The following is a 194,213-nucleotide window of genomic DNA, read 5'->3' on the forward strand; positions in this document are numbered from 1 at the left end:
GTAAACCAAATATTACAGGTGGATTTTATTTTGATGTCGTTGAGTAGAAAGTCTACGGCGGCTAATATTTTGGCTGACTTGCTGCTGCCGTGTTGGGTGACGGCTTCGTAGGTGTTGGCGTATTTGTCTATCTCGGGAGTGAGCACTTCCCACAGTAATTCTTTTTTGGTGGCGTAGTAGTACTGAATATTGCCGGGCTGTATGCCTATGTTTTTGGCGATGCGGCGCAGCACAAAATTTTCGTAGCCTTCGTCCACTAAAATACGTCGCGCTTCATCAATAATGGCCTGGCGGGTCTTTTCGCCTTTTTTTCTGGCGGCGGGGCGGGTGGCTTTTTCTTTGCTGCTCTGTTTGCCGCTTGTTTTAGTGGCAGCTTTGCCGCTCTTCTTGTCAGCCGTGGTGCTGGTCACGTTATATCCTCAAATAAAAAGGCCGGTAGATAAGGGGCTTATCATACCGGCCTAAGGCAGGATTATCTAATCATGTAGGTTTTTCGTATGGTCTCATGTACCCGGCAGGTGCCTTTCCAGTCTTTGGGGAAGAAGGCGGCAGTGTTGGGGGTGATTTCTATCACCTCGCCAGACTCGTGTACGTAGGTGGCGCGACCTTCCATAAAGTGGCAGAACTCGTCGCTGGTTACATGGCAGTTCCAGTAGCCGGGGGTGCATATCCACACGCCGGTTTCTGATTCGCCGTTAGGGCCTTTGTGTAGTAATACGCCAGTTACTTTAGAGACGCCTTCTATCATGGTGGGTACAGTGCCCCAATCCTTCACATCGGTGACTTCGTTAGGCTTATGTAATACAGATGCAGATGTTGTCATGGTTTACTTCCTTAATGGCTAATAATTATGCGGTGAGCATATAGAGGTTGCGTATGGTCTTTTTGACGACGCAGGTGCCGGTCCAGCCGGCGTTAAAGTGTATGCAGGTACCGGCGCGTACTTCTATCACTTCGCCGTCGGTAGAGGTGTAGGTGGCCTCACCTTGAATAAAGTGGCAAAACTCGTCGCGGGGTATGCTTAGTGGCCAGGTGCCGGGGGTGCATTCCCAAAAGCCTGATTCGGGTTTGTTATCGGGGCCTTTGTATAACAGTATGCCGCGGGATTTTGATTGCCCTTCTATGCAATCGGGCTGGTCGCCCCAGTCGGTGAGTTGCTCGCTGGCGATTTGGTCTACGTTGTAAATCACTTTGCAGTGTTCGCCTTGGGCGCTAATAGCTTCGCTCATTATGTTGTTACTCTGTTTGGTGTTGGTAGTAACGGCCTGTGCCGGTATTTATAATTAGTTTGTGGATTGCGGCTAACACACTGCCGCAATGACGGTACTGTTGGGTAAATAGTGCACTTTTTGTTGTCATGTCTGCATCCATTTGGCTGTGTGGATTGTGGCTAAGCCACTGCCGTAATGACAGCTTTGCACTATTTGTGCGTTAGCGATTTAGTATTTCGTTAATCACTTGCGCTGCTTTTTCACCGCCTTGTGCTTTTTGCATATGTTCTTTTAGTGGTGGTAGCTTGGCTTGTATGCTTTGGTTGGTCAGGCAGTCGTCGATAGCTTTGGCTAATTGCTGCTCGGTCCAGTCGTAGCGTGGCAGTTTGCGGCCATAGCCAGTGTCTTCTATGCGGGTGGCGTTATCGTGGCCGTCCCAGCAGTAGGGCATGATGATGGCGGGCTTGCCGAAATATAGCGCCTCGTTAAAGCTGTTGTTGCCACCGTGGTGGATAAATAAATCAGCGTGAGGTACCACAGCAGGCTGCGGATACCAGCCTTGCAGGTGTACGTTGGCGGGTTTGTTATAAGGGCTTAAGTCCTCGCCCACTTTCATTAAGAAGCGGTAGGGCATATTGGCAAAGGCTGCCAGCATGCGTTGGTATAGCTCTACATCGGAGTCGCCCAGCGAGCCAAAGGCTACATAAATAAGCGGCTTATCTTGGTACTCGGCGGGGAAGCTAGGCACTTCATAAACGCCCTCATCTCTTACGCAGCCTTCTAAATAGGTGAATTGATCTTCTGATAGCGGGGTTTCGCGCTTAAAAGCTAAAGGCTTGGGGTAAAGCAAAAAGTTCATGGTGGGGGAGACTTCAAAAAACTCGCCCATGGGGTAGGGGGCTTCACCTTGTTGTTTTAAAAACGCATTAAACCGGTTGTGTGAGGCGGCCACGCAGCGCTCAAATTCTGCCTCAAAGGCCTTGTAGCCCTCGTAATCGCCCTGCGAGCAGCCTGATAAATGCGGCGGCACCATGGGGTCGGTGACTTCATTTTCGGAGCAAGAAATAATTCTTACCCATGGGCAGCCGGCCTTTTTAATAGCAGGGAACAAAATAACATTGTCTACACAGATAAGGTCGGGTTTGATTTTAGCCAGCTGCATTTGTAAATCGGGCTCGGCGCATATGGCGGAGTCGACGATGGCATCCCATACCGGCGCTACATAGGCTTCGACTTGTTTAAGTGGGGAGTATTTAAAATGAGGTAGATGTTGGGCGATAAAATTATCCCAGTATTTGGCTACGTCTTCGTCACTCATATCACCCGACATATTCACTGGGTACTCTTCAAAGCCGTATTCGGCAAATACGCCGCTAAAGCCCTTGTCGCAAATAAAAACCGGGTTATGTCCCATTTTGCGTAACTCTTGGGCTATGCCTACACAGTTTAGGGCTGGGCCAAAGGCGGCCTCGGGGAAAAAGGCAATAGTTTTACCGCTGCTCATGGTGCTCTCCAGTGCTTCTTATCTAGTTCGTTATTATAAATAGGGGGTGGCCTTTAGGCTATTCCCTGCTTGTAATAGTGGGGTTATATGTAATTTCTAGTTCAATATACTATTTAGTTAAGTTGTTTGTCTACATTGTTGTTACTGGTTGTTTGTCTGTGTGTTTGTGAGCTAAGCCACTGTTTTTGGGTGTTTTTTGCGGTTTTTGTTGTTGTTTTGGTGGTTTTTATTCTGATTCGATATAAGGGTTTCTGTTTTTTAGATGTAATTAATCCTTGAATGCGGGAAAGTAGATGGGTAGTATTTAGTTCGTTGTAATAATTATTTCAATAAACTATCAGTCGCTTGGTTATCTGAGTAAGTAAGTTGCAGTGCAGCGCTGTAACAACCACCGATGAATAACAATAAAATTGGAGAGTTCTATGAGTTTCCTAACTAAAACACGCAAGCCGCTGGGCTTGGCTATAGCTGCATTGTCTGCGGCTGGCATGGCTACGCAATTGAATGCGGCCATTTTGGAAGAGGTTGTAGTAACCGCGCAAAAGCGCGAGCAAAACTTACAGGATGTGGGTGTGTCTGTCTCGGCATTTACGGGCAAGCAAACCCGTGCCTTGGGCTGGAATAACAGTGAGGACATAGCTGCGCAAACGCCGGGCTTGGTAACGGCTTCTTTTGCCGGTGACTCTACCGTATCTATATTCTCAGTGCGTGGTGTGGGGCAAAATGACTTTGCCGATCACCAAGAGGCTCCTACCGCTATGTATATAGATGGTGTGTATATTGCCAGTACCGGTGCGGCAGGTTTCCAAATGTTTGATGTGGAGCGGGTAGAAGTTCTGCGTGGCCCACAGGGTACCTTGTTTGGGCGTAACGCTACCGGTGGCTTGATGCATATCATCAATAAAAAGCCTACCGAAGAGTTTGAAGGTTATGTTGATGTAACGCTAGGTGATTTTGATCAGCGTCGTTTTGAAGCTGCGGTGAGTGGCCCGCTGGCTGAGAATGTTTTAGGTCGTTTATCTGTGCTGCAGGAAAGTGCTGATGGATACTTTGAAAACAAAGGTGCTGGCGATGATCTTCGTTCGCGTGATTATATGAGCTGGCGTGGCCAGTTAGAATTTAGAGCAGGTGATAATGCCACGGTAAATTGGTCTGCATGGCAGAATGTTACTGACCACGCTACGGGCGGTATATATGATCGTATCACGCCTTCAGGAGTTGATTATACTGGCCGTGGTAATGATTATCCCAAGGCTAATGAAGGCGCACCAGATGTAGAGGGTGAGGTAGACAAAGACTCGCACGGTATTATGCAAACAGTGGTAATAGACACTAAAGCATTTACAGTGACGTCTATCACTGATTTTCAAAAAATTGATAAATATTATTTAGAAGATTCAGATGGTGGCCCAGATGCTTACTTATGGTATGACGCTGCCGCAGATGTAGAGCAATTTTCGCAAGAGTTGCGCTTAAATGGCGAGTCTGAAGGATTAAAATGGCAGGCAGGTTTATATTACTTAAATATTGATGGTGTTTATTCCTCGCAAATTAATATTCCTTCTTTTGGTGGTAATCCAAAAAATGATTATACGCTTAGCACAGAGTCGTACTCTATTTTTGGTCAAATAGAATATGATTTGACGGATTCATTATTGCTTACAGCAGGTTTACGTTGGACTGATGATGAAAAAGAATTTGATATTACTAGTCAATGTTTAGAAACAACTTTGCAGGCTGCCAAGGATGTCTTTGGTCCTAACTCTGTTGGCCCTGGTACGGGCGTAGACTGTGCATATCTTGAAAGCTTCGGAGCTGATGTGGTTTTAACCTTGCCGGGTGAGCAAAACTTTGAGCGCCACGATGAAGATTATTCAGGAAAGTTACAATTAGATTACCGCATGGTTGATGATGTTCTTCTATATGCTGGTGTTAGTAGAGGCATGAAAGGCGGCGGTTTTACTGCTCCTTTGGATGGCTTGTTGGCTGAGCCAGCTATGAGCTACGAACCAGAAATATTAACTAGCTATGAAATTGGTATTAAGTCTGAGTGGTGGGATGGCAAGGTACGGCTGAATGCTAGTGCTTTCCAATATGATTATGAAGACTATCAAGGATTTGTTTTTGTTGGCCTAACATCTGTAGTGGTAAACAATGATGCTACTGTAACCGGTGGTGAAATTGAGTTGTATGTTTCTCCTTCTGAGGGATGGGATATATCACTGGGTGTGGCAATCCTCGATGCCGAAGTTGAAGACGTCACATTCCGTGACGGTGTTACTGTAGAGGACCAAGACAAAACTACATCACCAGATTTAACGGCCAACTTGCTAATTAGAAAGGGCTGGGATTTAAGTGATGGCGCTGAGTTTGCCGTGCAGGTTGATGGTCAATATATCGATGAGCAGCAGTTAGGTACAGAAAATAGTGATTTGGCGATGACTAGCTCTTACTCCATTTGGAACGCTAGAGTGAGTTACACCACTGAAAACTGGGACGTAGCTGCATTTGTTAAAAATGCGGGTGATAAAGAGTACCGTACCTACGCTTTCGATCTAGAAACGGACTTTGGTTACTCACTAGAAGTTTACGGCCCACCACGCTGGGCAGGCATACAAGCCCAATATCGTTTCTAGAGAGTACTGTTCTAGTTTAAATAGTTAGGCTTATCCCCCTAGGTCTGTATGACTAGTTTAGCTGCACCTTTGGGTGCAGCTTTTTTACCCCGTATTTTTTGGAGTGCATATGTGTGCTAAAAGCAATGTAGTGGTCGCTGCTAGCGAGAGTAATGCTGAGCAGCGATCTGTTTTAAGAGCGGCCTTTTTAGCAGAAACTCGTTACTGCGATTGGCGGCTAGTAGCGCTAAGCGCCGATGCCTCTTTTCGTCGATATTTTCGCCTTAGCCATAATGGCCAGTCGGTGCTGCTGATGGATTCTCCGCCCGACAGCGAAGATATGGATAGTTATATCAAGGTGGCTCAATACCTGTTAAGTGCCGGTTTACGAGCCCCTAAAATTTATGCCTTAGATCAAATCAATGGCTTTGCCATTATCGAAGATTTCGGCAATCAAACGTATACCCAGTTATTAGATGCTGGTGAACAGGCAGAGCCATTATATCAATTGGCTATAGATGCCTTGGCGCGTTTACATCAGCGCTTGGACATTAAGCAAATTGATATCCCACGCTATGACCAGGGTTATTATCAGGATGAGGCGTCTTTATTTATTGATTGGTATTGGCCCGCCAGAACCGGCGGTCAAATTTCCGATAATTTACGCCGTGAATATATGGCTATCTGGGATCAACTTCTGGCCCAGGTTGCTACTGATAATGAATGCATGATTTTACGCGATTATCACGTTGATAATTTGATGGTGATAGCCGGTGAAAGCGGCTTGAATAGTTGCGGCTTATTAGATTTTCAGGATGCACTAATAGGTTCGCGGGCTTATGACATGGTGTCTTTATTTGAGGATGCCAGGCGTGATGTGGACCAAGCTATGGCGCAGCGTTTAATAGAAGGCTATCTCAAAGATTTTGGCCCGCAACAGGCAGCCGATTTTCATTATGACTACAACGTATTAGGTGCTCACCGCCATATTAAGATTGTGGGTATTTTTGTGCGTCTTTGTGTTCGTGATGGCAAATCACATTACTTAGATTATTTACCCAGAGTGCAACGTTTATTGGAGCATTCCTTATTAAAGCCAGAGATGAAACCGTTAGCGGAATGGCTAGATAGAAACCACCCTGGTTTTGTTTCTGCACCACTGCAGTTTGATGCCCGTATACTCAAAGGCATGCTCTGCGAAACATTATAAATTCATTAAAAGTTAAAGATGTACTGATAGGAAGTAGCGCCATGAACAACAGTGAAAAAAGAAACGGTTTAATCGAATGTGCTGGCAAGATTTTTTATAACAATGCCTTGCATGATTCAGTATCAGATGTGCGTATCCCGGTGATTAACCCTGCCACCGAAGAGCAGGTGTCGGAAATTGTTAGCCCCACTGAACAAGAAATTGATCATGTTTTAAAAATTGCCAATACTGCACAAAAAAAATGGGCCAATACCGATGCGAAAACCCGCGCCGCGTATTTACATAAAATTGCCGACTCCATAGAGCATGCTAATCACCAGCCAGTAGCTGAGGCTATGAGCTTAGAAATGGGCAAGCCCTATCCCGAGGCGTTGGGTGAAATTGCCAACGTGGGCCCCATATTTCGCTATATGGCAGAAATGGCTCGTGACGATGGTGGCCATATAGCTGGTACTACCCAGATAGGCTCTTTTCAATACTGCCGCTACGAACCTTTAGGGGTGAGTGTGCATATTATGCCGTTTAATTTCCCCATTTTATTATTCGCCTGGACTGCAGCGGCTTCCTTGGCTTGCGGTAATGCGTTTGTGATGAAGCCTGCCGAGGCTACATCTATTAGCTCGTTGATGTTTATGGATCACTTTAAAGTATTGCCAGAGGGTTTGGCAGCCTGCTTAACCGGCAACGCCAGTGTGGGTAGCCACTTAGTAGCTTCTGACTTAACCCACGCCGTTGCCTTTACCGGTAGTGTTGCTGTTGGTCGCAAGGTCAATATCGCCTGTGCCGAAGCAATGAAACCCGCAGTGATAGAGGCTGGCGGTAACGATGCCATGATTATTGCCGAATCTGCCGATATAGAAATTGCAGCTGCGGGCAGTATTTGTGCAGCATTTCATTTAAGTGGTCAGGTCTGTACCTCTGCGGAACGTTTTTTTGTGGTGGACGCCATACATGATGAATTTGTAGAGGCCTTTGCCAAACGTGCCAAAGCGCTGCGTATAGGCCACGGTTTAAGTAAGGCCGAGATAGGCCCAGTAGTTAATGTTGCAGCCAGAGATAGAATTAAAAATCTGGTAGATAAAACCGTAGCCCAAGGTGCAACTGTTGTATGCGGCGGTAAAATCCCGGATGGATTTGATAAGGGCGCTTACTACGAACCCACTATTTTGACCGATGTGACACCGGATATGGAGATTATGAACTCGGAAGTATTTGGCCCGGTAGCGGCAATTTGTCGAGTAAAAGATGTGGACGAGGCTATAGCTAAAGCCAACGACTCACAGTTTGGTTTAGGTGCCTGTATTTTTACTAATGATTTTAAAGAGGCCACTAAAGCCACCGAACAATTACAAACCGGCATGGTGTGGGTGAATAACCCCATGATAGATAACGATGCCTTGCCTTTTGGTGGTGCCAAAATGTCGGGCTTGGGCCGCGAGTTGGGCCGTGAAGGCTTGAACGCTTTCCGCCAGAGCAAAATGGTAATACAGGATGCCGACCCCATTATGCACGACTGGTGGTATCCCTATCCGGATTCAGCTTTTCACCCCGATGCCTAGCTAGGTGCTGGTTATCAGCAAAAGCCGAATACGAATCATTAATAAGAATTGAAAGAAGAATTGTTATGAGTCAGCAACAAGCAGAAGTCGCCGTAGTGGTGTTAGGCGCGGGTAAGGGCACGCGCATGCAGTCGGATTTACCCAAGGTGTTACAGCCTTTAAAAGGCCGGCCTTTAATTAGCCATTTATTAACAGCGGTAGATGGTATTAACCCCGATAAGTGCGTAGTGGTTATAGGCCCCGATATGGATAACGTAAAAGCCTGTGTGGCGCCGCGGTTAACGGCTATACAACATCAGCAGTCGGGCACAGGTGATGCGGTAAAAGCGGCCAGAGCTATGCTGGAAGATTTTCACGGTGATGTCTTAGTGGTTTATGGCGATACCCCTTTAATTACCACTGCTACTTTGCAACGTTTATTAGACGAGCGTCATCGTGCTGCCAACCCAGCGGTAGTGGTATTAGGTTTTCGTCCCGATGACCCTTTGCAATATGGCCGCTTAAAAGAGGGGGCCGATGGTGAGCTGGAAGCTATTGTTGAATTTGTTGATTGTGACGAGCAGTTAAAAGCTTCCAACCTATGTAACTCCGGGGTCATGGCTTTTGACGGCCAATATCTTTTTGAGTTGTTAGATGCGATCACTAATGATAATTCTAAAGGTGAGTATTACTTAACCGATGTTGTTGCCATTGCGAAAAGCAAAGGCCTTAGCTGTGCCTTTGTGGAAGGCGATCCACAGGAAGTATTAGGCATTAATACCAAAGCAGAGTTGGCAGAAGTAGAAAGCTTATTGGCTTAATGCTTGCTGGGCTCATTGAATAATAAAGAATAGGTGCCCCCATGAATACCTTAGAAAATAGCGGCGATATATCGGTACAAAAAAATGGTTTGTTAAAAGACTCGCTGCCGGATGACTGGCCCGCCACCTTAGGTGCTGCGGCTGCAGCCTATGGCATAGGCATGTTGTCTTTATTGGTGTTGCCTTTTTTAATCGGTGCGACCATGAGTTCTTTGGGATTGACTGGTAGCCAAGCCGGTTGGCTGGGTAGTGCAGAATTAGTTTGTGTCACTATAGGCTCGTTTGCGGTAGCTCCCTGGATAGGTCGTTTGCCGCGGCGTACTTTGGCCATGAGTGGCGCGGCTTTGGCCATAGCCGCTAATGTGGTGAGCATGACCAGCTTGTCTTACGAATTGCTAATGTTGTGTCGCGCCATTGCCGGTCTGGGTTGTGGCTTGGCACTGGCGGCGGGCAACGCTACGGTAGCCAGCTCTAAAAATCCCGAAAAAATGGCAGCGCATATGTCCATCTTTTTTGTGGTGATCATGGTGGCCCTAATGATGATTTTTGCGCGGGTAGGCGATATGTATGGCTACCAGGGTAGCTATGGTGCATTGGCGGCAACCATAGCCGTGGTTAGTATTTTATTATTAGGTTTGCCGCAACACCCTAACGCCAGCGTACAATCCGAAGCCGTTGCCAGCGCTAATAATAAACAGCTGTTTTCCTTGGCGGGCATAGTGATGATGCTGGCGATGTTTTGCTTTCAAATGCGCGACACCATGTCCTGGGCTTTTGTAGAGCGCATAGGGGCGGGAGTGGGCTATACATCAGCAGAGGTGGGTAATTTACTGTCGCTGCAGGCGGTGTTGGGTTTATTGGGGCCGGTTATGGCCACATTAATGGGCTCACGTTTTGGCCTAAAAATCCCAGTGATTATTGGTGTAATGGGCTCAGGCTTAGTCACGGTAATGGTATTGCTATCCACCGATTCTGTGGCCTTGTATACCGCAACCGTCTCGTTGATTTCTATTAGTTATTTTTATTCTTTAGCCTACTTAACTTCTTTGGCTGCCGAGCTGGATAAAGATGGCCGCATAGTGGCGGCATCGGGTGGTTTACTGATTGCTGGCTCAGCAGTGGCACCGGTTATTTCCGGTTATATTTTAGACGCCGGTGGCTATATGTTAATGGGTTGGGTGGCTGCCGGTGTGGTGGGCCTTACTTTGTTATGTGCCTTAATTGCATTGGGGACTTTGAATAGCAGTGCTTTAAAGAAGACGGTTTAAGTAGCAATGTAGTGCTGCTACCGGCGCTATGGTTTTTGTTTTTAATTAAAATAATGAGATAAGAGGTTGTAGATGAATATTGTAATTTTAGGTGGCGCTGGCCTTATGGGTTCCGGCACGGTTAGGGATCTGGTTTCTGAATTGTCTTCAGGGGTAGAGAGCCTAGTGGTAGCTGATGTTTCGCCGCAGCGTATGGATGAGTTGTTAACGGAGTTAAACGATGATCGTATTAGCTCGGTGATTCTTGATGTCACCAATAAAGAGGCCACCATGGAGTTGCTGCGCAATGCGGATATCTGTATTAATGCGGTGCCGACTTTTGCTGGTTATCAAATGGATATTTTCCATTATTGTTTAGAGGCTAAAACCCCTTATGTGGATTACGGTGGCATGGGTGTGTATACGGTTAAGCAAAAGAAAGAGCATGCCGAGTGGGAAAAAGCAGGGGTGACGGCGGTATTAGGTTTAGGTGCCGACCCCGGTATGTCCAACATGACCTGTAAGGCTGTGGCTGAGCGCTTAGATACTATCGATAAAATCAACTTGTACTGGGCTGCTGAAATTGAAGGGCCAGAAAACCCCGTACTGGTGCCGCCTTATAGCGAGTCTACGGTATTGGGCGAATACGCTAACAATAGCCAGCAGTTTTTAGACGGTGCTTTACGTGAAGTGGGGCCGCAAACCGGTAATGAAATTATCGATTTGCCTGAGCCCTGGGGTAGAACGGAATTTATTTACTCGCAGCATTCTGAGCCGCTAACCGTGCCTTTTGCGCATGGCTTTGCCGATAAAGGCATTAAAGAGTTTACCTGGAAGCTATCGCTACCCGCTCGTGAGCACGAAGCCTGGGTGGGTATAGTTAAGGCCGGCTTTGGTGATTTTGATGATCCTATCAATATCAAAGGTGTAGATATTAAACCGGTGGAATATTTGCAGGCGGTAATACGCCGCAATATAGAGCGCAATAAAGATAAAATCCCTGAGCAGGAAGGCTACGAAATCCACTTTGCTATAGGCGAGGGTATTAAGGACGGTAAAAAAACGCGGGTTAAGTGCGTAGTCTCATCTAAGCCGGACCCTTTATACGATGCCTATAACGACGCCGCTACCTCTATGAATGTGTCTATAGGTGCGCAGTTATTATTACGCAATGCTTTAAAGCCCGGAGTCTGGGGCCCTGAAGAATATTACGATGTTGAGGAGTATTTTAAGGAAGTGAAACGCAGACGTTTTCACGTTGAAATTGAAACGAATATCATCGAAGAGTTATAAGCGCTTAGTTGCGTAAGCAGTTTCAATCCCACCCAGTCATAGCGGTATTGTAACAATAAGAAAATAAGTAATGCGGGGGGCAATACTTGTTGAGCTTATTTATACCGTGCCGATTGTGGTGGGATTTTTTATGGTTATATTTTAGCCATTTGCTTTATGCTGCCTTTAGCATAGAATTTGTCGCCCAGTAGTTTAACTCTCAGGCTTCAAAACTAAGCGGCAAAGGGCGGTATGGCAAAGCACACAGATAATTCAGCGAGCGAGCAAACCCTAGCTATAGTGAGCCGCCACCACCAGTATTGGTTACAGGGTGATATCGCTGGCATTATGTCCTTGTATCACCCCGATATACGTTATTTTGATTACCTTAATAACATAGAGATTACCCGCGACGAGTTAGCCGATTACCTTAGCTTTACCTTGCTTACCCCTAGCCAAGTCACTTTGCAGCATACCGATCGCATTCGCGTGGATGGCGATACAGCATTCATTCAATACCAATATTCTATTAAACGTGCCAATAACAAGGCCTATCATTATCGTTCTAGCGAGGCCTTAACGGTGCAGGATGGCAAGATAATTCGCATTAATGAATACTCATCCTTAATGCGTTCGCAAGAGGAGTTAAGCAGTACCCAAAAAGGCAAAATAGGCTTGGACGATAGCCGCTTGCAAATACTGCTGCAGGATTTAAGTGATTATTTTGAAAAGCACCAACCCTATTTAGATAGCCGGCTAAATTTAGCCCAGGTAGCTCAAGCTACCGGCTATACCCGCAATCAAATCTCCTATGCCCTGAATAATGGCCTGCAAAAAAGCTTTTATGAGTATGTGAATTTATCACGCATAGAGCATTTGTTGCTGTTATTACAGCAAGACTCAAATCGTAATATTAGCGATGTTGCCTTACAGGTGGGGTTTAATTCCAGCTCCACTTTTTATAAGTTTTTTAAGCAGTTTACTGGTTTAACACCTAAAGCCTATTTAAAAAACATACAAGCTTGAGTTAACCCCATAAAAAAACCCGGCTGGTGATAAGCCGGGTTTGGTGATGGGTTTATAAGGTTAATAGCTTAGCTTTGGAAAATTTCCGTGGCAGCGCGCTCACCTGTTTCTATCGCGCCCTGCAAGAAGCCCCAGTACTCTACCGAGGTGTGCTCACCGCAGAAGTGTACATTGTTTGTGGTTTCTTTTTCCCATTGCGCACCCCAGAAGCTAGTGAACTGGCCTAGGCCTGGGGTAGCGTAACTACCTTTAGACCAGGGGTTTACTGTCCACTTAGATTTTAAGGCTTTATTATCGTAAGCCGCAGTAGTGCCAGGGAATACAGGCTCTATTTGGCTTAGGAAGTTATTGACATTAGGGTTGCTGGCATTGCCAAACGGCTGGTTGCCGCTGAGGTTACGACCTTGATGACCACCTAGGTAATCACACATAACACTGCCGGTGGTGCCGCTGGTTACCTGAGTATCCCATACGGTTACAAAACCATCGCCGCCTGAATAACTAACGCCATTCATTTGTATGTCGTGGCCATTAATATTGCGAACAGCATCCCATGGGCGTGAATCAGTTTGTATGTGTATCTTACCGTTAGCGCCTATGCTCATTTCATTAATAGCTTGCTGCTTGGCACTGGAGAAGGTGTTCCAGATGGCAGGTGCTATATCCACTTCGCGTAGCTTGGTAAAGGGCAGAGCCAATACCAGTTTATCAGCGGTGGTGGTACTGCCATCATCGAAGGTGCAGGTATATGGACCTTGCGCGTCACCGCTAATAGCGGTTAAGGCGCGACCCGTTTCTATAGTATCGGTAGGCAGGTCATCAGCCATGGCATACACCAGCGAGTCGTTGCCGCCTACTATATGGTAGCGCTCATCCGTACCGGCAATAGGCAGTGGATTGTTAATTGAGTTCCATGCCATGAGGTAAACCAAGTTTAAACAGGTTTGCTCTTCGGGGGCTAAGCCGTATTCCGAGATTACATCGGCCTGCATAAGTTGGCCAAAGTTACTGTTGGCGCCTATGCCTACTTCATCTAACCAATCATTAACATTGATATGGTCTAAGCGCACATGCTCGGCGTTGTGGCTGTCGTAAGTGGGCTGCCAGGGGGCGGCACTTTCGGTATTACCAAAAATGTTGTGTATATTACCCCAATCACTGGTCAGCTGAGCCTCGGTATAAAATTGGTTGTTAACATAATAGAGCTCTTCGCCGCCGGGTAAGGCGCCACCGCCTACATCTTCCAGGCTTAGGCCTAGATTGTTAACCAGGTTACGTATGTTGCTGTGTTCGGTGGAAATTAATTCGCCACCGCGCTCAACATTCATACCATTATCAAAAAAGCCTCTAGTGGTAAAACAGCGGCCACCTATACGGGTATTGGCTTCATAGATTTTTGAACTAATACCGTATTGCTGTAGGCGGTGGGCACAGCGCAAACCGGCTAAGCCGCCGCCTATGATGGCAACGCCCACATTGCCTGAGGGTGGCGGTGGTGGTGGCTTTTTACCGGCAAAGCTGGGTGCGGCTGCACCCAAGGCACCGGCTGCAGCTACCCCCATACCCATGTGCTTAACAAATTCACGTCGCTCCGTGCGCTGTGCATGTTGAAGTTTTTCTTGCTCTTTTAAGCGATCAAGTAATTCATCCGTAGGAATACCCGTTTGCTTAGAGGTGTTGTGTGCCCACTGCAAGCGTTTTATTAAACTCGCAATGGGGTTATTTGAGCGGCGTGATTTACGGCCCATATAGCTCTCCTATCTTTTCGTTAGTCTGTTTTTGTTGTTAGTAACTAAACTACACAGCCTAGGGGGGCGTATGCGTGGCTGATTTAGACGCGTTGATAAATAACGGCAATTTTTTTGTTGTTGTATTTGCCGAAATGCATTTAGCTAGCGCGGCAAGGATATTGTTACAGCTGGGTGATATAAGCTAATTAAAAAATTTAATAACAGCTATAAATAACTCATAATATAAAATCATGTTTATGCTAGGTTTTATGATACTGATAGGTATTTTTCTTATTTAATAATAACTTATCTATGATTTGATTATGGCTATTGAAATTAAAAAATGCGGATAATAAATAATTTGAAATTAAAATATTTTTTGATGAGTTTTTTGATATAAAAAAACCTGCTTTGCAGAACAAGGCAGGTTATTTGGCTTTTAACGGTACTATCTCTAGCACGGTTAATAGTACGGTTAGCTTAGGCCAGATGGGCTTAGCCTTGGTGTATCTCAGTAGCGACTCGTTCACCTGTTTCTACAGCACCTTGCAAGAAGCCCCAGTACTCAACGGAAGTATGCTCACCGCAGAAGTGTACATTATTGCTGGTTTCTTTTTCCCATTGAGCACCCCAGAAACTGGTGAACTGGCCTAGGCCAGGGGTGGAGTAACTACCTTTAGACCAAGGGTTAACAGACCACTTAGAGGTTAGGGCTTTATTCTCATAAGCGGCAGTGGTGCCGGGGAATACTGGCTCAATTTGCCCTAAGAACTTATTAACATCTGTTCTCTTAGATGAGCTAAAGGGTTGGCTGCCACTGAGGTTGCGGCCTTGGTGGCCACCTAGGTAGTCACACATCACACTGCCAGTCGTGCTGCCATTGACCTGAGTATCCCAAACCGTGACAAAGCCATCACCGCCGGAATAGCTGACGCCATTCATTTGTATATCGTGGCCGTTAACATTGCGTACCCCGCTCCATGGGCGAGAGTCAGTTTGTACGTGTATTTTACCGTTCGCACCTATACTCATTTCATTAATAGCTTGTTGTTTGGCGCTAGAGAAGGTGTTCCAAATAGCTGGGGCAATATCTACCTCACGCAGTTTGGTAAAAGGCAGAGCTAACACGAGTTTGTCAGCGGTGGTGGTGCTGCCATCACTAAAGGTGCAAGTGTATGGGCCTTGCGCAGCACCGGTAATGGCCGTTAAGGCTTTGCCTGTAACAATGCTGTCGTTGGGTAATTCATCGGCCAAGGCGTATACCAGGGCATCATTACCGCCGACGATATGGTAGCGTTCATCGGTACCCGCTAGCGGTAAGGGGTTGTTAATAGAGTTCCAAGCCAGCAGATAAACCAAGTTTAAACAGGTTTGTTCTTCGGGAGCCAAGCCGTATTCCGAAATGAGATCTGCCTGCATGAGCTGACCAAAGTTACTGTTGGCACCTATCCCTACCTGGTCCATCCAGTCATTGGCATTGATATAGTCTAAACGCACATGCTCGGCATTGTGGTTGTCGTAAGTAGGCTGCCATGGGGCAGCGCTTTCGGTATTGCCAAATAACGGATAAATATCGCGCCAGTCATCTTCCAGCTGTGCCTCGGTGTAGAGCTGGTTATTAACATAATAAAGTTCTTCGCCGCCGGGTAGGGCGCCGCCGCCTACGTCTTCCAATGTTAAGCCTAAGGCGTTCACTAGATTGCGGGTGGCACTGTGCTCGGTAGAAATAAGCTCGCCGCCGCGCTCCACGTTCATACCATTGTCAAAGAAACCACGGGTAGTGAAACAGCGGCCGCCTATGCGGGTATTGGCCTCATAAATTTTTGAGCTAATGCCGTATTGTTGCAGCCTATGGGCACAACGCAAACCGGCTAAGCCGCCGCCTATGATGGCTACGCCTACATTGCCAGACGGTGGCGGCTTAGGCTTGCCGCCTTTACCGGCAAAGCTGGGTGCAGCTGCGCCTAGGGCACCGGCTGCGGCTACCCCCAGGCCCATATGTTTAACAAATTCACGTCGCTCTGCGCGCTGAGCATGTTGAATTTTTTGTTGTTCTTTTAGGCGGTCCAGCAACTCATCTGCAGGAACGCCAGTTTGTTTTGAAGTTTTATGCGCCCATTGTAAACGTTTGAATAAGTTTACTGCGGGGTTGTCGGAGCGACGCGATTTACGGCCCATGTGGCTCTCCTATCTAGTCTATTTTTGTTGTTAGTAACTATGCTGCCAGCCTGGGGAGCAGTTATAAGGCTGGGTGATAGGCTATGCTAAAAACAGCGTATTATTGTTATTGCTGTAATGCAGTTAGCGATGCCGTTATTGGATATTGTTATGGTTTTATCAACTGTGCTATTCAAATTTTTTAATAAGCGATATTAATCAGGGGTGGCGCAATTTTTTTGGCCGATATTGAAGTGTTGTCGGAACCGTTGCCAGTATGCCTGTTATCTATGAGGATGAAATAAACTGCTTTATAAACAAAGGCTTAATGATTTTAAGGGGGTTTGTATTAGTCTGGTTAGGCTTTATAGGGCTGGTTTATTAAAATTACTGATGCTTAATATCAGTGCTTTTTTTATCAAGTTTGTTAGAAGTTTTTTTGCTATTAACGTTCAAAAAATTTTATAGCAGCTATTATTAAGCAGTAACGCATTTTTATATTCCGTTGGCCTAAAATAACGCTGATTACAGTTTAAGTTAAAGCCGCTGTTAGCATTCTAAATCATTGATTTAGTGTGTATAGTTACTTCACTTAGGTATCAGGACGGTACGCGTCGCAGTGTCATGGATATAAAAATAATGAATAGCGGATATGAAATTGATGACAGCCACACGGCACCACCTCTCACATTTATATGGCTTTTATACTGTAGCTAAACACCACAGCTTTACCCGTGCGGCTGAGGAGCTATGTGTTACTCAGTCGGCGGTGAGCTATCAAATTAAAAAACTAGAGTCGCTGTTGAATGTGCAGCTATTGGATAGACGCTGCCGCAACACCGTGCGTTTAACCTCTACGGGCGAAATTTTGGCGGCTAAGTGCCAGTCCATTTTTTCAGAGCTAGATCATTTGTTTGAAAGCCTAAGCGGCAAAAATGTGGGGGGCAGTTTTACCATCGCGGCTCCTACCTGTTTTGGCTCGGTGTTTATGCCCAAGGTGGCTGCTCGTGTGAAGAGCACACACCCGGATTTAAAATTAAAACTGGCCTTGGAAGATAAGCTGGTAGACATAGTTTCCAATAATATTGATGTGGCGATACGGGTTAATACCTTGGTAGAGGGGCTGCAGTATAAGCCGCTAATGAAGGTGCGCATGCAGTTGGTGGCTTCGCCGGAGTATCAAGCACAGCATGGCATAGTCGGTGAAGGCAGCGATTTGGCCAATCATCAAATTATTATGGGGCAAATGGACGACAGCGATTGGGCCTCACTATTGTCACAAAACCCAGAGCTAGCCATAGCGGCCGACGAGGTTACCTATATTAATAACACCCTGGCTATTTTAGAGGCGGCCAGAGCAGGCTTGGGCATAGGCTATTTACCCTATTATTTGGTGGCCGATGATTTAGCCCAGGGCAGTTTGGCTACCGTGCTACCAGAGATACACTCTTCCATTACTTACTTTGTTTGCTATGACAAAAGCCTGGAGATGGAACAAAAGCTTAAAGTGTTGTTAGAGGCTATTAGCAGTACCTTGCACCAGTCTGTGTATGTAGAGGCCTTTGAATGGCTGGCGGCTACGCCAGAAGCGCCTCCGATAGAAAGCGTGGGCTAGATTGCTAATATAGTCGGGCTTGCTTGGTCTTTGCCTTGTGCAGCCTTTTTTCGACCGGACCCGCTCGTAAGACAGTTTTAGCAGCCTGTTTTAAACTCCTCCCTTAATGAGTTCGTACCAATACCCTTAGTAATCCCTTAATAGAGAGGCTTCGCTATGCCTGTAAAACATATATTTTCCTTTGATAGTCTGCAAAATCAAGCCGGCCAGTCAGTGACTGCACCAGCAGAAGTGATGCTAGGTGGCAATCCCGTGACCACAGATTGGCCTGCCTTTGACAGTGCCGATGGCCGCGTGAGCATAGGTATATGGGAATCAGAGGAATATCATAAAATCAAACAGCACCCCAATGAGATGGAGTATTGTTATATTTTGGAAGGCACTGTGCGTATTTCTGATAAAGAAGGCAACTCGCAAGAGTTTAGCCAGGGCCAGGCCTTTATTGTGCAGCCGGGCTTTGATGGGGTATGGGAGTCCTTAGGTAAGGTGCGCAAGCACTATATTATTTGCCAGTGTAATTAAGCACCGCACTAAGCTATAGCGCAGCGGGTATGGATCCGGCCCACCCTAGGGTGCCCTCTCTTGCTGCGCAATTCACCTTGTACGCCGGTATGACAAAGAAAAACGGCCCTGCGTTCCCGTCACTCCGGCGCAGGCCGGAGTCCATAGTGGTAAGTGACATGGATACCGGCTTACGCCGGTATGACAGAAAAAGAACGGCCTACACCGGCAGACAGAAAACAGAACGGCCCATGCCGGTGTGACAAATACCATCCCCGTCACTCCGGCGCAGGCCGGAGTCCATAGTGGTAAGTGATATGGATACCGGTTTACACCGGTATGATAGAAAAACGGCCTGCACCGGCATAACAGATAAACCACTGGCAGCATTGGTTTCAAACGATTTCGGACAGTAGTGGAGGTATAGCCCATGACCGATTACAACAAACAAACCGTCAGCTTTTGGTTTGATACCCTGGCCGAGCAAATACAGCCCCGGCCAGCCCTGACCGAAGATATACAGGCCGATGTGGCTATTATTGGTGCCGGTTTTACCGGCCTGTGGACGGCTTATTATCTCAATAAGCAACAGCCGGATTTACGCATAGCCATTATCGAATCTGAAACCGCCGGTTTTGGTGCCTCGGGCCGCAATGGCGGTTGGTTAATGGGGGCCATGGCGGGTAAAACTAAGTACTTGGCTGGGCTGCCAGAGGCAGAGCGGCAGGCTGGTTATCAGCTGATCTTCGGTATTATTGCGGAGGTTAAACAGGTTTTAGCCGCTGAAAATATAGACTGTGATTTACATCATGGCGGCTCGGTGTATGCCGCTGCCCGTTACCCAGAGCAGCTGGCTTTTCAGCAAGAAGAACTTAAGCATTTATATCAGGCTGGTTTGAGCGAGGATGACTATCGCTGGTTGAGTAAGGCCGAGCTGGATGACACCGTGCGCATGCGCAAGGGTATGGGCGGCATATACACCCCTCACTGTGCGGTAATAAACCCCGCCAAATTGGTAAGAGGCTTAGCCCAGTGCCTAGAGCGCAAAGGCGTCACCATTTATGAGCAAAGCGCCGTCACTCAAGTGGGCCACAAGCAGTTACAAACAGCACAGGGCAGTGTGCGTGCGGATGTAATAGTGCCTGCCACCGAAGGTTTTGCCGATGAGCTAATGGGGTTAAAGCGTTATGTATTACCCATACAAAGCCTAATCGTCGCCACCGAGCCTTTAAGCGAATCGCAGTGGGATGAAATAGGCCTGGCCGATAGGCCCACCTTTAGCGATGCGGGCCGCATGGCCACTTACGGCCAACGCTCGGCCGATGGCCGTATTATTTTTGGTGCGCGTGGTGGCTATATTTATGGGGGTAAAGTACGTCACCGCTTTGCGCTGACTGACCCAGAGTTTAGAGAGCGCGAGCAAATACTGCGTGATTTATTCCCCAGCCTGGCCAATGTCAATATCACCCATGGCTGGGGCGGCACCTTAGGCATGGCGCGTAATTTTACCCCTTTTGCCGTCTTTGACGCCAATAGCGGCATAGCCAGTGCCGGTGGTTATGGTGGTGAAGGGGTGGGGGCTTCCAACTTATTTGGCCGTACCTTGGCTGATATGATCTTGCAAAAGCAAACTGAACTTACCGCCATGCCTTGGGCCTTTAGCCCAGCCACTCATAAAAGTGCCTTAAAGCGCTGGGAGCCTGAACCCTGCCGCTGGCTAACCTATCAAACCTTGTTAAATGTTTTTTCTTGGGAGGAGGACTTATATAACAAGGGCAAGGCCCCTGCCTGGCAGCGTAAAGCCGTGGCTGCGGTGTGTGATAAGTTGGCCTTGTTAATGGCCTAGGGATAATAAAGAAGAAGTAAAGGTGAGAGGCTGCGGCCTCTCACCAGCAGTCAATGCTTAGGCTGGGCTTAAACACCCAGCTAAACTGCGGCACTCACATGGCACGGCCTTTTTGCGCGTATTTGAGCTTGCGCGCTAATTTGCGATTTTTATTATCGCTAAGTTTTTTACTGTCTTTTACTCGTCTGTCTTTCATGATTTCACCTGTAGGCACATGCCATTACAAGAATGCCTTTGTAGTGACCTAGGCATAAAGGTCGTCGTCGTAAATACCTAATTCATCACGCAATTTCCACAGCTCTATGCGGTCTTCCAGCTCGCGGCGGCGGTTGGTAAATAGCGTTTTTTTACTCTCTTCTTCTACATAGTCATCTGCTGAGTCATCAAAGTCATCAGCATCTAGTTCAATGTCGTCGTCATAATCATTCATAGCCTACCTCCAATCATACTCGGGCCACTTTTTGTGGAATATGCCTTGAGTTTTGCCGTTGGTAAAACAAAATTTTTTTTTGTTAATATTAAAAATTACTTATCAAGGCTTGAGCTGGCAGCAAAGCGGCTGGTGCAAAAATATTTGTGGCTAGCGTATTGTATTCGTTAAAAAACACCCTATAGTGCGCCCTCATTCAGGCTGGCCTATTAGTAGGATTCCCGCGCCGGTTAGGGCTGGGCCACGCTAATAATTAGTTGGGCGTTAACGGTAACGATAGAGGTAAATAGATTGGCAATGTTTTTTGATATCAGCCCCTATAATTGGCACTCCATAGCAGTGGCTTTATTTTGCGGCGCGATTATCGGTTTAGAGCGGCAGTTGCGGGGTAAGCCCGTAGGTATACGTACCTCCTCGCTGATTATTTTGGGTACCTATTTATTTGTAGCGACCTCGTTTTTAATCAGCGGTGAGCAGGTCGATACCTCGCGGGTAATAGGCCAGGTGATTACCGGTGTGGGTTTTTTGGGCGCGGGTGTCATGCTAGCTAAAGACGGTGCCGTGGTTGGTGTGACTTCAGCGTCCACCATTTGGGTGCTGGCCTCCTTAGGAGTGTTGGTAGCCTGTGATCATTTGCTGCCGGCAATTAAGCTATCCATTTTAGTGGTGATGATTTTGTACGGGGTGGATATATTAGAAGAGCGCACCGTGCTGTTTAGCCGCGGTGTGCATACCCGGGTTAATCGTTACCGCGAGTCTAAGCGCGGTGACAGGGATAGGCGGCAGGGTGAATAGCTAACACGGCAACTAAGCTCTGGTTTAGCCAGAGCTGCTACCTTAGTCTGGATATCACCGGGCTGCTGGGGTCGTTGGCGCTAAACCAGCTGGCTATGCTGTAGCGATCATGCTGGGTGGCTAACACCTCATGGGGGAAGTCATTGCTTAAAAACACCGCCACAGTGCCTAGCTGCGGTTGCACGTTTATAGTTTGTTGCTGTTGTTCATCATAGATCAGCATCTCACCAGCATCCTGCTCGCGCCAGTTTGGGTTTAGGTAGGCAACAACGGAAACTAGGCGGCTATTATTACCCTGAAATGCGTCGCGGTGCTTACGGTAAAAAGCACCTACTGGGTAGTGCGAAAAATGGCTTTCAAAATTCGACAAATTTAAAAATAAACGTCGGTTTAGCTGCGTTCTTAACCCGTCTGCCCAGCTTAGCCACTTGGCCTCTACTGCTGTTTGGCCAGTAATCCATAAAATCTCATCACTGCGTATGGCCGGGTTGTAATGCTTATTATCACCCCTGCCAACCTCCGCTTTTTTATAGTGACTGGTCGAGGCCTTAGCCTGGCCGTGTAAGGCCATGGCAAAGTCAGCAGCCAGTGCCTGCTCTATAACGCAATAGCCCTGGCTGTAAAGCTGCTCGGTAATAGTGGCATATTGTTGCTGGGTATTGGTACATAGCTCAAAATTAGCTAGGTCTAAGGCAGAGTTCATTGCAGTGTGTATTCCTCGCGGGGCGATAATCACCTGGTAATAATGGCCAATGGCTGGCGGGTAAAAAAAACGGCGAGTATTGGGGTTTAGCTATATGGTGTACAATGAATAATTATTGTGAAGTCAATAAAAAATAATGATGCCTGGAGGGCTAATGATAAAAACGGCAAAATTATTATTTAAAATTGTATTGCCCTGGCTAATGCTGGTTTTTGTTACACCAGGTTATGCTCAGCTTGCCTCTGATCGTCCTTTAGAAAAAGTTAGGTTGCAGCTTAAATGGAAGCACCAGTTTCAGTTTGCAGGCTTCTATGCTGCATTAAAGCAAGGCTATTATGCTGAAGCGGGTTTTGATGTAGAAATTTTGCCTGTTAATTTTCAGCGTAGCGCCTCAGAAGTGGTGTTGAGTGGCGATGCGGAATTTGGTGTGGCTGACTCCAGTTTGGTTTTATCTCGTATGCAAGGGCGGCCTGTAGTGATATTGGCGGCTTTGTTTCAACATTCCCCACTAGTATTACTGTCAAAACAATCATCTAATATTCTTAGCCCTTTGGAACTGGTGGGCAAGCAGGTGATGTATCAACGCAATATCGATGATGCTGTGTTAACCGCGATGTTTACCGAGGTGGGTCTAACTGAGGATCAATACACGCATGTTCCACACAATTTTAAAGATGACGCTTTGATCAATGGCGAGGTTGATGTGATGTCGGCCTATATCACGGATCAGACGTTTTATTTTAAAAGCAAAAACATTCCCATTAATATTATTTCTCCCTCGAATTACGGCATAGATTTTTATGGCGATATGTTGTTCACCCACGAAGATTATTTGCTGGCTAATAAAGAGGCTGTGTTGCGATTTCGAGAGGCCAGCCTTAGAGGTTGGGACTACGCTATTAATCATCCCCAGGATATGGTTGATTGGATAATCAATAATTTAGCAACAGAGAAAACACGCGAACATTTATTGTTTGAGGCGGAAAATACCTTGCGTTTAATAAAGCCAAAGTTGGTAGAGCTAGGTTATTTTAGTGTTAATCGTTTTGATCGTATTAGCGATATATACATACAACTAGGGCTTGCTGATAAAACGCAAAGCACAAAAGGGATTGATTACAGAGAGTATTATAGGGATCAGCCTAATTTACAGTGGCTTTATTTACTGTTGGCTGTATTGCTAATTACCGTGTTAGTAGTCATAGGTTTGTGGATATACAATCACCGTTTAAAAATACAGGTTGTGTTACGTTCAGATGCCCTGGACTCTGCGAGAACTGAGTTGGGTTTTTATTTGGAGGTAGTGGATCGCTATGTCATTAATAGTGTTATGGATGAGGATGGCCGCTTGACTAGGGTGTCACGGGCTTTTTGTAAAGCTTCGGGCTATAGCAGTGAACAATTAATCGGCCGCCATTTTGAAGAACTAGTACACATCTCGCAAAAAAATGAGGTGCATAAAGCTATACACAGTACCTTGGCTAATCGTGGTAGATGGTCTGGAGAGGTGCTGATGCGGCATAAGGAACAGGGTAATTTTTGGCTTTTTATGGAGTTGGAGGCCTTAATAGATACACAAGGGAAGTTGGCCGGCTTAATGGAAATAAGCATTAATATTAGTGACAAAAAGCGTATAGAAGAGTTGTCATTTATAGATCCTTTAACAGATGTCTATAATCGTCGAGGTATACAAGATGCTTTTAATAAAGTGCTTAGTCAGGCTGCTCGCTATAAGAAAGATTTGAGTGTTGTTATTTTTGATATCGATTATTTTAAAAAAATTAATGACAATTATGGCCATATACAAGGTGATAAGGTCATTAAATCTATCGCTGATATTATGCGGGATAATGTTCGCGGAGCCGATATTCCAGGCCGCTGGGGGGGAGAAGAGTTTCTAATTATATGCCCTGAAACCAGCCTTGCTGGGGCCTATGCTTTAGCCGAAAAGCTAAGGCGAAAAATTGCCAGCCATGAATTTTGCGATTTGCCGCCACAGAGCTGTTCCTTTGGGGTAGCTCAATGGTTGGAGAATGACACTTATGAGTCTTTAATTGCTAGGGCCGATGGCTATTTGTATAGGGCTAAAGAAAGAGGGCGTAACTGTACAGAAGGGGAAGTGGGCTAAGCTATACGCCAGAGCCCCCTTTTTTTGGGGTTTTCCACCTAAATGGGGTAGTGTTATTTGATGTTTAATGCCATCTAATACTAGCTACAAAGTGTTAAAGTATTAGGCGGTAATTAATAATGAGTGAGTTTGCAGTTTCCCAAATGCTGGGTTTAATAGGCTTGGTGTTTGACTCTTTTTCTGCGCAGTTTAAGCAGCGTTACCAAGTGTTTGGGGCCATGGCTGTGGGCTCTGTCTTTATTGCCGGGCATTTTTATGTGTTAGAGCAGTACACTGCCGCAGCTATGTTTGCGGTGGCCTCAGTGCGGCATGTGATTACCATACGCTACCGTCAAAAATTTCTTTACCTGTTATTTGTGGCTAGTGCAGTAGCTTTTGTATATGCCACTTATGGCGGCTATTTAAGTGTACTCAGTGGTATAGCCAATCTACTGATGGTCTCGGGTTCTTTTTCACATAAGCAAAAAAATATGCGCTTATTATTGATAGCCGGCTCTGCTGTGTGGTTAATCCATAATTTAATCGTGCTTAGCCCGGTGGCTATTTTGTTAGAACTGATGTTTTTGAGTAGTGGCTTGATAGGCTATTATCGGCATGTTTATAAGCTAAGTAGGCGGTAGTGGTTTAGCGTTGGTTACTTGCTAGAGTTGAGCGTTGTACTTAACTCTAGCAAGTTAAAGAGCTTGGCTATTTAACCTTGCTCTCTGCCCCCTTAATGCTGCGCATCATTTTACGCATAGCAGCCCAAGTGATGAGAACTGCAAAGGGCACTGAAATACCCAGCGCTGTAGTTTTATCTATGTGTATACCTTGGTGCTCAACGGCATCGTAGATATATTCCAGTAAACCCATTAAGTAATAGGCAATGGCGGCTACCGATAATCCCTCTACCGTTTGTTGCAGGCGCAGTTGCATGCCGCTGCGGTGATTCATAGAGGTGAGCAGGGCTTGGTTTTGCGCCTCTATAGAAAGTTCTACCCGGGTACGTAACAAGCTGCTGGTTTGCGCTATACGCAACGATAGGCTTTCCATGCGCTCTTTTACTGCAGCACAGGTTTTTATACCGGGGCCTAAGCGGCGGCCAATAAACTCTTGCAGGGTTTGGTAGCCGTGCATTTCTTTTTCGTGCAGCTGTTTAAGTCTGGCGTTGACTATGTCGTAGTAGGCGGTGGTAGCACCAAAACGGTAGTTGGTGTCGGAACGGTATTGTTCGATTTTAGCTGCTAGCTCAGACAGTTCTATCAGCATGCTGTTTTCGTCTATATCTTCGTTAAGGCTGGCGATGGAGTTGTTAATACTGGCCAGCTTTTCTTCCATTTTTTGTACTTGTGGCGACAGCTTACGAGCTATAGGCAGCGATAATAGTGCCATAATTCTATAGGTTTCTATCTCTAATACCCGCTGCATTAAGCGGCCAGCCTGGTAACTGTTTAAGCCCTTGTCTATTACCAGCGCACGGCTAAAGCCGTCACTGTGTATGCGGAAACTGGTGAAAACCTCGGCTTTATTACCCGCCACTTGGCTGCCAGATAAACGCATTTGTTCAAAGGCATTATCCAAATGTTCTTGAGTCATAGACTCGCTACTTTTAGCCATGGCTAAATGCACGGCGGCCATGGATTGGCCGGGTAATTTTTGCAGCCAATCACGGGGCACGTATTGCAAAGCGCGACCAGTATAAGGCTGGGTGATAAAAGATTCGGGGTCGGAACCGCTGCATATAAAGGTGTAGGTAGAAAACTCCATATGGCTTTCCCAGCGCAACTCAAAGCCGCCAAAGTTTTGGTAAAAACAAGAGGCACCCTCAGCTGGCGGGTTAATACTAAAGCGTTGGCATAGCTGAACCAGGTGCTGGTACTCGTCGGCGCGTTGCTCGCGGGCGACTAATAAGGCGATATGGGTAACACAGCAGGGGGTTTTGACCAGTGGCGAAGGGCGGTTATGCAGCTCTTCGTAAAGTTCGGCGCGGCTGGGGTGTACCTCTAATAATATGCCTGAGGAGGTCACTTGTGGGGCTTCACTGTCCGGCGTTTGCTCTTGGTTTAAGGGTTCACCAATAAATTGCTCTTGTTTTGTGGACATGTAATAAACCCTTAGCCAAATAATTATATACAGAGGCGCTACTTTACTAGCCCAATAAAAAGCGGCATAGCAGCAATCGTGCAATTAGCCCCTAAGTATTAGTATTTATTATGAAATTTTAACGACTATACGGCCAAATATGTCGCCCTGTTTAAATTGCGTGATGTAATCGTAGGCCTGTTCCAGGGGGATCTCAGTAATAAAGTCCTGAGGCAGCTGCAGCTGCCAGTCGCTGGCCAAGCGCTGCCACACGGCTAGACGGCTAGCGTTGCCTACCCCTACCGAGTCTATGCCCAGTAAATTAATGCCGCGTAAAATAAAGGGGTAAACCGTGGCATTGATTTGTGGCGAGGCCACTAAACCACTGGCAGCCACACTGCCGCCGGGGGCCAAGGTTTTAAAGATATTGACTAACGTTTCACCGCCTACGCAGTCTATGGCATGTTGCCAGCGCGGCTTGAGCAGGGCTTTGCTGGATGCGTCGGATAGCTGTTGGCGGTCTATCACCTCGCTGGCCCCTAGTTCTTTGAGTTTGTCGGCGTATTGCGCTTTACCGCTGCTGGCTATGGCCTTATAGCCGCAGCGGGCTAGCAGCGCCACGCTTAAACAGCCTACGCCGCCGGTGGCACCGGTCACTAATACGCTGTCGCCGGGTTTGGCCCCCATGGCCTCTAGCTTTAATAAACTTAGCCCGGCGGTTAGGCCAGCAGTGCCCAATTGCATGGTTTGTTGAGCGCTTAAGCCTTGAGGCAGGGGGATGGCCCAAGCCGCAGGCACGCGTATGTATTGTGATAAGCCACCGTCGGTGTGCATACCAAAGTCGTGGCCGGTGACAATCACAGCGTCGCCCTCGGTAAAGTCATCGCTATCGCTGTGCGCAACGGTGCCGACGGCGTCTACACCCGGTGTATGGGGGAAGTTTTTGGTAATGCCGGGGTGACCAGAGGTGGATAGGGCATCTTTGTAGTTGAGGCAGCTGTATTGCACTTTGATCAGTAGCTCACCCGGGGGGAGCTCGTCTACGTGGCGGGTGACGAGTTGGGTTTGGTAGCTGCCGTTGTTTTCAGTGGTGAGTAGTGCTTTGAATTGCATCGTGGGTGTTTGCCTTTTTTTGCAATGAAGTTGTTTTTTGTCATACCGGCGAAGGCCGGTATCTAGTTGCCTGTGATTTTGATCAAGGTTCTATTTTATAGTGTTTTGTTAGGCTTTGTTTCGCCTTGCTAGGCGAGTTCATTTTCTTTGTTTGCCCAAAGAAAACCGAACCAAAAGAAAGGGCACCCTAGTCCGCCGCCCTTCGGGTTCCCTGTGCTACTCAGAAATTAGCGGCCGCTGCGGAACTCGCATTTTGAAGATACTCAATCTTCAAAATGCTCAGACATCCCTCACTACTTCGTCCCGTTAAAAATCTCCGTTGCTCGGCGACTCCCAAGGGGAGTTTGGGTGCTTCGTAGTTGTATTTGAAGTGGTTTTTAGAAAGTAAAAGCGACTTCAGATAAAACTAAAATCAAATACTACTGGCTTAATTTTCACTAAACCAGCAGCATTTATTTGCAGCTTTTTTTAATGCTTTTTTAAAAAATCAACAGCTAGTGTCGACAGCGCTTCTACCCCTACCTGTAAGGCCGCTTCGTCAGCATAAAAATAGGGCGAATGATTTTTAGCTGCGGTTACGGGGTCTTGGTCGGCGGGTACTATGCCTAGCATAAAGAAAAACCCCGGTGCTTTTTGTGCCAGGTAAGAAAAATCTTCCGAGCCCATGCTGGCGGGTATGGCTTTGACTCTGTCGCTGCCTAATTGCTGTTGTAGCTTGGCCACCATTTTGTCGGTGAGTTCAGGATTGTTATAAGTCACCGGGTAGCCGTTTTGAAACTCTACTTCGGCTTTGGCGCCGGTTGCTGCAGCTATGTGCTCGGCGGTGTGGCGAATTTTATGATGTATTTCTTCCTGTGCATCGGGCATTAGGGTGCGTACTGTTCCCACAATTTCAACCTTATCGGGGATGATATTAGAGCGTACGCCGCCGGCTATTTTACCCACAGTAACAATGGTGGGGCCTGCGGTGATATTGAGTTGGCGGCTGGGGACAGTCTGTAGCCCAAGTACGACTTGCGAGGCGGCGACTATGGGGTCTACCCCGCCCCAAGGCATGGCACCGTGGGTTTGTTTGCCTTTAACGGTAATGCTGAAGTCGTCCTGGCTGGCCATGGCGCTGCCCTTGGTGTAGTAAACACTGCCTACGGGAAAGGGCATAACGTGTAAGCCTATAACGGCATCGGGGGTGGGTTTGCTCATAACCCCTTGTTTTACCATTAGCTCAGCGCCGCCTTGTTCGCCGGGTGGCGGGCCTTCTTCGGCAGGCTGAAAGATAAACTTAACCGTGCCTGGTAATTGATCGCGCATGGAGGCTAATAGCTCGGCTACGCCCATTAATATAGCCACATGGTTGTCGTGGCCGCAGGCGTGCATCACGCCGACTTTTTCACCGTCCATAAGGGTGGTGACTTTGGAGGCAAAGGGCAGGTCTACCTGCTCGCTAACCGGTAGGGCATCCATATCGGCCCGTATGGCGATGACTGGCGAGGCTTGGTTGCCGCGTAAAATGCCAACTACACCGGTATGGGCTACCCCGGTTTGTACTTCTATACCGAGTTTTTCTAAATGTTCGGCCACTAATTTGGCGGTTCTGAATTCTCTATTACCTAGCTCTGGGTGTTGGTGTATATCGCGGCGCCAAGCTATGACTTGTTGCTCTAGGGCTAGGGATTGCTGTTTTATTTTACTGTTTATATCGCTGGCGGCCTGCGAGCTAATGGCGCAGCTGGCTGCCAGTAGTAGTGCTAAGCCTTTCAGGCTTGGCAGGCAAGCGCTGGGTTTAGGTAGCCAAATTTTCATCTATACATCTCCAGAATTAGGTCTTGGATGGTTTCAGTGTGCAGTTTGTCATACTGGGTTGGCTAGCTATAGGTTATTAATAAAAGCTAAGACCCTAGCGTCACCCATAATGATTCAGGTTTAGCATAGGGTAGCGCTACTTGGGGATATACGCCCCAAGCAGGCTGGTTAATTACCGCAAATGTGGGGCTAATGTTTATAAGCTTAATAGGCAAGGGGGGCAGAGCTACAAATTGCATCGCAATTTGGACGCCTGCTTTTAAAAGGCGCCCGTAGGCCACAAGGATGCCGAAGGCATTATTGTGGCCAAGATCTGTCCCCGTAAGCCTGCGGCTTACTGCTCTTGTTCCGCCCACGCCGCCAATAGCTCATCCATGGATTTTAATCCGTGCATGGGTAGGGCGTGGTTGATAACGGTTTTAACAGCGCCGTTGGTCACCTCGGGCAGGCGGTTTTCCCACATGGCTTGGTGTAGGTTTTCCATCTCATCCCATTCACCTAGGTAGGGCTCGGGTACTTGTACGGCACCGGCGTCTATCATTTGGTTTAGGCCTAAGATTTCTGCCGCGTTACACAAGTGGGTGCCCACTATGGATGCGGTAGGCATCAATATTTGACGCTGACGCATCCACACTTGCGGTGCGTAGAAGCTGTAACGTTTGCCGCCCATGTCACCGGCGTAAATCACTATGCCGGTATGGGGTTTTACCATCATGGTGGAGGCGAACAGTGAGTCGGTGTGCGCACGCTCTATGATGATGTCGGGCTGGCCGCGGGGGTTGTCCTCAGAGCGCAGCAATTTACCTACTGCTTTGCCTATGGGTTTAAGGGTGTTTTCGTTCATTAAACGTACGCACTCTTTAAACTCTGGCGACTCGGGGTTGGGTAAATCAGCCATGGTGTCTGGCCAGTCGAACTCGGGCTCGCGGCGTTTGATTTCCGCCAAGCTCACTGCGCCTAAAACGGCATCACCAAAGCCCAGTGACATCACAAAATCGCGTTCGGCATCGGTGTCGGTAACCACCACTATGCGCAATGATGAGGCGCGGCCAGCTTCTATGGCGGCCAGGGCTTCGTTGTCACGCTGGCCGGTGCGGCTGCCGTAGAAGATAACCGTGGCCTGGCCGGGGCGGGCTTTGGCTTTGCGTAACATCTCGGTGGCAGAGCAGCTACCGGGCTTGCCTATAAAGGTCATGTGGTAACCGGCGGAGGCGCCGAAGTAAGTCATCACGCCGTTTTCACCCAGCGCTTGGAAGCTGCGCGGGAAGGCGGTTTCACCGGCGTGGGATAGGCCGTGGGTGCACAGCTCACCGTCATTAGCTGCGCGTACGGCGTTTAAGAAACCTTCACCTTGTTGCTGCCACTGTGCCCACTGTGAGGGCTCAACAGGTACTTTAGTGAAGCAATCTTTAATGGCGGGGTCTTTGCGGTTAATACCCGCAGAGCCTTGCTTGCGCAAGTATTCACAGCGCTCCTCCGACGACACCATGCCGGTGATCTTGGCGCCAGCGGCCAGGCCTAACTCCACTGACCAAGCGCCGGTACCCGAAGCGGCACCTTCAACAAACATGCGGTCGCCTTGGCGTAACTCTAAGGCGCGGAACAGGGCACGGTAGGCGGTACCAGCAGGCAGCATATAAGAGCCAGCCGCTTCTAAGCTTAGGTCTGCGGCGGGGGCTATCATCTGCGGGCCCGAGCAAATCATAAACTGTTGATGTGAGCCGTCTGGCGATTGGTAGCCCTGTATGTGAAAGTCGGTGAACATGGGGTCTACACCGGCGGCAGGGTCTAGCACATCAGATACGCCTGAATAAACCACTACCAGTTTGCCTACGGCTAAGCGGCCTTCGCTCTGTAGGCCTTCGCCCATTTTCGCCACTATGCCTATGCCGCCAGAGCCGGTGACGTGTATATCTTCATCGTGCTCGTCGAACAAGGAGATGGGGATGCCGGTAATGGCCCAGATATCGTTGTAGTTAAGCTCAGAGGTGAGCATATACACCAAAGCTTCATTAGCTTCTGGCTGCGGTACCGGGATGATTACTTCTTCCTCTACATCTATGGGGTCGCCGTGTTTGGCGGCACCGGTTTGGGCATCACGCACTGCGGCCTTGGCTAGTTGGTAGGGTGGGATGGGGGTGATACCAGCTAGGTAAGGAGCACCCATGGGCAGCATGTGGCCCTCGGCTATGAGTGCGTCTTTTTCGCTGATATCTTTGCGGGCGCGGCTGGGCAGGGCGGGTGACTGTTTATCCATAAACAGCTGTATGCCTTTTTTGCCGCCGTTTTCTGCGTCCATAACAAACTGGGCGAAGGTGTCTATCTCGCTGTTTAAGCCAGCCTTAAAGCCTTGCTCAAAGCCTAGCTTAACCAAGTTGACTATGGCCTGGGCTACGGGGCCGCGGCCTGCTTGCTCGGAAGCCTTAAGGCAGATTTGCACATAGTCGTCATCTAAGGTCGCTGTGGGGAAGCTGGCTGTTTGGTTCCAGCGAGCTACCGCCTCGTGACGGTTGTTCATGGCCGTGATGGCCGTGCCACTGCCATTGATGGCAGCTTCTCGTGCCAGGGCTTGTGCAGCAGGTAATACGCTGTCAGCGCCAGTGCAGTACTTATCTACCAAGCCAAATTCATTGGCCTGTTGGCCTTTGATTTGACGGCCTGATAACAACATGGCCATGGCGCGATTCAAACCGGTGATAGCATCATCGCCCGCTGCATCCATCAACACTCGCGGTAAACGCTGAGTGCCGCCGTAACCCGGTGGCAGGTACAGGTTGATTTCGGGCTGGCCGAAAATCGTGCGGCTGTTGGCTACGCGCATATGACAGGCCAGCGCCATCTCGCAGCCACCACCTAGGGCTACGCCCTCAACGGCTGCTATTACGGGCTTGCTCATATTCTCGATCATATTGGCAACGGCATGCGCCTTAGAGGGCAATGAGCGCGCAGCGGCGGCATCATGTACGTCTTCTAATAATTGGCGTACGTCGGCACCGGCTACAAAGGCTTTGTTGCCAGCACCGGCCAACACTACTGCGCCTATGTCTGAGCGACGGGCGATATGGGTAAGGGCGGTTTCCAATTCATCCAATAAACGCTCGGATAAGGCGTTAACCGGCGGGTTGCTAATAGTGACGGTGGCCACGCGTATGGTTTCACCGTTTTTATCGGCAACCGGTGCATATTCGATGCGCAAAGTGCGGGTGTTTTCTACTATGGTTTGGCGCTCGGCACGGTCTTGGCCTGCTTGCCATTTAGCCACGGCTGCGCGTATTTCATCTAGGCACTCTGGGTTGCGCAGGGTAGAGGTATCACCTAAGTCTTCCCCTAGCACTATGGCTTTTAGGAAGCGGCGCATGTATTTACCGCTGCGAGTTTCTGGGAAAGCCGACAGCGAAATAAAGTCAGAGGGCACGGCCACCACGCCTTTTTCTTCGCGCACTAATTCTTTTAAGCGGCGCTCGTCGTCGCGGGTGATATGCGAATCGCCCATGGGCAAAATAAAGGCCAAGGGGGTTAAGCCTTTTTCACTGTGGGGCGCGCCTATAACAATACAGTTACCCACTTTTGATTCGGGGTTTACTTGTTTGTCTTTTAAGATTGCGCCTTCAATTTCTTCGGTACCCATGCGGTGGCCCGAGACGTTAATAACATCATCAGAGCGGCCGTGTAAGGAGAAGCTGCCATCTTGGTAACTGCGGGCAAAGTCGCCTTGTAGATAACCGTAAGCTGGAGTGCCATCTTGCTTGCAGTAGCGGCCAAAGTAAGTGCTTTCGAAGCGCGCAATATCACCTTTCCATTCGGGCTTACCCACATTGGCGGCGTCGCCCCAAACGGTGCGAGCCAAATAGGGGTAGGGGCGGGCGATGACCACTTCGCCTTTTTCATCGTGTTGAGCAGAGCGGAAAGCCACCCGGCCCTGCGCATTAGCTTCGCCTTGGGGTATCCAGATGTCGCCAAATATCCACGGTAGTGGGTAGGTGTGAGTGTCTGCGCGCAGCGGTAAATCTTTGTTGCCGTAGGGGTGGGTCCAGACTATGCCGCCGTGTTCGGTGGCCCAGTAAGAGTTGATGTACTGTGGGGTCATCAACTCCATGGCAAATTCTTGTACCGAAGGTGAGGTGGGTTCGGCGCAGAAGGTGGCTACTTTTAGTGAGGACATATCGTAGCGCTCAACGTCGGCGCGGTTTTGGTTGTTGGTCATTATCCCCTTTAAGAAGGTAGAACCCGCTTTAAATATAGTGACGCCATAGCGCTCGATAATGGATGAGAATCTACCGGTGTGTGGAAACACGGGCGAGCCTTCGGTTACCACGCTGCTAACCCGCGATGATAGGGCGGCGCTAATCATATAGGACTGGCCGGTGATCCAGCCGGGGTCGGCGATGACCCACATCACGTCTTTGCCGGGCACAGCATCAAACGCGACTTTCATGGTTTCGGTGATACCGGCGATATAGCCACCGTGTACGTGTACTACGCCTTTAGGTTTGCCGGTAGAGCCTGAGGTGTAGATGATAAACATGGGGAACTCGGCATCTACCGCTACAGGTGGCACGGATTGATAAAGTGCTGCCACTAAGTCTTGATCGCTTAGCGCGTTTAAGTCGGCGCGTGAGTTTAGGCCCGCGTTTGTTAGGATTTTTTGCTCGGCGGCGGCTAGTAAATCATGCGCCCACACATCGCGGCCTTCTGACCAAGGCAGGTCGTTTAGGGCGACGTGGCGCACCACTATCACTTTTTCTACCCGCGCCGGTGAGTTAGAAAGGGCGGCGGCTAATTCGCCGCGCAGTTCGGCGGTGTCTTCGGCACTGAGTTGCGCTTTGGCTAAAATTTTACCCACTTCACGCATGACTTCGGCGCGGCTTAGGGTGATTTCACTACCTAATACTTCGGTGACGTGAGCAACGATTTTGTTTTTTAATGCGCCGTCAACGTTGGCATTGGCCAGAATATCTAATGCGGACGTGATAGAGATGTATTTATCCAAAGCCGGGTCGCTATAAATTTCTTTAAAGCCCGCTACCTCGGCGTTGCGCGAGGCGCCGTCGGCGGTGATAACCACTTTCGCTCCGGCGTTTTCTATGCGGTCGGATAAGGTTTTATCCGAGAAACCACCAAATACCGGGGTGTAGATTACGCCTACCCGCTTGGCGGCTTCGGTCCACACAATTTGCTCCAGTATATTAGGCATGTTGATGGCAATGCGGTCACCGCATGTTAAGCCTAGGTCACGCAGGGCTTGCGCGGCGAGTACCGACTGAATCATTAAGTCGCGACGCGACATGCTGTAGTGTTGTACCGGGCCGCCTTTGCCGTTGTTGGCGGTGGGGTCCCAGCGGTCGCCTTCGTAGAAAAAGGCGGTTTCAGCACCGTGGCCGGCTAATACGTGGCGGTCAACTTCGTTGAAGGCGGCGTTGGTTTTGCCGCCTATAAACCAGCGGTAAAAGGGCGCTTCGCTTTCGTCCAGGGCGGTGCTCCAAGGTGTCCAGCTGGCTAAGTCAGCGGGTTTGCCGTTGGCATCCCAGCCGGTCCAGCCGTTGTCGTTTTTTGTTAGCCAGGCGTTTTGTTCGGGGTTAAACCAATGGCAGTTTTTGGCGGCGATGTCACCGTGAAAGGCGCCTAGGTCTTGTTCGCAGTCGGCGCGCATTTGCTGCCAGTCATCGCCGCTACGTATGGGGTTTTGCATTATGCTGGCTGGTACTTTGGGGGTGTATGCAGTGTTGTTGCTCATGGTATCTCCTACTGGCGTGCGGGCTCTAAGGCTTGCTTAGCCAGAGATGGCTTCAAGTTTAAGGTTAATCATTTGCAGAGGCTGCCGCTGTTGCAGCCCTCTGGTATCAGCACACGTTGCTGAAAATTTCTTTATAAATGGCAATGATCTGATCGCTGTCAGGGATTACCGGGTTGTTGCCGGGTGAGCCTGAGGCTATGGCTTGCTCGGCCATGGTTGGCAGTAAATCCATAAAGCGCTGCCTGTCTATGCCGTATTGCTCTGGGCTGGGCACTTCCAGCTCTTGGTTTAGGCGTCGCAGCTCGGCCAGTAATACGGTGTTGGCGGTAGCGTCGTCGCAGTCGGCGGGTACCATTTCCATAGCGCGGGCGCAGTCGGCGTAGCGCTCTACACAGTGCGGCACCGAAAAGGCGGTTACTGCAGGCAGCAACATGGCGTTGCTTAAGCCGTGGGGCACATGGAAGTTGGCACCTATAGGGCGGCTCATGCCGTGTACCAGCGCCACGCTGGCATTAGAAAATGCCATGCCCGCCTGGCAGGCACCTAGCATCATGGCTTCGCGGGCCTCGCGGTTGCTTAGGTCCTCGCAAACTTTACGTATGTTTTTGTAGATGATCTTCATGGCTGCTAGCGCCAGCGCATCGGAGAATAGGTTGGCCTTGCGGCTAACATAGGCCTCCATGGCGTGAGTCATGCTGTCTATGCCCGTGTCGGCGGTGAGGCGATAGGGCATGGTGAGGGTCATTTCAAAATCTACCAGTGCTGCTACTGGCATAAAGGCGCGGCCCATAAGCAGCATTTTTTCGTCGCTCTCGGCATCGGTGATGATGGTGACTTTGGTGGCCTCAGAGCCGGTGCCGGCAGTGGTGGGTATGGCGATGATGGGCAGGCCGGGCACGCTGTTGTTGATGGGGGCCTTGTAATCGCGCACGGCACCGCCTTTCACCGCTAGCAAAGAAACGGCCTTGGCGGTATCCATGGGGCTGCCGCCACCCAAGCCGACTACACAGTCGTAATCGCCTTCGCCTAGCGCGGCTAGGGCTGCGGTAACGGTGGCGGTGGTGGGGTCGTTGGGTACATCGTTGAACACGCCATAGTTAATATTGGCGGCCTCCAAGGTGTCGGTAACGCGTTTGAGGTAGCCGTATTTGGTGACTACGGGGCCGGTGATAAATAAAGGTTTGCTCAAGCCCATTTGCGCTAACACATCGGGCAGGCATAGGCTGGCGCCAGCGCCAATTTGCATAATGCCTGGCACTAAGATATTCGAAGACATAAGTCTCTCCATCGGTTGCAATGTCAAATTTAAAAAAATTTAGTTATGGCAATGACTGACGGTGGATGATCAATTCAACGTTAAGGCATTGAATTTTCACAAAGACATTTGGTGCTGCCTTGCAAAAACTTTACAGAGCTTAGGGTGGGCTCTGGCTTGAGAATGATAGGCGTTTTGACTATCACTGTTGGTGGAACACGCCAGTGTATTAACTGGGCAGTGTTCGGGTATGCCTGCGAGGTGTGCCCGCCGGCATGGACTACGAGCGATGGTTAAGGCCAGCTTTTCGGATAGATTGGCAGCTTTGCGCATCGGCTCTGCTTACGTTATGAGTACAGTTGATACCCGACATAAGCATTTTTTATGTAAACCGAATAATAGTTCGGTTAGGTGGCTAGATACTACAAACAATCCTTACCCAAAAGCAAATACTTTTATCAAATTGTGAATATTCACAGTTTTGATAGTTGTAGGGAGATCGCTGGTTTTTACGGAATAAACGCGCTGGTTTCTTAGAACTTTTTGCAGGGCTGGAACGAGGGGAGGGGGAGTTGTCGGCAGCCAGAGACCGCCGACAGTGCGCTAAATGACTGACATTTAGCGCATAGCTTGGGCTTATTTAAGGCCTGAAATCGCTTTCACTTCCAGGAAGTCTACAAAGCCATGTGGGCCCCATTCACGGCCGTTACCCGACTGTTTGAAACCGCCAAAGGGGGTGTCGTAGTCGCCGTAGCTGCCGTTAATGTTGATGTTACCAGCGCGTATGCGTGAGGCCACATAGCGTATGGTTTTTTCATCTTTACCCTGTATATAGCCAGCCAGGCCATAAGGGGTGTCGTTGGCTATTGCTATGGCTTCATCCAAAGTGTTGTAAGGGATGATGCAGAACACAGGGCCAAAGATTTCTTCACGGGCAATAATCATATCGTTATTGCAGTTGGTGAAGATGGTGGGCTTGATGTAATAGCCTTTTTCTAAGCCTTCAGGGCGGCCTGTGCCACCGCATAATAGCTCTGAACCTTCATCTATGCCGGCCTGGATCAAGCTTTGGATTTTGCTGAATTGTACATCGCTAACCACGGGGCCCATGGTCGTGCCTTCGGCCTTAGGGTCGCCAGTAACAACTGTGGCGGCGGCTCTGGCTGCAATTTCATTGACTTCAGCTAGTTTGCTGGCAGGGACTAACATACGCGAAGGAGCGTTACAGGACTGGCCGGTGTTGCTAAACATGTCCAGTGTGCTTTCGGTGATGCATTTTTCTAGATCGGCATCTTCCAATACGATGTTGGCTGATTTGCCACCTAGCTCTTGAGCTACACGTTTAACGGTAGGGGCAGCGTTTTGTGCCACTAAAGTACCTGCACGGGTAGAGCCGGTGAAAGACACCATATCAATTTCAGGGTGAGTAGAAATAGCTGTGCCTACTGCTGGGCCATCGCCGTTCACCATGTTGAGTACACCAGCGGGTACGCCTGCTTCGTGCATGATTTTGGTGAAGACATAGGCAGATAAAGGCGCTACTTCCGAAGGCTTAAGTACCACGGTACAACCCACGGCTAGTGCGGGCGCGACTTTACAGGCGATTTGGTTGATGGGCCAGTTCCAAGGAGTGATAAAACCACACACACCTATAGGCTCCATCACAATTTCAGAGTTGCCTAGCTCTTCGTTAAATTCGTAGGTTTTTAAGGCTTTAAGAGCTGACTGAAAGTGACCTAGGCCGGTATGAGCCTGGCCGCCTTTGGCTAGCTTGGTGGGTGCACCCATTTCTTCAGAGATGGCATCGGCCACCTCATCGTAGTACTTTTTATAGACCTCGATGATTCTTTCAAGCAGTGCGATGCGCTCTTCGCGGCTGCTATAGCCGTAGCTGTTAAAGGCGGCGCGGGCAGCTTTAGCGGCTGCGTCAACGTCTGCCTCTGAGCCCATAGAGATTTGCGCACAAACCTCTTCATTGGCGGGGTTGATAACATCTAAGAGCTTGGGCTCTACAGGTGCTACCCATTGGCCGTTAATGTAAAACTGGTCGTAAATTCGCATGGGGGTACTCCACTTCTTTAGTCCAAATACGCGATTAGGGGCCATTATAAGCTATTGCTAAGCTTATTGGACCTCGGTTTGTGCTGATTGCGGAAACTTATGGTTTTCCGCCTGGCGGATGATGATCTCCCCTAAGCCTAGGGTGAATAACACGCCGATTAATACTGGCCATTGCACCCCTTCGCCGGGTATGTAAATAAACAGGAATATGGTTAAACCTAGTACCGACATACAGAGGTAGGCTGCCAATTTGGCCACGGCGTCACCACCGGGGATTTTATAGGGGCGGGGGTGGTCTGGGTCGGTTTTGCGCATGCGCACAAACGACAACAACATGCCTTGGTAAGGTAATAAGAAGATTACCGCGCTAAAGGCAAATAGCGACCAGAATAGATCTTCGTTACTGCCTGAAATAAAACCGTATAGCAGCAAGGTGGCGGTGCTTACGGCACCGGTTAGTATGGCTGCGCCTACAGGCGTGCCGCGGGTGGGGTGCTCTATGCCAAATACTTTGGGTAGCTCGCCATCGTGGGCGGCTTCCGCCGCTGCGCGGTTGCAACCCAAAGACCAGGTTACACCGTTAGAGAAGAAGGTATATAAAGCAGCAACACCTAAGGCCAGTGCCGTGGCCTGCCCTAAGGGGGATTCACCTAAAAATAGGTATAGCGTATCCATTAAACCTTCAACTAGGTTGATGTCGCCAGCGGGTATGGCCGCCAAGATGGCGATGGTGGCAAGTATGTACAGCAGGATGATGATAGTAGCTGATAAAAAGATGGCTTTGGGTACATCTTTAGCCGGGTTTTTCATTTCGTCACTACTGGCGCTGATCAGCTCAAAACCCAGCATGCCATAGATGATGGCGGGGATGTATTGCAGGCTGCTGCCCAAGTCTGGCGTTAGGGTCTCCCAGTTTAAGGGGTTGGCCATGCCGTGGCTTTGGGTGTAGTTGAGGGCGCCAAAAATCAGTACTAAAAAGACCACAACTTTTAATATGGCACCGATATTGGGTACCCATTTACCTATATTAAGGGTGATAACGTTAACCCCTACGGCAATCCAGGTAAGGGCTATGCCCATCATAATCTGGCTGTTTAGCGATAGTTCGGGGTAAAACAGCTGTTTAAATATGCCGGCAAACAGGATAAAGATAGCTGGCATCCACACTGCAGTGTTAACCCAGTAGCCCCAAGTGGCTCTTGAGGCCCAGCGGCCGCCAAAGGCTTTTTTAATCCAGGCGTAAATGCCGCCCTGTTCGGGGTAGGCACAGCCCATTTCGGCGCAGATTAAAGCAAAGGGAATAAGAAAGATGCCGCAGAGAAAGACCCACCAAAAAATGCTGGAGGCACCTACAGAGGCTGCCGCCGCTAAGGTATCTAGTAATAAGATGGCTGAGACGGTAAATAGGACCAAATCTTTTTGGCCTAGCGTTTTAGTGTGATGAGGGGTGCTCATAGTACTCCTGGCCTTGTGGGCGTGGTAAATACTGGATTATCAAAAAAAAGGTTCTACTCTTGTTAGCGTAGCTTGGCATAGCTTTGGGAAAAATGAATTACCCCAAAGGGGTGGTGCGTTTTTTCCTTTATATGGGCTACAGTTATGCTGACGGTGTATATCATGGAACAGTTATATGCCTAATATCTATAAAAAGAGGTCTTAAACCTTAGGGGACTATATACAGCTTGAGATGCTGATTTGGTGTGGTTTCACCATGCTAAAGCAAGTCTATAGGCTGCAATGTAGTAACAACATAACAATGAAATATTTGAGGCAGATTATGATACCTAGCACATTCATGAATGGCGCTTGTAAGTTGGCCAGTCCCAATCTAAAAAAACTTTTTAAACTCTCAGCCCTCAGTTTGGCAGTAGCTAGTACATCAGCTTACTCTAAAGTGTTGGAAGAGATGATTGTTACCGTACAAAAGCGTGAGCAAACCATGCAGGATATCCCTGTAGCGGTTTCGGCCTTTAACGGTGAAGACATGGTAAACATGGGCGTGGGCGATATTCGCGGCCTAGTTGACCTAACCCCAGGCTTTAACGGTAAAACCGAAGACAGCTTTATTGATGCCTTGGCTATACGTGGCATCGTGACCAACGACTTTGGTATAGGTGGTGATCCATCAGTTGCTATTTTTGTCGATAACGTTTGGGCTGGCCGTAACGGCGGCGTACAAATGGCGTTTTACGACATGGCTAGAGCCGAGGTTGTTAAAGGTCCACAAAGTACACTATTTGGCCGTAACGCTATCGCCGGTGGTATTAACATCGTTACCAACGAGCCTAATGAATTAGAAGAAGGTGCGATTGCGGTTACTGTCGATGAGCACGGCTACGATGCTAACGGTATGATTAACGTGCCTTTAACGGACGAGTGGTTCTTCCGTGCTGCAGCGTTTACTAAAGATGCCGATGGCTGGTTAGAAAACGTAGAGGGTGGCGATGATTTAGGTGCCAACGAAGTATTTTCTACTCGCTTGGGTTTAAAGTATGCCGGTGAAGATGTAGAAGCCGTTTTCCGTATGGGCTACGAAGATAGAGAGCAAGACGCCTCTGTTTACTGGACGCCGATTAATGGTTTGCCAGAAGATAAAGTGGCTACAGATTTAGGCTCTGACGGTTTTGATAAGAGTGAGATCTTTAGCGCACAGGCTAATGTTAGCTGGTTTATTAACTCAGATTACACCATGTTATCGGTTACCGGCTATAAAAGTTATGACTTCGATTACTTAGAGGATTATGACGGTACTAGCAGTAAAGTAAATAACTATGGCCAGCAGCAAGAAGTTGATTATATCAGCCAAGAGTTTCGCCTAGTGTATGAAGGCGAAGGTAATATCACATGGTTTGCGGGTATCAGTGCTTACCAAGAAGATATCGATGCGCGCTTTGATTATCAATATGATGAAGATGCTTTATGTGCAGCGATAAGCCAGACTGACTCTGCTGATTTCTTTGGTCCTGCAACGGGTTGTGCGGATCAAAACTTTGAGGATTATTGGGATGAAGTAACGGTTCAGGGTACTGGTAGCCAAATATCTCAAGCCGATATTCTTAGTGATAAGTCTGAAGTGTTTCTTGATACGCTAAAAAGCACCGGCTGGTCGGTATACGGCGACATTAACATGATGTTTATGGATGATCGTTTAGGCGTTACCGTGGGTGGCCGTTACACCATGGATAAGAAAGAGATGGAAATTGAAATCTTGGATTCAGGCGGTGCATTAGGCAATAACTTCGGCGTAGAGTTTTACACCGATGGTGCTGTAAAAGATGACGAAGAGTGGAGCGAGTTTACTCCGCGTTTAGCTGTTAACTTTGATGCAACTGATGACATCTCTGTTTACTATAACTGGGCTAAAGGCTACAAAACTGGCGGTTATTCTACCTTTGGTGTGTTAAATGATGGTGTTGATGCTAATGGCGCGGCCATAAATCCAATGCCTTTGTCTTTTGACCCCGAAGAAACCACCAACAATGAAATTGGTATGAAGTCGGTATTACTAGATGGCAGTATGCAGCTTAACCTTGCTTACTTCACTTATAAGTACACTGACTTACAGTTGATCATTTTCGAAAGTGGTGCGTCTTTAGTTAAAAACCTGGGTGAAGCTGAAACCGAAGGTGTAGAGATGGACGTAAACTGGGCGCCAGGTGAGCGCTGGAGTATACGTGCGGCTGCAGCTTGGATGGACACCGAGATCACTGAAGAGATAGAAGCTGGTGACGGTAGCAAAGGTAATAAGTTACAAATGGCGCCAGATTTTTCGGGCTCTATTATCACTACTTACACCGTACCCGTAGAAAAGGGTGAAGTTTATGTAACCGGTACTTATATCTATCAAGGTGAAGTGTTTGGTGGACCTGGTAACTTCCAGTCAGCAAAAGTTGATGAGTGGGAGCAGATTGACCTACGCTTCGGCTACCGCAGCTACGATGAGTGGTCGGTAACCTTGTGGATAGAGAACATCACTAACGAAGAATACTTCGAGCGTGGTTGGGAAAATGCCGATGAGGATAACACCGGTGGTTACGGTGTAGTTAATAGCTTGGTATGGCCAAACCGTCCCCGCACTGCTGGTGTTACCTTCGACATGAAGTTCTAAAATTTATTTTAGCCTAAGTTAATGGGCTAAAATGATTTGTACAACAAAAGCGAAGCTTTTATAGGCTTCGCTTTTTTTTGTGCTGGTATTTTGTGATACTGATGCCATTAAAATAAAAACTAGAGATTAGTTGTTATGAGTAAACCTTTTGAATTACTGTGTGCTACTGGTTTTATCACTGAGGCCGAGCAGCAGAAGCTACGCGATATCGCTTTGGATTATTGGCGCCAGGGTGTGCTAGAGGGTAACCCCAAAGGCCCACATAGGTATAGAGCCAAAATTTGGGGTACAGAGTATTGCAATGATCTTATTAAGCGCCTGGGTGGCCGTATTATTGAGTTTTTTCAGTTACAGGGTTGCCCGGTGGATCCGCAGCTGGGGTGGATTATTTCCCTTATAGAAAAAGGTGGCCAGGTACACCCGCATTACGATAAATACCCCTACCATGATGAATATAAAGCCAAGCATGTGCGCTGTAATATTATGGTGGATAAAGAAAACGCCAGTGGTAATCCCGTTATTGAAGGGCAAATAGTTGATGTGCCTGAGCGAGCAGTATGGGGCTTTTTCCCCAGTGAGGCCGAGCATGCCACCCAATTAGTGGATGTGAGTAGGCCGCGTATAGTGTTTCAGTTTGGGTTTGTGGTGCCGGAGGATTATCATTTTCCGCATAGCGGTAAATGATAAGTGGCAAGCTTTAAGTGGTAAGTTGCAAGTAATAAAGATGAGATAAGATCCGTTTGTTCTTGGGGCTTGCCGCTTGATGCTTAGAGCTGCCCGCAGGGCATAAAAAAGGGCGATAACTGTAAAGTTATCGCCCTTTTTAAAATGAGGTTACTAGCGGCTAGAGGCTAACCGCTAGTGACTGGGTTTTACTCCCACTCGTAACCAAAGTTAACACCGAAAGTACGTGGGCGTTTTTGACCAAAGAAATGAGCGGGTAAAATACCGCCATTGTTGTTTTGGCCATCCCAACCTTCTTCATCGGTTAAGTTTTCTACGTACATGCCAACGTTCCAGCCGTTGTCAGAGAAGAAACCGTAGCGGAAAGCCGCTTCGAACTGAGTGTCGATTTCAGTTTCTTTCAGACCTTCCCAGCCGCCGCCACGTGAAGACTCACCGAATACTTCTAGGCTACCTTTTAGCTCACCACCGTCTACTGGCAGTCTGTGGTTAATAACCACGGCGCCAGAGTACTCAGGTGCCCAGAATAGTGGGCTCTTCTCGCAGCCATTTACATCGGCTAACCCACAGATAGATTGAAGCTTGGTGGCTTCGCTATCTAAGTAAGATAGGGCAAGGTAAATGCTAAAGTTGTCATTGATAGGCGCTGTAACCGTACCTTCTAGACCGAAGCTTTCAGATTCACCCACATTTTTTACTGTGGCTGCACCTTGGTCGGTGGCGGTTACTACTTGTAGATCGGTGTACTCGTAGTAGAACGCAGTTAAGCTAACGTCAGCACGGCCATCAAATAGCGTGTCTTTGTAGCCTATCTCGTAAGAATCTACGACTTCAGGATCAAATAAAATACCACCGTAGCCTTCGCCTTGCTTGATATCTACGTCATTGATGGGATTGCCGTTTTTGTCTACGCCTAGGCCGTAACCTGCGGGTGTACCATCAGGGCCGGCGATACCAAAGCTGGCATAGCCACCGGCTTTATAGCCTTCAGTGAAGCTGGCGTATAGCATGGCTTCATCGGTAGGGCGGTAACGTACAATGACGCGGGTTTGGGTGTCAGTCCACTCTTCGGTTGGGCCGGTAACAGTGCCGTCAGTAGAGAAACCGTAAGCCCAGTAGTTGCCCAGTTCGCTTTCAGGTGTTGGTACATTGATACCAAAGGTTTTTTCATCGTAGGTGTGACGAATACCAACTTCAGCTTCCCACTGCTCATTGATCTGGTAGCCTAAGTTGGCGTATACAGACCAGCCTTCGTATTCACCAGTGATGGTGCCTCGCTCTTCTAACAAGCCGTTGGCGCTGGGCGTGAAAGGTGAGCCATAGTAAGCGTATAAATCCGCACAGCCGGTAAATGTGGTTTGTGAGTAGCCATAATACTCGGCGTAATAGGCGCCGTAGTACTGACACATATGGTCTTCAGAAGAGTTAAGAATAAACTCGGTTTCGATTTCTTCTTTATAGTAAGAGGCACCGGCATACCAAGATAATGCACCATCGGTATTAGAGGTTAAGCGCAGCTCTTGCTGGAAGTAATCGCCTGTTTGATCTTGGCCGTAGTTACTTAAATACAGAGGTGTGCCATCGTAGTCTTCGGTGTAGAAGTAATCGTGATCTTTATAACCTGTGTTAGAGGTTAAAGTGGCAAAGTCAAAATCGTATTCGATTTTTAAGCCTAAGGTTAAAATTTCGGCATCGTCATCGTCGCCTTGGCCAATATCGCTGTCTAGAGCAAACTCACCGCCCTTAAGTGGCTGTAATTGAGGAATGGCTGCAGTAAGCGCATCCCAGGCATCGCCTTCCTGTACGGCGCGATAAACAGAGCCCGATTGGTTGCGCTCTTCGTATTCAACGAAAGTTTGCACCATTAGTTGGTCTTTTTCGTAAGTGGTTGAGAAGCGCAGAGCTGCCTTCTCATGCTCAATCATGTCGTCGCCGTTGTAGTTATAAAACTCAGAAACTGGGTTGGGCATAGATTGGCTTAAGCTGTTGCCGTCGTATTTATTTTCTATTACACCATCTTCATGAGAGTAATAGGCAGCAACGCGCATAGCGAAGTTGTCATTGACGGGGATGTTTTGGGCACCCTCAATAGTGCGGCGATCGTTTTCAGCGAGGTCTACATCAACATAGCCATCGGTACCGCCAATTTGCGCTTTTTGCGTGTGTACGCTGAATGCACCACCTATAGAGTTACGGCCAAATAGGAAACCTTGTGGGCCACGTAGTATCTCAGAACGCTCCATATCGAAAAGCGAGGTTACCGCTGAGCCGTTACGGCCTTCGTATAAGTCGTTTTTAAAGAAGGCTGCTGATGGATCACCGCCGATACCGAAATCCTGGGTACGTATACCGCGGATGCTGATGGCATCAATAAAACTGTCTTGGCTGTTACCGGTAACGCCTGGGGTGAATGATACTAAGTCTTTTACGTCATCCATGTTTACGTCTTTGGTGAAGTTACCAGAGAACGCGGTAATCGCTAGGGGTACGTCTTGTACAGATTCTGAACGTTTGGTTGCTGTTACCATTACTTCTTCTAGCTCTTGTGCAAAAGCAGAAGGGGTAAGGGACGTAGCCATAATTGACCCGGCAATTGCCGCGGCTAATTTTGACTTCCTGGCCCGAATAACTCGGGGAGATGATTTCATAGTCATAACTATCCTCACTGACCTTTAGTTTTATTGTTGTAGTTTTTGGCGTTGATTTATTGGTTTTATTTAAAAGAGCCCTAAGGGAGGCTTTTAAACATGGTACTCAGTGCAGCCCTTGATTTAGCGGTATTTCACTACATCAATATGCATAAGTAACTGCGCAAGATAACGAATACCCTTAAAAGGTTATATACCCCTTGGGTGTAGGTTTGTGTGAATATTTGGCATTTTAATCGTCGATAGGCACCCCCTGTTCACGTAGTGTGCTAAGCATGGTTGATAATTGTGATTCATAACGCTTCCAGCGCCCTATAGAGCGGGTATGGGCGGGTTCGCGCACCTGCACAGAGCTGGCAGTGGATACTGCGGCTTTTTGCTGGTGAAAATTTAAGCAGGCGTCTTCCCAAGGGAGCTCTAAAAAGTCTATTAAGGCTCTGGCATTGGGCTCTAGGTTACTGGCGGTAGCTTCGTAGGAAATGTCAAAAAATTGCCCCGGGAAGCGTTCGCGCCATACACCCATCAGGTGACGGTAGCGGGCGTGATGCCTGGCCATTTCGGCCTGATCGTAGGAGTGTAGATAGGCATCGGCAAATAATTGTTTATAGCTGGCAAAACAGGCGTCCATGGGGTTGCGAGTTAAATGCACTATTTTGGCATTGGGTAGAGCCTTTAAGATTAAAGGAATCATCATGTAGTTTTGCGGCAGCTTATCAACAAAGCGCGGTTTGCCCCCAGATAGTTTTGCAGTGGTTTGTGAGTACAGGCCACCTATTTTTTCTGGATCTAGCAGAATGGCATCTTTAAATAGTTGTGGTGAAAAACGACGCGGGTCTTGGTGATTGCTCAGCCTGCGTATAGCCAAGCCAAATTGTTGTAACTCACCAGCTGACTGTACCTGTGAATGGCTAGTGATAATTCTTTCTACTAAGGTGGTGCCGGTGCGTGGCTGCCCTAGGACGAATATAGGGGCGTTGTTGCTATGGCCGCTTTTGGCTTGTTCGAACCATTCTTTAGTGAAAGTGTTTTCAATATGCTTGAAAGTCTCTATTTCATGAGCTTCGTCAAACTCTACTGTTTTGCGCCTGGCTTCAGCGCCTTTACTAAATGCTTCGAAAGCCTTGTCCCATTCCTGTAGATCTTCGTATTCTTTACCCATAGCATAAAAGTAAAAGGGTAGTGCCCGGGGGTGAATATTTTTTTGCGCAGCTAGCGATTGCATGGTCTCTATATGCTTGCTGTCTGTTGCTTTTTTGGCGCCAGATAAGGACCAGTGAGCCTGAGGGCTGTTAGGCTGGATATTAAGGATGCTTTCTAGGACGGTTTCAGATTCTTTTAGCTTGCCATGATAAACCAGGTTGTTGGCATAATTAAGCATATAAGGCGGGTGATTCGGTTGTAGCTCTATGGCTTTTTGGAAGCACTTTTGAGCGCTTTCATGCTCGCCCATTTGAGATAGCACGGTGCCTAATAAATCATGGACCATGGGGTCATTGCTGGGATGCTTTAGTGCTTGTTTTAACGCATTGTCAGCTAGATTAATCTGGCCATCAGACATGCAGAGTTTGGCTATTTGCGCCCACGCGGCGGGGTGGTTGTTTTGTAATTTTGTTACGGAGTTGAAGGCTTGAAAGGCGGTTTTTCTATCCTGCCCCTCTAATGCAACTAGGCCCACTAAAAAATGTGCTTGCACTAAATCTGGCTTGATGTGTATGGCTCTTTGGCAGCAGTCAGCGGCTTCTCGAATTCTACCTTGGGTTAAGTGTTCAAACCCCTGCTTTAAAAGTTGTTGCAGCATCTGCTGCTCATTCATTTTAATTTGTGTATTCATAATAATTCTTTTTATAAGTAGTCTGATAAGGTGTCGCCACCTTTGTATTCATCTATGCTCATGAGGGAGTCTAAGAAGAGGTGGAATAGTTCAGACTGTGAGTTGATATCTAGTTTGGCGTAGGCATGCTTTTTATGTAGCTTGACTGTTTCGTTAGAAATGGAAAGCTTTTCTGCCATGGCTTTGGTGCTATAGCCACGCAAGACTTTGTTGATGACCTGGCTTTCTCGTTCTGTGAGTATGCTGTTGCCAAAGCAATCTAGTGCCGATTGTAAAGGTTTGCGCAGGTTTTTGTGGCTGGCGGGGGCGGGATTGCTACCATCCCCCCAATGTTTTGTGCTAATGGATTGCACAAAGGGGAGTAAGTCTTTTAGGGTGTTTAAGTCTTTTTTGTAAAACTTTTCTTTGCTGGTGGTTTTGTTAAGTGAAATATTGATAAAACTATTGTCGCCTACAGGTAGTACATAGCCACACTCATCATGTACGCCCGAAAGCCGAAAATAGGTGTTGTAGTATTCGGTTTTTTTGAAGGCGCTAGGTGCTAGCTCTTTAAGTGAAAAAAATCCGTAGTTTTTATCGAAGCCTGCTAAATAGTATGGGTCTAGTAAAAATGCGCCCTTTATATGTATGTCTAGGTTAATGCTGCCGCCTTTGTCAGGGGAGTCAAAATAGTCTACCTGTGGCATTTTTCCATCGGGGTATAGGAAGATGGTGCCGTCATTGGCGGCCGTTAATGCCTTAAGCATTTTGATCAGCTTGCTGGGGAAGTCGCTGTTGCCTACGCTCTCGACCAGCTCGGCTGAGTGCTGACTAAAGCGGCTAAATAATGATGCTGTGGTGTTGCTGTTGGTATTATTCATAACAATAAGTGGGGAGCCTGTTTATTGTTGTATTAATAGTTTTAAACCTGTGCGCCTTATATTACCAAAGAGCATTAGTGTTGTTAGTGGCACTTTGTTCTGTCCGTGGGCAGCGCCCAAGCTGGCAATCATTAACGCGAGGTTTAGATTATGCCTTGAAAATGGTGCTAGTTACTCAGCCTAGTCTGTTGCTTGTGTTCAGGGCTGGGCACGCTAAATTGATTTTTTACTGTCCCTGTGTGCAGGCATTGTCCCTATTGTGGTTATATTGCCTTAGCTGCTGGGTGGGGTGCAACGGTTTAATAAAGTCTAGCGCGGTAATAAGCGTGTTTGCCGAGTATAAGCTTTATTAAACGTCACTGTAGTGATGCCCAGCAATAGTGTTATGCCGGGCTGTTCTCTTCGCTTAGGGCTTTAGCCTCTTCCTTTTCTTCATGCCATTCAAAGATGTTCATTTCTATAAAGACAAAGGCCACCAGCCACAAAAAGGCGTCCCAAAAATCGAGGAAGCTGCCTTTGATACCCCAGTACACCGCACATAGGAAAAGAATGCTGTAGAGTACGGCTTTAATCGCTTTACTCACCCACATAACCGTACCGGCTAGTTTGTCTCTGGATTGTAAGAAAACATCGATCTCAAGAATGGCGACTACCATTAGCCAGGTTGCTGAGTTGGTCGTTTCAACCAGGGAGAGACGCTGTGTGGCCAGTAGGCTGGCGGGATCACTAATAATATTGGTGCCGGCAATTTGTACCAGTTGCTCGCTATTGGCATTGAGCATTTTGCAGCTTTCGGCGGTAATTGCTACGTATTCGTCTATAGAGACGACATGGGTGAATTTAGTGCCGATTAATGAACAGGCATCAGGAATAGAGTAGGGGATAAGATTGTGTAGTAATTGGTATTTTTGGGTAAAACCGTAAAAAGAGAAAATAATAAAGATATAACAGGCCGCGCGGGTGAGGTGTATGCTCCATTTCACGGCGCCTTTGATTTTTGTATCGTCTAGCACATAGGTTTCCAGCTCGAATAACAATAATAAAATCACCCAAGCAGCGGTATCTATGGTGGCAGTAAAGGCTTCGATGAGTTGAGTGAGCGCTATGCCGTTGGCAAAGGTTTGCGAACTGGCGCTGTAGTCATCCACAAAAAAATGGTAAATGTTCATGGATAGCAGGCAATAAACGGCGTACTTAAAAAGCTGAAACAGTAGCTGAGTATTAATGGCGTTATTGTTGCCAGACGCTGTAGAGGTCATAGTGGTCATCGCGTTGGGGGGCCTTAGTTCATCTTATTATAGGTATTGGTAGTATTTAACTTAGTGTGTTTACCAAATTTTAAAAATACCCAAATTAGGGGATGCATATTACGGCATTGTGATCACATGTTGTGCTGCTAGTATAACTCCCTGTTCTGGCCTGTAGTAGAGGCTGCAGCCATTATTTTTATCACTTTTATAGCCAGTGGCTGCAATTATTTATGTTTGTACTAAGGGCAGGTATCAGCATACAATCTATTTTGATCACATTTCGGCGGCTAAATCGGCCCTATAGCGAAACTTCTTTATGAATACAGATGATAAGCCCAGTAGTAATGAGCCTAAAACCCAGCAAGAAAGGGTATATATGCAGCTGCGAGAGGCCATATTAAGAGGCAAGTTTGAGCCCGGCCATAGCGTTACCCTGCGGGGTATAGCGGAAATGCTAGGGGTTAGCCTAATGCCGGTACGTGAGTCACTGCGGCGCTTAACCACCGAAAGGGCGCTGCAATTGCTTAATAACCGCCGTATCACCGTGCCCATGATGACCCCCGAAAAGCTGGAGGAGTTGTACCAGGCTAGGGTTTCGCTGGAGTCCTATGCCGCCAGCCGCGCCATACAGAACATTGACCCCGAGGCCCTAAGCTATCTTTATGAGGTTAATGAAAAACATACCCAGTCGATACTCGAAGATAATGTAGAGGACTATATTTACCTTAATTTTGAGTTTCATCGTGAGTTGTACCGCTATGGCCGCTGTGAGGTGGTGATGCCTTTAATAGAAAGCCTGTGGCTACAAATCGCCCCTTTTATGCGCATGGTACACAGCCAATACCTTACTGAAAGCCGCTTTAATGAGGCTGAGGATAAGCATAAAGCCATGCTGACAGCCATAGAGAAAAACAACCCAGCGCAGCTTAAGTACTTGATTCATGACGATATTTTGGATGGCGTCAGACGCTTGCAGGCCGCTATGGGCTGGCCTATATCCAGTTAAGCCAAACTAAAGTGACTAAGTTTTTTGTTTTTAAGGCAAAACTGCTTGTTGACAGCCTTAGGGAGAATGTGATCACATTGCACCCTGAAATGTGATCAAAATAAATGGTCTACACTGTGAGCAGTTTTTAGGCAGACAGGCTGTAGGTGAATTTGCTAGACCCACTGATTGAGCTTAGGCTCTAACGATGTAATGCAGGAGAAATGATATGACACAGCATTCAACAAAAGATTTTCAGGCCGCTGATGCGCAGCACTATTTGCACCCCTTTACCGATTTTAAAGATTTGGCTAGCAAAGGTAGTCGTATCATTACTAAGGCAGAAGGTGCGTATATCTACACCAATGATGGCCAAAAGCTGTTAGACGGCATGTCAGGTCTGTGGTGTTGTAACCTGGGTTATACCCAGCCTGCTATCAACAAAGCGGTAGCTGACCAAATGAATGAGCTGCCTTACTACAACAGCTTCTTCCAGTGTTCACACCCTGCAGCGATTGAGCTGTCTAAAGAGTTGGCCAGTGTATCTCCTGCTCACATGAATAATGTGTTCTATACCAACTCAGGTTCTGAAGGTAATGACACGGTACTACGTTTAGTGCGTCGTTATTGGGATCTAAAAAAGCAGCCTAATAAGCGCGTGATTATCAGCCGCGAGAACGCCTATCACGGCTCTACTGTTGCGGCAGCCAGCTTGGGTGGTATGAGCTATGTACACAACCAATTCGGTAAACTGCCTAATATAGAGCACGTAGCCCAGCCTTACTGGTTTAAAGAAGGTGGTGAGCTAAGCCGCGAAGAGTTTGGTGTACAAGCTGCTAAAGCTTTAGAAGACAAAATTCTTGAGTTAGGCGTAGAAAATGTTGCGGCCTTTATCGCTGAGCCTATTCAAGGTGCGGGTGGTGTTATTATTCCACCTGAGACTTACTGGCCCGAAGTGCAAAAAATCTTAAACAAATACGATATTCTATTTGTTTCTGATGAGGTTATTTTCGGTTTCGGTCGTACGGGTAAGTGGTTTGGTTGTGACTACTATGGCACTAAGCCAGACCTAATCAACTTCGCTAAAGCTGTTACCAATGGTTTCCAGCCTCTAGGCGGCGTGATGATAGGTGATAAAGTCGCTGATGTATTAAAATCAGACGGCGGCGAATTTGCCCACGGTTTTACTTACTCAGGTCACCCTGCGGCTTGTGCGGCAGCTTTAGCAACGATTAAAATCATGAAAGATGAAAACATCGTTGATAAAGTGGCTAATGATCTTGGCCCATACTTTGGTAAGCGTATGGCTGAGCTAAGCGATCACCCCATGGTAGGCGAAGTGCGCACCTTGGGTATGGTTGGTGCAATCGAGCTGGTTAAAAACAAAGAAACACGTGAGCGTTATGACTCTGATGGCACTGCCGGTGCAACCTGTAGAGATGCCTCTATAGCCAACGATTTAGTTATGCGTGCAACGGGCGACAATATGATTATTGCGCCACCGCTGACTTTAACTCACGAGCAAATCGATGAGTTGGTAACTAAAGCCAAAGCGGCTTTGGATCAGGCTTATGAAACACTACAAGCCAAATTTGGCTAAGCTTTGCTTTGCCTTTGTGGCTGGTGCAATATAGTGATGAACGACTAAACTATATTGCTTGCTAATAAAACCCTGCTAGATATGATGTTTGGCAGGGTTTTTTTATGATTCCAAAAATAAAAATATGGAGTGTGCCATGGAGCATTACGGCTTACTAACGTTGCTGCCCACTATTGTGGTGTTGGTTTTGGCTCTGCTAAGTCAAAGAACCATAGAGTCTGTGATTGCAGGTTCTTTGGTGGCTTTTATTATCACCGATGGCTGGGGCTTTTTGGGGCGTTTATCAGTCACCATGCTAGAGGCTTTTCAAAGTGAAACCAATGCTTGGGTGTTACTGGTTTGTGGCTTATATGGCAGCTTTATCGCTTTATTAGTTCGCGGTGGTGGAGCGCAAGCCTTTGGTGATTTAGTTGCCAAGCGCGTCAATGGTAAAAAAGGCAGCTTGCTGTGCACCTGGTTGTTAGGCTTGGTCATTTTTTTGGATGACTACCTCAATTCTTTAACGGTGAGTTCTTCTATGAAAAAAGTCACCGATAAGTTTAAAGTTTCCAGGGAGATGTTGGCTTATGTGGTGGACTCTACCGCTGCGCCTATTTGTTTGCTGGTGCCAATTTCTACCTGGGCGGTTTATTACGCCGGGCTGTTAGAAAAAAATGGCCTAGCGGAAAGTGGCCAGGGCATGAGCTTATTTATCGATGCTATTCCCTATATGTTTTACCCCGTTATTGCTGTGTTGATGGTGCCCTTGGTGATTACCGGGGTGATACCGCTGCTGGGAAAAATGAAGGCCGCCGAACACCGGGCAGAAACCACAGGTCAGCTTGCGCCTGAGCATAGTGAGCATAACGAAGTACGCGATACCTATGTAGAGCAGGAGCTGCACAACCCTAATAGTGAGTTGTTTTTTATCCCTATAATCACCTTAATATTTTTCACCATTTGGTTTGATATTGATTTGTTGATGGGGGTGATAGCCGCCACCATGGCTACGGTGCTGCAGTACTGGTTAGCAGGGGTGTTAAAACTGTCAGAAATTTTTGACACCATGATGGACGGTTTGAAAACCATGTTGCCGGTATTGGTTATTTTAATTTCGGTATTTGTCTTGATAGAGGCGAATAACCACATAGGCTTTACCGCTTATATTATTGAGCATGTAACACCTTTAATGTCGCCTAAAATGCTGCCGGTGGTGACTTTTGTTTCTATGGCCTTTGTGTCTTTTGTAACCGGCTCAAACTGGGGCGTTTTTGCCATTGCCTTTCCGGCGGTATTCCCTTTGGCTGTGGTCTTAGATGTGAATATTCCGTTAGTGGCTGGTGCCTTATTGTCGGCCAGCGGCTTTGGTAGCCAAGCTTGTTTTTATAGTGACTCCACCGTGCTGTCGGCGCAGGGTAGTGGTTGTGGCACGCTGGATCACGCACTTAGTCAATTACCCTATGTGCTGATTGCTGCCGGGGTTTCGGCGTTGGGTTTTTATTGGGTGGCATAAGCCAGAAAACAGAAAACAGAAAACAGAAAACAGAAAACAGAAATATGAATAATAATATTGATAGACAGAGGTAAGTGATGAGTTTCCAAGATAAGCGCGTATTAATCACCGGTGGCTCCAGAGGTATAGGCTTAGCTACCGCACAGGAGTTGTTAGAGCGAGGCGCAATAGTAGCGATAAACGGCCGCAGTGCTGCAACTGTAGATGAAGGCTATAAAGCCCTAGGTGGCGGTGACAGGGTTATTAAGGTGATAGGCGATGTTGCCACCGTGGCTGGCTGTGAAGCGATAGTGCAGCAAGCGGTAGCGGCCATGGGTGGCTTGGATGTATTGGTTAACGCTGCAGGAGTGGGCGATCAAATTTCCATAGAAGACACCACCGAGGCGATATGGGATGCGACCTTGGATATTAATTTAAAAGGCACATTTTTTTGTTGCCGTGCGGCCTTGCCGGCGTTAAAAGCCAGTGGCGGTAATATTGTGAATATTGCTTCCGATTCGGGCCTAAAGGGCGAGCCTCTATTGGCAGCTTATTGTGCCTCTAAGGCGGCGGTGGTGAATATGGGTCGCTCTATGGCCTTGGATTTAGCGCCTAGCGTGCGGGTTAATTGTGTGTGCCCCGGTTATGTGGATACCGATATGGTGCGCCGTGATTATATAGACAGGGCCGCTGACCCAGCCGCAGCTGAGCAGCAGCTTATTGAGCTGGCACCACTAAGGCGGCTAGCGGCTCCCAGCGAGATTGCCAAAGCGGTGGCCTATTTAGCTTCTGATGATGCTAAAAATATTACCGGCACGGCATTGGCTATAGATGGTGGTACCACAGCAGGTTAGGCTTAAAAATAATTAGCCAGCAGGGCGTTAAGCATTTGATTTAAATCGGCTTCACTTCTGCTGGCCTTGCGACCCTGCTGATCCACTATGGCCATAGAGCAGATGTATGTAGTTTCGTGGTAAATTCTAGCTATGCGTTCCAGTTCTGTTTTGTTGGCTTTACAGCCAAAGTGTTTAAAGGCATTGGCTAAGCGTGCCAGCATTAACAGGTCGTGTTGTTCGTCCAGCTGCCTGACCTCGGGTATGGCGTACATGGCTTGTACCAGCGGCAGTATGCCGCGCTGGCGTTTATACATGGCGATAATTTTATGGGTATAGACTTTAACGTAACTGGCTATATCGCTATGCTCGGCAATATTTTCGTCTACCGCTGAAATAGTGCGAGTCATTTCATTCAGCCATCGTGAGGCCAGCGCACACAGTATGGCAACTTTATTGGGGTAATAATGATACAGCGACCCCACCGAAATATTGAGCTCTTTGGCTATGGATATAGTGGTTATGCCATCTATGCCTACGCTGTCTAGCAGCTCGGCGGTGATATCTAATATTTGATCGTGGCGTTTTTGCGCTCTGGCTTGCCGTGGCTTTCTTCTGGCTGCGGTGCTGTTTTTGCTGTGGCTAACAGCGGCATTATTGGTATTCATTTAGCGCGTATATTCCTAGTCGCTGGCGTAAAGCTCAGGGTGTGTGTGGGTGCTAAGCAACCCTGTTATAAACAAGGGCTACAGGCGATCCAGCAGCGAGTAGTATAACATCCCTGCAACCAGGCCTGGCCAGCGCAATAGGGTGCCGCCGGGAAAGGTGGGGCTGGGTATTTGGGCAAAGGTGTCAAAGCGCCCAGCGTCACCGGCTATGGCTTCGGCTAATACCTTACCTGCAAAAACGGAGGTGGGTACGCCGTGGCCGCTGTAGCCCTGTATCACGTAGCAATTATTTTCCAAGCGTTGAAAGTGTGGCATACGGTTTAAGGTTACTGCTAAGGTGCCGCCCCAGCCATAATCTATGCGCAAGTCTTTTAACTCGGGGTAGTGGCGCAGCATATATTGGCGCACAAAGTTTTTAATATCGCGGGGGAAGCGGCGGGTGTAGTTTTCGCCGCCTCCCCACAGCAGGCGATTGTCGCCAGAGAGTTTCCAGTAATTAATGACAAACAGGCTGTCAGAGACTGATACATCATCGCGATTTATTTTGCGTGCTAAGTCCTCAGGCAATGGCTCGGTGGCCAGCATAAAATTATTGATAGGCATGATTTTGCCCGCTACCTTGGGCTCTAACTTTTCTAAATAGCCATTGCAGGCCACTACCATATGGTCGGCTGTGACCGTGGCTTGCTCAGTGTTGATTTTGCAAGGGCTGGCTTTGCTATAACTGTTAACGCGGCTGTATTCGTAAATTTTCACCCCTTCTTGTTGGGCAGCTTGCGCCAAGCCTAGGGCAAAGTTGAGCGGGTGTAAGTGCCTGCCGCCCTCGTTGATTTCACCGGCTTGAAATTTATCGTTGCCAAATAGCTCGCTGAGTTCGTCTTTGTCTAAATAGCGTATTTGCTCGTAGCCATATACGCGCTGCATATGTTCTACGCTTTGTTTGTAATCATCGGCCTCTTTGGCTTTGGTGGTGACGTGGGCATTGCCTGTTTTAAGATCGCAGGCGATGTTGTAGTCATTGATTAGTCCTTCTACGGTTTGCACGGCTTCTAAGCTGTACTGCCATAGAGTTTTAGCCCTGTCTTTGCCCAGCATGCTTTCTAGCTCTTGCTGACCTTTGCGTTGGCCTGTACCTACATGGCCGCCGTTACGGCCAGAGGCGCCCCAGCCTACACGCTCGGCTTCCAGCAACACCACCTGCAAACCTTTTTTGGCTAAATGTAAGGCGGTAGATAGGCCGCTGTAACCGCCGCCTATAATACAAACATCGCAGCGTATATCCTGCGCTAGCTGCGGGTAGGGGCTGTGGTTGTTGGCCGTTGCTGTGTAATAGGAGTCTATATAGCCTTTGCGTTCGCCTGTCATGTTAACTAACCTGTTTATGCTGTAGTAAAAGAGTGAGCACCCTGCGGCCTGATGCTGCGATTAGGCCCCGGCATTGGGGGTGTGGCGCTTCTTTGGGTATTGCTTGGCGTTTTAAAACCGAACAATTATTCGGAATAATACTTGAATAATAATTCGGTTTCTACAATAATCCAAGTTCTATTTATTACTAAGTAAGCCTTAGCTATGGCAAATGAGGCGCTGGAGGGGGGTATGGCAAAGTTATTATTGATTGCGGTGTTGTGTGACGACAAGCAAATTGGCGCGCATCATTTCCACTCGGTGGGCGACAAATATGTGCGGGCTATAGTCGAATCCATGCAGGCGGTACCGGTATTAATACCTGTGTTAGCTGATGATTTGAATGTGGCCGAGCTGCTTAGTCATGTTGATGGCCTACTGTTGCCAGGTTCCTATTCCAATATAGACCCCAGCCACTATCAGCAGGCAAATGAAGAACAGCAGCCATTGCGTGATCCGGCCCGCGATAGCACGGCCTTTGCCGTTATTGCCGAAGCTCAGCGCATAGGCTTGCCCATATTTGCCATTTGCCGCGGCTTTCAAGAAGTGAACGTAGCCTTGGGGGGCAGTTTGTATCAGCGTTTGCAAACTGAAGCGGATATTAATGATCACCGAGAAGATAAAACCCTCCCTTTAGAGCAACAGTATGAAGATGCTCATGCTATAGATTTGGTAGCAGGTGGCTTGTTAGCTAGCAGCTGGGGTAAACCTACAGCGCAAGTGAACTCTTTGCATCAACAGGGTATTAGGCAGCTGGCGGCGGGCTTAAAAATTGAGGCTGTGGCGGCTGATGGTTTGATAGAGGCTTACTCTAGCGCCAATCCCGATCACTTTATTTTGGGGGCGCAATGGCACCCAGAGTGGCAAGTTAGTAACAACCCATTTAATTTGAGTTTGTTTAAGTTATTTGAGCAAGCCTGTAATCAATATAGAAATAAAAAAGCATAAAGGTGTCTTATGAGTAGCAGTACGATAGCAGCCAGTGTCGCAGAGTGGCTAAAACAACACGCCATAGAAGAGGTGGAGTGTATTATTCCCAATATGGTGGGCAATGCCATAGGCAAGTTTATTTCGCCGGAAGCTTTTTTACAGAACAACAGCCGTATGCCTGAGAGCTTATTAGCCATGACGGTGACCGGGGACTATGCCGAAGATCACTTTGATTTTATGGATCCCAAAGATATAGACATGTTTTTAACGGCGGATTGCAGCACGCTAAGATTAGTGCCCTGGGCAAAAAAACCGACTGCGCAAGTGGTGCATAGCTGTTTCGACAAAAATGGCGTTATGCATCCAGTATCATCACGCGGAGTGTTGCAACGGGTTTTAAAGCTGTATGCCGATGAAGGCTGGACGCCAGTCGTTGCTCCTGAGATGGAGTTTTATGTTACTGAGCAAAACCTAGACCCTAAAGAAGAGTTACGGCCGCCAGTAGGTAACAGTGGCCGTCGTGAAACAGCGCCGCCGCCTTTTGGCATTGACGCTATGAATGAATACAGCGATTTTGTGAAAGATTTATACGATTGCTGTTATCAACAAAATATCGATGTAGAGGGTTTAGTGCACGAATGTGGCACTGCACAGTTTGAAATTAACTTTAATCACGGTGATGCGCTATATTTGGCGGATCAGGTGTTCGCGTTTAAACGCACGGTTAGGCAGGTAGCTTTGCAGCACAAACTGCATGCTACATTTATGGCTAAGCCCTATCAACACGAGCCTGGTAGTGCCATGCATATACACCAGAGTGTTTTAGATCAAAGCGGAAAAAATATTTTTGTTGATGAGCAGGGCAATGAAAATGCACGTTTTCTAAATTTTATAGGGGGTATGCAAAAATACACCCCTTACTGCTTAAGTTTGTATGCGCCTAATATTAATTCCTATAGACGTTACTCTAGCGGCCACTCCGCACCGGCTAATATGGAGTGGGGCTATGAAAATCGCAATGTAGGCTTGCGTGTGCCAGAGAGCCCAGCCATAGCCAAGCGGGTAGAAAACCGTTACCCCGGCGCCGATAGCAATCCCTATTTGGCACTGGCGGCTTCTTTAGCCTGTGGCTATTTAGGTATTAAGCATAAATGCGAAGCCAGCGAGCCGCATAAAGGCGATGCTGCTGCAGAAGGTATTAAACTGTCCCGCGATTTATTAACCAGTTTAAATTTACTGGATGCCCTACCTGAGTTAGTGGATGTATTTGGTGAAACTTTTGTGATGGCATATAAGGCGGTCAAGGCCCATGAGTTTGAAGTGGCCAACCGTGTGGTTACTGCTTGGGAGCGTGAGCACTTATTGTTAAACGTATAATATTTTTTGTAGTAGTTAATAGTGTAAAGGCCCTTATTGAAAAATAAGGGCCTTTTTATTTGAATAAATATAAATTTGAGCTTTAGTTAGTTGTGCAGCGTTGTGGCTGAGTGTGTCAATTCTAATAATAAATGGTTTGACTGCACGGTATTATTAAATACTTAAGGTCAATGTGAAGGTTGGCGGTATATGGATTTATCTATAGCTAGAAAGTTGTTATGGCTAGTTAGTTTTTTTTTCACTGCGGCCAGTTCTGCCGCTAACGAAGTTGTTAGGTTGGTTGCTGATGAATGGTGCCCATTTACCTGCGCTTACACCCAAGCCCCGCAGGGCATAGGGGTAGATATAGCCAGAAAAATTTTTGAAGATCGTGGTTATCAAGTCACTTATCACACTGCCACCTGGGATGAAGCTAAGCGCATGGTTAGTGAAGGGGAAGCAGATATTTTAATCGGTACGGTCAGGGCCGAGACCCCTGATTTACTCTTTCCCGATTATCATTTTTCTTATAGCCAAAGTTGTTTTTTTAGTCCTAGTGACAGTATTTGGTCTTACCAAGGCTTAAAATCTTTACGACCTAAAAGAGTGGGGGTTATTAGTGGCTACAGTTATGGTGCAGGCCTGGATGCCTATATGGATAAGGCGCTGGAGCTAGGTATGGCTAAAACCTATGCGAGTACAGAGCAATTATTTGCCGCCTTAAAACGTGGTGATGTAGATGTGTTTATCGGTGATCAAAAAGTAAGCGAGTACTATGGCCGGCAGTTTCACGCCTCTTTAGCTTACAGAGTGACAGGCTGTCAGCCGCGCCGCAAATTGTTTTTTGCTGTTAGCCCAGTAGACCGTCAAAAGGGCAATAAACTGATTAAAATTTTAAATGGGAACTTGTTGATAGGTTTAAGAGGCGGGGGGGTTAAGGCGATACACCAGCAGTATGGCTTTCCATCGTATTAAATCATCATAAAATGACTGCTAATTACTGCTTAGCTTGCGGTATGATACAGCCTCTAAGCTATACCTATATAGTCAGAGAGTATTTACCTAGTGTTAAGTTTTGAAAGTGTACTTTATATTGCCGGCATGGTGGGCGTTGCGGTATTTGCCATTAGTGGCGCCCTGGCTGCAGCTGAAGAGAAATTAGATATTTTAAGCTTTGTGCTTTTTGCAACGGTGACCGGCATAGGCGGCGGCACCGTCAGAGACTTATTTCTCAATGTGCCGCAGGTGTTTTGGGTGGCTGACCCTTTCTACTTGTACACCACCATTGCGGCCGCAGTGATAACCTATTTCTTTTCCCATTTATTAGTGTCGATTAGCCGTTCCCTGTTGTGGATGGATGCGGCGGGTTTGGCCTTGTTTAGTGTGCTGGGCACAGCAAAGGCCATGGCCATGAACGTAGATCCAGTGGTGGCTATAGCCATGGGTATGATTACCCCTACCTTTGGCTCTATAGTCCGCGATATTTTATTGGGCCATAAACTGGTGCTGCTAGAGCCCGAGATTTATGTGACAGCAGCCTTATTGGGTGGCGGCGGTTACTTTATCTTGCGTGGGGTATTGGCGATAGATGAGGTAACGGCAATTTTACTGGCAGTGGCGGCGGCTTTTATGTTGCGCGCTGCGGCCATGATCTGGGATTTGCGCTTGCCTAAACTAAAAGACCCGATTAATCCTTAATGTTGCTCTAGTTGCCTGCCTAAGGTTTAAAAACTCTAAAGTCCGAGACATAACCCAGGCTCTCCCACACCACGCATTTCACCATGGAATATTCAATACTGGGGAGATTATCCACCATGGTTTTATGGCTTACCCGGTAATACACGGTGTAGTGTTTACGCTCAGTTTCATGCCGGGATGAAATTTCGTCGTAATATTTACTCACCAAACGCTCGCCAAAGTGATCGTTGATTTTTTCTTCACAGGAGTCAGCGGCGTCACCTATGCTGCGTGCTAAGAAACTTTTTTGGATTTCTTTGGGGCCAAATAAAACAACGGTAATGGCAACAGTGGCGCATAGCACTAAAATAATCGCTATGGCGAGTAGGGTGCTTTTTCCGCCCATATTGGCGCGCAGAGGTACGAGCTTAAATTGTGCTGGCATAGTGGCTTCTAGCTTCTAATAGTGGCTGCTAATTGTTATTGTTAGTATGACTTTAGCTTACAGCTAAGCTTGCAGTGTAGCGCAAAGCGCTGTTGATGGGTATGAGCTTGTGCTAAGGTTGCTGGGGTTCGATGTTACATTTCATAATAATAATGCAGGGCTGACTTGCTAGCTATGTTAAACGTTTTTTGGCGCTTATTAATTCCCATCATATTATTGGCGGCGTCGCTATATGCGGTATTTGAAGTTGGCCGCATTCAGCAACAATACCAGCCTTTGTTGGCCTATTTACCTTACCCCTTGCTGTTGTTGGCGATGCTATTGGCCCAGCAATTTAATCGCCTGCGTTTATTTGCCGCGGCGGGTATTTTTCTACTGACTTTTATTACTGTGCAAATGGGTTTACAGCAGCCCTTAGCTGAACCTCGCCCCTTTTTCTTGTTTACAGCGTTAAGCTTGCTTTTGCCCATTAATTTAACGCTGTTGGCGGTATTACCCGAGCGCGGGCTTTGGAGTCGTTACGGTTTTGGGTTGATGTTGTGGCTGGCAGCGCAGGCGTTATTACTGGGGCTGCTGCCGGTGGCGTATCTACAGCAACCTTTTCCCTACCACCACTGGTTTGAGCCACTGCCTATACAGGGCTATTTGCTCTCCTATGCCGCTAGCTTGTTATTTGCTCTGGCCTTATTGGTGATGAGTTTGATGCTGATATTACGCAAGGGTGAAACAGAGGCGGCTTTATGGGTGTGCCTACTAGCGGTGTTTTTAACTTTATTATTATTTGCTCAAGCCTATATTTCGGCCGTGCTATTAAGTTGTTGTGCCCTGTGCTTAATGTATTGTTTATTACGCAGCTCACGTGATATGGCGTTTAGGGATGACCTAACTGGCCTGCGCAACCGCCGCGCTTTTAATGAAAAGCTGCGCTCACTGGCGGGCCATTATGTGATTGCCACCATGGATATAGATCACTTTAAAAAATTCAACGATAGCCATGGCCACGAGGTAGGGGATGATGTGTTGCGTTTAGTGGCCGCGCACATAGCCAAAGTGGCAGGTGGTGGTGTGCCTTATCGCTATGGTGGCGAGGAGTTTTGTGTGGTGTTTAGCGGTCGCCAGCCGGCAGCGGCCTGCGCTGTATTTTTAGAGCAGTTGCGGGTGGCTATAGAGGCTTACCCTATAACCTTGCGTAACCAGGCCAGCCGACCAGATTCGCAAAAGCAGGGCCAGGGCCAGCGCGGCAGTTCGCGCAAGGCTAAAACTGTTTCGGTAACCATCAGCATAGGGGTGGCCGAGCGCAATGCGCGTTGGCGCAAAGCGGAGGAGGTACTAAAAGCTTCTGATCAAGCTTTATACAAAGCCAAGAAGCAGGGCAGAAATTGCCTAGTATTGGCTTAGCTTACTTTTGCTGACAAAGTACTGTGTGATGGCTGTTTTGTGATCAAAAAAATAGGCCACTAGCCCTATTTTGGGTATAGACTTTTGGGCCCTCCAATCTTACTATTCGGCATGATTTTTATGGCCGTTTGCAAAGATGCCAGCAAGAAACATAATTTTAGCGACCCGATAACAGAATTTGGAGGCAGAAATGCAAGATAAACTATTTATAAATGGCGAGTGGGTAGCCCCCGAAAACAACGCCACCTTCCCCGTCATCAACCCTGCCACCGAAGAGGTTTTTCACAATGCTCCCGCTGGCAGCGCTAACGATGTAGACAAAGCGGTAGAGGCCGCCAGCGCCGCTTTTAAAAGTGACTGGTCTAAAACCACCGGTAAAGAGCGCGCCGTTTACTTGCGTAAAATGGCCGATGGCATGGAGCGTGACCTGCACAAGCTTACCGAGCTGGAAGTAAAAGATAACGGCAAGCCTTACCCCGAAGCGCAGTGGGATATAGAAGATGCTATAGGCTGCTTCCGCTACTACGCCAACTTGGCCGAAGAGCTGGATGGCAAATGCGAAGTCACCGAGCTTAGCGATGATAGATTCAAGTCGGAAGTGCGTTATTCACCAGTAGGTGTGGCCGCTTTGATCACGCCTTGGAACTACCCCATGCTGATGGCCTCTTGGAAGATTGCTCCTGCCATTGCTGCCGGTGCAACCTGTGTACTTAAGCCTGCTACCGTAACGCCTATGACGGCGCTAGAGTATGGCGTTTACGCACAAGAAGCTGACTTACCGGCTGGTGTATTAAACATAGTTACTGGCTTAGGGTCAGTGATTGGTGACCCGCTTACCCAGCACCCTAAAGTCGATAAAGTAGCTTTCACCGGTTCTGTACCTGTGGGTAGCCGCATTATGTCTATGTGTGCACAAGAAATTAAAAACGTTAGCTTAGAGCTAGGTGGCAAGTCGCCCGTTATTGTATTTGATGATGCCGATATAGAAGGCGCTGTTGAGTGGGTAATGTTTGGTATTTTCTGGAACCAAGGCCAGGTGTGTTCAGGTACCTCACGCCTACTGGTACAAGAAGGTATACGCGACAAGTTCTTAAAGCGTCTAAAAGAAGAAACCGAAAAAATCACCATAGGCGACGGCATGACCGAAGGCACTTTATTGGGCCCATTGGTGAGCGAGAGCCAGTTACGCGGTGTACTAGAGTTTGTTGATCACGGCATCGCTACCGGTGTTGAGCTGTTAACCGGCGGCCGCTGTGATGACTTTGAGAAAGGCTACTTTATGAAGCCGACTATTTTCCTAGACCCAGATGTAACGGATAAATTATGGGCAGAAGAGATCTTTGGCCCCGTGCTATCGGTTAAATCCTTTAAGACAGAAGAAGAGGCCATAGAGCTGGCTAACGATTCTATCTTTGGTTTAGCAGCGGCAGTAATGTCTGGCAGCAAAGAGCGTTGCTCACGTGTTGCCGATGCTATGCGTGCCGGTATTATTTGGGTTAACTGTTCGCAGCCTACCTTCACCGAAGCGCCATGGGGCGGCTTTAAGCAAAGCGGCATAGGCCGTGAGTTAGGCCGCTGGGGTCTAAATAACTACTTAGAAACCAAGCAAGTGACCGAGTTTATTAGCCCAGAACCTTGGGGCTGGTATATGAAATAGCCCTTAACCAGGCTGTTTTACCCATAAATGAAGACCGCCGATTAAGCCCTTAATCGGCGGTTTTTTATGTTCAGGATGAACGGGGCGGACGCGGAGACCCACGGCACTCGCTTTGCTCGCGGGGCCAGCTTTGCGCAGGCGTGGTTGGAGGTCACTTGTAGTAATATAAGTTACAAATTATATTTGGCTGAATATTGAGCTTTTTGTACGGGTGGCCTATAATTCTGCCAGTGAGAAACCCTCTTGCTTTTTATCCTGCTTGGGCGCGCGCTGTATAGGCTTGCCGAGCTAGTGTTTACATTATTGCAAGCGGCAGTTGCGTTATAGCAATAATAACTAGTGCAAAGCTACGCTATAGTTTTAGCTCTTAGGTTGATTAACTTATTGTGCCTAAAGGCTAGGGTGGGCAGCTTGTGTTTGAGAGTGATACCCAGCAGACGCTGTGAGCAAGGCTAGTCATCCGCTTCATAGTATCTGCGCGATTATTATATTTTTTTAAGGTTTTCTAATGTCAGATAAAAGTATTATCCGTTTAAGCACCAACCCTCTCGGTTTTGGCGAAACTCCTGATGAGCTTAGCCAGGACATGTTTGCCTCTGCTATACCGGCACAGCATTCTTATAGCTACTATGAAAACGATGATATAGGTTTGTATATAGGCGTGTGGGATACCGATACTATGGTAGAGGCCGCTGGCCCCTATGGCTGCGATGAATTTATGTGGCTGATAGAAGGCGAGTGCGAAATTAAAAATAACAAAACCGGCGCTATGGAAAAAGTGACAGCCGGTGAACCTTTTATTATCCCCAAAGGTTACGACTGCCAGTGGCATCAAACCGGTTATTTACGTAAGTTTTTTGTGATCTCTGAGCATCCGCAAGAGTCTATACCCCAGCAGCCTACTTTTGAGGGCATTATTATTCCTCAGGCTGATGCCGCGTTAACGGCTATGACGACTACGCCGCCTTTTGCGGTAACCAGCGGTGCTGCGCCGCAAGCGCATATTTGCTACCAAGATGTAACCGGTAAATTTATTTCCGGAACTTGGTTTAGCGAAGCTTTTGAATCATCAGCGCAAGCCTTTCCCTATAATGAGTTTGCCTATGTACAGGCGGGCTCTATTAGTCTATTTGATGCTGCTGGTAACGAGCAGCAGTTTAATGCTGGCGATGCGTTTTTTATTGCTGAGGGGGTGGTTTGCCACGCAGTGGTGAAAGATCAGGTAAAACTATTTTTTACCACCGTCGCTTCTGCTTAAAACCCGCTAAAGTATTAATGTAGCCCCCTAATTTTGTTACCAAGAGAGATATTATGCATAAGCACCACGACGCACTAAAAGATGCAGAATTAAAGCCCCTGTGGCATGACCCTGCGATTATGCCAGAGCCTTTACCTGCCCTTGCCAAAGATGAAAGCTGCGAGCTATTAATCGTGGGTGGTGGTTTTACTGGCCTGTGGGCTGCTATGCAGGCAAAAGAGCGCAAGCCCGATGCAGATATTATTTTAATTGAAAAAACTTTTGTGGGTGATGGTGCATCGGGCCGCAACGGTGGCTTTTTAAGTACCAGCGTGGCGCATGGCGAAACCAATACCGAAGCGCAGTTCCCCGGTGAGGCAGATAAGTTAGAAGAGCTGGGCATACAAAACATGAAAGAGTTTTTAGAGACTCTGGAGCGTTACAACATCGATGCCGAGTACGAGCAAGTGGGTGAAATGGATGTGGCCCTAGATCCAGAATCAGCTCAGCGCTTACACGCTGAATATTTAGAGTGTAAAGAGGCTGGTGAGGATGTAGTTTGGTTCGACGAAGAGGCTGTGCGTAAGCAGGTCAACTCACCCACTTTTTTCGGTGGCTTGTGGCACCGTGATGGTCAGGATGGGGTGATACACCCTGGGCGTTTATGCTGGGGCTTAAAAGATGTGTTGGTTAATCAGCTGGGGGTGCGCATTTTTGAAAACACCGAAATGTTGGACGTGCAACCCGTAGGCAGTGATGGCATGAAGGCTACTTGTGCAGGCGGTGTTATTAGCAGCAAAAAAGTCTTGTTAGCGACTAATGCCTATACCAGCAAAATCAGCCGCATACGCAACTCTGTAGTGCCGGTGTGGGATTATCAAATTGCCACTCAGCCATTAACCGCTGAGCAGCTAGATAAAATTAACTGGGGTAAGCCCGAGTCGCGTCATGCCTTGGCTGACTACAACAATATGTTTCACTACTTCCGGCTAACCAAAGATAATCGTATTACCTGGGGCGGCGGTGGTGCTGTGCGCTATTACTTTAACCGCGGTATAGATGCGCATTTAATGGATGCGCCTGCCAGGCATGAGCAGTTAGCTGCCGAGTTTTTTGAAATGTTCCCGCAGTTAGAAGGCGAGATAAAATTTACTCACCGCTGGGGCGGTATTATTGCCACCTCTACTCGTTTTTGCATGGTGCCTGGGGTGATGTATGACGGCCGCCTGGCTTGGTCTGTGGGCTATACCGGCCATGGTGTGGGCGCGTCACGCTTTGGTGCACGTATAGGTATAGAGCTGTTGGGCTACCAGCCTAGCGATGTCATTAATATGCAGTTTGTCACCAAAAGAGCTCTGCCCTGGTTTCCCGAGCCTTTCCGTTGGTTGGGGGTGCGCTTTACTCAAAACGCATTAATTAAAGCGGATCAAAACGGTGGTAAGCGCGGCCTGTGGCTAAAGTTTTTAGATATGCTGGGTCTAGGTTTTACCTGCTAAATCAATGGCTTAGCTATGAAGTCTAGGCGGCAGAAATTAGCCAATAGAAAAAAGCGCCCACGCTTAAGCCGGGCGCTTTTTTTGTGGCTGACCCAAACACTGTTTTAGCTTGCAATTTATATTTCTTGTGATACTTTTTGTATGTATATAGATCATTTGATTCATTTGGTGCTGTTAGCGCATTAGCGTGCAAAAGGAGGGGGCGATGAGTGCCGTACTAAAAGCCGATGACCAAAGTATTGTCAGCCATGCACTATGCCAGGCTGCCGATCTTATGGGCTTAAAACGTCAACAGCTGGCAATGGTGATAGGTGTATCTGAACCCACCATGAGTCGTATACGCAACGAGACTTCCGTGGTGCCACAGGGCAAGCCTCTGGAATTGGCGCTATTATTTTTACGGGCCTACCGGGCACTGTATGCCATTATTGGTGGTGACCCCGCCGCTATGCAGCACTGGCTAAAAACTCCTAACAGCCACTTGGCAGATCAGGCCCCCATAGAGCTACTACAAAAAGTAGAGGGCATTACTCAGGTAGTACGCTACCTAGATGCCATGCGAGGTCGGGTATAGTGCTGGATTTACAAGGACTGATACAGCCCACCGAAGGATCGATTTGGCGCGTAGTAGAAACCCAGGAAATAGCCGCCACCCGGGCGATTACCCGCTCCTCCAGTGAGCAGTCACGGTTGGAAGAGCTATTAGAGCAATCCAAGCCGCCCGTGCCCGCCGACTGCCAGGGCTTGTCCTATTTATTATCTACCCCGTTTCGTTATCCGCCCTTAGATTATGGCTCGCGTTTTGGCAGTACCTTAGAGAGGGGTATTTTTTATGGTGCTAAAGAGCTAAACACCGCCTTGGCGGAAACCGCAGTTTACCTATGGCTGTTTCAATCGGCCCTGCACGAGCTGGGTCCCATGGCGGCGATTAATGACCATCGCACCGCTTTATTAATCCCCTTGGCAAGCAACAGATCGATAGATTTTAGCGCCGCAGAATTAGCTCAACATCATGAGGCGATTAGCAGCCCCGGTGATTGGTCTTATAGCCAGCGCTTGGGTAGCAGCATGCGCGAATTAGCGGTGCAGTGCTTTTGGTATCCCTCGGCCCGTTTGCAGGGTGGGGTTAACGCTGGGGTGATTAGCCCGCAGGCCTTTGCCGCTAAAGAACCCAGCGAGCAGCAGCACTGGCAATTAAAACTCAGCCCAGAGAGTTGCTGGTTTGGCCGCCACAGAAGCGGCCATGAGTTTTATCGTAAAGATTTTTTGCAAGGCAATCGCCTCTTGCATCCTATGGCCTAGTTTTTGTCACGCCATATTTTATTTTTGTTCCTTGATTTTAATAGAACGTCCATATATGCCCCATAAGCGCAGCGAATATTTTGGGCATGACCGGAATAGAACTTTAACCGGACACTAGTGGGCTTGGCCCGGCATGGCAGATGCCATGAGACGGATGGTGGTAGAAGCAGGCCAGTTATTTATTAAACGCTGCTGGCGCTATGAGCATCAGCACCCAACTTATTTATACAAATCGGGCAGGGCGTTATCGCTGGTGGCTGAGCTTTTTTGCTGGCGCAATTCGTCAATAATGCTCAGTAGGCTGGCGCCGTTCCAGTCGCTGCTATCGGCGGTTTTGCCGTAGCGGCTATTATCATATTGCAGCAGCAGGTTTTTTAGCGCGGGGTGTTCGCTTGCGCGGCTAATATCGTCCAGCGTGTATATCTCTTTGGTGGGCCAATGTTGTTGTGCCCAAGTAATTAGTGCTGGCCTTAATTGCTCGCTTTGTGGTTGGCGGCATAGCTGTTGTAAATGCTTGTAGGCGCTTTTTTCTGAGAGCTTATTATTGTTTTGCTGTGGCAGCTTGTCACTGCTGGGCATACGACGTGATAAACGCCAATAGGCTAATAAGGTGATTAACCATAAGCCTAATAATACAAAACTGACTACCATCCAAAAGGGGTTAGCTACGGTGACAACTTTTTCGCCACTGTCCGTTACGGTAGCCTGCGAGTGGTCGATAGCATTGCGCTGGCTTGGGCCTTGTTCCAGTGGCGGCAAAATAGTTAATTCCCTGGCAGCTATGCTGGCTGTCTTTTGGCTTTGGCTGGCGGTATCCCACCAAGTGATGTTGATGGCGGGCAAGGTGATTTTACCAGCGCGGGTGGGGATGATGGCGGTGCTGTCGATGCGGGTAGCACTAATGCCCGTGGCCGATTCGCTATTATTGGTTTCGGCTTGATCAGGGTAGAGCTTGAGCCCAGCTATCGCTTTAAAGTTTATCGGTGGCAGTTGCGCAGCTGTTACCCCGTTGGCACTGGTGGTAATGCTGCGGGTAATAGAGTCACCTACCCGTAATTGCTCGGGGTCTTTGCTCCAGGTTTCCTGCAGTTGTAACTGTTGGGCGGGCAACCATAAATCACCGCTGTAGTCGGCAGGCGCGGGTTTAACAGTAATGCTGTGTGGCTCAGACTTGCGGCGTATCAGGGTGCCACCACCATAAAAGCGGCTTTGGCTAAGTTCTTGACCTGAAAATACCAGCTCGGGAATAATTAACTCGCCCGCCTTGTTGGGGAAGATCGCATAATTAATTTCATGTACGCGGTGGCGTATGCCCTGCACAGTGCGATAAAAAGAATTTTGCCCCACCCGTTTTACCGTGGCATTTTCCAGGGTCAGTTCACTCATATTTAAATTATCTAATTGCACTGAGTGATAAATGCTGAGGTTAAGCAAAACCTGTTGTTGCACATAGGCGCTGTTGTGGCTGACGCTGCTTTCAATAAAAACTTTATCCAGCTGCCCCGGTGGCAGGGCGCTGGCCTTGTTTACCTGCACGGCGATGGGATTGGTTTTGGCATCGTTAATTTTTATGGCGGGTATTAATAATAAACCGTCGCGCTTGGGGTAAAGGGTAACGGTCCACTCGGTAACGGAGTTACTGCGGCCATTAATTAAGGTATGGCGGCTGCTTTGGCTGGTGCCAGCAATTTGAAAGTCTTTTTCCAGCGCGCTTAGGTCCGGGGTTTTATAGGTGCCGGTATCATTAATGCGTATGCTCAGGGTTAGGCTGTCGTCTACGGTAATGGTTTGTCTGTCTACCGAGGCGGTAGCGGTAATGCTGGCGCTGTAAGCGTTGCTTAGCCATAGGCTCAGGCTAATTATAAAAAAGCAGAATAGTTTAATGTGACTTACCACAGTGGCTGGTCCTCATCGTCGGTATTTTTTTCACCTTGGCGCAGGCGATATTCATAATCAAATTTGCGGCGCAGTAAACCGCTGGGGTCATCGGGTATTTGCCGCAGCCATTGTTCGGTGGCTTTTTCTTGTTTATTCGCCTCTTGTTCGGCCGCAGTTTTTAAGGCCTGTTGTTCCTGTTCCTGTTCCTGTTCCTGTTCCTGCTCTTGCTGTTGCGCGGAGCTGGGTTCAGGTTTTGAATCTGATTTTTGCTCTTGTTCTTGTTCGGGAGTGGCGTCAGTTTTATCTTGTTTGTTTTGATCTTGCTGCTGATCTTTATTGGGATCTTGTGAATCCTGTTGTTGATCATTGTTCTGCTGCTGCTCGCCATTGTTATCTTGGTTTTGCTCTTGATCTTGATTCTGTTGTTGCTCTTGTTGCTTGTTGTTATCCTGGCTTTGATCCTGCTCGTTGTTCTGATCTTGATCTTGATCTTGATCTTGATCTTGGTTTTGGTTTTGATTTTGTTGCTGTTGCTGTTGCTGTTGCTGTTGCTGCTGCTTGGCATCCTCTACTAATTTTTTATTAAAGGCAGCATCTTCCATATCGGGTTGCAGTTGCAGGGCTTGCTCGTATTGTTTAATCGCTTCATCGTATTTGCCCGCCTTGGCTAGGGCGTTGCCATGGTTGTAGTGGTCGCTGGCGGTCGCTGGTTTTTGGGCGGCATAATGTTTGGCGGCCTCTTGATATTGCCCGGCCTGGTATTGGGCAGCCGCTTTCCAGTTTGGGTCTTTAAAGGTTTTAGCGGCTTGTTCGGCTTCACCTTGTTGTAGCATTTGCATGGCTTGCTGGTCGCGGGTTTGCCATAGGTCTTGCCACTCCATAGCTTGGCCTTGCTGTGGTTCTAATAAAATAAATAGCGGCAGCAATAGTAACCAGCCCCGTCTAAAGGCGAGTAGGGCCAAGGGTAATAAGAGTAAGCATAGGTAGGCACCCTGATCCTGCCATTGGTCAAACTGGCGTTCGGTTTGGCGGGTGGCGCTGTTGATATCGGTTTTGTTGGCGGCTAATAAAAAGTTAATGTCGCTATTATCCAAACTGGTTTCTATATAACGGCCTTGGCTGTTAGCGGCTAATTGCTGAAAGGGTTTGCGTTCCAATTTGGGGGTGACGATGTTGCCGCTGCGGTCTTTTACAAAACCCTGTGACAAGGGGATAGGGGCGCCGGTGGCAGTGGCCACAGCCATAATGGATAGTTCTAGGCTACTGTCAGCCAGTAAGTCAGTTATGGCGTCGCTGTCTTTTTCGCTAATGCCATCGCTAATTAATAAGATACGGCCTTCATTGAGGCCGCTGTTTTTAAATAGATTAATAGCCGCCTGTATTCCGGCGACGGGGTTGCTACCCAGGGCGGGCATCATTTCGGGGCTGAGTGCGGGCACTAGGTTGGCGACGGTATTATTGTCGTCAGTAAAAGGTGAAACCACATGAGCATCGCGGGAGTAGGCGATGAGTGCGCTAAGCCCCTCGTCGCGAGTTTTTAGTATATCTATCACTTTATGACGGGCGCGCACCAGCCGCGAGGGTTTGATATCTTGGCTGTACATAGATAGCGATAAATCTAACACTATAGCTAAAGCGTCTTGGCGCTCATGTACGGGCTGCGGTAGTTTTTTCCAGGCGGGGCCAGCTAAGGCCAAGGCGGTAATTAGCCAGCCTAAAAACAATAGCAGCCAGGGCCAGCGTTTAGGGTTGCGCAACATAGGCTGCTGGTCTTCTACTAAGTGGCTGAGCAGATCGGGGTTGATGGCCTGATTCCAATTTAGGGCGCTGTTTTTATGGCGCCAAAACAGCAGTGCCAGCAATAGCGCCACGGGTATTAGCAGTAGCCACTGTGGTCGTAAAAAGTGAAACTGGGCGAGGCTGTTGAATAAATCGAGGCTGAACTCAGGCATTAGCTTTCCCCCTCGGTCGCAGATTTATTCGCTAACCAAGCCGGCCGCGGCAATTTAAGCAGGGCTGTTATCAAGCTGATGATTACTGCGACCGCCAGTGGCCAGTAAAATAAGCTAAGGCTGGGCCTAAAAGTTTTGGCATCAGCTTCGGTGGGTTCTAGCTCATCCACTAGGCGGTAAATCTCTAGCAGCTCTTTAGGGTTTTTGGCGCGAAAGTATTTACCGCCGGTTAAGGCCGCTATTTTTTGTAGCGTGTCTTCATCTAAATCTTTAGAGGGGTTAATGGTGCGAGCGCCAAAGCTGCTGCCAAAAAAACCGGGGGTGGTGAGCTGATCAGCGCCTACACCCACGGTATAAATAGTGATGTTGTGTTGGGCGGCAAATTTAGCGGCGGCCAGTGGTTGCACCTCACCGGCGGTGTTGGCACCGTCGGTGAGTAAAATTAATACATGTTTATCACCAGGGCGTTTGCGCAGTCGTTTTACTGCCAAGCCTATGGCATCACCTATGGCGGTGGCGGGGCCAGCAAAACCAATTTGTGATTCACGCATAAAACGTTTGACGGTTTCGCGGTCAAAGGTAAGCGGTGCCTGTATATAGGCTTGGCTGCCAAATAAAATTAGCCCTATGCGGTCGCCTGCGCGTCTATCCACAAAATCGTTGATTACCGCTTTTACCGCGACCAAGCGGTTAACCAGTTCATCGCCAGCCTGCATATCTTCCATGCGCATACTTTCGGATAAATCTACCGCCAGCATTAAATCACGGCCTTCGGTGGGCAGGTGTATGGGGTCGCCTATCCAAGTGGGCTGGGCGGCGGCGGTGACTAGCAACAGCCAGCATAAAACCAGGCCGGTAAGTTGCAGCGGACGCTGCTGGCTTTTGTGGCTGTGTTGTTGCTGCATCACTTCAAGGCTGTGGTAAAAGGGTACCCGCACGGCGGTTTGTTGTTGCTTGGCGCGGGGTAGCAGCAGGTAGGCCAGCAACGGTAGCGGCAAGCAATAAAATACCCAGGGCAGTTGAAACTCCAGCATTATGCTTGCAACCTCTTAATGCTTTGTTGTTTGATCCAACGGCTAACCAATTGATTTAGCGCAGCCCTATCAATTAGCGGTGTATTAGCTTGATAAGGGCCGTGGCCTAACACTTGCCCTACGCCGTTAATAAAGGGCTGTGTTTTATCGTTGCTGTGTTGATCTAAAAATTGTAACCAAGCGCTGCCGTGTAGTGACGCAATATCTTGGCGCGGGTTTACTGCCAGTGCGGTTTGTTTGAGTAGGCGGTTAAGTTGTTGCAGGTAAAGGGCATCGTCATCGCACTGGGCGCTGAGTTGTTTAATTTGTGATTGCGCGGCTTTTTTAAAAGCGTTGCGTTGCTGATAGCGGCGCCAACGATGCAGGGCAAAGGCGATCAGGCAGATGCTAATGATGGCTAAGGCCCACCAGCCCGGCGCCAGCGGCCAAAACTCTATGGCGGGCGGTGTGTGCAGGTCGCGTAAGTTGGCCAGTGGGTCGGCAGCAGGCATGTTCATAATTAACGCCCCCTACCAAAATAGGTGAGCAGGTGTTTTAGCGGTGCTTGGTTGGTGGCCATTTCTATTAAGGGTATGCCCAGCTTGCCCAAGACTGCATGCAGGTTTTGTAGCTTATCGTTAAATTGCTGTTGGTAGTGTTGCCGCAGTTTGCTGTCGCCGGTAAAAATAGGGCGCCGTTGTTGGCCATCGCTAATAGTGTATAAACCAGCGCTGGGGAGGGTTTGCTCTAAGGGGTCGTAGACGTAAATGGCGGTAATTTCGCAGTGCCGCGACAGTAAAAATAATTGTTTTTGTACGTCCTCATCCTCGTAGCCGCTAAAGTCGCTAATAAAATAAATGGCGCTGCCGGGGCGGGCGATGCGGCGCAGTTCGCGCAGGCTGTTTTTTAAGCGCTCGCTGTTATCCAGTTGAATGCCGGTGCTGCGGTTGAGCAAGTGATTGTACTCGCCCATATGTTTCATCAATGCCAGCACCGCTTGGCGGCTGCGCTTGGGTTTAAGCTCTTGCTGGCCCTGGTTGCCAAAGACTAAGCCGCCTACTCTGTCGCCCTGTTGTAAGCCTGACCAAGCGATTAATGCGCTGAGGTAACAGGCCAGGGTAGATTTAAAACAATGTTGGCTGCCAAAAAACATGCCCTGGCGTTGATCGTTAACGATTAGCAGTGGGCGCTCGCGCTCTTCGCTAAATAATTTGGTGTGGGGTTTGCCCGAGCGGGCGGTGACGCGCCAGTCTATGGTGCGTATGTCATCGCCAGCTTGGTAGTTGCGCACTTCTTCAAAGTCTATGCCGCGGCCGCGAAAGTTGGTTTTGTTAGGGCCAGCCAATAGGCTTAGCGCTTTGCGGCGGTGTTTGAGCTTGAGGTCAGTGGCGGCAAAGCGGGCGCGCAGTAAATCCTCTAGCGCTATATACGCGCCGGTAACGGGTTGTTCCAGTGAGTTTTGTGGCTGCGGCTGGCTCATAGCGGGTTTAGGCTACGGGAACTAGTTTAAGTAACTCATCAATAACTTGGTCGGCATTAATGCCGTTGGCTTCGGCCTCGAAACTCAATATGAGGCGGTGGCGGAAGACATCGTGAGCCACGGCCTGCACATCGTCGGGGCTAACAAAGTCGCGGCCGGCCAGCCAGGCATGAGCGCGGGCGCATCTATCTAGGGCTATGGTGCCGCGCGGGCTGGCCCCAAAGTCTATCCACGAGGCTAGCTGCTGGCTGTAATTGCCGGGGTTGCGGCTAGCCATGGTGAGTTGCACCATGTATTCCTCTATGGCGGGGGCGGTGTGCAGATTAATGCTCTCTTGTCTGGCGGCGAAAATAGCGGCTTGGCTAACGGGCTTGGGGCGTTGTATGGCGGTGGCGCTGTTGTTAGCTTCGTCGCGTACCAGCTGCAAAATTTTACGCTCGGCTTCCACGTCGGGGTAATCTACTTTCACGTGCATTAAAAAGCGGTCTAGCTGGGCCTCGGGCAGTGGGTAGGTTCCCTCTTGTTCTATGGGGTTTTGGGTGGCCATAACTAAAAATAATTCGGGCAGGGGATAGGTATTGCGGCCCACACTGACCTGCCGTTCGGCCATGGCCTCGAGTAAGGCGGATTGTACTTTGGCAGGGGCGCGGTTGATTTCGTCGGCTAATACCAAGTTGTGAAAGATAGGGCCCTGCTGAAATTGAAAGCTGCCGTCTTCGGGGCGAAAAATATCGGTGCCGGTGACATCGCCGGGTAATAGGTCGGGGGTGAACTGTACCCGGTGGAAATCGCCCTCTATACCCTTGGATAAATTATTAATGGCCTTGGTTTTGGCTAAGCCTGGTGCGCCCTCGACTAATAAGTGGCCATCGGCCAGCAAGGCGATGAGTAAACGTTTAACCAAGGTCTCTTGGCCTATGATTTGGCTCTCTAGCCAGTGCTGTAAGGTTTCAAGTTGTTGGAATAGAGTCATGGTTGTTTAGTAGCCAGTTGTTATTGGTTGAGGGTTTAAGCCGCTGACTAATGCCAGCTCGCTTAAGCCATGTTTTGACTGTGATGGCGCTCGAAGTTCCCTTTAGGGTACCAGCTTATAGATGAGGGCGTGGCGATTGATTTCAAGGGGGCGTTGCTTAGCGGCTTGTTTTATCCTTGCCGCTATTGCTGAGTAGCAAAGTAGGTTTAAAATAGCCGCAAATAATCACCTGTTATTGGCCTAGTCTTGGGGTTAAGAGTTTATTTATTCCTGCTCTAAGAGAGGATGTGAATAATTACAGGAAAAACTGAAACATTCTGATATTCTTGCGCAATGATAAAAGATCTCACTCCTATAGGCCGCTTTGGCCGAAGTATTCAGCGCTTTATCCGTTTAGAGAGCACAGGTGGTTTGCTGCTCATTGCCGCTACCTTGCTGGCGATGGCGGTTAAAAACTCAACTTTTTCAGATCTCTATATAGCCTTTCTTAATATACCGGGCATGGTGCAGGTGGGTGCGCTCAGTATTGAAAAGCCGTTATTTCTGTGGGTTAACGATGGCTGGATGGCCATCTTCTTTTTTGTTGTGGGTTTAGAAATAAAATATGAGCTGCTACACGGCCATCTCTCAGATCGCTCGCAGCTGGTGTTGCCATTGGCCGGTGCGGTGGGCGGGGTTGCTGTTCCGGCAATCATTTATCTAATGCTAAATTGGCATGACCCCGTTGGGGTGAAAGGCTGGGCTGTGCCTACTGCCACAGATATTGCTTTTGCCCTGGGCGTATTGGCCGCCGTCGGTTCGCGAGTCCCGGTGGCGCTAAAGGTATTTTTGATGACCTTGGCGATACTCGATGATTTGATAGCCATAGTAATTATTGCCTTGTTTTATACCTCGGGTTTATCGCTTACCTCCTTGGTGGCGGCGGCTATAGTGCTCGCCCTAATGCTGGCATTGAAACTGGCCGGTACCCGTGGCCCCTTTCCGTTTATTATTCTAGGGGCAATTCTGTGGGTTTGTGTGTTGAAGTCGGGTGTGCATGCAACCTTGGCTGGCGTTATCACAGCATTTTTTATCAGCACTAAAATACCGGAAGGGCACACCGTGTCGCCGGCTAAGTCGTTGATAGAGGACCTGCACCCTTGGGTTGCTTTTGTTATTTTGCCGATGTTTGCGCTTGTTAATGCCGGGGTTTCCTTTGAAGGCTTAAGCATCTCTAGTTTGTTTGAACCAGTGCCGTTGGGTATTACTTTAGGCTTGTTTATAGGTAAGCCTATAGGCGTGATGCTATGTGTTGCAACGGCCATCATGATGGGCCTTGCACGTTTACCCACAGGTGTCACGTGGATGCATCTATTTGGTGTTTCTGTGCTTTGTGGCGTGGGCTTTACAATGAGTCTATTTATCGGCGGCTTAGCCTTTGCTGAGGGCGGTGCCGGCTACGCTCGTATTGATAGATTAGGCATACTGTTTGGCTCTGGGTTGAGTGCGGTGCTTGGCTATTTGATTTTGGTTATGGCCACTAAGCGGCAAACGCCGCCCGCTTAAAATACTAGCGTTTAATATGTGTAGCCACTAGCTAGAGTTAAATGCGGGCATGGGATTGGTGCTTAGCCATAATAATACGTTTTTATGTCAGTTTTAACTTGCGGCTGGCGTAGTGGTTTTCTGTAAAAACTGCTCTATTGCGGTTAGGCTTTGTGGTTCATTTAACAGCGGCGCGTGACCTCGGTTAGCAACCTCACAGTACTCCATAGTAGGTTTGATACTTTGCATCTTGTGCACGCAGTCCAGCGTTAATATGTCAGAAGTTTGGCCACGAATAAGTAATAAAGGTTTGTGTGCTATCAGTTCGAAAAGCGGCCATAAATCTGGCGGTGCGGCTGTGGTTTTATTGGCATTCATCAATTGTGCAATGGCGGGGTCATAAGCCAACACCGGTTGACCTTGTTCATTTTCTCTATAGATGGCGCGAGTAAAACTTTCCCAGTCGCTAGCATTTAAGTCGGGTAATTCTTTAGCATTAATCTTGCGAGCTTGGACTACAGCTTGTTGCCAATTAGTTACGGGTGTTTGTTTGCCCACATACTCTTGTATGCGTGCTAAACCGCTGGCATCTAGCTCGGGCCCTACATCATTGAGGATTGACGCCGTGATCCGCTCGGGCACCATGGCGGATAGCATAAGCGACATTAAGCCACCCAATGAAGTGCCCAGTAGTATGACTTTGGGAATAGACAAGGTATTTAGCAGGGTGAGCATATCTTGTACATAAATGCCCGGGTGGTAATTTTCGGCTTGCGGGTCGTAGGACGATAGCCCTCTACCGCGTTGATCGGCGGCAATTAGGCGATAATCTTTAGATAAATGACTACAAATAAAATCGAAGTCGGCAGAGTTTCTAGTTAGGCCATGTAAACAAAGAATAGTCGCTTTAGCCTGCTGATTAGAGCGCTGGCAAACATAGTCTCGGGCATATAGCTTTAGCCCATCGTTGCTTTGATACCAAACAGCTTGGTAATTTACATTTTTATTATCACTCATAGCTTTGGTTACCGTATTGCACACGCAGTTCTCGTTTCAGTATTTTGCCATTGGGGTTACGCGGTAGTTCATCTATGGGCAATAAGTCGGCTAAGCGTTGTTGCTTACCTAATTTTTGATTGGCCCAAGTCAGTAATTCCTGCGTAGTAATTTTTTCATTAGGGCTAATGACGGCTAGGGCTATGGGGGTTTCTCCCCAGCGCTGGCTTTTGGCGCCAATGACGGCTACGTCATTTATTGCAGGATGCTCAATTATTATTGCTTCAATATCTTGCGGATAAATATTCTGACCGCCTGAGAGAATCATGTCTTTTTTTCTATCAACTATGTATAGATAACCCTCTTTATCTAATTGGCCTATATCGCCAGAGCGTAGCCATTGTTGCCCTTGTTTATCGATGAACTCTGCTTCTTGGTTGGCGTCAGCTCGGTTAAAGTAGCCGGGCATGGTGATGCGTCCCCGTGAAACAATCTCGCCACATTGACCGGCCGCAACAAATTCATCTTGCTCATTAATAATGGCAATGTCGGTGCCTATTAACGGCCTGCCCACGGATGACCAGCGTCCTTCGGCTTCTTCAGGATTTAGTGTGGTAATGATGCCCTCGGTTAAGCCGTATAATTCGACTATGCCACAGGCAAATGCTTTAAAAATGGCTTGTTTTAAGCCTTGATGCAAAGGCGAGCCACAACTCATCATGGATTGCATGGAACTGAGGTCGCAGGGATGATTTGCTAAGGCTGCCAATACGCGTTGGTATTGTATGGGAACCATCACGGTGTGAGTGATCTTTTCATCTTGCACGGTTGTTAAAAATTCATTGCTGTCAAAACGTGTATGAATGACCAAGGTGCCACCGCATAATAAAGTGCACAGCATACCCACCCATGAGATATTGGAATAGAGACCTAAAGTTAATAATATTTTGGCTCTATCATCGTAGCGCAGTGCTATACATAAATCGTAGGCCCAATCACGACGGCCAGCGTGGTTGTGCGCTATACCTTTGGGCATGCCGGTAGTGCCAGAGCTATAAATAATATTTAACAAGGAGTCCTTGGTATAGTTGATAGGCGGCAGGGTGGTAGGCTGCCCCTTGCTGAGTTCGTCCATACTAATCCAGTTGTTATTATCAATGCTGTCAGAGACAAATAATTGAATTGAGTCGGGTAGGTCGTCCATTAATGATTCTACGCGCAGGCGTTGATCTTCACTGACTAGCAGCACAGAGACTTCTGCATCTTTCATCATGTTTATTAAGGCATCATCGTTAACCGACAAATTAATGGGTACAGAAACTAAGCCTGCAGCCATAACACCCATTAGTGCATGCAGCATGGGCAAACCGTTAGACATAATGACGCCGGCCCTATCGCCTGCTTGCAAATTTTTAGCCAGTAAACCGTGGGCTATTTGGTGATTGGCATGGGTAAATTGCTGCCAGTTTAACCGCTGCTCACCACAAATAACGGCTTCGCGATTGGCGCGCCATTTACCATGCAGGGATAGTATTTCAGGTAGTAGTGGCGACGACGCTGTAAAATACGTAGTCATAGGGAATATACTCTAATGTCTTAAAAATGAGGGGGATTTTACTCCCCCCGAGTGTAAACACAGACCTGTTAAAGGCTATTATTCATTCTTAAAATTGATACGATACGCTAGCGGTTACTGTTCTTGGTGGACCATAAAAGGCCAGCTCGCCAGAGCCTAAGTTATAGCCGCCGGTTTTGTATGAAGTATCTTCGATGTTTTTAACATTTAAGCTGGCGGTCCAGTGCTCATCTTCGGAGTACCAAGTCGCAGTGGCATCCCAAAGAGTGTAAGACTTCTCCTGATCACAGCTACAGGTGACATTGTTAAAATTTCTACTGGCTTCACGATAGGAAAGGGCTGTGGTTAAAGTCAGGCTGCCGGCATTGCCTAAATCCATTTCATAATTTAGCCCAAGTTGGCCAGTCCAATCAGGCGCATTAACCATTTCCCAGCTATCAGAAACGTCTACCCCAGCAGAAATAACTTCTACTAAGTCGGCATCCATATAACCTAGTGCAAGTGATGTGCTTAGCGCTTGAGTGACTTGCAGTATGGCCTCAAGTTCAGCGCCGTTGATTTCGGCAGTGCCCGCATTGACAACATCAGAGGAGAAAAATACCGGAGCAGGCTGAGCCGTCTGTACGGTTAGTTGCATGTCGGTATAATCCATTTGGAATAGCGCTAAGTTTAAACGTAGGCGATCATCCAGTAGTTGTGATTTTAAACCCAGCTCCCAAGTTTCAACGATTTCCGGATCATAGCCATCTGCCACATTGGGGTTAAGTGCTGCGTTACCTCGCATATCAAAACCACCGGATTTAAAGCCTTCGGCATAGCTGATATAGAGCATGACATCATCACTCACTTGCCAGTCGACTTTTGCAGATGGACTAATTTCGTTCCAGCTTTTATCGGCCTCTTTGTCACTAATGTCAGTTGAAACACCGAACAAGGTATCATCCGCTGAGTTGCCAAAGGTAAAGCTACTACCCTGAGTGGTGGTATATGGGAAAGAGTTAGTCGTGATATATGAAATACGCTGAATGTTAGAGTTTTTATCATCCTCAGTTGAGCGCAAGCCCGCAGTAAGAGTTACTGTGTCGCTAAGGTTATAACTGGCGTTAAAGTAAAAAGATAGGCTCTCGGTATCTACATCACCGCCAATGGCAAGATCAAAATGATCGCCATCCATATAGGGCGGGGCATTTAATACTACATCAAAGGCACCAGCCGAGTTGCCTTTAAAATAATATGCGCCACCGACTAAGGCCAGGCGATCGACATTATAATTAATCTGTAGCTCATGGGACTTTTGATCATCGCTGTATGAAGCAGGTACATCAAAAGAGTCTAATGGTGTGGCCTCAAAATCAATAAACTGTTGCGTTTCACCTTCACGGTCAGCATAAATATATTTTACGGACAGCGCATCATTAATATCGTACTGAGCGGTGAAAGAAAAACCTTGGTTTTCTACGTTCGATTTATGGGTAGTGCCGCAGGCAGAGTCATAGCGGTCACCGGAGGCTAAAAAGGGTAAGCCTGTTGCTGGGTGGGTTAAAGTGGTTTGGCTAGACTGAGAGCCGCAAATTTGATTTGAATCATCGTCGGTCTTATCGCCAGCCAAGCGCAAAAACAATTTTTCAGTGGGCGTGTATTCAACGCTGACTCTGGCTACAGTAACATCTTTGTTGTAGTTTTCTTCGCTACTGCTAAATAGGCCGGTTGTAATATCGTAACCGGTATCAACATCGCCATAGCCATCACGTTCCAGTTTAGCAACGGCAGCGCCCACATATAATTTATTATCAATGATTGGCATTTGCCCAGATAAGGTCAGCTCCTGCTGCCCGTAGGTACCAGCCGCCGCGGTGATTTTTGCCGATGGCTCGCCAGACATTTTTTTGGTGATATATTTAATCGCGCCACCGACGGTGTTTTTGCCGTACAGGGTGCCTTGAGGGCCGCGTAGTACTTCAATACGTTCTACATCGAAGACATCAAGTACCGCTGCTTGCGGGCGGGCATAGTAAACATCATCAACATAAACACCTACGCCGGGCTCAAAGCCCCACAGCGGATCTTGTTGGCCTACGCCACGTATATACGCAGTGAGTGTTGAGCTGGTTGCACGGCTAGCTCTTAGTTGCGTGTTAGGTGAACTTTTTTCAAGATCAATGATGCTGGTGATAGACTTTCTTTCTAGCTCTTTAGCACCGAATGAGGTAATTGAGACGGGAACCTGTTGTAGATTTTGTTCACGTTTTTGTGCGGTGACTAGTACTTCTTCCAATAAAATTTTTGATCGTTCTTGCGCTAATAATACTGGCGATGCCATGCTGGCAGCGCTAATCAATGCTATAACCGAAGTGAGCCTATTTCTTACTATTTTTTTATTTATCATATGGCACCTGTAGTTGATCTGCTTAGTACAATTCAGTCTCACTGATATGCAAATAGTGAGTTTCCCTTTTACCGACGGATGAGCATAGCAATCAGTTCTAAAGAGCTATAGTTGATAGCGCCTACCACAAAAACAAATTTCAACAACCGTTGAGTCGATGTAAAAAAATATATTCAACAAGTGTTGAGTTGTCAATTAATTATTTATTCTCTTAATAAATGGGGGGCTTTTTGGCGCTTGATCCATAGCCCGATAACAGCAAAAATTACTGAAATAACAATGGCATAGCTCGCTGATACCGCAGGGTTGAGAACGCCGCCAAACAAATTTAAATAAAAGTGCAGCAGCAAGCCTATAACCGCAGCGGTGGCGATAACCGCCAGCGGCAGGTGGCCGCGAATTAACACCCCAAATAAAATGGGCACCACTGAGGCTGCAGCAAGGCCATAAACCCCTTTTTGCGCAAACAAGCCAATTAAGGGTGGCGGGTTCCAAGCCAGTGTTAAGCCAATGACACCTACAATAACCAACACCCAGCGCGACCATGCCAGCCCTTGATGTTTGTTGCCTTTCAACGGGGTAACAATATCATTGACTACCATAGCGGAGAGAGAAACTAAAATACCATCTAGGGTGCTCATGCCAGTGGCTAGCAGGGTGATAAAAATAAAGGTTAAGGTTAATTCGTCTATTGCTGAGCCACTGAATTCATGCAGCAAATATTCACGTACCACCGTGTCCTGGCTAGCTATTTCTAGGCCCGACAATTTTGCGTAAAAGCCAATCATTAAAATTAAGCTAAACAAAGTGCCAACTACCACGGTAGTGCCAATAAATTTACCAATATCGGCTTCATTTCGCAGATAGAGTACTTTGGTTAATATATGCGGTTGCAACATTAGGGCGAAGGTAATAATAAAGCCGCTACCAAAGACCGAGAAAAAGCTATAGTACAAATTACTATCTTTATTAAAGGGCATAGCATAGGAAAGGCTAATCGTTTTTAGCGAGCTAAAAAAACCGCCGTCAAAATAATGCAGGCCTTGAACAAAAAGTACCACCGTGACCAATATCATCATTATGCCCTGTAATGTATTGGTGTAGGCATGGGCGTAGGTGCCGCCCATTAATACATAGGAAAAGACAAACACTAGCACGATAACTAAAGCGGTTTTTTGTTCTATAGGGAAAATACCTGTCATTAATAGGCTGCAGCCCACTAGAATAAGCACCACAAAAGTGATGGATAATAAATTTATAAACGCAAAAAACAGACTAAAGCCGCGGTGCTGATAGCGATGATAAATCCAATCGGGAATGGTCAGTGCTTGCTTTTCTTCCCCCAGCCTTAGAAAACCACGCGAGAGCAACAGAAAGGCGGATAAAATCCCTAAAGAGCCTGCAACACCGTAATGTAAGTAAGCGGAAAGGCCATGGCTATAAATAAAGCCGGGGTTGATAACAAAGGTTGCTGTGGATGCTATGGAGGCTGCTAGGGTAATCCCTATAAGGTAGGGGCTCATATCCTTATTGCCTATAGAGAAGCCTCCTATATCTTTGGTGCGGCGCATGCCTATCCACGACAGCCAATAGATCAATACAACGTAACTGCCAACTAACCCATACTTAAACATTTCGGTCAACATGAGGTAACATCCACTATTGAATTTTTATCATTGATAATGCACTATATTCAACAAGTGTTGAATATGCAAATAATGACTAAATATAATCAGCAGCGACTAACGTATTGCGTGATGCCCATAGCTTTTGTGGGTAACTATTTTTGAGGCAGCCATGACTAAAAAAGACAAAAGTGAAAAGAGCGAGCGCATATTAGATGTGGCCGAAGAGCTATTTGCGCTGCATGGCTTTGACGGTGTGACTATTCGCCAGATATCAAATCGTGCAAAAGTGGATGTTGCTTTAGCCAATTACCACTTCGGTAAAAAATTGGATTTATTTCATGCCGTATTTGATAGGCGTGCTGAGCTACTCAGCTCTTCACGCCGAGAGCTACTACAGGCATCCAGCGGAAAAAAACAGACCCTAGAGCAAATTATTGAAGCTTTTTTATTACCGCTAAAAATGGCGCAGCAAACTGGCGACCCGGGTTGGAAAAATTATCTGGCACTGTTAGCCAATGTCATGATCTCTCCTTTGTGGAGCAAGGCGATGATGGGCAAGGTTTATGATATTCGGGTTGAAGAGTTTATTACGGCTCTAAAAGGTGCTTTCCCAAAGGCCAAAGAAGAGGATATACACTGGTGTTATCACTATGTTTCAGGTGCCTTGGCGCTAACCTTGGCGCAAACCGGTCGCATAGATAAACTCTCTGGTGGTAAATGTCTGTCATCAGATTTCGATGCTGCCTATGAGCGTATGATACCGTTTATAGCTGCAGGTTTTCGTGAGGTGTGCGGCTAAAATCTGCGAGGGGAAGATTAAATGCTCTCTCGTTGCTCGCATGCGCTAAATTAGTGGCTAATACGATGTTGTAGTGAGCTTAAGCCTTTGACTAACATGCAAGAAATTATCGTGAACTTGGCCATTAGCGCCGATGAATATTTAAAAAACTACCAAAGCCCCGGCATCAATGTGTCCGCTACCAGTGTGGACGGCCGCAGGGTGCATTTCCCCGCCAACATTTTACAGCGCTTTGTGACCCGCAATGGGGTGCACGGTCGCTTTCGTATACGCTTTAACGAGCAGGGCAAGTATCAGGCTATAGAGCGCTGTTAAGCTGGCGGGCGGCTTTATAGCCACAGCCCTTTGCTATATCATGCGCGCCTATTAGCAACCCTTCTAAAGAGCACCTCCCATGTATAGCCTAATGCGCGGCCTGTTATTTTGTTTGCCCACTGAAACCTCTCACCACTTAGCCCTAGGGGCAATTAAGCTGCTGAATAAGTGCGGCCTTAGCGGTTTAGTGGCGGCCAGGCCCGAACCCAACCCGGTGGAGGTGATGGGTATTCGCTTCCCTAACCCAGTGGGTATGGCGGCAGGTTTAGATAAAAACGCCGATTATATCGACGGCCTAGGGGCTCTGGGTTTTGGCTTTATAGAAGTAGGCACCATTACCCCTAAGCCCCAGCCCGGTAACCCAGCGCCGCGTTTGTTTCGTTTGCCCGCTGCACAGGCCATTATCAACCGCATGGGTTTTAATAATGAGGGGGTGGATTACCTGGTCGAGCAGGTCAAAAAGAGCCGCTACAAAGGCGTGCTAGGCATTAACATAGGTAAAAACAAAGATACCCCTGCCGAGCGTGCGGTAGATGATTACCTGATTTGCATGCGCAAGGTCTATGAGTTTGCCTCCTATATTACGGTGAACCTGTCTTCACCGAATACGCCGGGGCTGCGTGATTTACAGTTTGGCGAGCCCTTAGAGCAGCTGCTGGCCCAGCTCAAGGCCGAGCAGCAATTGCTGGCCGACAAGCATGGCCGCTATGTGCCCGTGGCGGTGAAAATCGCCCCCGATATGGCCGATGATGATATTAAGTCGGTGGCGGCCTCGCTGGTCAAACACGGCATAGACGGCGTAATCGCCACCAACACCACCATCGCTCGCGATAAAGTGGCTCATCTGCCCCATGGTGACGAGGCTGGCGGCTTAAGCGGTGCACCGCTAACTGAGGCCTCTACCGAGGTGATTGCCAAATTTGCCCAGGCTTTAGAGGGCAAGCTGCCCATAATCGGCGTGGGCGGCATAGTCGACGGCCAGAGTGCTGCCGACAAAATCACCGCTGGTGCCGCCTTGGTGCAGCTGTACTCAGGCTTTATCTATCAAGGCCCGGCCCTGATAGCGGCCGCCGCCAATGCCATTAAACGGCTGAAATAGCCAGCCCTTTTAGCCCCAATTTCGGCAAAACGCTGTTGTTCCTTATATACAAAAAAGGGGTATATGCTTTCGCGGCTGAATGGGGCAAGCTAGCCCCCAAAATTTGAGTGCTTACAGGGCTGAGCCCTATAGGCAGGGCGTTGGGCATCAAACCGGCAGGTTTTAAAGATTTGGAGTTAAAGCATGAAGTTGTGTGTATTAGAAAACGATATTATCGATGATGTAGTAGCCGACCGTTACCCCAGCTATGGCGTACTGTTTACCGATTTATTCCGCTCGGCCAAGCCCGACATAGAGGTAGACGTGTTTGATGCTATGAATATGCAGTACCCCGAAAGCTTTGACGACTACGATGCGGTATTGCTATCGGGCAGCCGCTGCGATGCCTTCGGCCAGGAAGAGTGGGTGCTAGAGCTTAAAAAGCGCACCGAGCAGCTAATGGCAGAAAAGAAAAAGCTAATCGGCGTGTGCTTTGGCCACCAGTTAATAGCCTTGATCTTAGGGGCTGAGATGGGCCGTGCGCCACAGGGCTGGGGCATGGGCCGCATGTCGTATACCTGGAACAAAGAGAATAGCCCCATAGCGTTAGAGGGCGAGGGCTTTAGCTTATTAGTCAGCCACCAAGACCAGGTATTAACCGAGCCTAAAGGTGCCGCCATTATTGCCAGCAGTGAGTTTTGCCCCATCGCCGCTTACACCGTTGATAAGCATGTTATTTGCTTCCAAGGCCACCCCGAATTTGTAGAGGGCTACTCAGAGTACATTATTAACAAGCGTAAAGACTCACTAACCCCTGAGCAGTACGAGCGTTTCTTGGGCTCTTTACAATACGGTCACGACGGTAAGAAAATTGCCAAATTGGTATGTGACTTTGTAGAGCAGGTTTAATCCTGCGTTAGCAGCAAAGTGACAGCAATAAAAAAGGCCCTCGCGGGCCTTTTTTATTGCTTGCTGTTTATGCGTTAGTTTTGGTTGATATTTATGTAGCCTGATTGGCTAAATGTTGACTACGTGATGTATACACTCATCTTATTTCGACTTTGTGTAAACCCGAAACGCCGGTATAACCATCCCATTGATCAGTGCGCCCTTCGCGCCAGCCGGTTAACCACTGTTGCCGTATTGCCTCTTGTTCATGGGGACATTGCTCCTTGTTTTTACCATTAACGCCAGCCATATAGCCTTTTTGGAATGCGCGTTCAGATTGGTCACGTTTTTGTCGTCTCATAGATTACGCCTCGTTAGTTAATATCACGGTTTAACACCACGGTTGTGGTTAATCGGGGAGAAAGAAAAGAAGGGTTTGGGTAAAGCCTCATACTGCTATATCACTGCCTGTTATTAGTTTCTGTTAAGCAATCGTTCTAGCGGGCACTGATGAATGCTAGAATGCACTCGCAGCGCGAAACTCAATCTAAGCAAATTGCCCACAGCTTTGTCGACTGCCGATTTTGACTATCCCAAGCCGCTTTAAGTGATTTTAGGTATAACCAAAAAAACGGCTTTTATTACAATGACTTGGGCTTGAGCGAAAAATGCACGATAGCCTGTAGTTATTGTATAAGCCGCGCTAAGCACAACATCATCTAAATCCCCTAGGTATTATTCATGTCCCACACATTATCGTTTTTTGCCAGTTGCCCTAAAGGCCTAGAGTCATTATTGCTGGATGAGCTAAAACAACTGCAAGCCGAAAAGGCCAAAGAAACGGTAGGGGGCGTGTTTTTTTCTGGCTCCTTAGAGCTGGCCTACCGCTGCTGCCTGTGGTCGCGCCTGGCTAACCGCGTGCTGCTGATATTGTCGGTAAGCGACTGCCGCAACCTGGATGACTATTACAATGGCGTGAAAGCGGTAGAGTGGGCTGAGCATTTGGGCCTAGACAACACCTTCGCCATAGACTTTTCCGGCGGCATGAGCGAAATCAAACACACCCACTTTGGTGCGCTTAAAGCCAAAGATGCCATAGCCGATTACTTCACCGAGCGCGAAGGCCGCCGCCCTAATATCGATGCCCAAAACCCCGACCTGCTCATCAATATACGGGTAGGTAAGGGCAAGGTCACCGTGGCCATAGATCTATCGGGCGAGAGCCTGCACAAACGCGGCTACCGCGAAAGCGGCGGCCTAGCCCCCTTAAAAGAAAACCTGGCCGCGGCCATACTATTGCGCGCCGACTGGCCCGCCGTAGCTGCCAGAGGCGGCGTGTTATACGACCCCATGTGTGGCTCTGGCACGCTATTAATAGAAGCAGCACTGATGTCGGCCAATATCGCCCCCGGCCTGTTGCGCCTGTACTGGGGCTTTGACCGCTGGTTGGGCCACCAGCCCAAAGTGTGGCAGGCCATAGTGAGTGAAGCCGAAGCCATTAAAGCCGAAGCCCTTAATCGCCAGTGGCCAGAAATACGCGGCTACGATGCCAGCCCCAAAGCGGTGGACGCTGCCATGCGCAATATCACCAACGCTGGCCTAGAGGGCAAGGTGCGGGTGCTGCGCAAAGAGCTGGCTAATTTTGTAAAGCCCACCCATATCACAAATGATTACGGCTTGATTTTAACTAACCCCCCTTATGGCGAGCGCTTGGGCGAGGTAGAATCGCTGGTGCATTTATACCGTCACCTAGGCCAAACCCTGCGCAAAGAATTTGCCGGTTGGCAGGCCTGCGTGTTTACCGGCAACCCCGACCTGGGTAAGCAAATGGGTATTAAAAGCCGCAAGCAATACCAGCTATATAACGGCCCCATCCCCAGCAAACTGTTAATGTTTTCTATTGAACAGCAATATTTTGTTGACGATAAAAGTCGCCAAGTGGGCGCTACTGTCGATAACAAAACCCTAACCGATGTGGTGCTTAGCAGCGGCGCACAAATGTTTGCCAACCGCTTAAAGAAAAACCGCAAGCAATTGGCTAAATGGAAAAAACAAAACGAGATTACTTGTTATCGCTTATACGATGCCGACATGCCCGAGTACGCGGTAGCAGTAGACGACTACAACGGCCAGATACACGTAGCAGAATATGTAGCCCCCGCCTCGGTTAATCCCGAAGCCGCCGCCACCCGTTTAAAAGAAGTGATGGCAGCCATACCCGTAGCCTTAGAAGTGCGCCCCGAAGATATAGTGTTAAAACAACGCCTGCGCCAAAAAGGCACCAATCAATACCAAAAATACAAAGAAGAAAAAAGCTACCAAGAAGTCACCGAAGGCCAAACCAAATTACTGGTTAACCTCACCGACTACTTAGACACAGGCTTGTTTTTAGACCATCGCCTAGTGCGTTTAAAAATCGCCGAAATGGCCAAAGGCCAGCGCTTCTTAAATTTGTTTTGCTATACCGCCACCGCATCTGTACATGCCGCCGTGGGTGGTGCTACCTTTACCGATAGCGTGGATTTATCGGCCACCTATTTAGATTGGGCGAAAAAGAACCTGGCCTTAAACGGTTTAAGCGAGCTCAGCCACCGCACTCACAGAGCCGACGTGCGCGAGTGGTTAAAAACCTGTGACAATGTTTACGATTTAATATTGTTAGACCCGCCTACCTTTTCTAACTCTAAAAAAATGGAAGGAACTTTAGATATACAGCGCGACCAGGAAGAGTTTATCGACGCCACCATGGCGGTGTTAGCCCAGGATGGGGTGCTGATATTTTCTAATAACCATCGTAAGTTTACTTTGGCTGATAGTATTGGTGAGAAGTATCAGGTAGAGGATAAAACGCGTTGGTCATTGGATAAGGATTTTCAGCGTTCTACTAAGATACATCAGTGTTGGTTTATTAAGCATAAGGGGTAATTGTTGTCGTGCCCAAGGCACTCGCTTCGCTTATGGGGAAGGCTCTGCCGGGCTACGAATAGAGCCTCCGTCATACCGGCCTCCGAGCCGGTATCCAAGTGGTTGGTCTAAGTTCTCTGTATTGTTTTTTTATTGTGATAATTGCTGCCTTTCCGCCTTGCTGGGCGGGTTACTTTCATTTGCTTGCCCAAATGAAAGTAACCAAAGCAAAGGGCACCCCTAGTACGCCGCCCTTCGGGTACCCTGCGCTACTCAAAAAATAACGGCCGCTGCGCAACTCACAAAAAACGATACTCAATCGTTTTTTGCTCGGACAGTGCTCGCTACTTCGTGCCGTTATTTTCCTCCGTTGCTCGGCGACTCCCAAGGGGAATTGGGTGCTCCGTAGTTGGTTTTGGTGGGTGTTTGAGTTTAAATGGTTGGGGTGTGAATAGTTTGCATAAATATGCCTAGATATAGGCGTTCGATAATGTGTATATTCAGGGTTAAGTGTATGCATAGGCTGATATTTTTGTAAATGTAGTCATAATTACTAAATATACCTATTAGGCTCAATTAAATTGTTGGATTTAAGGTTGCTAATGAAGAATATCTGTTTATTTTTGTCATTTATATTTCTGATGTCCTGCACGAATGTTGCGGGCTGGGCAGTACGACTGAACAACGGGGTATATACAAGTCAATCTGCGGAATTTACTGTTAAAAATCCTATTGATAGTGGCTTTTGTTTAAAAATTGAGGAAGATGTTGGTGAGACATCTGAAACTGTTGGATTTCATGAGTGTCATGGTTATATTGCTGAGCGCTACATGCTTACGTGGTACAAGATTGACTCAATGGATGAGGAGCAGTTTTTCGAAAAAACAGAAAAGTCATTTATTCCTAGTTTTTCAAAAAATGTATTCAACCCAATCGATGAGGGGGTTGCAATAAATATATCTCGATTGGTTGCGAATGGTAATCCGGCTGTATCTTTTGAGGTCAAAACTAAGAGTGGTGACAAACTACTGATGCTCAAGAGCACTTCTGTACTGTATGGAAATAGAGTGTTATCGATTTCAGTGGCCTATGATTTAAGTCGAATCGAGTCTTGGAATAAGCCAGGCAGTAAAAAAATGTTTGATATATACGATAGCTTTGTAAGTAGCTTTAAAAGAATCTAACAAACAGGCATAACACTCGCTAGCACCAAGGATCAAAAGGACGTGGCAAGCAATCTTTGTTTCTCATAAAAAAAACTTACTACGAAGCTCCCAATTCCCCTTGGGAGTCGCCGAGCAACGGAGGAAAAGTAGCGGCGCGAAGCAGCGAGGACTGTTTGAGTATTTTGAAGATTAAATATCTTCAAAATGCGAGTTCCGCAGCGGCCGCTAGTTTTTGAGTAGCACAGGGTACCCGAAGGGCGATGGACTAGGGGTGCCTTTTTCTTTGGTTAGCTTTCTTTTGGGCAAGCAAAAGAAAGTAACCCGCCCAGCAAGGCGGAAAGGCAGAATTAATTCCAATAAAAAATAATACAGAAAACCAAGCTAGGTCGTATGGATACCGGGTCAAGCCCGGTATGACAAAATAGATACCGGGTCGTGGCCCGGCATGACAAAGTGCTCGCTCGCAGGCCGCCAAGGCCAGCAAACTATCTACCCCGCCTCTTACTCCCCGCCACTGTATTCTTACGGTTATTAGTACTCCTATAAGCCGCCTTCTTACCCGGCCTACTGCCATCATCGCGCGGCGGCAAACCCGTATGCTGAGTCAGCATATTGCCTTTTTTCGCCACCCAGGTTTTAGGCTGATGCGGCGGTATTAAATGTTTTTTACCGGTGCCTATCAAATCAGAGCGGCCCATTTTTTTCAGGGCTTCGCGCAGCATGGGCCAGTTGTCGGCGTCGTGGTAGCGTAAAAACGCTTTGTGTAAGCGGCGGTGTTTTAGGCCGCGTGGGGTTTTTACGGTTTCGCTGTCGCGGCCGATTTTTTTCAGCGGGTTTTTCTCGGAGTAGTACATGGCGGTGGCGCTGGCCATGGGCGAGGGGTAAAAGGCCTGCACCTGGTCGGCTCTAAAGCCGTTGCCTTTTAGCCACAGCGCTAGGTTCATCATGTCTTCATCGCTGGTGCCGGGGTGGGCGGCGATAAAGTAGGGGATGAGGTATTGTTTTTTGCCCGCCAGTTTGGAGTATTTCTCAAACATTTTGGCAAAGCGGTCGTAGGTGCCCATGCCCGGCTTCATCATTTTAGATAGCGGGCCGCCTTCGGTGTGTTCGGGGGCAATTTTTAAGTAGCCGCCTACGTGGTGGGTGACTAGCTCTTGCACGTATTCGGGGGTTTCTACTGCCAGGTCGTAGCGCAGGCCCGAGGCTATCAATACTTTTTTAATGCCGGGCAGTTCGCGGGCTTCGCGGTATAGCTCTACTAAGGGCATTTGGTCGGTGTTGAGGCTTTTGCATATGCCGGGGTATACGCAGGATAGGCGGCGACAGTTTTGCTCTATGGTTTTGCTTTTACAATTTAAGCGCCACATATTGGCGGTGGGGCCACCCAGGTCGGAGATGACGCCGGTAAAGCCTGGGGTTTTATCCCGTATGGCTTCTACCTCTTGAATAATGGATTCCTGCGAGCGGCTTTGAATAATGCGGCCTTCGTGTTCGGTAATCGAGCAGAAGGTACAGCCGCCAAAGCAGCCGCGCATGATGTTTACCGAGAAGCGTATCATCTCGTAGGCGGGGATGCGGGCATCGCCGTAGCTGGGGTGTGGCACGCGCTGGTAGGGCAGGCCAAACACCGCGTCCATCTCGTCGGTTTCCAGCGGTATAGGCGGTGGGTTTAGCCACACTTCGCGGTTGCCGTGAGCTTGTACCAGGGCGCGGGCGTTGCCGGGGTTGGTTTCCAAGTGTAATACCCGTGACGCATGGGCGTAGTACATGGGCTCGTTTTTAACTTTTTCGTAGGCGGGCAGGCGTATGACGCTGCGCTCGCGGCCGATTTTTTCTTTGCGGGCGGTGAGCGGGTCTATGATGCGCACGGCCTGCAGCTCACTGCTGGCGGTTTCTTCGGCGAGCTTGGATTTCTCGCAGCCCTCGTTGCCACCCTCTTCGGTAACTTGGTAGGGGTTGATCTTAGGGTCTATGGGGCCTATTTGGTCGACTTCGCTGGAGTCTATTACGGTCCAGCCCGCGGGTATGCTGTTGCGCATAAAGGCGGTGCCGCGTAAATCGCGTATTTCATCAATGGCTTCACCCTGAGCCAGGCGATGGGCGATATCGACTATGGCGCGTTCGGCATTGCCGTACACCAGCATATCGGCCTTGGAATCTAGCAATACTGAGCGGCGTACCTTGTCGCTCCAGTAGTCGTAATGGGCAATGCGGCGCAGGCTGGCCTCTATAGAGCCTATCACTACCGGTACACCTTTATAGGCCTCTTTGCAGCGCTGGCTGTATACATTAACGGCGCGGTCTGGGCGTTTGCCGCCCTCGTCATTGGGGGAGTAGGCATCGTCGTGGCGCAGTTTGCGGTCGGCGGTGTAGCGGTTAATCATGGAGTCCATATTGCCCGCAGCTACGCCGTAAAACAGGTTGGGCTTGCCCAGCTGCATAAAGGCGTCTTTAGAGCGCCAGTCAGGTTGGGCGATAATGCCCACTCTAAACCCCTGTGCCTCTAGCACCCGGCCTATGACTGCCATGCCAAAGCTGGGGTGATCCACATAGGCATCGCCGGTGACGATGATGATGTCACAGCTATCCCAGCCCAGTACGTCCATTTCGGCGCGGGTCATGGGGAGAAAGGGGGCGACACCAAAGCATTCCGCCCAATACTGGCGGTATGAGAATAATCCTGGGGTGGCTTGGGCTGGGCTGTTGATAGCCTTGGCTAGAGCGTGCTTAGACATGATGTAATAACAGTAGACAAAGAGTGGCCATTATACATTAACTTGAGAAAAATACTTGGTCTTTGCCGGTGTTGGGATTCACGCTGCTATGTGTTTATAATCCCAGCCCGTCAACTGGATGTCACAAAACTGTCATGTTTATTGGTTTTAATTGATGTACGGAAAATAATCGTAAGGTTTACAGTTACATGAATGAGAAAACCATTTTAGTGGTCGATGATGAAATGGCCATACGCGAAATGATAGTCATGGCCTTAGAGATGGCGGGTTTAAACTGCTTGGAAGCCAGTAATATTCAAGATGCTCACAGTTTAGTGATAGATAAAAACCCCGACCTAATACTCTTGGATTGGATGCTGCCCGGCGGCAGTGGCATAGAGTTTTTGCGCCGCCTGCGCCGCGATGAGCTTACCGCCAGCATGCCGGTGATTATGGTCACGGCCAAAACCGAGGAAGATAATAAAATCCAGGGTTTGGACGTAGGGGCCGACGATTACATTAGCAAGCCCTTTGCCCCCAGGGAGTTAATCTCGCGTATTAAAGCCGTGCTGCGCCGCACCGGTGCCGGTGAAAGCGAGCCAGCAATAGAGGTCAATGGTTTACAATTAGACCCTGCCAGCCACCGCGTCTTTATCGATAAAAAAGCCGTGGATATGGGGCCTACCGAGTTTCGGCTATTAAAATTCTTTTTAACCCACCAAGAGCGCGCCTACAGCCGTGGCCAGTTACTGGACCATGTGTGGGGTGGCAATGTTTATGTGGAAGAGCGCACCGTAGACGTACACATACGCCGTCTGCGCAAAGCCCTTAGCCAAGATACCGAAGCCTATGCCAATATGGTGCAAACGGTGCGGGGTACCGGCTATCGTTTTTCTACCGCGAGTTAAAGCTTGATGCAGCGTATTAATTGGATGGTAGAGCTCAAGCAGCTGGCCCAGTTATTTACTGTGGCCTTAGTCTTGGGTTGGTTAGCAGGCCATCTATTGTTGGCGTTATTGCTAGCGGCGCTGCTCTATATAGCCGGTACCTTTAGGCAGTTGCTGCGGGTGCAGCGCTGGCTAATTGCCGAAGATGGCAGTGACCCACCGGAGTCCACCGGCCTGTGGGGTGATATGCTGGATGGCATTTACCGCCTGCAAAGGCAAAACCGCGAAGAGCGCCAACGCCTGCAAGGCGCGGTGGATTATCTGCGCGACTCACTGGCCTCGCTGGGTGATGCCGCGGTGATGATAGATCAAAACGGCAATATAGAGTGGTGCAATTTGGCGGCACGCCGTTTACTGGGTTTGCGCCACCCCGAAGATGCCGGCCAGCAACTGGTTAACCTGATACGCAGCCCTGAGTTTATTCACTACTACGAGGCCAATGAATACCAAACGCCTTTAGAAATTGCATCGCCACATCAGTTAGATAAACAGCTGCAATTTCAACTCACTTTTTTTGGCCGCGGCAGCCGCCTGATGTTTGCCCGCGATATTACCCATACCCACAGGCTGCAAGAAATGCGCAAAGACTTTGTGGGCAATGTTTCCCACGAATTGCGCACCCCGCTCACGGTGGTTAATGGTTATTTAGAAACCTTTGTCGACAGTGAAATCGCAAGTGCCCCGCGCTATAAGCGCGCCTTTCAGCAAATGCTGGAGCAGGTGCGGCGCATGGAAAACCTGATTAAAGATTTAATTGTACTAACCCGCTTGGAAACCGTGCCGGACGAAGGCGAGCATGCGGTGGTCGTAGTGTGCCCGCTGTTGCGGCAAATACGCGAAGAGGTACTGGCGGTGTTTAACCAGCAGCGCCTGATAGAGCTGGATTGCGATGAGCGCCTAAGCCTGCGCGGCGAAGCTGAAGCCCTGCGCAGTGCTTTTACCAATTTAGTGATGAATGCCGCCAAATACAGCAACGATAACGGCAAGATTCAGGTGCGCTGGTATGTGGATGGCGATAAGGCCTGTTTACAAGTAAGTGATAACGGCCTGGGTATAGAGGCCCATCATATCCCCCGTTTAACCGAGCGTTTTTATAGGGTGGATAAAAGCCGCTCCACCCAAACCGGTGGCACCGGCTTGGGTCTAGCCATAGTTAAGCACGTGCTATTACGCCATCACGGCGAGTTGAAAATTACTAGTACTGTGGGCCAGGGCAGCAGCTTTGCTTGTTATTTTCCCCTGAGTCAATGCCAGCTTAAACAGTCGTAATTGCGGCGATTTAATCCTGTCTTAAATGTTTCAAGAATATGTCACATAGCTGTAACAAAGTTTTTTTACAGTGTCCCCATCATGTTGATAACAAGTGTTTGGAGAAAACGAATGACGATTAACAGTTTTAAAAAAATAGCTACAGCTATAGCCGTTAGTGCCAGCGTGCTGGGTTCGGCGGTCAGTACGGCGGCAACAGCGGTAGATGCAGCTTTGCCTGTTTATCAAAAAGCCAGTGGTGTATCGGGTAATCTTTCCAGCGTGGGTTCAGATACTTTGGCTAACTTAATGACTTTATGGGCCGAAGATTTTAAGCGCTTTTACCCTAATGTGAATATACAAATTCAAGCGGCGGGCTCTTCTACTGCGCCTCCGGCTTTAACTGAGGGTACCTCTAACATAGGCCCCATGAGCCGCAAGATGAAAGATAAAGAACTGGCAGCCTTTGAGGCCAAGTTTGGTTACAAACCTACAGCGGTGCCTGTAGCCATAGATGCTTTGGCGGTCTATGTACACAAAGATAATCCTATTAAAGGTTTAAGCATTACCGATGTAGATGCGATTTTTTCTTCTACTCGCAAATGTGGCTCTAACAACGACATTAACACTTGGGGTAAAGCTGGCTTAAGCGGCGCTTGGGCTAACCGCGACATACAGCTGTTTGGCCGCAACTCAGTATCAGGTACCTACGGTTATTTTAAAAAGAAGGGCTTGTGTAAGGGCGACTTTAAAAACACCGTTAATGAACAGCCTGGCTCTGCCTCAGTGGTGCAGTCAGTGGCGACATCAATCAATGGTATAGGTTACTCGGGCATAGGTTATAAAACCTCTAGTGTACGTGCAGTGCCTTTGGCGAAAAATGTTGGCGATAAAGCGGTAGAGGCTACCCCTGAAAATGCGGTTAGCGGCGCCTACCCATTGTCGCGCTTCCTCTATGTGTACATCAACAAGGCACCAAATAAGCCTTTAGCCCCTATGGAGCGTGAGTTTATTAAATTGGTGTTATCAAAAGCGGGCCAGCAAGTGGTAGTGAAAGATGGCTACATACCATTACCTGCAAAAGTCGCTGAAAAAACCTTACAAAAGCTAGGCTTATAAGCCGCAATATCACTTAGCGTAGTTATTGTTAAGGCCGGTCATTGTGACCGGCCTTTTTTTTGGCTGATCAATTTGTGCGGATGAAAACAGTATTGCTGTTGCTGAGTAGGTATTATCCCTTATAGGGTTATGGTGCTGGGTCTTTAGAATGACGCCCCCCGTTAAGTTGATGGGTTAATTTATAGTCAACTTTTTAGTGTTAGCCTAAAACAACAGCAAAACTGGCGGCGGCTAAAACGGCGGGGCGGGTAGTTATGCTATTAATAAAAACAATAATGATATTGGTGGTATTCTTTAAGGTATGTATACAGTAATTAGCAAACAGTTGACCAAGGCTTTATTAGCCCCGCGCTTGCTGCAGGCAATGCTATTGTCGCTGTTAATGGCGGCAAGTGCATGGGTTTTGGCCCATGACAGCAGCAAGCAAAAAGATACGCTGTATGTGGTGTCAGAGCGCTGGCCGGGTTATAGCAATGCCGATGGTAGCGGCCTGTATTTTGAGTTGCTTAAAGCAGTGTTTGAGCCCGCAGGCGTGGCCGTTAATATACGCATACATCCCATACTGCGTGGCATCGCCAGCCTGCATAGTGGTGAGCATGCCGATGTGATGCTCGCTGATTGGGGTAGGCAGCACTTGGCAAAAAGCCCGCAGTACCAGCTGGAGCGTATTATTTTCCCCCATTACCCTATTTTTGTTGAATATGTGGAGGCCGTATTTGCGCCTGAATCCACTCTTAGCTGGCAGCAACTTAAAGCTGATAGCAGTAAGCGCTTGGCATGGCTTAGAGGTTATAACTACGATATACACCTAGGTTTAGAGCAGCACCCTGTAACCCTGCTAAATAGCGGTGAACAGGGTTTTAAAATGTTAATTAAGGGCAAAATTGATTGCTATCTCAATGACCGCAGCGATCTGGATGTGTTGGTAGATACCGATGTGGCAAAGGCGGTAGCCTGGCGTAAGGAGTTGGTGGCTACCCGCAAGCTGTACCCCTTGTTTCACAATGACCCCCGCGGCCAGCGCTTTAGCGACATTTACGATAGGCGTATGGCGGCCATGCAAAAAAGTGGCGAGCTACAACGCTTATATCAGCGCTTTGGTAAGGATTACCAACAAGTATTGGCTGATGAGATAGACCCCGTAAACTGATCCCCCCCTATTGCATGAATAGCTTTTAGCCCTGAGCCCGTAGTTGTGGCATAGCTGTAATATTATTGTCACATAGCCGACATATACTGCCGGTATGAAAAATACAGCCCCTACATCCCCAGTCGTACCCGCAGCCCGCAGCCTACACTTAGAGCGTTTAAGTGGCTGGCGTAAAGCCAAAGACAGCCTAGCCAACCTCGTCATCAGTGCCGGTGGCATGGGTGTGCTTATGGCCATTTTGTTGATTTTCTTTTATTTATTTTATGAAATTATGCCGCTGTTTAAGTCGGCGCATATACAGCCACAGTCCAGCTATGAGCTTAGCGCGGTGGATAGTAGCGATAGCTTATTTTTGGCCATGGAAGAGCAGGCCGAGGTGGCGTTAATGCTTAACCGAGCTGGCCAGGCGCAGTTTTTTAATGCTGCCACCGGGGCTAGCGTACATCAGGCTCAGCTGCCGCTCACGGCTGCAGTTACCAGCTGGGCTTTAAACTCCGAGCAGCAGCCCTTGCAGGCATTGGGCATGGCCAATGGCCAGGTGTTATTGGCGCAGCCTAAATACCGTATCAGCTATCCTGATGACCAGCGCGTAATCACCCCGTCTATAGAATACCCCTTTGGCGAGCAGCCTCTGGTGATTGCCGATGCGCCCTTAACGAAGGTGGCGGTGCGCGATACCGAAGAGCAGCTATTAATTGTGGCGGTAGCCAAGGGCAAGCTCACCGGCAGGTTATTTAATAAAGAAGAAGACTTTTTATCGGAAGAACTCACCCTAGAAGAGCAGCCCTTCACTATACCGGAAGTGGATATAGTGCCCCAGTGGCTGTTGCTAGGCCCTGATCAGCGCTGGCTATATGTCGTTAGCCAAGATGGTGCTTACCGCGTAATCAATATACGCGATGAGGCGGTGGCAGCCAGCGGCCGTTTACTAGAGCGAGGCCAGTTAACGCAGGTTCGTTTTTTACTGGGGGGTATCTCCTTGTTAGCCGCTGATAATCGCGGTGAAATCAGCCAGTGGTTTATGGTGCGCGAGGACGGCAAGCTACCTAGATTAGAAAAGATACGCGCTTTTAAAGCTAGCGACAGTGCTATAGAGCAATTAGTGGTAGAGCACAGGCGCAAGGGTTTTATCACCATTAATCAGCAACAGCAGCTGGATGTGTTTTATACCACCTCGGGTAGACAGCTATTATCCGAGCCAGTTATTGGTGCCGCTATTAGCGATATAGCCGTGGCGCCCAGAGCTAACCGCGTACTAAGTCGCGATACTAATGGCCAGTTTAGCTATTGGCAGTTAGAAAATGAGCATCCCGAAGTATCGTGGTCGGTGCTGTGGCAAAAAGTTTGGTACGAGAGTTATCAAGAGCCAGATTATATTTGGCAGTCCTCGGCATCTAATAACGACTTTGAACCCAAGTACAGTTTTACTCCCTTAGCGTTTGGTACGTTAAAGGCGGCATTTTATGCCATGCTGTTGGCTACGCCCTTAGCTATAGGCGGGGCGATATATACGGCCTACTTTATGACGCCAGCGGTGCGCCGCAAGGTCAAACCCTTAATTGAATTAATGGAAGCATTGCCCACAGTTATTTTGGGCTTTTTGGCGGGGCTGTGGTTGGCACCCTTTTTTGAGCGCAACCTGCCCGGTGTGTTTGCCATTTTTATGTTATTCCCTTTGGGCATTTTATTATTCGGTTATTTATGGAGCCAATTGCCCTCGCGTATACGCTTAGCGGTACCAGATGGCTGGCATGCCATTTTGCTAATCCCGGTGGTTATAGCCATTACCTGGGCCTGCATAGCCAGTAGCGGTTTATTAGAGCTGTGGTTTTTCCACGGTGATATGCGGGCGTGGTTAACCCACGACCTGGGCATCTCCTTTGATCAGCGCAATGCCATGGTGGTAGGTGTGGCTATGGGCTTTGCCGTGGTACCCACGATTTTTTCTATTACCGAAGATGCGGTGTTCTCGGTGCCTAAATCCTTAAGCTATGGCTCCTTAGCCTTGGGTGCCACCCCTTGGCAAACCTTGGTGGGGGTGGTGATACCCACTGCCAGCCCCGGTATTTTTTCTGCCTTGATGATAGGCATGGGCCGCGCCGTGGGTGAAACCATGATTGTGTTAATGGCCACCGGTAACACGCCGATTATGGATGCCAATATTTTTGAGGGTATGCGTACCTTGGCGGCCAATATCGCGGTAGAGATAGGTGAAACCGAAGTGGATAGCTCGCACTTTAGAGTGCTGTTTTTAGCGGCCTTTGTTTTATTTATGTTTACCTTTGTGGTGAACACCATTGCCGAAATCGTGCGCCAGCGGCTGCGTAAAAAATATGGTTCGCTATAAGCGCTGGCTAACAAAGATTTTAATAGGTTGTAATCAATATGTTTGAGCAAGACAAAAAAATTAGCCTGCGGCAGTGGTTTAAAGATGGCGAGGCTTTTATATGGCTAAACGCGGCAGCGGTTAGTGTGAGTGTGGTGGCCGTTATAGGCTTGTTATTGTTACTGGCGGTACGCGGCTTTGGCCATTTTTGGCCTGCCGATATTATGCAGGCGGATTATCAATTGCCTAATAGTGCGGCGATACGGGTAATCGGTGAGGTGGTAGAAAGCGAACAGGTGCCTGTAGAGCAAATACGCGGTGCCGGCTTTGCTATAGCGGGTAATCAGCCTTTTGTTAAACGCAGCCTGATTAAGCAGGGCAACCGTGATGTAACCGGCTTGGACTTTGCTTGGGTGCTAAATGATTACCTCAGCAATATTAGTTATCCAGAAACGCTAATGGCAGTGGAGCGTTATGAATGGGGTAATTTTTACGGTTACTTAACCGGCCTCAAGCAGGCGGGCGAACCTGTAGCGCAGGCGGATGACAAAACCCTGTGGCAGGATTTTGAACAGCGTATACAGCGAGCGGCGGGATTACATGAGCAAATTAAACAAATAGAAAAGTCTGACATAGGCAAGGTCAACTACCAGTTAGAGCGCCTGCGTTTACAAGAGCGTGGCCTGGAGTTAAATCGCAGCCTTAGTGCCAGCAAACGTGCGCAACAAAAAAGTGATATCGCCTTGGAACGCGCGGCTTTAGATAGTCATTACCAAGTGTTGCAGGCGCAGCTATTAGCGCTGTATGAGCAAGTTAACCGCGATAGCTTTACTGCAGAAACCATGGGCGGTGAACAAGTGGAGATTCCCTTGGCGCATGTGGTGCATGCCTACCAGCCCAATGCGATGAATGTCATCGATAAAAGCTGGGCCTACGCCTTAAAGTTTTGGGAGTTCTTAACTGATGAACCCCGTGAAGCTAACACGGAAGGGGGCATTTTCCCCGCGATATTCGGCACGATTATGATGGTGTTGCTGATGTCGGTAATGGTAACGCCCTTTGGTGTGATTGCCGCGGTCTACCTACGTGAATACGCTAAACAGGGGCCATTAACCCGCACAGTGAGAATTGCGGTAAATAATTTAGCCGGTGTTCCCTCTATTGTGTATGGGGTATTTGGTTTAGGTTTCTTTATTTATTTTATTGGTGCCGAGCTGGACCAGATTTTTTTCCAAAACGCTTTGCCTGCGCCTACCTTTGGTACTCCGGGTTTGTTATGGGCCTCTTTAACTTTGGCGCTGTTAACCTTACCGGTGGTGATTGTCTCTACCGAGGAGGGCTTATCGCGCATACCCAAAGCCCTGCGTGAAGGCAGCTTGGCCTTGGGGGCCACTAAAGCCGAAACACTATGGCGGGTGGTATTGCCTATGGCCAGCCCTGCAATGATGACCGGTTTAATCCTAGCGGTGGCCCGAGCTGCTGGTGAGGTGGCGCCGTTGATGTTGGTAGGGGTGGTAAAACTAGCGCCTTCTTTACCGCTGGATGCGAATTACCCCTATCTACACTTAGATCAAAAATTTATGCACTTGGGTTTTCATATTTTTGATGTGGGTTTTCAAAGCCCCAATGTTGAGGCGGCGCGCCCCTTAGTCTACGCCACGGCTTTATTATTGGTGGTGATTATTGCGTTGTTAAACTTTAGCGCCGTGGCCTTGCGTAACCATTTACGCGAAAAATACAAATCCTTAGAAATGTAAACGACTGAATACGGGTGACACTGTGAAAGCACAAGCACTATCTTTAGATAAAATGGGTCGCACCCATAGAGAGATGTCTCTGGCCAATGAAGAGACCAGCCTGGAAGTAAATGACTTAAATTTATTTTACGAGGGCGGCAAACAAGCCCTATACGATATTAATTTAACTATACCCAAACAGCGGGTAACGGCATTTATAGGCCCCAGTGGTTGCGGTAAGTCTACCTTGTTACGCTGTTTTAACCGCATGAACGATTTGGTCGATGGCTGCCAGATTAACGGTGAAATTAAATTAGATGGCCACAATATCTACGATAGAGTAGTGGATGTAGCCTCATTGCGCAGACGTATAGGCATGGTGTTTCAAAAACCTAATCCTTTTCCTAAAAGCATTTATGAAAATGTAGCCTATGGTTTGCGTATACAGGGGATTAATAAGGCCAGAGTATTAGACGAGGTGGTAGAAAAATCCCTGCGCCAAGCAGCATTGTGGGATGAGGTGAAAGACCGCTTGCACGATAGCGCCTTGGGTATGTCGGGTGGTCAGCAACAACGTTTGGTTATCGCCCGTACTATAGCGGTAGAGCCAGAGGTGTTATTGTTGGATGAGCCCGCTTCGGCGCTGGATCCCATCTCTACTTTAAAAATTGAAGAACTGATTAACGAGTTAAAATCTAAGTACACCATAGTGATAGTAACCCATAATATGCAGCAGGCGGCGCGGGTTTCTGATTACACGGCGTTTTTATATATGGGCAAGCTGATAGAGTACGACACTACCGATACGCTATTTACCAACCCATCTAAAAAACAAACTGAAGATTATATTACCGGCCGCTACGGTTAAGGGAGCGCTAAACCATGTTAGATAAAGATGCACACAGCCACCACATCTCCCAGCAGTTTAATACCGAGCTGGATGCGGTAAAAACCCATATGATGGAAATGGGCGGCCTGGTAGAAAAGCAAGTCAGCGATGCGGTGTTTTCAATTTTAAATGCCGATAGCGGCATGGCCGAAACGGTAAAAGAGCGCGATAAATTAATTAATGCCATGGAAGTTTCGGTGGATGATGAGTGCGCGCGCATATTGGCCAGGCGGCAGCCGGCGGCCAGTGACTTGCGCTTGGTTATTGCCATCAGTAAAGCGGTAAACGATTTAGAGCGTATAGGTGATGAGGCAGGCAAGATTGCCACTCAAGCCCTGGCTTTAGCTGAGGCTGGTGAGCCTAGTAAAGGCAGCGTGGAAATACGCATGATAGGTGAGCATGTGGGCCGTATGGTACACGACGCGCTGGATGCTTTTGCGCGCTTGGATGTGGATAAGGCGCTGGAAGTTGCTCGTGAAGATAAATTGGTAGATGCTGAATACGGCACCGCCATGCGCAGTGTGATGACTTATATGATGGAAGACCCGCGCAGTATTAGCTCTATGTTAAACGTGCTGTGGTCACTGCGTTCTTTAGAGCGGGTAGGCGACCATGCCCGCAATATAGCCGAGCATGTGATTTATTTGGTGAAAGGGAAAAATGTTCGCCATGTGGGGTTAACGGAATTGGCTAAGCATGTGGAGCAGTAAGGGGGGGTGAGGTGTTTTACGTGGGGGAAGTTAAATTTTCCCTATTGTGTTGTACGTTGTGAGCAAGGCATCTTCTTGCAAGACACGCCGTGAATACATCCATGTAGGCTAGGCGCTGGCATCCATGCCAGCGACTGTCTTGCAAGAAGCCGCCTTACTCACTCAGATCGTTTCGAACTACGAATGATTAAGGCCGGTTATAAATATCTTCATTCAACAATATAACGCTTAATAAAAGAAGGCGTCAGGTTTAGCCCAAGCAATTCCCTACGCAACATATCCAAAGCAACTGCTGCCATCATTTTTTGAAAGGCGGTGCGGGGCTGTGGGTAGCACAGTTTAATCACACTAATAGCATTATGCTTGCCCCAACCTATATACACCGTGCCTACAGGTTTGTCGTCGCTGCCGCCGTCGGGGCCGGCTATGCCGGAGATGGCGATAGCGTAATCCGCGCCGGTTTTAACCAGGGCGCCTTCGGCCATGGCTCGCACCACCGGCTCGCTGACGGCACCGTGTTGCTGTAAAAGCTGGGAGTCCACATCTAGTAGTTGCTGCTTACAATGGTTGGAGTAACTGACTACGCCGCCTTCAAAGGCTGCGGAGGAGCCGGGTACCTCGGTGAGCATGGCGGCTATTAAGCCGCCGGTGCAGGATTCGGCGCAACACAGGGTTTGCTGCTGTTGTTTGAGAGTGGTTAATACCGCCTCGGCTAAGCTGCAATTATCAGCGCCGATAATACTGTCGCCCACTTCTTGTTGCAGCCATTGATAGCACTGCTGTTGTAGCTTTTGGTGTTCGGCCTGTTGTATGGCTAGTTTTAATTCCAGTTGCGGCATGCCAGCTCTAAAGCCCAGCTCTACTTCTTTGGGCCAGTGCGGGTAATTTTTATTGACTAGCTCCTGCACAAAAGATTCGCCCAAACCAAAAGTTTGCAAGCGCAGGGTGGAGGGGGTGAGTTGATTGGGAAAGCGCTGGCTGATTAAATCCAAAACACTTTCGTTCATCATGCGGCGCAGCTCGCTGGGCACGCCGGGGGTGCAGATAATTAAACAGCCTTGGTAGTCGCAATAAAACCCTACGGCGCTGCCGGTGGGGTTATCAATAAGTTGGCAATGCTCGGGTAGCAGGGCTTGTTTTTTGGCTGAGTCGCTAAAGCGTATTTTGCGGCGATCATACCAGTCAGTTACATGTTTTAACGCGGCCTCATGGATGACTATAGCTTGGCCGCTGGCGGTAGCTAGCGCTTGGGCGGTAAGGTCATCTACGGTAGGGCCTAGGCCGCCATTAATAATCAGCACCTCGCTATGGGTGCTGATGTGGCGTATTTCTTCTACTAATAAATCGAAGTCGTCGCCTATAGTAACTTTGCGATAAACTTCATAGGCCTTGCTGTGTAGTTGCTCGGCTATCATGGCGGAGTTGGAGTCTACGGTGTGGCCCGACATGATTTCATTGCCGGTGAGTAGTAGTTGTATGCGCATGCTGTGTCTTTCTATTAGTTGCTGTGTAGGCTTAATACTACTGCAAAGTCGGTAGTAGTGAGATACAAAAAAGGCCGCAAATGCGGCCTTTTTAAATAGTTAGCTATTGGTTAGCGCTGATCCAGCGGTACAAATTTGCGCTGTGCTGGGCCTGTGTATAGCTGGCGAGGGCGGCCAATTTTAGAGTTGGCGGCAATCATTTCGTTCCAGTGTGCTATCCAGCCTGGGGTGCGGCCTAAGGCAAAGATTACCGTAAACATGCTAGTGGGTATGCCCATGGCTTTTAAGATGATGCCTGAGTAGAAGTCTACGTTGGGGTAGAGTTTCTTCTCTTTAAAGTAGGGGTCTTCCAAGGCGATTTCTTCCAAGCGCTTAGCGACAGCCAGTAGTGGGTCGTTAACACCTAGTTCGGCCAATACATCATCGGCGGCACTTTTCATGACTTTGGCGCGTGGGTCAAAGTTTTTGTAGACGCGATGACCAAAACCCATCAGGCGGAAGGGGTCGTTTTTGTCTTTAGCCTTGGCGACAAACTCGTCTATGCGCGATACATCACCAATTTCCTCTAGCATATTCAACACGGCTTCGTTGGCGCCGCCGTGTGAAGGGCCCCATAGTGCGGCTATACCCGCCGAGATACAGGCGAAAGGGTTGGCGCCGGTAGAGCCAGACAGGCGTACGGTAGAAGTAGAAGCGTTTTGCTCGTGGTCGGCATGAAGGATAAAGATTTTATCCATGGCATCGGCCAGTACCGGGCTAACTTTGTAGTCTTCGCAAGGGGTGCTGAACATCATGTGCAGGAAGTTTTCAGCATAGCCCAGGTCGTTGCGCGGGTAGATAAAGGGTTGGCCTATGGAGAATTTGTACGCCATGGCTGCAATGGTGGGCATCTTGGCGATCAGGCGTATGGCTGATTTTTGTCTGTGCTTATCGCTGGTGATGTCTAAAGAGTCGTGATAGAAGGCAGAGAGTGCGCCTACTACACCACACATAATAGCCATGGGGTGGGCGTCGCGTCTAAAGCCTTTAAAGAAGGCTGATAGTTGATCGTGCACCATGGTGTGGTGGGTGACTAATTCTATAAAGCGTTCTTTTTCTTCTTTAGTGGGTAGTTCGCCGTTCCATAATAACCAGCAAGTCTCTAAATAGTCTGAATGCTCGGCTAGTTCATCAATGGGATAACCACCGTGCAGTAATATGCCTTGGCCACCGTCTATATAAGTAATTTTTGATTCGCAGGCTGCGGTGGAAACAAAGCCGGGGTCATAGGTGAACATGCCTTGGCTGGTAAGGGCGCTAACGTCAACAACGTCTGGGCCTAAAGAGCCTGAATAGATGGGAAGTTCAATGGGGTCTTTACCGGCTATGGTTAGCGTGGCTTTTTTGTCTGACATGCAAAAGCTCCTGAGGTGCAGCTTGTGGCTGCGCAGTTTTTCATTCTTAATGAGCTGATAACTATAGAGTTTTGCCTAGTCTTGTCAATTGCATTTTCGGAAGGGGTGTAGAATGGTAGCAACCGTCCCCCATGTCTAGCGGCCTGCTTTTATATTTGTTTTATTTATAGTCATTATATTTTTTTTGGCCTATGGCCAGTTAATGAATTTCGCCGCTTATTATTTGCACAGTCTGCTCGAGATTTGGCCTGCTGGTCTGGCGGTGTCGCATTGCTAATTCATGGGCTATTCTGTAGTGGCCTATGAACTAGCGCGCATAGGTGTTTGTGTTTCAAAAAGTATCAGCCTATAATTCCGCGCGAATTCTGAACCTGCTCAAGTGTTTTAATAGTAACAACAAGCAGATAATTAGCTGTTTGGAATGTCTCTTCACTTCCTTTGAACCGCCCTTAGGGGCCATGACAAGTGTGATAAAAACCGTGAATGATAAACGACCTGTAAACCTCGATATTGGTAGTATAGACCTACCAATTACCGCCTATGTATCGATTTTGCACCGCATTTCAGGTGTGATACTCGTTGCTGGAGTCGCTGTACTGCTCTGGATATTGGATGCCTCCTTGAGTAGTGAAGAGAGCTTTAATGCTATTAAAGCCGGCGCTGGCTCTTTCTTATGTAAATTAATCGTCTGGGCGGTATTGTCTGCCTTGATTTACCACACTGTGGCAGGCGTGAAACACTTGATCATGGATTTGGGTATAGGTGAAAGCTTTGAAGGCGGCGTAGCCGGCTCCAAGATAGTGATCGCTGTATCTGTCGTCTTGATAGCCTTATTGGGGGTGTGTATATGGTAACTTCCGTTACAAATTTAGGTCGCAGCGGCTTATCTGATTGGTTGATACAGCGTGTTAGTGCTGTGGTGTTATTGGCTTATGTTATTTTTCTCTCGTATGTGCTGTTGGCCTGTAGCCCAGACTACCAAGAGTGGAAGGCCCTATTCGAAAATACTTGCATGCGCATTTTTAGCGTAGCCGCTTTATTAGCAATAGCCATGCATGCCTGGATAGGTTTGTGGTCAGTATCGACTGATTATTTAACCGAGCGCACCTTAGGCGGCAAAGCCACCTTATTGCGTCTTTCTTTCCAAGCTATCAGTGCTGCAGTGTTATTCACTTATGTAGTCTGGGGCATCCAGATTCTGTGGAGCTAAAATTTTATGTCTAAAATCAGAACTATTTCATTCGACGGCGTTATCGTCGGCGGTGGTGGTGCCGGTATGCGCGCAGCACTGCAACTTTCACAGTCGGGCTATAAAACCGCTGTAATCACTAAAGTATTCCCCACTCGTTCACACACGGTTTCTGCACAGGGTGGTATTACTTGTGCGATAGCCTCTGCTGATCCCAATGATGATTGGCGCTGGCATATGTACGATACCGTTAAAGGCTCCGATTACATCGGTGACCAAGACGCTATCGAATATATGTGTAACGTAGGGCCAGAGGCCATCTACGAACTAGATCACATGGGTTTGCCTTTCTCGCGTACCGAAGAGGGCCGCATTTACCAGCGTCCTTTCGGTGGTCAGTCTAAGGGCCCAGATAATCCTACTCAGGCTGCGCGTACCTGTGCTGCTGCTGACCGTACCGGCCACGCTCTGTTACACACCTTGTACCAAGGCAATATGAAAAACGAAACCGTATTCTTAAACGAATGGTACGCCATAGACTTGGTTAAAAACCAAGATGGCGCGGTGACTGGTGTTATTGCTATCTGCATAGAAACCGGTGAAGTGGTACACGTTAAGTCTAAAGCTACAGTGTTAGCGACTGGCGGTGCCGGTCGTATTTACGCCTCTACTACCAACGCCCACATCAACACCGGTGACGGTATTGGTATGGCGCTACGCGCTGGTGTGCCGGTACAAGATATAGAAATGTGGCAATTCCACCCCACCGGTATAGCGGGTGCGGGGGTATTGGTTACTGAAGGTTGTCGCGGTGAAGGTGGCTACTTAATCAATAAAGATGGCGAACGCTTTATGGAGCGTTACGCGCCTAACGCTAAAGACTTGGCGGGCCGTGATGTAGTAGCCCGCTCTATGACTTTAGAAATTTTAGAAGGCCGCGGTTGTGGCCCCAATGGCGATCATGTGTTCTTGAAGCTTGATCACCTAGGTGAAGAAGTTTTAGAAAGTCGTCTGCCGGGTATTTGTGAGTTGTCTCGTACTTTTGCCCACGCTGATCCGGTTAAAGAGCCTGTACCTGTAGTACCAACCTGTCACTACATGATGGGCGGTATCCCCACTAACGTAAATGGCCAGGCATTAACCATTGATGCCAGCGGCAATGAAAAAATCATTGATGGTTTATACGCCTGTGGTGAAGTGGCTTGTGTATCTGTACACGGTGCCAACCGTTTAGGCGGTAACTCATTACTTGATTTGGTGGTGTTTGGTCGCTCTTCAGGCTTGCATATAGAGCAGTCATTGCGTGCCGGTATAGATTTACGTGACGCTAGCGAAAGCGATATCGAAGGTTCTATGAGCCGCTTAAACAAAGCTAACGAAAGCAAGGGCGGCGAGAAAGTGGCCGACCTGCGTAAAGAGCTACAAAACGTTATGCAAAACCACTTCGGCGTATTCCGTCGCGGTGACTTTATGCAAGACGGTATTAAGAAGTTGGCTGAGCTGCGTGAGCGTATTGATAATGCCCACCTTGAAGATAAGAGTAATGCCTTTAACACCGCTCGCATAGAGCGCTTAGAGTTAAACAACTTGTTTGAAGTGGCAGAAGCTACCGCTATTGCCGCTGAAGAGCGCAAGGAAAGCCGCGGCGCCCACGCCCGTGAAGACTTCCCCGATCGCGATGACGAAAACTGGTTGTGCCACTCTATGTACTTCCCAGAAGAAAAACGTGTTGGTAAGCGTGCTGTAAACTTTAAGCCGAAAACCGTTGATGCCTTCGAACCAAAAGTTCGTACTTACTAAGGGGTTTGCTGAAATGTTGAAAGTGAGTATTTATCGTTATAACCCTGAGACTGATCAAGAGCCTTATATGCAGGCTGTTGAAGTGGACACCGGCGGCAAAGACCTGATGGTTTTGGATGTGCTGGAGTTGGTTAAGGCGCAAGATCCTTCTATGGCTTTCCGCCGCTCATGCCGTGAGGGTGTGTGTGGTTCCGATGGCATGAATATTAATGGTAAAAATGGTTTGGCCTGTATTATGTCTTTATCCGAGGCATTAAAAGGCGGTGATACGCTTATCCTGCGTCCCTTACCTGGTTTACCGGTTATTCGTGACCTCGTTGTTGATATGGGCTTGTTCTATAAGCAGTACGAAAAAATTAAGCCTTTCTTAATTAACGATACCCCAGCGCCAGCGATTGAGCGTTTGCAGTCTCCAGAAGAGCGTGAAAAGTTAGACGGCTTGTACGAGTGTATCTTGTGTGCATGTTGCTCTACCGCTTGTCCTTCTTTCTGGTGGAACCCAGATCGCTTTATCGGTCCTTCGGGCTTATTACAGTCTTACCGCTTCTTAGTGGATAGCCGCGATACGGCTACTGCAGAGCGTTTGGCTGACTTGGACGATCCTTTTAGTGTGTTCCGTTGTCACGGCATCCAAAACTGTGTCAATGTTTGCCCTAAAGGTTTGAACCCGACCAAAGCGATTGGTCATATTCGTAATATGCTATTGCGCAGCGCTACATAAGTTACGCTGTATTAAGCGGTACAATTTTTAATCGCGGCTAATGAAAAGCCGCGATTAAATTGAAAGTTTAAATAATAGCTACGAAAATTTTTTTATAACAGCTACACTACCTGCGGGCAAAAAGTCATTGATGTAACCCATCATTTTTTTGCTTGCCGGTAACTCTATTGCTAACAGTGTTATCTTACTAACAGTGATAGAAAGTAAAGGTGGATGGGTGTCGCCTTTACATTGTAGTACGTTCAAAAGACGTATTACTTAACTGGGGAATAATGGTATATCTAAACTGAAAAGGGGGCTTCAGTCGTTATATTTCATTATTTCTTTATTTGATTGTCATGGTTTACACGACCAGTCCCCGCACTTCAAAAAAGGTGGACAGTAATGCAAGAAAGCCCAATGGAATTGCTATGGAGCAGTTCCCACATCTCTGGTGGCAATGCGGCCTATGTTGAGGATATGTATGAAATATACCTCTTCGACCCCAATGCAGTATCAGAACAGTGGCGAGAATACTTTGAAAAGCTACCGCGGGTTAATCAGGGCATCAAACAAGATGTGCCTCATTCAGCCGTTAGGGAGCATTTTGCTCAGTTAGCCAAAACCCGAGCAAAACCTTTATCGGTAGAAACCGATAACTCGATTACCGAACATGAGCGTAAGCAGGTTAGAGTTATACAACTCTGTAGTGCTTACCGTCAGCGTGGCCATCAGCATGCCAAGCTAGACCCTTTGGGCCTAAAAAAACGCCCACCCGTACCCGATTTAGATTTACACTATCACCAACTCTCCTCTGCAGATCACGAAACCGTATTCCAAACCGGTAGCCTATTTATAGGTAAAGATCAGGCCTCTCTTAAAGAAATCATAGACTCGCTAGAACAAACCTACTGTGGCTCTATAGGTGCAGAATTCATGCACATAGTGAACACCGAAGAGCGCCAGTGGATACAGCAGCGCATGGAGTCGGTGCGTTCTAAACCAGCGTTTAGCCCTGAAGTTAAAACCCATTTACTAGAGCGTTTAATTGCGGCAGAGGGCATGGAAAAATCCTTGGCCTCTAAATACCCTGGTGTTAAGCGTTTTGGCCTAGAGGGCGGTGAAAGCCTAATCCCCATGCTGGATTGCATGGTGCAGCGCAGCGGCTCTTATGCTGCTAAAGAAATGGTTATAGGCATGGCGCACCGCGGCCGCCTGAATGTATTAGTGAATATTTTTGGTAAAAACCCGGCGGAGCTGTTTGCCGAGTTTGAAGGCAAGGTCGAATACCAAGGCTCTGCTGACGTAAAATATCACCAAGGCTTTTCATCCAATGTGATGACCGCAGGCGGTGAAATGCATTTGGCATTGGCCTTTAACCCCTCACATTTAGAAATTGTTTCGCCTGTGGTAGAGGGTTCAGTGCGCGCTAGGCAAGATAGACGCAAGGATGAGACTGGCGAAAAAGTGGTACCCATAGTCATACACGGTGATGCTGCATTTGCAGGCCAGGGTGTGGTGATGGAGACTTTCCAAATGTCTCAAACCCGCGCCTATAAAACCGGTGGCACCATACATGTGGTGATTAACAACCAGGTGGGCTTTACCACCAACCGCCGTGAAGATGCGCGTTCTACTGAATACTGTACCGATGTAGCCAAAATGGTGCAGGCGCCTATATTCCACGTTAATGGTGACGATCCTGAAGCGGTATTGTTTGTTAGCCAAATGGCTACCGATTTCCGTCAAGAGTTCAAAAAAGACGTAGTGGTTGATTTAGTCTGCTATCGCCGTCGTGGTCATAACGAAGCGGATGAGCCCTCGGGCACCCAGCCTCTAATGTACAAGCAAATTAAAAAACAACGCACTACCCGCGATTTATACGCCGATCGCCTAATCGCCGAAGGTGTACTTAGCAAAGAGCAAGACGAGCAATTAATGCATGAGTACCGCTCTAGCCTAGAGAGCGGCCAACACGTGGTTAAAAGCTTGGTACACGAGCCCGATAAAGAGCTGTTTGTAGACTGGACGCCTTATATAGGGCACGACTGGGATTGCCCAGCCGACACCACTATAGACCTAAAGCAACTGCAAGAGATTGCGACTAGAGTCAACACTGTGCCGGAAGGCTTCCCCATACAGCGGCAAGTGTCAAAAATTTACGAAGACCGCCGTAAAATGTTGGCTGGTGCCTTACCCATTAACTGGGGTTTTGCTGAAACCTTAGCCTATGGCACCTTGTTAGAGGCGGGTTACCCCGTGCGTTTAACCGGTCAAGATGTGGGTCGTGGTACGTTCTCGCACAGGCATGCGGTACTGCACAATCAAAATGATGGCAGCGCCTATGTGCCGTTAAAAAATCTGGCTAAAAACCAGCCTGAGTTCACCATTTTTGATTCGCTGTTATCGGAAGAAGCGGTACTGGCTTTTGAATATGGTTACGCCACCACATCGCCCGCTGGCTTGGTTATTTGGGAGGCGCAGTTTGGTGATTTTGCCAACGGCGCACAGGTGGTTATCGATCAGTTTATTACCAGTGGTGAGCATAAATGGCAGCGCCTATGTGGCCTGACTATGCTATTACCACACGGCTATGAAGGTCAGGGGCCTGAGCATTCCTCAGCCCGCTTGGAGCGTTTCTTACAATTATGTGCCGAGCACAACATACAGGTTTGTGTGCCCAGTACTCCGGCGCAGGTGTTTCATATGATACGCCGACAGGGCATACGCCCCTTGCGTAAACCCTTAATTGTTATGTCGCCCAAGAGTTTGTTGCGCCATAAAGACGCAACTTCAACATTGGAAGAGTTGGCAGAAGGTCATTTCCATACTGTATTAGATGATAGGGATGTAGAAGATAAGGCAGCGGTTAAGCGCATCATATTATGCAGTGGCCGTATTTATTACGACCTGCGCGACACCTTAATAGAGAGCGGCAAATCTGATATTGCTATCGTGCGTATAGAGCAGCTGTATCCTTTCCCTCATGAAGACTTGAGTGAAATTTTATTAGGCTACCCTAATGCTAGCGAGGTAACTTGGTGTCAGGAAGAACCCATGAACCAGGGGGCCTGGTACTCTAGCCAGCACCATATGCGCAGAGCTGTTCACGAGCTTAACCCTAAGATTTATTTAGATTATGCGGGGCGTGAAGCGTCTGCATCGCCAGCGGCGGGTTACTTAGCCCTGCATGTGGCGCAGCAGAATCAATTTATCGCCGAAGCCTTGGATTTACACTAAATTTTTTAACCTATAGATCAGACTCATACTGTATTAATGGGTGTAAGGAAATAATATGACCATAGAAATAAAAGCCCCAACTTTTCCCGAATCGGTAGCCGATGGCACCATAGCCACTTGGTATAAGCAGCCCGGTGAAGCGGTAGCACGTGACGAAATTATTGTTGATATAGAAACCGATAAAGTGGTGTTAGAGGTATTAGCCCCCGCCGATGGTTCTATGTCGGAAATACTTAAAGGTGAAGGTGAAACTGTACTTAGCGACGAGTTAATCGGTCGCTTTGTGGCCGGTGAGGCCGTCGCCCTTGAGGCTGCCCCTGCCGCCGCCGCTCCTGCTGTTGCAGAGACTAATAATAGCGGCGATAAAATCAGCCCCGCTGCACGCAAGCTTATTAAAGAAAACAGCCTTAATGTTGATGATATTAAAGCCACCGGTAAGGGCGGTTTAGTCACTAAAGAAGACGTGGTTAAGCACTTAAGCTCGGCACCAGCGCCAGCTGCAGCTAAGCCCGTCACCGCTGACCCAGCGCCTATCATTGAGCTAGACCCCAGCCAGCGCCCAGAAAAACGTGTGCCTATGACGCGTTTGCGCAAGCGCATAGCTGAGCGTTTATTAGATGCCAGCCAAAGCACCGCCATGTTAACCACCTTTAACGAGGTAGACATGGGTCCTATCATGGAACTGCGCAAGCAATACAAAGACCTTTTTGAAAAATCGCATAACGGTGTGCGTTTAGGTTTTATGGGCTTTTTTGTCAAAGCCGCCACTGAAGCATTAAAACGCTTCCCGGCAGTGAATGCCTCTTTAGACGGTGATGATATTGTTTATCACGGTTACCAAGATATAGGTGTGGCCGTTTCTACTGAAAAAGGCTTAGTCGTGCCAGTATTGCGTGACACTGACCAAATGAGTATCGCTAAAGTGGAAGACACCATACGCGATTTTGGCTTGCGCGCTAAAGCTGGCAAGCTGGGTATTGATGAAATGCAGGGCGGTACATTTACTATTACCAATGGTGGTGTATTTGGCTCATTGCTATCAACACCTATTTTAAACCCACCACAAACCGCTATCTTGGGTATGCATAAAATCCAAGAGCGTGTGATGGCGGTTAATGGTGAAGTGAAAATACGCCCCATGATGTACTTGGCGATATCTTATGATCACCGCTTGATAGATGGTAAAGACGCAGTACAGTTTTTGGTGGCCATTAAAGAACAGCTGGAAGAGCCTGCGCGCATACTCTTAGAGTTGTAAACAGCGGCTAGCCAGCAAGATCAAAAAATTGAAACTTTAAGCGCTCAGTTACAGAGCGGTAAATATGGGAAATATTATGGCTAATTACGATGTAGTAGTTATTGGGTCGGGCCCGGCGGGTTATGTTGCCGCGATACGCGCAGCACAGCTAGGCTTAAAAACAGTGTGTATAGAAAAAGAGAAAAGCAAGCAAGGCACTATAGGCCTAGGCGGCACCTGTTTGAATGTGGGCTGTATACCCTCTAAGGCCTTATTAGATAGCACCCATAAATATCACGAAGCTAAGCACGACTTTGATATACACGGTATCAGTGCCAAGGATGTCTCGCTAGACGTGCCCACCATGATCGCCAGGAAAGACGCTATTGTTAAGCAGCTTACCACCGGCATAGGCGGCTTATTTAAAGCTAATGGCGTGGATGTCATGGAAGGTGCTGGCAAGGTTTTGGCGGGTAAAAAAGTTGAGGTTACTAAGCCCGACGGTTCGGTAGAGGTATTAGAGGCCAGCAATATTGTAATAGCTGCGGGCTCACTGCCGGTAGAAATTCCCCCCGCGCCTGTAGATCAGGATGTTATCGTTGATTCAACCGGCGCTTTAGAGTTTAGTGAAACTCCCAAGCGTTTAGGTGTAATCGGTGCCGGTGTTATAGGTTTAGAGTTGGGCAGTGTTTGGGGCCGTTTAGGTTCAGAGGTGGTATTGTTAGAAGCCTTGGACGATTTCTTACCCGCTATGGATAAGCAAATTGCCAAAGAAGCGAAAAAAATTCTCAGCAAGCAGGGCTTGGATATACGCCTAGGCGCACGCGTAACCGGTACCGAAGTTAAAGGTAAAGAGGTAACTGTTACCTACAGCGATGCTGAAGGCGAAAAGCAGCAAGTATTTGATAAGCTAATTGTTTGCGTAGGTCGCAAGCCGCAAAGTCAAAGCCTGTTGGCTGCCGATAGTGGTGTGTCTTTAGATGAGCGTGGCTTTATTTTTGTTAACGACTACTGCGAAACGGCAGTGCCCGGTGTTTACGCCATAGGTGATGTAGTGCGTGGCCCTATGTTGGCACACAAAGGTTCGGAAGAAGGCGTAATGGTGGCCGAGCGCATCGTAGGCCAAAAAGCCGCGATGAACTACGAGACTATCCCCGGTGTTATCTATACTCACCCCGAAGTGGCTGCGGTAGGTAAAACGGAAGAGCAATTAAAAGCCGATGGTGTACCCTATAACGTGGGTATGTTCCCCTTTGCGGCTAGCGGCAGAGCCATGGCGGCTAATGAAACAGCTGGCCTGGTTAAAATGATTGCTCATGCGGAAACAGACCGTATCCTAGGTTGCCATATTGTAGGCCCCAGCGCTGCCGATTTAGTGCAGCAGGTGGTTATTGCTATGGAGTTTGGCTCTAGCGCTGAAGATATAGGCTTGACGGTATTTGGCCATCCTACCTTGTCTGAAGCGGTACATGAGGCGGCACTAGCGGTAGCGGGCCATGCCATACACATACCCAACAAGAAAAAGCGTAAGTAATTCAGGGGGTTGTGGGCTGTTAAAGCTTATTTAACAGCCCTGCAGTAAAGTATTTGCGCACTGCTTTAAAATTAGCCAGAATACGTCCCCACATTTTGCTACTGCTCTCTTTAAGAGTCATTAATGTAGAGCAGTACAATAACTGGAGTAGCCCGAGCTTAATGATTTTAAGTGATCGGTAGCTGCATCAATCCACAGACCAAAATGGTAAATCAACATGAACCTTCACGAGTATCAAGGCAAGCAACTGTTTGCTGAATACGGGTTACCTGTATCAAAAGGCTACGCCTGTGATACGCCCGAAGAAGCTGCTCAGGCAGCTGATCGCATAGGCGGTGACAAGTGGGTAGTTAAAGCCCAAGTTCACGCCGGTGGCCGCGGTAAAGCGGGTGGCGTAAAGTTATTAGATAACAAAGAAGACATTAAAGCATTTGCACAGCAATGGTTAGGCAAAAACTTAGTGACTTATCAAACTGACGAAAATGGTCAGCCTGTTTCTAAGATTTTGGTAGAGACTTGTACCGATATCGCGCAAGAGCTGTACTTAGGTGCGGTTGTTGATCGCTCTACTCGTCGCATCGTATTTATGGCTTCGACCGAAGGCGGTGTAGAGATTGAGAAAGTTGCGGAAGAAACTCCTGAGAAAATTCTCAAAGCAGAAATCGACCCCATGACTGGCGCACAGCCATACCAAGGCCGTGAGTTAGCTTTTAAACTGGGTTTAGAAGGCGTACAGGTTAAGCAGTTTGTACACATCTTCTTAGGCTTGGCAAAATTATTCCAAGATAAAGATTTAGCCCTAATCGAAGTTAACCCCTTGGTTATTACCGATGAAGGTAACTTACACTGCCTAGACGCCAAAATTGGTGTAGACGGCAACGCCCTATACCGCCAAGAAGCGGTACGCGCTATGCACGATCCCTCACAGGAAGATGCACGCGAAGCACAAGCGGCCCAGTGGGAACTTAACTACGTCGCCCTAGAAGGTAACATAGGCTGCATGGTTAACGGTGCTGGCCTGGCTATGGGTACTATGGACATCGTTAAACTACACGGTGGCCAACCTGCTAACTTCCTAGACGTAGGTGGCGGTGCCACTAAAGAGCGCGTTTCGGAAGCGTTTAAAATCATTCTTTCTGACGATTCAGTAAAAGCGGTTTTAGTTAACATCTTTGGCGGTATCGTACGTTGTGACTTAATCGCTGAAGGCATTATCGGTGCCGTTGAAGAAGTAGGCGTTGAAGTGCCCGTAGTTGTGCGCTTAGAAGGCAACAACGCAGAACTAGGTTCAAAAATCTTAGCGGAAAGTGGCTTAAATATTATTGCTGCTAACAGCTTAAAAGAAGCTGCAGATGCAGCAGTTAAAGCAGCGGAGGGCAAATAATGAGCGTCCTAATTAATAAAGACACTAAAGTTATCTGCCAGGGCTTTACCGGTTCACAAGGTACTTTCCACTCAGAGCAAGCGATAGCCTACGGCACCAAAATGGTTGGTGGTGTTACGCCAGGCAAAGGCGGCCAAGAGCACTTAGGTTTGCCGGTATTTAACACAGTTGCAGAAGCGGTAGAAGCTACTGGTGCTGACGCCTCTGTTATCTATGTACCTGCGCCTTTCTGTAAAGATTCTATTTTAGAAGCAGCTAACGGTGGCATTAAGCTTATCGTTTGTATTACCGAAGGCATTCCTACTTTGGATATGCTTGAGTGTAAAGTGAAGTGTGATGAGTTAGGTGTGGTATTAATCGGCCCTAACTGCCCAGGTGTTATCACCCCGGGTGAATGTAAAATCGGCATCATGCCCGGTCACATACACTTGCCGGGTAAAGTAGGCATAGTATCGCGTTCAGGTACTTTGACCTATGAAGCGGTTAAGCAAACTACCGATGCTGGCTTTGGTCAGTCTACTTGTGTAGGTATAGGCGGCGACCCAATTCCTGGCTCAAACTTCATCGATATTTTGAAGTTGTTCCAAGAAGACCCTGCTACTGAAGCCATTGTGATGATAGGCGAGATAGGCGGTACTGCAGAAGAAGAAGCAGCGGCTTACATCAAAGCCAATGTCACTAAGCCTGTTGTGTCTTACATTGCGGGTGTTACTGCACCTGCCGGTAAGCGCATGGGCCATGCGGGCGCGATTATCTCTGGCGGTAAAGGTACTGCTGATGAGAAATTTGCAGCCTTACAAGATGCCGGTGTTAAAACCGTACGCAGCTTGGCTGATATAGGCGAAGCCTTGGCAGAAATTACCGGTTGGTAATATTGCCAAGTGCATAGTAGAGAAGGGCGCTTTTTAGCGCCCTTTTTTGTACCTGTTAGTTTTATGGCGTGTAAACTTTCAGCTTGGCGATGCTTTGCTACACTGGGTTTAGGTTTAACAACGCAGTGATAATAATGTTAAAAACGATACCCTCCAGCAAGCTTGTGGTTGGCATGTATTTGCATAAATTGTGTGGTTCATGGATGCAGCACCCTTTTTGGCGCAGTGCCTTCTTACTTGCAGACCCTAAAGATATACAAACCATTATCCAAAGTGGTGTGAGCGAAGTGGTGATAGACACGGCTAAGGGCTTGGATATAGAGCCTCTAGCCACCGCTGCCTTAAAGCCAGAGCAATCGCCCGCCCCGGCCGCCACCGAAGCGCCAGCAGTTAAGAAACTCAGTAAAGCGGCCGAATGGCGGCGCGCCAAGGCTATTTGCGAGTCTTCTAAACAAGCTATTACCAGTATGTTTGAAGATGCGCGCATGGGTAAGGTGGTCAGCGTAGAAACGGCGCAGCCCTTGGTAGATGAAATTTCGACGTCAGTGGTCAGCAGCCCCGACACTTTAATTACCTTGGCTAGGCTAAAAACCTGTGATGATTACACCTATATGCATTCGGTGGCGGTATGCGCCATGATGATAGCGCTGGCCCGCGAGCTAGGCTTGAGCGAAGAGCAGGTGAGTACCGCGGGGGTGGGGGGCCTAATGCACGACTTAGGTAAGGCTGCTATCCCTTTAGACATACTCAATAACCCCGGCAAGTTAACGGATCAAGAATTTGCGGTGGTAAAAAACCACCCCTTAGAAGGTTATAAATTGCTGCAAGATAACAGCAATATTAGCCCCGAGGTGCTGGATATAGTGCTGCATCACCATGAAAAGTTTGATGGCACAGGTTACCCCGAGGGTTTGCAAGGCGAGGATATTAGCCTGCTGGCACGCATGTCAGCCATTTGTGATGTCTATGATGCGGTGACTTCAACTAGGCCCTATAAAGAGGGCTGGGACCCAGCGCTATCGCTAAAGCGGATGATCTCTTGGCAGGGGCATTTTGATCCCCAAATTTTGCAAGCCTTTATAAAAATCATAGGTATTTACCCCATAGGCGCATTAGTAAAGCTAGAGTCCAACCGCCTGGCCGTGGTGGTGGAGCAGAGTGAGGGCAAGTTACTGGCCCCCAAAGTAAAAGTGTTTTTTGCGATCAAGCCCAAGGGGCCTATAGCGGTGGAGTTATTAGACCTGGCGGCAACGCGTTGTAAGGATCGCATAGTGGGTTTGGAAGATGCCGAACAATGGGGCTTTAAAAATTTAGCAGACCTCTGGCAACCTGCATAAGCTGATTTTTTGTTTTAACAATAGAGGAGTGCCGCCATGCTACGTTTATTACTAGGGCTACTGTTAGTTTTATTCGCGTTGCTACTATTACAAAACCTAGCAATGGTAGAGCTCAATTTTTTACTGTGGAGTGTGAGTTTGCCGCGGGTGATTTTATTATTGCTGGTGTTCTTATTGGGGCTGGCGGTGGGCTATGGCTGGGCCAAATGGGGTAGGGTAATAAAGCGTCACTAATGTGAACGGCTAAACCCGCGCAGCGCTGTTGTGCTGATGCGGGGTTAGCATAAGTTATTTATAGTTCGGCGTTGTGATAAACGTTTTGTACGTCATCTAGGTCATTGACCATCTCTAAAAACTTTTCAAACATGGGCAGCGCTTCCGCGTCGATAGGGGCGGTGACTTGTGGCAGGTATTGAATTTCTGCCACCTCAAAATCTATACCCTCAAAGCTGTTTTCTAAGGCCTGCTTGGCTTTAAAGTATTCGGTATGGGGTACAAAAACGGTCATCAGGCCGTCTTCATGCTCTAGGTCGCTGACGTCCACATCGTCCATCATTAAGGCTTCTAGCACCGCCTCTTCATCGTCGTGCTTAAAAACAAAAATAGCACTGTGGTCAAACATATGGCTAACGCTGCCTTGGGTGCCTATTTTGCATTTGGTTTTGGTAAAACACAGGCGCACATCACCAAAGGTGCGGTTGGGGTTGTCGGTAAGGCACTCTATCATCACCATGGTGCTGCCGGGGCCGTAGCCTTCGTAAATGGCCGGGGCAAAATCTTCACCGCCGCCGCCCTTGGCTTTTTGTATGGCTTTTTCTATAACGTGGCTGGGCACTTGGTCTTTTTTAGCGCGCTCTATCAGGCCGCGCAGGGCGAGGTTACCCTCTGGCTCGCAGCCGCCCGCTTTGGCGCATACATAAATTTCGCGGCCGTAGCGGCTATAGACCTTGGCTTTGGCATCAGAGGTTTTAGCCATAGAATCTTTACGGTTTTGATAGGCTCTGCCCATGGGTATGCTCCGAGAGATAAAAAGTGCGATTTTAGCGAAGATAACGCCAAGATGGAATTGTTTCCCCCAAGCTTAACCGGCTCTTAGGGCGGCCAAGCTTGCGGCAGTCAGCTGCCGCTTGCAGCCGGATGCGGCTTGCTTAACGCCAAGGTTTTTTAGCTAGAAAAATAGTATGGCGACTGCCCTTGCCCGGGCGTGCGCGTACGGTGCGCACCTCTACTTTAAAGCCTGCTTTTTTTAGGCGTATCACAAATAAGGAGTCAGGCCCGGCTGACCATATTGCGGCCATGCCTTCGGGGCGCAAGCTGTTATAAATAGCGTCTAAGCCAGCAGTTGAATAAATCCAATTATTATCGCTGTGGGTTAAGCCTTCGGGGCCGTTATCCACATCTAATAAAATGGCATCGTAAGCCTGTTGTTGGCCTTTAAGCAGTTCCGCCACATCACCCACGTGTACCTTGCTGCGGCTGTCTTGTAAGGGGTTGCCGGCACATTCCCCCAGCGGCCCTTGGTTCCAGCTCACTACCTCGGGTATCAGTTCCGCCACGGTAACCTGTGAGTTGCTGTTAACGGCTTGTAGGGCAGCCGCTAAGGTGTAACCCATGCCTAAGCCGCCCACTAAAACTTGGGCCTGATCGCTGTTGTTAATATGGGCGCAGCCCAGCTGGGCAAGTACTTGCTCGGAGTTATAAACGCGGCTATTCATTAACTCGCCACGTATGCCCGACAGCCGTATAGAAAACTCATCACCGCGTCGCGACAGTTTTAATTCGCCACCCTGATTAGGAATTTGTGCGGTGCCTAGTGCAACCCATGGAATCATAATGTGGCCCAATAAAGGATGTAGCTATTGATAGTGTTGAGAAGCGCAGTAAGCGCCAAACAGGCGCGCACTTTAGCATAGTTATGCGGCTAAGCCGGTATCTTTTGGTGGGCTAATATCACTGCTACAGGCTTTGCGGCGGCTAGGATTTACAACTTGCTGTTTATCCATGCATTGATGTTGTTGCTTAGCACGGCTAAGGGCACGGCCCCGTGTATCAGCACTTGATCATTAAACTCGCGCAAATCAAATTGCGCGCCTAATTTTTGTTTTGCCAGGGCACGTAGCTCTAGTATGCGAATTTGACCCATTTTGTAAGAGGTGGCCTGGCCCGGCCATACCGAGTAGCGCTCAATTTCGCGGGTAACCGCTGCCACGCTTTCACCGGTGTTTTTGTGCATCCACGCTATGGCTTGTTCGCGGCTCCATTTTTTATAGTGTAGGCCGGTATCGACTACTAGGCGCGCCGAACGAAACAGTTCGGACTGCAAACGCCCCAAATCGCCATAGGGGTCATCTTTATATAAACCTAACTCTTTGGCCAGCAGCTCGGCATACAGTGCCCAGCCTTCACCGTAGGGGCTAAACCATAAGGTGTTGCGTATCATGGGCATATCTTTAATTTCTTGCGCTATAGCTGTTTGCAAATGATGGCCGGGGCTGGCCTCGTGATAGGTTAATGTGGGTAGTGAAAAACGGGGCCAGTCGGCGGTGTCTTTTAGGTTGATCCAATAAATTCCGGGGCGCGAGCCATCTAAGCTGGGGCTGGTGTAATAACCGCCGGGGGCGCTGTCTTGTTCGTACTCGGCTATGCGTCGCACCTCTACACTGGCTTTGGGCAGGGTGAGCAAAATATTGGGTAGCAAAGCTTCTACCGTTTGCATTTGCTTGTTTAAGTCGGCTAATAGTTTTTGCCGGCCGGCGTCGGTGTTGGGGTAGAGAAAGGAGGGCTCCTCAGTCATGGCGATAAAGCGAGTCATCACATCGCCTTCGCTGCGGCCTAGGGATGTTAATAGGCTGTCGATTTCCCCTTGTATGCGTTTAACTTCTGCTAAGCCTAATTGGTGAACTTGCTCTGGGGTTTTATCACCTGCGCCATAATTTTGTAGCGCCAGCTGGTAGCGTTTTTCACCGTCGGCCAGCGCCCAGATACCCGCTTCAGTTTGCGCTTGGGGCAAGATTTCTTGTAGCGCTGCAGCCAGTGCTGCATATCCGGGGTAAACCTTATCGTTGATAATTGTTGCCGCTCTAGCCACATAGGTGGCGCGTTGCTGGGCGGTGATTTCGGTAACGGCTGTTAAGCGGCTGCCTAGTGAGCTGGCCAAGGGGTTATCGGCAGCGGCGGGTTTAGTCATGCTGGCGATCACATTGAGCGCACCTTGAATGGCAAATTGCGGCGGGGTTACTCCCTGCTTGGCGTCAAAGCGCACCACGTCGGCGTGCTCGCTAAGCGCTGGCCCTAATAGACTTAAGCGGGTTAAATAATCTTCTACATCGTTGGCATTGTTAAGCGGGTGTTCGGTTTGCAAAGCGCGGGGTAGCTCTATATGTATGCCTGATAGTTGTGAAACCGGGTAGGGGGTAAATATATTGAGCGGGCTAAAGCCGCCAAAAACATAGGGCTCAAATTTTTCTGTCATCGCTAGCGATGCGGCGACTACATCGTAGGTGGTGGCCGCGGTGCCACTTAGCGCGGCTCTATTTATTTTGCTTAAATCCGCAGCCATGCGGGCGCGCAAGGCTTTAGCGGTAGCGATGCTGTTAACGGAATAATCCCCTAGCTTGTCATTAAATTTGATACCTAAGTAGTCTTCAGTAACTCCCAAGCTGGTTGCTAGTGTGGGCGCTAGGCGTAATAGGGTTTTGCTATATTCATCCATCATCGCTAAAAAAGCCGCCGAGGCAGTATTTTGCATTTGCTGCTCAGCGCCTAAGGGTGAACTGGTTTTCGGTGTTAGTGGGGGTGTAGTTGCACTAGGGTCCGTGCAGGCAACAAGGCCGGTAGCAATAGCGAGGCTGAGCAAGGTTTTTATGGGGCGCATAGCGTGAGTCCTGTTTCATTGGGTGGTATAGCGGTGTTACACGTGCGGTTAATTAAGTGACGTATAGGGTGGTATAAACCTCAATACTATAGCCTTGGTTAGTTTTTTTATTGGCCATAGTGCATGGTGAGGCTCTTAGCCTAGCATTGATTAATAATATTAATATCAAGCTTAATAATTAGCAGAAGATCCATAATTTCTCAAAATATAAGCAATAACTATTATATTTATCGTATACTATTTGCCCTTTTATCTTCGTGAATAAGCACTGTATGTACACTAGCGATAGCCCCATAAACGACAAGGCCAATTACCCGCGCAGTTTAATCGCCATTTTAATTAGCGTAATGGTGGTGGGTACCACCATTAGCATGAGCTTACAGTTGCTGTCGCTAATTATGGACGCCCGTGGTTATGGCACTGACATTATAGGCATGCACTCGGCTATGACTGCCGTAGCGATATTAACGGTGGGGCCGTTTGTACCTAAATTAATGTCGCGTATAAACTCGGTGATATTAATGTATATAGGCATAGCTATTATTGCTGTGTCCTTGTTTAGTTTGGCCCATAGCCAAGATATGTTTAGCTGGTTTTTTTATCGCTATTTTTTAGGCTTGGGTATATGCCTGGTGTGGGTAATTAGCGAAACCTGTATTAACGCTCTAGCTGAAGAGCATAACCGCGGCCGCATTATGGGTTTATACGGCTGTTTTTTTGCGGTGGGCTTTGCTTTGGGGCCTATTATTTTAATGTTAGTAGGCAGTGAAGGCTTGCTGCCTTTTTACATAGGTATAGCTATTGTGTTGGTGTCGGCTATACCGCTGTATTATTTGGGGCAAATAGAGATAGATTTTGCTGGCCACGATAACTATGGCTTTTGGCACATAGGGCGGCAGTCACCGGTGCTTTATATTATTGGTTTTACGGCGGGCTTTGTCGAAGTCTCGGTTTATGCTCTGCTGCATATCTACGGCATACACATCAATTTACCCGTGCAAGATGCCATGGTTATGCTCAGTGTATTTGTAATTGGCAGTGTGGTTTTGCAGCCAGTGATAGGCCGTTGCGCCGATAAATTTAGTTTGCGCAATGTGTTTTTAATGGTGACCTTGCTCTGTGCTGCTGCGGCACTCTTGTTACCCTTTACCATACATAACCCTTGGCTGCTGTGGCCTATGGTATTTGTGTGGGGCGGGGTAGCGATAGGGATTTATACCGCCGGTATTATCGGCATAGGCCACCGCTTTAATGGTGATGAGTTAGCCGCTGCTAATTCTGGTTTTATTATGATGTATGCGGGCGGTACTTTGTTAGGCCCCAGTATTTCAGGCTACGCTATGAAATGGTCAGACCCGCAGGGCTTTGTGTGGGCATTGGCGCTAAGCAGTATTTTATGTTTTTGCTTAGTGTGGTGGTTTAGGGGCGGCTTGGGTAAAAAGGTCTAGCTAAAAAAATACTAAAATTTCAGCGTTTTTAATTTAACTGTGGGCAGGAGTTAAGTTGGCATTGTGATAGTGTTTTAGCTTCTACTTTTATTGCGGCTGCAGAATGGTTTTGTATTTCTTTGAGGCTGGCCTGTAAATTTTTATCTGTTGGTTTGATGGCCAGCGCGCACTCAATAGCTTGTTTGGCTTGCACTGGGCAGTTGAGTTTTTGCAGTGTATAAGCAAGATTATTCCAGCCCTGCGAGGCTAGCGGCTGTGCTTGTAAATAGGCAGCGTAATATTGTTGCGCTTGAGCATAGTTACCCTGTGCATAGGCTGCGTTACCCGCAGCAAAATTTGCCAGCGTTTGCTGGGGCCATGCGTTTAATACGGCTTGATAGGCCGCTAAGGCGGCCTGTACTTCCCCGACTTGCTCTAGATGATTGGCTGCTTGTATAAGCTCAGTTGCGCTAGCGGTTGCAGGTAGTTGCTGCGGCTGTTTGATAACCACTGCCCATGAGTTAGCGCGACGCCAGGTTTTAACAAATAAATCAAAACTCACCTCATGTTTTAACTTATCCCCTGAGCGCAGGCTGATAGTTTGTTGGTTTAAGTCGTAGCCCATAGCCACACTAAAATGCCAGCGCGGCAGCCAATCAAAGGCTAGGTTTTGCATAATGAGTACCGGGTTGCCTGCGTTAATCTCGGTTAGCACAGCGTTTAAATCGGGCTTTAGTGGGTAAACTAATAAACCATAGCGTCTGGCTCGCGCCACCATCTCGGTGGTTACTGCGCCTTCTTTGCCGGGTATATATATTTTATCGCGCAATTGTTCGGGGCTGGCGTTTATGCCCTGCGCCCCTAACATAGTTGCTAACGAGGCGGGGCCGCACTGGTCATTAATTTGTGGATGATGCGGTAGGCCTTTAATTTCATAACTACGGGCAAGTTGGCTATAGCGAGGGTTGTTTTTATCTATGGCTATGCCAGTGCAGGCCGTTAAAGCGCAGAGGCTTAAAGCTAATAGGCTCTTGCCAACCTGCGCTAAGCGGGATAAATAGCAGGGCATAAATTATTTATTAATGCATTTTACAAAGGTGAATACGTCGGTGGCACACAGCATATCGGTAATAATAAAGACGATAAAAATAGTGAGTAATACACCGACAATGCCGCCTGCTGGTTGCTGCGCTAACTCCTCGTTTAGTTGTTGAATTTCGGCAGGGGTTAAACTGGCGATGCGGTCGTTTAGTTGTTGTGGGTCTACGCCTAAGTCTTCCAGTTGCTGTTTAAGTTCATCACTGGCTAGGGCTGACTGTAATTGCTGTTGGCTATAGTTTAAGCCCTCTGAGTGGATCACCGTGCTGGTAGGTACCATGGTAGCTTGGGTATGAGCGCCAATTAAGCCGCTAAGCATAATTAAAACGATTAAGCATTTTTTTAACATTTTACTATCGAGTAAATTTTGCATAGTTGTCTCTCCACAATTTTGATTGCTTATTGGCGATGTTGATTAGCTGGCTAAATATTACCGCAATAAGTTGTTCCTGTAGTGTAGTTGCTAATGGTTTGTTAGCCACGTCACAGAGTGGTATGGCTTTAGCCATAGTTCAATTACTGCTATCGCTATGGACACCGGCATACGCCGGTGTGACGAGTGCGCGGCTTGTTGAGTGGGCAGTGTGCTGTGTGAGCGATGCTAAATATTCGTCCTGTTGCTGAGGGCAGTCATTCCGCCATGCTTGTGGCTGCAATCCAGGCGTTTGTCTCAGTTGCTGCTATCGCTATGGACAGCGGCTTGCGCCAGTGCGACGAGTACGTAGTTGCTGGATGGTATTGGTCATTCCGGCATGTTTTTAGCCGGAATCCAAAAGCTAGTTTCAGTTATTGCTATTAGTGCTTCACTGAACGGCGGCGGCTCCATTTGCGCCACCATAAATACGTGCCGGTAAAAAATAAAAAGGCGGGTAGGGTGCCTACTAATAGCCAGAGTATGCGTCCGGCCAGCCCCAGCGCATCGGCGTTATGCAAGGGGAATACCCACGTTAAAATACTATTGCCTATGGGGGCCTGGCTTGCATCCCAAGTACCCAGCACTACACCCGTATAGGGGTTTAACCAAATGGAGCTGGCACCGTGGTTGGTCCAGGGCTCGCCGGTAAAGTTGGCGCTTAGGCGCAGGCTATGTTGCGCTTGTTGCGGTAAAAAAATGCGTTTTATTTCGCTATTGGGTACCGCGGCTTTGGCATTTGCTAGTAGGCTATCCAGCGGCAGTTGCTGGCCTTGGGGGCTAACCGTGTAGCTGGGTTTGCTGGTGATAGGGGCAACACTATTAATAATGGCCGCCGTGGGTTTGGGGAAGATCATGGCGATACCGGTAATAGCGCACAAGCTTAATACTGGCACGCTGGCTACGCCTATGACTCTGTGCAAGTCCCAAAAAAATCGTGTGGTGCTGGCCTGCCGGTTAATACGCAGCGCCTGATGCCAGCGGCCACGGCGGCGCGGCCACCATAAAATAACGCCGCTGATACTAAAAAATAATAACACCAAGCCCATTATGCCCACGACGATTTCGCCATTGTGGCCGGATAATAAAGTGTAATGAAAACGATATAGCCAGCTCATGGGGTAGTAACCCCACTCTCGCACAGCTAACACTTGTGCGGTGCTGGGGCCGACGCTGACTTCCAGCCGTGCATTAGCGGGCGGCGGGCCGTTAAATCTAACAGTGTGAGGCGAGCCAGCTTGCCTGGCTAAATAAATCCTAGTGGCTATTGCGTCTGCGGGCACTGCCGCTTTGGCGGCGGTGAGCACTTGCTGCAATTTGGCCGCAGGCTGCTGGGCTGGCTCCTGCAGTTGCGGGGTGAGGATTTCATCTAAGGCGTGATCAAATACCAGCAGGCTGCCGCTGAGGCCTATAAGGGCAATAATTGCCCCCAGCAGCAAACCGCAGTATTTATGTAGGGTGAACATGGTTTGCCGCATGGGGAGTAAAGCCTTAAAAGTTAAAAGGCGCGATGATAGCCGATGCTATAGCTGCGGCCCAAGCCTTTAAAGTTACGCTCATCGTTACCGACGGTTTGCGAGTAGTAACTAAAGTAATCTTCATTAGTTAGATTTTGCACACCTAGGGTAAAGGTGCCTAACGATGACTCTAGGTTGGCACTGAGATCAGCGGTGGTGTAGCCCTTAAACTTGGCATAGCTAACCCCATCCAAATCTTTAAAGTTACGGTTATACAGGTGATTGATTTGCAAGCGGGTGCTAAGGGCGGCGCTCCAGTTTCTGTCCCAGCTTAGGTTGAGGCGGTTGGGGGCAATATTGGCACCGTCCAAGTCGGTATCGACGCTGCCGCTTTCATCGGAATCGTACTCACCCTCGGTGTAGGCATAACGCAGGCCTAGGGTATCTGCTTGAGTGGCAAACCATTGTACGCGTGTTTCTACACCATTCACCTCTGTGCGCTCGCGTTTAATCAGGTACTGACCATCGGCGTTAAGCTGCAAGCGTTGGCCAAAATCGGACTCCGACTGGTAGTAGGTAATCTGGGCGGTAATAGATTGATTGCCATATTCCAGCCCGGCTTCTCTGCTTTGTGCCACTATGGGCTCTAGCTCTAAAAAGCTGTCAACCTGTTGGCCGGCCTCGCTAATACCGCGCAATACTCGGCCTACATCGGGCATAGAAAAACCTTCGGAGTAATTGCCAAACACGCGCCAGTTATCATTGAGGCTGTACTTAGCCCCTAGGTTGTATAGCGTTTCGGAAAATTCAGGGTTACCACCTTGTACCGACTGGCTGCCGTAGCTAAACAGGGTGGTGAAATCATCTACTTTAAGCTCAGATTTTTCGTGACGTATGCCTGCGGTCACGGTTAATTGTTCTATGCCGGTAAATTCCATTTGCAGGTAAGGGGCATAGTTTTTGTATTCGGTATCGGGTACCCACTTGCGGCCGGTTTGCACTAGTTGCTGGTAGGTGGTGTCGCTAAAAAAGTCTACGCCGTAAACTAGGTTAATAGGCAGGCCGGCGAGTTGGTCTTTAATCGCGGTAATTTTTAAACCGTATTTTTCTGAATTATTTTGTGATTGATCAAAAATATCGCTGCCGTAGGCTGGGTCTTGAAAGCTTGCGAATACGCCGCCGCCGTAAGTACCGGCAAAGTCTTGGCTAAAGGCTTGCACCCGCAGTTGATGCCCCAGTATATTTTCGTTGCTGTAATTAAGGCTGAGCAAGGTTACTTTATTGCTGGTTGAGTCACCCTCCATTTTTTGTTCTATAGCCGTGGTGGCTATGCCATTAGTAACGCTGCCCGCTACGGAGGTCCAGTCATTATTACCGGCAACTTTATAGCGGTTGGCGGTGAACTCTAAACGTTGCTCATCCCAGTTGTAGCCGATTTTGATAAAGGCATTATGGGTTTCGGAGTCCATGGTGTCGCCTTGGGTGTTGTCAAAACCTATGATGTTGTCGTTGGCATCATAGGCTAAACCCTGGTTGCGATAACCCAAGCTGGCGATCATATCCACATCGCCCGCGCTGCCAGAAAAACCGTAGTTAAGGCCGTAGCCCAGGCTGTCGCTAATATCTTCTTCTTGAAAATAGCTTTCTACCCGTATGCTTTGTTGTAGCTCTTGAGTGGGCTTTTTGGTGATTAGGTTAATAATGCCGCCCGAAGCCCCCAGACCGTGTATGGCATTGGCCCCGTGTATCACCTCTACCCGCTCGATGACGGAAGGGTCTATGGTGTGGCCATCGCGGCCGCCATCGCGCAGGGGGTTGGATTGTGGCACGCCGTCCACCATGTACAGCGGGCTGCGGCCGCGCAGGGTTTCACCGGCGCTGGTCAATTTTTGGCGGCTGGGGGTAAAGCTGGGGATCAAATTGCCCAGCACGGTAGAGAGGTCATTGTTTACCGCCAGCTGCTGGTTTAAATCCGCTTGGTTAATGATGGTAACGGTATTGGGTATGGTGCTTAAGGGCTTAGCGGTACGGCTGGCAGTCACCACCATTTCTTCCACACGTTCGTTGCCTGCTGCACTGGCAAAGGGGGCGGCAAGGGGAGTGGTAAAAGATAGGATCAGCGCTGTAGTGGGTAGGCCGGCTGGGTGGCGCATAGCAAGTTCTCTTTGGTCTGGTTGAGTATGATGAGGTTCAAAGGTCTGCATGGTAATGCTAATGATAATGATTATCAATAGTGTTGTTGCTGTAGCTTGTTGTTTTATAGTGGTTTTGGGTGGGCGAAGTTGCTGTGTGTTGTTGCGAGCGCCTTAGTTTAGCCATCGCCTTGATAGACAAAGGCGGTTGTTTATTAAGAGGTAAACAATATGCAACTAATTGGTTGTATATTGTTTGAGGTGCTGCTTTACTTGCCGTATGTCTAATAGTCATCCCATAAGAGGGAGGTCAGCATGCAGGATGTAATACAGCGTGAAATTATTATTAATGCCACGAAAGAGCGGGTTTATAACGCGATAGCTACGCCCGAACAGTTAGTGTTGTGGTTCCCAGAAACACTAGAAGGCGATTATAAGGTGGGCGAGCAGCCCGTTTTTGGTTTTGGTGAGTACGGTAAAAGCCAAGTGTATATTGTTGCTGCCAACCCCTATGAATATTTTGCCTACCGCTGGGTGCCCGGCGCTAATAATTTTTTAGGTGATGTGCTGACTGTGCCTAATACTCTAGTGGAGTTTCGCATACAGGAGCAGGCTCATGGGCAGTGTAAGCTTACCCTCATAGAGTCGGGTTTTGCCGCTTTGCCGGCCGAAGCGTACACAGAAAACTCTGGCGGTTGGGACTTTATGCTGGGCCGCCTAATAAAATATTTTGCCGCTGCATAATGAGAGAGGCTGAAATCTATAAGGCACTGGGTGATCCGCTGCGGCTGCAGATAGTCACCCGGCTTGCCAGCGGTTCTACCTATACCATTGGTGAGTTATCCAAAAACCTAGGAGTGACTCGTCAAGGTGCCCGCAAGCAATTGCAGGTGCTGGTGTCGGCGGAGCTAGTGCAGCTTATCCCCAAGGGGCGAGAGACGGTGGTGGCCTTAGAGGTGGAAAAGCTAACAGCTGCGCGGCAATTTATTGCGCAGCTGGAGCGTCAGTGGGATCAGCGCTTACAAGACTTAAAGGCACTGCTGGAAGATGGGAGTGATAAGCCTTAAATAGGCTTTGCTTGCACTAGCGCGCAAGCAAAGCTTCTCCTTCAAATGTAATCCCATCCCAACCATGCAGCATAAATGCTCGTATATTGCCGTGGTCGTTAGCTTCGGGATGCTGTAGCACATCGTCTCTATAATATTTGCCAAAGCAGGCCAGGGTTTGGGCTGGATCTAAGTTGTTTAACTGGGCAAAGGCAAAAATTTTACAGGAGCCTTCATTGCTGCCAGCCTCGTTAATAAGCTCTGGGCCGTTGCTAAAGCGGGTAGGGCTGTAATCGTAATGTTCGGCAATCACGGCCATGACTTGGTCAAACTCTACGCTGTTGGGCGCTTGCTGTAGTTGTTGTAGTAAGGTTGTTAAAGACATGGGGTCTCCTTTTAAAAGCTAAATTATTCTTTGCCAAAACGTAAAATCAGCAGCCCGCCCAGTACCACCAGGGCTATGCCCAGCAGTGTCCAGCCATCGGGTATGTGGCCCCAGATCAGCCATTCTAATAGCCCGGCAAATACCACCGAGAAGTAGCTGGTGGGGGCTAATATAGAGGGTTTAACGTAGGCAAAGGCGGTAGTGTATAGGTGCAGGCTTAGGTACATGGCTAAGCCTATATATATTAACCATGGCCAAGCGTGAGAGGGTATGGAACGGTATTCATAAATAAAATAGGGGGTCACAAATAGCAGTGAGATAAAAAAGTAGTAAAACAGTATGCGCCCGCTGGGCTCGGTTTTACTGAGCAAACTGGTAGAGACCATGGATATAGCTAAGCCTACGCCCGATAACAGGCCAAATATATGCCAGCCACTAATGCCGTGCTGGCCGGCGCGCAAAATCACGCTAATGCCTATAAAGCCTATGATTAGCGGCAACCAGCGCGTTTTGGGTATGCCTAAGCCCAGCCAAAAAAAGATGATGATGGGGACTACCAGCGGCGCGGCGTTTCTCAGCAGGGTGGTATCCACTAGGGGGATGTATTGCAGGGCCAGCCAGTACACATAAAAACCAACTAGGCCGCCCAGACTGCGAATGGTGTGTAACCAGGGATGCTGGGTTTTAAGGCCAGCTAAACGGTGCTTGAGCAGCCAGGGCAGGCAGCACAGCAGGCAGAAAAAGTACTGAAAAAATACGATGGCCGAGGCGTTGACGTCACTGCCTATGTGTTTGCCCACCGCGCCCACGGTACTGGCAATCAGTACGGTGATGATACCCAGACTAATGCCTAGGGCCAGTTTATTGTTGGGGGCGCTGTTGTTATTGGACACGTATTTCCTAAGGGCTAGGGGATAAAACAGGAATAATTATAGCGTTTTTCTTCGGCGCTCGCCCCTTGAAATCCTCAGGCCAGCCCTCATATCCCTTGCAAGCGAGTTAAAATGCCTCTTGCGTGGCGAGGGGGTTAATAAATGATCAGTGGTTTAGGAGCATGTTAACCATGGCAACAGCAGAAAAAGAAACTTTAGGCTTTCAAACCGAAGCCAAGCAATTATTACAGTTGATGATTCACTCTCTTTATTCCAACAAAGAGATCTTCCTGCGTGAATTAATCTCCAATGCCTCAGACGCCGCCGATAAGCTGCGCTTTGAAGCTCTGGCCGATGGCTCGCTGTATGAGAACGACCCCGATCTTAAAATTACTATCACTTTTGATAAAGATGCCAAAACCATCACCATCGCCGATAACGGCATAGGTATGTCAAAAGAAGACGTGATCAACCACTTAGGTACTATTGCCAAATCGGGTACTGCTGAATTTTTAAGCAAGCTTAGCGGCGACCAAAAGAAAGATTCACATCTGATCGGCCAATTTGGTGTGGGCTTTTACTCAGCCTTTATAGTGGCCGAGCGGGTAGAGGTGTTAACCCGTCGCGCCGGTTTAGATAAGGCCGAGGGGGTACGCTGGGAGTCAGAGGGCGAAGCTGACTTTAGCGTAGAGACTATAGAGAAAGCCGATAGAGGCACCACCATTATTTTGCACCTGCGCGAAGACGACGCAGACTTTGCCGATAGCTGGCGCATACGCTCTATAGTGAAAAAATACTCTGACCATATTGCGCTACCGGTAATGATGGAAAAGCAAGATATGGCTGCACCTGCTGAAGAGGGTGAAGAAGAGAAAAAAGAAGAAAACAAAGCGCCAGAATTTGAAACCATCAACAACGCCACAGCCTTGTGGACACGCTCGCGCGCTGATGTAAAAGACGAAGAATACAAAGAGTTTTACAAGTTAGTGTCGCACGATTTTGAAGAGCCACTCACTTGGAGTCACAACAAAGTAGAAGGTAAGCTGGAGTACAACAGCCTATTATATGTGCCTAAGCGCGCACCTTTCGATATGTGGAACCGCGATGCCAGCCGTGGCTTAAAGCTTTACGTACAGCGCACCTTTATTATGGATGACGCTGAACAGTTCCTGCCTATGTACTTGCGCTTTATTAAAGGTGTGGTAGATAGCAACGACTTATCATTAAACGTCTCGCGTGAAATCTTACAGCAAGACCCTGCTGTGGATTCTATGAAATCGGCCTTAACCAAGCGTGTATTAGACATGCTGTCGAAAATGGCTAAGAACAAGCCGGAAGAATACGCTGAGTTTTGGAAAGAGTTTGGTCAGGTATTAAAAGAAGGCCCAGCTGAAGATTTTGCCAACAAAGAAAAAATTGCCAAGTTATTCCGCTTTAGCACCACCCACACCAATGTGGAAGCGCAAGATCAGTCTTTGGAAGATTACATAGGCCGCATGAAAGAAGGCCAAAAAGATATTTACTATGTGGCGGGTGAAAACTTCACCACTGCTAAAAACAGCCCGCATTTGGAAGTGTTCCGTAAAAAAGGCATAGAAGTGTTGTTGTTGTCGGATCGCGTGGACGAGTGGTTAATGGGTCACTTAATGGAATTTGATGGCAAGAAATTCCACGACGTGGGCAAAGGGCAGCTAGACCTTGGCGAGTTGGAAGATGAAAACGACAAGAAAGAGCAGGAAGAGCTAGCAACCGCAAATAAAGATTTAATCGAGCGTGTTAAAACCGTATTGGCTGACAAGGTAGAGGAAGTGCGGGTCACTAACCGCTTAACCGAGTCGCCTGCGTGCTTGGTGGTGGGCGAGCAAGATATGGGGGCGCAAATGCGTCGTATCTTAGAGCAGGCAGGGCAAAAAGTGCCTGAGTCCAAGCCTATTTTTGAGCTTAACCCCGAGCACTCGTTGGTGAAAAAACTGGATGCTGAGCAAGATGAAGATCGCTTTGCTGACTTAGTAGAGATACTGTTTGATCAGTCGCACTTAGCAGAGGGCGCGCAGCTTGATGATCCTGCTTCGTTTGTACACCGTTTAAACAAGCTAATACTAGAGTTAAGTAACTAAAACGGTACTCTAAACAAAAAACGGCGGCCTTAAGGTCGCCGTTTTTTTATGGGCCTGCTATATACCGCCTAAGGGGCTATAGCAGCTATAATATGATAACGATAAAACACCCGTCTAAGGTTTGATATAAAAACTATGCTTAAACCCTCAAAAGTTGCCGTGTTGGGCGGTGGTAGTTTTGGTACTGCTATCGCCAATATTATGGCCAATAATGGTCACTCCGTGTGTTTGTGGATGCGCAACGACCAGCGTGCCGATGAAATTAATCAGCAACATATTAACCGCAGTTACCTGCCCGACTACCCTCTAAATGAACAGTTACAGGCCAGTACCGATTTAGCAGCGGCGGTACAGGGCTGCGAGATTGTGTTTATGGCCGTGCCCAGTAGCTCTTCCCGGGCGGTGGCTAAAGAGTTAGTTGCACATATAGCCGATGGCTGTATTTTGATTAGCACTACCAAGGGCATAGAGCCTGAAAATTTTAAGCTGATGAGCCAGGTGTTGGCAGAAGAAATTCCCCAGGCACGTATAGGCGTATTAAGCGGCCCCAACCTCGCTAAGGAAATTGCCGCAGGCCAAATTACCGGTACAGTGATAGCCAGCGAAGATGATGAGTTAAACGAAACCATACAAACCTTATTGCACAGCGGCACATTTAGAGTGTACGCCAGCAATGATGTGTTTGGTGTGGAGTTAGGCGGTGCCTTAAAAAATATTTACGCCATTATTTCAGGCATGGCTGCCGCTATGGGTACCGGCCAAAATACCATTAGCATGTTAATGACCCGCAGCCTGGCTGAAATGAGCCGCTTTGCGGTGCATAAAGGCGCTGACCCTATGACCTTTTTAGGCTTGGCTGGGGTAGGTGATTTAATTGCTACTTGTATGTCACCCCTAAGTCGTAACTACCGAGTGGGTTATCAGTTGGGCGAAGGTAAAGCGCTGGATGATATAGTCGCCGAGTTGGGGCAGGTCGCTGAAGGGGTCAATACCTTAAAGCTGATTAAGCAGCAGTCCGATGAGCTGGGGATTTATATGCCGCTGGTGTCGGCGCTATATGATGTGATTTACAATAAAAAAACCATTAAAGAAGTGGTGGGGGCGATGATGTTTTCAGAGCAAAACCGCGATGTGGAATTTACCGTACAGTAAGTTTTTAAGGGCTAGCTTATGGAAATCGTCATACTGCGTCACGGCCAAGCCGAAGGTTATGCTACCAGTGACGCCAGCCGTAATTTAACTGAGCGCGGCAAAGCGGATGCCTTGCGTGCCGGTGCTTGCCTGGCTGAGTTAGGTCTACAGTTTGACGCGCTATGGGTTAGCCCCTATGTGCGCGCGCAACAAACTGCGCAGCAGTTGTTAACCAGCTTGCCCGATTTACAAATAGTTAGTCTGGATATGCTCACCCCAGAGTCCGATCTTAAGTCTGTGTTTGACTTTATTCATCGCAGCGGCCTGCAGCGTGTCTTGTTGGTGAGTCATCAGCCCTTAGTGAGTGACTTGGTGGCTTATATGACCGAGCCTAATGGCTACGGTCCTGCCATGGCGCCTGCCAGTATGGCCTGCGTAGAAAATAAACACGGCCTGCCGGGCTGCGGTGAGTTGCGCTGGCTGCGCCATGCACCAGAGTTTGCTAGGGAGTAGTTATGGCGGTGGTGCAAGAGCAGCGTTTTCACGTTAATGCTTATCAGTTGGCTGCTAAAGAGTGGCACGCAGACGCGGCGGTAAAAGTAATCGCCCTGCACGGTTGGCTGGATAATGCCAATAGCTTTGATGAGTTGGCGGCGCGTTTGCCGCAGTGTCATATAGTGGCGCTGGATTCTCCCGGGCACGGTTTTAGCGATCACAAGCAGCAACAAGCTACTTATAATATTTGGGATGACCTGCTGGATATTTTAGCGGTGGCCGATGCCCTGGGTTGGCAGCAGTTTCATTTAATGGGCCATTCTCGTGGCGCTATTATGAGCGTGTTATTGGCGGCCGCCATGCCTGAGCGGGTACTGTCCTTGTTGATGTTGGATGGCATATTTCCCCCCAAGTTTGATTTGCAAAACAGTCCGCAGTTATTGGCAGATTTTTTAAACGGTTATCGCAAGCCCGATAAAAAGATGCCCAGCTATAACAGTCTAGAGGATGCTATTAAAGCGCGCTTAAAGGCGGCAGATATGAGTGAGGCGGCGGTGCAAAAAATTGTTGAGCGCGGGGTAAAAAAGGTGGCGGGTAAATATACCTGGGTAGCTGACCCTAAGCTGCGTTTAGCCTCGGCGATACGATTATCCCCAGAGCATAGCGACGCCATGCTGAAGGCGATTACCATGCCCGCATTATTATTGTTGGCCGAGCGGGGCTTTGTGGTGCGCGAGGGAGCGGTTGAGCGTTTGCAGCAATACCCGCATATAGTTTATGAAATATTACCGGGTAATCATCACTTTCATATGGAGCAGCAGGCTGAGTTGATTGCCCAGCGTGCTCAGCAATTTTACCAAGGGTTTAGCGCTTAGTTTTTGGTTTGGCCAAAGCGTATTTGGTTGCTGCCACTTTTTTTAGCTTGGTACATAGCCATATCGGCGATGTGTATTAATGAGTCGGCATCGCTGGCATCATCGGGGCATAGACTAATACCTATGCTTACCCCTAAGGTAAAGAGTTGGGGGCCTATGGCTATGGGTTGTAAAAATAGCGCGCGCAAGTTCTCTACAATTTTTAGCGCTTCTTCTTTGTTAACGTTTTCTAAAATAGCCACAAACTCGTCGCCACCTACACGGGCGACTGTATCTATGCTGCGGGTGGAGCACTTTAGCCTTTGCCCTAGTGCTTGTAATACTTTGTCGCCAGTGCTGTGGCCGTGTTGGTCGTTAATCGGTTTAAATTGATTTAAGTCCATAAATACCAACGCTAGCGTCTTGCTTTGCTGTTTTGATCTAGCAATGGCGTCGTTAATGCGCTGGTTGAATAGCTCGCGATTGGGCAGGCTGGTAAGGCTGTCGTAGTGGGCCATTTCGCGAAAGCGATCATTGGCCTTTTTAGAGCGGGTGATGTCGCGCACTATGCCGGTAAAGCGTTCGGGCTTGCCATTGTCATCAAATAGTACATCTCCCGACTCGTACAGCCAGCGTATGCTGCCATCGGGGTGTACTACTCGGTATTCAATTTCATAGTGCTTGTCGCCTTTCATACAGGCTTGTTCGGCACTTTGTACGCTGCTCACATCGTCGGGGTGCAGTGCATCAATAAATTTTTGATAGCTGGGGGTGAATTCGCCGACTTTATAGCCAAACATGGCGTAGATTTCGTCTGACCAGTGCAACCTATCGGCATGAATTTCCCAGTCCCAGGTGCCAACTTGGGCAAAGTAGTGGGCTCTGCGGTTGCGTTCCAGCTCTTCTTTTTTGAGTTGGCTGTCGGTTGTTGATGGTTGGCTGGCGCGTTGTCGCTGCGTCTTACGCTGGCTGATCAGCACAGTGGCGGCTATACCTAGGGCAAAGCTGGTTGTCGCCAAAAGAATTTCAGTAAGCATAAGCGTAAGAGTATAAAAAATGGCCCCGAATGATAAAGGCTTAGAGGCTATCTAACAAGTTTGTTTAGCCACTTTGCGATCTAGGGCATGCTGTTGCTTAGGCTAGGGCATTTAGCCGCAATAAATACAGCAATAGGCTAATGCTAATAGCACTGCCCAGCATGCTTAGGGCTATGGTGTTAGAGGCCAGTTGATGGTTGCCGCCTATGGCGCGCACCATAACAAAGCCTGCAGCGGCGGTGGGGCTGGCAAACATCAGTGCCAGGCAGCCTAGCTCTACACCGCTTAGCCCGTACCACCAGGCCGCAAGGGTGACGGCGGCGGGCAAAAGCACCAGTTTGGCAAACACGGTATAGGCTGAGAGGCTGCTGGCTTTTTTTAAGGCTGACAGCGAAAGGCTGCCGCCTATGGTAATCAGTGCCAGGGGCAGGGTCATACTACCTAGGTAGCGGCCGGTTTCATCTAAAATGGCTGGCAATTGCCAGCCCATAGCCAGGCCTATTAAGGCGCAGGCTATGCTCACGATTAAGGGGTTTTTGATAATGTCTAAGAACAGCCTATGCCATTGCAGTTTTTCGTTTTGGCGCAGGCTTTTAGTGAGTGCATAAATAGAGAGTATATTGTAAATAGGCGTAACCACCGCCAGCAGTAGGGCTCCCACTGCCAGGCCCGGTCCGCCATAGGCTTTGGCACACAGGGCTATGCCCACTATGCCTAAGTTGCTTCTAAAGGCGCTTTGTACAGCTACCCCTCTATCTTGCGGGTCTTGGGTGAGCAGGGGGGACAGCCACCAAAAACTATAAAAGCTAATAATGGCGGCCAGGGCGGCAAAAATAGCTAGCCGGGCCTGCTCTGCAAGGTTGATACCGCTGTTGAGTATGGATAAAAACATGAGTGTAGGCAGGCAGATGTTAAAGACCAGTGCGGAGGCTATGCCTATAAACTCATCGTTAATATGCTGTTTGCGTTTGAGGTATAACCCCAAAAACACAATTAGAAACACGGGAGCAGTCACCGAGAAGGTGAACTCTAGGGCTTGCAGATAGGCTGTATTCATCAATGGCCCGCTATATGCCTACGTGCAGGGTTTCTTTGACCTGATCCATAGCCACATAGCTGGTGCACACCTCTACCCCGGGCAGGGTGAGCAGGGTGTCGCCATAAAACTCCCGGTATGAGCCCATATCTGCCACGCGGGCCTTAATAAGGTAATCAAAGGCTCCTGAAACTAAATGGCACTCCTGAATTTCTGGCAATAAGCCCGCGGCTTTACTAAAGTCTTCAAAGACATCTTTGGAGCTGCGGCTAAGGCGGATTTGCACGAATACCACCAGTGAGGCGTTGACGGCTTCGGGGTTGATAATGGCGCTATAGCCCTGAATAACGCCATCGGCCTCTAAGCGTTTTACCCTGTCGACACAGGGCGTGGGACTTAAACCCACCCGCTTAGCGAGCTGAGCGTAGGCGATTCGGCCGTCTTTTTGCAGTTCTCGGAGGATATTCCTATCAATTTTGTCTAAGGGGCGAGGGTCATTATTCTTAGATGCCATAAAAAACCTTTTTCATTGGAATGTGCTAGTTGAAAGCACTAAAAATATATTAATTTAATAATAAATCAACTGATTATTTTCGATTAATATGGCGCAATGCAATGTGTGCGTTGCTGTTTACTATTTTTGAGGAATTTTTTATGTTGATCGGCGTACCTAAAGAGATTAAAAACCACGAATACCGCATAGGTTTGACCCCTGCTGGTGTTAAAGAATTAGTTGTAAATGGCCACGACGTTATTGTTGAGAACAATGGCGGTGCTGCTATCGGTTTCGAAAACGAGCAGTACGTAGAAGCTGGCGCAAAAATCATAGACTCAGCAGAAGAGATCTTCGCCACTGCTGACATGATCATCAAGGTTAAAGAGCCACAGCCTAACGAGTGTAAAATGCTACGTCCTGGCCAGGTTCTGTTTACTTACCTACATTTGGCTCCAGACCCAGAGCAAACTAAGTTGCTAGTTGAGTCAGGCGCTACTTGTATCGCTTATGAAACAGTTACTTCTCCTTTTGGCGGCTTACCTTTGTTGGCGCCTATGTCTGAAGTTGCTGGCCGTATGTCTATCCAAGCCGGTGCTCACAACTTAGAGAAAGCTCAAGGTGGTTTGGGTGCATTGTTAGGCGGCGTACCAGGTGTTGCTCCTGCTAAAGTATTAATCGTTGGTGGTGGTGTTGTTGGTACTCAAGCAGCTCGTATGGCTGTAGGCATGGGTGCAGACGTAACTATCCTAGACCGCTCTTTACCTCGTCTACGTCAATTAGACACTGAATTTGATGGCCGCTTGAAGACTGTTTACTCAACAGCTGACGCCATGGATCAGTTGATTGTTGATGCTGACCTAGTTATCGGTGCGGTATTAATCCCAGGTGCTGCTGCGCCTAAGCTAGTAACTGCCAAGCACATCAAGATGATGAAGAAAGGCTCTGTAGTTGTTGACGTTGCTATAGACCAAGGTGGTTGTTTCGAAACTTCTAAAGCCACTACTCACCAAGATCCTACTTATGTAGTTGACGACGTAGTTCACTACTGTGTTGCCAACATGCCAGGTGGTGTTGCTCGTACTTCTACTATGGCTTTAACTAACGCGACTATGCCTTTCGCCGTTACTATTGCTAACAAAGGTGCTAAGCAAGCGTTGTTGGACGACAAGTACTTAATGGAAGGCTTAAACGTATTAGGTGGCAAGATCACTTATAAGCCTGTTGCAGATGTTTTAGGTTACGATTACGTAGCGCCTGAAGAAGCTGTAGCTACTTTATAAGTCTGATTTCCATTCAGGTCTTACTAGGCCGCCGTTACGCAAGTAACGGCGGCTTTTTTATGCACAGGAAGTGCTGTATGCCGCGGGCGCATGGATGCGCAGGAGCGGCGATGCACAGGAGGTGCGGGCAGATTTTTGCTCCTCGGCAATTGCTCCTGCGTTGCTCTACTTAGTGACATTCATGTCACGCTGCAAAATCTGCACTTCCGCCAAAGCCTGCCCCGCGACTGCAGGGCGAGTCTTCGTTACCCTTAGCAAACGTTGGGCTTCGCTTTTAATGGCGGCTGGCGTTTTATTGATTACTGCTTTTATTCACTGATTAGCTGCGCTATCTTGCAGCCATTGCGTCACCTATTTAAATCCCTGCTGTTGATAGGCTAGCCATCCAATGTTTTTTTCAGAATGCAAAAAGCTGAGCATGGAAGTGTTCCGTGTTTACATCACTCTTATGAAAATCATGATTCCGGTCAGCTTGGTGGTTAAGGCCTTGGCTATGGTGGGGGCTATAGAGTGGTTGGCACTGTTGTTGTCGCCTTTAATGGCGCTGGTGGGTTTGCCTGATGCCATGGGCTTGGTGTGGGCGGCTACCATGAGCACTAATATTTATGCGGGCATGATTGTGTTTTATGAGCTTATGGGTGCGCAGACGCTGAGTGTGGCGCAAATATCTACCCTGGGGGCGATGATGTTGCTGGCCCATAGTTTACCGGTGGAAGTGGCAATAGCTAAAAAGGCGGGTGTTAGGCTTTGGGCCACGCTATTGCTGCGCATAGGTGGTGCTTTATTGCTGGGTATTTTGCTGAATGGTTTTTATCAGCTTAGTGCTTGCTGCCAGCAGCCAGCGGTGATGCTGTGGCAACCCGAGGTGGTAGAGAGTAGTTTATGGTTGTGGCTGCTAGAGCAGTTAAAAACCTATGTTATGATTTTTGCGATTATTGCGTCTTTGATGACGCTGTTAAGAATATTGCGTTGGCTGGGGGTAGAGCGGCTAATGCATTGGCTGATGTCGCCCTTGCTGCGCTTATTAAAAATCAGTAATAGCGCTGCCGACACCACCATAATAGGCATTACCCTGGGGCTGAGTTTTGGTGGGGCCTTATTGATACAGGAAGCGGCCAGTGGTCGGCTTAGCGCAAGGGATATATTTTTAGCCTTTGGTTTTTTGGCTTTATGTCATGGCCTGATTGAAGATACCCTGCTGATTATGTTGCTTGGGGCCGATATCGCTGTAGTGTTGTGGGGGCGATTGTTTTTTTCCTTAGTGATCATGGCTATTCTGGCTCGTTGGGTTTATAGCCACGAGTTGCACAAGGCTAGGCATTGGTTGATGAGTGCTAAGCAGGCATAGCGTTGCTGCAATGTTGTTATGCTTGCCGTTCGCCATCTTAATGGCGTGAAACAAAATAAAGCGAAAGTATTGGTTTATTAATTATGGATATAGAGCTGTTAAAAACGTTTTTAGAAGTTAAAAACACCCGCCACTTTGGTAAGGCTGCTGATAATTTATATATTACCCAGGCGGCGGTCAGCGCCCGTGTTAAGCAGATGGAAGAGTATTTTGGGGTGCAGCTGTTTATCCGTAAACGCAACAACATACAGCTAACCGCCGAGGGTGAGCGCTTGATTACTCATGCGGAGACTATGTTGCTGGCTTGGAGTCGCGCACGGCAAGATGTGGCTTTAAAAGTCGAGCAAAAAGATCAGTTGGGTATAGGTGCTACGGCGGGTTTATGGAATTATGCTTATCAAGATAAGTTGGCAGCTATATATCGAGCCTTCCCCCAGCTATCTTTACGTTCAGAGGTGCATGGTGCCGATGACTTGTTGCGCATGGTGATGGAGCGTGCGCTGGATGTGGCTATTGTGTTTGACGCGCCTAGCGTACCTGAGCTGACGGTAGCTTCGGCGGGTAAGTTGAAGTTGGTATTGGCCACTACTATTCCTGATGTTAATGCAAAGAATGCGTTAAAGGAGAATTATATTTATGTGGATTGGGGTACGGCTTTTAATATGTTTCATGCCAAGCGTTTTAGTGAGGCCGCCCCAGCTATACTCTATACCACTATGGCCTCTATCGCTGAGGCGTTTATGGCTGAGAGTCCGGCTTCGGCTTTTTTACCGCTAACCATGGTCGAGGCAGGTATAGAGAGTGGCGCGGTGCCAGCTATGCGAATGGTTGATGCTGCCCCCAGTTTTGGCCGTGAAGTATGCATTATCTATCGTTCAAATAACGAACGTTTAGATTTGATAGAGCAGCTGCTGCCTATTTTGCAATCCTAGGGGCTTTTGGCGACTGGATTAAAAGGTTTAATAGCCAGAAGCCGCTTCATAAAGGCCTAGGTCATCTCTGAGCTTGCGATCTTCTTGCATGTCTTCAATTCTGCGGCGTCTTGCGGTAAGTAGTCGCATGCGATCGCTATTGTTGAGCGCCTCACAGACGGGTTCTAATTCGCGCAGCTCATGCAGGGCAGGGGCTGTGTCATGGTCGTCCTTGCTATCTATATCGATATAATCACTCATACTCTAAACTCTATCTTTTACGTCCAAGGGCTTGGAATATGGGCTATAGAGCCTACCGAAGTAAAACAAATATTTTTTATTGTCGAAAATAAAAAATATTGAATAAAAACAGGCTATTATTCTAGTCACGGGGGGCACTTAGCCCTAGACTCCGCGAAAATTTAACTTAGCCTCATATAATGGAGAATAATTATGCGTGTAGCGATACTCAGCAGAAACTCAAAGCTTTACTCTACTCGCCGATTAGTTGAGGCGGGCACAGCGCTTGGTCATGAAGTTGATGTGATAGATACCATGCATTGCTATATGGATATCACCAGCAGCAAGCCCAGTGTGCGCTATAAAGGGAAGTCATTGCCTAAATATGATGCAGTGATACCGCGCATAGGTGCTTCGGTGACATTTTACGGTACTGCTGTCGTTAGGCAGTTTGAAATGATGGGCACTTTTTCTATCAATGAGTCGGTTGCTATTAGCCGCTCTAGAGATAAGCTGCGCTCTTTGCAGTTGTTATCTAGAAAGGGGGTAGGCTTGCCGCGTACGGGCTTTGCTCATCATCCTGACAATGTTACCGATTTAATTAAAAATGTTGGTGGTGCGCCGGTGGTGATTAAGCTATTAGAAGGCACCCAAGGCATAGGAGTGGTGTTAGCGGATACCCAAAAGGCTGCGGAAAGCATAGTTGAGGCCTTTATGGGGCTAAAAGCTAACATATTGGTGCAGGAGTATATAAAAGAAGCCGGTGGCGCCGATATACGTTGCTTGGTTATTGGTGAGAAAGTTGTTGCCGCTATGAAACGTCAGGCAGCAGCGGGTGAATTTCGCTCTAATTTGCACCGCGGCGGCTCAGCAGAGTTAGTCAAGCTAACGCCAGAGGAAAGAAAAACAGCAGTGAGTGCTGCCAAAATCATGGGCCTTAATATGTGTGGTGTGGATATATTGCGCTCTAACCACGGCCCTGTGGTTATGGAGGTTAACTCTTCTCCCGGTTTAGAGGGTATAGAGGCGGCCACTAAAAAAGATGTGGCGAAAATGGTATTTGAGTTTATTGCAAAAGATGCAAAGCCTAATAAAACAAAAACTAAAGGCAAGGGCTGATTATAAATCATGGCTAAAGAGTTAATTATTGCTGGGGTAGAAATTAAGCCCGGTGAAGAAAAACGTATAGAGATGCCTTCTGTACATTTGTATACCGATACGCCTATGCCTATACCGGTGTTTGTAAAACGGGGAAAAAAGGATGGCCCTATTTTATTAGTGAGTGCAGCTGTTCACGGTGACGAGCTTAATGGTATAGAAATTATTAGCCGATTGATCAATAGCCCATCGATCAAAAATTTAAAGGGTACTTTAATCGCGGTGCCTATAGTTAATGTCTATGGCGTGTTAAGCCAAAGCCGCTATATGCCTGATAGGCGCGATCTTAATCGTTCCTTTCCAGGCTCGTCTCGAGGGTCATTAGCAGGCCGTATAGCTAAAATATTTCTAAACGAAATTGTGACAAAGTGTGACTACGGTATAGACCTGCATACAGGCGCTATACATCGTAGTAATTTACCGCAAATACGTGCCGATTTGTCTAATGAAACCACTAAGGCTATGGCCTATGCCTTTGGGGTGCCGGTGTTGTTAAATGCCGATATACGCGATGGTTCTTTGCGTGAAAGTGCCGCATCAGCCGGTGTTAATATGTTGTTGTACGAGGCGGGTGAAGCACTGCGTTTTGATGAATTATCTATCCGCGCTGGAGTTAAAGGCATTATTAATGTTATGCGCCATTTGGATATGCTAAGAAAAACGCGCTCCAAAAAACCTTTGGTAGAGCCTTTTGTAGCGCATAACAGTACTTGGGTGAGAGCAACCGATAGCGGCGTGGTTTCGCATAAAAAATCTTTGGGTGACTATGTAGAGGAAAAAGACGAGTTAGCCGTTATTTCTGATCCCTATGGTAAAACGCTAGATGTGGTTAAAAGCCCTGTAGAAGGCATAATTATAGGTAAACAAAATATCCCCTTAGTGCAGGAAGGTGAGGCTATGTATCATATTGCCTTTTTTAAACAGCACGATGGAGTATTGGAAAACTTAGGGATATTGCAAGATAACTTGACAGTGACTATCGATGATAATAATGGGTTTTAATAATGCTAATGAAGTTATTGGTGATTTTGGCGGTTTTAATTGTAGGCTTGCGTATCAATGCTTTAATAGCTACTTGGATAGAGCGCTTAGGTAACGCCAAAGAGGTAGGTACCAGCCGAATTTTTCAATTACAAAAAACTTTTCAGTTTTTTATATTTTGTATAGTTACTGTGGTGGTGGCCGCTACTTTAGGGGTGGGTTATTCAGATGTTGATATTTTTGTGTCATCAGTGTTTGCTGTTATTGGTGTGGCGCTGTTTGCGCAGTGGTCCATTTTAAGTAATTTGACTGCTAGCGTGATTATCTTTTTCTTTTTTCCTTATAAAGTGGGTGATGAAATTATTATATGGGATAAAGATAGAGAAAAATCCGTAGGTGGTGTGTTAAGAGAGATAACTTTGTTTCATTTGATTTTAGAAATGGACGATGGTGATAAGTTGACTATGCCAACGACTATGGTGTTTCAAAATCTGATAGCAATGAAAAAGGACGCCTAAGGTGACAAGTAAAACTAAAAAAATAATGGTGGGCGCTTTGGAGCTGTGCGACTTGCCGGAATTAGAAATAAGCAAAATGAATGTGCGCATAGATACCGGTGCCAAAACCTCTTCTCTGCATGTAGATAATATCAGCGAGTTTGAAAAAAATAATGAAAAATGGGTGAGCTTTGATATACACCCTGATATCCATAATGTTGATCAAATTGTTAGGCGTAACGCCAAAGTTAAAGGCATGCGTATTATTAAAAGCTCTAATGCAAGCAGTGAACACCGCTATGTAGTGGATACACTCTTTCAGTTGGGGGAAGACAAATGGCGCATAGACCTAACCTTAACCGATAGATCCGGTATGAGTTATTTAATGCTGTTAGGCCGCCAGGCGATGGTTGGTCGTATTGTGGTAGATCCCGGCGAGGAGTTTTTGCTGGGTAAATAGCGCCGCTACTTGTGGCCATAAACTGTTGATGGGCTGATATGGATAATAATGTACTTTCTGAGTTAACCCGTATTACGACAGCTGTCTCTTATATAGATTCACCGCAAGAGCAGGTTGAGATGATTGTTAATTCAGTCAGTCAATCTATAGGGGTGGATGTTTGTTCGCTTTATCAAACTGACAGCAATAATAATTTAGTGTTATTGGCCAGTCATGGTTTGGATGCTTCACAGCCTATTACTATTCCACAGGGTAAGGGCCTGGTGGGGCGCGTGGTGGAAAGTAAACATACCCTTAATGTATGTAGCGCTCCAGATCACCCCAGCTACTTTTTTGTGCCTAAAAGTGGCGAAGAAAAATTTCACGGTTTTTGTGCTACCCCTTTAGTCGATCACGGCGTAGTGGTGGGGGTGTTAGTGGTACAAACGGTAGCGCCACAATTATTGGATAAAGCCAGTGAAGCTTTTTTGGAAACTCTGTCATCACACTTAGCCATTATTGTTAGGACTATTCATATCAGCGATGGCCTTGATGATGATAGCCTGGGGATTAGCTGTGTGGCTGGCTCGCCGGGTATAGGCATGGGCTCCGCCATTATTGTTTCTTCACGCTCGGTGGAGGAAGTGAAAACTGCCTATGCGGAAAATCCACAGCAAGAAAAACAGAGCTTAAAGCACTTAGTTGCTACCTTAAATCAACAGATTGACAGTGATAAGGCCACTATCTCACAAAAGAATATGGGAAATATTGATGAAATATTTTTTGCTATGCAAATGTTTCTCAAAGATCCCATGTTTATTAATTTGGTGGAAACCTTTATAGATACTGGCTACAACTTGCCTTCATCGCTGAAAAAAGCAGTAGGGCAATTGATCAGTGTTTTTAATGCTATGGAAGATGTATATCTTAAGGCTAAGGCCGATGATATACGTTATTTGGGCAATCGCCTCTACAATCTATGGCTGGATGAGGGTGGCGTTAAAAATATTGATACCAGTAAGCCATATGTACTGGTAGGTAAGCAGATAGATATTTCTCATATTTCTGAATATTCGGGTGACAACCTAGTAGCTATAGTCACTGGTGAGGGGTCGTTGCTGTCCCATGTGTCAGTTATCGCCAATGCGCTTAGCGTGCCCGCGGTAATGGGTTTGAGTGATAAACGTTTGCCCAGTGCTGGCAATCAATTAATTGTTGACGGTTATGCTGGCCGTTTATTTGTTGATCCTGGCCCCATGATTATATCGGCCTATAACGAGCTGGCTAATAAAGAAAGTTCTAAAAATGCAATTTACGATGAACTGAAAAATCAGCCTGCTACTACCTTGGATGGTGTGGCGGTAAAATTATTTGTCAACACGGGCTTACTGGCAGATTTGTCACCAGGTATCAAACATGGCGCCGATGGGGTGGGTTTGTATAGAACCGAAATTCCTTTTTTGATACGAGATAGCTTTCCTACTGAAGATGAGCAAGTGCAGGTTTATCAAAAAGTCTTAGAGGCCTATCAGGGTAAACCGGTTTATATGCGTACATTGGATGTGGGCGGTGATAAGCAATTACCTTATTTTCCCTTAGGTATAGAGGAAAACCCGGCATTAGGTTGGCGAGGTATACGTTTTTCGCTGGATAATATACAGCTGCTGATTACTCAGTTAAGGGCGATGTTAAGGGCCTCGGTAGGTCATAATGAATTGCATGTATTAATACCTATGGTGTCCTCAACTCAGGAGTTAGATGAGTTTCGCGATTGCCTGAGCAAGGTTATGCAGCAACTGAGTGCTGAGGGCTATGCGGTTGAAATGCCAAAAATTGGCGTGATGATAGAGGTGCCAGCCGCTATCTCACAGCTACCTTTTTGGGAAAATAAAATTGATTTTATTTCTGTGGGTACCAATGACTTAAGTCAGTACCTTTTAGCGCTGGATAGAAATAACTCTAGGGTGGCCAACCGCTTTGATCATGTGCACCCGGCGGTACTGCACGAGCTGTATCGTATTATTAATACCGCAAAATCATATCGCATACCCGTATCTATATGCGGTGAAATGAGCTCTGACCCAGTAGCTGTGCTGTTGTTATTGGGCATGGGGGTGACCAAATTTAGTTTGGGGTCGTCTAAATTACCCAAAATAAAGTATTTGATTAGGCATGTAGTTAAGCAGCAAGCTGAAGCGCTATTACAGAAAGCATTAGAAAAAGATAATGTGATAGAAATACGAAAGCTGGCAAATGACTTTATACAAAAAATTAATTTGGCTGAAACATTATAAATACAGCATTAGCCAGCCTTAGGAGGATCGATGAAAATCACTGATGCTATAGATACCTCACCACTAAAGCTGTTGAGTAATCGCTTAGAAAGCCTCATTGCCGGGCGTTTATGGTTAAAGGTATTAATCGGCCTGGGACTGGGGGTTATTTTTGGGCTTTTACTAGGGCCGGAGCTAGGCCTGTTTGAGCTAAACACAGTTAGATTGATAACGGCATGGCTGGCGTTACCTGGGCAGGTATTTTTAGCGCTAATACAAATGATTGTAGTGCCATTAGTGGTGGCCTCAGTCGTTAAGGGCCTGGCAGCCAATAATGATATAGGCTCATTAAAAAAGATAGGCGCCTTTGCCTTGGTGTTTATTATTTTTACCACTGCTCTGGGGACGCTTACCGGCATAGGTTTGGGGCAGCTGATTAAGCCCGGGCGCTATATAGATAGCACAGCTTTGGAAGTGCAGATGCCCGCTAGCAATGTAGTCAGTGCAGAAAAAGGCTTGCCTGCCGCAGCAGATGTACCAGAAAAATTATTATCAGTTTTCCCTAAAAATCCTATGGCCTCTATGGTTTCTGGTGAGATGTTGCAGGTGATCTTATTTGCAGCAATCTTAGGTGTCGCTTTAATATCTATACCTGCGCAACAGGCTAAGCCGCTGTTTGATTTGCTGGGGGCTTTGCAGGAAGTCAGTATGCGGGTGGTGTCGTGGGCTATGTATATAGCACCATTTGCGGTATTTGGTTTAATTACTCGCTTAGTGGCTAATCTTGGTATTAATGTACTGGCGGGTATGTTGATGTATGTCATTACAGTATTACTAGGTTTATTAGTACTATTGGTTTTTTATCTGCTGGTAGTAAAGCTGGTAGGTAAAATATCGCTGAGTTTTTTTATTAAAGAGCTGAAAGAACTATTGTTATTGGCTTTTTCTACCAGTAGTTCGGCAGCTGTTATGCCCTTAACTTTGCAGCTTACTGAAAATACATTGTCTATAAGGCCGGGTATCGCCCGGTTTTTAGTGCCCTTGGGGGCGACGATTAATATGACAGGCACCGCTTTATACCAAGGTGTGGCCACAGTATTTTTAGCGCAGGTTTTTCAAGTGGAGTTGACCATGGTTAGTTATGCCTTTGTGGTTACCATGGCGGTGGCTGCGTCTATAGGCTCGCCGGCTACTCCCGGTGCAGGTATTGTGATTTTGAGTATGGTGCTAGAAGGGGTAGGTATACCAGCCGCTGGTGTCGCTTTACTGCTGGGTGTTGATAGGGTGCTGGATATGTGCAGAACGGCAATCAATGTATTGGGTGATGTAGTGCTGTGTTGTGTGGCAGAGCAACTGATAGAAAAAGATACTTAATCTAACGTTATGGGTAAATAAGGGTAAGCTATGTTGAAAAATAAAGTCAGAGTTATATTTTCTGTGTTGCTGATGTTTTGGGTAGGCAATATTATGGCTGCTGACGTAATCTCTACAGGCTTACTAACCTTAGAGCCAGGTTTTGTTGGTGAAGAGATGGCGGTAGAGGTTGTTGCTGTAGAGTTTGATAGCGAGCAGGGCTATACCAAAATTACACTGACAATACCCTTATCCGAATATGAGCTAGGTGCTATTCAAGTTAAATCCGCCAAAGATGATATTATCCCTCAGTTATTGCCCTATAAAAAAATAGAGAATAATAGTAATAACGATAAAGTCGGTGTAGTCATCTATGTAGGGAAGTCACTAAAATTGCCTATCCGTTTATACTTTGACACTGCTGGTCAGTAATCGCTGTTAGCTGTAAAGTCTGTAAAATGCTGGATGAATAAATGACCTATACAAAAACAATAATCAATAGCAATTCACTGCGATTGCTAGCTGCTTGCAGCCTGTTATTTAACGCTGCAGTGAGTTTTGCTGCCCACCCATTGATTTCGGATGATACTGGCACCCAAGGTGAGGGCAGGCAACAGCTAGAGCTAAGCTGGGATAGGATCAATGAAGATTCTGAAGGTGTTAACCGGCGCAGCTTAGATATGGTGTGGAGCTTAGGGCTGAGCGATGCCGTCGATGTAAGCATTTTTGTGCCCTATACCCATTTGTCTCATAGGCGGGTGGAGTCTACTAAAGGCATAGGCGATGGCAGTGTTAATATTAAGTGGCGCTTTTTAGGGCGCGACAGTTTTAGCATGGCGGCCACCTATAGCTTGGGTTTGTTAAATGGCGATGAAGACGAAGGTTTGGGCGACGAAGAATTACTCAGCTTTGCCAATTTGGTGGCGCAAAAACAGTGGCAGTCTTGGCAGTGGTTGGTCAATGCCGGTTGGCAGTATCAGCATCAAAGTGATAGTCGTTTTCGCGATCATACTTGGCAGCTCTCCAGCGCTGTGTTGTATCAAAGCAGTGCGCAATGGACCTGGGTGGCTGATATAGGCTACCGGCAAAATCCTATCGCTGCCCGCAGTAATGCCGCGGCGGTTATGGTAGTAGGGGTTATATACCATCTCAGTCCAGAGTTGGATTTAGATGTGGGTTATCACAAGGGGTTAAACAAAGCCGATAAGAGTGAGCGTATAGGCCTGGGGCTGGCAATACGTTGGTGATTAGCTAAGGCCGGTATCAGCATTAGGCTGATACCGGCCTTGTTTTTAGCTCTCTGATTTTATTTGGTTTGATCGCTGCGTATATGTAAATCCCTTTGTGGAAAGGGGATTTCTATTTTGTATTTGCGTAGGTGATCATCTATGGCCCATAAATAATCGGAGGTGAGTGCGGTTGGGCGTTTAACTTGTTCGGCGGTTACCCACACGCCCAGCACAAAGTTAAGGCTGCTATCGCCAAAGCCACTCATCCATACTATAGGTTCTCGGCCCGGGGTTTTAATGGTGTAACTTACGCTGTTAGCGGCCTCTAATACGGCTTTTTTTACCAGTTCTTTGTCGCTACCGTAAGCTACCCCTAAAGGGATGCGAAAACGTCTGACGCTTTCTTCCAGTGTCCAGTTGATCACTTTGCCATTAGTGAGTTCGGCGTTGGGTATGAGTATGTCTACATTATCATTGGTTCTTATTAATGTGGCGCGCATATGTATTTCTATCACTTCGCCGGTTAAGCCCGAGTCTAGTTCAATAAAGTCGCCTACTTTTAGGCTGCGCTCTAATAAAATTGCCAAGCCAGAAACAAAGTTGTTGACTATCCCTTGTAAGCCCAGGCCTATACCCACACCCAAGGCACTGGCCATTAAGGCTAGCTTGCCCATGTCTATACCCAGTACAGATATTGCCAGCACAAAACCGACAACATAAATACTGTATTGGGCAAAGCGCCCGATAATATAAAGGTGCGCCACCGTCATGGAGCTATCTTTATGAGTAAGGCGGTAAAAAATATTACGGATAATTCGGGCAATGATATAGGTGACGAGTAAAACCACGACAAAAGTCAGCACTTGGCTGGTGACTAGGGTGTAGTTACCTACATGTAATACAGGCGTTTGCCATATGTTGTCGTTTTCCATGCTTAATCCTTACTTAGAACCATTTCTTTTTCTTGAAGATAATTGTTAGGGTAATTGCCATAAAAAACATGGTTATCATTAGCGCGGGGTAGGCAAACTTATATTTTAGCTCAGGTATATACTCAAAGTTCATACCATAAATGCCCGCTAAAAATGTCAGTGGCACAAAAATCGCAGTTACCACAGTTAATATACGCATGGTGATATTGAGTTGGTGCGAGGTAATGGAAATATAGCTGTCTATCATGTCTCCACAAATATCGTAGTGCATTTGCGATAAGCTGTGCAAACGTTCTAGCCGCTCGGCGACATCGTTAATTTTATGGGCGTGACTAATGCTATCAATAGGCAATTCTTCGTCGTCGTAAGTTTTTAGCTGGGCAAATATGGCGTTGTGATAATTAAATATACGTTTTAATTTGATCAGTTCAGCTTTATAGCTGGCTAGTTGTAGCAGTGCGCTTTCGCTGGATTCACTGCGTAACTCGTCCTCTATAGCGCTAATCTCGTTTTCAAAGTCCAGTGTTCTCTCGAGATAAATGCCGGCAGACTTATGAATAATATCCAAGGCTATAATAATAGGCGGTGAAAAAGTCGCTTTAGACTTTTCGGCGGCCAGTACGGCATTGATACCTAATGATACTTGCGGGTGTACCGTAATTAGCAGGCGTTCACTAATAAAGAACGCTATCTGTTGATGTACATATTTCAAATTGTTTTCTATGGCGTGTATGCCTTTGTACAGTAAAAAAATATGATCATCGAACAGTTCCACCTTGGGTGGGTGGCGTTTTCTAAAGGTATCGGTAATGGCTAGATGATGGCAATCTAGGCTGGCCAGTAGTTCGCTGTATTGCTCTATATTGTGGTCATCGTATTGGATATCAATCCATATTTTTTTGTGGGCATCTTGCTGCCACATAGCAATTTGTTCTTGGTGACCTGTACTGACTTTGTTGTCGCTATGATATAGATAGGTATTAATCATATAGCCCTCGATATACTTTATTATATGGCTGGCCTTACTGGCCTAGTTATTTTTATCGCTGCTGTTAGTTTTTGTGCCGGCTTGTTGCGGTACCGAGCCTATGCCTTTTAATAGCCGCCCTAGAATATCCGCGCCAGTAATAACTCTACACTGTTCTGCTGTCCAAACAAGAATAATGTCTTTATCCATAACTTCGTCGGAAAGGCTGTCTTTACCTGCCGCTTCTTTTAACAGTTTCATGGCCTCCCCTAAGCTTAGCCGGCTATCTTTTACCACTATAGGGCGATGGCAAAATTGGTAGGGGTCAAAATTGGCGGCAGTGGTGTCGTTAGTGCTTGAGCTTTTATTATCCAGTAGTGCAGAGCGTATAAAGCCGTCAGCATCCAAGGTTAATTGCGGCTGTTGTTTATTGTCAGTGAGCACTACCCATTTATGGCCTGATTTATGTACTTGTTGTATGAAGGTTCGAAATTCATCCGAACCTGGTTCGGGTAGGGTCGGTAAATCAAGGCGGCAAGGGAGTTCGATAATACTGGCGGGGTCTAACACTTCGCCTTCTTGTGATACCTGTATATCTTCTACTGAGAGAAAGTTAATTGCTCCTATACCCTCTACATGTTCTACCTCGGCTTCTTCAGAGTCTATATGGGCTTTGATTATACCTTTTAACTCCTTGTCCCTAAGATAGGTGATGCCTTCTTTGCCTAGCCAGCCATCGAGCATAATCGCAGTGGGCTTGGCGACAGGGTATAGCAGCAGTTGATAGAAATTGATGACCGGCTTTAGCAGTGAGCCTACATTTAGGGCGTTGCGTGAGAAGTAGGCCTGGGGAATGATTTCACCCAAGATAGTAATAGCCACCGATGAAAATAAAAAGGCGTATAAGCCCACTAATACTGAATCAGATAATAGTGTGAGCAATACATTAATAGAAACATTGCCCCACAGTATAGTTGCCAGCAAAAAATTTGAGTCTTCGCGCAGGCTTAACACTTTTAGTGCCGCCTGATTGCTGCGCCCGGCTTCCACCTCTAGCTGCAATCGGCTAAGGCTAAAATAAGCGAGGTTAAGGCCGGAAAATACCGCAGATTGTGAGAGGCAAAATGCAATGCCTAACCAAATAAATATATCGTTGCTCATAATGTGGCCTTATTATTGTTTGGCGAATTTTAATAGCTGGGTGCTTATTGTGGGCTTTCATCATCGCTAGGTGGTGGGCTGTGTTTTTCCAGTTTGTGAGCTTTATACCATAGTCCCATAAAATACTTAGTTAGTTTTTGCTCTATTGCTACCGCTTCATGAGGTGGGCAGTATACGGTGATATCAAATTGATTCTTGCCCAATGCTGTGCTGCTAATGCGTATGCTGGGCTCATGCTCATTAATTTCTTGGCGGGCGCGTTTGTTGGCTGGGTAGCTGTAGTGCTTACCCAAGCCCTCATATTCGCGGCAATACTCTTTAGCTTTTCTTAATGCGGCAGCTTTAAAGTCAAATACATTAACGGTATCGGCCTCTCTAATAATAGAGATGGTGTGGGGTATAAATTTACGCAGATGGTTGAGGTTTTTAACCGGGTGTACGATAAATTGATTGTTGGGTATAAACAGAGTTTTGCCCGTAGTTTGATAGCTGCAAGTTTCTATATCTATCTCTAGTAGCCGGGTACTTAGCCAGTCGGTGCTGACTACCTTGCCACACTGGTTACCAAGTTGTATCCAATCGCCAACAATAAATGAGCGGGTGCTAGCTTGATAAATAGAGCCCAAAAAACATTGGATAAACTCACGGGTGGCAATAACCAGAGCAACGATAAAAGTGGCAATAGATAGCGCTACAAAGCGCAGCTCGGTAATCCACACAAATACTAAGCCCATTAAAATAATCAGGTTAGTGGCATTTTTTGCGCTATTAATCCAGCGGCGGCTGTTATCGTCGTCGCGGAAGTGCTGTTTATTAAGGTGGTAAATCACAAACCAGCGTATTAACAAGGCTGCGGCAATCAACAGGCCTGAGGTGATAAATTTGTGATCGGTAATGCTGGCTTCCATCGCAATAGGGCTCTAGTTGTGGCTATGTAAAGTGGCTGTGGTGATAATGTAAATACTGATCTAGCTATGCTGCTGTTTAAGCTTAGTCTAATAGTAGCGCTATTATCGAGGGGGGATGAAGTTTAAGAAAGGGCTTATAGATATTAATTGCTATTTTTATGGGCTATTAGCCAATCTCTGTTGTTGGCAACAACCTGCTCGCACGTCCTGTGCATCGCCGTTCTTGCGCAAAGCTGGCTCCGTGAGCAACGCGAGTGTCTTGGGTCTCCATACCCAAGACGTTTCGCAAAAATACTGCTACACGGGGTAGGCCCTGCGCTCGCGGCAGAGCCTGCCCCGTGAAACGTTCAGCGTGGCCCGCGCAGCGTTTTGGCCATTGGGTATACCGCACATCCTGTGCATCGCCGCTCCTGCGCGTCCATGCGCTCGCGGCATACCGTTCTTCCTGAACATAAAAAAGCCCGCGAGCTTGTGGGCTGCGCGGGCACAAAAGGGGAGACCCTTTAAAAGCTTATGTAATAAACGCCGTTTAGTTTCTGCGTATGCAACCGGGGAAAGAGCACAGCATTTCAAATACTAAGTTGGCAGCCAGCAAAGCGGTGTTGCCGGTGTTGTCATAGGGAGGCGATACCTCTACTAAATCACAGCCCACCAGGTTTAGGCCGTGGCAGCCGCGAATAATCTCTATGCCTTGTATGCTGGTTAAGCCGCCGGGCTCGGGGGTGCCGGTGCCGGGTGCTACAGAGGGGTCCAAGCCATCGATGTCGAAGGTTAAGTAAACGGGCGTGTCTTCGCCTATTTGCTCGCGCACTTCGGCCATTAAAGGCGTTAGTGATTTGTGCCAGCATTCTTCGGCGGGCACGACTCTGCCGCCTTGCTCGCGGGTCCACTCAAAATCATCGGCAGAATAACCGGTGGTACGCAAACCGATTTGTACCATTTTGTTGCCGTCGACCAAGCCCTCTTCTACCGCGCGGCGGAAGATGGTGCCGTGGGCAATTGCTTCGCCAAACATATGGTCGTTAATGTCGGCGTGAGCGTCCACATGTACTAGGGCTAGTTTTTTGCCGTGCTTTTTGTGCAGCGCGCGCAAGATGGGCAGGGCAATGGTGTGGTCGCCACCCAACGTCACAGGCTTGGCGTCGTGGGTTAAAACTTCGCTGTAAAAGTCTTCAATAATGTCTATAGACTTTAATAGGTTGAAGGTATTTAACGGCACGTCGCCTATGTCGGCAATTTGGAAAGAGTCAAAGGGTGCGGCTTGGGTGGCCATGCCGTAAGGTCTTACCATGGCGGACTCAGCGCGAATTTGGCGCGGCCCAAAACGGGTGCCGTTGCGGTTGCTGGTGCCTATATCTAGGCCCACACCGATAATGGCCATATCTAGGCCGGCAGCGGTTTTTTGTGAAGGTAAACGAAACATAGTGCCGGGGCCGTGAAAGCGTGGCATTTCGTTACCGCCTAGCGGTTGGTTAAACTTGTTATCACTCATGACTATGACCTGTAATACGATTTAAGTTGTACTGATTAAGTTGCACTTAAGCGGTATGTACTTAAGTTGCCTTGAATGGCTTTTGGCCATTCAAGGCGGGGGGCGCTTGTTAAGGCTTAATCAACAAGCAGGTTCTCTTTTTTAACAAAGTCTAAGGTTTGATCTAGAGACTTGCCGAACTTCTCAAACATTTCATCGATTTGAGCTTCGGTGGTTACTAGTGGTGGGCAGAAGGCGGCGCTAGAACCAGCAACTGCACGCACGATCAGGCCGTTGTCTTGACAGGTTTTCATGATGTTGCCACCTACAGCGCCCGTCGCGAAAGGTGTGCCTTTGTCTTTGTTGGCCACTAATTCAATCGCGCCTATCATACCGGCACCGCGTATGTCGCCCACTAGTGGGTGATCTTTAAACGCTGCCATTTTGCTTTGCATGTATTCACCGGTTTTAGCGGCTTTCTCGAAGATGTTGTCGCGCTGATAAATTTCCATCACTTTTAACGCAACCGCACAACCCACAGGGTGACCTGAGTAAGTGTAGCCGTGGCCAAATACGCCGGTTTCAGCAGACTGGTCAATCATGGCTTCGTACATGTCGCCGCGTATTACCGAGGCTGAAATGGGGAAGTAAGCGGAAGACATTTGCTTAGCAAAGCTCATCATGTCTGGCTTAATACCCATAGTCGTAGAACCAAAGTCGTTACCGGTACGGCCAAAGCCAGTGATAACTTCGTCAGCCCAGAAGAAGATGTCGTACTTGCTCAAGATGGCTTGAACTTTTTCGTAGTAACCCGCTGGTGGCACGATAACGCCGCTGGCACCGGTAATGGGTTCTGCGATGAACGCCGCGATAGTTTCGGGGCCTTCTTCTAAAATCATTTTCTCTAAGTTGCCGGTGATGCGGTCAACAAATTGCGCTTCGGTTTCGCCATTCTGTGCGCCGTGGTAGTAGTGGGCGTGGTCAGTACGCAAAATACCTAAAGCTTCTAGTGGTGAATCAAAGTGCGCTAGGTTAACGGGCAAGCTGGTTAATGAGCCGGCAGCAACGGTTACACCGTGGTAGGCGCGCTCGCGGGTAATGATTTTGCGCTTTTCAGGCTTACCAATAGCGTTGAAGTAGTAGCGCAACATTTTGATGTGCGAGTCGTTGGCATCAGAGCCTGAGTGGCCGTAGAAAATTTTGGCATTATCTACAGGCACCATTTCAGTAAGCTTGTCAGACAAGTCCATACCGACTTGGTGGCTTTTGCCGCCAAACATGTGGCTGTAAGTTAATTTGCGCATTTGTTCTTCAACAGTGCTGATTAACTCTTCGTTGCCATAACCTAAAGAGGTACACCACAGGCCAGCCATACCTTCTAGGTATTGGTTGCCTTGGTTGTCGTAGACGTAAATGCCTTCGCCGCGCTCTAAAATCAACTGCTCTGTCGCTTTGAAGCTAGTGGTTGGGTAAATAATTGAACTCATTGGTTGCTCCTATTCAATTGTCTTGCTTTGTTATTGGTCTTATTTATCAAGACCGCCCATGCAGAGGTACTTAATTTCTGTGTAATCTTCTAAACCGTACTTAGAACCTTCGCGGCCATTACCTGACTCTTTAACGCCGCCAAAGGGCGCTACTTCAGTAGAGATAATGCCTTCGTTTATACCAACGATGCCGCACTCTAAGGCTGCACTAACACGCCATACACGGCCTATGTCACGGGAATAGAAGTAAGAGGCTAAGCCGTACTCGGTGTCGTTGGCGATATCTATAGCTTCTTGCTCGGTGCTAAATTTAATTAACGGTGCGATAGGGCCAAAGATTTCTTCTTGGGCTACGCGCATATCGGCAGAAACATTGGTTAATACGGTGGGCTTGTAGAAAGCACCGCCCAATTCGTGGCGGCCACCGGCGTATAGGGTTGCACCTTTGCTGACTGCATCTTCAACAAACTTTTCAGCTTCGTTGGCGGCTTTTTCTGTAATTAAGGGGCCCATGTTGGTATCGGCCTGGCTGCCGTCACCAACATTAAGCTTGGCAACTTCAGCGGCAAACTTTTCGGCGAAAGCGTCGTAAACACCTTCTTGTACCAATATGCGGTTAGCACATACACAGGTTTGGCCTGAGTTGCGGTACTTAGAAGCCATGGCGCCGGCTACAGCGGCGTCTAGGTCGGCATCGTCAAATACGATAAAGGGCGCGTTGCCGCCCAGTTCCATAGAGGTGCGCTTAACGGTTTTGGCACACTGCTCCATTAAGTGCTTGCCCACAGGGGTAGAACCGGTGAAGGTTACTTTTTGCACGATGGGGTTGCTGGTTAGCTCGTCGCCAATTTCATTGGTAACACCGGCAATAATATTGATAACACCTGCGGGGATACCGGCGCGCTCGGCTAATACCGCAATGGCAAAAGACGAGTAAGGGGTAGAGTTAGCAGGCTTACAAACTGTAGTACAGCCAGCCGCCAAGGCGGGGGCAATTTTACGAGTCAGCATGGCGCTGGGGAAGTTCCAGGGGGTGATACAGGCAACCACACCTATGCCTTGCTTGATCACAACAAAGCGCTTGTCGGGGCTGGTTGAAGGGATAACATCGCCGTATAGGCGCTTACCTTCTTCGGCAAACCACTCTAAAAAGCTGGCGCTGTAAGCGATTTCGGCACGGGCTTCAGCTAGCGGCTTACCTTGTTCGGCGGTTAGGATTTTGGCCAGGTCTTCCTGGTTTTCCATCATCAGGTTGTAAAGGTTGCGCATTAGCTGGGCGCGCTCTTTGGCACTCTTGGCGGCCCAAGCTGGGCGGGCGGCTTCAGCGGCGTCTATCGCGCGCTTGGTTTCGGCGGTGCCACAGCGGGCCACTTCACCGATGACAGCACCATTGGCGGGGTTGTCGACTACCAAGGTGGCGCCACTATCAGCATCTATCCACTGACCGTTAATGTAGGCTTGACCTTTAAGAAGGCTAGAATCTTTAAGTGTTAAGGGCATTATGCGCTCCAAAAAAGTAATACATGAGACAAAGGTTATTCTAGCATTTGTTTTTCTCACGACAATCGATATATTAGAACCATATTGGTGACTTTATTTAACCATTGCATAGATATTAGCCATAGGTGATACCGTGATTCTATCGAGACGAAACTTGCCCTTAAACGCCATGCGGGCCTTTGAAGCGGCGGCCAGGCACTGCCACTTACGCAAGGCGGCTGTTGAGCTGGGGGTAACACACGGCGCCGTGAGTCGCCAAGTGAAACAGTTGGAGGAGCTATTAGCCGTAGAGCTGTTCGATCGCAGCCACAACCGCCTGGCCCTGACCTCAGCTGGCCAGCGCTTATTAACCGGTTTGCAAGAAGGCCTGGACAAGATTGCCGAGAGCACGCTCTACCTAGACCCTGAGTCTATGAGCGGCAGTTTAACCATAGCCTCAACACCTTCTATTAGCGCCGGTTGGTTGGTAATGGCCATGGGCGAGTTTGCTCAGCGTTACCCTGAAATTAGGCTGCGGCTGCTGAATATCAACCCACAGCAGCGCGACTTACCCTCTGAGGTAGATGTGGCGATTTGCTACGGCAAGCCCGACCTGGGCCAGCGCGACAGTGTGGAGTTATTTCGTGAGCGCTATTTTCCCGTGTGCCACCCTTCGCTGTTGCGGCCTGAGCAGCTGGTGCACAAACCGGTAGATATGTTGGCCTATCCCATACTGCACGATCACCACGGTTATTGGGAGCCGTGGTTTGCCGCAGCAGGTATACAGGGCTCACCCCGGCAAGAGATTTACTTTCAAGATGTTTACCAAGTGCTTACCGCTGTGCGCGAGGGTTTTGGCATAGGTCTATTAGACCGGGTAGATGTGCAGCGCGAGCTTAACAGCGGTCAGCTGGTGGGTTTATTTGATGACACCGTAGAGGCTAAAGAGAGTCATTACCTAGTGATGAATAAAAAAGAAAAGCGCAGTGTGCGGGTGCGGCTATTTGAAGAGTTTTTACGTCGCCACCTGATGCTGCCGGAGGAATAGCTGTAGCAGGTATATACAGTGCAAAAAAAAGCCCCTCTAAAAGAGGGGCAACACTAGGGTCGTGAGGTACGACTATAAAACACGGTGTTAGATGATTTTGACGTCAGGAATATCAAAGCCATTAAAATTGCTAGCCGTTGAGTTGGTGTAGGCACCACCGGCTTCTATATAAATAAAATCATCGGCCTGTAAATCTTCAGGCAGGTTATAGCTAAGCTTAAAAGTATCTATAGAGTCACAGGTAGGGCCTGCTAGACGCCAGTTGATAAGGCTGCCTTGTCTGTCGGTTTGTAGGCGATAAGGCATATCATCAAACTCCATTAGGCCGCCGTAAAAACCTGTGTCTAGGTATAACCAGCGCTGGCCGCCACGGGTAGCAGTACCGGCAACACGGCATACAAAGTGGCCACTGTCGGCGACTAAAAAGCGGCCGGGTTCGGCGATAACCTGTACTTCATCAGGGAAGGCCGCCAGCTCGGCGCTAACCGCGGCACCTATTTCTTCTATGCTGGGTACCGGCCTACCTAGTTCTACGGGGTAGCCACCGCCTAAGTTTAATAGCCGCGGCTTTAAGCCTACAGCTAACATTTCGTCAAAGGCCGAGCGCGCAGCGCGTATCCCTATCACCCAGTTTTGTACGTTTAGGCACTGTGAGCCTGCGTGAAAAGTAACGCCGGCTAAGTCGGCCTTAAGAGCAACCGCTGCGTTAATAATATCCTTAACATCGCTGCCGGTAGCGCCAAACTTGCTGGATAGCTCAAAAGTTGAACCCTCATTAGAGGTGTGCAGGCGCAGGTAAAATTTAGCATCGGGCTTAGCTTGATAGACTTTATTGAGCTCGTCTATGCAGTCCACCACATACCACTCTACGCCATTGTCTACGGCAAATTTTAAGTGCTCGGGGGATTTAATAGGGTTGCTGTAAAACGCCTCTTTTGGGTTTACGCCTATTTCAATTAATTGCTCTAGCTCTTTTTTAGAGGCTATTTCAAAACGTACACCCTCATCGTTAAAGATGCTTAAAATTTCAGGAATAGGGTTACATTTTACCGCGAAGTGCGGCTGTACTCTGGGCATGGCAGCCATAAAGCGGCGGGCTTTTGCGCGCAATATTTGTTCTTCTAGCAATAGAGTAGGGCGCTGGTAATTGTTGGCAACAAAGTGGCGTAGGGTATTAATATCAGCCTTAATTGCAGTGGCTGCCGCCACGGCGTTTTGGGCTTCTAGGTTTGTTACTGTGGCTTGTGCACCTAACATCGCGTATTCCTTAAAAATATAACGGTTGGATAATGTGGCTATGTTAAGTAGCGCTACTGGCAAAATATATGGTCATACTGTAAAAATTGCGCTATATATACTTCCATATTGATAAATTTACATAGCATATAGAAGGTTTGGGCGACTTTATGACGGGAACGGACGAATTAGACCGCAAGATTATAGACTTACTAACCACCAATAGCCGCGAGAGCATTACTCAGCTGGCAGCAGCGCTGGGGGTGAGCCGGGCCACTGTGCAGGAGCGCATACGGCGGCTAGAAAAGTCGCGGGTAATACAGTCTTACACGATTAATATTAACCCTGATTACCAGCGCAATTTGGTTAGCGCCCACGCCATGATTGCGGTAGACCCAAAAAGAAACCGCGAGGTGTGCAACCAGCTTAAAAAAATACCCGCGATAAAATCTTTGTATTCAGTGAATGGCGATTATGATGTGATAGCCATGTTGCAAGAGCCTACCACCGAGGAGTTAGATGTGCAGCTGGAAGAAATTGGTTGTATGGAAGGGGTAACTCGCACATCCACCTTAATACTACTTTCTAAATTATTATAAAAAAATTACGCCGGAGCGATGCCATGATGCTGAGTGTCAGCCCTTTATTAGAGCAAGATAGAAATGATTGGGAGGCTTTGTACTGCGCCTACGTCCATTTTTATAACATGCCTATGGATGATGAAATCCTGGACACCATATGGTCGTGGATATTTGATGGCGAACAGGATTTTTACTGTTTGTTGGCTAAAGACGAGCAGGGCAAAGGGATAGGTTTTATGCACTACCGCGCCATGCCTTCGCCTATACGCGGGCAAATGGTAGGTTTTTTAGATGATTTATTTGTGCAGCCAGAATGCCGTGGTAGCGGGGTAGTGGATTTATTATTTGATACTTTGCACGATAGCGCCAAAGATAAAGGCTGGCCCTTTATACGCTGGATTACCGCCGATAATAATTATCGCGGCCGTGCGGTATACGATAAGCTGGCAGAAAAAACGCAGTGGCAAACTTATCAAATGACGGTGGAATAGTTCAGCCCTTGGGGGGCTGAAGTTTTAAGTTGCAAGCTGAAAGCTACAAGAGAAAAGAGAAAACAAAGAAAGATGTGCGGTTATGGTTGCCGTGTAAAAAACTGATACAAATTTGGAGTACGGTGTGGCAACGGCAACAGCGATTAGAAATTTAATCCCTTTGTTTATAGGCCTGGCTTTAATTGCTTTGGCAGTGGGTAGCCAGGGTAGTTTGTTAGGGGTGCGCTCTACTATAGAGGGCTTTGGCGATGTAGTGACGGGCGGTTTAATGTCGGCCTATTTTGTGGGCTTTTTATTAGGCGCGCGTTACTCGCCCCGTATTATTAAGCGGGTGGGCTTAGTGCGTTCCTTTGGCGCGCTGAGCGCCTTGGCCTCGGTAACCATATTGATACACTCGGTGATTATCGATCCCACGGTGTGGATGTTTATGCGCCTGCTTACCGGTTTTGCTTTTTCCAGCATTTATGTGGTGTCGGAAAGCTGGTTAAACAACTCGGCTAGCAACCAAAATCGCGGCCAGATTTTATCCATCTACATGGTCATTATGTTGGCGGGTATTTGTTTGGGGCAGCTGTTTTTAAAAATGGGCGACCCCGCCAGTTTTGAATTATTTACCTTTATCTCAGTGCTAGTGAGTGTGGCGGCTATCCCCATATTAGTGACTGCTTCGGAAGTACCCGCTATAGAGCTGAGCACTAAAAACATTAGTATTAAAGAGTTTTACCAAATTAGCCCCATGGGTTTTTTTGGTGTGGTATTGGTGCAGGCCTGTTATGCGGTGGTGTTGGGCATGGCAGTAGTCTATGGCTTGCATCAGGGCCGCAGCGTTGATGAGGTGGCTGTTTTTATGGCGGTGATGTTGGCGGGAGGGATAGTGTCGCAATGGCCGCTGGGCAAATTATCCGACAGCATAGATAGGCGCTGGGTGTTAGGGTTTACCATGTTGTGTTCGGCGGTGGCGGCCTTAATGATAGTGTATAGCAGCGCTAATCTTGGCCAGTGGTATCTATGGGCGGCGGTGTTTGGTGCCTGTTGTTTCCCCAATTATTCTATTGTTATTGCGATAGTGAATGATTTTTTAGAGCCACAGCAAATCATGCCCGCCACTGCGACTATAGCCATGATCAGCGGTTTATCCGCCTCGGTAGCGCCTTTAGCGGTAGCCATGTTAATGGAAAGCCTGGGCTCTAATTATTTATTTATTAGCCTGGCCATGATGTGCGGCCTGTTGGCGGTGATTGCTCTGTATAGAGCCATGTTTATACCCTGGTCCAGCGATGTGGATAGATACCCTACCTTTGTGCAGGTGCCATCACCTATAGGTACCGTATTACATGCTGATGTTGAGGCCGTAGTGGGGGAGGAACATGCCAAGGCCGAGGGCGATAACTAAATTATTTTTCAGCGCGGTTACGAAACTCTGTGGCCGTCATCCCCAGCTGTTGCTTAAAGGCCCTGTAAAAATTGGCTGCATGTTCGTAACCTAATAAATAGCTAATTTCCTGTAAGGGCAGTGTGGTTTTGGCTAAATAATCTTTGGCCAATTCCATTTTTACCTCATTAATAATTTGCCTATAACTCACCCCTGATTTTTTTAACTGCCGGTGAAAGCTGTGGCTGGCCAAGTGAAAGTGTTGCGCCATTTCGGCCAAGCTAGGTAATTCTCGTTGCGGTGATAGCAGCAACAACCTTTGCACTTGCTCGACTAAATCCGTTTGGCTGGCCAGCTGATTCATAATGAACTGGCATTGCTGCTGGCACAGCGCGGCAGTGGCTGGGTTGGCGCTGGGGAAGGGAATATCATACCAACTGAGTGGAAAACTCAATTCGCTGTGCTCTTGGTCAAATAATACCGGGCCGGGGAATATGCGCTGGTAATACTCTTTATCGCTGGGTGCTGGGTAGGCTAGTTTAACGACCAGCTCTTTACGTTGTGCGATTTCGGGCAGGCGCTGGCACATCCACTTCCAGGTAGCGCTTAGCCACTCTTCTTGCAGGTAGCGGCTATCATTAATACTTTGCGCGGGTATATTCAGCCGCAGGCTCACCCGCTGGCTATCAATTAGCCGCTGTGCAGTTAAGGGGTGGGGGTAGAGTGCATAGTTGCGGTCAGTTAGCTCCCAGGATTGGCGCAGATTATCCACGCTGAGTGAGGCATAGCCTAAAACGCCAGCGTCGCTGATATCAAAGCATTGCCCCAGCTGTAAAAAAAAGCCCTGGCCTTGCAGTCTGGGGGCGGTGAGGGCCAGCAGCCGGTAATACTGGTTTAGCGTGATACGGGCTTGCGCCTGTTTAGCGTCCAGCCCCAGCTGCACTAACAGGGCGGGCACATCCACAGACTGTTGCAGGGCTAGTTTGTCTAGCAGCTGGCAATAATGGCCCAAAAAGCGGCTGGCTAGATGGTTGGTGGCTTGATGGGCTTCTAAGGTGAGCATGGCTGTTGTTGCTTAATCATGGTTGATTGGCGTTAACTAGTCATTGTTAAAAAATGATAGCAATCTGTCAATTAATGATAGTTTAAATATGGGCGGCAGTTGCTAGCATTAGCGTTAACGAATTTATTTGCTGGCCTTGCTGTAACTTAGGCCGGTGATCACAGTGACACGATTTAAAGAGATGATGCTATGAGCTTGCCAGACACTTCCTTCCCCGCAGGTAAAGATTATCGCAGCAGCCACACCGGCCACGGTGCGGGCTTGGCCGATACGGTATTTGAAAATGGCCGTATTTATACCGTAAACCCCGCGCAAGAGTGGGCCGAGGCGGTAGCGGTAAAAGATGGTGTATTTGTGGCGGTAGGCAGCCGTGAGGAGATGCAGCCCTATATAGACCAGCACACCCAGATAGTGGATTTAAAAGGCCGCTTTATCATGCCCGGCCTTTACGATATGCATACCCACCCCGATCTGACCTTGGCACCGGGTTATGCCGGTTACTTGGATGTGGGCTTGGAAGACCCCACCCCAGCGCAGGTTAAGCAATCGATTTTGGATTACGCCGCCGCCAACCCCAAGAGTGAATGGATCTTTGGCCAGTACTTTGTGCACTTTCACTTTAAGCGTGAAGGTATAGAGGCCGACAGACATTGGCTGGATAGTTTTATCAGCGACCGCCCTGTGGCCATACACGATAGATCCTGGGGCTGCATATTGGTTAATAGCAAGGCGCTGGAACTGGCAGGCATAGATGCCAATACCCCCGACCCCCGCAATGGTTTTATAGAGCGCGATGGCATTACTGGCGAACCCACCGGTATTTTGGTGGATGGCGCTTACTCATTAATACACGCCGCTATGCCACCCACACCGGCCCACGCCTTACAGCGCGCTTATCGTGAAGGCATACATTACCAAACCAGCCGCGGTGTGGTGGGCACCAAATATGTACACGTATGCGAAAACCGTTTAGATGCCTTAAAAGTGGTAGACGATGCCGGCGACATGACCCTGCGGGTAGAAGCCGCCATTTCCTGGCAGGACGATATCTTCCCTGTGCGCAGACGTTGGGAATTATTAGCGGGCGAGCGCCACTATTATCGCAGTGCTCGTTTAAATGCCAACGCCGTGAAGTTCCATTTTGATGGCACTCATGGTTCTTATTCTTCTTATCTGTCTACTCCTTGGCCGGGGCAAAGCGAATGGCGCGGCGGTTTAAACCTCACCCCTGAGCATATCGTCGACATGGTGGTAGACATGGACAGGCGCGGCATACGAGTGATTGCCCACTGTGTAGGTGACGGTGCCTCGGACTTATTTTTAGATGCCGTGGCCGAAGCCCGCAAACGCAATGGCCCCAATGGTGTACGCCACCAGTGCGCACACTCCACGGTATTGTTGGATGAAAACTTGCCGCGTTTTAAAGCGCTCAATGTTGTTGCCGAATTCTCGCCAGTAGGCTGGTTGCCCGAGCCCTATGCCCGCGCCCGCGAGGTGATGGGTGAAGAGCGCTTTGATCGCATGTACAATTTTAAAGGCGTGTTAGATCACGGCGGCTTGGCGGTAATGGGCACCGATTGGCCGGTATCCACCATTAATTGCTGGGTGGGTTTTGAGGCTATGATGACCCGCAAAAACCCCTGGTTCGATAACGATGAAACCTTCCACGGCGAAGCCATCAGTGTGGCAGATGCGATACGAGTGATGACGATTAACGGCGCTCACTGCATGGGTATAGAAGACAGTGCCGGCAGCATAGAAGTGGGTAAGTCGGCAGACTTTATCGCCCTAGATAGAAACCTGTTTGAGTTAGAGCTACAAGGCAATGTGCATAACACGCAAGTGGATTTAACCATGATGGCCGGGCAGGTAGTGTGGGATAGAAACGGTGAGTTAAGTGGTACGCCATTGCAAGCGCCCTTGAACCCCGATAACGTACCCAATTTTTACGATAAGTGAGTAAGGCATAATGGCAGCGGTACCAGTAACCATAGTCTCAGGATTTTTAGGGGCGGGTAAAACCACCTTATTAAATCGCATTTTAAATAGCGTCCCCTCAGATAAAGGGAAGGGCCTCAAAGTGGCCGTCATGGTTAACGATTTTGGCGAGCTCAATATCGATAGCCAGCTAGTGGTTAGCGCCGAGCAAAATATGATTAGCCTAGAAAACGGCTGCATTTGTTGCACGGTGGAGAGCGACTTAATCGCCCAGCTGCGCAAGCTATTACAGTTGCGTGAAGGTAGGCCCGATGCCATCTTAATTGAAACCAGTGGCGTGTCTGAACCTTCTAAGGTGGTTAACACCTTGCGTTACCCCGAGTTTGACAATCACTTAACAGTGGATGCGGTGATTAGCGTGTTGGATGCCGATCAATTCACGAATCTTGAAGGCAGCAATAAACGCCTGGCTATGGATCAGCTCAGTGTGGCGGATGTGGTTGTGATCAACAAAGTCGATTTGGTTAGCGCGGAGCAACTGCAAAACCTCAAGGATAATTGGTTATTCCCCAATGCCTGTGTTTACGAGACGAGTTATGGTGAGTTGCCGCTGGCTTTATTGCTGGGCCAGCAGGCACATCACTCGGCACAGAGCGAGCATGAGCATCACCATTGCGATGAGCGCTGCCAGCACCAACATCAGCACCACGAGTTTTACAGCATGAGCTGGCAAAGTGAGCAGCCCTTAAAAATACAGGCACTAAAAGCGTTTTTTCACAGCTTACCCGCATCGATATACAGAGCCAAAGGCTTTGTGCGTTTAAGCGGTGCTGAGCAGCAAATGTTTTTGCTGCACAAGGTGGGCTCGCGCTTGAGCATAGACAGGCAGCTAAACTGGCAGGGCGAATTAAAAAATCAGCTGGTGTTTATAGCCGGTGAGCCGTTTGATAAAAAACAATTGCTCGCTGATTTGGAAGCCTGTGTAGCATAGCGGCGATCACAATGTTGAGATCGCCGGTTATACAGTTAAAAAATTTATAGCTTGTTTTTTAAGACTTTTTCCAGCAGTTCTTGTTCTGCGATAGGTTTGCCCACGTGGTCGCTCATGCCGGCCGCGTGGCATCTTTCTATATCACTGCTCATAACATTCGCCGTCATGGCGACTATGGGGATATGTTTGAGCTTAGGATCTTCTTTGATTTTTTTGGTCGCTTCAAAGCCATCCATAATGGGCATTTGTATGTCCATCAAGATGATGTTGAAATAGGGTTTTTCTTTTAGCATTTCTACGGCCTTTAAACCGTTCTCAGCTATGGCGACAAAAGCTCCCCAATCTTCTAGCAGGCTGGTGGCGACAAACTGATTCATTTTCACATCTTCTACTAGCAAAATGGAGGTGTTCTCTAAGGGCGTGTCTGACTCGCTTGCAATCTCGGCCTCATAGTGAGGTTGATTATTTATTTCGGGGTCAACGTTTAGGCCTTGCAGGGGTTCTCTGTCAAACATAGCTACGACGTTTTCACGGTACAGCTCACCGGCTTTCGCTATGTAAGGGAAACTTAGTTGCACATAAAAGCGGCTGCCTTGCTGTGGTGTGCTTTCTACGCGTATGCCCCCCTTCATTAAATCAATGAGTTGTTTAGTTATAGTGAGCCCTAAACCTGTACCGCCATAGATACGAGTGGTGGAGGTGTCGGCTTGCTGGAAGGAGTCAAACAAATTCTCTAGCTGGTTAGGGTTGATGCCTATGCCTGTGTCAGTCACCACGATTTCTATCTCTATATTACTGTCGTTTTGTTTGAGTATATTAATAGAAATTTCTATCTTGCCTTTGTTGGTGAACTTTAAAGCATTGCTGCACAGGTTTAATAAAATTTGCTCTAACCTCAGCTGGTCACCGACTAGTCGGGCGGGGAAGTACTCAGGTATTTTGATATCAAACTCTATGCCTTTACTGTTGACCTGTAATGAAAAAGTCGCATTAATGGTTAACAGTACATCTATAAAGTTAAATTCTTCCTGTGCTAACTCCATCTTGCCTGCATCAATTTTAGAGTAATCCAGAGTTTGATTGATTAGGGATAGCAGGGTTCCAGAGGCCCGTTTAGCCTTTTGCATATAGTCCAATTGTTTATCTGATAAAGGTGTTTTTAAGCATAAATTGATTATTCCTATAATGGCATTGAGCGGGGTGCGTAGCTCGTGATTCATATTGGCTACAAAATTAGATTTGGCATGGCTGGCCGCTTCGGCAGCTTGCATGGCCAGTTGCAGGTCGGCGGTTTTTGAATTGACCTCTCTTCTCACTCTTTCAGTAATGCCGGTGATAATTAAAATAAAGGCTTGCAGGATAGCCGTGGTTAACAGTCCTATAGTCAGTATGCTCCAGCTCAGCCAATCTTTGGATGAAAATTGATAGCTGTTAGTGGCGTAAAAGGATAGCTGATACTGGCGGCCGCCAAAGTCAAAGGAATGCAAAATAGGTGGAAATTGCTGTAGTGGCGGTTGCTGCGACTCTAATAAAGCCAATGGTTTGTTGCTGTTGCTAATATCAATGATGGCCATGTCGTAGTTCAATTGATTGGCTTTATGTATCAACGGCCCCAATAAATCACTGATTCTAAATACACCGCTGACATAGCCTACAAAATTTTGTGGCTTCTGTTGCATAAGTTCGCCATCGTAGGTGGCCGGTGTGTCAAAAATAGGCGTGTAAAGAATAATAGAACGTTGGTTTTCCTGTTCCTGGGCTAGCCTAATGGGGGGCGTGGCTATAGAGATGGCTTGTTCACGAGCTTGTTGCAGTGCTGCTAGCCTGTTAGGTATAGCTGCCAAGTTTAGTCCAAAGGCTTTAATATTTTTTGCGATAGGGAAAATATATAACACGGGATAGTATACGGAGCGCTGTGGGGCGATATGTATCTGGCCCTGCTCATCTATCTCGGTAAAGTTATATTCGCTAAAACCTTGTGCCCTCATGGCGTTTTCATAGTGCTGGCGTTTATCTGCGGGCACTATTTCTGTCCAACCTATGCCGGTAAAGGAGCTATTTCCTGACAATAATGCTTGGGTAAATGCAAAAAACTCCTGCATGGAAACAGACTCTGAACCTTGGTGAAAGGCTGTGTAAGCCATTAGTTTGTATTCAGAGATGGAGAGCCTTTCTTCAACTTTTTGTAAAAAATCGCGGGCATCATCACTAATGATTTTATATAAATATGCTTTGCGTGCTTCTACTGAGTTTAAAAATAAAATTAAAACGCCAGCAAAAATAATTAATGCCGGCATAGCTACTTGTAGCTTTCTTTCTGATGAAACCTGTTGTTTTATAAAAATGGTCAGTATCAATGGAGTGAATAGCAGCACGCCTATAGTATCGCCCACCCACCAGGTGCCCCAGTTAAAAATAACATTTTCCGCTGCTACCGTGTTTGAGGTATATAAGGCCGCAACACCTACGCTGGGTGAAATCAGGCAGCTTATAGGGGCCACTAGAAAGGTGAATTTATAAATATCTGTGGGCGAGCTTAGACTCATTGAAAGATCATTACTGCGGCGAAACAAATAGTAGCCAGCCTGGGCTTGCAGCATGGCTCCCACCGAGATAAGCATAGGCAGGGCGGCGCTGTTTACTGAGAACTCGCTGTAGCCTTGTGTGACGACACTATAATTAACCAAGAATGAGCCCAAACCTATACCTAGGGTAGCCGCCAGTGGGTTAAGTAATAAAACACAAGCTAGGGCCAAACCTGAGGCAGGCCATACCGCTGAAGCAAAGCCGGGGGGGATGGAGAGCAATAGGCCAAAGTGGCCCATGAGGAAATAGCCAACCAGGGGGAGAAAAAAGTGTAATAAGGGCTTCACTAAGATATGTTCCTAACTGCAAGGTCTAATTATTGTAGTCAATATATCTTATAAATATAGCCGCTATTCTTTATCAGTCTATGCAAAAAGCTTTAGCTTTGCTTGCGCGGTGGAGTTCCTAGGCGAGTTTATGTGCAAGGGCCAGAGATGCCTGGGTCAGTTCCGGAGGCAAAATCTTCAGCAGCAGCGATTGCAAGTATAGCCTTACTTTTGGCAGGGTATTGACTGCTGACAGTTACTAGGCAGCGTGTGTAGGGGGAGATCTGAGCTGGGGGGGCAAGAGGCCACCACCTAAGTGGGGCCTCGCAGGGTGTTTAGTCGATTAAGGTCTTAAACTTTTTGGAGCAGGCTACCACGTTGTCGTTGATGTAGGCTTCGTGGTTTTCTTCTACTTTGTTTAGCTTGTAGAGATAGTTTACTAAAATAGCGGCCGATTGTTTAAGGCCGTTTTTAGAAACATCGCCCATCCAGTTGAGTTGCTCTATGCGCGCACCGTTGCCTAGGTGGAACCTGGCTACGGGGTCTAGGGGAGCAGCACCGCGTTTTTCATTGTGCAGGTAATGGGCGCACAGGCGCATCAGCACGGGCTTTAAGGTTTCCGCAAGGGCTGGGTCTTTGTGCCAGTTCTCTAATTCTATTTGCGCTAATAGCTTACGCTCTTTGCTGTTAATTAAAGTACTTTCTTTGTTTTCCAGTTCTTTGTTTAACCAGCGGCAGAAGGTCGGTATGGGCGACAAGGTAGAGAACTGGGTCAGCTGTGGCAGTTCTTCGCGCAGCTCCATTACCACTTGTTTAATTAAAAAGTTACCAAAAGAAATGCCTTTAAGGCCTTCTTGGCAATTGCTGATTGAGTAGAAAATCGCCGTGTCGGCAGGCTCTTGTTCTAGCACATCGCTTTTGGGGGCCAGTAATGGCTGTACGGCGGTGGCTAGGCCGTGGGTGAGGGCTACCTCTACAAAGATTAATGGTTCGTCTTCTAAGGCGGGGTGGAAAAAGGCAAAGCAGCGTCTGTCATCTTCTAAGCGACGACGCAAATCTTCCCAGCCATTCATCTCGTGTACGGCTTCATAGGCAATGAGTTTTTCTAGAATATGGGCCGGTGTTTTCCAATCTATGCTGCGTATTTTTAAAAATCCGCGGTTAAACCAGGACTCTAATAAGTGTTTCAAGTCATTATCAACAGCGCGCAGTTCGTCGTGGTCTTTCAGGTATTTTTGTAAATCTGCACGCATGCCCACTAGTGTGGGGGTGCCGGTGGGAGACATGTTAATGCGGCGAAATAAGTGCTGCCGCGGTGGCTCTACCGCTTTGCTTAAGGCCTGTAGATTTTTAGCTGAGGGCTCGGCCTTATAGGCATCAGCGCAGTGCACAATGGCATCTGAGCGGGGGCTGTAATCACTAACCAGTAGTTTAAAAAACTTGAGTTGCTCTTGCTCATTCATGGCGTGGTAGGCGTTTACTACCGCGCAGGCTAATGCGGTGCCCATGGCTTCGCCCTTGTTAGAGCAGAGGTCGGCACACAGTGTTTTAATGTTTTTTTCGTCTTTATTGCCTTTAGAGCGTCGTAATAGGTCGCGGCCGGCTTCGGCTATGGAGTTCATCCACGAATTGAATGACATAGTGTAAATCCCTATCCTGCGGTGAGTGGGCGAACGCCTGGCTGTGTTAATAGCCTGTAGGGTGAGCCCAAATATCGCTAGGCTAAATGAGTTATAACGTTATTGTGTTACAAGTGCGGCTGCTTCTGGATAGAAGCAGCCGCTGAGGTACTAATCAGTAACGGGCTTATTTAACAAGATCGATGGCATCGCCAAATAAGTCTTCGTCGCTGGGTACTACTTTTACTTTATCTAAGGGGCGAGAAACCCAAGAGATATTAACCAAGTGACGCCAGTTAATATTGTCATTAACCGAGTTGCCACCCCAAAAACCACAACCTAATGAGAAGGTTTGGCGCATACCGTTCCACACGTTGGCAGAGTTAGATAGCGACTGTGGCTGGTTGATCATCACGCGCGAGGTTTTCGTGCCCAGCGCAAACTTTTCAACCGCTTTATCGTTAGTGGTGTATAAACCGCAAGAGTGGCCCAGGCCTTGGTACTCTTGTATGGCGTTAGTTAATGCTACGGCTGCATCTACGTCAGCTACCTTGTGGAAGCCCATCACTACCGACAGTTTCTCACCTGAGAACATATACTCAGGGCCAGCACCGTTTTCAGGTACGATGATAAAGGACTTGTCTTCAGGGATGTTAACGCCGGCAATCTCGCCTATGCGCTGGGCAGATTGGGCGATAATGTCGGGGTTTAGGTGCGCGCCATCAGGCCATAGGGCATCTTTAAATTTGGGGTATTCGGCTTCAGAAACCAAGTAACCGCCTTGGGCTTGTAGCTTTTCTAATAAGGCATCATAGATAGCGGCAACGGCAATAACGTTGTTGTCTGATGAGCATGAGGTCGCAAAGTCAAAAGTTTTAGATAGTTTGATTTTGTTGGCTGCATCATCCAGGTCGGCAGTTTCGTCTACGGTGATACAGGCATTACCCGCACCTACACCTAAGGCAGGCGTGCCGCTAGAGTAAGCTGCTTTAACCATGGCGCCGCCGCCAGTGGCTAGTACTACGTCGGCCTGTTTCATTAGTTCAGCAGTGCCGTCTAAAGAAGGCTGCTCTATACCTATCACCAAATCTTCAGGCGCGCCGCAAGCTTTTAAGGCTGCACGCATATTGTCACATAGCATTTTGGTGGTGATTTTAGCGCGTGGGTGCGGCGCAATCACGATGGCGTTACGGCCTTTAACGGCGTTAATGGCTTTAATTACCGGTGTGGCTTCGGGGTTGGTGCACGGGGTTAAGGCACCCACTACGCCTATAGGCTTGGCCACTTTAACAATATTGCGCTCGGGTAATTCTTCGATTATGCCTACCGACTCATCGTCGATAATATCAAACAGCGCAGCGCGACATTTTTTAGACATTTTGGTGAACTTGCCATCGTAGTTACCCAGGGCAGTTTCTTCTACTGCTTGCTTGGCAATCTCTTCGGCTACACCGGGGCGGGCGACTGACCACACCATGGCGCGGATCAGTTGGTCTACTTGTTCTTGGTTGTAGTTTTCAATTTGTTTTTGAGCAGCGCGGGCGCGGTCAATAAGACTTTTGATCTCTTTGCCTGCTTCACTTAATTCTGTGGGCTGTGATACGGCCATTGTGTTACATCCTCTTAATTAGTTTGACGCTGTGTACTCACGGATAAGTGTAGTACACAGCTATTGAGAGCTTAGGCTTGGTTAAAGGTTTCACCTAAGGCATTAATGAGTGAGTCGATTTCGGATTTTTCGGTAGTAAACGGTAGCCCCAACTGAATCGTGGCACCGCCGTAGCGTACGTAAAAACCCTTCTCCCACATTTTCATGGCGATTTCGTAAGGGCGGCGCGCAGGCTCACCGGGGTGGGCCGCTAGGGTAAAGCCAGCGGCAAAACCGTAGTTACGAATATCGGTTACATTATTACAGCCTTTCAAGCTGTGTACCGCTTCTTCAAAGTAGGGGCTAAGTTCAGCAACGTTTTGTATGTAGTTACCGCTTTGCAATAAGTTTAGCGAGGCTAAGCCAGCTGCACAGGCTACCGGGTGAGCGGAGTAGGTGTAACCGTGGGGTAATTCCACCATATACTCTGGGCCGCCTTCGGCCATAAATACATCGTGTATTTCGTCGGTAGTGATTACCGCACCCATGGGGATGGTACCGTTAGTCATCTGCTTGGCGATGTTGATAATGTCAGGGGTTACGCCGTAGGCTTCGGCACCGGTTTTAGCACCCATGCGGCCAAAGGCACAGATAACTTCATCAAAAATTAATAAGATGTTGTTAGCGGTACAAATTTCACGCAGGCGATCTAAATAACCTTTTGGCGGTGGGATAACACCGGCAGAACCGGGCATAGGCTCTACAATAACGGCGGCGATGTTAGAGGCGTCGTGTAGGGCGATAATGTCTAGCAACTCGTTAGCTAGCTCAGCGCCGGTTTCGGGCTGGCCTTTAACAAAGGTGTTTTCAGGCAGCATGGTGTGGCGCATATGATCGGCGTCTACTGCTTGGCCGTATAGGGCGCGGTTGGGGCCTATGCCGCCTACCGAGATGCCGCCCCAGTTAACACCGTGGTAGCCCAGGCCGCGACCAATTAATTTAGTCTTGCTGGGCATGCCTTTTTTGCGCCAGTAAGCGCGGGCGATTTTTAAAGAAGTCTCGGCAGATTCAGAGCCAGAGCCGGTGTAAAACACACGGTTTAAGCCTTCGGGCATAAACTCGGTGATTTTTTCCGCTAATTGGAAAGCCTTGGGGTGGCCAAACTGGAAGGCGGGCGAGTAATCCAAGGTCTTGATTTGCTCGGCTACCGCTTCGTTGATTTCGGGCACGCTGTGGCCCAAGCCGCAGGTCCACAGGCCAGACAAGCCGTCAAAGATCTTGCGACCTTCGGCGTCGGTGTAATATTTGCCTTCGGCAGAAACAATAATGCGTGGGTCTTTTTTAAACTGGCGGTTGCCAGTAAACGCCATCCAGTGGGCGTCCAGTTGTTTTTGGGTTAATCCTGCAAGCTTGTCAGTCATAGTCTCTACTCAACTTATTAACATTAATGAGTGAATGATGGGCCGTGCTTATGGTTTGCCATTCATTCATGGGGTCGAATTTACACTTGTATTTATGTTTCATAAATGACTAAATATCACACTTAAGTTTCATTTTAATGAAACATAGGTTGGCCGCTATGAAGTTCTGATGCGGGCCATTAATAGCAGGGTAGGCAGGGTATGGTAACAAAAACCTTAGGGCAGCTTAGCGATGTCGATTTACGGCTGCTGCGGGTGTTTAGAGTGGTGGCCGAAAGCGGTGGTATCTCAGCTGCCGAGGTGGAGTTGAATATAGGCCGCTCTACTATCAGCCGTCACTTAAAGGACTTAGAGATACGCCTGGGGGTGGTGTTGTGCCGCCGTGGCCGCAGTGGTTTTGCGCTCACCGAGGAGGGCCAGCTGATTTATAAAGCCTCGCTGCGCTTGCTGGCCGCCATGGATGAGTTTAGGGGGGAGGTCAATGATGTGCACCAGCAGATGACCGGCAACATAGGCATAGCCCTGTTTGATAAAACGGTGACTAACCCTCAGGCGGCGATTAGCACGGCGCTGCGTCTGTTTGAGCAAGCGGCTCCTAAGGTGGTTTTAGAGCTGTTTGTAGAGCCGCTGAATGAAATTGAGCGCGGCATCTTAGATGGCCGCTTTCAGGTGGGGGTGGTGCCCTTTCAGCGCAGCGCCAGCGGCATCCATTACGAGCCGCTGTTTAAAGAGCAGATGTACCTCTACTGTGGCCGCCAGCATAGTTTTTGGGATGAAGAGCTTGTTACAGAGTCACAAATCTTGGCGGCTAAATACGCAGGGCTGGGTTATATGTCACCCAATATGCAAATAGGGCAGCAACTCAATATGCAGCGCTCCGCTACCGGCTATGACCAAGAGGCCATAGCCACGCTGATACTATCGGGTTGTTATTTAGGTTATTTACCCGATCACTATGCCAAGCAGTTTGTTGAGCGGGGGCTGATGAAAAGCGTGGGTGAGAATACCTTTCAATATCTCTGTGAGTTTTCGGCGGCGTATAGACTCTCGCCTAAACCCTCGCGGGTGGTGGATACCTTTATACAGTGCCTGAGGCAGGCCCATCAATTGGTTTAGCTTTACTCTGGCCGGTGCGTTTAGCTATGGCTTTATAGTGCTGCACCGGTGCAGCTGATACACTAGCTTGTTTTTGCAAATGCCAGATTGTGTGGCTGTTGTGGTCTACGCTGTAAATACATTAACGCAATGGGTAGTTGTATGCGTTTCCCCTTAATATTGCTATTACTGCTGAGTCATTTTAGCGTTGCTCAACCCGTTAGCATTCGTGCTGATGAATGGTTTCCTATGAATGGCAAACCCGGTGCTGAATTGCCGGGCTATATGATAGAGCTAGCCCAACGCGCTTTTGGCAGCATTGATTATAAATTGATGCCTTGGTCTAGGGCGCTTGAAGAAGTGCGCAGTGGCAGGGTGGACTGTGTTGTCGGTGCTGATGTTAGAGATGTCCCCGGCTTTGTATTACCCCATGAAAATTGGGGGACTACACAAATCGGTATTTATAGGCTTAAGGAAGAGAGCTGGTCTTATCAGGGGTTTGAGTCTCTTTTGAGTCAAAAGGTAGGTGTAGTTAAGGACTATACCTACGGTGAGCCTATGGATAGCCAAATACCTATGTACCCTAAGGTTTTTAAAATCGCGGCGGGTGAAGACGGCCTAAGCAGAAATATTAAGCAACTCATGTCCAAGCGGCTTGATGCTTTTATAGCGAGCACCGCGGTTGCTAATACCCTTATCAAGCAAATGGGTTTAGAAGATAGAATCAGCAATATAGCCGTACTTGGGCGACCCTTAGTGATGTATATTGCTTGCTCACCCGCTAATGAACGTTCGTTTCAACTCATTGATCAAGTGGATCAAGCCACGCGCCGTTTGCGTGCTAGTGGTGAGTTAGAGCTTATTCTCAATAAATATGGTTTGAGTGATTGGCAGCAATAAAACTAGGCCGTCAATTTTAAGTGTCTTTTAAAAGGCTGGTGGCCATTAAGCCTTTTAGCTCCAGCATCATAGCTTGGTTGACTTGTATAAGCCCACGCTTGGGTCTATCGAGGTCGATAATAATAAAAACAATCATGGCAATTAAAAAGGCAATCAATACCGTGGGTATTGCTAAGCGCTTATTACTGAGCCCGCTGGAGTAACCCATAATCCCTAGCGATGCGATAAACACTATAAACAAGAGTAGTAATACCACTTCCGGCACATGCATCTGCAGCAGCGCGTTGCGTTTACTTTGAGCATCAAACATGGCATTTAAAGCGTTGATATAAGCGCCCGTGGTGGTCGGCCTAGGGTCGGTACTGGCGGCTAAAGTCGCCAGCTCCCATAGTTCATACTGTAGCGTTGTTAGCTGTTCATTGTATTGAGCTCTGGTTTCAGTTTGGCTGAGATCGGTTTTGCCTTGAGCTATGCGTAGGTCTATATATTGATCCAGTGTGTGGTAGGTATCGCTACGGTAGGATGAAGCCAGTAAATGCACTCTTAAAACGGTGGTGCCTATGGCATTGGCTTCATCAATCAAGGCTAGGTTACGGTTATCAAAGCGTTGCATAGCCATGCTAAAAGTAAAGCCCAGCAATAATGCTAATAAACCTAATATACTGGCTTGCACCGAACCGGTGAGTGACTTGAGTTCAGCATTGGTGCGGTGCTGTACGTAGCGGCCTATGCGAAACGAGACTTCATTAAATAAAATAATCAGCGCAAATAGCACTAAGGTAATTACAATGCTGTTGTGGTTATACAGAAATTCTTGTTGGTCCATAGTGCTAAGGCCTTATTATGGGCAATAATTTAATGACTGTTAGATTAGTCTGAAGCCAGAGCTTACACCAGCACCGAGTATGAGTAAGGTGTTAATACTAGCGATGCAATGACATAGTTTTTAGTTAAATGGTTGTAGCCAGTGTAAAAAAACCACTACTATGGCAGCTCTGTTTTATTAAGCGTTGATATCACTCTTATGCGCCGTTATTTGCCCTCTCTTATTGCTTTACAGTGTTTTGAAGCCGCCGCTCGTCACCTCAGCTTTACCAAGGCGGGGGAGGAGTTGTACCTCACCCAAAGTGCGGTGAGCCGGCAAATTAAAAACTTAGAAGCGTTTTTGGGTTGCACTTTATTTCAGCGGGTTAAGCAGCGGGTGCAACTAACCCCAACTGGTGAGACCTATGCCAAAGGGGTGCGCGCCTTATTAGATCAGGCCGAAGTGCTGACCCGCGAGGTGAGTGCTGGCCAGGCCAGTGTGATTAAACTGGCGGCTGAGCCAGCGGTGGCCAGCCGTTGGTTAATCCCGCGGTTAACGCAATTTAAATCAGCCTACCCCGATATTGCCATAGAAGTGGTCACCGATATGGAAAAAATTTACGGTGAGGCTCATAGCTACGATTTGGCCATACTCTATGGCGCGGGGCGATGGCAGGGCTTACAGGCACGCTTTTTAATGGCCGATGAATTGGTCGCGGTGGCGGCGCCTGCCGTGTTGGGTAAGCAAAAAGCAGTGGCAGCTTATGCCGATATCACGCAGTTTCCGTTACTGCACCACACGGCGCAAATGTCGGCTAGTGACGAGTGGTTACTGCGTGCGGGTTACAGTGTTGAGGCTGTTAAAGCTTTGCCGGGGCAGCGCTTTGAGCATTTTCATTTATTGTCACAGGCGGCCTTGCAGGGTTTGGGGGTGGCGATACTGCCTCGTTACTTTGCCAAAGAAGAGTTGGAAAATGGCCGCTTAGTGTATGCCTGCGAGCAAAGCCTGCTCTCGCAAGAAGGGTATTATGTGGTAGTGCCCAAGGAAAAATCAGAGCTGGTGACCATCAGCCGGGTGGCGGATTGGTTTGTGGCGCAGGGCAGTAGCCCCGCACCTAATAGCTAAGGTTTAGGCCACCTGATTAACGGGGGTCAGTGCCGTTTGTTGGTTTAATACCGCTACTACATTATTCGCTACAGTTTGCGACATGGCGGTGTAGGCCTCGTCTTCAAAGTTGGCCAAGTGCGCGGTGAGGGCAATATTGTCGTAGCAAATATTATTGACCTCATCGGTGTAAACATCTAAACCCGCACCGTGTAACTCGCCATTATTTAAACGTTTTACCAGTGCAGCCTCATCGACTATGCCATCTCTGGCGGCGTTAATAAAAACGGCATTGCCTTTTACCAAGGCAATTTTCTCGGCACTGACTAAATTTTTGGTGGCTGCCATTAAGGGGATGTTGACGCAAATAAAATCACTGCGTTGTAACAGCTCATCTAACTCTACTCTTTGTGCGCCCCATTCCTGGTCGGCTTGGCTATTGTTAATGGCATCGTAGTAAAGAATCTGATTATCAAAACCTTTGTGCATCATCTTGGCTACCCGCGCACCTATGCGTCCTAGACCGACTATACCGCAGGTTTTATTGCGTATCGCCACACTGGTGGGGTTGAGAAAAGAGGGGTTAAGCTCTTGGCCAGAGCTTATGCGCTGATGGTGCAAGGTGGGTATGCGGCGCGCGACTGAAACTAATAGCGCGACGGTAGCTTCAGCGGTGGCATCAAAGGCCTGTTCCACCGGGGTGTTGGTAACAATAATGCCTTTAGCGGTGGCAGCCTCTAAATCGATATTAGAAAAACCTATGCCCATATTGGCGATGATTTTTAAACGCGGCGAGGCGGCTGCAAAAAATTCGGCATCTATATTGTCCTCGGTGTGAGTCAATATGGCGTCAGCTACGGCGGCCTGTTGCAGCAGTAAGTTGCGGGGGCAAACTTGGTCTTTTTCATACATGCTAAAGCTAATACCGGCATCGGCCAGTGTTTGCTTAACCATGTCAGTTTTATACGTTACGCGGGTTAAAAACGCTTTCATAGTAGGGCTCCGTTATACGCATTGTTTATGCGGCGCAGTAATAAGGGCGCAGTACTTGGCTGCGCCCCATTTTTTTAAGTTTGGGAACAGGGTTATAGAAAATCTTTTTCCATCACTTCAATAATGGTGGGGATGTTTTGCTGCTGTGCTTGCTGTAGGTGGCCAATCAAACTCTCTAAGTTTTCCGCGCGGTAAGCGGGGCAGCCGTAACCTTGGGCGATAGTGAGAAAGTCAGGGGTGTAAATATCACAGGCTATGGGTTGCATGCCCGCCTCTTCAAAGTTTTGGGCAATCATTTCGTAGCGTTGGTTGTTCCAAATAACTACCGCTACCGGGATCTCCGCTTCCACCGCGCTGGCTAATTCATTAATGGTAAATTGCAAACCACCGTCACCGATTAAACACACTACCGGTAACTCGGGTTTTGCTAATTTGGCACCAAAGGCGGCGGGCAGGGCGTGGCCTAAAGTACCGTAACCAGTGGCAGCAGAGGCAAAACTGCGAGGCTGCGGCGCGTCATACTGGGCGCCGGCAAAATAGGCGGGTTGGGTGGAATCACCTATCACTACGGCCTTGGGCAGTGCTTGCTGCAGGCTATCTAAAAAGCGCTGGTAACCGGGATGGTCCAGTGCTTTGAGTTGTGTACGTAAGGTGGCGGTGCGATCAGCTCCTTGCCTATGGGCGGGGTTAATCAGCGGCAATAGCGCCGCGCTGGCCAAGGCGGCATCAGCTTGTATGGCTATCTCGGGGCGGGCGTTGCGGCTAAGTTGAGCGGCCTCTATATCTATGCGTATTAACTTGGCTTGGCCCAAGCTAAATTGGCCATTAAAGAAAAAGTCGTAATCAGTTTCGGCCAGCTCTGTACCTATGGCCAAAATTACATCGGCGGCTTGGTAGAGATCGCGTATAGGCTGGTAAGAGGGGCTGCTACCCACATGCAGAGGATGGTCGGCGGGCAGTATGCCTTTGGCGTTGTGAGTGGTGGTTACCGGCGCGTCTATTTTAGTGGCCAGCTCGCGTATTAATTCTGCGGCATCGGCGGCACCGCCGCCCAGCGCGATGACCGGATTTTGCGCTTGATTTAATAAGTCGGCGGCTTGTTGTAATTGCACAGGCGAGGCAGCGGGGCGGCTGGGTAGTGGCCATAGCTCCATATCAACATGGTCGGCATTGGCGGTGATAACATCCAGCGGCATAGAGATATGCACGGGGCCGGGGCGCTCGCTATTAAAAATGGCAAAGGCGCGGGCGATAACCTTGGGCAGCTCATCGGGGCGGGCCAAGGTGTGGCTCCATACACTGCACTCGGCCATGGCGGCCTGCAGGTTGCGAGTTTCGTGTAAGCGGCCTTCGCCTAAGCCTTTTTCCCAGCTATTGTTATCGGCGGAGATTACCAGCATGGGGATGGAGTCTTGCTTGGCCTGGCCCATGGCCGTACCTATGTTATAGCCGCCGGGGCCGGACACGGTAATACATACTGCGGGCTTGCCGGTGACGCGGGCGTAACCATCAGCCATAAATCCTGCGCCTTGTTCGTGGCGTGGGCTAACATGACGTATAGGGGTTTGTGGCAGACCACGGTATAGCTCTATGGTGTGGGTGCCGGGGATGCCAAAGGCGGTGTCTATGCCATAGGCCGATATCAGTTTTATAAGTTGTTCGCCGCAGGTAGCCATGTTGAAACCTCAGTTGATGAGTGGATTTGCGGCCATAGTAGAAATTTTGTGGGGCCTGCGAAAACGACTTATTTCTATTAGGTCATTCCGTAAACTCATTAACTATAGGGTTGGAAAAATGGAGGCAGAAAAATAGGGCCAGAAAAAATAGCGCGACAAAAAAGAATCCCTAAACAGCGGCTTAGTATTACCAAAACTGAGGGCTTGAACGTCTTAGTAGGTAGAACGTTATGTTGGAGCAATTGTGAAGCGAAAACAGCCCGAGCCATGGGCAGGCAAAACCGCCCGGCCCGAGACTCAACACAGTGATAGCGAGGCTGAACAACAGCTAGAGGTATCCACCCTATTTAGTGAGCACAATGAAGCATTGGTGCGCTATTTGTCTGTGCGCCTTAGTAACTCACAAGAGGCAGCAGAGGTCGCGCAAGAGGCTTATATACGCCTGCTTAGCTTAGATAAGCCCGACACCGTGAGTTATCTGCGGGCCTTTTTGTATAAAACCGCGGATAATATCGCCATAGATCGCTTGCGCAGACGCCAGCGCACCGAAGCGATATTTGATAGCGACGAGTCTGAAGGCGAAAGCCGCAGCGAAGTACAAAACCCCGAGCGACAGCTAAGTGCTAAGCAGTCCATAGCGCAATTGCGCAGCTATGTGGCTGAGCTGCCACCCAAATGCCAAAAAGCGTTTGTTATGTATAAATTTCAGGAGTGCGAGTACGCAGAGATAGCCGAGGCCATGGGCCTAAGCGAAAATATGATTCGTAAATATGTGCTGCGAGCGTTAGCGCATCTGAAAGAGCGGATGGCACAATGAGGTGCCAGCCAAAAAATCTAATAGTGCCAGCTGGCCCATCCAACAGGTCGATAGGGTAAGAGTGTAGTGAGGTTATGAATACAGATTTGAGCGTGTCTAAGGGAGCGGCGACACGAGTCGAAACCGAAGCCAACGAGTGGTTCTTGCGTATACGCGAGGGCGGCTTAAGCTCGCAGGAGCACAATGCCTGGAGCCGTTGGATGACTAAAGATGCAGCCCATGAGCAAGCCTTCCAAGAGGTAGAGCAATTGTGGGCAGAACTTAGCGATTTGGCAGACATTGGCTTGCCAACAGAGGCCGAATTGGCTGCCGATGATTATCAGGGTGATATGCCCATTAGCCAGTGGTTGCAGCAGCAATCCGATGAGCAGCCAGCCATTCAGCAGCAGGGCCGAGAAACGCGCAGCCTGAGCTTGTGGCAGCAGCTGCTTAACGGCTCCCCCCTGCAATATGCCATGTCAGCGGCGGCCAGTGTGTTATTGCTAGGCTTTATTGTGCTGATGAACCTGGGGCAAAACACGGGCAAAGTGCCCAGTGTTGAGAGCTTTCAAACCGGCCATGGCCAGCACAAGCAAGTGGCCCTAGCTGATGGCAGTGTGATAGAGCTGGGGGCGGAGTCCATCTTAACCGTAAGCTATCAAGCCGACAGCCGCGACGTTAATTTGGTGAGTGGTGAGGCCTACTTTAAAGTTGCCAGTGATAAAACTCGCCCCTTTACCGTGCAAACCGGCAGTGGTTTTGTGCAGGTAGTGGGCACGGCTTTTAATATCGACAGGGATGATAGCAGCAGCACCATCACTGTGTTGGAAGGCCATGTTCGGGTAGCCAGCCAGCGCCAGGCTTTGGTCGATAGCTTAGCCCGCAAGCAAGCAGTAGGTCAGCATGTTGCCGAGCTATTAGCGGGTGATCAATTGGTAGTAGACGGTAATGGGGTCTTGGGCCAGGTGCAAAAAGTCGATGCCAGTGCCAGTATTTCTTGGCGCGAAGGGCTGTTGGTATTCGTGAAGCAGCCCATGGGTGATGTGATTAGTGAGCTTAACCGCTACAGCAAACAGCGCATTATTTTGGCTAACGCCTCTATCAGCAACATTGACTTTACCGGCACTGTCGACAAAACTCGCATAGCCGAATGGTTGGTGGGGCTGGAAAAAGCCTACCCTATACGGGTGTCTATTATTGATGAAAAAACCGTACTGCTGTTTGATAAAACCTTATAACAGCGCCAGCGGTTTATAGCTGGCGCACAAACAACTATTGAGAATAAGCCCCCTAGGGGGCCATAATAATAAAATGCTTAGCTCCCCACTTAGTGCTCCTGGGGTTGCGATACACCTTTTTCGCTGCCGCAGTAAAATTAAAGCCAAGCAAACCACAGGGAATTGTTGCCTGCACTCGATGGCTGTAGTCGAGTCTGTTGCGCATGGATAAAGCCGTTGCTGGTAAGCCCCTAGCAAGTTACGCCTGTGCGTTGCTATGGCTGTGTTGCGCCTTTTTTTCTAGTTCGGTTATGGCTGACGCTTTAGTTAACGCTATCGACACCTCCCCAGCCAAGCCTAAAGCTTCGATAAAATCTTTTAACTTGCCTGCGCAATCACTAGCGACTGCGCTATTAGCTTTTTCCAAGCAGGCCGGTGTGCAGCTAATACTTCCGCAAGCGGCTATGCCTGAGCATAGTACGGTGACTTATGAGGGGGATTACCCGCCGTTGCAGTTGCTGGCGCAGTTGTTAGAGGGTAGTGGCCTAAGCTATGAGCTTAGCGGTGAGCATACGGTGGTGATACAGGCTATCGCCCAGCCCAGTACTGAGCAAATGGCGCAGCCTATAGAAGAGATATTAGTTACCGCCCGCAAACGCCGGCAGCGGCCAGAGCAGGTGAGTGTGGCCCTTAGCGTATTTGATGGCGGCGCTATTACCAACTTGGGTATAGCCAACCCCGAGCGCTTGGCGGCACAAGTACCTTCCATGACGGTTAAAAGCCCCTATGCCACCAGCAATCCCGTATTTACTATACGCGGCATAGGCTATAACAGCTTTACCTCCAATATGAGCAGCACCATAGGCTTTTATGTGGATGACCTTTACCTCAATAGCAGCAGCCTATTAAGTTTTGACCTATACGACATAGAGCGGGTAGAGGTATTGCGCGGGCCACAGGGTACGCTGTTTGGGCGCAATACCTTGGGTGGTGCCATAGGGGTGGTAACACGCAAGCCCAGGCAGACCTTTGATGGCTACCTGCGAGTGGATAAAGGCAACTACCAATACACCGCGCTGCAGGGGGCCGTAGGTGGTGGTTTGACTGAGCAGCTGGCGGGGCGTTTTTCGTTTAATAGCCGCCGCCAGCAGCAGGGCTTTTATGAAAATAGCCTCAATGGCCGCAACCACGGTGAGGTGGATATTAACTCTTGGCGGGCGTCCCTGCTGTGGGCACCCGATGAAAAGCTCAGCGTTTATGCCAAGGTCTACGCCTTAAAAGATCGATCCGAGCAGTGGCATTACGATGTGCTGGGTACCCGTGACCCCAATCAGCCTAGCCAATCGCCACTATTGGGCGAGGTGTACGAGCAGCCCTGCCAAGCTTGGTTGCAGGACGATTTAGCGGGCTTGCAGCAATCCTGCGTCAATATCAAAGGCTATCAAGATACGGATGGTGACCCTTATAAGGGGCGCTTTAGCCTGGACCCCATAGTAGAGTCCGATACCCGTGGTGGCGTGCTGCAGGTGAACTGGCAGCTGCCCTTTGCCGAGCTGCAATCTATCACCGGTTATCAGGACTTTGAAAAGCTATTGGAGGAGGAGTTTGACGCCTCACCGCTGTTGCTGGGCGACAATATACTCAATGATGATATAGGTATTTATTCACAGGAGCTGCGCCTGGTTTCGCAAAGCGATAGCGCCTTTGAGTGGATAGTGGGGGCCATATACAGCGATGAAGATATCGCCGCCTCGGTGCTTACCTCAGGCCGTGATCGCTGGGGCACCGATATACTGGTGGACTACCGGCAAAAAACCATTAACCAAGCGCTGTTTAGTCATGTTGAATGGAGCCTAAACTCGCGCTGGCGGGCGCTGGCGGGGCTGCGTTACAGCCACGATCAAATAGATTTTAAGGGTACTACCCAAAACCTAGACCCATACAATAATGGCACGGTAGAAGTGCTTACCGTGCCGGTAGCGCCGGGGGTGGTAACGGCCACCGACAACAGCATTAGCTACGGCTCTTGGTCGGGTAAGTTGGGTTTGGATTATCAGGCCAGCGACCACTGGCTGTGGTATGGCAATATCAGCCAAGCCTATAAAAGCGGCGGTTTTACCGGTTATTGGGTGATATTGCCAGAAGACGGCGAGCCCTATGATGAAGAGACCCTAACCGCCTATGAGCTAGGCCTTAAATGGCAGTTGCCTGCCTGGCATATGGTGGCCAGTGCAGCCTTGTATTACTACGACTACCGCGACTTACAGCAAGTTTCCTCAACAGCGGCAGGCACGTTTTTAATCTCTAATGCTGGCGATATACGCTCTCGCGGTTTAGAGGGGGAGCTGAACTGGCAGCCCAGTAGCCGAGTCAATATGGTGTTGGGGGCCAGTTATATAGATGCGACCTATTACGATACCCAGAACAGCGAGCTGCAGCAGGCCGATACTCGCGGCGAAGGCCTGCAAGACTTAACCGGCAATGTCCCGGTCAATACCCCGGAATGGGCCATGAATATCGCCCTAGATTATCGGCTGCCCTTGGATCACGGCCTGTCGCTGACCTTCTCTACCGATGCGGCCTACCAAAGCAAGGTTTATTTAGCCTTGGACAATTTAGAGGTTAAAAGCCAAGAGGCCTACTGGATATATAACGGCAGCATAGTGCTGGCGGGGCCAGAGGAGCATTGGCAGCTATCCCTGTGGGGCCGCAATTTAGCCGATAAAACGTATCATACCGAGGCCTTTTCCTCGAAAAGTTCAGGTTTATTAATGCGGGTGGTTGCACCGCCCAGGAGCTATGGTGTGGCCCTGAGTTACCAATGGTAGGTATTTGAAATAATTCATTTTTCTATATTAAACAATAGCAACTGCTTATATTTTTTGCGGCGCTAGTGCAGGCCTTGCCATGGCCATCCATCTTAAAATCTAGACTTTTTTTCATTTTTTTATTCACAAATCGAAAAGCCTGTTCGTCTTAGGGTTAAGTAGCAAGTTTATCTTTGTGAATAATAATGAGGAGATGTTAGCCCATGCTTAAGCAGCAGCAATTCAAGAAAAAAGCGCTCAGTTTATTAATACCTGTAGTGTCTATGTCGGCCCCCAGCCTAGTACAGGCGCAAGGCTCAGTTTTGCAGTTAGAGGAAATGGTTATTACCTCTAGCCGCCGCGACTCTACCGTGATGGATATCCCATCTAACATCAGCGCGGTAGGTGGCGAAGCTTTAGAGAAAGCAGGCATCACTGACTTTTCTAAATTAACTCGTAATATCCCCGGACTTTCTTTTAGCGACACTGGCCCGCGTAACAACGGTATTAGTGGCGGCTTAATTATGCGCGGCATGAACGCGCAAGCGGGCGGCTTTGAAGATTTTTATCGCTCTTCTGACCCAGCGGTTTCTACCTACATAGGTGAAACACCTTTATTCGTAAACTTAAACATGCGCGATATAAACCGCGTAGAAGTGTTGCGTGGCCCACAGGGTACTTTATACGGCTCTGGTTCTTTGGGTGGCACCGTGCGCTACATACAAAACAAGCCCAGCATGGAAGCTTTTGAAGCGCATGTGTCGGCTAAAGTGGCGCAAACTTCAGGTGCCGGTGATATCAATACCGATACCGAGTTTATGATTAACCTGCCTATCTCTGACAACATGGCAGTACGCGCCGTGGGTGCCTATGTGGATAACAGCGGTTTTATCGACGCCAACCGATTAGAGGGCCTAGATGCTAACGGCCAACCTACTGGCGTGTTAAGCAGCAAAAAAGATATTAACGGCAACACCGTTGAATATGCCCGTTTAGGTTTTGTGTGGGATATTAGCGACAGCGTAGGTTTAGAGTTTAACCACCAAATTCAATCCGATGATGTCGATGGCCGCCAAGCCTATTCCGCTAGCGAAGGCGATTTTGTTTCGGGTGTTAAACGCCTAGAGCCTTTTAGCCGCGATGTGCGTATTAGCTCTTTAGATATACAGGCCGATGTGGGTTTTGCCACGGTTTCGTCTTCTAGCTCTTACTATCGCAACGAAGCTGAAAGTACTTACGACCAGAGCTACAACTATGCAGCGCAAGGTTTTTGGGCCTACTACGATGGCGTACCCAGAAACTTTGTTACCGGCGTGAAAGAATTTGAAACCGATGCCTTTGTACAAGAAGTACGTTTAGTGTCTAACACGGAAAGTGATTTTGATTGGGTAGTGGGTGCTTATTACTCTTCCTGGAATGGTTCGGCAGATGCCGCTGATTATATACATGGCATAGATAATTTTTACGCCATTACCAATCCGCAAGCGCCAGACTTGGGTTACACCAATATTCAAAAAGACAACTTTAAAGATAAGGCCGTTTTTGGTGAGTTGACTTACCACGTTACCGAAGCTTGGCAAATGACCTTTGGTGCGCGCTTCTTCGATCAAACCTTTGAAAGTAGCCAGACTATTACCCTACCTCCCTGTGGTGTGTTCTGTGGCGAAGGCCCCACCGGTTTGAGTGGTGGTACCGCTGAGCAAGATTTTGAAGATGAAATCTTTAAATTTAACACCTCTTATGATTTCTCAGAAACCATGATGGTGTTTATGACTTGGGCCGAAGGTTTCCGCCACGGTGGCTCTAACGGTCTACCTATTGATGACCCCAACACCGTAGCCGTAGAGGGTGGTATATTTGCCAACCATGCCAGCCTAATGACTTTTGATGCGGATAAGGCAACTAACCTAGAAGTGGGTTTTAAAGGCCGTTTCTTTGATAATCATTTAGAAATGTCGGGTGCTATATTCACTATAGACTGGGACGACAACCAAGTGCTGCAGCGCGCGCAGGGCGGTTTCCCCATAGTGTATAACTTGGGTGAGTCGAAAACGACTGGCTTAGAGTTAGAGATAAAATCGCACTTTACTGAAAACCTATCGTTGTCATTAGGCTATGCTTATGTAAACGCTGAAACCTCTAAAGATTTCTCAGGTTTACCTGATAGAGCTGGTAACCCCACTTTAATCATAGAGAAGGGCTCTGAGCTGCCTGGTGTTCCCAAAAGCACCTTTACGGCTGCCTTAGACTATTCGTATATGATGGACAACGGGGTGGAGCTGGCTTATCGTTTAGGCGGTTTTTACAAAGACAGCTTTGGTACCGACTTTAACAAAAGCAGTATTTACTATGATGAGGTAGATTCGCAGGTCATTATTGATACCTCACTAGTTGCTTATGTAGATCAGTGGCAGTTTACGCTTTCTGTTGATAACCTGTTCGACTCAGACGACTCGACTTTAGAGTTGGGTAACGCCTTCTACCAGCAGTATGCAGGCCAACCCGATGCCACTGGTCGTAACCAGGCGGGTGATGCCAGCTATGTGGTACGCCCACGTACGGTTGGTGTAGGTGTGAAATACACCTTCTAAACATTGCTAGTATTAATAAACAATAAGGGCTGTAAGGCCCTTATTGTTTATTGAGTCCGTATGAATTTTATTACCAAGTTTTTTACAAACCTGGTTAAGTATAAAAAAGAAAGTGAGTAAGCATGAATGATCAGGTGGTAAATTCTGCACAAAACAGTGAGCACTGGACGCGTGCTAATTTTTTAAAGTTTCTTATCCCCTCGCTATTAGGCGTGGGTTTATTTTTGGTGCCGGTAGAATTTAACGGCAAGATGACCGTATTGCTGGGCATGATGGCCGAGTTGCTAAAAGCTGCTGTGGGCAGCTCTATGGCGCACTTAACCACCTTTGTATTTGTGACTTCCGCGGTATTGTCATTGTTTTACAGCTTGGCTTCTGAGTCATGGACACGCCGAACTCCCGCCTTGGCGGAAATGTTTCAAACTACCCCTATCTGGTTAATCCTGCGGGTTGTGGGTGGTGTTTTCAGTACCATGACCTTATTGCAATATGGCCCAGAGTGGGTGATAGGCAAATCTACCGGCGTAACCGCCTTTGTTGATGTGGCCGGTATTATTTTCTGTTTAATAGGTATAGGTTGCCTGTTGCTTCCTTTGTTAACGGATTACGGCTTTTTAGAGTTTGCCGGCACCATGTTGCGCAAGGTGTTTCAAAAAGTGTTTGGCCTGCCGGGCCGTTCAACTATAGATGCGCTGGCCTCGTGGGTGGGCTCGTCCAGTATTGCGGTGTTGGTGACTATACGGCAATACGAAACCGGTTTTTACTCCATGCGTGAGGCCTCGGTAATCGCTACTAATTTCTCGGTGGTGTCGGTGCCTTTTGTGGTGCTCACCGCGCAAGTGGCGGGTGTGTCGGAATACTTTTTTCAACTCTACGGCGCCATGGTGTTGATAGGCGTAATATGCGCCATAGTCACACCTAAACTGCCACCGCTGTCGCGTATCCCCGATGAGTATTACCCGCCGGTAGGTAAGCAAATCAAAGAAGCTGCCGATGATGGCCGCTCTTTAGGTAGCTGGGCTATAGAGCAGGCATTGGCGCGCGCTTCGAAAGCGCCATCTATTGTTAAAATGCTTAAAAGCGGTTTTCATAGTTTGTTGGATTTATTTTTTACCATGATGCCCGCCGCTATGGCGATAGAGTTTTTGGCCTTGGCAACTTATGAATACACCACTATTTTCCACTTTATCACCACCCCGTTAGTGCCTATTTTAGAATTGTTACAAATCCCTGAGGCACACGCTGCAGCTCCCGGTGTAGTGGTGGGCTTATTGGATCAGTTTGTACCGGCGATTATTGCTGGCGGTATCGATAACCCGATTACCAGTTTTGTATTGGCGGGCTTATCGGTAACTCAGTTAATTTTCTTTGCTGAATCAGCCATTCTGATTATGCGTTCAAAAATTCCCCTAAGCGTACCTCAGCTAATCGCTATTTTTGCTTTGCGTACCACTATAGCGCTGCCTATCTTAACGGTGATTGCGCATATTATGTTTTAACGCTAGCTCGTTTTAGTTGTTATAAAAAAGCCGCTATTTTTTACAAATAGCGGCTTTTTTTGCAAAGAGCGGGGTGATTATTTAGTTACATAATTAAAAGTTAGCACGATACTAGAAGGCTGAGGCGGGTGCTGTCGCGAAATATAAAAGGGCTGGCCGTGGTAGCGGATGAGACAGCGCAGCGCCTTAAGGTTCAGTAGCGGACACGGGCGTCTTTTTAGATAAAGAGGGGAGGGGCCAGACCATGTAGCGATGGCACCCGGCTCAGTCATCGGTGTTAGTGAATCGTAGTCTTGGCTCAAGTCGCTCTCAACAAAAAAAGCTTGTCTGTTTGCATAGTGAGAAGTTCTTAATTCGGCAATGGCACAAGGTCATTGCTCCATGATGGCGGCCTTCCAGGCTGCCTTCACTCCCGCCTGAGCCCGTCTCCCCTGCGGGGAAAACAGCCGGTCTCAGGCGCTCACTCAGCGCTCATCTTTTATATTCCGCAATAACCTTCTGTCATTACCTTTCCATCGTAGTAGATCAAGGTAAATATTTTTTGCCGACAATATTAAAAACTAGCACGATGCGAGAGGGTTGAGGCGGGTGCTGTCGCGAAATATAAGAGGGCTGGCCGTGGTAGCGGATGAGACAGCGTAGCGACTTAAGGCTCAGTAGCGGACACGGGTACCCTGGAGGGGCCAGACCATGTAGCGGCGGCATCCGGCTCGGCACTCGGGATTAGTAACCCGCTGCATTGGCTTAAACTTTTCACAGCAAAACACAAAAATATATAACGCTAATCTCGTGGCATAGTGAGAAGTTTTTAACCCGGCAATGGCACAAGGTCATTGCTCCATGATGGCGGCGCTGTTCTGCAGGTGGCGGGCTACCTTCACTCCCGCCTGAGCCCGCCTCCCCTGCGGGGGTCTCATGCGCTCTCTCAGCGCTCATCTTTAATATTGCGCAATAACCTTCTGCCATTACCTGCCTATCGAGGTGGTATTAGAGTACAGTTTTCTTAACTACAAAATTGGCATTCACACGATGCCAGAGGGCTGGGCCGGGTGCTATCGCGAAAATATAAGAGGGTTGGCCGGCGTAGCGTTTAGCTAAAGGGGGGAGGGGCCAAGTCATGTAGCAGTGGCATCCGGCTCAGCCATCGGGGTAAGGGACCTACAAAGTTCAAACAGTTTACACCAGGCAAAAAAAAGCCCTCAGCTAGCTAAGGGCTTTGTTATCACTGGGCTAGGGCTTATAGCGCCTCTATCACCATGGCGATACCTTGGCCGCCACCTATGCATAAAGTTACTAAGCCGTAGCGGCCTTTGGTGCGTTGCAGTTCATAAATAAGCTTAGTCATTAACACCGCGCCGCTGGCACCTATGGGGTGGCCTAACGCTACCGCACCACCGTTGGGGTTGGTTTTGTCGGCGGGGAAGCCTAGCTCTTTAGCAACACTACAGGCTTGCGCGGCAAAGGCTTCGTTAGACTCAATAACATCTAAGTCGGCCACGCTAAGCTCTGCGCGCTGTAAGGCCAGCTTAACGGCAGGTACAGGGCCTATACCCATAATAGAGGGTTCAACACCGGCTCTGGCATAGCTTACAACGCGGGCCAAAGGCTTGAGGCCTTGGGCTTCGGCGGCAGAGCGCTCCATCATCAGCGTCATAGCGGCGCCATCGTTAATGCCTGAGGCATTGGCGGCGGTGACAGTGCCGTCTTTTTTGAACAGGGTTTTCATAGCGCTAATGCTTTCAGCGGTAGTGCCTTTACGGGGGTGCTCATCGGTATCAAATACGGTTACGCCCTTACGGGTCTTTAGCTCTACCGGTACGATTTGCTCTTTGAAATAGCCTTGCTCTATGGCATTAATGGCGCGAGCGTGGCTGGTTTCGGCCAGTTTGTCTTGCTCTTCGCGGCTAACGTCAAACTTCTCGCTCAAGTTTTCGGCGGTAACCCCCATATGGCCAGTGCCAAAAGGGTCGTGCAGGGCTACAGTCATATCATCTTCTATTTCACTGTTGCCCATGCGCTGGCCCCAGCGGTTGGACTTCATAGAGTAAGTAGCCTTGCTCATAGACTCACAACCGCCTGCGATGGCCGTAGTAACTTCGCCGGTTTGGATTTGTTGGGTAGCATTGACTATCGCTTCTAAGCCGCTGCCGCAAAGGCGGTTAACGGTAACGGCGTGTGAGGCTATATCCAGGCCGCCGTTGATGGCGACTAAGCGTGACATATAGGCATCGCGTGCTTCGCTGCGCAATACACTGCCCACTACGCAGCTTTCAACGGTTTTAGCTTCTATGCCTGCGCGTTTAATCGCTTCGCGCACACAAAGGGCGCCTAATTCAGCAGGGGGTACATCTTTTAAGCTGCCACCATAGCCACCTATAGCGGTACGTACGGCACTTAAAAATACGACTTCACGATTTGCTTGCATGGGGTTACCTTTTTATTCATAACAGCATAGGGCTGTGTTGATGGAATCTGCCGCTCAAATGGCGTGCATATTTTGAACAGCAGTGTAGCAATTTAAAAGACCGGGATTATACCCAATGCAATTACTTATAGCAGAGACCAAACAAACCAACTTGCAAGGCAAAATGCATCAAGTCTTTATCGCTAATGCTTTATCCATTATGGTAGCGTTTGTTTGTCAAGTTACCCACAGAAAGTAGACACCTCACTACAGCCTAATTGAGGTGACTTATGAAGACAAAAGCTCAGAAAAACAAGAACAAATACAACCACTATACCGAGAAGTTTCGTCGGGAAGCCGTGCG

The 194,213-nt window shown here is 48.1% G+C and carries 154 protein-coding genes (1 of these 154 only partly in view); 87 read left to right on the forward strand and 67 right to left on the reverse strand.

Annotated features, from left to right (window positions below):
- From NO559_RS08580 to NO559_RS08600, 5 genes are all read right to left on the reverse strand, one after another.
- Positions 1-410: the 5' portion of a TetR/AcrR family transcriptional regulator gene (locus tag NO559_RS08580; RefSeq protein ID WP_258331402.1), read on the reverse strand. It extends 268 nt beyond the left edge of the window; only the first 410 of its 678 coding nucleotides appear in the window; it begins with the start codon at positions 408-410; the stop codon falls past the left edge of the window.
- Between the two features lie 62 nt (positions 411-472).
- Positions 473-823, reverse strand: coding sequence for a cupin domain-containing protein (locus NO559_RS08585; protein ID WP_258331403.1), 351 nt, complete (start codon positions 821-823; stop codon positions 473-475).
- Positions 824-848: 25 nt separating this feature from the next.
- Positions 849-1,229: a cupin domain-containing protein gene (locus NO559_RS08590; protein WP_258331404.1), complete on the reverse strand. Its 381-nt coding sequence runs from the start codon at positions 1,227-1,229 to the stop codon at positions 849-851.
- Between the two features lie 7 nt (positions 1,230-1,236).
- The gene (locus NO559_RS08595) at positions 1,237-1,359 is read right to left on the reverse strand and encodes a hypothetical protein (protein WP_258331405.1); all 123 of its coding nucleotides are present in this window, start codon (positions 1,357-1,359) and stop codon (positions 1,237-1,239) included.
- 72 nt (positions 1,360-1,431) lie between these two features.
- The gene (locus NO559_RS08600) at positions 1,432-2,715 is read right to left on the reverse strand and encodes a glycosyltransferase (RefSeq protein ID WP_258331406.1); all 1,284 of its coding nucleotides are present in this window, start codon (positions 2,713-2,715) and stop codon (positions 1,432-1,434) included.
- A 422-nt stretch (positions 2,716-3,137) separates the two neighbouring features.
- Between NO559_RS08600 and NO559_RS08605 the strand changes: the two genes are divergently transcribed.
- The 7 genes from NO559_RS08605 (at position 3,138) to NO559_RS08635 (ending at position 12,444) form a co-directional block, all read left to right on the forward strand.
- Positions 3,138-5,351, forward strand: a complete 2,214-nt coding sequence (locus tag NO559_RS08605) for a TonB-dependent receptor (protein ID WP_258331407.1) — start codon at positions 3,138-3,140, stop codon at positions 5,349-5,351.
- A gap of 109 nt (positions 5,352-5,460) precedes the next feature.
- Positions 5,461-6,540, forward strand: a complete 1,080-nt coding sequence (locus tag NO559_RS08610) for an aminoglycoside phosphotransferase family protein (RefSeq protein ID WP_258331408.1) — start codon at positions 5,461-5,463, stop codon at positions 6,538-6,540.
- A gap of 41 nt (positions 6,541-6,581) precedes the next feature.
- Positions 6,582-8,099: an aldehyde dehydrogenase gene (locus tag NO559_RS08615; RefSeq protein WP_258331409.1), complete on the forward strand. Its 1,518-nt coding sequence runs from the start codon at positions 6,582-6,584 to the stop codon at positions 8,097-8,099.
- A gap of 65 nt (positions 8,100-8,164) precedes the next feature.
- Positions 8,165-8,899, forward strand: coding sequence for an NTP transferase domain-containing protein (locus NO559_RS08620; protein ID WP_258331410.1), 735 nt, complete (start codon positions 8,165-8,167; stop codon positions 8,897-8,899).
- A gap of 41 nt (positions 8,900-8,940) precedes the next feature.
- The gene (locus NO559_RS08625; protein ID WP_258331411.1) at positions 8,941-10,167 is read left to right on the forward strand and encodes an MFS transporter; all 1,227 of its coding nucleotides are present in this window, start codon (positions 8,941-8,943) and stop codon (positions 10,165-10,167) included.
- A 72-nt stretch (positions 10,168-10,239) separates the two neighbouring features.
- Positions 10,240-11,439: a saccharopine dehydrogenase family protein gene (locus tag NO559_RS08630; RefSeq protein WP_258331412.1), complete on the forward strand. Its 1,200-nt coding sequence runs from the start codon at positions 10,240-10,242 to the stop codon at positions 11,437-11,439.
- Between the two features lie 231 nt (positions 11,440-11,670).
- A complete protein-coding gene (locus NO559_RS08635) occupies positions 11,671-12,444 on the forward strand; it encodes a nuclear transport factor 2 family protein (RefSeq protein WP_258331413.1) in 774 nt (257 codons plus the stop codon).
- Between the two features lie 68 nt (positions 12,445-12,512).
- Here NO559_RS08635 and NO559_RS08640 read toward each other — a convergent pair whose 3' ends face one another.
- Together NO559_RS08640 and NO559_RS08645 are read right to left on the reverse strand one after the other, a co-directional pair.
- Complete coding sequence (locus tag NO559_RS08640; RefSeq protein ID WP_258331414.1) at positions 12,513-14,192, reverse strand: NAD(P)/FAD-dependent oxidoreductase; 1,680 nt, start codon at positions 14,190-14,192, stop codon at positions 12,513-12,515.
- A 477-nt stretch (positions 14,193-14,669) separates the two neighbouring features.
- Entirely contained in the window at positions 14,670-16,352 is a 1,683-nt protein-coding gene (locus NO559_RS08645) for an NAD(P)/FAD-dependent oxidoreductase (protein WP_258331415.1), read from the reverse strand.
- Positions 16,353-16,992: 640 nt separating this feature from the next.
- On the opposite strand from NO559_RS08645, the gene NO559_RS08650 reads away from it, so the two are divergent.
- The 3 genes from NO559_RS08650 to NO559_RS08660 all read left to right on the forward strand — a co-directional run bounded on the left by NO559_RS08650 (position 16,993) and on the right by NO559_RS08660 (position 20,293).
- Entirely contained in the window at positions 16,993-17,946 is a 954-nt protein-coding gene (locus NO559_RS08650; RefSeq protein ID WP_258331416.1) for a LysR family transcriptional regulator, read from the forward strand.
- Between the two features lie 156 nt (positions 17,947-18,102).
- Complete coding sequence (locus NO559_RS08655; protein ID WP_258331417.1) at positions 18,103-18,468, forward strand: cupin domain-containing protein; 366 nt, start codon at positions 18,103-18,105, stop codon at positions 18,466-18,468.
- A 409-nt stretch (positions 18,469-18,877) separates the two neighbouring features.
- Positions 18,878-20,293: an FAD-binding oxidoreductase gene (locus NO559_RS08660; RefSeq protein WP_258331418.1), complete on the forward strand. Its 1,416-nt coding sequence runs from the start codon at positions 18,878-18,880 to the stop codon at positions 20,291-20,293.
- 244 nt (positions 20,294-20,537) lie between these two features.
- On the opposite strand, the gene NO559_RS08665 is transcribed toward NO559_RS08660, so the two are convergent.
- Positions 20,538-20,723 (reverse strand): hypothetical protein, encoded by a 186-nt coding sequence (locus NO559_RS08665; protein WP_258331419.1) that lies wholly within the window; start codon positions 20,721-20,723, stop codon positions 20,538-20,540.
- A 297-nt stretch (positions 20,724-21,020) separates the two neighbouring features.
- Between NO559_RS08665 and NO559_RS08670 the strand changes: the two genes are divergently transcribed.
- The gene (locus NO559_RS08670; RefSeq protein WP_258331420.1) at positions 21,021-21,518 is read left to right on the forward strand and encodes an MgtC/SapB family protein; all 498 of its coding nucleotides are present in this window, start codon (positions 21,021-21,023) and stop codon (positions 21,516-21,518) included.
- Between the two features lie 37 nt (positions 21,519-21,555).
- Here NO559_RS08670 and NO559_RS08675 read toward each other — a convergent pair whose 3' ends face one another.
- The gene (locus tag NO559_RS08675; RefSeq protein WP_258331421.1) at positions 21,556-22,221 is read right to left on the reverse strand and encodes a 2OG-Fe(II) oxygenase; all 666 of its coding nucleotides are present in this window, start codon (positions 22,219-22,221) and stop codon (positions 21,556-21,558) included.
- Between the two features lie 154 nt (positions 22,222-22,375).
- Here NO559_RS08675 and NO559_RS08680 point away from each other — a divergent pair, with 154 nt between their 5' ends.
- Together NO559_RS08680 and NO559_RS08685 are read left to right on the forward strand one after the other, a co-directional pair.
- The gene (locus NO559_RS08680; protein WP_258331422.1) at positions 22,376-24,349 is read left to right on the forward strand and encodes an ABC transporter substrate-binding protein; all 1,974 of its coding nucleotides are present in this window, start codon (positions 22,376-22,378) and stop codon (positions 24,347-24,349) included.
- 119 nt (positions 24,350-24,468) lie between these two features.
- Positions 24,469-24,969 (forward strand): YgjV family protein, encoded by a 501-nt coding sequence (locus tag NO559_RS08685; RefSeq protein ID WP_258331423.1) that lies wholly within the window; start codon positions 24,469-24,471, stop codon positions 24,967-24,969.
- 67 nt (positions 24,970-25,036) lie between these two features.
- Here the strand turns inward: NO559_RS08685 and NO559_RS08690 are convergent, their stop codons facing one another.
- From NO559_RS08690 to NO559_RS08720, 7 genes are all read right to left on the reverse strand, one after another.
- Complete coding sequence (locus tag NO559_RS08690; protein ID WP_258331424.1) at positions 25,037-26,431, reverse strand: DUF3422 family protein; 1,395 nt, start codon at positions 26,429-26,431, stop codon at positions 25,037-25,039.
- Positions 26,432-26,539: 108 nt separating this feature from the next.
- Complete coding sequence (locus NO559_RS08695) at positions 26,540-27,523, reverse strand: YhdH/YhfP family quinone oxidoreductase (protein WP_258331425.1); 984 nt, start codon at positions 27,521-27,523, stop codon at positions 26,540-26,542.
- A 468-nt stretch (positions 27,524-27,991) separates the two neighbouring features.
- Positions 27,992-29,323, reverse strand: coding sequence for an amidohydrolase (locus NO559_RS08700; RefSeq protein ID WP_258331426.1), 1,332 nt, complete (start codon positions 29,321-29,323; stop codon positions 27,992-27,994).
- A gap of 334 nt (positions 29,324-29,657) precedes the next feature.
- Positions 29,658-35,057, reverse strand: a complete 5,400-nt coding sequence (locus NO559_RS08705) for an AMP-binding protein (RefSeq protein ID WP_258331427.1) — start codon at positions 35,055-35,057, stop codon at positions 29,658-29,660.
- 106 nt (positions 35,058-35,163) lie between these two features.
- Positions 35,164-36,333 (reverse strand): iron-containing alcohol dehydrogenase, encoded by a 1,170-nt coding sequence (locus tag NO559_RS08710; RefSeq protein ID WP_258331428.1) that lies wholly within the window; start codon positions 36,331-36,333, stop codon positions 35,164-35,166.
- Positions 36,334-36,948: 615 nt separating this feature from the next.
- The gene (locus NO559_RS08715; RefSeq protein WP_258331429.1) at positions 36,949-38,373 is read right to left on the reverse strand and encodes an aldehyde dehydrogenase family protein; all 1,425 of its coding nucleotides are present in this window, start codon (positions 38,371-38,373) and stop codon (positions 36,949-36,951) included.
- Positions 38,374-38,436: 63 nt separating this feature from the next.
- Complete coding sequence (locus tag NO559_RS08720; RefSeq protein WP_258331430.1) at positions 38,437-39,828, reverse strand: APC family permease; 1,392 nt, start codon at positions 39,826-39,828, stop codon at positions 38,437-38,439.
- A 406-nt stretch (positions 39,829-40,234) separates the two neighbouring features.
- Between NO559_RS08720 and NO559_RS08725 the strand changes: the two genes are divergently transcribed.
- Positions 40,235-42,481 carry a TonB-dependent receptor gene (locus NO559_RS08725; protein ID WP_258331431.1) on the forward strand — a complete coding sequence of 749 codons (2,247 nt, stop codon included), beginning with the start codon at positions 40,235-40,237 and terminating at the stop codon, positions 42,479-42,481.
- Between the two features lie 135 nt (positions 42,482-42,616).
- Positions 42,617-43,165, forward strand: a complete 549-nt coding sequence (locus NO559_RS08730; protein ID WP_258331432.1) for a hypothetical protein — start codon at positions 42,617-42,619, stop codon at positions 43,163-43,165.
- 188 nt (positions 43,166-43,353) lie between these two features.
- Here NO559_RS08730 and NO559_RS08735 read toward each other — a convergent pair whose 3' ends face one another.
- The 4 genes from NO559_RS08735 to NO559_RS08750 form a co-directional block, all read right to left on the reverse strand.
- Positions 43,354-45,744 (reverse strand): TonB-dependent receptor, encoded by a 2,391-nt coding sequence (locus NO559_RS08735; protein WP_258331433.1) that lies wholly within the window; start codon positions 45,742-45,744, stop codon positions 43,354-43,356.
- A 301-nt stretch (positions 45,745-46,045) separates the two neighbouring features.
- On the reverse strand, positions 46,046-47,644 hold the full coding sequence (locus tag NO559_RS08740) for a sulfotransferase (RefSeq protein WP_258331434.1): 1,599 nt from the start codon (positions 47,642-47,644) through the stop codon (positions 46,046-46,048).
- A gap of 11 nt (positions 47,645-47,655) precedes the next feature.
- Positions 47,656-48,504, reverse strand: a complete 849-nt coding sequence (locus tag NO559_RS08745) for a response regulator transcription factor (RefSeq protein WP_258331435.1) — start codon at positions 48,502-48,504, stop codon at positions 47,656-47,658.
- A 383-nt stretch (positions 48,505-48,887) separates the two neighbouring features.
- Positions 48,888-49,763 (reverse strand): hypothetical protein, encoded by an 876-nt coding sequence (locus tag NO559_RS08750; RefSeq protein WP_258331436.1) that lies wholly within the window; start codon positions 49,761-49,763, stop codon positions 48,888-48,890.
- Positions 49,764-50,070: 307 nt separating this feature from the next.
- Here NO559_RS08750 and NO559_RS08755 point away from each other — a divergent pair, with 307 nt between their 5' ends.
- The 4 genes from NO559_RS08755 to NO559_RS08770 all read left to right on the forward strand — a co-directional run bounded on the left by NO559_RS08755 (position 50,071) and on the right by NO559_RS08770 (position 54,664).
- Positions 50,071-50,760 carry a GntR family transcriptional regulator gene (locus NO559_RS08755; RefSeq protein ID WP_258331437.1) on the forward strand — a complete coding sequence of 230 codons (690 nt, stop codon included), beginning with the start codon at positions 50,071-50,073 and terminating at the stop codon, positions 50,758-50,760.
- 208 nt (positions 50,761-50,968) lie between these two features.
- Positions 50,969-52,339, forward strand: coding sequence for an aspartate aminotransferase family protein (locus NO559_RS08760; RefSeq protein WP_258331438.1), 1,371 nt, complete (start codon positions 50,969-50,971; stop codon positions 52,337-52,339).
- A 136-nt stretch (positions 52,340-52,475) separates the two neighbouring features.
- Positions 52,476-53,831, forward strand: a complete 1,356-nt coding sequence (locus tag NO559_RS08765) for a Na+/H+ antiporter NhaC family protein (protein WP_258331439.1) — start codon at positions 52,476-52,478, stop codon at positions 53,829-53,831.
- 77 nt (positions 53,832-53,908) lie between these two features.
- Positions 53,909-54,664 (forward strand): SDR family NAD(P)-dependent oxidoreductase, encoded by a 756-nt coding sequence (locus tag NO559_RS08770; RefSeq protein WP_258331440.1) that lies wholly within the window; start codon positions 53,909-53,911, stop codon positions 54,662-54,664.
- A 2-nt stretch (positions 54,665-54,666) separates the two neighbouring features.
- On the opposite strand, the gene NO559_RS08775 is transcribed toward NO559_RS08770, so the two are convergent.
- Both NO559_RS08775 and NO559_RS08780 read right to left on the reverse strand, forming a co-directional pair.
- Positions 54,667-55,311, reverse strand: coding sequence for a TetR/AcrR family transcriptional regulator (locus tag NO559_RS08775; protein WP_258331441.1), 645 nt, complete (start codon positions 55,309-55,311; stop codon positions 54,667-54,669).
- 78 nt (positions 55,312-55,389) lie between these two features.
- The gene (locus NO559_RS08780; protein WP_258331442.1) at positions 55,390-56,676 is read right to left on the reverse strand and encodes an FAD-binding oxidoreductase; all 1,287 of its coding nucleotides are present in this window, start codon (positions 56,674-56,676) and stop codon (positions 55,390-55,392) included.
- 231 nt (positions 56,677-56,907) lie between these two features.
- Here NO559_RS08780 and NO559_RS08785 point away from each other — a divergent pair, with 231 nt between their 5' ends.
- The 4 genes from NO559_RS08785 (at position 56,908) to NO559_RS08800 (ending at position 60,699) form a co-directional block, all read left to right on the forward strand.
- Entirely contained in the window at positions 56,908-57,663 is a 756-nt protein-coding gene (locus NO559_RS08785; protein ID WP_258331443.1) for a gamma-glutamyl-gamma-aminobutyrate hydrolase family protein, read from the forward strand.
- A gap of 9 nt (positions 57,664-57,672) precedes the next feature.
- Positions 57,673-59,022, forward strand: a complete 1,350-nt coding sequence (locus tag NO559_RS08790) for a glutamine synthetase family protein (RefSeq protein WP_258331444.1) — start codon at positions 57,673-57,675, stop codon at positions 59,020-59,022.
- 189 nt (positions 59,023-59,211) lie between these two features.
- A complete protein-coding gene (locus NO559_RS08795; protein WP_258331445.1) occupies positions 59,212-59,976 on the forward strand; it encodes an ABC transporter substrate-binding protein in 765 nt (254 codons plus the stop codon).
- Positions 59,977-60,066: 90 nt separating this feature from the next.
- Entirely contained in the window at positions 60,067-60,699 is a 633-nt protein-coding gene (locus NO559_RS08800; protein ID WP_258331446.1) for a trimeric intracellular cation channel family protein, read from the forward strand.
- Between the two features lie 19 nt (positions 60,700-60,718).
- Here the strand turns inward: NO559_RS08800 and NO559_RS08805 are convergent, their stop codons facing one another.
- Complete coding sequence (locus tag NO559_RS08805; RefSeq protein ID WP_258331447.1) at positions 60,719-61,123, reverse strand: hypothetical protein; 405 nt, start codon at positions 61,121-61,123, stop codon at positions 60,719-60,721.
- Positions 61,124-61,297: 174 nt separating this feature from the next.
- Between NO559_RS08805 and NO559_RS08810 the strand changes: the two genes are divergently transcribed.
- The 6 genes from NO559_RS08810 to NO559_RS08835 all read left to right on the forward strand — a co-directional run bounded on the left by NO559_RS08810 (position 61,298) and on the right by NO559_RS08835 (position 68,213).
- Entirely contained in the window at positions 61,298-62,521 is a 1,224-nt protein-coding gene (locus NO559_RS08810; RefSeq protein ID WP_258331448.1) for a diguanylate cyclase, read from the forward strand.
- A gap of 190 nt (positions 62,522-62,711) precedes the next feature.
- On the forward strand, positions 62,712-64,178 hold the full coding sequence (locus NO559_RS08815; protein WP_258331449.1) for an aldehyde dehydrogenase family protein: 1,467 nt from the start codon (positions 62,712-62,714) through the stop codon (positions 64,176-64,178).
- A gap of 508 nt (positions 64,179-64,686) precedes the next feature.
- Positions 64,687-65,436, forward strand: a complete 750-nt coding sequence (locus tag NO559_RS08820) for a cupin domain-containing protein (RefSeq protein WP_258331450.1) — start codon at positions 64,687-64,689, stop codon at positions 65,434-65,436.
- A 53-nt stretch (positions 65,437-65,489) separates the two neighbouring features.
- Positions 65,490-66,911, forward strand: a complete 1,422-nt coding sequence (locus NO559_RS08825; protein ID WP_258331451.1) for an FAD-binding oxidoreductase — start codon at positions 65,490-65,492, stop codon at positions 66,909-66,911.
- A gap of 205 nt (positions 66,912-67,116) precedes the next feature.
- Positions 67,117-67,485: an MbcA/ParS/Xre antitoxin family protein gene (locus NO559_RS08830; protein WP_258331452.1), complete on the forward strand. Its 369-nt coding sequence runs from the start codon at positions 67,117-67,119 to the stop codon at positions 67,483-67,485.
- Positions 67,485-68,213, forward strand: a complete 729-nt coding sequence (locus tag NO559_RS08835; RefSeq protein ID WP_258331453.1) for an RES family NAD+ phosphorylase — start codon at positions 67,485-67,487, stop codon at positions 68,211-68,213. The genes NO559_RS08830 and NO559_RS08835 overlap by 1 nt, the downstream gene beginning before the upstream one ends.
- 219 nt (positions 68,214-68,432) lie before the next feature.
- Here NO559_RS08835 and NO559_RS08840 read toward each other — a convergent pair whose 3' ends face one another.
- The 6 genes from NO559_RS08840 to NO559_RS08865 are packed head-to-tail and all read right to left on the reverse strand — an operon-like array spanning position 68,433 to position 75,509.
- Positions 68,433-70,109, reverse strand: coding sequence for a BatD family protein (locus NO559_RS08840; RefSeq protein ID WP_258331454.1), 1,677 nt, complete (start codon positions 70,107-70,109; stop codon positions 68,433-68,435).
- A complete protein-coding gene (locus tag NO559_RS08845; RefSeq protein WP_258331455.1) occupies positions 70,103-72,043 on the reverse strand; it encodes a VWA domain-containing protein in 1,941 nt (646 codons plus the stop codon). Before NO559_RS08845 ends, NO559_RS08840 begins: the two co-directional genes overlap by 7 nt.
- Positions 72,043-73,077 (reverse strand): VWA domain-containing protein, encoded by a 1,035-nt coding sequence (locus tag NO559_RS08850; protein ID WP_258331456.1) that lies wholly within the window; start codon positions 73,075-73,077, stop codon positions 72,043-72,045. The genes NO559_RS08845 and NO559_RS08850 overlap by 1 nt, the downstream gene beginning before the upstream one ends.
- Complete coding sequence (locus NO559_RS08855; protein ID WP_258331457.1) at positions 73,077-73,574, reverse strand: DUF4381 domain-containing protein; 498 nt, start codon at positions 73,572-73,574, stop codon at positions 73,077-73,079. The genes NO559_RS08850 and NO559_RS08855 overlap by 1 nt, the downstream gene beginning before the upstream one ends.
- 2 nt (positions 73,575-73,576) lie before the next feature.
- Positions 73,577-74,536, reverse strand: coding sequence for a DUF58 domain-containing protein (locus NO559_RS08860; RefSeq protein ID WP_258331458.1), 960 nt, complete (start codon positions 74,534-74,536; stop codon positions 73,577-73,579).
- Positions 74,537-74,543: 7 nt separating this feature from the next.
- Complete coding sequence (locus NO559_RS08865; RefSeq protein ID WP_258331459.1) at positions 74,544-75,509, reverse strand: MoxR family ATPase; 966 nt, start codon at positions 75,507-75,509, stop codon at positions 74,544-74,546.
- A gap of 333 nt (positions 75,510-75,842) precedes the next feature.
- Here NO559_RS08865 and nhaA point away from each other — a divergent pair, with 333 nt between their 5' ends.
- Positions 75,843-77,054: a Na+/H+ antiporter NhaA gene (nhaA, locus tag NO559_RS08870; RefSeq protein WP_258331460.1), complete on the forward strand. Its 1,212-nt coding sequence runs from the start codon at positions 75,843-75,845 to the stop codon at positions 77,052-77,054.
- Positions 77,055-77,147: 93 nt separating this feature from the next.
- On the opposite strand, the gene NO559_RS08875 is transcribed toward nhaA, so the two are convergent.
- From NO559_RS08875 to NO559_RS08890, 4 genes are all read right to left on the reverse strand, one after another.
- Positions 77,148-78,050, reverse strand: a complete 903-nt coding sequence (locus NO559_RS08875) for an alpha/beta fold hydrolase (protein WP_258331461.1) — start codon at positions 78,048-78,050, stop codon at positions 77,148-77,150.
- Positions 78,043-79,605, reverse strand: a complete 1,563-nt coding sequence (locus NO559_RS08880) for a class I adenylate-forming enzyme family protein (protein WP_258331462.1) — start codon at positions 79,603-79,605, stop codon at positions 78,043-78,045. Before NO559_RS08880 ends, NO559_RS08875 begins: the two co-directional genes overlap by 8 nt.
- 88 nt (positions 79,606-79,693) lie before the next feature.
- Positions 79,694-81,991 carry a TonB-dependent receptor gene (locus tag NO559_RS08885; RefSeq protein WP_258331463.1) on the reverse strand — a complete coding sequence of 766 codons (2,298 nt, stop codon included), beginning with the start codon at positions 81,989-81,991 and terminating at the stop codon, positions 79,694-79,696.
- Between the two features lie 203 nt (positions 81,992-82,194).
- A complete protein-coding gene (locus tag NO559_RS08890; protein ID WP_258331464.1) occupies positions 82,195-83,637 on the reverse strand; it encodes a sodium:solute symporter family protein in 1,443 nt (480 codons plus the stop codon).
- A 151-nt stretch (positions 83,638-83,788) separates the two neighbouring features.
- Here NO559_RS08890 and NO559_RS08895 point away from each other — a divergent pair, with 151 nt between their 5' ends.
- The 4 genes from NO559_RS08895 (at position 83,789) to NO559_RS08910 (ending at position 86,720) form a co-directional block, all read left to right on the forward strand.
- Positions 83,789-84,418, forward strand: a complete 630-nt coding sequence (locus tag NO559_RS08895) for a TetR/AcrR family transcriptional regulator (protein WP_258331465.1) — start codon at positions 83,789-83,791, stop codon at positions 84,416-84,418.
- A 96-nt stretch (positions 84,419-84,514) separates the two neighbouring features.
- The gene (locus NO559_RS08900) at positions 84,515-84,733 is read left to right on the forward strand and encodes a DUF2835 domain-containing protein (protein ID WP_258331466.1); all 219 of its coding nucleotides are present in this window, start codon (positions 84,515-84,517) and stop codon (positions 84,731-84,733) included.
- Positions 84,734-84,812: 79 nt separating this feature from the next.
- A complete protein-coding gene (locus NO559_RS08905; protein ID WP_258331467.1) occupies positions 84,813-85,832 on the forward strand; it encodes a quinone-dependent dihydroorotate dehydrogenase in 1,020 nt (339 codons plus the stop codon).
- A gap of 183 nt (positions 85,833-86,015) precedes the next feature.
- Positions 86,016-86,720: an amidotransferase gene (locus tag NO559_RS08910; protein ID WP_258331468.1), complete on the forward strand. Its 705-nt coding sequence runs from the start codon at positions 86,016-86,018 to the stop codon at positions 86,718-86,720.
- Between the two features lie 136 nt (positions 86,721-86,856).
- On the opposite strand, the gene rmf is transcribed toward NO559_RS08910, so the two are convergent.
- The gene (gene rmf, locus NO559_RS08915) at positions 86,857-87,060 is read right to left on the reverse strand and encodes a ribosome modulation factor (RefSeq protein ID WP_258331469.1); all 204 of its coding nucleotides are present in this window, start codon (positions 87,058-87,060) and stop codon (positions 86,857-86,859) included.
- A 380-nt stretch (positions 87,061-87,440) separates the two neighbouring features.
- Between rmf and rlmKL the strand changes: the two genes are divergently transcribed.
- Both rlmKL and NO559_RS08925 read left to right on the forward strand, forming a co-directional pair.
- The gene (gene rlmKL, locus NO559_RS08920) at positions 87,441-89,624 is read left to right on the forward strand and encodes a bifunctional 23S rRNA (guanine(2069)-N(7))-methyltransferase RlmK/23S rRNA (guanine(2445)-N(2))-methyltransferase RlmL (RefSeq protein WP_258331470.1); all 2,184 of its coding nucleotides are present in this window, start codon (positions 87,441-87,443) and stop codon (positions 89,622-89,624) included.
- Between the two features lie 581 nt (positions 89,625-90,205).
- A complete protein-coding gene (locus NO559_RS08925) occupies positions 90,206-90,787 on the forward strand; it encodes a hypothetical protein (RefSeq protein ID WP_258331471.1) in 582 nt (193 codons plus the stop codon).
- A 467-nt stretch (positions 90,788-91,254) separates the two neighbouring features.
- Here NO559_RS08925 and NO559_RS08930 read toward each other — a convergent pair whose 3' ends face one another.
- Positions 91,255-93,504 (reverse strand): YgiQ family radical SAM protein, encoded by a 2,250-nt coding sequence (locus NO559_RS08930; RefSeq protein ID WP_328488322.1) that lies wholly within the window; start codon positions 93,502-93,504, stop codon positions 91,255-91,257.
- 188 nt (positions 93,505-93,692) lie between these two features.
- Between NO559_RS08930 and phoB the strand changes: the two genes are divergently transcribed.
- The 8 genes from phoB to phoU all read left to right on the forward strand — a co-directional run bounded on the left by phoB (position 93,693) and on the right by phoU (position 103,608).
- Positions 93,693-94,391 (forward strand): phosphate regulon transcriptional regulator PhoB, encoded by a 699-nt coding sequence (gene phoB, locus NO559_RS08935; protein WP_258331472.1) that lies wholly within the window; start codon positions 93,693-93,695, stop codon positions 94,389-94,391.
- 6 nt (positions 94,392-94,397) lie between these two features.
- The gene (gene phoR, locus NO559_RS08940; RefSeq protein ID WP_258331473.1) at positions 94,398-95,699 is read left to right on the forward strand and encodes a phosphate regulon sensor histidine kinase PhoR; all 1,302 of its coding nucleotides are present in this window, start codon (positions 94,398-94,400) and stop codon (positions 95,697-95,699) included.
- Between the two features lie 111 nt (positions 95,700-95,810).
- The gene (locus NO559_RS08945) at positions 95,811-96,797 is read left to right on the forward strand and encodes a PstS family phosphate ABC transporter substrate-binding protein (protein ID WP_258331474.1); all 987 of its coding nucleotides are present in this window, start codon (positions 95,811-95,813) and stop codon (positions 96,795-96,797) included.
- Between the two features lie 301 nt (positions 96,798-97,098).
- Positions 97,099-97,947, forward strand: a complete 849-nt coding sequence (locus tag NO559_RS08950) for an ABC transporter substrate-binding protein (protein ID WP_258331475.1) — start codon at positions 97,099-97,101, stop codon at positions 97,945-97,947.
- A gap of 94 nt (positions 97,948-98,041) precedes the next feature.
- Positions 98,042-100,294 (forward strand): ABC transporter permease subunit, encoded by a 2,253-nt coding sequence (locus NO559_RS08955; RefSeq protein ID WP_258331476.1) that lies wholly within the window; start codon positions 98,042-98,044, stop codon positions 100,292-100,294.
- A 38-nt stretch (positions 100,295-100,332) separates the two neighbouring features.
- Positions 100,333-102,030, forward strand: coding sequence for a phosphate ABC transporter permease PstA (gene pstA / locus NO559_RS08960; protein WP_258331477.1), 1,698 nt, complete (start codon positions 100,333-100,335; stop codon positions 102,028-102,030).
- A 52-nt stretch (positions 102,031-102,082) separates the two neighbouring features.
- Entirely contained in the window at positions 102,083-102,877 is a 795-nt protein-coding gene (pstB, locus tag NO559_RS08965; RefSeq protein ID WP_258331556.1) for a phosphate ABC transporter ATP-binding protein PstB, read from the forward strand.
- A 14-nt stretch (positions 102,878-102,891) separates the two neighbouring features.
- A complete protein-coding gene (gene phoU / locus NO559_RS08970; RefSeq protein ID WP_258331478.1) occupies positions 102,892-103,608 on the forward strand; it encodes a phosphate signaling complex protein PhoU in 717 nt (238 codons plus the stop codon).
- A gap of 209 nt (positions 103,609-103,817) precedes the next feature.
- Here the strand turns inward: phoU and NO559_RS08975 are convergent, their stop codons facing one another.
- Both NO559_RS08975 and NO559_RS08980 read right to left on the reverse strand, forming a co-directional pair.
- Positions 103,818-105,092: a CinA family nicotinamide mononucleotide deamidase-related protein gene (locus NO559_RS08975; protein WP_258331479.1), complete on the reverse strand. Its 1,275-nt coding sequence runs from the start codon at positions 105,090-105,092 to the stop codon at positions 103,818-103,820.
- A 110-nt stretch (positions 105,093-105,202) separates the two neighbouring features.
- Positions 105,203-106,486, reverse strand: a complete 1,284-nt coding sequence (locus tag NO559_RS08980) for a citrate synthase (protein ID WP_258331480.1) — start codon at positions 106,484-106,486, stop codon at positions 105,203-105,205.
- A gap of 479 nt (positions 106,487-106,965) precedes the next feature.
- Between NO559_RS08980 and sdhC the strand changes: the two genes are divergently transcribed.
- The 11 genes from sdhC to NO559_RS09035 all read left to right on the forward strand — a co-directional run bounded on the left by sdhC (position 106,966) and on the right by NO559_RS09035 (position 120,013).
- Entirely contained in the window at positions 106,966-107,340 is a 375-nt protein-coding gene (gene sdhC, locus NO559_RS08985) for a succinate dehydrogenase, cytochrome b556 subunit (RefSeq protein ID WP_258331481.1), read from the forward strand.
- A complete protein-coding gene (gene sdhD / locus NO559_RS08990) occupies positions 107,334-107,696 on the forward strand; it encodes a succinate dehydrogenase, hydrophobic membrane anchor protein (RefSeq protein WP_258331482.1) in 363 nt (120 codons plus the stop codon). The genes sdhC and sdhD overlap by 7 nt, the downstream gene beginning before the upstream one ends.
- A gap of 6 nt (positions 107,697-107,702) precedes the next feature.
- Positions 107,703-109,475, forward strand: a complete 1,773-nt coding sequence (gene sdhA, locus NO559_RS08995; RefSeq protein WP_258331483.1) for a succinate dehydrogenase flavoprotein subunit — start codon at positions 107,703-107,705, stop codon at positions 109,473-109,475.
- A 13-nt stretch (positions 109,476-109,488) separates the two neighbouring features.
- A complete protein-coding gene (locus tag NO559_RS09000) occupies positions 109,489-110,196 on the forward strand; it encodes a succinate dehydrogenase iron-sulfur subunit (protein WP_258331484.1) in 708 nt (235 codons plus the stop codon).
- Positions 110,197-110,580: 384 nt separating this feature from the next.
- Positions 110,581-113,415, forward strand: a complete 2,835-nt coding sequence (locus NO559_RS09005) for a 2-oxoglutarate dehydrogenase E1 component (RefSeq protein WP_258331485.1) — start codon at positions 110,581-110,583, stop codon at positions 113,413-113,415.
- Between the two features lie 55 nt (positions 113,416-113,470).
- On the forward strand, positions 113,471-114,673 hold the full coding sequence (gene odhB, locus NO559_RS09010; protein ID WP_258331486.1) for a 2-oxoglutarate dehydrogenase complex dihydrolipoyllysine-residue succinyltransferase: 1,203 nt from the start codon (positions 113,471-113,473) through the stop codon (positions 114,671-114,673).
- A 76-nt stretch (positions 114,674-114,749) separates the two neighbouring features.
- Positions 114,750-116,186: a dihydrolipoyl dehydrogenase gene (gene lpdA, locus NO559_RS09015; protein WP_258331487.1), complete on the forward strand. Its 1,437-nt coding sequence runs from the start codon at positions 114,750-114,752 to the stop codon at positions 116,184-116,186.
- 217 nt (positions 116,187-116,403) lie between these two features.
- Positions 116,404-117,570, forward strand: coding sequence for an ADP-forming succinate--CoA ligase subunit beta (gene sucC, locus NO559_RS09020; protein ID WP_258331488.1), 1,167 nt, complete (start codon positions 116,404-116,406; stop codon positions 117,568-117,570).
- Positions 117,570-118,442, forward strand: coding sequence for a succinate--CoA ligase subunit alpha (sucD, locus tag NO559_RS09025; RefSeq protein WP_258331489.1), 873 nt, complete (start codon positions 117,570-117,572; stop codon positions 118,440-118,442). Before sucC ends, sucD begins: the two co-directional genes overlap by 1 nt.
- 134 nt (positions 118,443-118,576) lie before the next feature.
- The gene (locus NO559_RS09030) at positions 118,577-119,779 is read left to right on the forward strand and encodes an HD-GYP domain-containing protein (RefSeq protein ID WP_258331490.1); all 1,203 of its coding nucleotides are present in this window, start codon (positions 118,577-118,579) and stop codon (positions 119,777-119,779) included.
- A gap of 36 nt (positions 119,780-119,815) precedes the next feature.
- A complete protein-coding gene (locus tag NO559_RS09035; protein WP_258331491.1) occupies positions 119,816-120,013 on the forward strand; it encodes a lipopolysaccharide assembly protein LapA domain-containing protein in 198 nt (65 codons plus the stop codon).
- A gap of 58 nt (positions 120,014-120,071) precedes the next feature.
- Here NO559_RS09035 and NO559_RS09040 read toward each other — a convergent pair whose 3' ends face one another.
- From NO559_RS09040 to NO559_RS09050, 3 genes are all read right to left on the reverse strand, one after another.
- Entirely contained in the window at positions 120,072-120,788 is a 717-nt protein-coding gene (locus tag NO559_RS09040) for a YebC/PmpR family DNA-binding transcriptional regulator (protein WP_258331492.1), read from the reverse strand.
- A 139-nt stretch (positions 120,789-120,927) separates the two neighbouring features.
- Entirely contained in the window at positions 120,928-121,611 is a 684-nt protein-coding gene (locus NO559_RS09045) for a spermidine synthase (protein WP_258331493.1), read from the reverse strand.
- A 149-nt stretch (positions 121,612-121,760) separates the two neighbouring features.
- A complete protein-coding gene (locus tag NO559_RS09050) occupies positions 121,761-123,653 on the reverse strand; it encodes a DUF885 family protein (RefSeq protein ID WP_258331494.1) in 1,893 nt (630 codons plus the stop codon).
- A 272-nt stretch (positions 123,654-123,925) separates the two neighbouring features.
- Between NO559_RS09050 and NO559_RS09055 the strand changes: the two genes are divergently transcribed.
- Positions 123,926-125,101: an MFS transporter gene (locus tag NO559_RS09055; protein ID WP_258331495.1), complete on the forward strand. Its 1,176-nt coding sequence runs from the start codon at positions 123,926-123,928 to the stop codon at positions 125,099-125,101.
- Between the two features lie 28 nt (positions 125,102-125,129).
- Here the strand turns inward: NO559_RS09055 and NO559_RS09060 are convergent, their stop codons facing one another.
- The 4 genes from NO559_RS09060 to NO559_RS09075 form a co-directional block, all read right to left on the reverse strand.
- A complete protein-coding gene (locus tag NO559_RS09060; RefSeq protein WP_258331496.1) occupies positions 125,130-126,149 on the reverse strand; it encodes a PA2778 family cysteine peptidase in 1,020 nt (339 codons plus the stop codon).
- Positions 126,150-126,152: 3 nt separating this feature from the next.
- Positions 126,153-126,551, reverse strand: a complete 399-nt coding sequence (locus NO559_RS09065) for a PA2779 family protein (RefSeq protein ID WP_258331497.1) — start codon at positions 126,549-126,551, stop codon at positions 126,153-126,155.
- Positions 126,552-126,973: 422 nt separating this feature from the next.
- The gene (locus NO559_RS09070; RefSeq protein ID WP_258331498.1) at positions 126,974-128,068 is read right to left on the reverse strand and encodes a PepSY domain-containing protein; all 1,095 of its coding nucleotides are present in this window, start codon (positions 128,066-128,068) and stop codon (positions 126,974-126,976) included.
- A 20-nt stretch (positions 128,069-128,088) separates the two neighbouring features.
- Positions 128,089-130,200, reverse strand: coding sequence for a TonB-dependent receptor (locus tag NO559_RS09075; RefSeq protein ID WP_258331499.1), 2,112 nt, complete (start codon positions 130,198-130,200; stop codon positions 128,089-128,091).
- 294 nt (positions 130,201-130,494) lie between these two features.
- On the opposite strand from NO559_RS09075, the gene NO559_RS09080 reads away from it, so the two are divergent.
- Together NO559_RS09080 and NO559_RS09085 are read left to right on the forward strand one after the other, a co-directional pair.
- Positions 130,495-130,923 carry an SRPBCC family protein gene (locus tag NO559_RS09080; RefSeq protein ID WP_258331500.1) on the forward strand — a complete coding sequence of 143 codons (429 nt, stop codon included), beginning with the start codon at positions 130,495-130,497 and terminating at the stop codon, positions 130,921-130,923.
- Complete coding sequence (locus tag NO559_RS09085) at positions 130,923-131,246, forward strand: helix-turn-helix transcriptional regulator (RefSeq protein ID WP_258331501.1); 324 nt, start codon at positions 130,923-130,925, stop codon at positions 131,244-131,246. Before NO559_RS09080 ends, NO559_RS09085 begins: the two co-directional genes overlap by 1 nt.
- 16 nt (positions 131,247-131,262) lie before the next feature.
- On the opposite strand, the gene NO559_RS09090 is transcribed toward NO559_RS09085, so the two are convergent.
- Both NO559_RS09090 and NO559_RS09095 read right to left on the reverse strand, forming a co-directional pair.
- On the reverse strand, positions 131,263-131,610 hold the full coding sequence (locus NO559_RS09090) for a HopJ type III effector protein (RefSeq protein WP_258331502.1): 348 nt from the start codon (positions 131,608-131,610) through the stop codon (positions 131,263-131,265).
- Between the two features lie 23 nt (positions 131,611-131,633).
- A complete protein-coding gene (locus tag NO559_RS09095; RefSeq protein WP_258331503.1) occupies positions 131,634-132,503 on the reverse strand; it encodes a DMT family transporter in 870 nt (289 codons plus the stop codon).
- A gap of 170 nt (positions 132,504-132,673) precedes the next feature.
- Between NO559_RS09095 and htpG the strand changes: the two genes are divergently transcribed.
- From htpG to NO559_RS09115, 4 genes are all read left to right on the forward strand, one after another.
- Positions 132,674-134,599, forward strand: coding sequence for a molecular chaperone HtpG (htpG, locus tag NO559_RS09100; RefSeq protein WP_258331504.1), 1,926 nt, complete (start codon positions 132,674-132,676; stop codon positions 134,597-134,599).
- A gap of 135 nt (positions 134,600-134,734) precedes the next feature.
- Complete coding sequence (locus tag NO559_RS09105; protein ID WP_258331505.1) at positions 134,735-135,751, forward strand: NAD(P)H-dependent glycerol-3-phosphate dehydrogenase; 1,017 nt, start codon at positions 134,735-134,737, stop codon at positions 135,749-135,751.
- An 18-nt stretch (positions 135,752-135,769) separates the two neighbouring features.
- Entirely contained in the window at positions 135,770-136,243 is a 474-nt protein-coding gene (gene sixA / locus NO559_RS09110; protein ID WP_258331506.1) for a phosphohistidine phosphatase SixA, read from the forward strand.
- Between the two features lie 2 nt (positions 136,244-136,245).
- Entirely contained in the window at positions 136,246-137,100 is an 855-nt protein-coding gene (locus NO559_RS09115) for an alpha/beta fold hydrolase (RefSeq protein WP_258331507.1), read from the forward strand.
- Here the strand turns inward: NO559_RS09115 and NO559_RS09120 are convergent.
- From NO559_RS09120 to NO559_RS09130, 3 genes are all read right to left on the reverse strand, one after another.
- Positions 137,097-138,098, reverse strand: a complete 1,002-nt coding sequence (locus NO559_RS09120; protein WP_258331508.1) for a sensor domain-containing diguanylate cyclase — start codon at positions 138,096-138,098, stop codon at positions 137,097-137,099. The two genes, NO559_RS09115 and NO559_RS09120, sit on opposite strands and share 4 nt — an antisense overlap.
- A gap of 115 nt (positions 138,099-138,213) precedes the next feature.
- Positions 138,214-139,173: an AEC family transporter gene (locus NO559_RS09125; RefSeq protein ID WP_258331509.1), complete on the reverse strand. Its 960-nt coding sequence runs from the start codon at positions 139,171-139,173 to the stop codon at positions 138,214-138,216.
- A gap of 10 nt (positions 139,174-139,183) precedes the next feature.
- Positions 139,184-139,666, reverse strand: a complete 483-nt coding sequence (locus NO559_RS09130; protein WP_258331510.1) for an Lrp/AsnC ligand binding domain-containing protein — start codon at positions 139,664-139,666, stop codon at positions 139,184-139,186.
- Between the two features lie 140 nt (positions 139,667-139,806).
- Here NO559_RS09130 and ald point away from each other — a divergent pair, with 140 nt between their 5' ends.
- From ald to NO559_RS09145, 3 genes are all read left to right on the forward strand, one after another.
- Positions 139,807-140,928, forward strand: coding sequence for an alanine dehydrogenase (gene ald / locus NO559_RS09135; protein WP_258331511.1), 1,122 nt, complete (start codon positions 139,807-139,809; stop codon positions 140,926-140,928).
- Positions 140,929-141,316: 388 nt separating this feature from the next.
- Positions 141,317-142,276, forward strand: a complete 960-nt coding sequence (locus NO559_RS09140; RefSeq protein ID WP_258331512.1) for a hypothetical protein — start codon at positions 141,317-141,319, stop codon at positions 142,274-142,276.
- An 83-nt stretch (positions 142,277-142,359) separates the two neighbouring features.
- Positions 142,360-143,208: a LysR family transcriptional regulator gene (locus NO559_RS09145; protein ID WP_258331513.1), complete on the forward strand. Its 849-nt coding sequence runs from the start codon at positions 142,360-142,362 to the stop codon at positions 143,206-143,208.
- 27 nt (positions 143,209-143,235) lie between these two features.
- On the opposite strand, the gene NO559_RS09150 is transcribed toward NO559_RS09145, so the two are convergent.
- Positions 143,236-143,448, reverse strand: coding sequence for a hypothetical protein (locus NO559_RS09150; RefSeq protein ID WP_258331514.1), 213 nt, complete (start codon positions 143,446-143,448; stop codon positions 143,236-143,238).
- Between the two features lie 192 nt (positions 143,449-143,640).
- Here NO559_RS09150 and rimK point away from each other — a divergent pair, with 192 nt between their 5' ends.
- From rimK to NO559_RS09190, 8 genes are read left to right on the forward strand one after another with little or no spacing between them, the layout of a single operon-like run.
- The gene (rimK, locus tag NO559_RS09155) at positions 143,641-144,546 is read left to right on the forward strand and encodes a 30S ribosomal protein S6--L-glutamate ligase (protein ID WP_258331515.1); all 906 of its coding nucleotides are present in this window, start codon (positions 143,641-143,643) and stop codon (positions 144,544-144,546) included.
- A gap of 9 nt (positions 144,547-144,555) precedes the next feature.
- The gene (locus NO559_RS09160) at positions 144,556-145,587 is read left to right on the forward strand and encodes a succinylglutamate desuccinylase/aspartoacylase family protein (protein ID WP_258331516.1); all 1,032 of its coding nucleotides are present in this window, start codon (positions 144,556-144,558) and stop codon (positions 145,585-145,587) included.
- A gap of 2 nt (positions 145,588-145,589) precedes the next feature.
- Complete coding sequence (locus NO559_RS09165; RefSeq protein WP_258331517.1) at positions 145,590-146,084, forward strand: mechanosensitive ion channel family protein; 495 nt, start codon at positions 145,590-145,592, stop codon at positions 146,082-146,084.
- 1 nt (position 146,085) lies between these two features.
- Positions 146,086-146,523, forward strand: a complete 438-nt coding sequence (locus NO559_RS09170) for a RimK/LysX family protein (protein WP_258331518.1) — start codon at positions 146,086-146,088, stop codon at positions 146,521-146,523.
- A gap of 38 nt (positions 146,524-146,561) precedes the next feature.
- Positions 146,562-148,796, forward strand: a complete 2,235-nt coding sequence (gene ptsP, locus NO559_RS09175) for a phosphoenolpyruvate--protein phosphotransferase (RefSeq protein WP_258331519.1) — start codon at positions 146,562-146,564, stop codon at positions 148,794-148,796.
- A 30-nt stretch (positions 148,797-148,826) separates the two neighbouring features.
- Complete coding sequence (locus tag NO559_RS09180; RefSeq protein ID WP_258331520.1) at positions 148,827-150,149, forward strand: dicarboxylate/amino acid:cation symporter; 1,323 nt, start codon at positions 148,827-148,829, stop codon at positions 150,147-150,149.
- A 30-nt stretch (positions 150,150-150,179) separates the two neighbouring features.
- Positions 150,180-150,560 (forward strand): hypothetical protein, encoded by a 381-nt coding sequence (locus tag NO559_RS09185; protein ID WP_258331521.1) that lies wholly within the window; start codon positions 150,180-150,182, stop codon positions 150,558-150,560.
- 41 nt (positions 150,561-150,601) lie between these two features.
- The gene (locus NO559_RS09190; RefSeq protein ID WP_258331522.1) at positions 150,602-151,375 is read left to right on the forward strand and encodes an outer membrane protein transport protein; all 774 of its coding nucleotides are present in this window, start codon (positions 150,602-150,604) and stop codon (positions 151,373-151,375) included.
- A gap of 59 nt (positions 151,376-151,434) precedes the next feature.
- On the opposite strand, the gene NO559_RS09195 is transcribed toward NO559_RS09190, so the two are convergent.
- From NO559_RS09195 to NO559_RS09225, 7 genes are all read right to left on the reverse strand, one after another.
- Positions 151,435-152,289, reverse strand: coding sequence for a mechanosensitive ion channel family protein (locus NO559_RS09195; protein ID WP_258331523.1), 855 nt, complete (start codon positions 152,287-152,289; stop codon positions 151,435-151,437).
- A gap of 13 nt (positions 152,290-152,302) precedes the next feature.
- Positions 152,303-153,277: a magnesium transporter CorA family protein gene (locus NO559_RS09200; RefSeq protein ID WP_258331524.1), complete on the reverse strand. Its 975-nt coding sequence runs from the start codon at positions 153,275-153,277 to the stop codon at positions 152,303-152,305.
- A gap of 42 nt (positions 153,278-153,319) precedes the next feature.
- Positions 153,320-154,417 carry a DUF21 domain-containing protein gene (locus tag NO559_RS09205; RefSeq protein ID WP_258331525.1) on the reverse strand — a complete coding sequence of 366 codons (1,098 nt, stop codon included), beginning with the start codon at positions 154,415-154,417 and terminating at the stop codon, positions 153,320-153,322.
- A gap of 44 nt (positions 154,418-154,461) precedes the next feature.
- Positions 154,462-155,325 (reverse strand): mechanosensitive ion channel family protein, encoded by an 864-nt coding sequence (locus NO559_RS09210; RefSeq protein WP_258331526.1) that lies wholly within the window; start codon positions 155,323-155,325, stop codon positions 154,462-154,464.
- 529 nt (positions 155,326-155,854) lie between these two features.
- Positions 155,855-156,817, reverse strand: a complete 963-nt coding sequence (speB, locus tag NO559_RS09215; protein WP_258331527.1) for an agmatinase — start codon at positions 156,815-156,817, stop codon at positions 155,855-155,857.
- A 116-nt stretch (positions 156,818-156,933) separates the two neighbouring features.
- Positions 156,934-158,283, reverse strand: coding sequence for an aminotransferase (locus NO559_RS09220; protein WP_258331528.1), 1,350 nt, complete (start codon positions 158,281-158,283; stop codon positions 156,934-156,936).
- A gap of 39 nt (positions 158,284-158,322) precedes the next feature.
- Positions 158,323-159,783, reverse strand: coding sequence for an NAD-dependent succinate-semialdehyde dehydrogenase (locus NO559_RS09225; protein WP_258331529.1), 1,461 nt, complete (start codon positions 159,781-159,783; stop codon positions 158,323-158,325).
- A 133-nt stretch (positions 159,784-159,916) separates the two neighbouring features.
- Here NO559_RS09225 and NO559_RS09230 point away from each other — a divergent pair, with 133 nt between their 5' ends.
- On the forward strand, positions 159,917-160,810 hold the full coding sequence (locus tag NO559_RS09230) for a LysR substrate-binding domain-containing protein (RefSeq protein WP_258331530.1): 894 nt from the start codon (positions 159,917-159,919) through the stop codon (positions 160,808-160,810).
- 87 nt (positions 160,811-160,897) lie between these two features.
- On the opposite strand, the gene NO559_RS09235 is transcribed toward NO559_RS09230, so the two are convergent.
- Positions 160,898-162,067 carry a type III PLP-dependent enzyme gene (locus NO559_RS09235; RefSeq protein ID WP_258331531.1) on the reverse strand — a complete coding sequence of 390 codons (1,170 nt, stop codon included), beginning with the start codon at positions 162,065-162,067 and terminating at the stop codon, positions 160,898-160,900.
- A gap of 149 nt (positions 162,068-162,216) precedes the next feature.
- Here NO559_RS09235 and NO559_RS09240 point away from each other — a divergent pair, with 149 nt between their 5' ends.
- The 3 genes from NO559_RS09240 to NO559_RS09250 all read left to right on the forward strand — a co-directional run bounded on the left by NO559_RS09240 (position 162,217) and on the right by NO559_RS09250 (position 164,511).
- Positions 162,217-162,645: an Lrp/AsnC family transcriptional regulator gene (locus tag NO559_RS09240; RefSeq protein ID WP_258331532.1), complete on the forward strand. Its 429-nt coding sequence runs from the start codon at positions 162,217-162,219 to the stop codon at positions 162,643-162,645.
- A 23-nt stretch (positions 162,646-162,668) separates the two neighbouring features.
- Positions 162,669-163,118, forward strand: coding sequence for an N-acetyltransferase (locus NO559_RS09245; RefSeq protein WP_258331533.1), 450 nt, complete (start codon positions 162,669-162,671; stop codon positions 163,116-163,118).
- A gap of 124 nt (positions 163,119-163,242) precedes the next feature.
- On the forward strand, positions 163,243-164,511 hold the full coding sequence (locus NO559_RS09250) for an MFS transporter (protein ID WP_258331534.1): 1,269 nt from the start codon (positions 163,243-163,245) through the stop codon (positions 164,509-164,511).
- 1 nt (position 164,512) lies between these two features.
- Here NO559_RS09250 and NO559_RS09255 read toward each other — a convergent pair whose 3' ends face one another.
- Positions 164,513-165,553, reverse strand: coding sequence for an AraC family transcriptional regulator (locus NO559_RS09255; RefSeq protein ID WP_258331535.1), 1,041 nt, complete (start codon positions 165,551-165,553; stop codon positions 164,513-164,515).
- A 189-nt stretch (positions 165,554-165,742) separates the two neighbouring features.
- On the opposite strand from NO559_RS09255, the gene NO559_RS09260 reads away from it, so the two are divergent.
- Positions 165,743-167,512, forward strand: a complete 1,770-nt coding sequence (locus NO559_RS09260; RefSeq protein WP_258331536.1) for an amidohydrolase — start codon at positions 165,743-165,745, stop codon at positions 167,510-167,512.
- Between the two features lie 10 nt (positions 167,513-167,522).
- Positions 167,523-168,482: a GTP-binding protein gene (locus tag NO559_RS09265; RefSeq protein WP_258331537.1), complete on the forward strand. Its 960-nt coding sequence runs from the start codon at positions 167,523-167,525 to the stop codon at positions 168,480-168,482.
- Positions 168,483-168,526: 44 nt separating this feature from the next.
- On the opposite strand, the gene NO559_RS09270 is transcribed toward NO559_RS09265, so the two are convergent.
- The 4 genes from NO559_RS09270 to NO559_RS09285 all read right to left on the reverse strand — a co-directional run bounded on the left by NO559_RS09270 (position 168,527) and on the right by NO559_RS09285 (position 175,962).
- Entirely contained in the window at positions 168,527-171,355 is a 2,829-nt protein-coding gene (locus NO559_RS09270) for a CHASE domain-containing protein (RefSeq protein WP_258331538.1), read from the reverse strand.
- 314 nt (positions 171,356-171,669) lie between these two features.
- Entirely contained in the window at positions 171,670-172,974 is a 1,305-nt protein-coding gene (locus NO559_RS09275; protein ID WP_258331539.1) for a malonyl-CoA decarboxylase, read from the reverse strand.
- Between the two features lie 166 nt (positions 172,975-173,140).
- Positions 173,141-174,562 (reverse strand): aldehyde dehydrogenase family protein, encoded by a 1,422-nt coding sequence (locus NO559_RS09280; RefSeq protein WP_258331540.1) that lies wholly within the window; start codon positions 174,560-174,562, stop codon positions 173,141-173,143.
- A gap of 71 nt (positions 174,563-174,633) precedes the next feature.
- Positions 174,634-175,962, reverse strand: coding sequence for an aspartate aminotransferase family protein (locus NO559_RS09285; protein ID WP_258331541.1), 1,329 nt, complete (start codon positions 175,960-175,962; stop codon positions 174,634-174,636).
- A gap of 201 nt (positions 175,963-176,163) precedes the next feature.
- Between NO559_RS09285 and NO559_RS09290 the strand changes: the two genes are divergently transcribed.
- Together NO559_RS09290 and NO559_RS09295 are read left to right on the forward strand one after the other, a co-directional pair.
- Entirely contained in the window at positions 176,164-177,078 is a 915-nt protein-coding gene (locus NO559_RS09290; RefSeq protein ID WP_258331542.1) for a LysR family transcriptional regulator, read from the forward strand.
- Between the two features lie 141 nt (positions 177,079-177,219).
- Positions 177,220-177,957 (forward strand): ABC transporter substrate-binding protein, encoded by a 738-nt coding sequence (locus NO559_RS09295; RefSeq protein ID WP_258331543.1) that lies wholly within the window; start codon positions 177,220-177,222, stop codon positions 177,955-177,957.
- 16 nt (positions 177,958-177,973) lie between these two features.
- On the opposite strand, the gene NO559_RS09300 is transcribed toward NO559_RS09295, so the two are convergent.
- Positions 177,974-178,783, reverse strand: coding sequence for a hypothetical protein (locus NO559_RS09300; RefSeq protein WP_258331544.1), 810 nt, complete (start codon positions 178,781-178,783; stop codon positions 177,974-177,976).
- Between the two features lie 198 nt (positions 178,784-178,981).
- Here NO559_RS09300 and NO559_RS09305 point away from each other — a divergent pair, with 198 nt between their 5' ends.
- On the forward strand, positions 178,982-179,887 hold the full coding sequence (locus NO559_RS09305; protein WP_258331545.1) for a LysR substrate-binding domain-containing protein: 906 nt from the start codon (positions 178,982-178,984) through the stop codon (positions 179,885-179,887).
- 3 nt (positions 179,888-179,890) lie between these two features.
- Here NO559_RS09305 and NO559_RS09310 read toward each other — a convergent pair whose 3' ends face one another.
- Together NO559_RS09310 and NO559_RS09315 are read right to left on the reverse strand one after the other, a co-directional pair.
- Complete coding sequence (locus tag NO559_RS09310; RefSeq protein ID WP_258331546.1) at positions 179,891-180,859, reverse strand: NAD(P)-dependent oxidoreductase; 969 nt, start codon at positions 180,857-180,859, stop codon at positions 179,891-179,893.
- Positions 180,860-180,951: 92 nt separating this feature from the next.
- Positions 180,952-182,535 carry a 5-guanidino-2-oxopentanoate decarboxylase gene (locus NO559_RS09315; protein WP_258331547.1) on the reverse strand — a complete coding sequence of 528 codons (1,584 nt, stop codon included), beginning with the start codon at positions 182,533-182,535 and terminating at the stop codon, positions 180,952-180,954.
- Between the two features lie 244 nt (positions 182,536-182,779).
- Between NO559_RS09315 and NO559_RS09320 the strand changes: the two genes are divergently transcribed.
- The 5 genes from NO559_RS09320 to NO559_RS09340 all read left to right on the forward strand — a co-directional run bounded on the left by NO559_RS09320 (position 182,780) and on the right by NO559_RS09340 (position 191,445).
- Positions 182,780-183,352, forward strand: a complete 573-nt coding sequence (locus NO559_RS09320; protein ID WP_258331548.1) for an RNA polymerase sigma factor — start codon at positions 182,780-182,782, stop codon at positions 183,350-183,352.
- Between the two features lie 74 nt (positions 183,353-183,426).
- The gene (locus NO559_RS09325; protein WP_258331549.1) at positions 183,427-184,569 is read left to right on the forward strand and encodes a FecR domain-containing protein; all 1,143 of its coding nucleotides are present in this window, start codon (positions 183,427-183,429) and stop codon (positions 184,567-184,569) included.
- Positions 184,570-184,772: 203 nt separating this feature from the next.
- The gene (locus NO559_RS09330) at positions 184,773-187,376 is read left to right on the forward strand and encodes a TonB-dependent receptor (RefSeq protein WP_258331550.1); all 2,604 of its coding nucleotides are present in this window, start codon (positions 184,773-184,775) and stop codon (positions 187,374-187,376) included.
- A gap of 203 nt (positions 187,377-187,579) precedes the next feature.
- Positions 187,580-189,946 carry a TonB-dependent receptor gene (locus NO559_RS09335; protein ID WP_258331551.1) on the forward strand — a complete coding sequence of 789 codons (2,367 nt, stop codon included), beginning with the start codon at positions 187,580-187,582 and terminating at the stop codon, positions 189,944-189,946.
- 122 nt (positions 189,947-190,068) lie between these two features.
- Entirely contained in the window at positions 190,069-191,445 is a 1,377-nt protein-coding gene (locus NO559_RS09340; protein WP_258331552.1) for a YjiH family protein, read from the forward strand.
- Between the two features lie 1,237 nt (positions 191,446-192,682).
- Here NO559_RS09340 and bktB read toward each other — a convergent pair.
- Positions 192,683-193,870 carry a beta-ketothiolase BktB gene (gene bktB, locus NO559_RS09345; protein ID WP_258331553.1) on the reverse strand — a complete coding sequence of 396 codons (1,188 nt, stop codon included), beginning with the start codon at positions 193,868-193,870 and terminating at the stop codon, positions 192,683-192,685.
- Positions 193,871-194,213: the final 343 nt, after the last annotated feature.

It is taken from the genome of Dasania sp. GY-MA-18 (genome assembly GCF_024734385.1).
In the GTDB taxonomy this organism is placed as follows: Bacteria; Pseudomonadota; Gammaproteobacteria; order Pseudomonadales; family Dasaniaceae; genus Dasania; species Dasania phycosphaerae.

Coding starts and splice junctions, on each gene's coding strand:
- NO559_RS08665 (WP_258331419.1), bottom strand. CDS start 20,723: ATGAATGATTATGACGACGACATTGAACTAGATGCTGATGACTTTGAT.
- NO559_RS08680 (WP_258331422.1), top strand. CDS start 22,376: ATGATAAAAACGGCAAAATTATTATTTAAAATTGTATTGCCCTGGCTA.
- NO559_RS08900 (WP_258331466.1), top strand. CDS start 84,515: ATGCAAGAAATTATCGTGAACTTGGCCATTAGCGCCGATGAATATTTA.
- sixA (WP_258331506.1), top strand. CDS start 135,770: ATGGAAATCGTCATACTGCGTCACGGCCAAGCCGAAGGTTATGCTACC.
- NO559_RS09325 (WP_258331549.1), top strand. CDS start 183,427: ATGAATACAGATTTGAGCGTGTCTAAGGGAGCGGCGACACGAGTCGAA.
- NO559_RS09340 (WP_258331552.1), top strand. CDS start 190,069: ATGAATGATCAGGTGGTAAATTCTGCACAAAACAGTGAGCACTGGACG.
- NO559_RS09130 (WP_258331510.1), bottom strand. CDS start 139,666: ATGGCATCTAAGAATAATGACCCTCGCCCCTTAGACAAAATTGATAGG.
- NO559_RS08925 (WP_258331471.1), top strand. CDS start 90,206: ATGAAGAATATCTGTTTATTTTTGTCATTTATATTTCTGATGTCCTGC.
- NO559_RS08630 (WP_258331412.1), top strand. CDS start 10,240: ATGAATATTGTAATTTTAGGTGGCGCTGGCCTTATGGGTTCCGGCACG.
- NO559_RS08825 (WP_258331451.1), top strand. CDS start 65,490: ATGCATAAGCACCACGACGCACTAAAAGATGCAGAATTAAAGCCCCTG.
- NO559_RS09090 (WP_258331502.1), bottom strand. CDS start 131,610: ATGTCTTTAACAACCTTACTACAACAACTACAGCAAGCGCCCAACAGC.
- NO559_RS09295 (WP_258331543.1), top strand. CDS start 177,220: ATGCGTTTCCCCTTAATATTGCTATTACTGCTGAGTCATTTTAGCGTT.
- NO559_RS08745 (WP_258331435.1), bottom strand. CDS start 48,504: ATGAATAATACCAACAGCAACACCACAGCATCATTATTTAGCCGCTTT.
- NO559_RS09040 (WP_258331492.1), bottom strand. CDS start 120,788: ATGGGCAGAGCCTATCAAAACCGTAAAGATTCTATGGCTAAAACCTCT.
- NO559_RS08890 (WP_258331464.1), bottom strand. CDS start 83,637: ATGTTGACCGAAATGTTTAAGTATGGGTTAGTTGGCAGTTACGTTGTA.
- phoR (WP_258331473.1), top strand. CDS start 94,398: ATGCAGCGTATTAATTGGATGGTAGAGCTCAAGCAGCTGGCCCAGTTA.
- NO559_RS09075 (WP_258331499.1), bottom strand. CDS start 130,200: ATGCGCCACCCAGCCGGCCTACCCACTACAGCGCTGATCCTATCTTTT.
- NO559_RS09125 (WP_258331509.1), bottom strand. CDS start 139,173: ATGAATACAGCCTATCTGCAAGCCCTAGAGTTCACCTTCTCGGTGACT.
- NO559_RS08975 (WP_258331479.1), bottom strand. CDS start 105,092: ATGCGCATACAACTACTACTCACCGGCAATGAAATCATGTCGGGCCAC.
- NO559_RS09165 (WP_258331517.1), top strand. CDS start 145,590: ATGCTAATGAAGTTATTGGTGATTTTGGCGGTTTTAATTGTAGGCTTG.
- NO559_RS08855 (WP_258331457.1), bottom strand. CDS start 73,574: ATGAACATGCCTGCTGCCGACCCACTGGCCAACTTACGCGACCTGCAC.
- NO559_RS09180 (WP_258331520.1), top strand. CDS start 148,827: ATGAAAATCACTGATGCTATAGATACCTCACCACTAAAGCTGTTGAGT.
- NO559_RS08880 (WP_258331462.1), bottom strand. CDS start 79,605: ATGACTACGTATTTTACAGCGTCGTCGCCACTACTACCTGAAATACTA.
- NO559_RS09240 (WP_258331532.1), top strand. CDS start 162,217: ATGACGGGAACGGACGAATTAGACCGCAAGATTATAGACTTACTAACC.
- NO559_RS08895 (WP_258331465.1), top strand. CDS start 83,789: ATGACTAAAAAAGACAAAAGTGAAAAGAGCGAGCGCATATTAGATGTG.
- pstB (WP_258331556.1), top strand. CDS start 102,083: ATGGGTCGCACCCATAGAGAGATGTCTCTGGCCAATGAAGAGACCAGC.
- NO559_RS08905 (WP_258331467.1), top strand. CDS start 84,813: ATGTATAGCCTAATGCGCGGCCTGTTATTTTGTTTGCCCACTGAAACC.
- rmf (WP_258331469.1), bottom strand. CDS start 87,060: ATGAGACGACAAAAACGTGACCAATCTGAACGCGCATTCCAAAAAGGC.
- NO559_RS08815 (WP_258331449.1), top strand. CDS start 62,712: ATGCAAGATAAACTATTTATAAATGGCGAGTGGGTAGCCCCCGAAAAC.
- NO559_RS08695 (WP_258331425.1), bottom strand. CDS start 27,523: ATGCAATTCAAAGCACTACTCACCACTGAAAACAACGGCAGCTACCAA.
- NO559_RS09150 (WP_258331514.1), bottom strand. CDS start 143,448: ATGAGTGATTATATCGATATAGATAGCAAGGACGACCATGACACAGCC.
- NO559_RS09290 (WP_258331542.1), top strand. CDS start 176,164: ATGGTAACAAAAACCTTAGGGCAGCTTAGCGATGTCGATTTACGGCTG.
- NO559_RS09070 (WP_258331498.1), bottom strand. CDS start 128,068: ATGCGGCAAACCATGTTCACCCTACATAAATACTGCGGTTTGCTGCTG.
- NO559_RS08780 (WP_258331442.1), bottom strand. CDS start 56,676: ATGACAGGCGAACGCAAAGGCTATATAGACTCCTATTACACAGCAACG.
- NO559_RS09195 (WP_258331523.1), bottom strand. CDS start 152,289: ATGGAAAACGACAACATATGGCAAACGCCTGTATTACATGTAGGTAAC.
- ald (WP_258331511.1), top strand. CDS start 139,807: ATGTTGATCGGCGTACCTAAAGAGATTAAAAACCACGAATACCGCATA.
- bktB (WP_258331553.1), bottom strand. CDS start 193,870: ATGCAAGCAAATCGTGAAGTCGTATTTTTAAGTGCCGTACGTACCGCT.
- NO559_RS09285 (WP_258331541.1), bottom strand. CDS start 175,962: ATGACTGACAAGCTTGCAGGATTAACCCAAAAACAACTGGACGCCCAC.
- NO559_RS08605 (WP_258331407.1), top strand. CDS start 3,138: ATGAGTTTCCTAACTAAAACACGCAAGCCGCTGGGCTTGGCTATAGCT.
- sucD (WP_258331489.1), top strand. CDS start 117,570: ATGAGCGTCCTAATTAATAAAGACACTAAAGTTATCTGCCAGGGCTTT.
- NO559_RS08730 (WP_258331432.1), top strand. CDS start 42,617: ATGAGTAAACCTTTTGAATTACTGTGTGCTACTGGTTTTATCACTGAG.
- NO559_RS09300 (WP_258331544.1), bottom strand. CDS start 178,783: ATGGACCAACAAGAATTTCTGTATAACCACAACAGCATTGTAATTACC.
- NO559_RS09105 (WP_258331505.1), top strand. CDS start 134,735: ATGCTTAAACCCTCAAAAGTTGCCGTGTTGGGCGGTGGTAGTTTTGGT.
- NO559_RS08590 (WP_258331404.1), bottom strand. CDS start 1,229: ATGAGCGAAGCTATTAGCGCCCAAGGCGAACACTGCAAAGTGATTTAC.
- NO559_RS08700 (WP_258331426.1), bottom strand. CDS start 29,323: ATGAAAATTTGGCTACCTAAACCCAGCGCTTGCCTGCCAAGCCTGAAA.
- NO559_RS09265 (WP_258331537.1), top strand. CDS start 167,523: ATGGCAGCGGTACCAGTAACCATAGTCTCAGGATTTTTAGGGGCGGGT.
- NO559_RS08670 (WP_258331420.1), top strand. CDS start 21,021: ATGTTTTTTGATATCAGCCCCTATAATTGGCACTCCATAGCAGTGGCT.
- NO559_RS09115 (WP_258331507.1), top strand. CDS start 136,246: ATGGCGGTGGTGCAAGAGCAGCGTTTTCACGTTAATGCTTATCAGTTG.
- NO559_RS08950 (WP_258331475.1), top strand. CDS start 97,099: ATGTATACAGTAATTAGCAAACAGTTGACCAAGGCTTTATTAGCCCCG.
- NO559_RS09065 (WP_258331497.1), bottom strand. CDS start 126,551: ATGCAAAATTTACTCGATAGTAAAATGTTAAAAAAATGCTTAATCGTT.
- NO559_RS09235 (WP_258331531.1), bottom strand. CDS start 162,067: ATGTTAGGTGCACAAGCCACAGTAACAAACCTAGAAGCCCAAAACGCC.
- NO559_RS08720 (WP_258331430.1), bottom strand. CDS start 39,828: ATGAGCACCCCTCATCACACTAAAACGCTAGGCCAAAAAGATTTGGTC.
- NO559_RS09035 (WP_258331491.1), top strand. CDS start 119,816: ATGCTACGTTTATTACTAGGGCTACTGTTAGTTTTATTCGCGTTGCTA.
- NO559_RS08750 (WP_258331436.1), bottom strand. CDS start 49,763: ATGACCTCTACAGCGTCTGGCAACAATAACGCCATTAATACTCAGCTA.
- NO559_RS08910 (WP_258331468.1), top strand. CDS start 86,016: ATGAAGTTGTGTGTATTAGAAAACGATATTATCGATGATGTAGTAGCC.
- NO559_RS08595 (WP_258331405.1), bottom strand. CDS start 1,359: ATGACAACAAAAAGTGCACTATTTACCCAACAGTACCGTCATTGCGGC.
- rimK (WP_258331515.1), top strand. CDS start 143,641: ATGCGTGTAGCGATACTCAGCAGAAACTCAAAGCTTTACTCTACTCGC.
- NO559_RS08715 (WP_258331429.1), bottom strand. CDS start 38,373: ATGCGAATTTACGACCAGTTTTACATTAACGGCCAATGGGTAGCACCT.
- NO559_RS08830 (WP_258331452.1), top strand. CDS start 67,117: ATGAGTGCCGTACTAAAAGCCGATGACCAAAGTATTGTCAGCCATGCA.
- ptsP (WP_258331519.1), top strand. CDS start 146,562: ATGGATAATAATGTACTTTCTGAGTTAACCCGTATTACGACAGCTGTC.
- NO559_RS09280 (WP_258331540.1), bottom strand. CDS start 174,562: ATGGCCGTATCACAGCCCACAGAATTAAGTGAAGCAGGCAAAGAGATC.
- NO559_RS08765 (WP_258331439.1), top strand. CDS start 52,476: ATGGAGCATTACGGCTTACTAACGTTGCTGCCCACTATTGTGGTGTTG.
- NO559_RS09005 (WP_258331485.1), top strand. CDS start 110,581: ATGCAAGAAAGCCCAATGGAATTGCTATGGAGCAGTTCCCACATCTCT.
- NO559_RS09275 (WP_258331539.1), bottom strand. CDS start 172,974: ATGTCATTCAATTCGTGGATGAACTCCATAGCCGAAGCCGGCCGCGAC.
- NO559_RS09000 (WP_258331484.1), top strand. CDS start 109,489: ATGTTGAAAGTGAGTATTTATCGTTATAACCCTGAGACTGATCAAGAG.
- NO559_RS09045 (WP_258331493.1), bottom strand. CDS start 121,611: ATGATTCCATGGGTTGCACTAGGCACCGCACAAATTCCTAATCAGGGT.
- NO559_RS09085 (WP_258331501.1), top strand. CDS start 130,923: ATGAGAGAGGCTGAAATCTATAAGGCACTGGGTGATCCGCTGCGGCTG.
- NO559_RS08775 (WP_258331441.1), bottom strand. CDS start 55,311: ATGAATACCAATAATGCCGCTGTTAGCCACAGCAAAAACAGCACCGCA.
- NO559_RS08930 (WP_328488322.1), bottom strand. CDS start 93,504: ATGTCTAAGCACGCTCTAGCCAAGGCTATCAACAGCCCAGCCCAAGCC.
- NO559_RS08810 (WP_258331448.1), top strand. CDS start 61,298: ATGTTAAACGTTTTTTGGCGCTTATTAATTCCCATCATATTATTGGCG.
- NO559_RS08615 (WP_258331409.1), top strand. CDS start 6,582: ATGAACAACAGTGAAAAAAGAAACGGTTTAATCGAATGTGCTGGCAAG.
- NO559_RS09255 (WP_258331535.1), bottom strand. CDS start 165,553: ATGCTCACCTTAGAAGCCCATCAAGCCACCAACCATCTAGCCAGCCGC.
- NO559_RS08850 (WP_258331456.1), bottom strand. CDS start 73,077: ATGCTGGAGTTTCAACTGCCCTGGGTATTTTATTGCTTGCCGCTACCG.
- NO559_RS08610 (WP_258331408.1), top strand. CDS start 5,461: ATGTGTGCTAAAAGCAATGTAGTGGTCGCTGCTAGCGAGAGTAATGCT.
- sucC (WP_258331488.1), top strand. CDS start 116,404: ATGAACCTTCACGAGTATCAAGGCAAGCAACTGTTTGCTGAATACGGG.
- NO559_RS08760 (WP_258331438.1), top strand. CDS start 50,969: ATGACACAGCATTCAACAAAAGATTTTCAGGCCGCTGATGCGCAGCAC.
- rlmKL (WP_258331470.1), top strand. CDS start 87,441: ATGTCCCACACATTATCGTTTTTTGCCAGTTGCCCTAAAGGCCTAGAG.
- NO559_RS08660 (WP_258331418.1), top strand. CDS start 18,878: ATGACCGATTACAACAAACAAACCGTCAGCTTTTGGTTTGATACCCTG.
- phoU (WP_258331478.1), top strand. CDS start 102,892: ATGTTAGATAAAGATGCACACAGCCACCACATCTCCCAGCAGTTTAAT.
- NO559_RS08980 (WP_258331480.1), bottom strand. CDS start 106,486: ATGTCAGACAAAAAAGCCACGCTAACCATAGCCGGTAAAGACCCCATT.
- NO559_RS09080 (WP_258331500.1), top strand. CDS start 130,495: ATGCAGGATGTAATACAGCGTGAAATTATTATTAATGCCACGAAAGAG.
- lpdA (WP_258331487.1), top strand. CDS start 114,750: ATGGCTAATTACGATGTAGTAGTTATTGGGTCGGGCCCGGCGGGTTAT.
- NO559_RS09335 (WP_258331551.1), top strand. CDS start 187,580: ATGCTTAAGCAGCAGCAATTCAAGAAAAAAGCGCTCAGTTTATTAATA.
- htpG (WP_258331504.1), top strand. CDS start 132,674: ATGGCAACAGCAGAAAAAGAAACTTTAGGCTTTCAAACCGAAGCCAAG.
- NO559_RS09315 (WP_258331547.1), bottom strand. CDS start 182,535: ATGGCTACCTGCGGCGAACAACTTATAAAACTGATATCGGCCTATGGC.
- NO559_RS09190 (WP_258331522.1), top strand. CDS start 150,602: ATGACCTATACAAAAACAATAATCAATAGCAATTCACTGCGATTGCTA.
- NO559_RS08650 (WP_258331416.1), top strand. CDS start 16,993: ATGACAGCCACACGGCACCACCTCTCACATTTATATGGCTTTTATACT.
- pstA (WP_258331477.1), top strand. CDS start 100,333: ATGTTTGAGCAAGACAAAAAAATTAGCCTGCGGCAGTGGTTTAAAGAT.
- NO559_RS09030 (WP_258331490.1), top strand. CDS start 118,577: ATGTTAAAAACGATACCCTCCAGCAAGCTTGTGGTTGGCATGTATTTG.
- NO559_RS08675 (WP_258331421.1), bottom strand. CDS start 22,221: ATGAACTCTGCCTTAGACCTAGCTAATTTTGAGCTATGTACCAATACC.
- NO559_RS09260 (WP_258331536.1), top strand. CDS start 165,743: ATGAGCTTGCCAGACACTTCCTTCCCCGCAGGTAAAGATTATCGCAGC.
- NO559_RS09210 (WP_258331526.1), bottom strand. CDS start 155,325: ATGGAAGCCAGCATTACCGATCACAAATTTATCACCTCAGGCCTGTTG.
- NO559_RS09305 (WP_258331545.1), top strand. CDS start 178,982: ATGCGCCGTTATTTGCCCTCTCTTATTGCTTTACAGTGTTTTGAAGCC.
- odhB (WP_258331486.1), top strand. CDS start 113,471: ATGACCATAGAAATAAAAGCCCCAACTTTTCCCGAATCGGTAGCCGAT.
- NO559_RS08820 (WP_258331450.1), top strand. CDS start 64,687: ATGTCAGATAAAAGTATTATCCGTTTAAGCACCAACCCTCTCGGTTTT.
- NO559_RS08740 (WP_258331434.1), bottom strand. CDS start 47,644: ATGAATACACAAATTAAAATGAATGAGCAGCAGATGCTGCAACAACTT.
- NO559_RS09245 (WP_258331533.1), top strand. CDS start 162,669: ATGATGCTGAGTGTCAGCCCTTTATTAGAGCAAGATAGAAATGATTGG.
- NO559_RS09330 (WP_258331550.1), top strand. CDS start 184,773: ATGGATAAAGCCGTTGCTGGTAAGCCCCTAGCAAGTTACGCCTGTGCG.
- NO559_RS09185 (WP_258331521.1), top strand. CDS start 150,180: ATGTTGAAAAATAAAGTCAGAGTTATATTTTCTGTGTTGCTGATGTTT.
- NO559_RS08885 (WP_258331463.1), bottom strand. CDS start 81,991: ATGATAAATAAAAAAATAGTAAGAAATAGGCTCACTTCGGTTATAGCA.
- NO559_RS08600 (WP_258331406.1), bottom strand. CDS start 2,715: ATGAGCAGCGGTAAAACTATTGCCTTTTTCCCCGAGGCCGCCTTTGGC.
- sdhA (WP_258331483.1), top strand. CDS start 107,703: ATGTCTAAAATCAGAACTATTTCATTCGACGGCGTTATCGTCGGCGGT.
- NO559_RS09055 (WP_258331495.1), top strand. CDS start 123,926: ATGTACACTAGCGATAGCCCCATAAACGACAAGGCCAATTACCCGCGC.
- NO559_RS08710 (WP_258331428.1), bottom strand. CDS start 36,333: ATGTCTTCGAATATCTTAGTGCCAGGCATTATGCAAATTGGCGCTGGC.
- NO559_RS09310 (WP_258331546.1), bottom strand. CDS start 180,859: ATGAAAGCGTTTTTAACCCGCGTAACGTATAAAACTGACATGGTTAAG.
- NO559_RS08945 (WP_258331474.1), top strand. CDS start 95,811: ATGACGATTAACAGTTTTAAAAAAATAGCTACAGCTATAGCCGTTAGT.
- NO559_RS08875 (WP_258331461.1), bottom strand. CDS start 78,050: ATGAGTGATAATAAAAATGTAAATTACCAAGCTGTTTGGTATCAAAGC.
- NO559_RS09145 (WP_258331513.1), top strand. CDS start 142,360: ATGGATATAGAGCTGTTAAAAACGTTTTTAGAAGTTAAAAACACCCGC.
- NO559_RS08785 (WP_258331443.1), top strand. CDS start 56,908: ATGGCAAAGTTATTATTGATTGCGGTGTTGTGTGACGACAAGCAAATT.
- NO559_RS08805 (WP_258331447.1), bottom strand. CDS start 61,123: ATGCCAGCACAATTTAAGCTCGTACCTCTGCGCGCCAATATGGGCGGA.
- NO559_RS08620 (WP_258331410.1), top strand. CDS start 8,165: ATGAGTCAGCAACAAGCAGAAGTCGCCGTAGTGGTGTTAGGCGCGGGT.
- NO559_RS09060 (WP_258331496.1), bottom strand. CDS start 126,149: ATGCCCTGCTATTTATCCCGCTTAGCGCAGGTTGGCAAGAGCCTATTA.
- NO559_RS09160 (WP_258331516.1), top strand. CDS start 144,556: ATGGCTAAAGAGTTAATTATTGCTGGGGTAGAAATTAAGCCCGGTGAA.
- NO559_RS08865 (WP_258331459.1), bottom strand. CDS start 75,509: ATGACTCTATTCCAACAACTTGAAACCTTACAGCACTGGCTAGAGAGC.
- NO559_RS08790 (WP_258331444.1), top strand. CDS start 57,673: ATGAGTAGCAGTACGATAGCAGCCAGTGTCGCAGAGTGGCTAAAACAA.
- NO559_RS08735 (WP_258331433.1), bottom strand. CDS start 45,744: ATGGCTACGTCCCTTACCCCTTCTGCTTTTGCACAAGAGCTAGAAGAA.
- NO559_RS09220 (WP_258331528.1), bottom strand. CDS start 158,283: ATGAGTTCAATTATTTACCCAACCACTAGCTTCAAAGCGACAGAGCAG.
- NO559_RS08685 (WP_258331423.1), top strand. CDS start 24,469: ATGAGTGAGTTTGCAGTTTCCCAAATGCTGGGTTTAATAGGCTTGGTG.
- NO559_RS08955 (WP_258331476.1), top strand. CDS start 98,042: ATGAAAAATACAGCCCCTACATCCCCAGTCGTACCCGCAGCCCGCAGC.
- NO559_RS08705 (WP_258331427.1), bottom strand. CDS start 35,057: ATGAGCAACAACACTGCATACACCCCCAAAGTACCAGCCAGCATAATG.
- NO559_RS09200 (WP_258331524.1), bottom strand. CDS start 153,277: ATGATTAATACCTATCTATATCATAGCGACAACAAAGTCAGTACAGGT.
- nhaA (WP_258331460.1), top strand. CDS start 75,843: ATGATAAAAGATCTCACTCCTATAGGCCGCTTTGGCCGAAGTATTCAG.
- NO559_RS09050 (WP_258331494.1), bottom strand. CDS start 123,653: ATGCGCCCCATAAAAACCTTGCTCAGCCTCGCTATTGCTACCGGCCTT.
- NO559_RS09225 (WP_258331529.1), bottom strand. CDS start 159,783: ATGCCCTTAACACTTAAAGATTCTAGCCTTCTTAAAGGTCAAGCCTAC.
- NO559_RS08585 (WP_258331403.1), bottom strand. CDS start 823: ATGACAACATCTGCATCTGTATTACATAAGCCTAACGAAGTCACCGAT.
- NO559_RS08635 (WP_258331413.1), top strand. CDS start 11,671: ATGGCAAAGCACACAGATAATTCAGCGAGCGAGCAAACCCTAGCTATA.
- NO559_RS08655 (WP_258331417.1), top strand. CDS start 18,103: ATGCCTGTAAAACATATATTTTCCTTTGATAGTCTGCAAAATCAAGCC.
- NO559_RS08795 (WP_258331445.1), top strand. CDS start 59,212: ATGGATTTATCTATAGCTAGAAAGTTGTTATGGCTAGTTAGTTTTTTT.
- sdhD (WP_258331482.1), top strand. CDS start 107,334: ATGGTAACTTCCGTTACAAATTTAGGTCGCAGCGGCTTATCTGATTGG.
- NO559_RS08625 (WP_258331411.1), top strand. CDS start 8,941: ATGAATACCTTAGAAAATAGCGGCGATATATCGGTACAAAAAAATGGT.
- NO559_RS08690 (WP_258331424.1), bottom strand. CDS start 26,431: ATGTCCACAAAACAAGAGCAATTTATTGGTGAACCCTTAAACCAAGAG.
- NO559_RS08755 (WP_258331437.1), top strand. CDS start 50,071: ATGAATACAGATGATAAGCCCAGTAGTAATGAGCCTAAAACCCAGCAA.
- NO559_RS08645 (WP_258331415.1), bottom strand. CDS start 16,352: ATGGGCCGTAAATCGCGTCGCTCCGACAACCCCGCAGTAAACTTATTC.
- NO559_RS08770 (WP_258331440.1), top strand. CDS start 53,909: ATGAGTTTCCAAGATAAGCGCGTATTAATCACCGGTGGCTCCAGAGGT.
- NO559_RS09140 (WP_258331512.1), top strand. CDS start 141,317: ATGTTTTTTTCAGAATGCAAAAAGCTGAGCATGGAAGTGTTCCGTGTT.
- speB (WP_258331527.1), bottom strand. CDS start 156,817: ATGAGTGATAACAAGTTTAACCAACCGCTAGGCGGTAACGAAATGCCA.
- NO559_RS08860 (WP_258331458.1), bottom strand. CDS start 74,536: ATGAGCCAGCCGCAGCCACAAAACTCACTGGAACAACCCGTTACCGGC.
- NO559_RS08845 (WP_258331455.1), bottom strand. CDS start 72,043: ATGCCTGAGTTCAGCCTCGATTTATTCAACAGCCTCGCCCAGTTTCAC.
- NO559_RS08640 (WP_258331414.1), bottom strand. CDS start 14,192: ATGGGCCGTAAATCACGCCGCTCAAATAACCCCATTGCGAGTTTAATA.
- NO559_RS09205 (WP_258331525.1), bottom strand. CDS start 154,417: ATGAGCAACGATATATTTATTTGGTTAGGCATTGCATTTTGCCTCTCA.
- phoB (WP_258331472.1), top strand. CDS start 93,693: ATGAATGAGAAAACCATTTTAGTGGTCGATGATGAAATGGCCATACGC.